The organism is Shigella sonnei, assembly GCF_002950395.1.
Taxonomy (GTDB): domain Bacteria; phylum Pseudomonadota; class Gammaproteobacteria; order Enterobacterales; family Enterobacteriaceae; genus ECMA0423.
Map to the genome: position 1 here is coordinate 865072 of NZ_CP026802.1, position 227930 is coordinate 1093001.

At 50.3% G+C, this 227930-nt stretch carries 219 protein-coding genes, 8 tRNA genes, 1 other RNA gene, 41 pseudogenes and 1 other annotated feature (2 of these 270 only partly in view); of the genes and pseudogenes, 157 read left to right on the plus strand and 112 right to left on the minus strand.

Annotation, left to right across the window (positions count from 1 at the left end; genetic code table 11):
* Positions 1 to 566, plus strand: partial view of a glutathione-specific gamma-glutamylcyclotransferase gene (chaC, locus tag C1P89_RS04525; RefSeq protein WP_005142851.1) — the 3' portion only. The gene continues 130 nt to the left of window position 1, outside the view; 566 of the gene's 696 nt are visible here — the last part of the coding sequence; its start codon lies beyond the left edge, outside the window; its stop codon occupies positions 564 to 566.
* A gap of 43 nt (positions 567 to 609) precedes the next feature.
* Here the strand turns inward: chaC and ychN are convergent, their stop codons facing one another.
* The gene (gene ychN, locus C1P89_RS04530) at positions 610 to 963 is read right to left on the minus strand and encodes a DsrE/F sulfur relay family protein YchN (protein WP_001169669.1); all 354 of its coding nucleotides are present in this window, start codon (positions 961 to 963) and stop codon (positions 610 to 612) included.
* A gap of 184 nt (positions 964 to 1147) precedes the next feature.
* Between ychN and ychO the strand changes: the two genes are divergently transcribed.
* On the plus strand, positions 1148 to 2542 hold the full coding sequence (gene ychO / locus C1P89_RS04535) for an inverse autotransporter invasin YchO (protein ID WP_000086191.1): 1395 nt from the start codon (positions 1148 to 1150) through the stop codon (positions 2540 to 2542).
* Here the strand turns inward: ychO and narL are convergent, their stop codons facing one another.
* A complete protein-coding gene (gene narL / locus C1P89_RS04540) occupies positions 2543 to 3193 on the minus strand; it encodes a two-component system response regulator NarL (protein WP_000070491.1) in 651 nt (216 codons plus the stop codon).
* Positions 3186 to 4982 carry a nitrate/nitrite two-component system sensor histidine kinase NarX gene (narX, locus tag C1P89_RS04545; RefSeq protein ID WP_000918031.1) on the minus strand — a complete coding sequence of 599 codons (1797 nt, stop codon included), beginning with the start codon at positions 4980 to 4982 and terminating at the stop codon, positions 3186 to 3188. Before narX ends, narL begins: the two co-directional genes overlap by 8 nt.
* Positions 4983 to 5320: 338 nt before the next feature.
* Between narX and narK the strand changes: the two genes are divergently transcribed.
* From narK to narI, 5 genes are all read left to right on the plus strand, one after another.
* Positions 5321 to 6712: a nitrate transporter NarK gene (gene narK / locus C1P89_RS04550; RefSeq protein WP_000019827.1), complete on the plus strand. Its 1392-nt coding sequence runs from the start codon at positions 5321 to 5323 to the stop codon at positions 6710 to 6712.
* A gap of 392 nt (positions 6713 to 7104) precedes the next feature.
* On the plus strand, positions 7105 to 10848 hold the full coding sequence (locus C1P89_RS04555) for a nitrate reductase subunit alpha (RefSeq protein WP_000032911.1): 3744 nt from the start codon (positions 7105 to 7107) through the stop codon (positions 10846 to 10848).
* Positions 10845 to 12383 carry a nitrate reductase subunit beta gene (gene narH / locus C1P89_RS04560; RefSeq protein WP_000702660.1) on the plus strand — a complete coding sequence of 513 codons (1539 nt, stop codon included), beginning with the start codon at positions 10845 to 10847 and terminating at the stop codon, positions 12381 to 12383. The genes C1P89_RS04555 and narH overlap by 4 nt, the downstream gene beginning before the upstream one ends.
* The gene (gene narJ, locus C1P89_RS04565; RefSeq protein ID WP_000571699.1) at positions 12380 to 13090 is read left to right on the plus strand and encodes a nitrate reductase molybdenum cofactor assembly chaperone; all 711 of its coding nucleotides are present in this window, start codon (positions 12380 to 12382) and stop codon (positions 13088 to 13090) included. The genes narH and narJ overlap by 4 nt, the downstream gene beginning before the upstream one ends.
* Positions 13090 to 13767 carry a respiratory nitrate reductase subunit gamma gene (narI, locus tag C1P89_RS04570; RefSeq protein WP_001160110.1) on the plus strand — a complete coding sequence of 226 codons (678 nt, stop codon included), beginning with the start codon at positions 13090 to 13092 and terminating at the stop codon, positions 13765 to 13767. The genes narJ and narI overlap by 1 nt, the downstream gene beginning before the upstream one ends.
* 183 nt (positions 13768 to 13950) lie before the next feature.
* Here the strand turns inward: narI and C1P89_RS04575 are convergent.
* The 4 genes from C1P89_RS04575 to C1P89_RS04590 form a co-directional block, all read right to left on the minus strand.
* Positions 13951 to 14082: non-coding RNA, RtT sRNA (locus C1P89_RS04575), on the minus strand.
* A 47-nt stretch (positions 14083 to 14129) separates the two neighbouring features.
* Positions 14130 to 14214 (minus strand) — tRNA-Tyr (locus C1P89_RS04580).
* A 159-nt stretch (positions 14215 to 14373) separates the two neighbouring features.
* On the minus strand, positions 14374 to 15216 hold the full coding sequence (gene purU / locus C1P89_RS04585) for a formyltetrahydrofolate deformylase (RefSeq protein ID WP_000555855.1): 843 nt from the start codon (positions 15214 to 15216) through the stop codon (positions 14374 to 14376).
* 49 nt (positions 15217 to 15265) lie between these two features.
* Positions 15266 to 15724, minus strand: coding sequence for a YchJ family protein (locus tag C1P89_RS04590; RefSeq protein ID WP_001307143.1), 459 nt, complete (start codon positions 15722 to 15724; stop codon positions 15266 to 15268).
* Positions 15725 to 15836: 112 nt separating this feature from the next.
* Here C1P89_RS04590 and rssA point away from each other — a divergent pair, with 112 nt between their 5' ends.
* The 3 genes from rssA to galU all read left to right on the plus strand — a co-directional run bounded on the left by rssA (position 15837) and on the right by galU (position 18957).
* Positions 15837 to 16742, plus strand: a complete 906-nt coding sequence (rssA, locus tag C1P89_RS04595) for a patatin-like phospholipase RssA (RefSeq protein WP_001295622.1) — start codon at positions 15837 to 15839, stop codon at positions 16740 to 16742.
* A gap of 91 nt (positions 16743 to 16833) precedes the next feature.
* Entirely contained in the window at positions 16834 to 17847 is a 1014-nt protein-coding gene (gene rssB, locus C1P89_RS04600; protein ID WP_000193447.1) for a two-component system response regulator RssB, read from the plus strand.
* A 201-nt stretch (positions 17848 to 18048) separates the two neighbouring features.
* Positions 18049 to 18957 carry a UTP--glucose-1-phosphate uridylyltransferase GalU gene (galU, locus tag C1P89_RS04605; RefSeq protein ID WP_000718995.1) on the plus strand — a complete coding sequence of 303 codons (909 nt, stop codon included), beginning with the start codon at positions 18049 to 18051 and terminating at the stop codon, positions 18955 to 18957.
* A 143-nt stretch (positions 18958 to 19100) separates the two neighbouring features.
* Here the strand turns inward: galU and hns are convergent, their stop codons facing one another.
* Positions 19101 to 19514, minus strand: coding sequence for a histone-like nucleoid-structuring protein H-NS (gene hns, locus C1P89_RS04610; protein WP_001287378.1), 414 nt, complete (start codon positions 19512 to 19514; stop codon positions 19101 to 19103).
* 604 nt (positions 19515 to 20118) lie between these two features.
* Here hns and tdk point away from each other — a divergent pair.
* Complete coding sequence (tdk, locus tag C1P89_RS04615; RefSeq protein ID WP_000068079.1) at positions 20119 to 20736, plus strand: thymidine kinase; 618 nt, start codon at positions 20119 to 20121, stop codon at positions 20734 to 20736.
* Positions 20737 to 21074: 338 nt separating this feature from the next.
* Positions 21075 to 22421, plus strand: a complete 1347-nt coding sequence (locus C1P89_RS04620) for an IS4-like element IS4 family transposase (RefSeq protein WP_000483769.1) — start codon at positions 21075 to 21077, stop codon at positions 22419 to 22421.
* Positions 22422 to 22475: 54 nt separating this feature from the next.
* On the opposite strand, the gene adhE is transcribed toward C1P89_RS04620, so the two are convergent.
* Positions 22476 to 25151, minus strand: a complete 2676-nt coding sequence (gene adhE / locus C1P89_RS04625) for a bifunctional acetaldehyde-CoA/alcohol dehydrogenase (RefSeq protein ID WP_000301651.1) — start codon at positions 25149 to 25151, stop codon at positions 22476 to 22478.
* Between the two features lie 477 nt (positions 25152 to 25628).
* Between adhE and ychE the strand changes: the two genes are divergently transcribed.
* The 6 genes from ychE to oppF all read left to right on the plus strand — a co-directional run bounded on the left by ychE (position 25629) and on the right by oppF (position 32600).
* Positions 25629 to 26276, plus strand: coding sequence for an NAAT family transporter YchE (gene ychE, locus C1P89_RS04630; protein ID WP_000616602.1), 648 nt, complete (start codon positions 25629 to 25631; stop codon positions 26274 to 26276).
* A gap of 737 nt (positions 26277 to 27013) precedes the next feature.
* Positions 27014 to 28645: an oligopeptide ABC transporter substrate-binding protein OppA gene (gene oppA, locus C1P89_RS04635; RefSeq protein ID WP_005136935.1), complete on the plus strand. Its 1632-nt coding sequence runs from the start codon at positions 27014 to 27016 to the stop codon at positions 28643 to 28645.
* An 85-nt stretch (positions 28646 to 28730) separates the two neighbouring features.
* Positions 28731 to 29651 carry an oligopeptide ABC transporter permease OppB gene (gene oppB / locus C1P89_RS04640; protein WP_000911113.1) on the plus strand — a complete coding sequence of 307 codons (921 nt, stop codon included), beginning with the start codon at positions 28731 to 28733 and terminating at the stop codon, positions 29649 to 29651.
* A 14-nt stretch (positions 29652 to 29665) separates the two neighbouring features.
* Positions 29666 to 30574, plus strand: a complete 909-nt coding sequence (oppC, locus tag C1P89_RS04645) for an oligopeptide ABC transporter permease OppC (RefSeq protein WP_000979661.1) — start codon at positions 29666 to 29668, stop codon at positions 30572 to 30574.
* Between the two features lie 11 nt (positions 30575 to 30585).
* The gene (gene oppD / locus C1P89_RS04650; RefSeq protein ID WP_000110954.1) at positions 30586 to 31599 is read left to right on the plus strand and encodes a murein tripeptide/oligopeptide ABC transporter ATP-binding protein OppD; all 1014 of its coding nucleotides are present in this window, start codon (positions 30586 to 30588) and stop codon (positions 31597 to 31599) included.
* On the plus strand, positions 31596 to 32600 hold the full coding sequence (gene oppF / locus C1P89_RS04655) for a murein tripeptide/oligopeptide ABC transporter ATP-binding protein OppF (RefSeq protein WP_000994899.1): 1005 nt from the start codon (positions 31596 to 31598) through the stop codon (positions 32598 to 32600). Before oppD ends, oppF begins: the two co-directional genes overlap by 4 nt.
* 52 nt (positions 32601 to 32652) lie before the next feature.
* Here the strand turns inward: oppF and C1P89_RS04660 are convergent, their stop codons facing one another.
* Both C1P89_RS04660 and cls read right to left on the minus strand, forming a co-directional pair.
* Entirely contained in the window at positions 32653 to 32982 is a 330-nt protein-coding gene (locus C1P89_RS04660; protein ID WP_000366959.1) for an HI1450 family dsDNA-mimic protein, read from the minus strand.
* Positions 32983 to 33016: 34 nt separating this feature from the next.
* Positions 33017 to 34477: a cardiolipin synthase gene (gene cls, locus C1P89_RS04665; protein ID WP_000214516.1), complete on the minus strand. Its 1461-nt coding sequence runs from the start codon at positions 34475 to 34477 to the stop codon at positions 33017 to 33019.
* A gap of 142 nt (positions 34478 to 34619) precedes the next feature.
* On the opposite strand from cls, the gene C1P89_RS04670 reads away from it, so the two are divergent.
* Positions 34620 to 34793: a YciY family protein gene (locus tag C1P89_RS04670; protein ID WP_001309467.1), complete on the plus strand. Its 174-nt coding sequence runs from the start codon at positions 34620 to 34622 to the stop codon at positions 34791 to 34793.
* Between the two features lie 54 nt (positions 34794 to 34847).
* On the opposite strand, the gene kch is transcribed toward C1P89_RS04670, so the two are convergent.
* Complete coding sequence (gene kch / locus C1P89_RS04675) at positions 34848 to 36101, minus strand: voltage-gated potassium channel protein (protein ID WP_001299682.1); 1254 nt, start codon at positions 36099 to 36101, stop codon at positions 34848 to 34850.
* Between the two features lie 308 nt (positions 36102 to 36409).
* Here kch and C1P89_RS04680 point away from each other — a divergent pair.
* The 3 genes and pseudogenes from C1P89_RS04680 to C1P89_RS04690 all read left to right on the plus strand — a co-directional run bounded on the left by C1P89_RS04680 (position 36410) and on the right by C1P89_RS04690 (position 38956).
* Positions 36410 to 37566 (plus strand): IS3-like element IS600 family transposase gene (locus C1P89_RS04680; protein ID WP_087879933.1). Its coding sequence is split into 2 segments (ribosomal slippage): positions 36410 to 36659 and positions 36659 to 37566, totalling 1158 coding nucleotides; the frame shifts between segments, so codons are not numbered across the junction.
* A pseudogene (locus C1P89_RS04685) lies at positions 37536 to 38012 on the plus strand (tape measure protein); the annotation flags it as partial. The gene C1P89_RS04680 and the pseudogene C1P89_RS04685, both read left to right, overlap by 31 nt.
* Before the next feature lie 173 nt (positions 38013 to 38185).
* Entirely contained in the window at positions 38186 to 38956 is a 771-nt protein-coding gene (locus C1P89_RS04690; RefSeq protein ID WP_000460608.1) for a phage baseplate protein, read from the plus strand.
* Between the two features lie 32 nt (positions 38957 to 38988).
* Here the strand turns inward: C1P89_RS04690 and C1P89_RS04695 are convergent, their stop codons facing one another.
* Positions 38989 to 40509: a recombinase family protein gene (locus C1P89_RS04695; RefSeq protein WP_001261188.1), complete on the minus strand. Its 1521-nt coding sequence runs from the start codon at positions 40507 to 40509 to the stop codon at positions 38989 to 38991.
* Between the two features lie 90 nt (positions 40510 to 40599).
* Between C1P89_RS04695 and tonB the strand changes: the two genes are divergently transcribed.
* Complete coding sequence (gene tonB, locus C1P89_RS04700; RefSeq protein ID WP_000171276.1) at positions 40600 to 41319, plus strand: TonB system transport protein TonB; 720 nt, start codon at positions 40600 to 40602, stop codon at positions 41317 to 41319.
* Positions 41320 to 41358: 39 nt separating this feature from the next.
* Here tonB and yciA read toward each other — a convergent pair whose 3' ends face one another.
* The 4 genes and pseudogenes from yciA to C1P89_RS04720 form a co-directional block, all read right to left on the minus strand.
* Entirely contained in the window at positions 41359 to 41757 is a 399-nt protein-coding gene (yciA, locus tag C1P89_RS04705; RefSeq protein ID WP_000108160.1) for an acyl-CoA thioester hydrolase YciA, read from the minus strand.
* Between the two features lie 104 nt (positions 41758 to 41861).
* Complete coding sequence (locus C1P89_RS04710; protein WP_000808667.1) at positions 41862 to 42401, minus strand: septation protein A; 540 nt, start codon at positions 42399 to 42401, stop codon at positions 41862 to 41864.
* A gap of 29 nt (positions 42402 to 42430) precedes the next feature.
* Positions 42431 to 43174, minus strand: coding sequence for a YciC family protein (locus tag C1P89_RS04715; RefSeq protein WP_000028540.1), 744 nt, complete (start codon positions 43172 to 43174; stop codon positions 42431 to 42433).
* 27 nt (positions 43175 to 43201) lie between these two features.
* Positions 43202 to 43291, minus strand: a pseudogene (locus tag C1P89_RS04720) (YkgJ family cysteine cluster protein); the annotation flags it as partial.
* Positions 43292 to 43530: 239 nt separating this feature from the next.
* Between C1P89_RS04720 and ompW the strand changes: the two are divergent.
* A complete protein-coding gene (gene ompW / locus C1P89_RS04725; protein WP_000737216.1) occupies positions 43531 to 44169 on the plus strand; it encodes an outer membrane protein OmpW in 639 nt (212 codons plus the stop codon).
* Between the two features lie 32 nt (positions 44170 to 44201).
* On the opposite strand, the pseudogene C1P89_RS04730 reads toward ompW, so the two are convergent.
* From C1P89_RS04730 to C1P89_RS04750, 5 genes and pseudogenes are all read right to left on the minus strand, one after another.
* Positions 44202 to 44519 (minus strand): annotated as a pseudogene (locus C1P89_RS04730) (site-specific integrase); the annotation flags it as partial.
* 70 nt (positions 44520 to 44589) lie between these two features.
* Positions 44590 to 44808 carry a DUF4014 family protein gene (locus C1P89_RS04735; protein WP_000209148.1) on the minus strand — a complete coding sequence of 73 codons (219 nt, stop codon included), beginning with the start codon at positions 44806 to 44808 and terminating at the stop codon, positions 44590 to 44592.
* A 32-nt stretch (positions 44809 to 44840) separates the two neighbouring features.
* Positions 44841 to 45053: a hypothetical protein gene (locus tag C1P89_RS04740; protein ID WP_000072553.1), complete on the minus strand. Its 213-nt coding sequence runs from the start codon at positions 45051 to 45053 to the stop codon at positions 44841 to 44843.
* Between the two features lie 58 nt (positions 45054 to 45111).
* Positions 45112 to 45809, minus strand: a protein-coding gene (locus C1P89_RS04745) for an IS1-like element IS1A family transposase (RefSeq protein WP_231528718.1) whose coding sequence is annotated in 2 segments (ribosomal slippage) — positions 45112 to 45560 and positions 45560 to 45809 — 699 coding nt in all. Because the reading frame shifts where the segments join, the coding sequence is not laid out codon by codon here.
* Positions 45810 to 45936: 127 nt separating this feature from the next.
* The gene (locus C1P89_RS04750) at positions 45937 to 46323 is read right to left on the minus strand and encodes a DUF977 family protein (protein WP_032156234.1); all 387 of its coding nucleotides are present in this window, start codon (positions 46321 to 46323) and stop codon (positions 45937 to 45939) included.
* Positions 46324 to 46390: 67 nt separating this feature from the next.
* Here C1P89_RS04750 and C1P89_RS04755 point away from each other — a divergent pair.
* The 15 genes and pseudogenes from C1P89_RS04755 to C1P89_RS04825 all read left to right on the plus strand — a co-directional run bounded on the left by C1P89_RS04755 (position 46391) and on the right by C1P89_RS04825 (position 53761).
* Positions 46391 to 47547, plus strand: a protein-coding gene (locus tag C1P89_RS04755; RefSeq protein ID WP_134799510.1) for an IS3-like element IS600 family transposase whose coding sequence is annotated in 2 segments (ribosomal slippage) — positions 46391 to 46640 and positions 46640 to 47547 — 1158 coding nt in all. Because the reading frame shifts where the segments join, the coding sequence is not laid out codon by codon here.
* 11 nt (positions 47548 to 47558) lie between these two features.
* Positions 47559 to 47789, plus strand: a complete 231-nt coding sequence (locus C1P89_RS04760) for a hypothetical protein (RefSeq protein ID WP_000261568.1) — start codon at positions 47559 to 47561, stop codon at positions 47787 to 47789.
* A 10-nt stretch (positions 47790 to 47799) separates the two neighbouring features.
* Positions 47800 to 47955: pseudogene (locus C1P89_RS04765) on the plus strand (DUF551 domain-containing protein); the annotation flags it as partial.
* A gap of 8 nt (positions 47956 to 47963) precedes the next feature.
* A complete protein-coding gene (locus C1P89_RS04770) occupies positions 47964 to 48308 on the plus strand; it encodes a hypothetical protein (protein WP_000206826.1) in 345 nt (114 codons plus the stop codon).
* Positions 48309 to 48599: 291 nt separating this feature from the next.
* Positions 48600 to 48755 (plus strand): type I toxin-antitoxin system toxin HokD, encoded by a 156-nt coding sequence (gene hokD / locus C1P89_RS04775; RefSeq protein ID WP_000813254.1) that lies wholly within the window; start codon positions 48600 to 48602, stop codon positions 48753 to 48755.
* Between the two features lie 220 nt (positions 48756 to 48975).
* Complete coding sequence (locus C1P89_RS04780; protein ID WP_005136948.1) at positions 48976 to 49236, plus strand: hypothetical protein; 261 nt, start codon at positions 48976 to 48978, stop codon at positions 49234 to 49236.
* 66 nt (positions 49237 to 49302) lie between these two features.
* A complete protein-coding gene (locus tag C1P89_RS04785; RefSeq protein WP_052940143.1) occupies positions 49303 to 49581 on the plus strand; it encodes a hypothetical protein in 279 nt (92 codons plus the stop codon).
* A gap of 1 nt (position 49582) precedes the next feature.
* Positions 49583 to 50641, plus strand: coding sequence for a DUF968 domain-containing protein (locus C1P89_RS04790; RefSeq protein WP_001265179.1), 1059 nt, complete (start codon positions 49583 to 49585; stop codon positions 50639 to 50641).
* Positions 50642 to 51022 (plus strand): RusA family crossover junction endodeoxyribonuclease, encoded by a 381-nt coding sequence (locus C1P89_RS04795; RefSeq protein ID WP_000140012.1) that lies wholly within the window; start codon positions 50642 to 50644, stop codon positions 51020 to 51022.
* On the plus strand, positions 51019 to 51840 hold the full coding sequence (locus C1P89_RS04800) for an antitermination protein (RefSeq protein WP_000762917.1): 822 nt from the start codon (positions 51019 to 51021) through the stop codon (positions 51838 to 51840). Before C1P89_RS04795 ends, C1P89_RS04800 begins: the two co-directional genes overlap by 4 nt.
* Before the next feature lie 224 nt (positions 51841 to 52064).
* Positions 52065 to 52305, plus strand: a pseudogene (locus tag C1P89_RS04805) (hypothetical protein).
* Between the two features lie 107 nt (positions 52306 to 52412).
* Positions 52413 to 53471, plus strand: a complete 1059-nt coding sequence (locus tag C1P89_RS04810) for a DNA-methyltransferase (RefSeq protein ID WP_000935512.1) — start codon at positions 52413 to 52415, stop codon at positions 53469 to 53471.
* Positions 53472 to 53511: 40 nt separating this feature from the next.
* Positions 53512 to 53587: transfer RNA gene (locus tag C1P89_RS04815), tRNA-Ile, on the plus strand.
* A 7-nt stretch (positions 53588 to 53594) separates the two neighbouring features.
* Positions 53595 to 53671: transfer RNA gene (locus C1P89_RS04820), tRNA-Arg, on the plus strand.
* 13 nt (positions 53672 to 53684) lie between these two features.
* Positions 53685 to 53761, plus strand: a tRNA-Arg gene (locus C1P89_RS04825).
* A 95-nt stretch (positions 53762 to 53856) separates the two neighbouring features.
* Here C1P89_RS04825 and C1P89_RS25775 read toward each other — a convergent pair.
* Positions 53857 to 53982 (minus strand): annotated as a pseudogene (locus C1P89_RS25775) (hypothetical protein); the annotation flags it as partial.
* 754 nt (positions 53983 to 54736) lie between these two features.
* Between C1P89_RS25775 and C1P89_RS04835 the strand changes: the two are divergent.
* The 4 genes from C1P89_RS04835 to C1P89_RS25780 all read left to right on the plus strand — a co-directional run bounded on the left by C1P89_RS04835 (position 54737) and on the right by C1P89_RS25780 (position 57501).
* Positions 54737 to 56590: an SASA family carbohydrate esterase gene (locus C1P89_RS04835; protein WP_000874511.1), complete on the plus strand. Its 1854-nt coding sequence runs from the start codon at positions 54737 to 54739 to the stop codon at positions 56588 to 56590.
* 150 nt (positions 56591 to 56740) lie between these two features.
* A complete protein-coding gene (locus C1P89_RS04840; RefSeq protein WP_000284510.1) occupies positions 56741 to 56956 on the plus strand; it encodes a class II holin family protein in 216 nt (71 codons plus the stop codon).
* Positions 56957 to 56960: 4 nt separating this feature from the next.
* A complete protein-coding gene (locus tag C1P89_RS04845) occupies positions 56961 to 57275 on the plus strand; it encodes a YdfR family protein (protein ID WP_000193273.1) in 315 nt (104 codons plus the stop codon).
* A gap of 55 nt (positions 57276 to 57330) precedes the next feature.
* Positions 57331 to 57501: a hypothetical protein gene (locus tag C1P89_RS25780; protein WP_005146610.1), complete on the plus strand. Its 171-nt coding sequence runs from the start codon at positions 57331 to 57333 to the stop codon at positions 57499 to 57501.
* A 207-nt stretch (positions 57502 to 57708) separates the two neighbouring features.
* On the opposite strand, the gene C1P89_RS04855 is transcribed toward C1P89_RS25780, so the two are convergent.
* From C1P89_RS04855 to istA, 3 genes and pseudogenes are all read right to left on the minus strand, one after another.
* A protein-coding gene (locus C1P89_RS04855; protein WP_087879933.1) for an IS3-like element IS600 family transposase occupies positions 57709 to 58865 on the minus strand; the annotation gives its coding sequence in 2 pieces (ribosomal slippage) (positions 57709 to 58616 and positions 58616 to 58865; 1158 coding nt in all).
* Between the two features lie 62 nt (positions 58866 to 58927).
* Positions 58928 to 59476 (minus strand): annotated as a pseudogene (istB, locus tag C1P89_RS04860) (IS21-like element IS21 family helper ATPase IstB); the annotation flags it as partial.
* Positions 59476 to 60648, minus strand: a complete 1173-nt coding sequence (istA, locus tag C1P89_RS04865; RefSeq protein ID WP_000952382.1) for an IS21-like element IS21 family transposase — start codon at positions 60646 to 60648, stop codon at positions 59476 to 59478. The gene istA and the pseudogene istB, both read right to left, overlap by 1 nt.
* Before the next feature lie 101 nt (positions 60649 to 60749).
* Here istA and C1P89_RS04870 point away from each other — a divergent pair.
* The 16 genes and pseudogenes from C1P89_RS04870 to C1P89_RS04955 form a co-directional block, all read left to right on the plus strand.
* A pseudogene (locus C1P89_RS04870) lies at positions 60750 to 60824 on the plus strand (head-tail joining protein); the annotation flags it as partial.
* Between the two features lie 14 nt (positions 60825 to 60838).
* Positions 60839 to 61414 (plus strand): phage tail protein, encoded by a 576-nt coding sequence (locus tag C1P89_RS04875; protein WP_000974975.1) that lies wholly within the window; start codon positions 60839 to 60841, stop codon positions 61412 to 61414.
* Positions 61411 to 61806, plus strand: a complete 396-nt coding sequence (locus C1P89_RS04880; protein WP_000683079.1) for a phage minor tail U family protein — start codon at positions 61411 to 61413, stop codon at positions 61804 to 61806. The genes C1P89_RS04875 and C1P89_RS04880 overlap by 4 nt, the downstream gene beginning before the upstream one ends.
* A gap of 7 nt (positions 61807 to 61813) precedes the next feature.
* Positions 61814 to 62566 (plus strand): phage tail protein, encoded by a 753-nt coding sequence (locus C1P89_RS04885; RefSeq protein ID WP_000235033.1) that lies wholly within the window; start codon positions 61814 to 61816, stop codon positions 62564 to 62566.
* A gap of 13 nt (positions 62567 to 62579) precedes the next feature.
* Entirely contained in the window at positions 62580 to 63011 is a 432-nt protein-coding gene (gene gpG, locus C1P89_RS04890; protein ID WP_000479116.1) for a phage tail assembly chaperone G, read from the plus strand.
* A 26-nt stretch (positions 63012 to 63037) separates the two neighbouring features.
* A complete protein-coding gene (locus C1P89_RS04895) occupies positions 63038 to 63451 on the plus strand; it encodes a phage tail assembly protein T (protein ID WP_001528985.1) in 414 nt (137 codons plus the stop codon).
* Entirely contained in the window at positions 63432 to 66005 is a 2574-nt protein-coding gene (locus C1P89_RS04900) for a phage tail tape measure protein (protein WP_000082341.1), read from the plus strand. The genes C1P89_RS04895 and C1P89_RS04900 overlap by 20 nt, the downstream gene beginning before the upstream one ends.
* On the plus strand, positions 66002 to 66331 hold the full coding sequence (locus C1P89_RS04905) for a phage tail protein (protein ID WP_000847298.1): 330 nt from the start codon (positions 66002 to 66004) through the stop codon (positions 66329 to 66331). Before C1P89_RS04900 ends, C1P89_RS04905 begins: the two co-directional genes overlap by 4 nt.
* Positions 66331 to 67029: a phage minor tail protein L gene (locus tag C1P89_RS04910; RefSeq protein WP_001335877.1), complete on the plus strand. Its 699-nt coding sequence runs from the start codon at positions 66331 to 66333 to the stop codon at positions 67027 to 67029. The genes C1P89_RS04905 and C1P89_RS04910 overlap by 1 nt, the downstream gene beginning before the upstream one ends.
* A 10-nt stretch (positions 67030 to 67039) precedes the next feature.
* On the plus strand, positions 67040 to 67783 hold the full coding sequence (locus C1P89_RS04915) for a C40 family peptidase (protein ID WP_000194710.1): 744 nt from the start codon (positions 67040 to 67042) through the stop codon (positions 67781 to 67783).
* Positions 67681 to 68361: a tail assembly protein gene (locus C1P89_RS04920; protein ID WP_000246350.1), complete on the plus strand. Its 681-nt coding sequence runs from the start codon at positions 67681 to 67683 to the stop codon at positions 68359 to 68361. The genes C1P89_RS04915 and C1P89_RS04920 overlap by 103 nt, the downstream gene beginning before the upstream one ends.
* A gap of 343 nt (positions 68362 to 68704) precedes the next feature.
* Positions 68705 to 72139: pseudogene (gpJ, locus tag C1P89_RS04940) on the plus strand (phage attachment tail tip protein J).
* A 67-nt stretch (positions 72140 to 72206) separates the two neighbouring features.
* Positions 72207 to 72806, plus strand: coding sequence for an Ail/Lom family outer membrane beta-barrel protein (locus C1P89_RS04945; RefSeq protein WP_001233155.1), 600 nt, complete (start codon positions 72207 to 72209; stop codon positions 72804 to 72806).
* A 151-nt stretch (positions 72807 to 72957) separates the two neighbouring features.
* Positions 72958 to 75585: a prophage tail fiber N-terminal domain-containing protein gene (locus C1P89_RS04950; protein ID WP_241559017.1), complete on the plus strand. Its 2628-nt coding sequence runs from the start codon at positions 72958 to 72960 to the stop codon at positions 75583 to 75585.
* Between the two features lie 3 nt (positions 75586 to 75588).
* Positions 75589 to 75735, plus strand: a complete 147-nt coding sequence (locus C1P89_RS25785) for a hypothetical protein (protein ID WP_005136983.1) — start codon at positions 75589 to 75591, stop codon at positions 75733 to 75735.
* Between the two features lie 2 nt (positions 75736 to 75737).
* Positions 75738 to 76271: a tail fiber assembly protein gene (locus tag C1P89_RS04955; RefSeq protein WP_001164162.1), complete on the plus strand. Its 534-nt coding sequence runs from the start codon at positions 75738 to 75740 to the stop codon at positions 76269 to 76271.
* 28 nt (positions 76272 to 76299) lie between these two features.
* Here C1P89_RS04955 and C1P89_RS04960 read toward each other — a convergent pair whose 3' ends face one another.
* Entirely contained in the window at positions 76300 to 76827 is a 528-nt protein-coding gene (locus tag C1P89_RS04960; RefSeq protein ID WP_000972112.1) for a tail fiber assembly protein, read from the minus strand.
* A 1-nt stretch (position 76828) separates the two neighbouring features.
* A complete protein-coding gene (locus C1P89_RS04965; RefSeq protein WP_000145463.1) occupies positions 76829 to 77671 on the minus strand; it encodes a tail fiber protein in 843 nt (280 codons plus the stop codon).
* 125 nt (positions 77672 to 77796) lie between these two features.
* Between C1P89_RS04965 and C1P89_RS04970 the strand changes: the two are divergent.
* The 3 genes and pseudogenes from C1P89_RS04970 to C1P89_RS26335 all read left to right on the plus strand — a co-directional run.
* Positions 77797 to 77976: pseudogene (locus C1P89_RS04970) on the plus strand (recombinase family protein); the annotation flags it as partial.
* 63 nt (positions 77977 to 78039) lie between these two features.
* Positions 78040 to 78123 (plus strand): annotated as a pseudogene (locus tag C1P89_RS04975) (tail fiber assembly protein); the annotation flags it as partial.
* Complete coding sequence (locus C1P89_RS26335) at positions 78096 to 78233, plus strand: hypothetical protein (RefSeq protein ID WP_001309429.1); 138 nt, start codon at positions 78096 to 78098, stop codon at positions 78231 to 78233. The pseudogene C1P89_RS04975 and the gene C1P89_RS26335, both read left to right, overlap by 28 nt.
* On the opposite strand, the gene C1P89_RS04985 is transcribed toward C1P89_RS26335, so the two are convergent.
* Positions 78178 to 78846, minus strand: coding sequence for a class I SAM-dependent methyltransferase (locus tag C1P89_RS04985; RefSeq protein ID WP_000241002.1), 669 nt, complete (start codon positions 78844 to 78846; stop codon positions 78178 to 78180). The genes C1P89_RS26335 and C1P89_RS04985 overlap by 56 nt on opposite strands.
* Positions 78847 to 78947: 101 nt before the next feature.
* Between C1P89_RS04985 and C1P89_RS04990 the strand changes: the two genes are divergently transcribed.
* From C1P89_RS04990 to C1P89_RS26400, 3 genes and pseudogenes are all read left to right on the plus strand, one after another.
* Entirely contained in the window at positions 78948 to 79172 is a 225-nt protein-coding gene (locus C1P89_RS04990) for a tail fiber assembly protein (protein ID WP_050562835.1), read from the plus strand.
* A gap of 74 nt (positions 79173 to 79246) precedes the next feature.
* A protein-coding gene (locus C1P89_RS04995) for an IS1-like element IS1A family transposase (protein ID WP_094096600.1) occupies positions 79247 to 79944 on the plus strand; the annotation gives its coding sequence in 2 pieces (ribosomal slippage) (positions 79247 to 79496 and positions 79496 to 79944; 699 coding nt in all).
* A gap of 101 nt (positions 79945 to 80045) precedes the next feature.
* Positions 80046 to 80324: pseudogene (locus tag C1P89_RS26400) on the plus strand (DUF4376 domain-containing protein); the annotation flags it as partial.
* 36 nt (positions 80325 to 80360) lie between these two features.
* Here C1P89_RS26400 and C1P89_RS05000 read toward each other — a convergent pair.
* Complete coding sequence (locus C1P89_RS05000) at positions 80361 to 80918, minus strand: Rha family transcriptional regulator (RefSeq protein WP_001348267.1); 558 nt, start codon at positions 80916 to 80918, stop codon at positions 80361 to 80363.
* On the minus strand, positions 80915 to 81190 hold the full coding sequence (locus C1P89_RS05005) for an ash family protein (RefSeq protein WP_001296031.1): 276 nt from the start codon (positions 81188 to 81190) through the stop codon (positions 80915 to 80917). The genes C1P89_RS05000 and C1P89_RS05005 overlap by 4 nt, the downstream gene beginning before the upstream one ends.
* 185 nt (positions 81191 to 81375) lie before the next feature.
* Between C1P89_RS05005 and C1P89_RS05010 the strand changes: the two are divergent.
* Positions 81376 to 81516 (plus strand): annotated as a pseudogene (locus tag C1P89_RS05010) (OmpW family outer membrane protein); the annotation flags it as partial.
* On the opposite strand, the gene C1P89_RS05015 reads toward C1P89_RS05010, so the two are convergent.
* The 7 genes from C1P89_RS05015 to trpL form a co-directional block, all read right to left on the minus strand.
* Positions 81510 to 82207, minus strand: a protein-coding gene (locus C1P89_RS05015; protein WP_094096600.1) for an IS1-like element IS1A family transposase whose coding sequence is annotated in 2 segments (ribosomal slippage) — positions 81510 to 81958 and positions 81958 to 82207 — 699 coding nt in all. Because the reading frame shifts where the segments join, the coding sequence is not laid out codon by codon here. The pseudogene C1P89_RS05010 and the gene C1P89_RS05015 sit on opposite strands and share 7 nt — an antisense overlap.
* 157 nt (positions 82208 to 82364) lie before the next feature.
* Positions 82365 to 83171, minus strand: a complete 807-nt coding sequence (trpA, locus tag C1P89_RS05020) for a tryptophan synthase subunit alpha (protein WP_000443058.1) — start codon at positions 83169 to 83171, stop codon at positions 82365 to 82367.
* On the minus strand, positions 83171 to 84364 hold the full coding sequence (trpB, locus tag C1P89_RS05025) for a tryptophan synthase subunit beta (RefSeq protein WP_000209521.1): 1194 nt from the start codon (positions 84362 to 84364) through the stop codon (positions 83171 to 83173). Before trpB ends, trpA begins: the two co-directional genes overlap by 1 nt.
* Before the next feature lie 11 nt (positions 84365 to 84375).
* Positions 84376 to 85737, minus strand: a complete 1362-nt coding sequence (gene trpCF, locus C1P89_RS05030; RefSeq protein WP_000983923.1) for a bifunctional indole-3-glycerol-phosphate synthase TrpC/phosphoribosylanthranilate isomerase TrpF — start codon at positions 85735 to 85737, stop codon at positions 84376 to 84378.
* Entirely contained in the window at positions 85738 to 87333 is a 1596-nt protein-coding gene (trpD, locus tag C1P89_RS05035) for a bifunctional anthranilate synthase glutamate amidotransferase component TrpG/anthranilate phosphoribosyltransferase TrpD (RefSeq protein ID WP_000763500.1), read from the minus strand.
* Complete coding sequence (gene trpE / locus C1P89_RS05040; RefSeq protein ID WP_001194626.1) at positions 87333 to 88895, minus strand: anthranilate synthase component I; 1563 nt, start codon at positions 88893 to 88895, stop codon at positions 87333 to 87335. The genes trpD and trpE overlap by 1 nt, the downstream gene beginning before the upstream one ends.
* Positions 88896 to 88916: 21 nt before the next feature.
* Positions 88917 to 89010, minus strand: a sequence feature (Trp leader region).
* The gene (trpL, locus tag C1P89_RS05045) at positions 88987 to 89031 is read right to left on the minus strand and encodes a trp operon leader peptide (RefSeq protein WP_001386774.1); all 45 of its coding nucleotides are present in this window, start codon (positions 89029 to 89031) and stop codon (positions 88987 to 88989) included. Its footprint overlaps the feature before it by 24 nt.
* Positions 89032 to 89168: 137 nt before the next feature.
* Here trpL and rnm point away from each other — a divergent pair, with 137 nt between their 5' ends.
* The 4 genes and pseudogenes from rnm to rluB all read left to right on the plus strand — a co-directional run bounded on the left by rnm (position 89169) and on the right by rluB (position 92894).
* A complete protein-coding gene (rnm, locus tag C1P89_RS05050) occupies positions 89169 to 90050 on the plus strand; it encodes an RNase RNM (RefSeq protein ID WP_001285698.1) in 882 nt (293 codons plus the stop codon).
* Positions 90047 to 90667 carry an L-threonylcarbamoyladenylate synthase gene (locus C1P89_RS05055; RefSeq protein ID WP_001295575.1) on the plus strand — a complete coding sequence of 207 codons (621 nt, stop codon included), beginning with the start codon at positions 90047 to 90049 and terminating at the stop codon, positions 90665 to 90667. The genes rnm and C1P89_RS05055 overlap by 4 nt, the downstream gene beginning before the upstream one ends.
* Positions 90668 to 90694: 27 nt before the next feature.
* Positions 90695 to 91809: pseudogene (locus tag C1P89_RS05060) on the plus strand (DUF2207 domain-containing protein).
* Between the two features lie 212 nt (positions 91810 to 92021).
* Positions 92022 to 92894, plus strand: a complete 873-nt coding sequence (gene rluB, locus C1P89_RS05065; protein ID WP_001291216.1) for a 23S rRNA pseudouridine(2605) synthase RluB — start codon at positions 92022 to 92024, stop codon at positions 92892 to 92894.
* A 39-nt stretch (positions 92895 to 92933) separates the two neighbouring features.
* Here rluB and cobO read toward each other — a convergent pair.
* Positions 92934 to 93525, minus strand: a pseudogene (gene cobO, locus C1P89_RS05070) (cob(I)yrinic acid a,c-diamide adenosyltransferase).
* Positions 93522 to 94280 (minus strand): YciK family oxidoreductase, encoded by a 759-nt coding sequence (locus C1P89_RS05075; RefSeq protein ID WP_000559293.1) that lies wholly within the window; start codon positions 94278 to 94280, stop codon positions 93522 to 93524. Before C1P89_RS05075 ends, cobO begins: the two are co-directional and overlap by 4 nt.
* A gap of 219 nt (positions 94281 to 94499) precedes the next feature.
* Here C1P89_RS05075 and sohB point away from each other — a divergent pair, with 219 nt between their 5' ends.
* Positions 94500 to 95549, plus strand: coding sequence for a protease SohB (gene sohB / locus C1P89_RS05080; protein ID WP_000422045.1), 1050 nt, complete (start codon positions 94500 to 94502; stop codon positions 95547 to 95549).
* Positions 95550 to 95584: 35 nt separating this feature from the next.
* Here sohB and C1P89_RS05085 read toward each other — a convergent pair whose 3' ends face one another.
* On the minus strand, positions 95585 to 95836 hold the full coding sequence (locus tag C1P89_RS05085) for a YciN family protein (protein ID WP_001031528.1): 252 nt from the start codon (positions 95834 to 95836) through the stop codon (positions 95585 to 95587).
* 379 nt (positions 95837 to 96215) lie between these two features.
* Here C1P89_RS05085 and topA point away from each other — a divergent pair, with 379 nt between their 5' ends.
* Together topA and cysB are read left to right on the plus strand one after the other, a co-directional pair.
* Positions 96216 to 98813, plus strand: coding sequence for a type I DNA topoisomerase (gene topA, locus C1P89_RS05090; RefSeq protein ID WP_005154109.1), 2598 nt, complete (start codon positions 96216 to 96218; stop codon positions 98811 to 98813).
* 209 nt (positions 98814 to 99022) lie between these two features.
* The gene (cysB, locus tag C1P89_RS05095; protein WP_000776253.1) at positions 99023 to 99997 is read left to right on the plus strand and encodes an HTH-type transcriptional regulator CysB; all 975 of its coding nucleotides are present in this window, start codon (positions 99023 to 99025) and stop codon (positions 99995 to 99997) included.
* A 249-nt stretch (positions 99998 to 100246) separates the two neighbouring features.
* Here cysB and C1P89_RS05100 read toward each other — a convergent pair.
* Positions 100247 to 100944 (minus strand): IS1-like element IS1A family transposase gene (locus C1P89_RS05100; protein ID WP_094096600.1). Its coding sequence is split into 2 segments (ribosomal slippage): positions 100247 to 100695 and positions 100695 to 100944, totalling 699 coding nucleotides; the frame shifts between segments, so codons are not numbered across the junction.
* A 147-nt stretch (positions 100945 to 101091) separates the two neighbouring features.
* Here C1P89_RS05100 and C1P89_RS05105 point away from each other — a divergent pair.
* From C1P89_RS05105 to acnA, 4 genes are all read left to right on the plus strand, one after another.
* Positions 101092 to 101232: a YmiA family putative membrane protein gene (locus C1P89_RS05105; RefSeq protein WP_001300896.1), complete on the plus strand. Its 141-nt coding sequence runs from the start codon at positions 101092 to 101094 to the stop codon at positions 101230 to 101232.
* A 2-nt stretch (positions 101233 to 101234) separates the two neighbouring features.
* Complete coding sequence (locus C1P89_RS05110) at positions 101235 to 101402, plus strand: YciX family protein (RefSeq protein ID WP_001297116.1); 168 nt, start codon at positions 101235 to 101237, stop codon at positions 101400 to 101402.
* Between the two features lie 113 nt (positions 101403 to 101515).
* Positions 101516 to 101611, plus strand: coding sequence for a small membrane protein YmiC (ymiC, locus tag C1P89_RS05115; RefSeq protein ID WP_001310756.1), 96 nt, complete (start codon positions 101516 to 101518; stop codon positions 101609 to 101611).
* Between the two features lie 163 nt (positions 101612 to 101774).
* Positions 101775 to 104450: an aconitate hydratase AcnA gene (gene acnA, locus C1P89_RS05120; RefSeq protein WP_000099508.1), complete on the plus strand. Its 2676-nt coding sequence runs from the start codon at positions 101775 to 101777 to the stop codon at positions 104448 to 104450.
* Between the two features lie 63 nt (positions 104451 to 104513).
* Here the strand turns inward: acnA and ribA are convergent, their stop codons facing one another.
* Entirely contained in the window at positions 104514 to 105104 is a 591-nt protein-coding gene (ribA, locus tag C1P89_RS05125) for a GTP cyclohydrolase II (RefSeq protein ID WP_001176296.1), read from the minus strand.
* A 169-nt stretch (positions 105105 to 105273) separates the two neighbouring features.
* Here ribA and pgpB point away from each other — a divergent pair, with 169 nt between their 5' ends.
* The 5 genes from pgpB (at position 105274) to yciH (ending at position 108927) form a co-directional block, all read left to right on the plus strand.
* Positions 105274 to 106038, plus strand: coding sequence for a phosphatidylglycerophosphatase B (pgpB, locus tag C1P89_RS05130; protein WP_001256545.1), 765 nt, complete (start codon positions 105274 to 105276; stop codon positions 106036 to 106038).
* A 148-nt stretch (positions 106039 to 106186) separates the two neighbouring features.
* Entirely contained in the window at positions 106187 to 106495 is a 309-nt protein-coding gene (lapA, locus tag C1P89_RS05135; protein WP_000876297.1) for a lipopolysaccharide assembly protein LapA, read from the plus strand.
* A 6-nt stretch (positions 106496 to 106501) separates the two neighbouring features.
* Complete coding sequence (lapB, locus tag C1P89_RS05140; protein ID WP_000891353.1) at positions 106502 to 107671, plus strand: lipopolysaccharide assembly protein LapB; 1170 nt, start codon at positions 106502 to 106504, stop codon at positions 107669 to 107671.
* A gap of 192 nt (positions 107672 to 107863) precedes the next feature.
* On the plus strand, positions 107864 to 108601 hold the full coding sequence (pyrF, locus tag C1P89_RS05145) for an orotidine-5'-phosphate decarboxylase (protein ID WP_000176278.1): 738 nt from the start codon (positions 107864 to 107866) through the stop codon (positions 108599 to 108601).
* Complete coding sequence (gene yciH, locus C1P89_RS05150) at positions 108601 to 108927, plus strand: stress response translation initiation inhibitor YciH (RefSeq protein ID WP_001295580.1); 327 nt, start codon at positions 108601 to 108603, stop codon at positions 108925 to 108927. The genes pyrF and yciH overlap by 1 nt, the downstream gene beginning before the upstream one ends.
* Positions 108928 to 109052: 125 nt before the next feature.
* On the opposite strand, the gene osmB is transcribed toward yciH, so the two are convergent.
* The 3 genes from osmB to C1P89_RS05165 all read right to left on the minus strand — a co-directional run bounded on the left by osmB (position 109053) and on the right by C1P89_RS05165 (position 110552).
* Positions 109053 to 109271, minus strand: a complete 219-nt coding sequence (osmB, locus tag C1P89_RS05155) for an osmotically-inducible lipoprotein OsmB (RefSeq protein WP_000498253.1) — start codon at positions 109269 to 109271, stop codon at positions 109053 to 109055.
* A 268-nt stretch (positions 109272 to 109539) separates the two neighbouring features.
* Entirely contained in the window at positions 109540 to 110289 is a 750-nt protein-coding gene (gene yciT, locus C1P89_RS05160) for a DNA-binding transcriptional regulator YciT (RefSeq protein ID WP_001088621.1), read from the minus strand.
* Positions 110290 to 110378: 89 nt separating this feature from the next.
* Positions 110379 to 110552, minus strand: a complete 174-nt coding sequence (locus C1P89_RS05165; protein ID WP_001288368.1) for a YciZ family protein — start codon at positions 110550 to 110552, stop codon at positions 110379 to 110381.
* Positions 110553 to 110588: 36 nt separating this feature from the next.
* On the opposite strand from C1P89_RS05165, the gene ymiD reads away from it, so the two are divergent.
* A complete protein-coding gene (gene ymiD, locus C1P89_RS25795) occupies positions 110589 to 110717 on the plus strand; it encodes a protein YmiD (RefSeq protein WP_211180493.1) in 129 nt (42 codons plus the stop codon).
* Here the strand turns inward: ymiD and pdeR are convergent.
* Positions 110699 to 112689: pseudogene (gene pdeR / locus C1P89_RS05170) on the minus strand (cyclic di-GMP phosphodiesterase). The gene ymiD and the pseudogene pdeR sit on opposite strands and share 19 nt — an antisense overlap.
* 53 nt (positions 112690 to 112742) lie before the next feature.
* Between pdeR and C1P89_RS05175 the strand changes: the two are divergent.
* Positions 112743 to 112846 (plus strand): annotated as a pseudogene (locus C1P89_RS05175) (hypothetical protein).
* Positions 112847 to 112923: 77 nt separating this feature from the next.
* Here the strand turns inward: C1P89_RS05175 and rnb are convergent.
* The 13 genes and pseudogenes from rnb to puuA form a co-directional block, all read right to left on the minus strand.
* Positions 112924 to 114858 (minus strand): exoribonuclease II, encoded by a 1935-nt coding sequence (gene rnb / locus C1P89_RS05180; RefSeq protein ID WP_000484988.1) that lies wholly within the window; start codon positions 114856 to 114858, stop codon positions 112924 to 112926.
* Between the two features lie 67 nt (positions 114859 to 114925).
* Positions 114926 to 116052: pseudogene (locus tag C1P89_RS05185) on the minus strand (carboxymuconolactone decarboxylase family protein).
* 144 nt (positions 116053 to 116196) lie between these two features.
* Positions 116197 to 116985, minus strand: coding sequence for an enoyl-ACP reductase FabI (gene fabI, locus C1P89_RS05190; RefSeq protein WP_000506490.1), 789 nt, complete (start codon positions 116983 to 116985; stop codon positions 116197 to 116199).
* Positions 116986 to 117352: 367 nt separating this feature from the next.
* Positions 117353 to 117706, minus strand: coding sequence for a DUF559 domain-containing protein (locus C1P89_RS05195; RefSeq protein WP_000968846.1), 354 nt, complete (start codon positions 117704 to 117706; stop codon positions 117353 to 117355).
* Positions 117707 to 117773: 67 nt separating this feature from the next.
* On the minus strand, positions 117774 to 118580 hold the full coding sequence (sapF, locus tag C1P89_RS05200; protein WP_000573407.1) for a peptide ABC transporter ATP-binding protein SapF: 807 nt from the start codon (positions 118578 to 118580) through the stop codon (positions 117774 to 117776).
* A 1-nt stretch (position 118581) separates the two neighbouring features.
* On the minus strand, positions 118582 to 119574 hold the full coding sequence (sapD, locus tag C1P89_RS05205) for a peptide ABC transporter ATP-binding protein SapD (protein WP_001128858.1): 993 nt from the start codon (positions 119572 to 119574) through the stop codon (positions 118582 to 118584).
* Positions 119574 to 120464 (minus strand): peptide ABC transporter permease SapC, encoded by an 891-nt coding sequence (sapC, locus tag C1P89_RS05210; RefSeq protein ID WP_001146163.1) that lies wholly within the window; start codon positions 120462 to 120464, stop codon positions 119574 to 119576. The genes sapD and sapC overlap by 1 nt, the downstream gene beginning before the upstream one ends.
* The gene (sapB, locus tag C1P89_RS05215; RefSeq protein ID WP_000583277.1) at positions 120451 to 121416 is read right to left on the minus strand and encodes a putrescine export ABC transporter permease SapB; all 966 of its coding nucleotides are present in this window, start codon (positions 121414 to 121416) and stop codon (positions 120451 to 120453) included. The genes sapC and sapB overlap by 14 nt, the downstream gene beginning before the upstream one ends.
* Complete coding sequence (gene sapA / locus C1P89_RS05220; protein WP_001250213.1) at positions 121413 to 123056, minus strand: ABC transporter substrate-binding protein SapA; 1644 nt, start codon at positions 123054 to 123056, stop codon at positions 121413 to 121415. Before sapA ends, sapB begins: the two co-directional genes overlap by 4 nt.
* Positions 123057 to 123368: 312 nt before the next feature.
* Complete coding sequence (locus tag C1P89_RS05225) at positions 123369 to 123614, minus strand: YmjA family protein (protein WP_001015110.1); 246 nt, start codon at positions 123612 to 123614, stop codon at positions 123369 to 123371.
* A 133-nt stretch (positions 123615 to 123747) separates the two neighbouring features.
* Positions 123748 to 125133, minus strand: coding sequence for a putrescine/proton symporter PuuP (puuP, locus tag C1P89_RS05230; protein WP_000996858.1), 1386 nt, complete (start codon positions 125131 to 125133; stop codon positions 123748 to 123750).
* Positions 125123 to 125287, minus strand: coding sequence for a YmjE family protein (locus tag C1P89_RS05235; RefSeq protein WP_120795382.1), 165 nt, complete (start codon positions 125285 to 125287; stop codon positions 125123 to 125125). Before C1P89_RS05235 ends, puuP begins: the two co-directional genes overlap by 11 nt.
* 148 nt (positions 125288 to 125435) lie before the next feature.
* A complete protein-coding gene (puuA, locus tag C1P89_RS05240) occupies positions 125436 to 126797 on the minus strand; it encodes a glutamate-putrescine ligase (protein ID WP_005137022.1) in 1362 nt (453 codons plus the stop codon).
* A gap of 211 nt (positions 126798 to 127008) precedes the next feature.
* Here puuA and puuD point away from each other — a divergent pair, with 211 nt between their 5' ends.
* From puuD to puuE, 5 genes and pseudogenes are all read left to right on the plus strand, one after another.
* Positions 127009 to 127773 (plus strand): gamma-glutamyl-gamma-aminobutyrate hydrolase, encoded by a 765-nt coding sequence (puuD, locus tag C1P89_RS05245; protein ID WP_001300506.1) that lies wholly within the window; start codon positions 127009 to 127011, stop codon positions 127771 to 127773.
* Positions 127774 to 127799: 26 nt separating this feature from the next.
* The gene (gene puuR / locus C1P89_RS05250) at positions 127800 to 128357 is read left to right on the plus strand and encodes an HTH-type transcriptional regulator PuuR (protein ID WP_001278727.1); all 558 of its coding nucleotides are present in this window, start codon (positions 127800 to 127802) and stop codon (positions 128355 to 128357) included.
* 149 nt (positions 128358 to 128506) lie between these two features.
* Complete coding sequence (puuC, locus tag C1P89_RS05255; protein WP_001009080.1) at positions 128507 to 129997, plus strand: aldehyde dehydrogenase PuuC; 1491 nt, start codon at positions 128507 to 128509, stop codon at positions 129995 to 129997.
* 1 nt (position 129998) lies between these two features.
* Complete coding sequence (gene puuB, locus C1P89_RS05260; protein ID WP_000134873.1) at positions 129999 to 131279, plus strand: gamma-glutamylputrescine oxidase; 1281 nt, start codon at positions 129999 to 130001, stop codon at positions 131277 to 131279.
* Positions 131280 to 131316: 37 nt separating this feature from the next.
* Positions 131317 to 132582, plus strand: a pseudogene (gene puuE, locus C1P89_RS05265) (4-aminobutyrate transaminase).
* A 117-nt stretch (positions 132583 to 132699) separates the two neighbouring features.
* On the opposite strand, the gene pspF reads toward puuE, so the two are convergent.
* The gene (gene pspF / locus C1P89_RS05270; RefSeq protein WP_000852834.1) at positions 132700 to 133677 is read right to left on the minus strand and encodes a phage shock protein operon transcriptional activator; all 978 of its coding nucleotides are present in this window, start codon (positions 133675 to 133677) and stop codon (positions 132700 to 132702) included.
* A 166-nt stretch (positions 133678 to 133843) separates the two neighbouring features.
* On the opposite strand from pspF, the gene pspA reads away from it, so the two are divergent.
* The 17 genes and pseudogenes from pspA to ompG form a co-directional block, all read left to right on the plus strand.
* A complete protein-coding gene (pspA, locus tag C1P89_RS05275) occupies positions 133844 to 134512 on the plus strand; it encodes a phage shock protein PspA (RefSeq protein ID WP_000511025.1) in 669 nt (222 codons plus the stop codon).
* A gap of 53 nt (positions 134513 to 134565) precedes the next feature.
* The gene (gene pspB, locus C1P89_RS05280) at positions 134566 to 134790 is read left to right on the plus strand and encodes an envelope stress response membrane protein PspB (RefSeq protein ID WP_001274956.1); all 225 of its coding nucleotides are present in this window, start codon (positions 134566 to 134568) and stop codon (positions 134788 to 134790) included.
* Positions 134790 to 135149, plus strand: coding sequence for an envelope stress response membrane protein PspC (gene pspC, locus C1P89_RS05285; RefSeq protein WP_000907387.1), 360 nt, complete (start codon positions 134790 to 134792; stop codon positions 135147 to 135149). Before pspB ends, pspC begins: the two co-directional genes overlap by 1 nt.
* Positions 135150 to 135157: 8 nt before the next feature.
* Entirely contained in the window at positions 135158 to 135379 is a 222-nt protein-coding gene (pspD, locus tag C1P89_RS05290; RefSeq protein WP_001295585.1) for a phage shock protein PspD, read from the plus strand.
* 74 nt (positions 135380 to 135453) lie between these two features.
* Positions 135454 to 135768 carry a thiosulfate sulfurtransferase PspE gene (gene pspE / locus C1P89_RS05295; RefSeq protein ID WP_000473109.1) on the plus strand — a complete coding sequence of 105 codons (315 nt, stop codon included), beginning with the start codon at positions 135454 to 135456 and terminating at the stop codon, positions 135766 to 135768.
* Positions 135769 to 135979: 211 nt separating this feature from the next.
* Positions 135980 to 137511, plus strand: a pseudogene (locus C1P89_RS05300) (alpha-amylase family glycosyl hydrolase).
* A 13-nt stretch (positions 137512 to 137524) separates the two neighbouring features.
* Entirely contained in the window at positions 137525 to 138835 is a 1311-nt protein-coding gene (locus C1P89_RS05305; RefSeq protein WP_000597437.1) for an ABC transporter substrate-binding protein, read from the plus strand.
* Between the two features lie 20 nt (positions 138836 to 138855).
* On the plus strand, positions 138856 to 139737 hold the full coding sequence (locus C1P89_RS05310) for a carbohydrate ABC transporter permease (RefSeq protein WP_001080790.1): 882 nt from the start codon (positions 138856 to 138858) through the stop codon (positions 139735 to 139737).
* Complete coding sequence (locus C1P89_RS05315) at positions 139724 to 140566, plus strand: carbohydrate ABC transporter permease (RefSeq protein ID WP_000224657.1); 843 nt, start codon at positions 139724 to 139726, stop codon at positions 140564 to 140566. The genes C1P89_RS05310 and C1P89_RS05315 overlap by 14 nt, the downstream gene beginning before the upstream one ends.
* A 30-nt stretch (positions 140567 to 140596) precedes the next feature.
* On the plus strand, positions 140597 to 141649 hold the full coding sequence (ycjQ, locus tag C1P89_RS05320) for a D-guloside 3-dehydrogenase (protein WP_000737359.1): 1053 nt from the start codon (positions 140597 to 140599) through the stop codon (positions 141647 to 141649).
* A 17-nt stretch (positions 141650 to 141666) separates the two neighbouring features.
* Positions 141667 to 142455 carry a 3-dehydro-D-guloside 4-epimerase gene (gene ycjR / locus C1P89_RS05325; RefSeq protein ID WP_000690237.1) on the plus strand — a complete coding sequence of 263 codons (789 nt, stop codon included), beginning with the start codon at positions 141667 to 141669 and terminating at the stop codon, positions 142453 to 142455.
* A 9-nt stretch (positions 142456 to 142464) separates the two neighbouring features.
* A complete protein-coding gene (gene ycjS, locus C1P89_RS05330; protein WP_005137030.1) occupies positions 142465 to 143520 on the plus strand; it encodes a D-glucoside 3-dehydrogenase in 1056 nt (351 codons plus the stop codon).
* A complete protein-coding gene (gene ycjT, locus C1P89_RS05335; protein ID WP_000198046.1) occupies positions 143517 to 145784 on the plus strand; it encodes a kojibiose phosphorylase in 2268 nt (755 codons plus the stop codon). Before ycjS ends, ycjT begins: the two co-directional genes overlap by 4 nt.
* On the plus strand, positions 145781 to 146440 hold the full coding sequence (gene pgmB, locus C1P89_RS05340; protein ID WP_000775798.1) for a beta-phosphoglucomutase: 660 nt from the start codon (positions 145781 to 145783) through the stop codon (positions 146438 to 146440). Before ycjT ends, pgmB begins: the two co-directional genes overlap by 4 nt.
* Positions 146441 to 146453: 13 nt before the next feature.
* Positions 146454 to 147173 (plus strand): annotated as a pseudogene (locus C1P89_RS05345) (ABC transporter ATP-binding protein); the annotation flags it as partial.
* Between the two features lie 55 nt (positions 147174 to 147228).
* Positions 147229 to 147926, plus strand: a protein-coding gene (locus tag C1P89_RS05350) for an IS1-like element IS1A family transposase (RefSeq protein WP_094096600.1) whose coding sequence is annotated in 2 segments (ribosomal slippage) — positions 147229 to 147478 and positions 147478 to 147926 — 699 coding nt in all. Because the reading frame shifts where the segments join, the coding sequence is not laid out codon by codon here.
* A gap of 17 nt (positions 147927 to 147943) precedes the next feature.
* Positions 147944 to 148702, plus strand: a pseudogene (ompG, locus tag C1P89_RS05355) (monomeric porin OmpG); the annotation flags it as partial.
* Positions 148703 to 148812: 110 nt separating this feature from the next.
* Here the strand turns inward: ompG and C1P89_RS05360 are convergent.
* Positions 148813 to 149811: a LacI family DNA-binding transcriptional regulator gene (locus C1P89_RS05360; RefSeq protein WP_000075378.1), complete on the minus strand. Its 999-nt coding sequence runs from the start codon at positions 149809 to 149811 to the stop codon at positions 148813 to 148815.
* 154 nt (positions 149812 to 149965) lie between these two features.
* On the opposite strand from C1P89_RS05360, the gene C1P89_RS05365 reads away from it, so the two are divergent.
* From C1P89_RS05365 to tyrR, 4 genes are all read left to right on the plus strand, one after another.
* The gene (locus tag C1P89_RS05365; RefSeq protein ID WP_000825793.1) at positions 149966 to 151363 is read left to right on the plus strand and encodes a YcjX family GTP-binding protein; all 1398 of its coding nucleotides are present in this window, start codon (positions 149966 to 149968) and stop codon (positions 151361 to 151363) included.
* Positions 151360 to 152421 (plus strand): YcjF family protein, encoded by a 1062-nt coding sequence (locus C1P89_RS05370; protein WP_000138707.1) that lies wholly within the window; start codon positions 151360 to 151362, stop codon positions 152419 to 152421. The genes C1P89_RS05365 and C1P89_RS05370 overlap by 4 nt, the downstream gene beginning before the upstream one ends.
* A 65-nt stretch (positions 152422 to 152486) precedes the next feature.
* Positions 152487 to 153184 (plus strand): IS1-like element IS1A family transposase gene (locus tag C1P89_RS05375; protein WP_094096600.1). Its coding sequence is split into 2 segments (ribosomal slippage): positions 152487 to 152736 and positions 152736 to 153184, totalling 699 coding nucleotides; the frame shifts between segments, so codons are not numbered across the junction.
* Positions 153185 to 153344: 160 nt separating this feature from the next.
* The gene (gene tyrR / locus C1P89_RS05380; RefSeq protein WP_005137044.1) at positions 153345 to 154886 is read left to right on the plus strand and encodes a transcriptional regulator TyrR; all 1542 of its coding nucleotides are present in this window, start codon (positions 153345 to 153347) and stop codon (positions 154884 to 154886) included.
* 43 nt (positions 154887 to 154929) lie between these two features.
* On the opposite strand, the gene tpx is transcribed toward tyrR, so the two are convergent.
* On the minus strand, positions 154930 to 155436 hold the full coding sequence (gene tpx / locus C1P89_RS05385; RefSeq protein ID WP_000084381.1) for a thiol peroxidase: 507 nt from the start codon (positions 155434 to 155436) through the stop codon (positions 154930 to 154932).
* Positions 155437 to 155554: 118 nt separating this feature from the next.
* On the opposite strand from tpx, the gene ycjG reads away from it, so the two are divergent.
* Positions 155555 to 156520, plus strand: coding sequence for an L-Ala-D/L-Glu epimerase (gene ycjG / locus C1P89_RS05390; protein WP_005142742.1), 966 nt, complete (start codon positions 155555 to 155557; stop codon positions 156518 to 156520).
* Here ycjG and mpaA read toward each other — a convergent pair.
* Positions 156495 to 157223 (minus strand): murein tripeptide amidase MpaA, encoded by a 729-nt coding sequence (gene mpaA, locus C1P89_RS05395; RefSeq protein WP_000219122.1) that lies wholly within the window; start codon positions 157221 to 157223, stop codon positions 156495 to 156497. The two genes, ycjG and mpaA, sit on opposite strands and share 26 nt — an antisense overlap.
* A 90-nt stretch (positions 157224 to 157313) precedes the next feature.
* On the opposite strand from mpaA, the gene C1P89_RS05400 reads away from it, so the two are divergent.
* Positions 157314 to 158011, plus strand: a protein-coding gene (locus C1P89_RS05400; RefSeq protein ID WP_094096600.1) for an IS1-like element IS1A family transposase whose coding sequence is annotated in 2 segments (ribosomal slippage) — positions 157314 to 157563 and positions 157563 to 158011 — 699 coding nt in all. Because the reading frame shifts where the segments join, the coding sequence is not laid out codon by codon here.
* 298 nt (positions 158012 to 158309) lie between these two features.
* On the opposite strand, the gene C1P89_RS05410 is transcribed toward C1P89_RS05400, so the two are convergent.
* From C1P89_RS05410 to C1P89_RS05425, 4 genes and pseudogenes are all read right to left on the minus strand, one after another.
* A complete protein-coding gene (locus tag C1P89_RS05410; RefSeq protein ID WP_001344821.1) occupies positions 158310 to 158948 on the minus strand; it encodes an SDR family oxidoreductase in 639 nt (212 codons plus the stop codon).
* Positions 158949 to 158965: 17 nt separating this feature from the next.
* A pseudogene (locus C1P89_RS05415) lies at positions 158966 to 159430 on the minus strand (alpha/beta hydrolase); the annotation flags it as partial.
* A 15-nt stretch (positions 159431 to 159445) separates the two neighbouring features.
* Positions 159446 to 160143 (minus strand): IS1-like element IS1A family transposase gene (locus C1P89_RS05420; protein WP_094096600.1). Its coding sequence is split into 2 segments (ribosomal slippage): positions 159446 to 159894 and positions 159894 to 160143, totalling 699 coding nucleotides; the frame shifts between segments, so codons are not numbered across the junction.
* 40 nt (positions 160144 to 160183) lie between these two features.
* Positions 160184 to 160669, minus strand: a pseudogene (locus tag C1P89_RS05425) (alpha/beta hydrolase); the annotation flags it as partial.
* A gap of 63 nt (positions 160670 to 160732) precedes the next feature.
* On the opposite strand from C1P89_RS05425, the gene C1P89_RS05430 reads away from it, so the two are divergent.
* A protein-coding gene (locus tag C1P89_RS05430; protein ID WP_088895425.1) for an IS3-like element IS2 family transposase occupies positions 160733 to 161961 on the plus strand; the annotation gives its coding sequence in 2 pieces (ribosomal slippage) (positions 160733 to 161048 and positions 161048 to 161961; 1230 coding nt in all).
* 49 nt (positions 161962 to 162010) lie between these two features.
* Here the strand turns inward: C1P89_RS05430 and C1P89_RS05435 are convergent.
* The gene (locus C1P89_RS05435; RefSeq protein WP_000981718.1) at positions 162011 to 162931 is read right to left on the minus strand and encodes an alpha/beta hydrolase; all 921 of its coding nucleotides are present in this window, start codon (positions 162929 to 162931) and stop codon (positions 162011 to 162013) included.
* A 137-nt stretch (positions 162932 to 163068) separates the two neighbouring features.
* Between C1P89_RS05435 and pgrR the strand changes: the two genes are divergently transcribed.
* The 3 genes and pseudogenes from pgrR (at position 163069) to mppA (ending at position 165918) form a co-directional block, all read left to right on the plus strand.
* Positions 163069 to 163968 carry a DNA-binding transcriptional regulator PgrR gene (gene pgrR, locus C1P89_RS05440; protein ID WP_000817693.1) on the plus strand — a complete coding sequence of 300 codons (900 nt, stop codon included), beginning with the start codon at positions 163069 to 163071 and terminating at the stop codon, positions 163966 to 163968.
* A 97-nt stretch (positions 163969 to 164065) separates the two neighbouring features.
* A pseudogene (locus tag C1P89_RS26405) lies at positions 164066 to 164140 on the plus strand (epoxyqueuosine reductase QueH); the annotation flags it as partial.
* A 164-nt stretch (positions 164141 to 164304) separates the two neighbouring features.
* Entirely contained in the window at positions 164305 to 165918 is a 1614-nt protein-coding gene (mppA, locus tag C1P89_RS05445) for a murein tripeptide ABC transporter substrate-binding protein MppA (RefSeq protein WP_000683008.1), read from the plus strand.
* Positions 165919 to 165968: 50 nt separating this feature from the next.
* Here the strand turns inward: mppA and ynaI are convergent.
* Positions 165969 to 166823: pseudogene (gene ynaI / locus C1P89_RS05450) on the minus strand (low conductance mechanosensitive channel YnaI); the annotation flags it as partial.
* A gap of 57 nt (positions 166824 to 166880) precedes the next feature.
* Here ynaI and C1P89_RS05455 point away from each other — a divergent pair.
* Positions 166881 to 167578 (plus strand): IS1-like element IS1A family transposase gene (locus tag C1P89_RS05455; RefSeq protein ID WP_243666939.1). Its coding sequence is split into 2 segments (ribosomal slippage): positions 166881 to 167130 and positions 167130 to 167578, totalling 699 coding nucleotides; the frame shifts between segments, so codons are not numbered across the junction.
* On the opposite strand, the pseudogene C1P89_RS05460 reads toward C1P89_RS05455, so the two are convergent.
* Positions 167575 to 167778, minus strand: a pseudogene (locus C1P89_RS05460) (mechanosensitive ion channel protein MscS); the annotation flags it as partial. The gene C1P89_RS05455 and the pseudogene C1P89_RS05460 sit on opposite strands and share 4 nt — an antisense overlap.
* A gap of 243 nt (positions 167779 to 168021) precedes the next feature.
* Between C1P89_RS05460 and C1P89_RS05465 the strand changes: the two are divergent.
* Complete coding sequence (locus tag C1P89_RS05465; protein ID WP_000605090.1) at positions 168022 to 168279, plus strand: DUF2534 family protein; 258 nt, start codon at positions 168022 to 168024, stop codon at positions 168277 to 168279.
* Between the two features lie 49 nt (positions 168280 to 168328).
* Here C1P89_RS05465 and uspE read toward each other — a convergent pair whose 3' ends face one another.
* From uspE to abgA, 8 genes and pseudogenes are all read right to left on the minus strand, one after another.
* Entirely contained in the window at positions 168329 to 169279 is a 951-nt protein-coding gene (gene uspE, locus C1P89_RS05470; protein WP_001262123.1) for a universal stress protein UspE, read from the minus strand.
* A gap of 151 nt (positions 169280 to 169430) precedes the next feature.
* Positions 169431 to 170183 carry a fumarate/nitrate reduction transcriptional regulator Fnr gene (gene fnr / locus C1P89_RS05475; protein WP_000611911.1) on the minus strand — a complete coding sequence of 251 codons (753 nt, stop codon included), beginning with the start codon at positions 170181 to 170183 and terminating at the stop codon, positions 169431 to 169433.
* A 194-nt stretch (positions 170184 to 170377) separates the two neighbouring features.
* The gene (gene ogt / locus C1P89_RS05480) at positions 170378 to 170893 is read right to left on the minus strand and encodes a methylated-DNA--[protein]-cysteine S-methyltransferase (protein ID WP_000945005.1); all 516 of its coding nucleotides are present in this window, start codon (positions 170891 to 170893) and stop codon (positions 170378 to 170380) included.
* A 10-nt stretch (positions 170894 to 170903) separates the two neighbouring features.
* Positions 170904 to 171335 (minus strand): annotated as a pseudogene (locus C1P89_RS05485) (AbgT family transporter); the annotation flags it as partial.
* Positions 171336 to 171378: 43 nt separating this feature from the next.
* A protein-coding gene (locus C1P89_RS05490; protein ID WP_087879964.1) for an IS3-like element IS600 family transposase occupies positions 171379 to 172535 on the minus strand; the annotation gives its coding sequence in 2 pieces (ribosomal slippage) (positions 171379 to 172286 and positions 172286 to 172535; 1158 coding nt in all).
* 64 nt (positions 172536 to 172599) lie between these two features.
* A pseudogene (locus C1P89_RS05495) lies at positions 172600 to 173697 on the minus strand (AbgT family transporter); the annotation flags it as partial.
* 36 nt (positions 173698 to 173733) lie between these two features.
* Positions 173734 to 175179, minus strand: a complete 1446-nt coding sequence (gene abgB / locus C1P89_RS05500) for a p-aminobenzoyl-glutamate hydrolase subunit AbgB (protein ID WP_001156428.1) — start codon at positions 175177 to 175179, stop codon at positions 173734 to 173736.
* The gene (gene abgA / locus C1P89_RS05505; RefSeq protein WP_000444949.1) at positions 175179 to 176489 is read right to left on the minus strand and encodes a p-aminobenzoyl-glutamate hydrolase subunit AbgA; all 1311 of its coding nucleotides are present in this window, start codon (positions 176487 to 176489) and stop codon (positions 175179 to 175181) included. Before abgA ends, abgB begins: the two co-directional genes overlap by 1 nt.
* 175 nt (positions 176490 to 176664) lie before the next feature.
* On the opposite strand from abgA, the gene C1P89_RS05510 reads away from it, so the two are divergent.
* Together C1P89_RS05510 and smrA are read left to right on the plus strand one after the other, a co-directional pair.
* The gene (locus C1P89_RS05510; RefSeq protein WP_000885454.1) at positions 176665 to 177573 is read left to right on the plus strand and encodes a LysR family transcriptional regulator; all 909 of its coding nucleotides are present in this window, start codon (positions 176665 to 176667) and stop codon (positions 177571 to 177573) included.
* A 329-nt stretch (positions 177574 to 177902) separates the two neighbouring features.
* A complete protein-coding gene (gene smrA / locus C1P89_RS05515; RefSeq protein ID WP_001046821.1) occupies positions 177903 to 178466 on the plus strand; it encodes a DNA endonuclease SmrA in 564 nt (187 codons plus the stop codon).
* A gap of 20 nt (positions 178467 to 178486) precedes the next feature.
* Here the strand turns inward: smrA and dgcM are convergent, their stop codons facing one another.
* The gene (gene dgcM / locus C1P89_RS05520; RefSeq protein WP_005142734.1) at positions 178487 to 179719 is read right to left on the minus strand and encodes a diguanylate cyclase DgcM; all 1233 of its coding nucleotides are present in this window, start codon (positions 179717 to 179719) and stop codon (positions 178487 to 178489) included.
* Between the two features lie 193 nt (positions 179720 to 179912).
* Here dgcM and ydaN point away from each other — a divergent pair, with 193 nt between their 5' ends.
* From ydaN to dbpA, 4 genes are all read left to right on the plus strand, one after another.
* Complete coding sequence (gene ydaN, locus C1P89_RS25800) at positions 179913 to 179960, plus strand: protein YnaN (protein WP_211180494.1); 48 nt, start codon at positions 179913 to 179915, stop codon at positions 179958 to 179960.
* Positions 179961 to 179973: 13 nt separating this feature from the next.
* Positions 179974 to 180957 (plus strand): zinc transporter ZntB, encoded by a 984-nt coding sequence (gene zntB / locus C1P89_RS05525; RefSeq protein WP_000387388.1) that lies wholly within the window; start codon positions 179974 to 179976, stop codon positions 180955 to 180957.
* Positions 180958 to 181231: 274 nt separating this feature from the next.
* Complete coding sequence (gene ynaL, locus C1P89_RS26235; RefSeq protein ID WP_001296046.1) at positions 181232 to 181405, plus strand: proline-rich small protein YnaL; 174 nt, start codon at positions 181232 to 181234, stop codon at positions 181403 to 181405.
* A 29-nt stretch (positions 181406 to 181434) separates the two neighbouring features.
* Positions 181435 to 182808, plus strand: coding sequence for an ATP-dependent RNA helicase DbpA (gene dbpA, locus C1P89_RS05530; protein ID WP_000123760.1), 1374 nt, complete (start codon positions 181435 to 181437; stop codon positions 182806 to 182808).
* 128 nt (positions 182809 to 182936) lie between these two features.
* On the opposite strand, the gene ttcA is transcribed toward dbpA, so the two are convergent.
* The 5 genes and pseudogenes from ttcA to xisR form a co-directional block, all read right to left on the minus strand.
* A complete protein-coding gene (gene ttcA / locus C1P89_RS05535) occupies positions 182937 to 183872 on the minus strand; it encodes a tRNA 2-thiocytidine(32) synthetase TtcA (protein WP_001157407.1) in 936 nt (311 codons plus the stop codon).
* A gap of 51 nt (positions 183873 to 183923) precedes the next feature.
* Positions 183924 to 184415, minus strand: a pseudogene (locus C1P89_RS05540) (tyrosine-type recombinase/integrase); the annotation flags it as partial.
* Between the two features lie 42 nt (positions 184416 to 184457).
* Positions 184458 to 185614 (minus strand): IS3-like element IS600 family transposase gene (locus C1P89_RS05545; protein WP_094096605.1). Its coding sequence is split into 2 segments (ribosomal slippage): positions 184458 to 185365 and positions 185365 to 185614, totalling 1158 coding nucleotides; the frame shifts between segments, so codons are not numbered across the junction.
* A 62-nt stretch (positions 185615 to 185676) separates the two neighbouring features.
* Positions 185677 to 186426: pseudogene (locus C1P89_RS05550) on the minus strand (Arm DNA-binding domain-containing protein); the annotation flags it as partial.
* A 1-nt stretch (position 186427) separates the two neighbouring features.
* Positions 186428 to 186643, minus strand: a complete 216-nt coding sequence (gene xisR / locus C1P89_RS05555) for an excisionase XisR (RefSeq protein WP_000079604.1) — start codon at positions 186641 to 186643, stop codon at positions 186428 to 186430.
* 175 nt (positions 186644 to 186818) lie between these two features.
* Between xisR and C1P89_RS05560 the strand changes: the two genes are divergently transcribed.
* Positions 186819 to 188047 (plus strand): IS3-like element IS2 family transposase gene (locus C1P89_RS05560; protein ID WP_088895425.1). Its coding sequence is split into 2 segments (ribosomal slippage): positions 186819 to 187134 and positions 187134 to 188047, totalling 1230 coding nucleotides; the frame shifts between segments, so codons are not numbered across the junction.
* Positions 188048 to 188078: 31 nt separating this feature from the next.
* Here C1P89_RS05560 and C1P89_RS05565 read toward each other — a convergent pair.
* The 4 genes and pseudogenes from C1P89_RS05565 to C1P89_RS05580 all read right to left on the minus strand — a co-directional run.
* Positions 188079 to 188267, minus strand: a complete 189-nt coding sequence (locus tag C1P89_RS05565) for a DUF1187 family protein (protein WP_000276806.1) — start codon at positions 188265 to 188267, stop codon at positions 188079 to 188081.
* Between the two features lie 50 nt (positions 188268 to 188317).
* On the minus strand, positions 188318 to 189415 hold the full coding sequence (locus C1P89_RS05570; RefSeq protein WP_041031528.1) for an AAA family ATPase: 1098 nt from the start codon (positions 189413 to 189415) through the stop codon (positions 188318 to 188320).
* A gap of 5 nt (positions 189416 to 189420) precedes the next feature.
* On the minus strand, positions 189421 to 189717 hold the full coding sequence (locus tag C1P89_RS05575) for a host-nuclease inhibitor Gam family protein (protein ID WP_001277359.1): 297 nt from the start codon (positions 189715 to 189717) through the stop codon (positions 189421 to 189423).
* Positions 189695 to 189856, minus strand: a pseudogene (locus tag C1P89_RS05580) (exodeoxyribonuclease VIII); the annotation flags it as partial. The gene C1P89_RS05575 and the pseudogene C1P89_RS05580, both read right to left, overlap by 23 nt.
* 87 nt (positions 189857 to 189943) lie before the next feature.
* On the opposite strand from C1P89_RS05580, the gene C1P89_RS05585 reads away from it, so the two are divergent.
* A protein-coding gene (locus C1P89_RS05585) for an IS3-like element IS600 family transposase (protein WP_087879933.1) occupies positions 189944 to 191100 on the plus strand; the annotation gives its coding sequence in 2 pieces (ribosomal slippage) (positions 189944 to 190193 and positions 190193 to 191100; 1158 coding nt in all).
* Positions 191101 to 191238: 138 nt separating this feature from the next.
* Here C1P89_RS05585 and C1P89_RS05590 read toward each other — a convergent pair.
* The 10 genes and pseudogenes from C1P89_RS05590 to C1P89_RS05645 all read right to left on the minus strand — a co-directional run.
* A pseudogene (locus C1P89_RS05590) lies at positions 191239 to 192711 on the minus strand (RecE family exodeoxyribonuclease); the annotation flags it as partial.
* A 17-nt stretch (positions 192712 to 192728) separates the two neighbouring features.
* Positions 192729 to 193885 (minus strand): IS3-like element IS600 family transposase gene (locus tag C1P89_RS05595; RefSeq protein WP_087879933.1). Its coding sequence is split into 2 segments (ribosomal slippage): positions 192729 to 193636 and positions 193636 to 193885, totalling 1158 coding nucleotides; the frame shifts between segments, so codons are not numbered across the junction.
* A gap of 195 nt (positions 193886 to 194080) precedes the next feature.
* The gene (locus C1P89_RS05600; RefSeq protein ID WP_005049830.1) at positions 194081 to 194356 is read right to left on the minus strand and encodes a hypothetical protein; all 276 of its coding nucleotides are present in this window, start codon (positions 194354 to 194356) and stop codon (positions 194081 to 194083) included.
* Between the two features lie 84 nt (positions 194357 to 194440).
* The gene (locus C1P89_RS05605) at positions 194441 to 194641 is read right to left on the minus strand and encodes a DUF1482 family protein (protein ID WP_269151788.1); all 201 of its coding nucleotides are present in this window, start codon (positions 194639 to 194641) and stop codon (positions 194441 to 194443) included.
* Positions 194629 to 194844, minus strand: a pseudogene (dicB, locus tag C1P89_RS05610) (cell division inhibition protein DicB); the annotation flags it as partial. The pseudogene dicB and the gene C1P89_RS05605, both read right to left, overlap by 13 nt.
* The gene (locus C1P89_RS05615; protein WP_000935585.1) at positions 194828 to 195673 is read right to left on the minus strand and encodes a Rha family phage regulatory protein; all 846 of its coding nucleotides are present in this window, start codon (positions 195671 to 195673) and stop codon (positions 194828 to 194830) included. The gene C1P89_RS05615 and the pseudogene dicB, both read right to left, overlap by 17 nt.
* 746 nt (positions 195674 to 196419) lie before the next feature.
* A pseudogene (locus tag C1P89_RS26240) lies at positions 196420 to 196545 on the minus strand (hypothetical protein); the annotation flags it as partial.
* Positions 196526 to 197557, minus strand: coding sequence for an IS630-like element IS630 family transposase (locus C1P89_RS05635; protein WP_005136263.1), 1032 nt, complete (start codon positions 197555 to 197557; stop codon positions 196526 to 196528). The pseudogene C1P89_RS26240 and the gene C1P89_RS05635, both read right to left, overlap by 20 nt.
* A gap of 144 nt (positions 197558 to 197701) precedes the next feature.
* The gene (locus C1P89_RS05640) at positions 197702 to 197857 is read right to left on the minus strand and encodes a DUF1391 family protein (RefSeq protein WP_001091979.1); all 156 of its coding nucleotides are present in this window, start codon (positions 197855 to 197857) and stop codon (positions 197702 to 197704) included.
* A 305-nt stretch (positions 197858 to 198162) separates the two neighbouring features.
* Complete coding sequence (locus C1P89_RS05645; protein ID WP_000410104.1) at positions 198163 to 198582, minus strand: helix-turn-helix domain-containing protein; 420 nt, start codon at positions 198580 to 198582, stop codon at positions 198163 to 198165.
* A 96-nt stretch (positions 198583 to 198678) separates the two neighbouring features.
* On the opposite strand from C1P89_RS05645, the gene C1P89_RS05650 reads away from it, so the two are divergent.
* From C1P89_RS05650 to C1P89_RS05670, 5 genes are all read left to right on the plus strand, one after another.
* Complete coding sequence (locus C1P89_RS05650; protein WP_001033914.1) at positions 198679 to 198921, plus strand: helix-turn-helix transcriptional regulator; 243 nt, start codon at positions 198679 to 198681, stop codon at positions 198919 to 198921.
* Complete coding sequence (locus C1P89_RS05655; RefSeq protein WP_000702026.1) at positions 198918 to 199340, plus strand: toxin YdaT family protein; 423 nt, start codon at positions 198918 to 198920, stop codon at positions 199338 to 199340. Before C1P89_RS05650 ends, C1P89_RS05655 begins: the two co-directional genes overlap by 4 nt.
* A 63-nt stretch (positions 199341 to 199403) precedes the next feature.
* On the plus strand, positions 199404 to 200552 hold the full coding sequence (locus C1P89_RS26410) for a YdaU family protein (RefSeq protein ID WP_005144329.1): 1149 nt from the start codon (positions 199404 to 199406) through the stop codon (positions 200550 to 200552).
* Positions 200553 to 200558: 6 nt separating this feature from the next.
* On the plus strand, positions 200559 to 201305 hold the full coding sequence (locus tag C1P89_RS05665) for an ATP-binding protein (RefSeq protein ID WP_000788997.1): 747 nt from the start codon (positions 200559 to 200561) through the stop codon (positions 201303 to 201305).
* A 14-nt stretch (positions 201306 to 201319) separates the two neighbouring features.
* On the plus strand, positions 201320 to 201736 hold the full coding sequence (locus tag C1P89_RS05670; protein ID WP_001118172.1) for a DUF977 family protein: 417 nt from the start codon (positions 201320 to 201322) through the stop codon (positions 201734 to 201736).
* Here the strand turns inward: C1P89_RS05670 and C1P89_RS05675 are convergent.
* Positions 201733 to 202889 (minus strand): IS3-like element IS600 family transposase gene (locus C1P89_RS05675; RefSeq protein WP_134799523.1). Its coding sequence is split into 2 segments (ribosomal slippage): positions 201733 to 202640 and positions 202640 to 202889, totalling 1158 coding nucleotides; the frame shifts between segments, so codons are not numbered across the junction. The two genes, C1P89_RS05670 and C1P89_RS05675, sit on opposite strands and share 4 nt — an antisense overlap.
* 218 nt (positions 202890 to 203107) lie before the next feature.
* A protein-coding gene (locus C1P89_RS05680) for an IS1-like element IS1A family transposase (protein ID WP_094096600.1) occupies positions 203108 to 203805 on the minus strand; the annotation gives its coding sequence in 2 pieces (ribosomal slippage) (positions 203108 to 203556 and positions 203556 to 203805; 699 coding nt in all).
* A 72-nt stretch (positions 203806 to 203877) separates the two neighbouring features.
* Here C1P89_RS05680 and C1P89_RS05685 point away from each other — a divergent pair.
* The 6 genes from C1P89_RS05685 to C1P89_RS05710 all read left to right on the plus strand — a co-directional run bounded on the left by C1P89_RS05685 (position 203878) and on the right by C1P89_RS05710 (position 206516).
* Positions 203878 to 204201, plus strand: a complete 324-nt coding sequence (locus C1P89_RS05685; RefSeq protein ID WP_032156205.1) for a hypothetical protein — start codon at positions 203878 to 203880, stop codon at positions 204199 to 204201.
* Between the two features lie 92 nt (positions 204202 to 204293).
* Positions 204294 to 204512 carry a DUF4014 family protein gene (locus C1P89_RS05690; protein ID WP_000256997.1) on the plus strand — a complete coding sequence of 73 codons (219 nt, stop codon included), beginning with the start codon at positions 204294 to 204296 and terminating at the stop codon, positions 204510 to 204512.
* A 1-nt stretch (position 204513) separates the two neighbouring features.
* Positions 204514 to 204879 (plus strand): HNH endonuclease, encoded by a 366-nt coding sequence (locus C1P89_RS05695; protein ID WP_001229296.1) that lies wholly within the window; start codon positions 204514 to 204516, stop codon positions 204877 to 204879.
* Positions 204876 to 205541 carry a hypothetical protein gene (locus C1P89_RS05700; RefSeq protein WP_000208060.1) on the plus strand — a complete coding sequence of 222 codons (666 nt, stop codon included), beginning with the start codon at positions 204876 to 204878 and terminating at the stop codon, positions 205539 to 205541. The genes C1P89_RS05695 and C1P89_RS05700 overlap by 4 nt, the downstream gene beginning before the upstream one ends.
* Positions 205541 to 205906, plus strand: a complete 366-nt coding sequence (locus tag C1P89_RS05705) for a DUF551 domain-containing protein (RefSeq protein ID WP_000610653.1) — start codon at positions 205541 to 205543, stop codon at positions 205904 to 205906. The genes C1P89_RS05700 and C1P89_RS05705 overlap by 1 nt, the downstream gene beginning before the upstream one ends.
* 454 nt (positions 205907 to 206360) lie before the next feature.
* Positions 206361 to 206516, plus strand: a complete 156-nt coding sequence (locus C1P89_RS05710; protein WP_000813250.1) for a Hok/Gef family protein — start codon at positions 206361 to 206363, stop codon at positions 206514 to 206516.
* 107 nt (positions 206517 to 206623) lie between these two features.
* On the opposite strand, the gene C1P89_RS05715 is transcribed toward C1P89_RS05710, so the two are convergent.
* Positions 206624 to 207321 (minus strand): IS1-like element IS1A family transposase gene (locus tag C1P89_RS05715; protein ID WP_094096600.1). Its coding sequence is split into 2 segments (ribosomal slippage): positions 206624 to 207072 and positions 207072 to 207321, totalling 699 coding nucleotides; the frame shifts between segments, so codons are not numbered across the junction.
* Positions 207322 to 207427: 106 nt separating this feature from the next.
* On the opposite strand from C1P89_RS05715, the gene C1P89_RS05720 reads away from it, so the two are divergent.
* The 8 genes from C1P89_RS05720 (at position 207428) to C1P89_RS05755 (ending at position 209652) form a co-directional block, all read left to right on the plus strand.
* Positions 207428 to 207640 carry a hypothetical protein gene (locus tag C1P89_RS05720; RefSeq protein WP_000411312.1) on the plus strand — a complete coding sequence of 71 codons (213 nt, stop codon included), beginning with the start codon at positions 207428 to 207430 and terminating at the stop codon, positions 207638 to 207640.
* A 71-nt stretch (positions 207641 to 207711) separates the two neighbouring features.
* Positions 207712 to 208311 (plus strand): DUF1367 family protein, encoded by a 600-nt coding sequence (locus C1P89_RS05725; RefSeq protein ID WP_000940296.1) that lies wholly within the window; start codon positions 207712 to 207714, stop codon positions 208309 to 208311.
* Positions 208311 to 208601, plus strand: coding sequence for a DUF1364 domain-containing protein (locus C1P89_RS05730; protein WP_000228029.1), 291 nt, complete (start codon positions 208311 to 208313; stop codon positions 208599 to 208601). The genes C1P89_RS05725 and C1P89_RS05730 overlap by 1 nt, the downstream gene beginning before the upstream one ends.
* Complete coding sequence (locus C1P89_RS05735; RefSeq protein ID WP_000640122.1) at positions 208598 to 209152, plus strand: DUF1133 family protein; 555 nt, start codon at positions 208598 to 208600, stop codon at positions 209150 to 209152. The genes C1P89_RS05730 and C1P89_RS05735 overlap by 4 nt, the downstream gene beginning before the upstream one ends.
* 189 nt (positions 209153 to 209341) lie before the next feature.
* Positions 209342 to 209418, plus strand: a tRNA-Ile gene (locus tag C1P89_RS05740).
* A gap of 1 nt (position 209419) precedes the next feature.
* Positions 209420 to 209496, plus strand: a tRNA-Arg gene (locus C1P89_RS05745).
* A gap of 2 nt (positions 209497 to 209498) precedes the next feature.
* Positions 209499 to 209574, plus strand: a tRNA-Thr gene (locus C1P89_RS05750).
* Between the two features lie 3 nt (positions 209575 to 209577).
* A tRNA-Gly gene (locus C1P89_RS05755) sits at positions 209578 to 209652 on the plus strand.
* 225 nt (positions 209653 to 209877) lie between these two features.
* Here the strand turns inward: C1P89_RS05755 and C1P89_RS05760 are convergent.
* Positions 209878 to 210648: pseudogene (locus tag C1P89_RS05760) on the minus strand (IS3-like element IS600 family transposase); the annotation flags it as partial.
* A 75-nt stretch (positions 210649 to 210723) separates the two neighbouring features.
* Between C1P89_RS05760 and C1P89_RS05765 the strand changes: the two are divergent.
* A protein-coding gene (locus C1P89_RS05765) for an IS3-like element IS911 family transposase (protein ID WP_087880099.1) occupies positions 210724 to 211892 on the plus strand; the annotation gives its coding sequence in 2 pieces (ribosomal slippage) (positions 210724 to 210973 and positions 210973 to 211892; 1170 coding nt in all).
* Positions 211893 to 211900: 8 nt separating this feature from the next.
* Here the strand turns inward: C1P89_RS05765 and C1P89_RS05770 are convergent.
* A pseudogene (locus tag C1P89_RS05770) lies at positions 211901 to 212286 on the minus strand (transposase); the annotation flags it as partial.
* A 177-nt stretch (positions 212287 to 212463) separates the two neighbouring features.
* Here C1P89_RS05770 and C1P89_RS05775 point away from each other — a divergent pair.
* Genes C1P89_RS05775 through C1P89_RS05790 form a run of 4 tightly spaced genes read left to right on the plus strand, consistent with a single transcriptional unit; the run spans position 212464 to position 213780 of the window.
* Complete coding sequence (locus C1P89_RS05775; protein WP_000839570.1) at positions 212464 to 212679, plus strand: class II holin family protein; 216 nt, start codon at positions 212464 to 212466, stop codon at positions 212677 to 212679.
* Entirely contained in the window at positions 212679 to 213176 is a 498-nt protein-coding gene (gene rrrD, locus C1P89_RS05780) for a lysozyme RrrD (protein WP_000075179.1), read from the plus strand. Before C1P89_RS05775 ends, rrrD begins: the two co-directional genes overlap by 1 nt.
* A complete protein-coding gene (locus tag C1P89_RS25815) occupies positions 213173 to 213640 on the plus strand; it encodes a lysis protein (protein ID WP_000092304.1) in 468 nt (155 codons plus the stop codon). Before rrrD ends, C1P89_RS25815 begins: the two co-directional genes overlap by 4 nt.
* Positions 213628 to 213780, plus strand: a complete 153-nt coding sequence (locus C1P89_RS05790; protein ID WP_001139678.1) for a hypothetical protein — start codon at positions 213628 to 213630, stop codon at positions 213778 to 213780. Before C1P89_RS25815 ends, C1P89_RS05790 begins: the two co-directional genes overlap by 13 nt.
* Positions 213781 to 213921: 141 nt before the next feature.
* On the opposite strand, the gene C1P89_RS25820 is transcribed toward C1P89_RS05790, so the two are convergent.
* Positions 213922 to 214098 carry a hypothetical protein gene (locus C1P89_RS25820; RefSeq protein ID WP_001205131.1) on the minus strand — a complete coding sequence of 59 codons (177 nt, stop codon included), beginning with the start codon at positions 214096 to 214098 and terminating at the stop codon, positions 213922 to 213924.
* 357 nt (positions 214099 to 214455) lie between these two features.
* Between C1P89_RS25820 and C1P89_RS05800 the strand changes: the two are divergent.
* From C1P89_RS05800 to C1P89_RS05835, 7 genes and pseudogenes are all read left to right on the plus strand, one after another.
* Positions 214456 to 214949, plus strand: a pseudogene (locus C1P89_RS05800) (DUF1441 family protein).
* Positions 214949 to 215305: pseudogene (locus C1P89_RS05805) on the plus strand (phage terminase large subunit family protein); the annotation flags it as partial. The pseudogenes C1P89_RS05800 and C1P89_RS05805, both read left to right, overlap by 1 nt.
* A gap of 65 nt (positions 215306 to 215370) precedes the next feature.
* Positions 215371 to 216527, plus strand: a protein-coding gene (locus C1P89_RS05810; protein ID WP_087879933.1) for an IS3-like element IS600 family transposase whose coding sequence is annotated in 2 segments (ribosomal slippage) — positions 215371 to 215620 and positions 215620 to 216527 — 1158 coding nt in all. Because the reading frame shifts where the segments join, the coding sequence is not laid out codon by codon here.
* A 45-nt stretch (positions 216528 to 216572) separates the two neighbouring features.
* Positions 216573 to 216911 (plus strand): annotated as a pseudogene (locus tag C1P89_RS05820) (hypothetical protein); the annotation flags it as partial.
* 56 nt (positions 216912 to 216967) lie between these two features.
* Positions 216968 to 217665, plus strand: a protein-coding gene (locus C1P89_RS05825; RefSeq protein ID WP_094096600.1) for an IS1-like element IS1A family transposase whose coding sequence is annotated in 2 segments (ribosomal slippage) — positions 216968 to 217217 and positions 217217 to 217665 — 699 coding nt in all. Because the reading frame shifts where the segments join, the coding sequence is not laid out codon by codon here.
* 17 nt (positions 217666 to 217682) lie between these two features.
* Positions 217683 to 218018 (plus strand): annotated as a pseudogene (locus C1P89_RS05830) (phage tail protein); the annotation flags it as partial.
* Entirely contained in the window at positions 217969 to 218592 is a 624-nt protein-coding gene (locus C1P89_RS05835) for a DUF4376 domain-containing protein (RefSeq protein WP_000930152.1), read from the plus strand. The pseudogene C1P89_RS05830 and the gene C1P89_RS05835, both read left to right, overlap by 50 nt.
* A gap of 200 nt (positions 218593 to 218792) precedes the next feature.
* Here the strand turns inward: C1P89_RS05835 and sitD are convergent, their stop codons facing one another.
* From sitD to nifJ, 7 genes are all read right to left on the minus strand, one after another.
* Entirely contained in the window at positions 218793 to 219650 is an 858-nt protein-coding gene (sitD, locus tag C1P89_RS05840; RefSeq protein ID WP_000968132.1) for an iron/manganese ABC transporter permease subunit SitD, read from the minus strand.
* Positions 219647 to 220504, minus strand: a complete 858-nt coding sequence (gene sitC / locus C1P89_RS05845) for an iron/manganese ABC transporter permease subunit SitC (protein WP_001101728.1) — start codon at positions 220502 to 220504, stop codon at positions 219647 to 219649. Before sitC ends, sitD begins: the two co-directional genes overlap by 4 nt.
* Positions 220501 to 221328 (minus strand): iron/manganese ABC transporter ATP-binding protein SitB, encoded by an 828-nt coding sequence (gene sitB / locus C1P89_RS05850; protein WP_000983719.1) that lies wholly within the window; start codon positions 221326 to 221328, stop codon positions 220501 to 220503. The genes sitC and sitB overlap by 4 nt, the downstream gene beginning before the upstream one ends.
* A complete protein-coding gene (gene sitA / locus C1P89_RS05855) occupies positions 221328 to 222242 on the minus strand; it encodes an iron/manganese ABC transporter substrate-binding protein SitA (protein WP_000555620.1) in 915 nt (304 codons plus the stop codon). The genes sitB and sitA overlap by 1 nt, the downstream gene beginning before the upstream one ends.
* A gap of 585 nt (positions 222243 to 222827) precedes the next feature.
* Positions 222828 to 223262: a universal stress protein UspF gene (uspF, locus tag C1P89_RS05860; RefSeq protein ID WP_001295593.1), complete on the minus strand. Its 435-nt coding sequence runs from the start codon at positions 223260 to 223262 to the stop codon at positions 222828 to 222830.
* A 140-nt stretch (positions 223263 to 223402) separates the two neighbouring features.
* Positions 223403 to 224536: a porin OmpN gene (gene ompN / locus C1P89_RS05865; protein ID WP_000837920.1), complete on the minus strand. Its 1134-nt coding sequence runs from the start codon at positions 224534 to 224536 to the stop codon at positions 223403 to 223405.
* Positions 224537 to 224901: 365 nt separating this feature from the next.
* Positions 224902 to 227930 carry the 3' portion of a pyruvate:ferredoxin (flavodoxin) oxidoreductase gene (gene nifJ, locus C1P89_RS05870; RefSeq protein WP_000628142.1) on the minus strand. 496 nt of this gene lie beyond the right edge of the window, so only the last 3029 of its 3525 coding nucleotides appear in the window; the start codon falls outside the window, past its right edge; the stop codon is at positions 224902 to 224904.

The window sequence follows — 227930 nt, forward strand, 5'->3', positions numbered from 1 at the left end:
AGGGACCGGTGTGGATCTTCGGTTATGGATCGTTGATGTGGAATCCGGCACTGGAGTTTACCGAATTATGCACCGGTACACTGGTTGGATGGCATCGCGCGTTTTGCCTGCGCCTGACCGCCGGGCGCGGGACTGCGCACCAGCCGGGACGGATGCTTGCACTGAAAGAGGGCGGACGCACCACAGGCGTCGCCTATCGACTACCAGAAGAGACGCTGGAGCAGGAACTAACCCTGTTGTGGAAGCGCGAGATGATTACCGGCTGTTATCTGCCAACCTGGTGTCAGCTTGATCTTGATGATGGACGCACAGTAAACGCCATTGTGTTTATTATGGACCCGCGACATCCAGAATATGAATCTGACACTCGCGCTCAGGTCATCGCGCCGTTGATTGCGGCGGCGAGCGGTCCGCTGGGAACCAACGCACAATACCTGTTTTCACTGGAACAGGAGCTTATCAAACTGGGAATGCAGGACGATGGGCTGAATGATTTGCTGGTATCGGTAAAAAAACTGCTGGCGGAGAATTATCCGGATGGTGTGTTACGGCCGGGATTCGCCTGAGTAAACTTCCCTCATAGTGGGGCGTCAGACGCCCCCTCAAACATTAAAATGTGAGCACTTTATCGGCTGACAGCGTCCATTGCGCCAGTTCCACAAGAGTACCGATTTCCACCCCATCAATAAGAGGAAGTGTGCTAATCCCGCGCCCGTCGGTACAGGTTTTGCACAATTTCACCGGTACATTCTGAGCGGTAAGGATCTCCAGCATTTGCTGAATGTTGTAGCCTTCCCCTGGTTTTTGCCCGCGCAACCCGGCTGTGACCGCATCAGACATCAGGAACAGACGCAGATCCAGATTGCTCTCCTGCTCTCGTAACGCAATGGCCAGCCGCAAGCTGTTAAACAAGGATTCGCTCCCGTAAGGTGCGCCATTGGCAACGATCACGATTTTTTGCATTATTTACTCCTGTATTCAGGGAATTAGACACTCATCTTCTATCTTACTGCTTCTGCAGCGTCTGACCAATCGGTCACCTTTTTAAGGATTTTCCTGAAAGCGCGAGAAAATACGACAAAAGTTGCCAGTAATCGTTATTCTTTAAGGCTATGGTTTTTCATTATTACCGGAAGTTACCGACGTTTTGAGCCGTTTCGTTCCTCGCATTATCCCGTTTTATTTACTCTTGCTGGCGGCAGGCGGTACAGCTAACGCACAATCTACCTTCGAGCAAAAAGCGGCAAATCCCTTTGATAATAACAATGATGGTCTGCCGGATTTAGGCATGGCTCCCGAAAACCATGATGGGGAAAAACACTTTGCTGAAATTGTGAAAGATTTCGGCGAAACCAGTATGAATGATAACGGGCTGGATACTGGCGAGCAGGCAAAAGCTTTCGCATTGGGAAAAGTCCGCGACGCGCTTAGTCAACAGGTTAATCAGCACGTAGAGTCCTGGCTATCACCGTGGGGAAATGCCAGTGTTGACGTCAAAGTGGATAACGAAGGACATTTCACCGGCAGTCGTGGAAGCTGGTTTGTGCCGTTACAAGATAATGATCGTTATCTCACCTGGAGCCAGCTTGGTCTTACTCAGCAGGATGATGGGTTGGTGAGCAATGTGGGCGTTGGGCAACGCTGGGCGCGCGGCAACTGGCTGGTGGGTTATAACACTTTTTATGACAACTTGCTGGACGAAAATCTTCAGCGAGCGGGCTTTGGTGCCGAAGCGTGGGGCGAATATTTGCGACTATCGGCAAACTTTTATCAGCCGTTTGCTGCATGGCATGAACAGACAGCCACGCAGGAACAACGGATGGCGCGCGGGTATGACCTGACAGCCCGGATGCGCATGCCGTTCTATCAACACCTCAATACCAGTGTCAGGGTAGAACAGTATTTTGGTGAGCGTGTTGATTTGTTTAACTCTGGTACGGGTTATCACAATCCCGTCGCGTTGAGTCTGGGATTAAATTACACCCCTGTGCCATTAGTCACTGTGACGGCCCAGCATAAACAGGGTGAAAGTGGCGAAAATCAAAATAACCTCGGACTGAATCTTAATTACCGCTTTGGTGTGCCGCTCAAAAAACAACTTTCTGCGGGCGAGGTTGCCGAAAGTCAGTCGTTACGTGGTAGTCGCTATGATAATCCGCAGCGAAATAATCTACCGACTCTTGAGTACCGACAGCGAAAAACGTTAACGGTGTTTCTGGCGACACCGCCGTGGGATCTAAAACCTGGCGAAACAGTGCCGCTGAAATTACAAATCCGCAGTCGTTACGGTATTCGGCAACTGATTTGGCAGGGCGATACGCAGATATTAAGTTTGACGCCGGGCGCACAAGCCAACAGCGCGGAGGGCTGGACGCTGATCATGCCTGACTGGCAGAACGGGGAAGGGGCGAGCAATCACTGGCGATTGTCGGTGGTGGTGGAAGATAACCAGGGGCAGCGTGTCTCCTCCAATGAGATCACGCTAACGCTTGTCGAACCGTTCGATGCATTGTCAAACGACGAACTGCGCTGGGAACCGTAATCAGAAAATGCGCTCCTGATGCACCCATACCGCTGCTTCCACGCGAGACTTGAGCTTCATTTTCTTCAGCATGTGCTTGACGTGCACTTTTACTGTGCTTTCGGTGATATCCAGGCGGCGGGCAATCATCTTGTTCGGCAAACCCTGGGCAATCAGCTTGAGAATATCGCGCTCGCGTGGGGTTAACTGGTTAACATCGCGCTCAGTAGTGGCACGGTTAGCGCGCAAGCTGGCGGCCAGAACAGGCGTTAATGCTTCGCTTAATACCATTTCGCCAGCAGCTGCCTGATGCAATGCTTTCAGCAGATCTTCCGGTTCCATATCTTTTAACAGATAACCATCCGCGCCGCGTTTCAGTGCGGTGACCACATCTTCTTCATGGTTAGAGACGCTGAATACCACAATGCGCCCTGAGAGGGACTTTTCGCGCAGTTTATCCAGCGTTTCCAGACCGTTCATGCCGGGCATATTGAGATCTAACAGGATCAGATCGGGATCAAGAGATTCCGCCAGTTCAATACCCTGTTCGCCATTACTCGCTTCGCCAACCACGGTGATATCTGGTGCCATACTGATAAGCTGTTTTACGCCAGTTCGCAGCATCGGGTGATCGTCAATCAGCAGGATAGTAGCCGGTTCCTGATTACTCATGGGTATCTCCTTGGACGTCTGTGAAAGTTTTTTCGGGAATAAAGGTGACCACCACTTCGGTGCCACCTGATTCACGACGGCGGACGCGGCAATCGCCTCGTAAACTTTGCGCACGGTCGCGCATTATTATCATGCCGTAGTGATTGCTGCGGATGGCATTTTCAGGCACGCCGCAGCCGTTATCCTGGACGGTCAGTTTGACCTGATTATCGTTTTGCGCCACCGTCACCACGACTTCACTCGCTTGCGAATGTTTGAGGGCGTTACTTAATGCCTCACGGGCAATTTGCAACAAGTGGATTGCCTGATGCGAAGGCACCAGGCGAGGCGGCAATTGATAATCCAGCTTCACCGGGAAGCCAAATTTGGCGCTGTACTCTTCGCAACTCGCCTCCAGCGCCGGACGTAATCCAGGCTCGGTGAGCTGCAAGCGGAATGTGGTGAGCAATTCACGCAACTGCGCCCAGGATGCATTCAGTTCGTTACGGATCTGACTTAACAGTTCGCGGCTGCTTTCTGGCAGCGCATCGCCCTGCATCTGTAAACAACTCACCTGCATCTTCATGCAAGAGAGAGATTGGGCAATAGAATCATGCAGTTCGCGCGCAATGGTGGCACGCTCTTCCATCACGATCAACTGTTGCTGACGTTCCTGATGGCGATCCAGCGCCAGCGTGGCGGTGAGTTGTTCAACCAGGGTATCCAGCAGTTGTTGTTGATCATGGCTAAGATGACGCCCCTGCGGCAGGGTCGCCAGCAAAATACCGTACTGCGTATGAGAGTCAGCCAGCCGCCACTTCAGGGTCGTGCCGCGATCACCAACGGGTAATACGCCGCGCGGGCAGAGCTGGCAGCCTTTATCATCACAAGTCATATCTGGCTGGCAGGTAAACTCCTGATGATTCTCTTCATCATCAGTGTCATACACCCGCAATTCGATATCACGTAGCAGGGTTAAATTCTGTAAGCCGTTGAGTACAGGTGACAGGCGTTCACACAGCGGGGCGCGGGAATGCAAACGGCGGTTAGCCTGCCATAAAAAAGAGAGGATCTGATTTTTATGCTCCAGCCCGGCGGTTTTCTCCTGAACCCGCTGCTCAAGTACGGCATAACTTTCGGCCAGTTCTGCAGACATATTGTTCAATGCAGTTCCAAGCATCGCCATTTCGTTGCGCCCGCTGATGTTCGCGCGTTGGGTAAAATCGCGATGACTGACGGCACTCGCCATTGCCAGCAGTTGCCGCCACGGTTGTAGCAGTCGCGCCCGCAACCAGATAATAGTGAACACCAGTAAAAGTGCCATAAATACCGCCATTACCCGATGGACCAGTACCACTGTCTCAATGCGCATTTCCGTGGTGCGGTCAAAACCAGATACCAGCTGATCAAGCCCGGCAACAAACTGGCTGACATCCGCTGACACCGTTTCGCGGTTTTGTGCACGCATCAGTGCAGGGATCAGTTCATTACGCCAGTAATCTTGTAAACCCTGTAATTGCGCCAGTTGTTCGTCTCGTTCTGCTGCTCGAGTTAACTCGGCGCTAAATGCCGTTTGTTCCATCTCTTTAATTAAGGGCTTGTCTTTCTCACTTAATGGCACTGCCGCCAACAGACGGTAACTTTGCATGCGCAGCGATCCCGCTTTGTTGATCGCATGGGCGCTGCCCTGAACGCCTTGCACCAGCCAGCCAGAAACCGCCATCCCTGCCAGTCCAATAGCAGTAGAAAGCAACACAATAAGCGCAACCTGATTAACCAGGGTGAGCGGAGAGAGACAACGTTTAAGCATGCAAACCTCTTCCTTCAGGCTTTAAATGAGCAATAACCTTAATGAATGTGACGATACATTCTGGAATGGCAGTATTCTCGGCTATTGGCTGAAGTATACCCATACCCGGAAAGAGTTACTCCTTATTTGCCGTGTGGTTAGTCGCTTTACATCGGTAAGGGTAGGGATTTTACAGCACCGTGAAAAATCTCATAATTTTTATGAAATCACTGTACTCACTATGGGTAATGATAAATATCAATGATAGATAAAGTTATCTTATCGTTTGATTTACATCAAATTGCCTTTAGCTACAGACACTAAGGTGGCAGACATCGAAACGAGTATCAGAGGTGTCTATGAGTCACTCATCCGCCCCCGAAAGGGCTACTGGAGCTGTCATTACAGATTGGCGACCGGAAGATCCTGCGTTCTGGCAACAACGCGGTCAACGTATTGCCAGCCGTAACCTGTGGATTTCCGTTCCCTGTCTGCTGCTGGCGTTTTGCGTATGGATGTTGTTCAGCGCTGTTGCGGTGAACTTACCGAAAGTCGGTTTTAATTTTACGACCGATCAGCTATTTATGTTGACTGCGCTGCCTTCGGTTTCTGGCGCGTTATTACGTGTTCCATACTCCTTTATGGTTCCTATCTTCGGTGGTCGTCGCTGGACGGCGTTCAGCACCGGTATTCTGATTATTCCTTGCGTCTGGCTGGGTTTTGCCGTGCAGGATACCTCCACGCCTTATAGCGTCTTCATCATCATCTCTCTGCTATGCGGCTTTGCTGGCGCGAACTTCGCATCCAGTATGGCAAACATCAGCTTCTTCTTTCCGAAACAGAAGCAGGGTGGCGCGCTGGGTCTGAATGGTGGTCTGGGAAACATGGGCGTCAGCGTCATGCAGTTGGTTGCTCCGCTGGTGGTATCACTGTCGATTTTCGCAGTATTTGGTAGCCAGGGCGTCAAACAGCCGGATGGGACTGAGCTGTATCTGGCGAATGCGTCCTGGATATGGGTGCCGTTCCTTGCCATCTTCACCATTGCGGCGTGGTTTGGCATGAACGATCTTGCTACCTCGAAAGCCTCCATCAAGGAGCAGTTGCCGGTACTCAAACGGGGTCATCTGTGGATTATGAGCCTGCTGTATCTGGCAACCTTCGGCTCCTTTATCGGCTTCTCCGCGGGCTTTGCGATGCTGTCAAAAACGCAGTTCCCGGATGTTCAGATTCTGCAATACGCTTTCTTCGGGCCGTTTATTGGTGCGCTGGCGCGTTCTGCAGGTGGTGCATTATCTGACCGTCTGGGCGGAACTCGTGTCACGCTGGTGAACTTTATTCTGATGGCGATTTTCAGCGGCCTGCTGTTCCTGACCTTACCGACTGACGGGCAGGGCGGAAGCTTCATGGCGTTCTTCGCGGTCTTCCTGGCGCTGTTCCTGACAGCTGGGCTGGGTAGTGGTTCCACTTTCCAGATGATTTCAGTGATCTTCCGTAAACTGACAATGGATCGCGTGAAAGCAGAAGGGGGTTCTGACGAACGTGCGATGCGTGAAGCGGCAACCGACACGGCAGCGGCGCTGGGTTTCATCTCTGCGATTGGCGCTATTGGTGGCTTCTTTATCCCGAAAGCGTTTGGTAGCTCGCTGGCATTAACGGGTTCGCCAGTCGGCGCAATGAAGGTATTTTTGATTTTCTATATCGCCTGCGTAGTGATTACCTGGGCGGTATATGGTCGGCATTCTAAAAAATAAATCTTAATATTTGATTATCCTTTGCGCGGCATGATGTCGCGCTTTTTTTATGCGTCATTTAGTTACAACATACTCATATTATATGGCTTATTTCGCCGGATTTCATTAAGAGCCATTAATATGTTACCCATGGGGAATACTCCTTAATACCCATCTGCATAAAAATCTTAATAGTTTAAATAACTACAGGTATAAAACGTCTTAATTTACAGTCTGTTATGTGGTGGCTGTTAATTATCCTAAAGGGGTATCTTAGGAATTTACTTTATTTTTCATCCCCATCACTCTTGATCGTTATCAATTCCCACGCTGTTTCAGAGCGTTACCTTGCCCTTAAACATTAGCAATGTCGATTTATCAGAGGGCCGACAGGCTCCCACAGGAGAAAACCGATGAGTAAATTCCTGGACCGGTTTCGCTACTTCAAACAGAAGGGTGAAACCTTTGCCGATGGGCATGGCCAGCTTCTCAATACCAACCGTGACTGGGAGGATGGATATCGCCAGCGTTGGCAGCATGACAAAATCGTCCGCTCTACCCACGGGGTAAACTGCACCGGCTCCTGCAGCTGGAAAATCTACGTCAAAAACGGTCTGGTCACCTGGGAAACCCAGCAGACTGACTATCCGCGTACCCGTCCGGATCTGCCAAACCATGAACCTCGCGGCTGCCCGCGCGGTGCCAGCTACTCCTGGTATCTTTACAGTGCCAACCGCCTGAAATACCCGATGATGCGCAAACGCCTGATGAAAATGTGGCGTGAAGCGAAGGCGCTGCATAGCGATCCGGTTGAGGCATGGGCTTCTATCATTGAAGACGCCGATAAAGCGAAAAGCTTTAAGCAGGCGCGTGGACGCGGTGGATTTGTTCGTTCTTCCTGGCAGGAGGTGAACGAACTGATCGCCGCATCTAACGTTTACACCATCAAAAACTACGGCCCGGACCGTGTTGCTGGTTTCTCGCCAATTCCGGCAATGTCGATGGTTTCTTACGCATCGGGTGCACGCTATCTCTCGCTGATTGGCGGTACTTGCTTAAGCTTCTACGACTGGTACTGCGACCTGCCTCCTGCGTCTCCGCAAACCTGGGGCGAGCAAACTGACGTACCGGAATCTGCTGACTGGTATAACTCCAGCTACATCATCGCCTGGGGTTCAAACGTGCCGCAGACGCGTACCCCGGATGCTCACTTCTTTACTGAAGTGCGTTACAAAGGCACCAAAACTGTTGCCGTCACACCAGACTACGCTGAAATCGCCAAACTGTGCGATCTGTGGCTGGCACCGAAACAGGGCACCGATGCGGCAATGGCGCTGGCGATGGGCCACGTAATGCTGCGTGAATTCCACCTCGACAACCCAAGCCAGTATTTCACCGACTATGTGCGTCGCTACACCGACATGCCGATGCTGGTGATGCTGGAAGAACGCGACGGTTACTACGCTGCAGGTCGTATGCTGCGCGCTGCTGATCTGGTTGATGCGCTGGGCCAGGAAAACAATCCGGAATGGAAAACTGTCGCCTTTAATACCAATGGCGAAATGGTTGCGCCGAACGGTTCTATTGGCTTCCGCTGGGGCGAGAAGGGCAAATGGAATCTTGAGCAGCGCGACGGCAAAACTGGCGAAGAAACCGAGCTGCAACTGAGCCTGCTGGGTAGCCAGGATGAGATCGCTGAGGTAGGCTTCCCGTACTTTGGTGGCGACGGCACGGAACACTTCAACAAAGTGGAACTGGAAAACGTGCTGCTGCACAAACTGCCGGTGAAACGCCTGCAACTGGCTGATGGCAGCACCGCCCTGGTGAGCACCGTTTATGATCTGACGCTGGCAAACTACGGTCTGGAACGTGGCCTGAACGACGTTAACTGTGCAACCAGCTATGACGATGTGAAAGCTTATACCCCGGCCTGGGCCGAGCAGATTACCGGCGTTTCTCGCAGCCAGATTATTCGCATCGCCCGTGAATTTGCCGATAACGCTGATAAAACGCACGGTCGTTCGATGATTATCGTCGGTGCGGGGCTGAACCACTGGTATCACCTCGATATGAACTATCGTGGTCTGATCAACATGCTGATTTTCTGCGGCTGTGTCGGTCAGAGCGGGGGCGGCTGGGCGCACTATGTAGGTCAGGAAAAACTGCGTCCGCAAACCGGCTGGCAGCCGCTGGCGTTTGCCCTTGACTGGCAGCGTCCGGCGCGTCACATGAACAGCACTTCTTATTTCTATAACCACTCCAGCCAGTGGCGTTATGAAACCGTCACGGCGGAAGAGTTGCTGTCACCGATGGCGGACAAATCCCGCTATACCGGACACTTGATCGACTTTAACGTCCGTGCGGAACGCATGGGCTGGCTGCCGTCTGCACCGCAGTTAGGCACTAACCCGCTGACTATCGCTGGCGAAGCGGAAAAAGCCGGGATGAATCCGGTGGACTATACGGTGAAATCCCTGAAAGAGGGTTCCATCCGTTTTGCGGCAGAACAACCAGAAAACGGTAAAAACCACCCGCGCAACCTGTTCATCTGGCGTTCTAACCTGCTCGGTTCTTCCGGTAAAGGTCATGAGTTTATGCTCAAGTACCTGCTGGGGACGGAGCACGGTATCCAGGGTAAAGATCTGGGGCAACAGGGCGGCGTGAAGCCGGAAGAAGTGGACTGGCAGGACAATGGTCTGGAAGGCAAGCTGGATCTGGTGGTTACGCTGGACTTCCGTCTGTCGAGCACCTGTCTCTATTCCGACATCATTTTGCCGACGGCGACTTGGTACGAAAAAGACGACATGAATACTTCGGATATGCATCCGTTTATTCACCCGCTGTCTGCGGCGGTCGATCCGGCCTGGGAAGCGAAAAGCGACTGGGAAATCTACAAAGCCATCGCGAAGAAATTCTCCGAAGTGTGCGTCGGCCATCTGGGTAAAGAAACCGACATCGTCACGCTGCCTATCCAGCATGACTCTGCCGCTGAACTGGCGCAGCCGCTGGATGTGAAAGACTGGAAAAAAGGCGAGTGCGACCTGATCCCAGGTAAAACCGCGCCACACATTATGGTCGTAGAGCGCGATTATCCGGCGACTTACGAACGCTTTACCTCTATTGGCCCGTTGATGGAGAAAATCGGTAATGGCGGTAAAGGGATTGCCTGGAACACCCAGAGCGAGATGGATCTGCTGCGTAAGCTCAACTACACCAAAGCGGAAGGTCCGGCGAAAGGCCAGCCGATGCTGAACACCGCAATTGATGCGGCAGAGATGATCCTGACACTGGCACCGGAAACCAACGGTCAGGTAGCCGTGAAAGCCTGGGCTGCCCTGAGCGAATTTACCGGTCGTGACCATACGCATCTGGCGCTGAATAAAGAAGACGAGAAGATCCGCTTCCTCGATATTCAGGCACAGCCGCGCAAAATTATCTCCAGCCCGACCTGGTCTGGTCTGGAAGATGAACACGTTTCTTACAACGCCGGTTACACCAACGTTCACGAGCTGATCCCATGGCGTACGCTCTCTGGTCGTCAGCAACTGTATCAGGATCACCAGTGGATGCGTGATTTCGGTGAAAGCCTGCTGGTTTATCGTCCGCCGATCGACACCCGTTCGGTGAAAGAAGTGATAGGCCAGAAATCCAACGGCAACCCGGAAAAAGCGCTCAACTTCCTGACGCCGCACCAGAAGTGGGGTATCCACTCCACCTACAGCGACAACCTGCTGATGCTGACTTTAGGTCGCGGTGGTCCGGTGGTCTGGTTGAGTGAAGCCGATGCCAAAGATCTGGGTATCGCCGATAACGACTGGATTGAAGTATTCAACAGCAACGGTGCTCTGACTGCCCGTGCGGTTGTCAGCCAGCGTGTTCCGGCAGGGATGACCATGATGTACCACGCGCAGGAACGTATCGTTAACCTGCCTGGTTCGGAAATTACCCAACAGCGTGGTGGTATCCATAACTCGGTCACCCGTATCACGCCGAAACCGACGCATATGATCGGCGGCTATGCCCATCTGGCATACGGCTTTAACTACTACGGCACCGTAGGTTCTAACCGCGATGAGTTTGTTGTAGTGCGTAAGATGAAGAACATTGACTGGTTAGATGGCGAAGGCAATGACCAGGTACAGGAGAGCGTAAAATGAAAATTCGTTCACAAGTCGGCATGGTGCTGAATCTCGATAAGTGCATCGGCTGCCACACCTGTTCAGTTACCTGTAAAAACGTCTGGACCAGCCGTGAAGGCGTGGAATACGCGTGGTTCAACAACGTGGAAACCAAGCCGGGTCAGGGCTTCCCGACTGACTGGGAAAACCAGGAAAAATACAAAGGCGGCTGGATCCGTAAAATCAACGGCAAACTGCAGCCGCGCATGGGTAACCGTGCCATGTTGCTGGGTAAAATCTTCGCTAACCCGCATCTGCCGGGGATCGACGATTATTACGAGCCGTTCGATTTTGACTATCAGAACCTGCATACCGCGCCGGAAGGCAGCAAATCGCAGCCGATTGCCCGTCCGCGTTCGCTGATTACCGGGGAACGGATGGCGAAAATCGAAAAAGGGCCGAACTGGGAAGATGACCTGGGTGGTGAGTTTGACAAACTGGCGAAAGACAAGAACTTCGACAACATCCAGAAGGCGATGTATAGCCAGTTCGAAAACACCTTTATGATGTATTTGCCGCGCCTGTGCGAACACTGCCTGAACCCGGCATGTGTGGCGACCTGCCCGAGCGGTGCGATTTACAAGCGTGAAGAAGATGGCATCGTCCTGATCGACCAGGATAAATGCCGTGGCTGGCGTATGTGCATCACCGGATGCCCGTACAAAAAAATCTACTTCAACTGGAAGAGCGGTAAGTCTGAGAAGTGCATCTTCTGCTATCCGCGTATTGAAGCGGGTCAGCCGACCGTGTGCTCAGAAACCTGTGTCGGTCGTATCCGTTATCTTGGCGTGCTGCTGTACGATGCCGACGCGATTGAACGTGCAGCCAGCACCGAGAACGAGAAAGATCTTTACCAGCGTCAGCTGGAGGTGTTCCTCGATCCGAACGATCCGAAAGTCATCGAGCAGGCGATTAAAGACGGTATTCCGCTGAGCGTTATTGAAGCCGCACAGCAGTCGCCGGTTTATAAAATGGCAATGGAATGGAAACTGGCGCTGCCGCTGCATCCAGAATATCGCACACTGCCGATGGTCTGGTACGTGCCGCCTCTGTCTCCGATTCAGTCTGCAGCAGACGCGGGTGAGCTGGGTAGCAACGGCATTCTGCCAGACGTCGAAAGCTTGCGTATTCCGGTACAGTATCTGGCGAATCTGCTGACCGCCGGTGATACCAAACCGGTACTGCGCGCACTGAAACGTATGCTGGCGATGCGTCATTACAAACGTGCTGAAACCGTTGACGGTAAAGTTGATACCCGTGCGCTGGAAGAGGTCGGTCTGACCGAAGCCCAGGCACAGGAGATGTACCGTTATCTGGCGATTGCTAACTACGAAGATCGCTTTGTGGTGCCGAGTAGTCATCGTGAACTGGCACGGGAAGCCTTCCCGGAGAAAAATGGCTGCGGCTTTACCTTTGGTGATGGCTGCCACGGTTCAGATACCAAATTCAATCTGTTCAACAGCCGTCGTATTGATGCCATCGATGTGACCAGCAAAACGGAGCCGCATCCATGATCGAACTCGTGATTGTATCGCGTCTCCTTGAATATCCGGATGCTGCCTTATGGCAGCATCAACAAGAGATGTTTGAGGCGATTGCTGCGTCGAAAAATCTGTCGAAAGAAGATGCCCATGCGCTGGGCATTTTCCTGCGCGATTTAACGGCGATGGATCCGCTCGATGCCCAGGCCCAGTACAGCGAACTGTTCGACCGTGGCCGCGCCACGTCACTGTTGCTATTTGAACATGTTCACGGTGAATCCCGTGACCGCGGCCAGGCGATGGTGGACCTGCTGGCGCAGTACGAGCAGCACGGCTTGCAGTTAAACAGCCGCGAATTACCGGACCATCTGCCGCTGTATCTGGAGTACCTGTCGCAGCTGCCGCAAAGCGAAGCCGTGGAAGGTTTGAAAGATATCGCGCCGATTCTGGCATTGCTGAGCGCGCGTCTGCAACAGCGTGAAAGCCGTTATGCCGTGATGTTTGATCTGCTGCTGAAATTGGCCAATACCGCTATCGACAGCGACAAAGTGGCGGAAAAAATTGCCGACGAAGCGCGCGATGATACGCCGCAGGCGCTGGATGCTGTCTGGGAAGAAGAGCAGGTTAAATTCTTTGCTGACAAAGGCTGCGGTGATTCAGCAATCACTGCTCATCAGCGTCGCTTTGCCGGTGCCGTCGCGCCGCAATATCTGAATATCACCACCGGAGGACAGCACTAATGCAATTCCTGAATATGTTCTTCTTTGATATCTACCCGTACATAGCCGGGGCGGTCTTCCTGATTGGTAGCTGGCTGCGTTATGACTACGGGCAGTACACCTGGCGCGCGGCGTCCAGCCAGATGCTGGATCGCAAAGGGATGAACCTGGCGTCGAACCTGTTCCATATCGGTATTCTGGGGATTTTTGTTGGTCACTTCTTCGGTATGCTGACGCCGCACTGGATGTATGAAGCCTGGCTGCCGATTGAAGTGAAACAGAAAATGGCGATGTTTGCTGGTGGTGCCAGCGGCGTGCTGTGTCTGATTGGCGGCGTGCTGTTGCTGAAGCGTCGTCTGTTCAGCCCACGCGTGCGTGCAACCACTACCGGAGCGGATATCCTGATCCTGTCGCTGCTCGTTATCCAGTGCGCGCTGGGCCTGTTGACCATTCCGTTCTCCGCTCAGCATATGGACGGTAGCGAGATGATGAAACTGGTTGGCTGGGCGCAGTCGGTGGTGACCTTCCACGGTGGCGCTTCTCAACACCTCGATGGTGTGGCGTTTATCTTCCGTCTGCACCTGGTGCTGGGGATGACGTTATTCCTGCTGTTCCCGTTCTCGCGTCTGGTACACATCTGGAGCGTACCGGTGGAGTATCTGACACGTAAGTACCAGCTGGTGCGCGCTCGTCACTAAGCGAATTTTAGTTCACATAGACCCTGCTTCGGCGGGGTTTTTTTATGGGCACGGTGCGGGGTGAGTTGTCGGATGCGCTTCGCTTATCCGACCTACAGGGGAGGATATTGTAGGCCCGGTAAACGTGGTGCCATCGGGCAAAATTAGCTCGGAGTAACAGGTTTTGATTATTTAAGGAAGCGATGGTGGTGGGGGAAGGATTACTCAGCGCTGCGCGCTTCGCCCTTCGGGTCGTTGCCTGCGGCAACGCTCTCTCGCTGGCGCTCAAGTCGAACCTTGGTCGAAGCTTCTCATCCTTCCCCGCTTGGGCAGAATATTTAATTGCGGATTCGTTTGAGAGTTTACGGACTTTTGAAAAGTGATGGTGGTGGGGGAAGGATTCGAACCTTCGAAGTCGATGACGGCAGATTTACAGTCTGCTCCCTTTGGCCGCTCGGGAACCCCACCACGGGGTAATGCTTTTTACTGGCCTGCTCCCTTATCGGGAAGCGGGGCGCATCATATCAAATGACGCGCCGCTGTAAAGTGTTACGTTGAGAAAAATGAACTGGTTGCGTAATTTTCATCCGTAACGGATTAAAGGTAACCAGTTATTTTTGCTGGCGATTAAAGAATAATCGTCCGATTACCGTAAACAAAGACGCGCTGTGCCAGTACTTTGTATAGCGCACGACTTAAGACGTTTTTCTCGACGTCACGACCTGCGCGCATCATATCTTCAGCTGTGTAGGTATGATCGACATGAATAACGTCCTGCATGATGATTGGGCCTTCGTCCAGATTGTCATTCACATAGTGAGCGGTTGCGCCAATAATCTTCACACCACGTTCATAGGCCTGGTGATAAGGACGTGCGCCGATAAACGCAGGCAGGAATGAATGGTGAATATTGATGATTTTATTCGGGAAGCGTGCCACAAATTCCGGCGTTAATACCCGCATATACTTCGCCAGCACCACATAGTCAGGTTGATAAGCATCAATGGCTTCCGCCATCTTTTGATCGTGCTCGTTGCGGCTTAACCCTTCATGGCTTACCAGCTCAAACGGAATATCAAAACGCTCAACCAGAGAACGTAAAGTATCGTGGTTACCAATAACTGCCGCGATTTCGACATCCAGGCCGCCGTAATTGGCTTTCATCAACAAATCGCCAAGGCAATGCGCTTCTTTAGTGACCAGAATCACTATCCGGCGACGACCGGCAGGATTCAGCTCACGCACGGAGCCTTCTGGCAATGCGCTATCGAGATCCGCCAGCAGGGTGGAATCATTAAAAATCCCTTCCAGTTCCGTGCGCATAAAAAAGCGCCCGGTACGGTGATCAACAAATTCATTGTTCTGTACGATATTTAACTCGTGCTTGTAGCAAATATTGGTAATACGTGCGATCAGACCTTTTTGGTCCGGACAAATAGTACGCAGAACTTTACGTTGGAGTGAATGCATTGCTGGAAAAACCTTGTTGAGAGTGTTTGCTAAACCGTACCGTCAACCATTATTGGCCGCAGCACTTTTTAAATTTTTTACCTGAACCACAAGGGCAGGGATCGTTGCGACCAAACTGCGGACGTGTACCGTCAATATAGTACCATTGACCGTTTTCTTTCAAAAATCGCGAACGTTCAATTATTGCACCTGTTTTGCCACCTTCGGTAAATCGAGCAACAAAACTGACAAATCCGATATTGTCGGCGTCCTGCCAACAATGTTCAAATACGGTCAATCCCAACCATTCAGTATGCGCAAATCCGGCCATCAATTCGGCACGTAACGCCGCTGCTCCACAAGAGGGATGCCAGGTCTTTATTAAATAATCTGCGTCTTGCATCACAAAAGCGCAGTAACGCGAACGCATGAGATGTTCTGGATCAGGTGCAACCTTTTCACCAGACACATAAGGGTGGCAACATAGGCTATACTCGACAGCACTACCACAGGGACAAAGCTGAGACACAAATAATCTCCCTGGAAACAATAACGGCGTATTAACCGCCTGAGTAGCACTATGTTAACCGAGCAGTAGCGATGTGGCTACGATTGCATTCCAGGGGAATCTTGCGGGAATAATGAGAAAGATAAAAATAGGGCTGGCGCTGGGATCTGGCGCGGCGAGAGGTTGGTCGCATATTGGCGTTATTAATGCGCTAAAAAAAGTGGGTATTGAAATTGATATCGTTGCAGGATGTTCAATTGGTTCGCTGGTGGGCGCGGCCTATGCATGCGATCGATTATCTGCGCTGGAAGATTGGGTAACCTCTTTCAGTTATTGGGACGTTTTACGCCTGATGGACCTCTCCTGGCAGCGCGGTGGGTTACTGCGCGGCGAGCGTGTCTTCAATCAATATCGCGAAATAATGCCGGAAACAGAGATCGAAAATTGTTCCCGTCGCTTTGCGGCTGTTGCCACCAATTTAAGTACGGGGCGTGAATTATGGTTTACTGAAGGCGATCTCCATCTTGCTATTCGCGCATCATGCAGTATTCCAGGACTCATGGCACCCGTTGCACATAACGGCTACTGGCTGGTTGATGGGGCAGTAGTTAACCCAATTCCTATTTCTCTTACGCGTGCATTGGGGGCTGATATTGTGATAGCGGTCGACCTGCAGCACGATGCTCATTTGATGCAACAAGATCTGCTCTCCTTTAATGTCAGTGAAGAAAATAGCGAGAATGGTGATTCTCTACCGTGGCATGCGCGTCTGAAAGAAAGGTTAGGCAGCATAACGACACGTCGGGCTGTGACAGCGCCAACGGCAACAGAGATTATGACCACGTCTATCCAGGTGTTGGAGAACCGCCTTAAAAGGAACCGCATGGCAGGTGATCCGCCCGATATTCTGATTCAACCTGTTTGCCCGCAAATATCTACGCTTGATTTCCATCGCGCGCACGCTGCCATTGCGGCCGGACAGCTGGCAGTGGAAAGGAAAATGGACGAACTTTTGCCGTTGGTACGCACCAACATTTGACCAGAATTTTTATCTACACTTAAGTTAATTCTGACAGGCGCAGGTGGCAATAGCATGCCACTATTGAGTAAAGCCAGTCAGGGGAGAGAACATGACGCAGCCATTGGTCGGAAAACAGATTCTCATTGTTGAAGATGAGCAGGTATTTCGCTCGCTTCTGGATTCATGGTTTTCCTCATTGGGAGCGACAACGGTACTGGCGGCTGATGGGGTGGATGCCCTTGAGTTGCTGGGAGGTTTCACTCCAGACCTGATGATATGTGATATCGCGATGCCACGAATGAACGGGCTTAAACTGCTGGAGCATATACGTAACAGAGGCGACCAGACCCCAGTTCTGGTGATATCTGCCACTGAAAATATGGCAGATATTGCCAAAGCGTTACGTCTGGGCGTTGAAGATGTTTTGCTGAAACCAGTTAAAGATCTGAATCGCTTGCGCGAGATGGTTTTTGCCTGTCTCTATCCCAGCATGTTTAATTCGCGCGTTGAGGAAGAGGAAAGGCTTTTTCGCGACTGGGATGCAATGGTTGATAACCCTGCCGCAGCGGCGAAATTATTACAGGAACTACAACCGCCGGTTCAGCAGGTGATTTCCCATTGCCGGGTTAATTATCGTCAATTGGTTGCCGCGGACAAACCCGGCCTGGTGCTTGATATTGCCGCACTTTCGGAAAACGATCTGGCATTTTATTGCCTTGATGTCACCCGAGCTGGACATAATGGCGTACTTGCTGCCTTGTTATTACGCGCATTGTTTAACGGATTATTACAGGAACAGCTTGCACACCAAAATCAACGGTTGCCAGAGTTGGGCGCGTTATTGAAGCAGGTAAACCATTTACTCCGTCAGGCCAATCTGCCGGGGCAGTTTCCGCTATTAGTTGGCTATTATCATCGCGAACTGAAAAATCTCATTCTGGTTTCTGCGGGTCTGAATGCGACGTTAAATACCGGCGAACACCAGGTGCAAATCAGTAATGGTGTTCCGTTAGGCACTTTAGGTAACGCTTATTTGAATCAATTGAGCCAGCGATGCGATGCCTGGCAATGCCAAATATGGGGAACCGGTGGTCGACTGCGCTTGATGTTGTCTGCAGAATGAGCAAACGATAACGCGGGCTAAATTTGCATTACCTGCTAATGTCGGCTGGTGGTACTATCGTCGCCATTCGTATAAGTAATTGTCTTAATTATGCTAACTCGCCTCCTTTTCAGAACTTAGCCCCTTCGGGGTGCTGATATACTGGGATGCGATACAGAAATATGAACACGTTCAAAACACGAACAGTCCAGGAGAATTTAAATGGCTGCCATTAATACGAAAGTCAAAAAAGCCGTTATCCCCGTTGCGGGATTAGGAACCAGGATGTTGCCGGCGACGAAAGCCATCCCGAAAGAGATGCTGCCACTTGTCGATAAGCCATTAATTCAATACGTCGTGAATGAATGTATTGCGGCTGGCATTACTGAAATTGTGCTGGTTACACACTCATCTAAAAACTCTATTGAAAACCACTTTGATACCAGTTTTGAACTGGAAGCAATGCTGGAAAAACGTGTAAAACGTCAACTGCTTGATGAAGTGCAGTCTATTTGTCCACCGCACGTGACTATTATGCAAGTTCGTCAGGGTCTGGCGAAAGGCCTGGGACACGCGGTATTGTGTGCTCACCCGGTAGTGGGTGATGAACCGGTAGCTGTTATTTTGCCTGATGTTATTCTGGATGAATATGAATCCGATTTGTCACAGGATAACCTGGCAGAGATGATCCGCCGCTTTGATGAAACGGGTCATAGCCAGATCATGGTTGAACCGGTTGCTGATGTGACCGCATATGGCGTTGTGGATTGCAAAGGCGTTGAATTAGCGCCGGGTGAAAGCGTACCGATGGTTGGTGTGGTAGAAAAACCGAAAGCGGATGTTGCGCCGTCTAATCTCGCTATTGTGGGTCGTTACGTACTTAGCGCGGATATTTGGCCGTTGCTGGCAAAAACCCCTCCGGGAGCTGGTGATGAAATTCAGCTCACCGACGCAATTGATATGCTGATCGAAAAAGAAACGGTGGAAGCCTATCATATGAAAGGGAAGAGCCATGACTGCGGTAATAAATTAGGTTACATGCAGGCCTTCGTTGAATACGGTATTCGTCATAACACCCTTGGCACGGAATTTAAAGCCTGGCTTGAAGAAGAGATGGGCATTAAGAAGTAACATCCGTATCGGTGTTATCCACGAAACGGCGTTGAGCAATCGACGCCGTTTTTTTATAGCTTATTCTTATTAAATTGTCTTAAACCGGACAATAAAAAATCCCGCCGCTGGCGGGATTTTAAGCAAGTGCAATCTACAAAAGATTATTGCTTGATCAGGAAATCGTCGAGGGATTTACCTTGCTCATCCATTGCTTTTTTGATTACAGCTGGAGTACGGCCTTGGCCAGTCCAGGTTTTAGTTTCGCCGTTTTCGTCAACGTAGCTATATTTTGCCGGACGCTGAGCACGTTTAGCTTTGGTGCCAGATTTAACGGCAGCAAGGCTATTCAGCAGTTCGTTCGGGTCAATACCGTCAGCGATCAGCATTTCGCGATATTGCTGCAGCTTACGAGTGCGCTCTTCAACTTCAGCAGCAGCCGCGCTTTCTTCTTCGCGACGTTCGTTAACAACAACTTCTAATTTTTCCAGCATTTCTTCCAGCGTTTCAAGTGTACATTCTCTTGCCTGCGCACGAAGAGTACGGATGTTGTTCAGAATTTTAAGTGCTTCGCTCATTGTAGTAATCTCAAACTTATATTGGGGTGGTTTGTTGAGGTAATAATAGAGCCTTAAATTCAGTTGTGCAATAGCCAGGAATGTAAGGAATTCAAAATTGTTCTTTATTTTGTGCCGCCAATAAATATCTTTTCATAAAATTAGCCAGAAAAGACGCGGCATATAGCCCTATTTACACCGATGATTTCGCAGCACGTGAGGTTAAAACTTCCTGATTCATGTCACATTTTATGGGGAGATTATCGTAGGCTGACGACCTTTCAGTCTTCTGTATTAGTTGTGTTTACGAGAATTCCCTATTAAGCGAATGATGAAAAGTAGAACAGTCGCAATAAGAGCATGGACTTAGTATTGCACTATCTCCTGGAGGTCAACAGAGGGCTATTACTTGCGCAACAGGTTAAAGATTGTGAATAGTTACCAGTAGTCATTTACCCGCTTATAACAAGCGAGGCAGTTGTAATGATAGCTCAGAAGGATTATGCAAGGCTTCGTAAGGGAGAACGCATATACCCACTTCTGTGCATACTGTTGAGCTGAAAAACTGACGAATTATGATAAACTCCAGCCAACTTTATTTCATATCATTGAGGGCCTGTGGCTGATGGCACAGCTATATTTCTACTATTCCGCAATGAATGCGGGTAAGTCTACAGCATTGTTGCAATCTTCATACAATTACCAGGAACGCGGCATGCGCACTGTCGTATATACGGCAGAAATTGATGATCGCTTTGGTGCCGGGAAAGTCAGTTCGCGTATAGGTTTGTCATCGCCTGCAAAATTATTTAACCAAAATTCATCATTATTTGATGAGATTCGTGCGGAACATGAACAGCAGGCAATTCATTGCGTACTGGTTGATGAATGCCAGTTTTTAACCAGACAACAAGTATATGAATTATCGGAGGTTGTCGATCAACTCGATATACCCGTACTTTGTTATGGTTTACGTACCGATTTTCGAGGTGAATTATTTATTGGCAGCCAATACTTACTGGCATGGTCCGACAAACTGGTTGAATTAAAAACCATCTGTTTTTGTGGCCGTAAAGCAAGCATGGTGCTGCGTCTTGATCAAGCAGGCAGACCTTATAACGAAGGTGAGCAGGTGGTAATTGGTGGTAATGAACGATACGTTTCTGTATGCCGTAAACACTATAAAGAGGCGTTACAAGTCGGCTCATTAACGGCTATTCAGGAAAGGCATCGCCACGATTAATAAGAATTTCTTTACTGACAGGGTGAGCAGGGCACTTTTATCCTGTCAGTTCGTTTTACGCACTTCTTCCGGGCTATATACCCTTCTCGGCAGTTTTTTAACGCCGCTATACGCCTCACAGGGCTCTTAAGCACCGACGTTGACTTGTGACCTGTAAAGTACAATATCCCTGTGTTTAGGCGTTATACATCGTCGCAAATATGATGAAGGCTAATGCTGTCGGTTTATGGAAAAGTTGCTTTGGGTAAACAAAAAAACGGCCCCAGAAGGGGTAATGCCGATCAGTTAAGGATCAGTTGACCGATCCAGTGGCTGTGTAAGAATCCGGAAACGCTCACTTGTTTCCGGATTTTTTTATGCACATTGGACAGGCTCTTGATCTGGTATCCCGTTACGATTCTCTGCGTAACCCACTGACTTCTCTGGGGGATTACCTCGACCCCGAACTCATCTCTCGTTGCCTTGCCGAATCAGGTACTGTAACGCTACGCAAGCGCCGTCTTCCCCTCGAAATGATGGTCTGGTGTATTGTTGGCATGGCGCTTGAGCGTAAAGAACCTCTTCACCAGATTGTGAATCGCCTGGACATCATGCTGCCGGGCAATCGCCCCTTCGTTGCCCCCAGTGCCGTTATTCAGGCCCGCCAGCGCCTGGGAAGTGAGGCTGTCCGCCGCGTGTTCACGAAAACAGCGCAGCTCTGGCATAACGCCACGCCGCATCCGCACTGGTGCGGCCTGACCCTGCTGGCCATCGATGGTGTGTTCTGGCGCACACCGGATACACCAGAGAACGATGCAGCCTTCCCCCGCCAGACACATGCCGGGAACCCGGCGCTCTACCCGCAGGTCAAAATGGTCTGCCAGATGGAACTGACCAGCCATCTGCTGACGGCTGCAGCCTTCGGCACGATGAAGAACAGCGAAAATGAGCTTGCTGAGCAACTTATAGAACAAACCGGCGATAACACTCTGACGTTAATGGATAAAGGTTATTACTCACTGGGACTGTTAAATGCCTGGAGCCTGGCGGGAGAACACCGCCACTGGATGATACCTCTCAGAAAGGGAGCGCAATATGAAGAGCTCAGAAAACTGGGTAAAGGCGATCATCTGGTGAAGCTGAAAACCAGCCCGCAGGCACGAAAAAAGTGGCCGGGACTGGGAAATGAAGTGACAGCCCGCCTGCTGACCGTGACGCGCAAAGGAAAAGTCTGCCATCTGCTGACGTCGATGACGGACGCCATGCGCTTCCCCGGAGGAGAAATGGCGGATCTGTACAGTCATCGCTGGGAAATCGAACTGGGATACAGGGAGATAAAACAGACGATGCAACTGAGCAGGCTGACGCTGAGAAGTAAAAAGCCGGAGCTTGTGGAGCAAGAGCTGTGGGGTGTCTTACTGGCTTATAATCTGGTGAGATATCAGATGATTAAAATGGCGGAACATCTGAAAGGTTACTGGCCGAATCAACTGAGTTTCTCAGAATCATGCGGAATGGTGATGAGAATGCTGATGACATTGCAGGGCGCTTCACCGGGACGTATACCGGAGCTGATGCGCGATCTTGCAAGTATGGGACAACTTGTGAAATTACCGACGAGAAGGGAAAGGGCCTTCCCGAGAGTGGTAAAGGAGAGGCCCTGGAAATACCCCACAGCCCCGAAAAAGAGCCAGTCAGTTGCTTAACTGACTGGCATTACCCCAGAAGGGGCCGTTTATATTGCCAGACAGCGCTACTGATTAAGCGGATTTTTTCGCTTTTTTCTCAGCTTTAGCCGGAGCGGCTTCTTTTTTCGCTGCAGTTTCACCTTCTACATAATCACGACCGTAGTAGGTATCCAGCAGGATCTGTTTCAGCTCGGAGATCAGCGGGTAACGCGGGTTAGCGCCGGTGCACTGGTCATCGAATGCATCTTCAGACAGTTTATCCACGTTCGCCAGGAAGTCTGCTTCCTGAACGCCAGCTTCACGGATAGATTTCGGAATACCCAGTTCAGCTTTCAGCGTTTCCAGCCATGCCAGCAGTTTCTCGATCTTAGCAGCAGTACGGTCGCCCGGTGCGCTCAGACCCAAGTGGTCGGCAATTTCAGCATAACGACGGCGAGCCTGCGGACGGTCATACTGGCTGAATGCAGTCTGCTTGGTCGGGTTGTCGTTCGCATTGTAGCGAATAACGTTACAAATCAGCAGGGCGTTTGCCAGACCGTGCGGAATATGGAACTGGGAACCCAGTTTGTGCGCCATTGAGTGACATACACCCAGGAAGGCGTTCGCAAATGCGATACCCGCGATAGTTGCTGCACTGTGAACACGTTCACGCGCTACCGGATTTTTAGACCCTTCGTGGTAGGACGCTGGCAGATATTCTTTCAGCAGTTTCAGTGCCTGCAGAGCCTGACCATCAGAGAACTCAGATGCCAGTACAGAAACATAAGCTTCCATGGCGTGAGTTACTGCGTCCAGACCACCGAAAGCACACAGGGACTTCGGCATGTCCATAACCAGGTTGGCGTCGACAATCGCCATATCCGGAGTCAGCGCATAGTCTGCCAGCGGATATTTCTGACCAGTAGCGTCGTCAGTTACAACCGCAAACGGAGTGACTTCAGAACCTGTACCAGAAGTGGTGGTGACAGCGATCATTTTCGCTTTCACGCCCATTTTCGGGAACTTGTAGATACGTTTACGGATATCCATAAAGCGCAGCGCCAGCTCTTCGAAGTGAGTTTCCGGATGTTCGTACATAACCCACATAATCTTCGCGGCGTCCATCGGGGAACCACCACCCAGCGCGATAATCACGTCTGGTTTGAAGGAGTTTGCCAGTTCTGCACCTTTACGAACGATGCTCAGGGTCGGGTCCGCTTCTACTTCGAAGAAGACTTCAGTTTCAACGCCTGCTGCTTTCAGTACGGAAGTGATCTGATCAGCATAACCATTGTTGAACAGGAAGCGGTCAGTCACGATGAGCGCACGTTTGTGGCCATCAGTAATCACTTCATCCAGCGCGATTGGCAGGGAGCCACGGCGGAAGTAGATAGATTTCGGAAGTTTGTGCCACAACATGTTTTCAGCTCGCTTAGCAACGGTTTTCTTGTTGATCAGGTGTTTCGGACCAACGTTTTCAGAGATGGAGTTACCCCCCCAGGAACCACAACCCAGAGTCAGGGAAGGTGCGAGTTTGAAGTTATACAGGTCACCGATACCACCCTGAGACGCTGGGGTGTTAATCAGGATACGAGCCGTTTTCATTTTCTGACCGAAGTAAGAAACGCGAGCCGGTTGGTTATCCTGGTCAGTGTACAGGCAAGAGGTATGACCGATACCGCCCATAGCAACCAGTTTCTCTGCTTTTTCTACCGCGTCTTCGAAATCTTTAGCGCGGTACATTGCCAGAGTCGGGGACAGTTTTTCATGTGCGAACGGTTCGCTTTCATCAACAACGGTCACTTCACCGATCAGAATCTTGGTGTTTTCTGGTACAGAGAAGCCTGCCAGTTCAGCAATTTTATAGGCTGGCTGACCAACGATAGCCGCGTTCAGCGCACCGTTTTTCAGGATAACATCCTGAACAGCTTTCAGCTCTTTACCCTGCAACAGATAGCCGCCGTGGGTTGCAAAACGTTCACGTACAGCGTCATAAACAGAGTCAACAACAACAACAGACTGTTCAGAAGCACAGATTACGCCGTTGTCGAAGGTTTTGGACATCAGTACAGATGCAACTGCACGTTTGATATCAGCAGTTTCATCGATAACAACTGGAGTGTTGCCCGCGCCTACACCGATAGCTGGTTTACCGGAGCTGTATGCGGCTTTAACCATGCCCGGACCACCAGTCGCGAGGATCAGGTTGATGTCTGGGTGGTGCATCAGTGCGTTAGACAGTTCAACAGAAGGTTGATCGATCCAGCCGATCAGATCTTTCGGAGCACCGGCAGCGATAGCAGCCTGCAGAACGATATCAGCCGCTTTGTTGGTGGCATCTTTTGCACGCGGGTGCGGGGAGAAGATAATGGCGTTACGGGTCTTCAGACTGATCAGCGATTTGAAGATAGCAGTTGAAGTCGGGTTAGTGGTCGGAACGATACCGCAAATAATACCGATTGGTTCAGCGATAGTGATGGTACCAAAAGTGTCGTCTTCAGACAGAACACCACAGGTTTTTTCATCTTTATAGGCGTTGTAGATATATTCAGAAGCAAAGTGGTTTTTGATCACTTTATCTTCGACGATACCCATGCCGGATTCGGCAACGGCCATTTTCGCGAGTGGGATTCGAGCATCTGCAGCAGCCAGAGCGGCGGCGCGGAAGATTTTGTCTACTTGCTCTTGAGTGAAACTGGCATATTCACGCTGGGCTTTTTTTACACGCTCTACGAGTGCGTTAAGTTCAGCGACATTAGTAACAGCCATAATGCTCTCCTGATAATGTTAAACTTTTTTAGTAAATCATCTGCTCGAATACGAGAGTATAGTCAGTGCGGTGATGATTTGCTTAACCTATGAAAATCAAAAGCTTACTCGCGCTCACACTCACTGTGATTTACTAAAAGAGTTTAAACATTAGAGTTATTATCTCTAATGCGTCACTTCTAGGTGGCGTAAGCAAGATTACTCACTTCTGGGTACTGATTACGTGATCCAAATCAAATTTTTGCTAAGCTGACACCTTTCAGCATCGCTTTTCGCCATTATAGCTAACAGTTAATAAATTGTAGTATGATTTGGTGGCTACATTAGCATGTTTTGCACAACTAGATAACAATAACGAATGATAGCAATTTTAAGTAGTTAGGAGGTGAAAAATGCTGTCAAAAGGCGTATTGTCAGCGCGTCTTTTCAACCTTAATTTATGGCTAACATTATCCGGCTTTTGCTTCGGAGCTAACCGTGATTCAGACCTTTTTGGATTTTCCCGTTTACTTCAAATTTTTCATCGGGTTATTTGCGCTGGTCAACCCGGTAGGGATTATTCCCGTCTTTATCAGCATGACCAGTTATCAGACAGCGGCAGCGCGAAACAAAACTAACCTTACAGCCAACCTGTCTGTGGCCATTATCTTGTGGATCTCGCTTTTTCTCGGCGACACGATTCTGCAACTTTTTGGTATATCAATTGATTCGTTCCGTATCGCAGGGGGCATCCTGGTGGTGACGATAGCGATGTCGATGATCAGCGGCAAGCTTGGCGAGGATAAACAGAACAAGCAAGAAAAATCAGAAACCGCGGTACGTGAAAGCATTGGTGTGGTGCCATTGGCGTTGCCGTTGATGGCGGGGCCAGGGGCGATCAGTTCTACCATCGTCTGGGGTACGCGTTATCACAGCATTAGCTATCTGTTTGGTTTCTTTGTGGCTATTGCATTGTTCGCTTTATGTTGCTGGGGATTGTTCCGCATGGCACCGTGGCTGGTACGGGTTTTACGCCAGACCGGCATCAACGTGATTACGCGTATTATGGGGCTATTGCTGATGGCATTGGGGATTGAATTTATCGTTACTGGTATTAAGGGGATTTTCCCCGGCCTGCTTAATTAATTCCTTTCAAATGAAACGGAGCTGCCATGCTCCGTTTACTTCGTCATTATTTTTACTTTGTTCCCGCGCAGTTATCAAAAGCAAAAGGAATAGGTAAAAATATTCTTCTCAAATTACAGTTAGTTATAAGGATTTCCTTAACTGCTTCTCCTCACCATCATGTTATTTTCGCCACATCATAATCCTGGGCTTGCTGAAGAATAATTGAAATGATATTAGTAATTCCACTGCCTTTGGTAGAGGAAAGTGCTAAATAATAATCAATTGTTAAATTATTGTGCATTTCACTACTGGAACTGTAATCAGAAAAGATAGACATGCTTAGCCAATCTCTATTTGATTGAATTGAAAGATGTTTGTTAAGGCATGGATGCAAGCTATAGATTCTGATACGGTCAATAAAAGAGAATTGCTTAACAATTTTGCAAAATGTATTGGCGAGTAAGAACCGCATTTGGTACTTTCCGGGCAACCGCCAGACGATTCTTTATTGGTAATGAGAATAATTAACAATTAAAGAGCGTCGCGAAAGAATAATGTGTCTCGACAGGGGAGACACAGTACGAATCGACATAAGGTGATCGTCTGAATCACCAGAATAAATAAAGTCGGTGATAGTAATACGTAACGATAAAGTAACCTGACAGCAGAAAGTCTCCGAGCCTGTGCAGGGTCCCAATCCGGGATTACACATGCTGGTTAATACCAGTAATTATAATGAGGGAGTCCAAAAAACAATGACCAACATCACCAAGAGAAGTTTAGTAGCAGCTGGCGTTCTGGCTGCGCTAATGGCAGGGAATGTCGCGCTGGCAGCTGATGTACCCGCAGGCGTCACACTGGCGGAAAAACAAACACTGGTACGTAACAATGGTTCAGAAGTTCAGTCATTAGATCCGCACAAAATTGAAGGTGTTCCGGAGTCTAATATCAGCCGAGACCTGTTTGAAGGCTTACTGGTCAGCGATCTTGACGGTCATCCAGCACCTGGCGTCGCTGAATCCTGGGATAATAAAGACGCGAAAGTCTGGACCTTCCATTTGCGTAAAGATGCGAAATGGTCTGATAGCACGCCAGTCACAGCACAAGACTTTGTGTATAGCTGGCAACGTTCTGTTGATCCGAACACTGCTTCTCCGTATGCCAGTTATCTGCAATATGGGCATATCGCCGGTATTGATGAAATTCTTGAAGGGAAAAAACCGATTACCGATCTCGGCGTGAAAGCTATTGATGATCACACATTAGAAGTCACCTTAAGTGAACCCGTTCCGTACTTCTATAAATTACTTGTTCACCCATCAACTTCACCGGTGCCAAAAGCCGCTATCGAGAAATTCGGCGAAAAATGGACCCAGCCTGGTAATATCGTCACCAACGGTGCCTATACCTTAAAAGATTGGGTCGTAAACGAACGAATCGTTCTTGAACGCAGCCCGACCTACTGGAACAACGCGAAAACCGTTATTAACCAGGTAACCTATTTGCCTATTGCTTCTGAAGTTACCGATGTCAACCGCTACCGTAGTGGTGAAATCGACATGACGTATAACAACATGCCGATCGAATTGTTCCAGAAGCTGAAAAAAGAGATCCCGGACGAAGTTCACGTTGATCCATACCTGTGCACTTACTATTACGAAATTAACAACCAGAAACCGCCATTCAACGATGTGCGTGTGCGTACCGCACTGAAACTAGGTATGGACCGCGATATCATTGTTAATAAAGTGAAAGCGCAGGGCGACATGCCCGCCTATGGTTACACTCCACCGTATACTGATGGCGCAAAATTGACTCAGCCAGAATGGTTTGGCTGGAGCCAGGAAAAACGTAACGAAGAAGCGAAAAAACTGCTGGCTGAAGCGGGTTATACCGCAGACAAACCGTTGACCATCAACCTGCTGTATAACACCTCTGATCTGCATAAAAAGCTGGCGATTGCTGCCTCTTCATTGTGGAAGAAAAACATTGGTGTAAACGTCAAACTGGTTAACCAGGAGTGGAAAACGTTCCTCGACACCCGTCACCAGGGCACTTTTGATGTGGCCCGTGCAGGCTGGTGTGCAGACTACAACGAACCAACTTCCTTCCTGAACACCATGCTGTCGAACAGCTCGATGAATACCGCGCATTATAAGAGCCCGGCCTTTGACAGCATTATGGCGGAAACGCTGAAAGTGACTGACGAGGCGCAGCGCACAGCTCTGTACACTAAAGCAGAACAACAGCTGGATAAGGATTCGGCCATTGTTCCTGTTTATTACTACGTGAATGCGCGTCTGGTGAAACCGTGGGTTGGTGGCTATACCGGCAAAGATCCGCTGGATAATACCTACACCCGGAATATGTACATTGTGAAGCACTAATGGCAATACGTGGGGCAGGAGTGTCCTGCTCCACGGTGTCTGATTTTTATCGCATTACAGAAGGCACAGGCCAGAAGGTAGGGCAATGTTAAAATTTATTCTACGTCGCTGTCTGGAAGCGATTCCGACGCTATTTATTCTTATTACTATTTCGTTCTTTATGATGCGCCTCGCGCCGGGAAGCCCTTTTACCGGCGAACGTACTTTACCGCCGGAAGTGATGGCCAATATCGAAGCGAAATATCATCTTAATGATCCGATCATGACACAGTATTTCAGCTACCTGAAACAACTGGCGCACGGTGATTTCGGTCCATCGTTTAAATATAAAGATTATTCGGTCAATGACCTGGTTGCATCCAGTTTTCCCGTTTCTGCCAAACTGGGAGCCGCCGCATTTTTCCTTGCGGTAATACTGGGTGTTAGTGCTGGCGTTATTGTCGCATTAAAACAAAACACCAAATGGGACTATACCGTGATGGGGCTGGCAATGACCGGGGTTGTTATCCCCAGTTTTGTGGTTGCGCCATTATTAGTCATGATATTTGCGATCATTTTGCATTGGCTGCCGGGCGGTGGCTGGAATGGTGGGGCGCTTAAATTCATGATATTGCCGATGGTGGCGTTGTCACTCGCTTATATCGCCAGTATTGCGCGTATTACCCGAGGCTCTATGATTGAAGTATTACACTCCAACTTTATTCGTACTGCCCGGGCGAAAGGGTTACCTATGCGGCGGATCATTTTACGCCACGCATTAAAACCTGCTCTGTTACCCGTGCTCTCTTATATGGGCCCCGCATTTGTCGGCATTATTACCGGTTCTATGGTTATCGAAACCATTTATGGTTTGCCGGGGATTGGACAACTGTTCGTTAATGGCGCATTGAACCGTGACTATTCCTTAGTGTTAAGCCTGACCATCCTGGTTGGTGCTTTAACCATTTTGTTTAATGCCATTGTCGATGTGCTATATGCGGTTATCGACCCGAAAATCCGTTACTGATACTGGAGCTCGCGATGATGTTAAGTAAGAAAAACAGCGAGACGCTGGAAAATTTCAGTGAAAAGCTGGAGGTCGAAGGGCGCAGCTTGTGGCAGGACGCACGTCGACGTTTTATGCATAACCGTGCGGCGGTTGCCAGTCTGATAGTGCTGGTGCTGATCGCGTTATTTGTAATCCTGGCACCGATGCTTTCGCAGTTTGCCTATGACGATACTGACTGGGCGATGATGTCCAGCGCCCCGGATATGGAGTCCGGTCACTACTTTGGTACTGACTCATCCGGTCGCGACCTGCTTGTGCGCGTTGCGATTGGCGGGCGTATCTCACTCATGGTCGGTGTTGCTGCGGCACTGGTGGCAGTGGTCGTGGGGACACTTTACGGTTCGCTTTCCGGTTATCTGGGCGGTAAAGTGGATTCGGTAATGATGCGTCTGCTGGAAATCCTCAACTCCTTCCCATTCATGTTCTTCGTCATTTTGCTTGTGACCTTTTTCGGTCAAAACATCCTGCTGATTTTCGTGGCGATTGGCATGGTTTCCTGGCTGGATATGGCTCGTATTGTGCGTGGACAAACCCTGAGTCTGAAGCGCAAAGAGTTTATTGAGGCGGCACAAGTTGGCGGTGTATCGACATCGGGCATTGTTATTCGCCACATTGTGCCGAATGTACTCGGTGTGGTGGTGGTCTACGCATCACTTCTGGTGCCCAGCATGATCCTCTTTGAATCTTTCCTTAGCTTCCTGGGGTTGGGTACGCAAGAGCCGTTAAGCAGCTGGGGTGCATTGCTGAGTGATGGCGCGAACTCGATGGAAGTCTCTCCATGGTTATTGTTGTTCCCAGCGGGATTCCTCGTGGTGACGCTGTTTTGTTTCAACTTTATCGGCGATGGCTTGCGTGATGCTCTCGACCCGAAAGATCGTTAAGGAGTGCAGCCATGAGCGTAATTGAAACTGCAACTGTGCCGCTCGCACAACAACAGGCTGACGCACTGCTGAACGTGAAAGATTTGCGTGTCACCTTTAGTACCCCGGACGGCGATGTCACGGCGGTCAATGATTTGAATTTTTCTCTACGTGCCGGAGAAACGCTGGGCATTGTAGGTGAGTCTGGTTCGGGTAAATCGCAAACTGCATTTGCGTTGATGGGCCTGTTGGCTGCCAACGGACGTATTGGCGGATCGGCAACCTTCAATGGGCGTGAAATCCTCAATTTGCCAGAGCGTGAACTCAATAAACTGCGCGCTGAACAAATCTCAATGATTTTTCAGGACCCAATGACTTCGTTGAATCCCTATATGCGCGTCGGTGAGCAGTTGATGGAAGTGCTGATGCTGCATAAGAACATGAGCAAAGCTGAGGCGTTTGAAGAGTCGGTGCGGATGCTCGATGCGGTAAAAATGCCGGAAGCACGTAAACGCATGAAAATGTACCCGCACGAATTTTCTGGTGGCATGCGTCAGCGAGTTATGATTGCGATGGCATTGCTATGTCGACCTAAGCTGCTGATTGCGGATGAACCCACTACTGCGCTGGACGTCACCGTACAGGCGCAGATCATGACGCTATTAAATGAACTGAAGCGGGAATTTAATACCGCCATCATTATGATTACCCACGATCTTGGCGTGGTGGCGGGGATCTGCGACAAAGTGCTGGTAATGTACGCCGGGCGCACGATGGAATATGGCAACGCGCGCGATGTCTTTTATCAACCCGTTCATCCTTATTCTATCGGTTTGCTCAACGCGGTGCCGCGTCTCGATGCGGAAGGTGAAACAATGTTGACCATCCCTGGTAATCCGCCAAACCTGCTGCGATTACCGAAAGGTTGCCCGTTCCAGCCACGTTGTCCGCATGCGATGGAAATTTGTAGTAGCGCACCGCCGCTGGAAGAGTTTACGCCTGGCCGTCTGCGTGCTTGCTTTAAACCGGTGGAGGAACTGTTATGAATGCTGTAACCGAAGGAAGAAAAGTCCTCCTCGAAATCGCCGATCTGAAAGTGCACTTTGAAATCAAAGATGGCAAACAGTGGTTCTGGCAACCGCCGAAAACTCTCAAAGCCGTCGATGGTGTCACGCTTCGCCTGTATGAAGGGGAAACATTAGGTGTGGTAGGGGAATCGGGATGCGGTAAGTCCACCTTTGCTCGCGCCATCATTGGCCTGGTTAAAGCGACCGACGGTCATGTTGCCTGGTTAGGTAAAGAGTTGCTGGGCATGAAGCCCGATGAATGGCGTGCCGTTCGCAGTGATATTCAGATGATTTTCCAGGATCCGTTGGCATCGCTAAACCCGCGTATGACCATCGGCGAGATCATCGCTGAACCACTGCGTACTTATCATCCGAAAATGTCACGCCAGGAAGTTCGCGAGCGCGTGAAGGCGATGATGCTGAAAGTCGGGTTATTGCCTAACCTGATTAACCGCTATCCGCATGAGTTCTCCGGTGGGCAGTGCCAGCGTATCGGGATTGCTCGTGCTCTTATTCTTGAACCGAAGCTGATTATCTGCGATGAGCCGATTTCGGCGCTGGACGTGTCAATTCAGGCGCAGGTGGTCAACCTGCTCCAGCAGCTGCAACGTGAGATGGGATTGTCATTAATTTTTATCGCTCATGACCTGGCCGTGGTAAAACACATTTCCGATCGTGTGTTGGTGATGTATCTCGGCCATGCGGTAGAACTGGGGACCTATGATGAGGTCTACCACAATCCACTACATCCTTACACCAGGGCATTGATGTCGGCAGTCCCCATACCTGATCCGGATCTGGAGAAGAACAAAACCATCCAGTTACTGGAAGGGGAATTACCGTCGCCGATCAACCCGCCTTCCGGTTGTGTTTTCCGTACCTGTTGCCCGATTGCCGGTCCGGAGTGCGCCAAAACACGTCCTGTGCTGGAAGGGAGTTTCAGACACGCCGTTTCTTGCCTGAAAGTCGATCCGCTTTAAACACAATAAGGGCTGACAGTTGTCAGCCCTTTTTCACGCCGAAAGCGATTATTTATTCCCGCCAGATGATATGGCAAAGTTTGTGATCTTTTTCGCGGCATAACAGAATGCGGGCGAAAACATCGTTGATTTCACCATCCTCACTGTCCGCCAGACCAATCACCACTTCGGCAAAAAAGTCCGGGTTCAAATCGAAATCAACATGTTCCTGCCAGTCTTCCGCCGGATCGAATAACTCCGCGCCGCCGCGCTCTTCAAACTGAAGATTGAACAGCAGAACATCAGCTGGGTCGAGATTGTCGGCAGCCAGTTCGAGAAAAATATCGTAGGCCTGCTCAAGCGTTTCATCTTCAGTCAGGCGATTGTTTAGATCCATATCCATAGTCACTACCTGTTTAACCTCTGTTGGCGACGTTTTACAGCAACGGGCTGAAGAAGTAAAACAGTCGCTCGGCGACACGTTGCCATAATGGACGTTTTAGCCATAAACGGGCATCGAGCAGACGTGAACGCGAAATATAATCGTCCTGAACGGCGGCAAGGTCTGCACCAAAACCTTTATCGTCGATTGCCAGGGTAATCTCGAAATTCAGCCACAGACTACGCATATCAAGGTTAACGGTGCCAACCAGACTTAGTTCGCCATCGACCAGCACGCTCTTGGTATGCAGTAACCCGCCTTCAAACTGATAAATTTTAACCCCAGCAGCAAGCAGTTCCGTAAAGAATGCGCGACTGGCCCAGCCGACCAGCATCGAGTCATTTTTTCGCGGAAGGATAATACTGACATCCACCCCGCGCTGCGCCGCCGTGCAAATCGCATGAAGTAAATCATCGCTTGGCACAAAGTAGGGCGTTGTCATGATCAAATATTCACGCGCCGAATAAGCCGCAGTCAATAATGCCTGGTGAATGAGATCTTCCGGAAAGCCGGGGCCAGAAGCAATTGTGTGAATGGTGTGACCGCTGGCCTGTTCAAACGGCATAATATTGACATCTGGTGGTGGCGGCAGAATACGTTTTCCGGTTTCAATCTCCCAGTCGCAGGAATAAATAATCCCCATCGCGGTGGCGATGGGGCCTTCCATACGCGCCATCAGATCAATCCATTGCCCTACGCCCGCATCTTGTTTGAAGTAGCGAGGATCGACCATATTCATGCTGCCGGTGTACGCGATGTAATTATCGATCATGATCATCTTGCGATGTTGGCGCAGGTCCATACGGCGTAAAAACACACGCATCAGATTGACCTTTAAGGCTTCGACCACTTCAATACCGGCATTACGCATTAGCTCGGGCCACGGGCTGCGGAAAAAAGCCACACTCCCGGCGGAGTCGAGCATCAATCGGCAATGAATACCACGCCGTGCAGCCGCCATTAATGATTCAGCCACCTGGTCCGCCATGCCGCCGGGCTGCCAGATATAAAACACCATCTCAATATTATGGCGCGCGAGCTGGATGTCGCGGATTAACGCCTGCATCACATCATCTGACTCGGTCATCAGTTGTAGCTGATTCCCTTTGACCCCAGCGATCCCCTGACGACGCTCGCAAAGCTTGAATAATGGCGCAGCGACACTGCTATTTTCTTCGGCGAAGATATGCTTACAGGCTTTAAGGTCGTTAAGCCATTTTGCGGTGGAAGGCCACATCGCTCTGGCGCGCTCAGCGCGGCGTTTGCCTAAATGGAGCTCGCCAACGGCAAGATAGGCAATAATTCCGACTAACGGCAGAATGTAAATAATCAACAGCCAGGCCATCGCGGAGGGAACTGCGCGTCGTTTCATTAGAATGCGTAAAGTTACGCCTGCAATGAGCAACCAGTATCCCAGAATGGCCAACCAACTCACCAACGTATAAACGGTTGTCATAGATTAGAAATCCTTTTGAAAGCGCATTGTTATGAGTTTACGCATATGGATTCATCTGGCAAATAAAAACGCGGGAAAAGCACTGGTCAGCGTCGGGGGTGGGGGTATAATGACCATTCTGTTATTGCATAGAGTAGTTAACATGAAGCGGAGTAGAACGGAAGTGGGGCGCTGGCGCATGCAGCGTCAGGCTAGCCGACGTAAATCGCGTTGGCTTGAGGGGCAATCGCGCCGAAATATGCGTATCCACAGCATCAGGAAGTGCATTCTAAACAAACAGCGTAACTCGTTATTGTTTGCGATCTACAATATCTAAATATACTGGGCACCATTGCGGTGCCCAATAAGTTTACTCTTTCGTCTTTAAACTCTATTTTTGCACTGATTCTTTACTGTCAGCTTTCGTTTCTTGTTCATCGTTATCGCTGAAAATGCCATGACCGGAGTTCAACAACATTGAAACGAGCATATCATTATTAATCTCTTCACCATTTAAAACTCGCGCCAGAATTTCGCTGCCAAACAGTTGCGGTGAGAGAATGATATCCGGATGTACCATCTTAATCTTATTCAGGTTTTTGCTATCACTGACGGCGAGAACTGTTTTGACATCACTGCTCATATCTTTTGCCGAGAGTACAACAAACGCGTTATCTGCATCGTTATCACTCAGCGCCAGAATGGCCCGGCAACGATCGATTCCCGCTTTCTTTAATACTGAACTGTCATTACTGTCACCGGGGATAACATCAGCGTTATCGCCTAAGCGTTGCTCAAGTTGCTTGATATCATCTTCAGGCAAGTTGCTGATAACCGTTACGTTTTGTCCGCGTTGATTCAGTTGCAGGATCGTATTGATGGCGAGAATCGAATGTCCGCAAACAATAAAATGATCTTTACGATGCATTGTATGATTGTTTCCTTTTACAAGTTTGTTGAATCCCCCGCGGATAAGCGGACCAAAAATTGAGGTCATAGATGTGGCAAAAACGGTAATGCCGGAAATAATGACCGAAATAGTGAACAATCGTGCTGATTCAGAAACAGGGACAATATCGCCATAGCCGACGGTTGACATGGTTTCTATCGAAAAATAGAACGCGGTCATCAAACTTTCTATTCGCGGATTAAAACCTTCGCTTAAATAAAGCGCACCGTAGGTTGAGTAAAACAGTAATGTCGTGAAACTAATAAATGCAAAAATTGTCCCGGCTGCGGCGCTACTGTGGGAGAAGTCTTTGCGCAGTATCAGCAAAAACACCAGCGTAAAAATGCAAAATCCAATACTAAATTTCAGCCAGGGATAAAAATGCAGGGTGTAAATTAGCGCTATCAACAACAAAATGATACTGATTGCCCATGCGAGCTTTGCCCGGAACAGTAAGCCAATGGAGTTCAGGACAAGAAAGACGCCGAGCATAAATAGTGGGGCGTTTGCCAGCAAGGAGAGATCCAACTCTGAAAATGCTTTGATATGGAAAATATCAAGCAAATTGACCGACATACCATAGATTGTTTTAAAAATAAGCAATCCATTTAAAAAGACGGCCAGCGCGAGAATGTCGTGCCGAAGGGTCACCCATAAATTTGTTGCTGTTTGTTTGAATGTAGCCCAGTGACTCACTGATACCTCTGTAACCACAATTTTGTTTAATTATCTTAGCGTGCACATTTTCTGAACATACATGCAGCGCGTGAATGTGTTAAACAATAGTAGATGACTTTATCCGCAGTAATCAAAGGATTTGAGCGAGCAACTGTACCTCAGGAAAGGTCATTTTTCCTGAATATGCTCACATCATATAAAGAAATACAGATAAAGTTATTATCTGCTTGTGGTAGTGAATGCACTGACCGGCTATAAGGAATGAGGTAGCCTGAGTTTAACGGACACTCCTTCCTGAAATAGAATGGCATCAGAAGGAGCTAATAATGAGCAGAAAAACCCAACGTTACTCTAAAGAGTTCAAAGCCGAAGCTGTCAGAACGGTTCCTGAAAATCAACTTTCGATCAGTGAAGGCGCTTCCCGATTATCTCTTCCTGAAGGCACTTTAGGACAATGGGTTACCGCCGCCAGAAAAGGGCTCGGTACTCCTGGTTCCCGCACGGTGGCTGAACTGGAATCTGAAATTCTGCAACTGCGTAAGGCGTTAAATGAAGCTCGCCTTGAGCGAGATATATTAAAAAAAGCAACAGCGTATTTTGCACAGGAGTCGCTGAAAAATACGCGTTAATCGAACAATGGCGACAACAATTTCCCATTGAAGCGATGTGTCAGGTATTTGGTGTATCCAGGAGCGGTTATTACAACTGGGTACAGCATGAACCCTCAGACAGAAAACAAAGTGATGAGCGGCTAAAACTGGAGATTAAGGTGGCACATATCCGCACTCGCGAAACATATGGAACCCGGCGGCTCCAGACGGAGCTGGCAGAGAATGGCATCATCGTTGGTCGTGACCGACTGGCACGTCTTCGTAAGGAGCTAAGGCTACGCTGTAAGCAGAAACGCAAGTTCAGAGCGACTACGAACTCGAACCACAATCTGCCAGTTGCGCCAAATCTGCTGAACCAGACGTTCGCTCCTACAGCACCAAATCAGGTCTGGGTGGCGGACCTGACGTATGTTGCCACACAGGAGGGATGGTTGTACCTCGCTGGCATCAAAGATGTTTATACGTGCGAAATTGTCGGCTACGCCATGGGAGAGCGCATGACAAAAGAGCTGACAGGTAAAGCCCTGTTTATGGCGCTCAGGAGCCAGCGCCCACCTGCCGGGCTAATCCACCACTCTGATCGAGGTTCACAGTACTGCGCATACGATTACCGGGTCATACAGGAGCAGTCTGGTCTGAAAACATCAATGTCGCGTAAAGGTAACTGTTACGACAACGCTCCGATGGAAAGCTTCTGGGGAACGCTGAAAAATGAGAGCCTGAGCCACTATCGTTTTAATAACCGGGATGAAGCCATCTCAGTAATACGGGAATACATTGAGATTTTCTACAATCGTCAGCGTCGTCACTCTCGTCTGGGGAATATCTCCCCGGCAGCCTTCAGGGAAAAATATCATCAGATGGCTGCTTAAAAAAAGAACAAATGGTAGTGTCCGCTATTGCCAGTACACCTCAAACTGATGTGATTAATGCCATTGTCAAACCGTTCTATGAACGTCAGATGAGTAAGTCAGATAATCCAATTGATAAAGTTGTAAGGTCAAAGGTGGAACCCACAGACCAAGCATTGACTGGTGACATGAACTCTTTAGCCGCTGTTTTATGGGCTATGGTTCAGGGCAAATCAAAAGATGTTCCACAGTTTTCACCTGAAGCATTAAATAATCTGAAAGGTCGAGTGGAAACATTCACACAAGATTTAAAGGTTATCAAACCGTCAGTAAATATTCAGCCTCAGACAATCAATATCACAACTCAGACGGTACTTGATGGAAAGGTTATTGATGAAAGAACCACATCGCATATTAATCGTATGCAGGAAGATACCTTGATTAGCTCAGCTTATCCAGAGGAATAAACAATGTTAGAGCTACTAATATTTATTGCCACACATGGCAATCTATTAATCTTTATCTAGTATGACGATTCAACTATGAATAGTCGAATGCTACGTGAAATCTTCTGAACAGATACCAACATCAAAAATTAGATTTCACGTAGCTCACGCTTAACAGAATAGGAATAACAACAATGTTTGACACAAAGCAAATTAGATACTCAGGTAAAGATGGTATCTATTTTCACCTTAGAGATAATGTGGAATCTTTTCTTGCCTTAACAGCTACTGAACAGATGGACTATGACTCACCGATGATGGTGACAACTCAGGCTATGCAATCGGGGCAAACTATCACTGATAATGTTCAGAGAGCACCTAAGACCATCTCTATTAGCGGTGTTGTAGTGGTTGATTCGACGGGTTCAGTTCTATTAACCAGACAGGGGCAACTTGTAGAAACCTTTATTTCTACGGTTGAACAATGGCGAGACCAGAAGCAAATCATCACTATTGTTTGTAGAGATGGAATAGCTATCACTGATAGTATCATTACTCAGTTTAAAGCGAGTAAAGAGCATACCATTGCTAACGGTCTTCGTATTCAGATGACCTTCCAAGGTGTAGAGTTTCGTTCAATCGTAGGTCAGACTGATGTTTCGGCTGCTACTGGAAAGACCGCTACCACGAATGATGGCGGTGCTACCAGTAAAAAGAACACCGGAAACACTACAACGAGCCTTGGAAGCCCTATGCTGACCTGTAAAGAGCTTTTTGGCTATTCGGCAAGTGAGTTATCAGATGAAGCGCTAAAAGCCCGTGTAACGAGCTCTAAGAGCGTTAGCGTTAAAAATGGTGAGAGCACCTTCTCAGATGCCGCTAATGAGCAAGCTTCAAAGGTGCTTAAGCCGGGTAATGCTCTGCGAAAGTACTCTGTGAACCCTAACAAGAAGGGCACTTATTGAGACATAAAAAGGGGCTTCATAGCCCCTGAAAATTACAGTTGATAAGCGTCAATATCCAGTAGCTCTTTATCAGCAATTTCAAAGATTGGTGACCCATCATTTAGCGGTAACGGGTTTGTAGGTATGGTGATTTCAGTGTCGTTCTGTAGCGTTACAGTTACCGAATCCTTACCCAATGTAAGCCCTTTTAGATGCTTGGACAAAATCAACTGACACTCGACACGACCCGCTTTAGTCATAAGGTCAATATCTTTAAGCTGGGGTAGTTCCTTATCAGTGAGTGAAGCCTTACGCCTCATGTTATCAATCGTGGTCTGTAGTTCTGTGCGCTTCTGGTTCAGTTCCTTAAGCTGAATTTTTAGTTCATCAATATCATCCATCTCAAGAAGTAGGGCGGTAGCTTTCTTGATTCTGGCTGTGACAATTTCAACCTCATGCTGTAACGCTGCAATCTTTCTCTCTGATTCTCCATCATTCCCCACGTCAATCATCCCCAGAAAATTATCAATCATCCATCGGTCAAACGGTTTACGCTTCAACGGTGGAACATCACAGCGACCGTCTAAGTGGTTATTGCACCTGTAGACCCCAGCATACTTATTCTTTGTTCCGGTAGGATGGACACTAGCCCCACACTGACACCTAAACAGACCTTTGAAGATGTTAATCGTTAGTGGGTTGTCACTTGCAGGTGTACGGCCTTTACGATTCTTGTCGAGAATCTCTTGAGCTTTATTGAACGTTGGTATATCTACAACACCTTCGTAGTAGTTCGGTATAGCGGGGCGGTCATTACGTTGTGATGCTGGTAACGTGCCTATTGTTGTCTCTGACCTTAGAATGGTGCGTACAGAGTGAACAGAGAACCCATTAGCATCTTTACGGCGACTAAACGACTTTATACCGTTGCTTTGAAGGTGACGTGCAATGTTATGCAGACTTTCACCATCTAGCAGCAGTTTGAATATCAATCTCACAGTCTCAGCGTGTTCATTGAGTTTAAAAGTCTCAGGGTCAATCCATCCAGGAACCATCTTTGTAAGACGTTGTTCACCAGCAAGGGCAAGTTTTGCACGTTGCCCCCATTTCTGAGAAACACGGAAAGACTTCTGCTTAGATTTCTGATGCGCTATGTAGGCTTTGACACGCTGGATGATGCTTATGCCAAGGTCATCGGCTAAAGCATCCTTTGTGTAGATAAGGCCATCTTGCAATGTGTGAATCTCTATCCCGTTGCCTAAGATGCGGTTCATCAAGGCTTCTGTTTCAAGATGCTCTAATCGGCCTATACGGTCGATACTCTCAACTAGCAGAATTGTACCTTCTGGAAACTCCCCAGCCTCAATACGGGCTAACATGTCACCAAACTGACCAGTAAGGTGTTTACCTTTGTAACCACTCAACCCTTCATCACTGAAAGACGCTACTATTTGAGCATCGCCATTCTTCTTCAGCCACTGCTTGAACAGGTCGTTTTGTCGTCTGGTTGAATCTGCACCTTCAGCGCCTTGTATGGCTGATGAGAATCTCAAGTATGTTATTACGGTTCTCACGGTGATAAACTCCCATGCAATTGATTATCATTTAAAGATGAACTTATAAACGTTATGGCTAATGCTACAATGCCGAATAGCTACAATACAATGACCCTTGATTTACCTCGCCGCTTCCCCTGGCCGACGTTACTTTCGGTCTGCATTCATGGTGCTGTTGTGGCGGGTCTGCTCTATACCTCGGTACATCAGGTTATTGAACTACCTGCGCCTGCGCAGCCAATTTCTGTCACGATGGTTGCGCCTGCTGATCTCGAACCGCCACAAGCCGTTCAGCCGCCACCGGAGCCGGTGGTAGAGCCAGAACCGGAACCTGAGCCGATCCCCGAACCGCCAAAAGAAGCACCGGTGGTCATTGAAAAGCCGAAGCCGAAACCTAAGCCAAAACCGAAGCCGGTGAAAAAGGTACAGGAGCAGCCAAAACGCGATGTCAAACCCGTAGAGTCGCGTCCGGCATCACCGTTTGAAAATACGGCACCCGCGCGCCCCACATCAAGTACGGCAACGGCTGCAACCAGCAAGCCGGTTACCAGTGTGGCTTCAGGACCACGCGCATTAAGCCGTAATCAGCCGCAGTATCCGGCACGAGCACAGGCATTGCGCATTGAAGGGCAGGTTAAAGTTAAATTTGACGTCACGCCGGATGGTCGCGTGGATAACGTACAAATCCTCTCAGCCAAGCCTGCGAACATGTTTGAGCGTGAGGTGAAAAATGCGATGCGCAGATGGCGTTATGAGCCGGGTAAGCCAGGCAGTGGGATTGTGGTGAATATCCTGTTTAAAATTAACGGCACCACCGAAATTCAGTAAGTAGAAAGTCAAAAGCCTCCGACCGGAGGCTTTTGACTATTACTCAACAGGTAAGGCGCGAGGTTTTCCTTCAGGATCAACCGCGACATACTTAAATAATGCTTCTGTCGCTTTATAGCGTTGCCCGATTGGTTCAGACGCTACTTTTTTCACCCACACTTCAATATTAATGCTGACCGATGTCGTCCCTTTCTGGACACAGCGTGCATAGCAGCACACCACATCGCCGACCGCAACCGGCCGTAAGAAAGTCATTCCTTCAACCCGCACAGTCACTACGCGACCGTGGGCAATTTCTTTTGCCAGAATAGCGCCGCCAATATCCATTTGTGACATTAACCAACCACCAAAGATGTCACCATTGGCATTGGTATCGGCGGGCATGGCTAAAGTACGTAAAACAAGATCGCCCTGAGGGACGTTATGTGTTGTAGACATGGTAAAACCGACTTAAAAGGAAAATCACAGGCGCGATGCTACTATGATTTTCCTGAGGAGAACAGAGGAGATACAGCGCCAGCCCCGAAGGACTGGCAGTCTGGTTAGGATTTATCTTCCTGCGGCATGTGGCGGTAGATATAGATACCGCTTAACAATGTGAAGATTAAGGTAAGGGCGGTCAGGCCAAAGACTTTAAAGTTGACCCAAATATTTTGCGGCAGCCAGAATGCGATGTAGATGTTTGCCAGACCGCAAAGGATAAAGAAAACAGCCCAGGCCAGATTTAGCTTCGACCATACCGGTTGCGGCAGCGTGAGTTCTTTACCCAGCATCCGCTGAATTAGCGGCTTTTTCATCACCCATTGGCTGACTAACAGGGCTCCCGCAAACAGAGCATAAATGACTGTAACCTTCCATTTAATAAACTCATCATTGTGGAAGAACAGCGTCAAGCCACCGAAGACGACCACCAGAACAAAAGTGATCAGGGCCATCTTCTCAACCTTACGAAAGCGAACCCAGCTATAGATAAGCACAATCGCCGTGGCGACGATCAGCGCCGCAGTAGCCGCATAGATGTCATAAATCTTGTAAAACGCGAAAAAGACAACCAGCGGTAAAAAATCAAGAAACTGCTTCATTTTACGATTCCGTAATCAAATGCTTAAGGTTATTGGCGAATCAACATATACAGGCGGAACAGATAGATGAGCAATATGGCTGAAATCAGGTTGCTCAAGGTGTTCGCCAGTACGGCACCAATTTCCGGGGTTAATGCGGCAAAAGAAGAGGCAAAAAGCAGCAACAGTGTTTTTGCCAGCAACCAGCTCAGTACTGCGGGTGCCACCAGACGCATATTCGCCCAAGTCAGCCGCATACTGCTACGCATCGAGGCAAAAATGCCCATTTTGTCCTGTACCAGCATCACCGGTGCCAGGGCCAGTAAAATGGCCATGATAATTCCCGGAACGACCACCAGCATGATGCCAATCTGTACTAAAAGGGTAGTCAGAAAAATCAGAATAAATAACTTGGGCAATATCGGCGCACTGGCACCAATAGCTCGCAGCGCACTGACTCTCTGACCCGCAGACACCAGCTGGATAATTAATATTACGCCTCCGGCGAGAATGGCGTTACCGATTAATCCTGAAAAAGTGGACGCCGCTGAAGCCTGCAGCAAAATTTGTTGTTGTTCCGGTGACATATTCTGAACCAGGTCGAACAACCCACTACTGCCGCTAACGGGCACGCCGTCATTGAGCTGCGCAAGCTGTGCATCACTGGGTGAGAAAACATGCCCTAACACCACTGTGATAAACGCACATAGCAACGATACCAACAGAATGGTCATAAATTGATTACGGAAGAAATTTCCGGTGTCACGGTATACGGACTGCGCCGTGATAGACATGCACTCTCCTTGAGTTTTATGCAGGTGTTAATTAGCGGGCAATTGTACCCTGGTTAAGCCTCGGGTGGCAGCATCAGGTCTTGTATGGAAAAGCATATCTTTGTAAAGCGGAGGTAATTGCTGGCCTTCAGGCGTGGGCAAACCGCGGCAAGTGGCGAACGAGTTAATATTTGCGTAGCGAAAATATCTAAAAATTGATTTAAATCACGTTAACCAGGATTCTCAATGCAACTTCTAAATTAATCCAGATCAATAAAGGGTGAATTATCATATGTAATGTGATCTATGTAGGATCATTTGTTACTCCAATGTAGGTATATTCGTCACGTTTTTATAACCATAACGACGGAGCGGATATGAAAAAGTTAACAGTGGCGGCTTTGGCAGTAACAACTCTTCTCTCTGGCAGTGCCTTTGCGCATGAAGCAGGCGAATTTTTTATGCGTGCAGGTTCTGCAACCGTACGTCCAACAGAAGGTGCTGGTGGTACGTTAGGAAGTCTGGGTGGATTCAGCGTGACCAATAACACGCAACTGGGCCTGACGTTTACTTATATGGCGACCGACAACATTGGTGTGGAATTACTGGCAGCGACGCCGTTCCGCCATAAAATCGGCACCCGGGCGACCGGCGATATTGCAACCGTTCATCATCTGCCGCCAACACTGATGGCGCAGTGGTATTTTGGTGATGCCGGCAGCAAATTCCGTCCTTATGTTGGGGCAGGTATTAACTACACCACCTTCTTTGATAATGGATTTAACGATCATGGCAAAGAGGCGGGGCTTTCCGATCTCAGTCTGAAAGATTACTGGGGAGCTGCCGGGCAGGTGGGGGTTGATTATCTGATTAACCGTGACTGGTTGGTTAACATGTCAGTGTGGTACATGGATATCGATACCACGGCTAAGTACAAATCTGGTGTTACTACCGTAAAAGACTCGGTACGACTGGATCCGTGGGTGTTTATGTTCTCTGCCGGGTACCGCTTTTAATTTTCTCTGCAAAACCTCTGCAAAACTGGTTATCAAATGACCAGTTTTTTCCACTCCTTACCGCGTACATCGTTGTAAATATCGGTCATTTTTTGATTCGAATGGCCTAGCAAAATTTTGGTATCAACCCCCTGCTCTCTGAACAATCGCTCTGATAAAGATCTCTGCTCATGGAAAGAGGGTGGGGTGCCATTAGCACGCCAGTTGTAATCCACAGAATCCCGGGCTTTTTTAAATGCAACGGTTAATGTTGCTGGCTTAACCATCCCGCCGCGCTTAGCTGTCCCTTTCGCGTGATGGTGGTGCAATAGCCACGGACTAAGAACGCAATCGCGGCAGGATGACACCACAGGACAGCGATCAAGAACTTCCTGTAATTCGTTCAACCATGCCCGTTCTTTTTTTGTCAAAGTTGCCATATCAGTTTTCCTTATACGGATTAATTTTATTGTGCAGTGTGTTGAACGACGCCCATACAACGTCGGTATACAATTCAGTAACTGGCTCAATTATTTTCCCGATTGCCCAGACAAAAATTAGAGGGGATATCGGTATCATCAATACGATAAACAGAATGAGAAACAAAAATTCTGTCGCCCTACTTTTTTGCGGATATTCTTTTCTGAATAATGTAGTCATTTCTTACCGCCCTTTCGGGCGGCCTCCCGACATTAATCGTTGTGGTAACTCATGGCTTCATTTGCAGCATCAACCGGATCAACCTCCCACCAGCAATAATTTGGTGCGTTTCCTTCAGGTGTCCACGGTTCTAATTCATTTTTTGCCACATTCTCGTCGCCAGTAATTTTAAAAATCTGCTCAGAGAATTTTTTCACCCACTCGTTATATTTTTCAGTGTTAATAATTTTCTGTGTATTTGACATAGATATACCTCCAGTTAAGGATTAAATTTTATTTACAGTGCCGGGTAATGACTCCAACTTATTGATAGTGTTTTATGTTCAGATAATGCCCGATGACTTTGTCATGCAGCTCCACCGATTTTGAGAACGACAGCGACTTCCGTCCCAGCCGTGCCAGGTGCTGCCTCAGATTCAGGTTATGCCGCTCAATTCGCTGCGTATATCGCTTGCTGATTACGTGCAGCTTTCCCTTCAGGCGGGATTCATACAGCGGCCAGCCATCCGTCATCCATATCACCACGTCAAAGGGTGACAGCAGGCTCATAAGACGCCCCAGCGTCGCCATAGTGCGTTCACCGAATACGTGCGCAACAACCGTCTTCCGGAGACTGTCATACGCGTAAAACAGCCAGCGCTGGCGCGATTTAGCCCCGACATAGCCCCACTGTTCGTCCATTTCCGCGCAGACGATGACGTCACTGCCCGGCTGTATGCGCGAGGTTACCGACTGCGGCCTGAGTTTTTTAAGTGACGTAAAATCGTGTTGAGGCCAACGCCCATAATGCGTGCAGTTGCCCGGCATCCAACGCCATTCATGGCCATATCAATGATTTTCTGGTGCGTACCGGGTTGAGAAGCGGTGTAAGTGAACTGCAGTTGCCATGTTTTACGGCAGTGAGAGCAGAGATAGCGCTGATGTCCGGCAGTGCTTTTGCTGTTACGCACCACCCCGTCAGTAGCTGAACAGGAGGGACAGCTGATAGAAACAGAAGCCACTGGAGCACCTCAAAAACACCATCATACACTAAATCAGTAAGTTGGCAGCATCACCACAGTGCTGAACTTAATTATTCAGATTTTGGATTATGCTTTCTCTTCACGAAGTTCCGATTGTTAATTTGGCTCACAACAGCACCTTCTGAAAATTACCCTGATAGAAAGCCAGTACACGCTGCATAGCTTCGCTCTTCCGGCACTCGCTACAGATTATGTTTTGACGCCTGTCGTAGCGGCGTATTTCTCCGTCTGGTAATGACCAGATAAGGTCAGGATCAACCACAGATGGTTTCTTCAGATTTGCCCTTGAGAGTTTTTTGCGGGCGTTTTGCCAGTCCTTACGCGCCTGTTCAGACGGGAATAACCCGTAACCAGAGTTGTATACATCGCCACTGGCAACCAGCTCTCTGGCGAGAACACTCATCAGATATCTTGTCGCACCTGTCTTGGCTTCCAGTTGCCGCAACGTCTCGCGACCGCTCAGACGTACAAGTTCAACAACCTGCCCTTTAATTTTTGAGGTAGCCTGAGTTTAACGGACACTCCTTCCTGAAATAGAATGGCATCAGAAGGAGCTAATAATGAGCAGAAAAACCCAACGTTACTCTAAAGAGTTCAAAGCCGAAGCTGTCAGAACGGTTCCTGAAAATCAACTTTCGATCAGTGAAGGCGCTTCCCGATTATCTCTTCCTGAAGGCACTTTAGGACAATGGGTTACCGCCGCCAGAAAAGGGCTCGGTACTCCTGGTTCCCGCACGGTGGCTGAACTGGAATCTGAAATTCTGCAACTGCGTAAGGCGTTAAATGAAGCTCGCCTTGAGCGAGATATATTAAAAAAAGCAACAGCGTATTTTGCACAGGAGTCGCTGAAAAATACGCGTTAATCGAACAATGGCGACAACAATTTCCCATTGAAGCGATGTGTCAGGTATTTGGTGTATCCAGGAGCGGTTATTACAACTGGGTACAGCATGAACCCTCAGACAGAAAACAAAGTGATGAGCGGCTAAAACTGGAGATTAAGGTGGCACATATCCGCACTCGCGAAACATATGGAACCCGGCGGCTCCAGACGGAGCTGGCAGAGAATGGCATCATCGTTGGTCGTGACCGACTGGCACGTCTTCGTAAGGAGCTAAGGCTACACTGTAAGCAGAAACGCAAGTTCAGAGCGACTACGAACTCGAACCACAATCTGCCAGTTGCGCCAAATCTGCTGAACCAGACGTTCGCTCCTACAGCACCAAATCAGGTCTGGGTGGCGGACCTGACGTATGTTGCCACACAGGAGGGATGGTTGTACCTCGCTGGCATCAAAGATGTTTATACGTGCGAAATTGTCGGCTACGCCATGGGAGAGCGCATGACAAAAGAGCTGACAGGTAAAGCCCTGTTTATGGCGCTCAGGAGCCAGCGCCCACCTGCCGGGCTAATCCACCACTCTGATCGAGGTTCACAGTACTGCGCATACGATTACCGGGTCATACAGGAGCAGTCTGGTCTGAAAACATCAATGTCGCGTAAAGGTAACTGTTACGACAACGCTCCGATGGAAAGCTTCTGGGGAACGCTGAAAAATGAGAGCCTGAGCCACTATCGTTTTAATAACCGGGATGAAGCCATCTCAGTAATACGGGAATACATTGAGATTTTCTACAATCGTCAGCGTCGTCACTCTCGTCTGGGGAATATCTCCCCGGCAGCCTTCAGGGAAAAATATCATCAGATGGCTGCTTAAAAAAAGAACAAATGGTAGTGTCCGCTATTGCCAGTACACCTCATCCATCACCGAAAAAAATTGGCTTTTACACCATTGGCGATAAAAGCATTTACCTGTATGACCTACGCCGCATGGATGAAATCATGGAGGCTCTTGATAATCGTTCGTCGATGGATTGGTGTGTTGCTGTTCATGATATGAATGCAGGGTTTGATGAAAAGATTTTGTTCCCCTCATCAGTTGAAAGCACTGCGGGTTAAGGAGTAACACATGACCACTATTACCAAAGAACGTATTGAATTGTTCATTAAAAACCCGCTTGAAAACGGGCTTACCCGTGGTGAACAAATGGAACTGGCACGGATTGCGCTGGCATCGCTGGAAGCAGAGCCGGTTGTGTTCTGGTTTGAAAAATATCAAGAAGGGGCTACGGCATGACGACTTTTACCAGAGAGCAGTTAATAGCTCACGCAGAGGAGACTATTGAAGCACAGAGACTGTGCATACCGGGCACAATCGACCATGACATCATCCGCACATATAAGATGGATATTGCTGTTCTGGAAATCGCACTGGTATCGCTGGCAGCAGAGCCAGCCGGTAAATTGCATGAATACAAACCAGTGGGATATCAGCGTCTGGTCGATGAGTTAACCATGCTGGTAAAGCAGTTAACCTGGCAACTGAGAAAAGCGAAGCCAGACTGCAAATTACCGGATAAGGCGATGAGTTATCTGGAGCGGAACGGACTGATAAGCGTGGAGGATATTTTACGATGACCTGGCCTGAAGCATTAACAACGGTAGGAATTGCGATGGCGGTGGCGCTGGTGGTGTATTCGATTTGCCGCTGGGGATAAAAACGGTTTGCGGGAAAAGGAGAGTTAAGTAGAATTGCAGCGGGTGCTTGAGGCTATCTGTCTCAGGCATGAACACCAAAAGGCAGATAGAGAAAAGCCCCAGTTAACATTACGCGTCCGGCAAGACGCTTAACATTAATCTGAGGCTCAATCTATGAACGGCAAATCTAGGTTAGCCTCTTACGTGCCGAAAGGCAAGGAGAAGCAGGCTATGAAGCAGCAAAAGGCGATGTTAATCGCCCTGATCGTCATCTGTTTAACCGTCATAGTGACGGCACTGGTAACGAGGAAAGACCTCTGCGAGGTACGAATTCGAACCGGCCAGACGGAGGTCGCTGTCTTCACAGCTTACGAACCTGAGGAGTAAGAGACCAGGCGGGGGAGAAATCCCTCGCCACCTCTGATGGGTCAGGCATCCTCAATGCACCCACACTTAACCCGCTTCGGCGGGTTTTTGTTTTTATTTTCAACGCGTTTGAAGTTTTAGATGGTGCCGGAATAGAATCAAAAATACTTAAGTAGCGCGCAGGGAGAAGAGGGATGGACCCCGAACAGGGGAGTGCTATTTATCTGGAAGGATTCTGTTGATGAAAATCGAAGAATTACGTGAAATTTTTAGTGAAGATGGCCTCTATACTGTGCGCGTTGAGAATGGCGCTATTGTCAGCCACTGCCGTATTAAATGTTTACAGTCTCAACAAAGGAAGAGTGGAGCTGCGTTAATTCATTTTGTGGATGGGCTTGTGACGGATGGTTTTATTTCGCGTGCAAATGAATTTGTCACATCGTTGCCGTCTCTGAAAGAAGCTGGGATTAAGGCTGGTTTTTCTGCTTTTGAAGATGAGTGAATTCATCTACAATTCAGCGCAGGGCTGAACCCCTGTTGAGTAACACTGTGCCACCGGAGAAAGCCGATGGCGCAAAATTCCAGACTACACAATTCTGATAATTCAGCCGTCTTTGCCAGCAGGCACGGGCGGCGCTCTCACGCATTTAAATCTGATTGGTACCAGCATCCCCCATGCACTGAAGAACAGGCCGAATGGCTCATTCAGTGTTACCGCAGGCGCGGATGCGAGGTTAAAAAAGCCCTTAGCCTCGACTACCGTCACTGGATAATCTCCGTCAGGCTCCCTTACTCCGAACGGCCAACGCGTCCGTCCCGCACATTCCAGCAACGGATCTGGAGGTAATGTGCGGGTATTACTTCGACCTGTTCTGGTACCGGAACTCGGTCTGGTTATCGTTAAGCCAGGCCGTGAATCAATGTCAGCATTCCATAACGGCAGAATACTGGTGGAGCCGGAACCAAAAAGCATGCGTAATCTGCCGTCCGGGGTCGTTCCTGCCGCTCGCCAGCCGCTGGTGGAAGACAAAACATTGCTGCCGTTTTTCAGTAACGCACGGGTGATTCGTGCTGCTGGTGGTGCTGGTGCATTGTCTGACTGGCTGTTGCGCCATATTAAATCCTGCCAGTGGCCACACGGCGATTATCATCACAGCGAAACCGTCATTCACCGTTATGGTACCGGCGCAATGGTGTTGTGCTGGCACTGCGACAACCAGCTGCGTGACCAGACATCCGAATCACTCGAGCAACTTGCTCATCAAAACCTGTCAGCATGGATGATTGACGTCATCGGTCACGCAATAAGCGGTACGCAGGAGCGTGAATTATCTCTGGCTGAATTATCCTGGTGGGCGGTCCGCAATCAGGTGGCGGACGCGCTACCGGAAGCGGTATTACGTCGTTCGCTGGGGTTGCGTGCGGAAAAAATTCGCTCTGTGTACAGTGAAAGCGACATCATACCGGGAGAGCAGACAGCCACCAGCATACTGAAGCAGCGCACAAAAAATATTGCGTTACTGCCTCACGTCCACCAGCAACAGAACCCACCACAGGAAAAGACGGTGGTCAGCATTGCCGTTGATCCGGAGTCACCGGCTCAGTATCTCCAGCGCCAGAAATCACAACGGGAAGAGATGCCTGTATACACGCGCTGGGTAAAAACGCAGAAATGCATGACGTGTGGCAATCAGGCAGATGATCCGCATCACATCATTGGTCATGGACTGGGAGGGATGGGAACAAAGGCTGATGATTTGTTTGTTATTCCGTTATGCCGTAAATGCCGTAACGAACTACATGCCGGAGTAAAAGATTTTGAAGAGAAACACGGCAGTCAGCTGTTGTTGCTGATTCGTTTTTTAATGCACGCGAGAAATTCGGGTGTTCTGAAGTGGAAAGCATAAATGACCGAGCGCATAGAATTTGTTTTACCTTACCCGCCGACGGTGAACACTTACTGGCGTCGTCGTGGCAGCACATATTTTGTATCAAAAGCCGGGGAGCGTTATCGCCGGGCAGTGGCGCTTATTGTTCGCCAGCAGCGGCTGAAATTAAGCCTGTCCGGAAGGTTGGCAATAAAAATTATTGCAGAACCACCGGATAAGCGCCGCCGTGACCTGGACAATATTCTGAAAGCGCCGCTGGATGCGCTGACGCATGCGGGGTTGCTAATGGACGATGAGCAGTTTGATGAAATCAATATCGTTCGTGCTCAGCCAGTATCTGGTGGACGTCTGGGGGTGAAGATTTATCCCATAATGCTTGAAGGGCAGGTCAAAAAATGAAACTGGAAGATTTACCGAAATACTACTCCCCAAAATCCCCCGGCCTGACTGATGCATCGGCCTCAACGTCGAAAGATGCGCTGAGTATCACTGATGTGATGGCCGCGCAGGGCATGACACAGAATCGGGCTGAGATGGGGGTTTCTGCGTTCCTTGGGAAAATGGGCATTAGTATGAATGACAGAGAGCGGGCAACAGAATTGCTGACAGAATATGCACTCAGTCGGTGTGATCGCGTGGCGGCGTTAAGAAAACTCCCGGCAGAAATAAAACCGGCAGTGATGCGTATTATGGCTTCGTATGCGTTTGAAGATTATGCCCGTAGCGCGGCGAGCAAAAAACAGTGCCCCTGCTGTCACGGAAAAAAATTTATTGAAAGCGAGGTTTTTACAAACAAGATCCAGTATCCGGATGGTAAGCCGCCGGTATGGGCAAAGTGTACGAAAGGTGTGTATCCGTCTTACTGGGAAGAATGGAAAAAAGTCAGGGAGGTGGTAAAAGTTGCCTGTCCGGAGTGTGGCGGAAAGGGTGAGGTTTCCACCGCCTGTAAGGATTGCCGTGGGCGTGGTGTCGCCATTCATCGTGAAGAGTCGGTAAAACGTGGTATGCCTGTTATCAGAGACTGCCAGCGTTGTGGTGGTCGTGGCTATGAAAGACTACCATCAACGGAGGCATTTAATGCTATATGCGAGGTGACAAACCAGATAACACGCGCGTCATGGGAAAAAACAGTTAAGAAATTTTATGATGCGCTGGTGACCCGGTTTGATATTGAAGAAGCATGGGCTGAGCGGCAGTTAAAAAAGGTAACTAGGTAACAAGGTTGATTTTTCCGGAATCTGTGGTAAATTCGTCATAACGATGGGCGTTTTATGCCTGACGTTAGAAGAGTTTCTACAACCCGCCGCCGAGCGGGTTTTTTATGACTGAAATCGCGTCAGTACAGTAAACGCGCTGGTGGCGGTGAATACCTGTCTTTCAGCTTGCTGGCTTTTTCGACAAGAGTTATTGGTGTGTCACGTTAACCGGAAAAGGAAAAGACATGCTAAAACAGCAGGATATGACAGAAACCGCCAGAGTGGTGTTTAATGAATTAAGCGTTACCGAACCGGCGACAGTCGGGGAGATAGCGCAGAATACTTACCTTTCACGCGAACGCTGCCAGTTAATACTGACCCAGCTGGTTATGGCGGGTCTGGCAGACTATCAGTTCGGTTGTTACAGACGCCTTCCGCAGTGAAGGCTTTTTTATTTGTGGTAAATGGGCGGCTGGTGGGTGTTAGGGGCACCCACCAGCCATCTGCTCATGCGTTGGGTTCACAAGCAAACCTCAGGCCCACTGCTTTGCGCAAAAGCAGAATGAGCCTATCAGAGACAGGCTTAATGATCCATGCTTAATACTGTAAAAATATCCAGTTGTGAGTTAATCAACGCCGACTGCCTGGAATTTATCCGGTCGTTACCCGAAAATTCTGTTGACCTGATAGTCACGGACCCGCCGTACTTTAAAGTGAAGCCTGAGGGCTGGGATAACCAGTGGAAGGGCGACGATGATTACCTGAAGTGGCTGGACCAGTGTCTGGCGCAGTTCTGGCGGGTGCTGAAACCTGCCGGAAGTCTTTACCTGTTCTGTGGTCATCGCCTGGCATCTGATATCGAAATCATGATGCGTGAACGCTTCAGTGTGCTGAACCATATTATCTGGGCGAAGCCGTCCGGACGCTGGAACGGATGCAACAAGGAAAGCCTGCGGGCGTATTTCCCCGCCACAGAGCGCATTCTGTTCGCGGAACATTATCAGGGGCCGTATCGTCCGAAAGATGCCGGGTATGCGGCGAAGGGCAGTGCACTGAAACAGCATGTGATGGCCCCGCTGATTTCTTACTTTCGTGATGCGCGAGCTGCCCTGGGGATAACGGCAAAACAGATTGCAGATGCCACAGGAAAGAAAAACATGGTGTCGCACTGGTTCAGTGCCGGTCAGTGGCAGTTGCCGAATGAAAGCGATTATCTGAAATTACAGGCGCTGTTTGCCCGGGTGGCAGAAGAGAAGCATCGGCGTGGTGAACTGGAAAAGCTCCACCACCAGCTGGTGGATACGTATACCTCACTGAACCGGCAGTATGCGGAGCTGCTGAGTGAATATAAACATCTGCGGCGGTATTTTGGCGTGACGGTGCAGGTGCCGTATACCGATGTGTGGACGCATAAACCGGTGCAGTTCTATCCCGGGAAACATCCGTGCGAAAAACCGGCAGAAATGCTGCAGCAGATAATCAGCGCTAGCAGTCGTCCGGGTGACCTGATTGCAGATTTTTTCATGGGGTTGGGTTCGACAGTGAAAGCGGCACTGGCGCTCGGGCGTCGTGCAATTGGCGTTGAGCTGGAGACTGAACGTTTTGAGCAGACGGTTCGGGAAGTACAGGATTTAGTCAGCCAGAACGGATGATATTGAAGAATTAATTACGCGTCGTTATTATGCGGCTCCCGGCCCTTTAGCTCAGTGGTGAGAGCGAGCGACTCATAATCGCCAGGTCGCTGGTTCAAATCCAGCAAGGGCCACCATCACATACCGCCATTAGCTCATCAGGAAAGAGCGCCAGCCTTCGAAGCTGGCTGCGCGGGGTTCAAGTCCCCGATGGCGGTCCATTATCTGCATCATGCGTTGTTAGCTCAGCCGGACAGAGCAATTGCCTTCTAAGCAATCGGTCACTGGTTCGAATCCAGTACAACGCGCCACACTTATTTTCCCTGGCTCGCTTTTGCGGGCCTTTTTTTTAAATGTCTCACAATTCAGACGGTTGACAGTTGTCTGTTTTGCGGGGAGTTTGTTAAAAGAAACTGGCATGGTGAATCCCCCTGTGCGGAGGGGCAATCAGCGAGTAGGTATATGGGATAATCGCGGATTCAGGTGCTGGTACTGAATTCACCGGGAGGCACCCGGCATCATGCAATGGCACATAGCGCCACTCTCCAGCCCTCTCCGGAGGGGCTTTTCTGTGCCGGATACATCACAGTTTCTGGAACCTTAGGTACTACAGTATCAGTCAGGGTGCTATATTTTCAGATGTGATGAAAGCCTGTCAGCAGGCAGGGCGTATCGGAAATGACCCAGTAGAGAAAACGTTGACTCAGATACCGGTGCTGAGTTACCGGGAAACCGGCATCACATGACCGCTATCCTTCCAGGCCCATCCGCTCCGGTGGGCCTTTTTACTGCAGAAAACAGGTTCCCCGTTAAATGCTATGTTGCTCACAATTCAGTAAGTTGACAGTTGCCTGTCAGACTGGGCATTTGTTAAAAAAATTTCGCATGGTGAATCCCCCTGAGCGGAGGGGCGACTGGTGACGGTATAATCTCTGATTATCAAAACGAGAATGACGCGGGTTTAGTGGCACCGGGCTGAACTCACCGGGAGGCACCCGGCACCATGTGCATGATGATACAGATACGCGGCTTTAGCCCCTCTCCGGAGGGGTTTTCTTGTGGGCAAAAAAAGCCCGCGCTGGGAGACGCGGGCGGCAAGGAATAAACAATAAAACGTGAAGTAATATTTCAGCTGGCGAATAATACCCCATAGTAATCACTCTGCGCAACTGCGCGGTCTTTTTCGAATTGCGGGCTGTCGTCTCTCTTCTGCCATTGTCCTGTAACTTCCGGACTTCAGCCCGCTCCTTATTTTACTCACAATATTATCCCGGCCGGGAGGATTCATGGCATTTAAACACTATGACGTGGTCAGGGCGGCATCGCCGTCAGACCTTGCGAAACGACTGACACAAAAACTGAAGGAGGGCTGGCAGCCGTTTGGTAGTCCGGTGGCCATAACCCCTTATACCCTGATGCAGGCGATTGCAGCAGAAGGTGATGTGGTCGTCAGTGGTGCAACTGAGCCGGAGTGGTACTACGTCATCGTACTGGCCGGGCAATCCAATGCCATGGCTTACGGTGAAGGTCTTCCGCTTCCGGATTCATACGATGCGCCCCATCCGCGCATTAAGCAACTGGCCCGTCGTAACACAGTGACTCCCGGTGGTGAAGTATGCGTATTTAACGACATCATTCCTGCTGACCATTGTCTGCATGATGTTCAGGATATGAGTACGATTAACCATCCCCGGGCTGACCTGAGCAAAGGGCAGTACGGCTGTGTCGGACAGGGCTTACATATTGCCAAAAAACTGCTTCCGTATATCCCTAATAATGCGGGGATCCTGCTGGTACCATGCTGTTGTGGTGGTTCGGCATTCACCCAGGGCACGGAGGGGACATTCAGCGAGTCCACGGGGGCCAGTCAGGATTCGGCTCGCTGGGGAGTGGGTAAGCCGTTATATCAGGATCTGCTTTTCCGCACGAAGGCAGCATTGCAGAAAAACCCGAAAAACGTTTTGCTGGCGATATGCTGGATGCAGGGGGAATTCGATATGACGAATGCCAGTTACGCCCAGCAGCCAGCAGCATTTCTTGCAATGGTACAGCAGTTCCGTGCTGACCTTGCCGGGCTGGCGGCGCAGTGTCACGGTGGAAGTCCGGCATCAGTCCCCTGGATTTGTGGCGACACGACATACGCGTGGAAACAAGAACACGGTACGCAATATGAAGTGGTATATGGTGCATATAAAGGTAAAGAATCCCAGCAGATTTATTTTGTTCCCTTTATGACCGATGGTAGCGGAGTTAATACACCGACAAACAACCCGTCAGAAGATCCTGATATTGCCGGGTCTGGTTATTACGGTTCGGCATCCCGAACGAACAAAAACTGGGTATCATCAAATCGCCCGACGCATTTCAGCTCATGGGCGCGTCGTGGCATTATTCCCGATCGTATGGCAACTGCTATTCTGAACGTAGCCGGTCGCACCTTAGCCTTCATTAGTGGTAAGGCACCGGAAATCAAACCCTCGCCCGGCGGCGACACGCCATCGGGGCCGTCTGAAGATGCATCCATACGCACAATCTCCCTGTTGCCGACAGCCGGAGACGCTGCTGCGCAGGGCTGGAGCATTAAGAATGGCGGAGTTCAGTTGTCAGATGGTGTATTTAAGATCACCAAGCAGAGCAATAAAGCCTGGTCCCTGACGCGCCCGGTGGATGACGCAGTCTCCCTGCTGACACGGGGTGGCAGACTGAGCTGTAAGTTTCGACTGTCAGGCGCACTGACCAACAACCAGTTCGGTCTGGGAATTTATCTGTATACCGATGTAGCGTTACCTGACGTCGTGGCGATGACCGGGACTGGTAACCCGTTCCTGATGTCGTTCTTCACCCAGACCACAGACGGCAAACTGAATCTGATGCATCACAAGAAAGCAGGAAACACAAAGTTGGGCGAGTTCGGGAATTACAGTAACGACTGGCTGACGCTGGAGCTGGTGTTCACCGCCGGCAGTGCCACGGTTACTCCGAAACTGAATGGAGTGGCTGGCCCGGCATTCCAGGTCATAAAAGACAGTCTGACACTGGGGCTGAATGCGCTGACGCTGACGGATATTACCAAAAATGCAGCGTATGGCGTTGAGATAGAAAGTCTGGTGCTGGAGATAAATGCACCGGCATCATCATAAAAAGTGAGCCAGCCAAATGGAAGGTATCGTTAAACTCACCGGTAGTGTCAGTGGGTCGTCTGAGATGCCTGCATGAGTTATCAGAGCCATCAGTACTTAACTGGTGGCTTTTTTTATTGTTGTCAGCTTCCGGATAACGGGAGACGGGGTATGTACCAGATGGAAAAAATCACAACAGGTGTGTCATACACCACGTCAGCGGTGGGAACGGGCTACTGGTTCCTGCAGTTGCTGGACAGGGTTTCCCCGTCTCAGTGGGCGGCAATAGGCGTGCTGGGGAGTCTGCTGTTTGGGCTGCTGACATATCTGACTAACCTGTATTTCAAAATCAGAGAGGACCGTCGTAAGGCTGCACGGGGAGAGTAATTCAATGACTCAAAACTATGAACTGATTGTGAAAGGGATCCGCAATTTTGAGAATAAAGTTACGGTAACTTTAGCGTTACGGGACAAAAAACGCTTTGACGGTGAAATTTTTGACCTGGACATCTCGCTGGACCGTGTTGAAGGTGCCGCGCTGGAGTTTTATGAGGCAGCAGCCAGAAGGAGCATCAGACAGGTCTTCTTGGATGTTGCTGCCGGGTTATGTGAAGGGGACGAGCTGTTGCCAGAAACGCGCCCCTGTTCAGAGGCGCGGTATACCATAAAAATTAACAGTTCTGATAACTCGATTACGGGTTGTTAGCTTTTTGCAGTTGGCTTTCCAGTATCTTTCATTGGTAGCATCCTGATAAATATCCATGAGCGCAAAAATCAAATACGGCCTGTCAGCTGCTGTTCTGGCGCTGATTGCAAAATGGCATCTGAATCGATCGCAGTTTGGCATTCGAATCGATCATGATTTGGCATCCATCTCCGATCACAGTTTGGCATCACAATCGATCACGATTTGGCATACTTCCGATCATTGATTGGAATTCGCCAGTCACTCCGGGAATTAACTCTTTTCACCACAGTCTCCATTGCCGTGTTTAAACCAGTGGAGACGTCAATGTCCAAAAAGAGAAAATCCAGGAGCACTATGGAAACTTGTTTTAAGATCCTTCAGCTCAAGTTCGATAAGAAGCTGACTAACTGAGGTGTACTGGCAATAGCGGACACTACCATTTGTTCTTTTTTTAAGCAGCCATCTGATGATATTTTTCCCTGAAGGCTGCCGGGGAGATATTCCCCAGACGAGAGTGACGACGCTGACGATTGTAGAAAATCTCAATGTATTCCCGTATTACTGAGATGGCTTCATCCCGGTTATTAAAACGATAGTGGCTCAGGCTCTCATTTTTCAGCGTTCCCCAGAAGCTTTCCATCGGAGCGTTGTCGTAACAGTTACCTTTACGCGACATTGATGTTTTCAGACCAGACTGCTCCTGTATGACCCGGTAATCGTATGCGCAGTACTGTGAACCTCGATCAGAGTGGTGGATTAGCCCGGCAGGTGGGCGCTGGCTCCTGAGCGCCATAAACAGGGCTTTACCTGTCAGCTCTTTTGTCATGCGCTCTCCCATGGCGTAGCCGACAATTTCGCACGTATAAACATCTTTGATGCCAGCGAGGTACAACCATCCCTCCTGTGTGGCAACATACGTCAGGTCCGCCACCCAGACCTGATTTGGTGCTGTAGGAGCGAACGTCTGGTTCAGCAGATTTGGCGCAACTGGCAGATTGTGGTTCGAGTTCGTAGTCGCTCTGAACTTGCGTTTCTGCTTACAGCGTAGCCTTAGCTCCTTACGAAGACGTGCCAGTCGGTCACGACCAACGATGATGCCATTCTCTGCCAGCTCCGTCTGGAGCCGCCGGGTTCCATATGTTTCGCGAGTGCGGATATGTGCCACCTTAATCTCCAGTTTTAGCCGCTCATCACTTTGTTTTCTGTCTGAGGGTTCATGCTGTACCCAGTTGTAATAACCGCTCCTGGATACACCAAATACCTGACACATCGCTTCAATGGGAAATTGTTGTCGCCATTGTTCGATTAACGCGTATTTTTCAGCGACTCCTGTGCAAAATACGCTGTTGCTTTTTTTAATATATCTCGCTCAAGGCGAGCTTCATTTAACGCCTTACGCAGTTGCAGAATTTCAGATTCCAGTTCAGCCACCGTGCGGGAACCAGGAGTACCGAGCCCTTTTCTGGCGGCGGTAACCCATTGTCCTAAAGTGCCTTCAGGAAGAGATAATCGGGAAGCGCCTTCACTGATCGAAAGTTGATTTTCAGGAACCGTTCTGACAGCTTCGGCTTTGAACTCTTTAGAGTAACGTTGGGTTTTTCTGCTCATTATTAGCTCCTTCTGATGCCATTCTATTTCAGGAAGGAGTGTCCGTTAAACTCAGGCTACCTCAGCCGGAAGAACAGACTGGCTTCCTCTCTGTTCATCGGCAGATAGCCTATTTCATCCAGGATCAACACCCGGGCATAACTCAGTTGCTGTAGCTGACGCTCCAGCCGGTTTTCCTGTTTCGCTTTCATCAGTGTCGCGATCAGTCTGTCCAGTGGCATAAACAGTACCCGATGTCCCGCATCCACCGCTTTCACGCCAAGAGCTATGGCCAGATGAGTTTTTCCGACACCAGGAGGGCCCAGCAGGATCACGTTTTCGCTGCGCTCCACGAACGCCAGACCAGCCAGTTCCCGGACAACCTTACGGTCGATGCCCGGCTGGAAGGTAAAGTCGAACTGCTCCAGCGTTTTGACCCACGGCAGACGAGCCTGCTTCAGCCTGGACTCCATACCGCGCTGATGCCTGCCGTTCCATTCCTGCTGTAGCGCCATGCACAGGAACTCCCGGTAGTTCAGCTCTTTTTTAGCTGCCTGTTCCAGCAGGCTTTCAACGTGATAACTCAGATGCTCCATTTTCAGGCGACTCAGCAGGACTTCCAGTTCATGCATCACAACAGCTCCTCATAGGCACTCAGTGGTCGATGTTCCACCTGACTGACCTGCTGCCAGAGCGGGGCGTGATGCTCCGGCACTGTCTGCCAGCCAGACGATGCTGAACAGAGGCGATGTGAGGCCACCAGTTTCTCATTACTGTAGATCCGCAACTCGTCATCCAGCGATATTCGTATCGATACCGGCTGACCACACAGCGCTTCGGGAACGCTGTAACGATTACCACCAACCTCGATATAGCTGTCCCAGGACACATGGCGGATATCGAAGTAACTGGTATCGAAGTCTGTATCCGGTAACGGCTGCAGATGTTCCTGCTCCAGCGCGAAGCGCTGTTCCGGCGTTTCTTTGAACTGGCGAAGCTCCCGTTTGTCAGCCACATCGGCTATCCATTGCTCCAGTTGTTGATTGACATGAGTGAAGCTGTCGAACCTGCGGTACCGGACGAAGAAGTTCTCCTTGAGGTATTTCACCATCCGCTCAACCTTACCTTTTGTTCTGGCCCTGCGTGGACGGCATGCCCGTGGCAGGAAGTTATAGTGGTCAGCCAGCAACAGGAATCCGGAGTTGAACACGACTTTCCCGTTGTTATTCTTCAGCACCGCAGCCTTCTGGTTATCAACCAGCACCGTTTTCACACAACCACCGAAGTAGCGGAAGGCGCGAACCAGTGATTCGTAGGTATGCTCAGCATCCTGTTTTGGTGCGGCGAAGACATGGAAGCTGCGGGAGAACCCCAGCGTATTAACCGCAAAGTTAACTTTGCACCGTTGCCCGGCAACCTCCACCTCAACTTCGCCCCAGTCATGCTGGAGCTGGTATCCAGGCTGAGTTTCGAAGCGAACTGTTCTTTTTGACGGACGCATTTTACGTTTGGGCTGGATGTAGTAACGCAGCATGGAACGTCCGCCCGTATAACCCATTGCCTTAATCTCCGCGAAGATAACCTCGCTATTCCAGACATTCTCTGCCAGGCGCATGTCGATGTAATCCATAAACGGTTTCAGCTTAACCATTTTGTGGCGGGTCTTTCTGGCTGGCGGTTCAGGGTATTTGAGGTAGCGTCTGACCGTCCGTTCAGAGCAACCAATCTGAGTCGCAATATCGACGATGTACGCGCCCTGCTGGCGCATTTGCTTTATCATGTAAAAGTCCTCTCTGCTCAGCATGTTGATGTCCTTTCTGGTGTGAGAACCTTAAGGAAACAACATGTTGGGTGGAGCGGACAATCCAAATGGCGAATTACCGTCTTATATCACTGGCGCTGACATCTCCGGATGACGGGGGCAGCTGTTATCTCTGGCTCAACCGTGGGCAACCACCCGCAGTTAACCGGCGACGATAAACGCAGGGTGAATTATGGCGATAAAAGGGCTTGATCAGGCGATTGACAATCTGAACCGGGTTCGTAAAAACGCCATTCCGGCTGCTTCTGCAATGACCATTAACCGCGTGGCCACAACGGCGATTAATCAGTCTTCGTCACAGGTTGCCCGGGAAACCAGGGTGAGACGGAAACTGGTAAAGGAACGGTCCAGACTGAAACGGGCGACGGTCAGAAATCCGAATGCCAGAATTATCGTTAACCGCGGTGATCTCCCTGTGATTAAGCTGGGGATCAGAATGCTGGGGCGTCGTCCGAACAGCATACTCAAAGCCGGTCAGCATCGTTATCAGCGGGCATTTATCCAGCGATTAAATAATGGGCGCTGGCATGTTATGCAACGTCTTCCCCAGGCCAGATATGAGGAGGGCAATGACGACAAGGGAAGGAAAAAGCGTAATCGCCTTCCCATTCAGGTGGTGAAAATCCCGATGGCGGCCCCACTGAAACAGGCATTTGATGAGAATGTTGACCGTATCCGGCGTGAACGCCTGCCTAAAGAACTGGCATACGCGCTGAAACAACAACTGAGGATTGCGATAAAACGATGAAACACACTGACATTCGTGCCGCAGTGCTGGATGCACTCGAGCAGCATGAACACGGGGCGACGCTGTTTGATGGTCGCCCCGTTGTTTTTGACGAAGAGGATTTTCCTGCGATCGCGGTTTATCTGACGGATGCAGAGTATACCGGTGAAGAGCTGGATGCAGATACCTGGCGGGCCACACTGCATATTGAGGTGTTTTTACCGGCACAGGTACCTGATTCGGAGCTCGATCAGTGGATGGAAAGCCGGATTTATCCGGCGATGACTGCGATCCCTGCACTGGCAGGACTGATTACCACGATGGTTACGCAGGGCTATGAGTATCGTCGTGATGACGATATGGCGTTATGGAGCTCTGCGGATCTGACTTATTCCATTACATACGAGATGTGAGGACGATATGGCAACACCAAATCCCCTGGAGCCGGTAAAAGGTGCCGGTACCACTCTGTGGGTTTACAACGGCAAGGCTGATGCTTATGCAAACCCGTTGTCAGACGATGACTGGCAGCGACTGGCTAAGGTGAAGGATCTGACGCCGGGCGAGATGACGGCTGAATCCTATGATGATAACTACCTGGATGATGAAGACGCGGACTGGAGCGCGACCGGGCAGGGGCAGAAATCTGCAGGTGATACCAGTTTTACGCTGGCCTGGAAACCGGGAGAGGAAGGCCAGAAAGGGCTTATAGGCTGGTTTGAAAGCGGCGATGTCCGGGCCTATAAAATCCGTTTTCCGAATGGCACGGTGGATGTGTTTCGTGGCTGGGTCAGCAGTATCGGTAAGGCCGTGACGGCGAAAGAAGTGATCACCCGCACGGTGAAAGTCACTAACGTGGGTAAACCTTCTGTAGCGGAAGAACGCAGCAAAATTACGCCGGTCAGTGCGATTAAGGTGACGCCGACATCCGGTACGGTGGCAAAAGGGAAAACAACCACCCTGACGGTTTCTTTTGAGCCGGAAAGTGCAACCGACAAGACGTTCAGAGCGGTTTCCGCCGATCCGTCGAAAGCCACCATTAGTGTGAAAGATATGACAATTACGGTAAACGGCGTGGCGACAGGTAAGGTGCAGATCCCTGTGGTGAGCGGAAATGGTCAGTTCGCCGCAGTGGCTGAAGTCACCGTTACTGAAGCGGGCGCTGCAGGGTAAACGGAGGTAATACATGTTTCTGAAAACAGAACAATTTGAATATAACGGTGTGTCTGTCACGCTTTCCGAATTGTCTGCGCTGCAGCGTATCGAGCATCTTGCCCTCCTGAAACGGCGTGCAGAACAGGCAGAATCCAGCGGCAACCTGCAGGTAAGCGTGGAAGATCTCGTCAGAACCGGCGCGTTTCTGGTGGCGATGTCCCTGTGGCATAACCATCCACAGAAAACGCAGTCACCGTCAATGAATGAGGCCGTGATGAAGATAGAGCAGGAAGTGCTCACCACCTGGCCTGCCGATGCCATTGCCCGGGCGGAAGACGTGGTGTTGTGCCTGTCCGGGATGATCGAAGCTGTTCGTCCGGATACTGATATTACTGAAGTGGCGAAAAATAACACGCTGACTGATGATGATTTTTCTGCGGGAAAGTCTTCGACGGCGAGCTGAACTTTGCCCTCAGACTGGCGCGTGAGATGGGGAGACCCGACTGGCGCGCCATGCTTGCCGGGATGACATCCACCGAATATGCCGACTGGCGCCGTTTTTACCGCACGCATTATTTTCAGGATACCCAGCTGGATATGCATTTTTCCGGGCTGACGTACGCTGTACTCAGCCTGTTTTTTTGCGATCCGGATATGCATCCCTCTGATTTCAGTCTGCTTGTCCCCCGGCATGAGGAAGAGCAGGTGGAGAGGCCGGATGAGGACAAAATGCTGATGCAGAAAGCGGCAGGACTTGCCGGAGGCGTCCGGTTCGGTGGGGACGGAGGGCGCGATATTTTATCGTCTGCGGATGTGGCGGATGTCATGGTGGATGATGCCGCATTAATGATGGCTTCAGCGGGGATTCCGGGAGGTGTGAGATATGTCCCAGCCGGTTGGTGATCTTGTTATTGACCTGAGTCTGGATGCTGTCCGTTTCGATGAGCAGATGAGCCGGGTAAGGCGTCATTTTTCAGGTCTGGATACCGACGCCAGAAAAACCGCCAGTGCTGTTGAACAGGGCCTGAGCCGCCAGGCGCTGGCTGCACAAAAAGCCGGGATTTCCGTCGGGCAGTATAAAGCGGCCATGCGAACCCTGCCCGCACAGTTTACGGATATCGCCACGCAGCTTGCCGGTGGTCAGAATCCCTGGCTGATCCTGCTGCAACAGGGCGGTCAGGTGAAGGACTCCTTCGGCGGGATGATCCCCATGTTCAGGGGGCTTGCCGATGCGATCACCCTGCCGATGGTCGGGGTCACCTCGCTGGCGGTGGCGACAGGTGCACTGGTGTACGCCTGGTACCAGGGAGATTCCACGCTTTCAGCGTTTAATAAAACCCTGGTTCTTTCCGGTAATCAGTCCGGACTGACTGCCGATCGTATGCTGACTCTCTCAAGAGCCGGGCAGGCAGCAGGGCTGACGTTTAACCAGGCGAGAGAGTCACTGGCAGCCCTGGTGAATGCCGGTGTGCGTGGTGGTGAACAGTTTGATGCCATCAACCAGAGTGTCGCGCGTTTTGCGTCTGCATCCGGTGTGGAGGTGGATAAAGTCGCTGAAGCCTTCGGGAAGCTGACCACTGACCCGACGTCGGGACTGATGGCGATGGCGCGCCAGTTCCGTAACGTGACGGCAGAGCAGATTGCGTATGTTGCACAGCTGCAGCGTTCCGGAGACGAGGCCGGGGCATTGCAGGCGGCGAACGATATCGCCACGAAAGGCTTTGATGAGCAGACCCGTCGCCTGAAAGAAAACATGGGAACACTGGAGACCTGGGCGGATAAAACAGGGAAGGCATTCAAATCGATGTGGGATGCCATTCTGGATATCGGTCGTCCGGAATCCTCAGCGGATATGCTCGCCAGTGCGCAGAAGGCATTTGATGAGGCGGATAAAAAATGGCAGTGGTACCAGAGTCGGAGCCAGCGCCGCGGTAAAACCTCCTCTTTCCGGGCCAACCTTCAGGGCGCATGGGATGACCGGGAAAATGCCCGTCTGGGTCTGGCAGCGGCAACGCTGCAGTCGGATATGGAAAAAGCCGGTGAACTGGCGGCAAGGGACAGGGCTGAGCGTGAGTCGTCACAGCTGAAGTATACCGGAGAGGCGCAGAAGGCGTATGAGCGCCTGCTGACGCCACTGGAGAAATATACCGCCCGGCAGGAAGAGCTGAATAAGGCCCTGAAAGACGGGAAAATCCTGCAGGCGGATTACAACACGCTGATGGCGTCGGCAAAAAAGGATTATGAGTCGACGCAGAAAAAGCCGTCCGGTGTGAAGGTGTCTGCCGGTGAGCGCCAGGAAGACCAGGCGCATGCAGCCCTGCTGGCGCTTGAAACTGAGCTCAGGACGCTGGAGAAGCACAGCGGTGCGAATGAAAAAATCAGCCAGCAGCGCCGTGATTTATGGAAAGCGGAAAATCAGTATGTGGTCCTGAAAGAGGCCGCCACGAAACGGCAGTTATCTGAGCAGGAAAAATCCCTGCTGGCCCATGAGAAAGAAACGCTGGAGTACAAACGCCAGCTGGCTGAGCTGGGCGACAAGATTGAACACCAGAAACGGCTGAATGAGCTGGCACAGCAGGCGGCGCGGTTTGAACAGCAGCAGAGCGCGAAGCAGGCGGCAATCAGCGCAAAAGCCCGCGGACTCACCGACCGTCAGGCGCAGCGGGAGTCGGAAGAGCAGCGCCTTCGTGAGGTGTACGGTGATAATCCGGCTGCGCTGGCGAAGGCCACATCTGCACTGAAGAACACCTGGTCTGCGGAGGAGCAGCTTCGTGGAAGCTGGATGGCCGGGATGAAGTCCGGCTGGGGCGAGTGGGCGGAAAGTGCGACGGACAGTTTTTCGCAGGTTAAAAACGCGGCCACGCAGACCTTTGACGGTATTGCACAGAATATGGCAGCGATGCTGATCGGCAGCGAACAGAACTGGCGTGGTTTCACCCGTTCTGTGCTGTCCATGCTGACAGAGATTTTTCTGAAGCAGGCGATGGTGGGGATAGTCGGGAGTATCGGCAGCGCCATTGGCGGTGCTTTCGGTGGTGGTGCGTCTGCCTCCACGGGGACGGCCATTCAGGCTGCGGCGGCGAACTTCCATTTCGCGACCGGGGGATTTACGGGGACGGGGGGTAAATATGAACCTGCGGGGATTGTTCATCGCGGGGAGTTTGTCTTCACGAAGGAGGCGACCAGCCGGATTGGTGTCGGCAATCTGTACCGCCTGATGCGGGGCTATGCGGAAGGTGGTTATGTCGGCGGTGCCGGAAGTCCGGCGCAGATGCGGCGGGCGGAAGGCATTAATTTTAATCAGAACAATCACGTGGTGATTCAGAACGACGGCCCCAACGGGCGGGCAGGGCCGCAGCTGATGAAAGCGGTGTATGAGATGGCCCGCAAGGGGGCACAGGATGAACTCCGGCTGCAGTTGCGTGATGGCGGTATGTTATCAGGGAGCGGTGGATGAAAACCTTTCGCTGGAAAGTGAAGCCGGATATGGAGGTGAACTCGCAGCCATCGGTGCGTGAAGTGCGTTTTGGTGACGGGTACTCACAGCGTATGGCGGCAGGGCTGAATGCTGACCTGAAAACATACAGGGTGACGCTTTCCGTGACCCGGGAGGAGGCCCGGCATCTGGAAGCGTTCCTGGCAGAGCACGGTGGCTGGAAGGCATTTTTGTGGAAGCCACCCTATGCATACCGGCAGATAAAGGTGACCTGTGCCGGGTGGTCTGCGCGGGTCGGGATGTTGCGCGTTGAGTTCAGCGCGGAGTTTAAGCAGGTGGTGAACTGATGCAGGATATTCGCGAAGAAAGTCTGAACGAGTCGGTTAAGTCAGAGCAGTCACCGCGGGTGGTACTCTGGGAAATCGACCTGACGGTACAGGGTGGTGAGCGGTATTTTTTCTGTAATGAGCTGAATGAAAAAGGGGAGCCGGTCACCTGGCAGGGGCGTAAGTATGAGGCATACCCGATTGACGGCAGCGGCTTTGAGATGAACGGCCGGGGCAGCAGTGCCAGACCGTCGCTGACGGTGTCCAATCTGTTCGGTCTGGTCACCGGGATGGCGGAAGACCTGCAGAGTCTGGTGGGGGCCACGGTGGTCCGCCGCCGGGTGTATGCCCGTTTTCTGGATGCGGTGAATTTCGTTGCGGGCAATCCGGAGGCGGACCCGGAGCAGGAGCTGAGTGACCGCTGGGTGGTGGAGCAGATGTCGCAGCTGACAGCCATGACGGCCTCGTTTGTGCTGGCTACACCGACCGAGACGGACGGGGCGCTGTTTCCCGGTCGCATCATGCTGGCGAACACCTGTATGTGGGATTACCGGGGAGATGAATGCGGGTATAACGGTCCTGCGGTGGCGGATGAGTTCGACAACCCCACCACGGATATCCGTAAGGACAGATGCAGCAAGTGCATGCGCGGGTGTGAACTGCGCAGGAATGTCGGCAATTTTGGCGGTTTCCTTTCCATTAATAAACTTTCGCAGTAAATCCCGGTTTATGACACAGACTGAATCAGCGATTCTGGCACATGCCCGGCGGTGTGCGCCTGCGGAGTCGTGCGGCTTCGTGATAAGCACGCCGGAGGGGGAGCGGTATATCCCTTGTGTGAATATTTCCGCAGAGCCGGAGGCGTATTTTCGTATCGCACCGGAAGACTGGCTGCGGGCAGAGATGCAGGGGGAGATTGTGGCACTGGTCCACAGTCATCCCGGTGGGCTGCCCTGGCTGAGCGAGGCTGACCGGCGGTTGCAGATAAAAAGCGCACTGCCCTGGTGGTTGGTCTGCCGGGGTGACATTCACAAATTCCGCTGTGTGCCACATCTGACAGGACGGCGCTTTGAGCACGGGGTGACGGACTGTTACACGCTGTTCCGGGATGCTTATCATCTGGCGGGGACTGAAATGCCGGATTTTCATCGCGAGGATGACTGGTGGCGCAACGGTCAGAACCTTTACCTGGACAATATGGCGGTCACCGGCTTTTACCGGGTGCCCCTGTCCTCTGCACAGGCGGGCGATATTCTGCTGTGCTGCTTTGGTGCTTCGGTACCGAACCATGCCGCCATTTACTGCGGCAACGGTGAGCTGCTTCACCATCTGCCTGAACAACTGAGTAAACGGGAGAGGTATTCCGAAAAATGGCAACGACGAACGCATTCAGTCTGGCGTCACCGCCACTGGCACGCATCTGCCTTCACGGGGATTTACAACGATTTGGCCGCCGCCTTAGCCTGTATGTGAACACGGCAGCGGAAGCCATTCGCGCCCTGTCGATGCAGATGCCGGGCTTTCGCCGTCAGATGAACGAAGGCTGGTACCAGATACGTATTGCCGGTTATGACACGGCACCGGAGGCGGTGTACGCCCGTCTTCACGAACAGCTGGGTGAGGGAACGGTCATCCACATTGTGCCGCGACTGGCCGGGGCCGGAAAGGGTGGACTGCAGATTGTGCTGGGGGCGGCAGCCATCGTGGGCTCTTTCTTCACTGCCGGGGCATCAATGGCGTTATGGGGTTCAGCCCTGGCAGCCGGTGGTTTTTCTGCCACCACGATGCTGTTTTCACTTGGAGCCAGCATGATTCTGGGCGGTGTGGCCCAGATGCTGGCCCCGAAGGCAAAAACACCGGATTACCGCGCAACGGATAACGGCAGACAGAACACGTACTTTTCCTCACTGGATAACATGATTGCCCAGGGGAACCCGATGCCGGTGCCTTACGGGGAAATGCTGGTTGGCTCCCGCCGTATATCCCAGGACATCAGCACCCGTGATGAAGGCGGGGGCGGAAAGGTCGTGGTTATCGGGCGGCAGGGGTAAAAAGAATAAAAAAATCCCGCAGTGATCGCGGACAGGAACTGCGGGAGAGTTACGAAGATTAAGTGTAAGGAATTATTCTTATATCACGACAAAAAAATTAACGCAGAGAAATTATACGCGCCACAGTCAGTTTGTGAAAATGTGAAGATATTCAGAATTTTTATGCCATTACCGGTTTTAACCAACAGGATTATCGGTGGGCATGAAAGAAAACCCCGGTATCTGCTGATACCGGGGTTTCTCTTTAGCATGGCAGAAATGTGTTTCATGCTTTTCGGGCGAAGGATATCCGACTTCTGTACGGAATGGCAAGTGGCGGTTAATTTATTCAGGGGAAGGCTGTATGGGAAAAGGTGGCGGTAAGGCACACACGCCTCGTGAGGCGAAGGATAATCTCAAATCCACGCAGATGATGAGCGTGATTGATGCGATTGGTGAGGGACTGATAGAAGGTCCGGTGAAGGGACTGCAGAGTATCCTGGTGAACAAAACCCCGCTGACGGACACGGACGGTAATCCCGTGATACACGGTGTGACGGCGGTCTGACGCGCCGGGGAGCAGGAGCAGACACCACCGGAAGGCTTTGAGTCCTCCGGTGCTGAAACCGGACTGGGCGTGGAAGTGACGAAGGCAAAACCGGTGACGCGCACCATTACGTCCGCGAACATTGACCGCCTGCGGGTTACCTTCGGGGTGCAGTCACTGGTGCAGACCACGTCAAAGGGTGACCGAAACCCGACATCCGTCCGCCTGCTGATTCAGTTACAGCGTAACGGTAACTGGGTGACAGAAAAGGATGTCACCATTAACGGCAAGACCACCTCGCAGTTTCTGGCGTCGGTGATTCTGGATAATCTGCCTCCCCGTCCTTTTAACATCCGGATGGTCCGGGAGACAGCGGACAGCACCACGGACCAGCTGCAGAATAAGACGCTGTGGTCGTCATACACCGAAATCATCGATGTGAAACAGTGCTACCCGAACACGGCCATTGTGGGGCTGCAGGTGGATGCGGAGCAGTTCGGCGGCCAGCAGATGACGGTGAACTACCATATCCGCGGTCGCATCATCCAGGTGCCGTCAAACTATGACCCGGAAAAACGCACGTACAGTGGTATCTGGGACGGTAGCCTGAAACCGGCATACAGCAACAATCCGGCCTGGTGTCTGTGGGACATGCTGACTCACCCGCGCTACGGCATGGGAAAACGTCTGGGGGCGGCGGATGTGGACAAGTGGGCGCTGTATGCCATCGGGCAGTACTGCGACCAGACGGTCCCGGATAGTTTCGGGGAGACCGAGCCGCGGATGACCTTCAATGCGTACCTGGCACAACAGCGTAAGGCATGGGACGTGCTCAGTGATTTCTGCTCGGCGATGCGCTGTATGCCGGTATGGAACGGCCAGACGCTGACGTTTGTTCAGGACCGCCCGTCGGATGTGGTGTGGCCGTACACCAACAGCGATGTGGTGGTGGATGATAACGGCGTGGGTTTCCGCTACAGCTTCAGTGCCCTGAAGGACCGGCACACGGCGGTGGAGGTGAATTATACCGACCCGCAGAACGGCTGGCAGACCTCCACGGAACTGGTGGAAGACCCGGAAGCCATACTGCGCTACGGACGCAACCTGCTGAAGATGGACGCGTTCGGCTGTACCAGCCGCGGTCAGGCCCACCGTGCCGGACTGTGGGTGATAAAGACCGAACTGCTGGAAACGCAGACGGTGGATTTCACGCTCGGGTCTCAGGGGCTGCGGCACACACCCGGTGACATCATTGAAATCTGTGATAACGACTATGCCGGGACCCTGACCGGCGGACGTGTCCTGTCCATTGATGCTGCCACCCGCACTCTGACGCTGGACCGTGAAGTGACACTTCCGGAGACCGGTGCCGCCACGGTGAACCTGATTAACGGCAGCGGTAAGCCGGTGAGTGTGGACATCACCGAACACCCCGCGCCGGACCGGATACAGGTCAGTACCCTGCCTGATGGTGTGGGGACTCTCCCTGCCGTCACTGCGCCGTCTCCTGTTCCGCTGTGTCTCCGTCCGGGAAAACACGGACGGCACCTTTGCCATCACGGCGGTGCAGCACGTACTGGAAAAAGAAGCCATCGTGGATAACGGTGCCCGCTTTGAGCCGCAGTCAGGTTCCCTGAACAGCGTCATCCCACCGGCAGTGCAGCACCTGACGGCCAGTATCTGGCGCAGGCGAAATGGGACACGCCGCGGGTGGTGAAGGGTGTGCGCTTCAGTCTGCGCCTGACCAGTGGTAAGGGAACGGATGCCAGACTGGTGACCACCGCCATCACCGCAGACACGGAGCACCGTTTCAGCGGCCTGCCGCTCGGGGAATACACCCTGACGGTGCGGGCGATAAACAGCTATGGCCAGCAGGGTGAACCTGCCACCACCACCTTCCGGATTGCCGCACCGGCAGCACCGTCGCGGATTGAGCTGACGCCGGGCTATTTTCAGATAACCGCAACGCCGCATCTTGCCGTTTATGACCCGACGGTACAGTTTGAGTTCTGGTTCTCGGAAAAGCGGATTGCGGATATCAGGCAGGTTGAAACCAGCGCCCGCTATCTTGGCACGGCGCTGTACTGGATAGCCGCCAGTATCAATATCAAACCGGGCCATGATTATTATTTTTACGTTCGCAGTGTGAACACCGTTGGCAAATCGGCATTCGTGGAGGCTGTCGGTCGGGCGAGCGATGATGCGGAAGGTTACTTGGATTTTTTCAAAGGAGAGATAGGGAAAACACATCTGGCTCAGGAGCTGTGGACGCAGATTGATAACGGTCAGCTTGCGCCTGACCTGGCTGAAATCAGGACGTCCATTACGGATGTCAGCAATGAAATCACGCAGACTGTCAATAAGAAACTGAAAGACCAGAGTGCGGCAATCCAGCAGATACAGAAGGTTCAGGTTGATACAAATAATAATCTGAACAGCATGTGGGCTGTGAAGCTGCAACAGATGAAGGACGGACGCCTTTATATTGCGGGTATCGGTGCCGGTATTGAGAATACGCCAGCAGGAATGCAGAGTCAGGTGCTGCTGGCGGCAGACAGGATTGCGATGATTAATCCTGCGAATGGCAACACAAAGCCGATGTTTGTTGGTCAGGGCGATCAGATATTCATGAACGACGTGTTCCTGAAACGCCTGACGGCTCCCACCATTACCAGCGGCGGTAATCCTCCGGCATTTTCCCTGACACCGGACGGAAAACTGACCGCTAAAAATGCAGATATCAGTGGCAGTGTGAATGCGAACGCCGGGACGCTCAACAATGTCACAATTAATGAGAACTGTCAGATTAAGGGGAAACTGTCAGCCAACCAGATTGAAGGCGATATAGTCAAAACAGTGGGTAAGGCTTTTCCGCGGGACTCCCGGGCACCGGAGCGGTGGCCATCAGGGACCATTACCGTCAGGATTTATGACGATCAGCCTTTTGACAGGCAAATTGTTATTCCGGCGGTGGCATTCAGCGGCGCTAAACATGAGCGGGAGAATAACGATATTTATTCGTCATGCCGCCTGATAGTACGGAAAAACGGTGCTGAAATTTATAACCGTACCGCGCTGGATAATACGCTGATTTACAGTGGTGTTATTGATATGCCAGCTGGTCGCGGCCACATGACGCTGGAGTTTTCGGTGTCAGCATGGCTGGTGAATAACTGGTATCCCACAGCAAGTATCAGCGATTTGCTGGTTGTGGTGATGAAGAAAGCCACCGCAGGCATCAGTATCAGCTGAATTTTATAACCCATATACGGGCGCCAGAAATGGCGCCTTTTTTATTGCAGAAAAGCGAGAGGTAATTATGCGTAAAGTTTGTGCAGCCATTTTGTCCGCAGCCATCTGTCTGTCCGTATCCGGTGCGCCTGCATGGGCGTCTGAACATCAGTCCACACTGAGCGCGGGGTATCTTCATGCCCGTACGAACGCTCCCGGCAGCGATAATCTGAACGGGATTAACGTGAAATACCGTTATGAGTTTACGGACGCGCTGGGGCTGATTACGTCCTTCAGTTATGCCAATGCTGAGGATGAGCAAAAAACGCACTACAGCGATACCCGCTGGCATGAAGATTCCGTGCGTAACCGCTGGTTCAGCGTGATGGCGGGGCCGTCTGTACGCGTGAATGAATGGTTCAGCGCGTATGCGATGGTGGGTGTGGCTTACAGCCGTGTGTCGACTTTCTCCGGGGATTATCTCCGCGTAACTGACAACAAGGGGAAAACGCACGATGTGCTGACCGGAAGTGATGACGGTCGCCACAGCAACACGTCTCTGGCGTGGGGGGCTGGCGTGCAGTTTAACCCGACCGAATCCGTGACCATTGACCTTGCTTATGAAGGTTCCGGTAGTGGTGACTGGCGAACGGATGCATTTATTGTTGGTATCGGATACCGTATCTGACAACAGACGCCGATTTATCTTCTGTAAATATTGTTATGATACGCAGGTTCATCCACCTTATGGGGTGAACTGCGTTTGAGGAAACGTAAAGTTACACTGTCCTGAAGCCCGTGGCGTCACTGCTGCGGGCTTTTTTTATTGGTGGAAAAGTATGACAGTAAAAATTTCTGGCGTGCTTAAAGATGGCACAGGAAAACCAGTACAGAACTGCACCATTGTGCTGAAGGCCAGACGAACCAGCAGCACGATGGTGGTGAACACGGTGGCCTCTGAAAATCCGGATGAAGCCGGACGTTACAGCATGGATGTTGAGCATGGTCAGTACAGCGTCACCCTGCTGGTTGAAGGTTTTCCGCCTTCACATGCCGGGACCATTACCGTCTATGAAGGTTCCAGACCAGGTACGCTGAATGATTTTCTCGGTGCCATGACGGAGGATGATGTCCGACCGGAGGCACTGCGCCGCTTTGAGCAGATGGTGGAAGAGGTGTCACGTAACGCCTCCGCGGTTGCACAGAATACGGCAGCCGCGAAAAAATCAGCCAGCGAGGCGGCAACTCATGCAACCGATGCTGCAGCCTCAGCACGTGCCGCCAGCACGTCAGCCGGACAGGCCGCGTCGTCGGCTCAGTCAGCGTCTTCCAGCGCAGGAACGGCATCGACAAAGGCCCGTGAAGCAGCAAAAAGTGCTGCTGCAGAGTCATCAAAAAGCGCGGCAGCTACCAGCGCCAGTGCCGCGAAAACGTCAGAAACGAATGCCGCAGCATCACAAAAATCGGCAGCCACTTCTGCATCCACAGCGACCACGAAGGCGTCAGAAGCTGCCACCTCGGCACGGGGTGCGGCGGCCTCAAAAGAGGCAGCGAAATCTTCAGAAACGAATGCATCATCAAGTGCCAGTAGTGCAGCTTCCTCGGCAACGGCGGCAGGAAATTCCGCGAAGGCGGCAAAAACGTCCGAGACGAACGCTAAGTCTTCTGAAACAGCAGCGGGACAGAGCGCCTCAGCTGCGGCAGGTTCAAAAACAGCGGCTGCATTATCTGCCAGTGCCGCGTCAACAAGTGCCGGGCAGGCCTCAGCCAGTGCCACCGCCGCCGGAAAATCGGCAGAAAGCGCCGCATCATCCGCTTCAACAGCCACAACGAAGGCTGGCAAAGCCACTGAGCAAGCCACTGCAGCAGCGAGGTCTGCTTCTGCAGCAAAAACCTCTGAAACAAATGCAAAGACTTCAGCAGACAATGCTGCTTCCTCTAAGGCAGCAGCCGCATCGTCAGCCAGTTCAGCGGCGTCATCGGCATCATCTGCGTCTGCTTCAAAAGATGAGGCGACCAGACAAGCGTCAGCAGCGAAAGGTAGTGCCACGACAGCAACAACGAAAGCATCAGAGGCGGCAGGCAGTGCGACGGCTGCATCTCAGAGCAAAGTTGCTGCTGAATCCGCGGCAACGCGCGCCGAGACAGCAGCAAAACGGGCAGAGGATATTGCATCCGCCGTGGCGCTGGAGGATGCGAGCACGACGAAAAAGGGGATAGTACAGCTCAGCAGTGCGACCAACAGCACTTCCGAGTCACTGGCGGCAACGCCAAAAGCGGTTAAGGCGGTAATGGGTGAAACGAACAAGAAAGCGCCCTTAAATAGTCCTGCACTGACCGGAACGCCAACAACACCAACTGCGCGACAGGGAACGAATAATACCCAAATCGCAAGCACGGCTTTCGTTATGGCTGCGATTGCCGCCCTTGTAGATTCGTCACCTGATGCACTGAACACGCTGAACGAGCTGGCTGCGGCGCTGGGCAACGACCCGAATTTTGCGACCACCATGACTAACGCGCTTGCGGGTAAGCAACCGAAAGATGCCACCCTGACGGCGCTGGCCGGACTTACTACTGCGGCAGGCAAGTTTCCGTATTTTACGGGGAATGATGTCGCCAGCCTGGCAACCCTGACAAAAGTCGGGCGGGATATTCTTGCGAAATCGACCGTTGCTGCCGTTATCGAATACCTCGGTTTACGAGAACTCGGCACAAGCGGGGAGAAAATACCGTTACTCAGTACAGCGAATACCTGGACTAATCGACAAACATTCAGCGGTGGCCTTTCTGGTGAACTATCCGGCAATGCTTCTACAGCTGCAAAATTAAAAACTGCCAGGAAAATAAGCAATGTGGCTTTTGATGGTTCCTCCGATATCACATTAAAAGCAAGTCATGTTGGTGCGTTTGCCTTAGGGAAAACAGGAAGCACCGTTGCGAATGATAAAGCAGTTGGATGGAACTGGAGTAGCGGAGCCTATAACGCAACTATTAGTGGTGCATCAACGTTAATTATTCATTTTTATATGGGAGAAGGAAGTTGTCCTGCAGCTCAGTTTCGGATTAATTATAAAAATGGCGGTATTTTTTATCGTTCAGCCCGTGATGGTTATGGTTTTGAAGCCGACTGGTCCGAATTTTACACCACCAGAAAACCTTCAGCAGGAGATGTTGGTGCACTGCCGTTATCTGGTGGTCAACTGAATGGTGCACTGGGTATCGGAACATCCAGTGCTCTTGGCGGTAATTCGATTGTATTGGGTGATAATGACACGGGCTTTAAACAAAAAGGCGATGGTAATCTGGATGTTTATGCTAATAACGTCCATGTTATGCGCTTTGTCTCCGGAAGCATTCAAAGTAATAAAACCATAAATATTACGGGACGTGTTAATCCCTCGGATTACGGTAACTTTGATTCCCGCTATGTGAGAGATGTCAGACTTGGCACACGAGTTGTTTAGACCATGAAGAAAGGCGTGATGTATGAAAAATCAGGCCATGTAATCACGGGGCTTGGTATTATCGGTGAAGTCGATGGTGATGATCCGGCAGTATTCAGACCAATACAAAAGTTAATTAACGGAACATGGTATAACGTATCGCAGGTATAATCATGCAGCATTTAAAAAACATTGTCGCAGGTAATCCAAAAACCGTTGAACAATACCAGCTAACAAAGAATTTTGATGTTATCTGGTTATGGTCCGAAGATGGAAAAAATTGGCATGAGGAATTAAAAAACTTTCAGGAGGATACAATAAAACTGGCTTACACAGTTGAGGGAATAATTATTGCTATAGACAAGGATGTATCAGCAATTAATCCAGAAGGTTTAAGTGTCGTTGAGTTGCCTGATATTACAGCAAATCGCCGGGCTGATATTTCGGGCAACTGGATGTTCAAAGATGGTGCGGTGATAAAGCGAACTTATACCGAGGAAGAGCAAAGGCAACAAGCGGAAAATGAAAAGCAGAGCCTGCTGCAGCTCGTCAGGGATAAAACCCAGCTGTGGGACTCTCAGCTACAGCTGGGCATCATTTCCGATGAGAATAAACAAAAATTAACCGAGTGGATGCTCTATGCGCAGAAGGTTGAATCCACAGACACCTCCAGCCTGCCAGTAACGTTTCCCGAACAACCAGAATGAGAGAAGGCCCGCTATCGGGCCTTAATTTTTATTCAGGCTTTTGTGGCCATTCAGGATTTGCCGTATCCACACGGCTGACCAGAACACTGTAGCGTTCCCATGCTTCCAGTCGTGTGCGTTCCTCGTCTGTTGCCATATTCAGCCTGACAGCGCGTTCCAGCGGCTGGATGACTGATTCAGCTTCGGAAAGCAATGCGGCCTTTTGTGATTCGGCCTGTTGTTGCAGTTCCTGTTCTGTATATTCCCTCTTTACTACTTTACCATCCAGAAACATCCATTTTCCGTTATTGTCTGCGTGACGATTTGCCGTAATATCAGGAACTTCAACTATGCTTAGCCCTTCAGGATTAATAGTTGAAACGTCTTTACTGACAGCAACGATGATGTTGTTCTCATCGTAAGCAATTTTTATGGTGTCTGGCTGAAAATTCTTTTGTTCCTCATACCAGTTTTTGCCATCTTCGCAAAAGAGCCATACCACGCCCGCTTTTTTAGTTAGCTGGTATTGTTCCGGTGTTTTCGGATTCCCGGCCTTAATATTTTTCAGGTGCATCATCTTAAACACTCCCCACGTTGTACCATATTCCCCCAATCAATTTCTGAATTGGCCTTCTGGCAACAGTGTCGACAATATCATCCGCATTGCTGTTAATTGCGGCTGTTAAAACATAACCTGACGCATCGCCAAAGCCGTAGTCGCGCCATACGTTTTTATATTCAATGCTGCCAAGACGAATATCCCGAACGACATGATTATGCAGCCATGTGCTTAACCAGTTGTTTTCCCACACTGAACCATAAATATCGCCACTAGACGCAACTTGCGCACCACTTCCCAGCGCAAATCCCCCATCTGTTTTAAAAATGAAATCACCACCACCATCTGAACCGTTATTAATATGAACACCATCACCACCGTTATCTTTCCACAAAAACATACGAATTCTTCCGTCTTCGTTGGCGAATGTAATGTGGTGGCGGTAATTACTTTTTAATCTAAAATTGCTGCCATTAGATTCAATATCTTTATAAAGATGTAATCCTAACTCATCAATATGTCCGATGCGCGAACCATTTGAATAGAAGCTAATAATACCATCTCCATCTTGCCTAAATCCGGTGTCGTTATCTCCCAGAACAATGGAGTTTTCACCCAGTGCGTTATCAGTAGCTCCAATAGCTAGACCTCCTTTAATTTTGGCCCCGTGGCTGACAGATATAGCACCTGTTCTCAGATTTATAGCGAATGGCCTTAATGGGCCGATATTACCGTTTTCGCCTTGTCCTTCAGCCGTCGGAATGAAATGAAGAAAATCTTCTGAACGACGGAAAATTAGACCGAAGGTATCATTGAAAATTCGCAGCGCATTCACCGTGCCAATTTTCAGTTCTCCGGTCATTTTATCGCCGGAACGCTGAACGGCGTTACCAGCCTTGTTTACCGTTTCCTGTAAACCGAGGTTTTAGATAATGGCGGTTTCTGGCCTGCATGGCATGATTTGTGCTTTTGGACGGGAGATTCAGCGTGCTGATTGGCTATGTAAGGGTATCAACAAATGACCAGAATACAGACCTGCAACGAAACGCTCTTGTTTGTGCAGGATATGAACAAATATTTGAAGATAAATTAAGCGGAACAAGGACAGGCCGACCTGGATTAAAACGTGCTTTAAAGCGCCTTCAAAAAGGTGACGCACTGGTTGTCTGAAAACTGGACTGACTGGGTCACTGTATGCGGCATCTTGTCGTGCTGGTGGTGGAAGCCTAGAAAAAGTATCGGGTGTTGCTGAACCGTGTTGATACATCAACTGCACCTGATATTGAGTGGCCTACGAACCCTGTCAGGGAGTAATCATTGGGATTATGCCGCAGCACGTCTTAAGCAAGAACGTGCTGCGGTTGGATGCTATTTTTTCCCTGAAGCGGAAAACATTACTACAGTACCTTGAACCCTGGTTTTAACATTCTCGAAATGCTCTGAGAGTATATGTGTTAAGCCTTCTTCGGAATCTTTTGTGTTTGAAAAGATGCCTTTCTGATTGTAAATGCGCATCAGTTTTTGACCGAAGCTATTGTGCACAACTCCATCGCCAAGAATTGTGGCTCCGTATAGAGTTCCATCGTCAGTTAAGGCCTGCGCCGCATTGCGTATTACACAGCTTTTTGTAGATATATTTCCAGGCAGGCAGTGAAGAAGGTAAAACATGGAAATGGAATCAAATTGACCATGTAACGCCGCGGGATAAGGTTCAAAAACATCATGGCTAATTTTATGTTTAATTTTTGATTCCCCAGCCCTTGTAGATGCCGCGTTCAGGCTAGCTTCGTTCAAATCCATTAAAGATATCAGACTACTCTCAGGTACGTGAGTAAGGTAAAACCCAGTTCCAACACCAATATCCAGATGGTTGTTACCTAAATGTTCCAGAAAGTGTGGAAGAAGGTGTTCCTTTGTAGGACATCCCCATGCAAGCCGATTTGATACTCCCAAAACCCACCAGTCATAAAGCTTTAGGGTAAGTGGTGTGTAAATTTTAGCCCCATCATCTGTGTTTGTTTTCATTGATTTCACCATGTTATAGTTTTATTTGTGAATTAAATCAATTATGGCGATGAATTACAAGGGGTTAAATGCTGCCGCAGCATAGCGATATTGAAATAGCCTAGTATGCTTCGATACAGCAGGAGCCGAATGGCTGGAAGACCGTCACCACACAGTTCTACATCCAGGAATTTAGTGAGTATATTGCGCCACTGCAGGATGCTGTAGATCTGGAAATCGCAACGGAGGAAGAAAGATCGTTGCTGGAGGCATGGAATAAATATCGGGTATTGTTGAATCGTGTTGATACATCAACTGCACCTGATATTGAGTGGCCTGCAAATCCTGTCAGGGAGTAATCATTGGGATTATGCCGCAGGTGATGCTGCCAACTTACTGATTTAGTGTATGATGGTGTTTTTGAGGTGCTCCAGTGGCTTCTGTTTCTATCAGCTGTCCCTCCTGTTCAGCTACTGACGGGGTGGTGCGTAACGGCAAAAGCACTGCCGGACATCAGCGCTATCTCTGCTCTCACTGCCGTAAAACATGGCAACTGCAGTTCACTTACACCGCTTCTCAACCCGGTACGCACCAGAAAATCATTGATATGGCCATGAATGGCGTTGGATGCCGGGCAACTGCACGCATTATGGGCGTTGGCCTCAACACGATTTTACGTCACTTAAAAAACTCAGGCCGCAGTCGGTAACCTCGCGCATACAGCCGGGCAGTGACGTCATCGTCTGCGCGGAAATGGACGAACAGTGGGGCTATGTCGGGGCTAAATCGCGCCAGCGCTGGCTGTTTTACGCGTATGACAGTCTCCGGAAGACGGTTGTTGCGCACGTATTCGGTGAACGCACTATGGCGACGCTGGGGCGTCTTATGAGCCTGCTGTCACCCTTTGACGTGGTGATATGGATGACGGATGGCTGGCCGCTGTATGAATCCCGCCTGAAGGGAAAGCTGCACGTAATCAGCAAGCGATATACGCAGCGAATTGAGCGGCATAACCTGAATCTGAGGCAGCACCTGGCACGGCTGGGACGGAAGTCGCTGTCGTTCTCAAAATCGGTGGAGCTGCATGACAAAGTCATCGGGCATTATCTGAACATAAAACACTATCAATAAGTTGGAGTCATTACCTATGCCGCAGACACGTCGTATGCAGGAACGTGCTGCGGTTAGTTTGTGAGCTTTCGATAGTGGTTGTTATTTTTGCCCTTATTTGTTCCGGAGGCCATGGTTCAATGGTCCGTCTGCCCCCTGTGGTGATGTCAGCAAAATCAGCCACTGCGCGAACCACAATAGCCCGGGAAGATGCTGAAGATCACCAGGTAAAGCTGTCAGCGCAGAAACTGGAAGAACTGCTCGCATCAATGGTTAAGGATGAGGTTGATCGCAATGATGGGATTTATTGACGTCAGCGAGAGCAGAAGGAAGAACTGAATAACCTGAATGATTTACGCTCAATCAGAGCGATGGCGATTAGCGGCAATCACGCTCGATAAAATTAACCTCGGTGATCATCCGGGGTTTTGCATTCATTAAAACCGCATCAACCTTTCCACCAATTGTTCTTTACGGGCAACGATCCACCCATGTTGCTCCAGATAAAATTTAAACCGTTCCAGAGTGCATACCATCGCATCGGCGGGGACTTTTTCTGTGAACTCGACCTGACCGTGTTTATCGAAGTGGATCAGTAATGCGCATCCATTATTTGGGGCGGGGGAGTTTTGTGCTGCAGGAGGACGTTTGTGGAGTTCTTCTTCCATTGCGTTAAATTTTTCAATGTAAGCTTCTTTTAGTCTGGCTGCTTTTTTGCCAGTAAATCCCATTACGAGGAACATGAAGCCGTCTTTTGTGATCAGGTAGCATCGTGATTCACGTTCTGCGCCGTTGCCAATTTCGACAGTCTGAACATCGGCCGAAAAGTTGGCTGATGTAAATTCGGGAGAGCAGTCGAGTGTGTCAATCTTAGCTAAAACGTGTTTATGTTGTTTATCGAAGTAGTCGGCAACAGCTTGAGAGGTGGTAACCAGGCGACCATCTTTGAAAAAGACTTTTGGTGACTCGTTAGAAAAAGTTATAGCTGTATTCATATGTGATGACTCCAATTAATTGGATGATCACCACCTCTGACGCCAATCAGGGAGGTGGTGAGACGTACAGGGTTGGCGTAACCGGTCATCACAAAACCCGGCGCGGATTTCTCCGCCCCTGCACGCCCCACCATAATGCGAATGTGGCAATGCTTAACGCAAAAAAAACCGCAAACGCGGCTATGCGTTGTGATGTTATCCGAGACGCCAATCCCGACAACCGATTTTGCGGTTGTGTGAGGAATATAGCCCCGGAGAACAAAAACTGTCAACGGGCAAAAAAATTTCCGTTATCAGGAATGTATAAAATTAAAGCGATCGAGCAAAAAATCCTTTCTGCAAAACTAAAAAAGATTTCAATAAAATCAGGCAGTTAAAAACACGGAAAAACGGTATAAAAAAGCGCCTCAAAATCCTGTTTTTTCTTTCAGATACAATGTCTTATTGCATTTTTTAAAACATGTCAGTGTGGTACATGGATATCGATACCATCGCCAATTATAAACTGGGCGGTGCACAGCAACATGATAGCGTACGCCTCGATCCGTGGGTGTTTATGTTCTCAGCAGGATATCGGGTAATGACTCCAACTTATTGATAGTGTTTTATGTTCAGATAATGCCCGATGACTTTGTCATGCAGCTCCACCGATTTTGAGAACGACAGCGACTTCCGTCCCAGCCGTGCCAGGTGCTGCCTCAGATTCAGGTTATGCCGCTCAATTCGCTGCGTATATCGCTTGCTGATTACGTGCAGCTTTCCCTTCAGGCGGGATTCATACAGCGGCCAGCCATCCGTCATCCATATCACCACGTCAAAGGGTGACAGCAGGCTCATAAGACGCCCCAGCGTCGCCATAGTGCGTTCACCGAATACGTGCGCAACAACCGTCTTCCGGAGACTGTCATACGCGTAAAACAGCCAGCGCTGGCGCGATTTAGCCCCGACATAGCCCCACTGTTCGTCCATTTCCGCGCAGACGATGACGTCACTGCCCGGCTGTATGCGCGAGGTTACCGACTGCGGCCTGAGTTTTTTAAGTGACGTAAAATCGTGTTGAGGCCAACGCCCATAATGCGTGCAGTTGCCCGGCATCCAACGCCATTCATGGCCATATCAATGATTTTCTGGTGCGTACCGGGTTGAGAAGCGGTGTAAGTGAACTGCAGTTGCCATGTTTTACGGCAGTGAGAGCAGAGATAGCGCTGATGTCCGGCAGTGCTTTTGCCGTTACGCACCACCCCGTCAGTAGCTGAACAGGAGGGACAGCTGATAGAAACAGAAGCCACTGGAGCACCTCAAAAACACCATCATACACTAAATCAGTAAGTTGGCAGCATCACCGGTAAGCGAAACGGTAAAAAGATAAATATTAAATGAATTTAGGATTTTTCCGGCTTCGTTAAAGAAAGTTAAAATGCCGCCAGCGGAACTGGCGGCTGGGGATTAACTGCGCGTCGCCACTTTCATCGGTTGTACAAAAACTTTCAGTGCCGCCAGCATTTTCTCTGGCTCATTAATATGTTGCTCGATGATTTTAACAATGGCTGAACCAGAAATCGCGCCCGCAGCTCCTGCATCAATCGCTGCTTTTACCTGATCCGGGGTGGAAATACCAAACCCCTGCAATGGAGGTGCAGCGTTGTACTCTTTCAGCTTCGCAACCAGATGATTGAGGGGTAACGCGGCGCGGTTTTCTGCGCCGGTCACGCCCGCTCGTGACAGCAAATAGGTGTAACCACGACCGTAAGAGGCTATCTGGCGCAGCAGGTCGTCATCGGCATTTGGCGGGCAGATGAAGATAGGTGCGACATTATGGCGCAACGCGGCCTGGCGGAAGGGCGCGGACTCTTCAATTGGCACATCGGCAACCAGCACCGAATCGACGCCGACTTTCTCGCACTGGGCATAAAACTCATCAATGCCTTTGTTAAACACCAGATTGGCATACATCAACAGGCCAATGGGAATGGTCGGGTGTTTCTGGCGAATCAGTGCCAGCATTTCAAAACATTGTGCCGGAGTCACACCTGCCGCAAAGGCGCGCAGAGTGGCGTTTTGAATCGTCGGGCCATCTGCCAGTGGGTCGGAGAAGGGGATGCCTAACTCCAGCGCGTCAGCACCGGCTTCAATTAGCGTATCGATAATTTTCAATGACTGCTCAATGCCCGGATCCCCGAGCGTGACGAAAGGAACGAATGCGCCTTCTTTGCGCTCCTTCAACTGGGCAAACAGAGATTCGTAGCGTTCCATCAGATTTCCCCTCGTGCTTTCAAAATATCGTGAACGGTGAAGATGTCTTTATCGCCGCGACCGGAAAGGTTAACCACCAGTAGCTGCTCTTTTTCCGGGTTTTCGCGCATCATTTTCAGCGCATGGGCCAGGGCGTGGGAGGATTCCAGCGCCGGGATGATCCCTTCGTGTAGGCACAGCGTCTTGAAGGCTTCAAGGGCTTCATCATCGGTAATAGACACGTAATCAGCGCGTCCAGTGCTGTTAAGATACGCGTGTTGTGGGCCGACAGACGGGAAATCCAATCCGGCGGAGATGGAGTAAGATTCTTCAATCTGCCCGTCTTCGGTTTGCATCATCGGCGCTTTCATACCGAAATAGATACCCACGCGACCATGTTTTAGCGGTGCGCCGTGCTCGCCAGTTTCGATACCGTGACCACCTGGCTCCACACCAATCAGGCCGACGTTGGTTTCATTGATGAAATCAGCAAACATGCCGATGGCATTCGAACCGCCGCCAACACAGGCGATAACGGCATCCGGCAGGCGACCTTCTCTTTCCAGAATCTGCGCTTTGGTTTCTTCGCCAATCATCCGCTGAAACTCACGCACAATGGTCGGATAAGGATGCGGGCCAGCTGCGGTGCCCAGCATATAGTGCGCGGTTTCGTAACTACCGGACCAGTCGCGCAGCGCCTCGTTACAGGCATCTTTCAGCGTCGCGGAACCGCTATGCACCGGGATCACTTCCGCACCCATTAAGCGCATACGAAAAACGTTAGGCGACTGGCGTTCAACGTCTTTGGCACCCATATAAATACGGCATTTCAGGCCGAGCAGGGCGCTGGCAAGGGCCGACGCCACGCCATGCTGACCGGCACCGGTTTCGGCGATGATTTCGGTTTTACCCATCCGCTTCGCCAGTAAAGCCTGACCGAGCACCTGGTTAGTTTTATGCGCGCCGCCGTGCAGCAAATCTTCGCGCTTCAGATACAGCGTGGTGTTCGTGCCAGCCGTAATGTTCTGGCATTTGGTCAGTGCGGTTGGACGCCCGGCATAGTTTTTCAGTAGGTCGTTGAACTGGGCCTGAAATTCAGGATCTTTTTGCGCGCTGACAAAAGCTTCTTCCAGCTGGCGCAGAGCAGGCATCAGGATTTGTGGCACGTACATGCCGCCAAACTCACCAAAATAGGGGTTAAGTAATGTTGTCATTGTTCCTTTCCTTAATATGCGCGCAGCGTCTGGAAAACCGAGGCCAAAAGACGTGCGTCTTTGATGCCCGGTTGCGACTCTACAGCAGAATTAAAATCAAGTCCGGCGCAGCCGGTTTGTGCCGCTTCCACGCAGTTATCTGCGCCTAAGCCCCCCGCCAGCAGAACGTTGCCAAGCGATTGACCATTTAATAGTGACCAGTCGAAACGTTGCCCGCTTCCACCCTGGCCGTTGTCTAAAACATATTTATCAACGTGCTGAAGCTCGCGGGCGGGCAGGGTTTCACCGACGCTTAATGCTTTCCAGATGGCAACGTGTGCTGGCAGAGCTTCACGCAGCGTATCGATATACAGCTGATCTTCATTACCATGCAGTTGCACTGCCGCCAGCGATAACACCTTAGCTTTGTCCACCACATCGGCAATATCGTGATTGCGGAACACGCCAACATACTGCAACGGTGCCGCAGCCATCACTTCCTGCGCCTGTTCAACGTTGACGCAACGCGGTGATGTCGCAACCAAAATCAACCCACCGTAAATCGCGCCCGCGTCATAAGCTGCTTTAGCATCTTGCCCACGCGTCAGACCACATACTTTATTCTCACCCAGCAACACCCGGCGCACGGCGGCGTGCAAATCGTCATGGGCCATCAACGCCGAACCAATCAGAAAACCGTTAGCGAAGTGGCTTAACTCGCGCACCTGAGCGTAAGTATTGATGCCGGATTCGCTGATTACCGTCACGTTGTGCCCCAGTTTCGGCGCAAGCTCGCGGGTACGGTTGAGATCAATCGACAAATCACGCAGATCGCGGTTGTTGATGCCAACGACCTTTGCCCCCAATGCAATGGCGCGCTCCAGTTCCTCTTCATTACTGACTTCGGTCAGCACCCCCATCTCCAGACTGTGAGCGACGGCTGCAAGCTGGCGATATTGGTCGTCATCCAGTACTGAAAGCATTAATAAGCAGGCATCGGCCTGGTAATAGCGCGCCAGATAGATCTGGTAAGGGTCGATAATGAAGTCTTTACATAAAATCGGCTGCGGGGCGATTTGGCTGACGATGGGGAGGAAATCAAAGCTCCCCTGAAAATATTTCTCATCAGTCAGCACCGAAATTGCCGAAGCGTAATGTTTATAAATGGAGGCAATGCGTGCCGGATCGAAATCATCACGGATCACGCCTTTTGACGGCGACGCTTTCTTGCACTCCAGAATAAACGCCGTGCGTGCACCCTGTAGCGCATCATAAAAATGTCGCGTGCTCGGCTGAACCTCATTCTGAAAACTGGCCAGCGGTTGCTGCTGTTTGCGGGTTTCTACCCAAATCGCCTTGTCTGCGACGATTTTCGCTAAAACGGTTTGCATCATTTACCCTCGTGCCGCCAGCGCGGTAACTCTGTCGTAAGCGGAACCACTGCGCAGTACCTCAAGAACGGTTTGCGCATTGGCTTGCAGATCTTCATGGCCATGCAGGCGCATTAACATGGCGACGTTCGCAGCGACGGCTGCTTCATGGGCGGCGTCGCCTTTACCTTGTAACAAGCGTGTTAAAATGTCACGGTTTTCTTCCGGTGTTCCGCCTGCCAGTTGCTCCTGGTGGTAGGGAGTCAGGCCAAAATCTTCAGCGGTCAATTGATAGCTCTTAATTTCGCCGTCATGCAGCTCGGCAACGATTGTCGGCGCGTGTAATGAAACTTCATCCATCCCGCCGCTGTGCACCACCGCCGCGCGTTGATACCCCAGCACGCGCAAGGTTTCGGCAATCGGCAGCACCAGTTCCGGACTATAAACACCAATTAACGCCAGCGGCGGATGCGCCGGGTTAATCAATGGCCCCAGCACATTGAACAGGGTGCGGGTTTTCAGTTGCTGGCGAACCGGCATCGCGTGGCGGAATCCGGTGTGATACTTCGGCGCAAAGAGGAAACAAACACCTAACTCATCCAGCGCCTGGCGCGATTTATCGGCGTTCATATCAAGATTAATACCGAACGCCGCCAGCAGATCGGACGAACCAGATTTACTGGAGACGCTACGGTTGCCGTGTTTCGCCACTTTCAGCCCACAGGCCGCGGCGACAAACGCACTGGCGGTAGAAATATTGATACTGTTGCTGCCGTCACCGCCAGTACCGACGATATCAGCAAACAGATAATCTGGGCGCGGGAACGGCGCTGCGTTTTCCAGTAGCGCGGTTGCTGCCCCGGCGATCTCGTTCGGGTGCTCACCGCGAATTTTCATGCTCACCAGCGCCGCCGCCAGTTGTTCCGGCTTCAGCTCGCCACGCACCACCGCTGAAAACAGCTGGTGGCTTTCTTGTTGGCTAAGCGTCTGCGCCTGATACAGTTTTTCCAGAATCGGTTGCAGCGTGTTGGCTGGCTCTAGTTTCTGCTGCGCCCAGGCCAGCGTTTGTTCCAGCAGGCGAGCGCCCTGGGTGGTGAGAATGGATTCCGGATGGAACTGGAATCCACAAACGCGATCCGCATCGTGACGTACTGCCATCACCATGCCATTAAAATGGGCGTTGATGGTTAAACCGGCCGGAATGTTACTGCCAACCAGCGAGTGATAACGCGCCACCGGCAGCGGGTTTGTTAATCCGGCAAACATCGCCTGACCGTCATGTTCAATGCTCGACGCTTTACCGTGAAGAATTTCGCCCGCCTGACCGACATAGCCCCCGTAAGCTTCGACAATTGCCTGATGTCCGAGGCAAATGCCAATAATGGGCAGCTTGCCACGCAAGCGGGTGAGGAGTTCCGGCATACAACCGGCTTCGCTCGGCACACCGGGGCCAGGAGAAAGCATCAGTATCGGATTGCTCATCGTCGCCAGGCGTTCAATTAAGGTCTGCGCCGGAATATGGTTGCGGTAAATCACCACATTATGCCCATTGCTGCGCAACTGATCTGCCAGGTTGTACGTAAAAGAGTCGATATTATCGAGCAGCAGAATGTCAGCCATCAGAAAGTCTCCTGTGCATGATGCGCGGTGGCAATAGCGCGCAGTACAGCGCGGGCTTTATTACGGGTTTCGTCGGCTTCCGACTGCGGAATAGAATCAAGGACTACGCCAGCACCGGCTTGCACGGTGGCGATACCGTTTTCCACCAGCGCCGAGCGGATCACAATGCAGGTGTCGAGATCGCCATGCGCGGTGAAATAACCTACCGCGCCGCCGTAGCTGCCGCGGCGACGACCTTCCGCCTCGGCAATTAACTGCATGGCGCGTACTTTCGGCGCACCGCTTAACGTCCCCATATTCATACAGGCGCGGTAAGCGTGCAGGGCGTCGAGATCGTGGCGCAGCTCACCGACCACGCGGGAGACCAGGTGCATCACGTAAGAGTAACGGTCAACTTTGGTAAGATCGGCGACGTAGCTGCTGCCGGGGGTGCAAATGCGTGCCAGATCATTACGGGCGAGATCCACCAGCATCAGATGTTCAGAAAGCTCTTTATGATCGGTACGCATTTCCAGTTCGATGCGGCTGTCGAGGTCTCTGTCCAGCGAGCCATCGGCACGACGACCGCGTGGACGTGTTCCGGCAATCGGGTAGATCTCAATCTGGCGGCTGGTGGCGTCATACTTGAGCGAACTTTCCGGCGACGCGCCAAACAGGGTGAAATCATTATCCTGCATAAAAAACATGTACGGGCTGGGATTACTCTTTTTCAGCACGTAATAGGCCGCCAGCGGTGACGGGCAGGGCAGAGAGAAACGGCGAGATGGCACCACCTGGAAAATTTCTCCAGCGCGAATCGCTTTTTGCAACAAACGCACTACGCCACCGAACTCTTCATCGCTCTGATTACATTCACAACGCATATGCGGCACGGAAACCACCGGCAGCGGCGGCGCGGCTTCGGTCAGCTGCTGGCGAAGATCGTTCAGGCGAGCAGTGAGACGTTGTTTTTCTTCTTCATTCGGAGCAAACAGGCTGGCCTGAATGCGGGTGTTTTTTTTCTGATGGTCAATCACCATCAGCGTTTCAGCGAGATAAAAACAGAAATCAGGGCAGTTATTTTCCGCTGACAGTTGCGGTAAATCTTCAAATCCCGCCACAAGGTCATAAGAGAACAGGCCGCCGAAGAACATTGCTTCTCGTTCTTCCTTCGGTACATTCAACAGATTCTGCAATAAACGGAAAGCGTCAAAAACCGAAAGGGAGCATAAGCGGGCGTCTTCATCCAGCAGTGGACTGACAGGGGGGAAGCGCAGCACACGGCAGTTTGGTGATTGTTCATTTTCCACACCCGCAGGCAGGGCGTTATCCAGTAGTGCCAGCAGGGCTTCGCCGTTGCCGGAAAGTGCCTGAATTGTGACAGTGTCACCTAATGCTGTAATGCGCAGCGCACTGTCTACCAGTAGCAGGCTTTTTAAATCATCTTTGCTGTCGATATCTGCGGATTCCAGCAGCAGCGTTGCCGGACGATTCCCACACAACTGGTGAAAAAGCGCAGTCGGGTTGTCGCGATAAGCGCCTTCGCAGGTTAGCAGTTCGAGAGTCGGTTTTTGTGTTTGCATTGTTATTCTCTAATTTTGTTCAAAAAAAAGCCCGCTCATTAGGCGGGCTGGGTATCTGATTGCTTTACGCATGGTGAATACACTGCCCGTTTCAGGAAGTGCGCCACCAAGCTTTCAGTACGAAAATTGCTTTCATTGTCGATACCCTTTTTACGTGAACTTGCGTACTAGTTAACTAGTTCGATGATTAATTGTCAACAGCTGATTTCAGAATATTTGCCAGAACTGTTATGATGTCGGCGCAAAAAACATTATCCAGAACGGGAGTGCGCCTTGAGCGACACGAATTACGCAGTGATTTACGACCTGCACAGCCATACCACAGCTTCCGATGGCTGCCTGACGCCAGAAGTATTGGTGCACCGTGCAGTCGAGATGCGCGTCGGTACCCTGGCGATCACCGACCATGACAACACAGCTGCAATCGTGCCAGCAAGAGAGGAAATTTCACGTTCGGGACTGGCGCTGAATCTTATTCCCGGCGTGGAAATTTCCACGGTCTGGGAAAATCATGAAATTCATATTGTCGGGCTGAATATTGATATTACTCATCCGCTAATGTGTGAGTTCCTCGCGCAGCAGACAGAACGGCGCAATCAGCGGGCGCAACTGATTGCCGAAAGACTTGAAAAAGCGCAAATACCAGGGGCACTGGAAGGCGCGCGACGACTGGCGCAGGGCGGTGCGGTGACGCGCGGTCATTTTGCGCGTTTCCTTGTGGGGTGCGGCAAAGCCAGTTCAATGGCGGATGTCTTTAAAAAATATCTGGCGCGCGGGAAAACCGGATACGTTCCGCCACAGTGGTGTACAATAGAACAAGCTATTGATGTCATTCATCATTCTGGCGGTAAGGCGGTGCTAGCTCATCCTGGGCGGTACAATCTTAGTGCTAAATGGCTGAAAAGATTGGTTGCGCATTTTGCCGAACACCACGGTGACGCGATGGAAGTCGCGCAGTGCCAGCAATCGCCCAATGAACGTACCCAGCTGGCGGCCCTTGCGCGTCAGCATCATTTATGGGCATCACAAGGATCTGATTTTCATCAGCCATGCCCGTGGATCGAACTAGGTCGTAAACTCTGGCTGCCCGCAGGCGTTGAAGGCGTCTGGCAGCTATGGGAACAGCCGCAGAACACCACAGAGAGGGAATTATGAGCCAGTTTTTTTATATTCATCCTGATAACCCACAGCAACGTCTGATCAACCAGGCGGTGGAGATCGTGCGTAAAGGCGGGGTGATTGTTTATCCAACTGATTCCGGCTATGCGCTCGGCTGTAAAATTGAAGATAAAAACGCGATGGAGCGTATTTGTCGTATTCGCCAGCTGCCGGACGGTCACAACTTTACCCTGATGTGTCGCGATCTTTCTGAACTCTCGACCTATTCATTTGTTGATAACGTTGCGTTTCGTTTAATGAAAAACAACACGCCGGGCAACTATACCTTCATCCTGAAGGGGACGAAGGAAGTGCCACGCCGTCTGTTGCAGGAAAAACGCAAAACCATCGGTATGCGTGTGCCTTCTAACCCGATTGCGCAGGCGTTGCTTGAAGCACTGGGCGAACCGATGCTTTCCACTTCGCTAATGCTGCCAGGCAGCGAATTTACCGAATCCGATCCCGAAGAAATTAAAGACCGTCTGGAAAAACAGGTAGATTTGATTATTCACGGCGGCTATCTCGGGCAGAAACCGACAACGGTTATTGATCTTACCGATGATACGCCGGTCGTGGTGCGTGAAGGCGTAGGTGATGTGAAGCCTTTCTTATAACAAATTGCGTTCCACGGATGGAAGACTATGGCAGGGAAGTTTCGCTGCATTTTGCTGTTGATAGCAGGGCTATTTGTATCATCTCTAAGTTATGCAGAAAACACGGAGATCCCTTCTTATGAAGAAGGGATTTCGCTCTTTGATGTTGAAGCCACTCTGCAACCGGATGGGGTGCTCGACATCAAAGAAAATATTCATTTTCAGGCGCGAAATCAGCAGATTAAACACGGATTTTATCGTGATTTACCACGACTCTGGATGCAGCCTGATGGGGACGCTGCACTGCTGAACTATCATATTGTTGGCGTCACCCGTGATGGTATTCCTGAACCCTGGCATCATGACTGGCATATCGGGTTAATGAGTATTGTCGTGGGCGATAAACAACGTTTCTTGCCTCAAGGCGACTATCATTATCAAATTCATTATCAGGTTAAAAATGCTTTCCTGCGTGAGGGAGATTCAGATCTGTTAATCTGGAACGTGACTGGTAACCACTGGCCGTTTGAAATCTATAAGACCCGATTTTCACTCAAGTTCCCTGATATCGCGGGTAATCCATTTAGCGAAATCGATCTCTTTACTGGAGAAGAGGGCGACACATATCGAAATGGCCGCATCCTTGAGGACGGAAGAATTGTTTACCACTGATTTGTTCAGGCGTGGCCTTCTATTCTCTCTACATCAATGTCGGAGATGTATTCTTTTACTGGTATATGCCAGCGGGTTATTTTAGCGCTGTTTTCCTGACCGGTTATCTCACTGGCATGGGGTATATTTTTCTGCCAAAGTTTACACAAACTGGGCAGCAACGTTATGCCCACGGTGAAGCTATCGTTAACTATCTTGCGCGTAAAGAGGCAGCAACACACAGTGGGCGTCGGCGGAAAGGGGAAACACGGAAACTGGATTACGCGTTGCTAGGTTGGGCAGTCTCAGCAAACCTTGGAAGAGAATGGGTAGCACGTATCACCCCATCACTCACAGCGGCTGTTAGCGCCCCGGAAATTGCCCGTAGTGGCGTTTTGTTTTCATTACAGATGCACCTGAGTCTGGGGGCCAAAACCAGTTTGTTGGGGCGAAGTTATTCCGGTGGTGGTGCTGGTGGCGGCGCGGGTGGCGGAGGCGGTGGTGGCTGGTAATTAAGCTGATGTTAATCGAAACAAGCTTTAACCATAAAGATAGTGTAGTATGTTGCGCCTCAAAGCCAGGCCAGTTAAAACGTCGAGTCGTTTACTTAAGGCCTGAAGAGTTCAAACAGACTTTACTATCAGTGAGTCAGATGTAAGTTCTGACTCACTGTTGCACAAAAGCATATCAGACGCCTGGGAAGGCGACACCAAAAGGAAGCTCTATGAGCGAAAAATTACAGAAAGTGCTGGCCCGCGCTGGCCACGGCTCCCGCCGTGAAATCGAATCTATTATTGAAGCCGGTCGTGTGAGTGTTGATGGCAAAATTGCTAAACTCGGCGATCGCGTTGAAGTTACCCCTGGGCTGAAAATTCGTATCGATGGTCATCTGATTTCGGTACGTGAGTCCGCTGAACAAATTTGTCGCGTTCTGGCCTATTACAAACCGGAAGGTGAGTTGTGTACCCGTAACGATCCGGAAGGGCGTCCGACGGTGTTTGACCGTCTGCCAAAGCTGCGTGGCGCACGCTGGATTGCCGTAGGTCGTCTGGACGTTAACACCTGTGGTCTGCTGCTGTTCACCACCGATGGTGAACTGGCAAACCGTTTAATGCATCCAAGCCGTGAAGTTGAACGTGAATACGCCGTGCGTGTATTTGGTCAGGTTGACGACGCGAAACTGCGTGATTTGAGTCGTGGCGTGCAACTGGAAGATGGTCCGGCAGCTTTTAAAACCATCAAGTTCAGCGGCGGCGAAGGGATCAACCAGTGGTACAACGTGACTCTGACCGAAGGCCGTAACCGTGAAGTTCGTCGTCTGTGGGAAGCGGTTGGTGTGCAGGTGAGCCGCCTGATCCGTGTTCGTTACGGTGATATCCCACTGCCAAAAGGTCTGCCACGCGGTGGCTGGACGGAGCTGGACCTCGCCCAGACTAACTATCTGCGCGAACTGGTGGAGCTTCCGCCAGAAACCAGCTCTAAAGTCGCTGTAGAAAAAGACCGTCGTCGCATGAAGGCTAATCAGATTCGTCGTGCGGTGAAACGTCACAGTCAGGTGAGCGGCGGTCGTCGTTCTGGCGGGCGTAATAACGGTTAATCAAAGTATGCCGGACGTCATATCCGGCATTTTTACAGATTAATAATCAATCCCTATTTGCGCCTTAACACCGGCATCAAACGCATGTTTGATGGGGCGCAGCTCACTTACCGTATCCGCCAGTTCAAGAATATCCCGATGACAGCCTCGACCCGTGATAATCACCGTCTGTTGATGTGGACGTTCATTTAACGCCTGCACCACTTCTTCCAGTGGCAAATAGTCATACGCCACCATATACGTCAGTTCATCAAGCAAAACCATATCCAGTGAGGAATCAGCAAGCATCCGCTTTGCATGTTGCCAGACTTCGCGGCAGGCGGCGGTATCAGACTCGCGGTTTTGTGTATCCCAGGTAAAGCCCGTTGCCATCACCTGAAACTCAACGCCATGTGGCTCCAGCAGATTGCGTTCGCCATTAGGCCAGGTGCCTTTAATAAACTGCACGACGCCCACTTTTTTTTCCGTGACCAACTGCGCGTGTTGCCGTACCAAATGCCGCGGTGGTTTTGCCTTTTCCATTGCCGGTAAAGACGATGATAATACCGCGTTCATCCTGGGCCTGGGCCACACGAGCATCTACTTTTTCTTTCACTCGCTGCTGACGCTGTTGGTAGCGTTCATCACTCATTGGGAAATTCCTGGTTTACGGCCCGGTTGGGCGTCAAAGGTCATGCCGGTTTTACGGCGGCTGTCATCGCCCATCAGCCAGAGGTAGAGCGGCATGATATCAGCGGGTGTTTTAAGTTTCTGTGGATCTTCGGTCGGGAAGGCGCTTGCGCGCATTGCGGTGCGCGTACCGCCTGGGTTAATGCAGTTGACGCGCAGGCGCTGCTGATATTCATCGGCCAGTACCTGCATCATCCCTTCGGTGGCAAATTTCGACGCTGCATATGCACCCCAGTTGGCTCGTCCCTGACGTCCAACGCTTGATGAAGTAAAGACCAGTGAACCGGCGTCCGATTTGAGTAATAAAGGAAGCAGTGCCTGGGTGAGCATAAAGGTGGCATTAACGTTGACCTGCATGACGTCCTGCCAGACCTGCGGATTTTGTTCGCTCATTGGGCAAACATCGCCGAGCAATCCGGCATTATGCAAAACACCATCCAGACGCGGATAATTAACGACAATGCGCTGTGCCAGTTGTTGGCAATTTTCGGACGTGCAGGTCAGCAAATCGAGAATAAACCACTGTGGCTGACGCCCAGTTTCTTCGTTTATGTGGCTGGCTACCTGACGTAATTTTTCTTCATTACGGCCCAACAGAATCACTGTCGCACCATAGCGTGCATACGTCATCGCGGCTTCACGACCAATCCCATCGCTGGCTCCCGTCACCAGGATAATGCGATCATTGAGTAAATCTTGTTTTGGCTGGTAATGCATGGCTACTCCTCAACGACGTTGTCTGTCGCGCTGCCAGTGTACTTTATGACTTTGGGGCTTTATGCCTGAAACAGAAGGGCATTTCAATCAGCCTGGGGCGATAACACCGCAAAATGGATACTTTGTCATACTTTCGCTGCAATAACATCTCTGCGAGACGGCTTAACATGCCTGTTGTAAACTGTGAGCCAAAGCGTTGTTTAACCAAGGTGGGGACTCGTGGAATTGTTGTCTGAATATGGTTTGTTTTTGGCGAAAATCGTTACCGTTGTGCTAGCGATTGCGGCGATTGCCGCCATTATTGTCAATGTTGCTCAACGTAATAAACGCCAGCGTGGCGAGTTACGGGTCAACAATCTCAGCGAACAGTATAAGGAGATGAAAGAAGAACTGGCCGCGGCGCTGATGGACTCACATCAGCAAAAACAGTGGCACAAAGCGCAGAAGAAAAAGCACAAGCAAGAAGCGAAAGCAGCAAAAGCGAAAGCCAAACTGGGCGAGGTGGCAACTGACAGTAAACCTCGCGTCTGGGTGCTGGATTTTAAAGGCAGCATGGACGCCCATGAAGTGAACTCGCTACGTGAAGAGATAACGGCGGTACTCGCAGCATTCAAACCGCAGGATCAGGTTGTGCTCCGTCTGGAAAGCCCTGGTGGCATGGTGCATGGTTACGGGTTGGCGGCTTCGCAGCTGCAGCGTCTGCGTGATAAAAACATTCCTTTAACTGTTACGGTAGACAAAGTCGCTGCCAGCGGCGGTTACATGATGGCCTGTGTGGCGGACAAAATTGTTTCCGCACCGTTTGCTATTGTGGGTTCCATTGGGGTGGTGGCGCAAATGCCCAACTTTAACCGCTTCCTGAAAAGCAAAGATATTGATATCGAACTGCACACCGCCGGGCAGTATAAGCGCACGCTGACCTTGCTGGGTGAAAATACCGAAGAAGGGCGGGAGAAATTCCGCGAAGAGCTGAACGAAACGCATCAGTTATTTAAAGATTTTGTGAAGCGTATGCGTCCGTCTCTGGATATTGAACAGGTGGCAACGGGTGAACACTGGTACGGACAACAGGCGGTAGAGAAAGGCCTGGTTGATGAAATCAACACCAGTGATGAAGTTATTCTTAGCCTGATGGAAGGCCGTGAAGTGGTTAATGTACGCTATATGCAGCGTAAACGACTCATTGACCGATTCACCGGCAGCGCGGCAGAGAGCGCCGATCGATTGTTGCTACGCTGGTGGCAGCGGGGTCAAAAGCCATTGATGTAAAAGACAAACGCGAGGCTAAGACCTCGCGTTTTGCTTTAATCAACCAGATGATATTTTTCTGAAAGCACATGGGCCAGGTGTTTGAACATATTAAACACCGCGGTGCTTTTGGCTGTTGGCAATCCTTGTTCATCTAAAAAGTAGTCGCCGATAAATACCAGCACGCCATTACGCTGCGTGACGCCGGTGGCTTCAATCCCTGCGAGCGTATCCTCATGCTCACGAATGATTTTGTTGGCCTCTTTCAACAGCGTTTCGCGGTCGATGGGTTGTGTCTCTTTGTTCATTATTTACTCCTTAAACAAGGACATTAGTCTACGCCAGGCATGGCTTGCAGACAAATATACCACGCTGGTGGCAAGAGCGCCTTACTGGCAACTTTGGATTTTGCATGCTAATAAAGTTGCGTATCGGATTTTATCAGGTACAGTGTGACGCTTTCGTCAATCTGGCAATAGATTTGCTTGACATTCGACCAAAATTCCGTCGTGCTATAGCGCCTGTAGGCCAAGACCTGTTAACTCAGTCACCTGAATTTTCGTGAACAGAGTCACGACAAGGGGTTGATATCCGCAGAGAACGAGTCCATATCGGTAACTCGTTGCCAGTGGAAGGTTTATCAACGTGCGACGCATTCCTGGAAGAATCAAATTAGGTAAGGTGAATATGGGTAAAGCTCTTGTCATCGTTGAGTCCCCGGCAAAAGCCAAAACGATCAACAAGTATCTGGGTAGTGACTACGTGGTGAAATCCAGCGTCGGTCACATCCGCGATTTGCCGACCAGTGGCTCAGCTGCCAAAAAGAGTGCCGACTCTACCTCCACCAAGACGGCTAAAAAGCCTAAAAAGGATGAACGTGGCGCTCTCGTCAACCGTATGGGGGTTGACCCGTGGCACAATTGGGAGGCGCACTATGAAGTGTTGCCTGGTAAAGAGAAGGTCGTCTCTGAACTGAAACAACTGGCTGAAAAAGCCGACCACATCTATCTCGCAACCGACCTTGACCGCGAAGGGGAAGCCATTGCATGGCACCTGCGGGAAGTGATTGGGGGTGATGATGCGCGCTATAGCCGAGTGGTGTTTAACGAAATTACTAAAAACGCGATCCGCCAGGCATTTAACAAACCGGGTGAGCTGAATATTGATCGTGTTAATGCCCAGCAGGCGCGTCGCTTTATGGACCGCGTGGTGGGGTATATGGTTTCGCCGCTGCTATGGAAAAAGATCGCTCGTGGTCTGTCTGCCGGTCGTGTGCAGTCGGTGGCGGTTCGCCTGGTGGTCGAGCGTGAGCGTGAAATTAAAGCGTTCGTGCCGGAAGAGTTCTGGGAAGTCGATGCCAGCACGACCACGCCATCTGGTGAAGCGTTGGCGTTACAGGTGACTCATCAGAACGACAAACCGTTCCGTCCGGTCAACAAAGAACAAACTCAGGCTGCGGTAAGTCTGCTGGAAAAAGCGCGCTACAGCGTGCTGGAACGTGAAGACAAACCGACAACCAGTAAACCTGGCGCTCCTTTTATTACCTCTACGCTGCAACAAGCTGCCAGCACCCGTCTTGGATTTGGCGTGAAAAAAACCATGATGATGGCGCAGCGTTTGTATGAAGCAGGCTATATCACTTACATGCGTACCGACTCCACTAACCTGAGTCAGGACGCGGTAAATATGGTTCGTGGTTATATCAGCGATAATTTTGGTAAGAAATATCTGCCGGAAAGTCCGAATCAGTACGCCAGCAAAGAAAACTCACAGGAAGCGCACGAAGCGATTCGTCCTTCTGACGTCAATGTGATGGCGGAATCGCTGAAGGATATGGAAGCAGATGCGCAGAAACTGTACCAGTTAATCTGGCGTCAGTTCGTAGCCTGCCAGATGACCCCAGCGAAATATGACTCCACGACGCTGACCATTGGTGCGGGCGATTTCCGCCTGAAAGCACGCGGTCGTATTTTGCGTTTTGATGGCTGGACAAAAGTGATGCCTGCGTTGCGTAAAGGCGATGAAGATCGCATCTTACCAGCAGTTAATAAAGGCGATGCTCTGACGCTCGTTGAACTTACACCAGCCCAGCACTTTACCAAGCCGCCAGCCCGTTTCAGTGAAGCATCGCTGGTTAAAGAGCTGGAAAAACGCGGTATCGGTCGTCCGTCTACCTATGCGTCGATCATTTCGACCATTCAGGATCGTGGCTACGTGCGAGTAGAAAATCGTCGTTTCTATGCGGAAAAAATTGGCGAAATCGTCACCGATCGCCTTGAAGAAAATTTCCGCGAGTTAATGAACTACGACTTCACCGCACAGATGGAAAACAGCCTCGACCTGGTGGCAAATCACGAAGCAGAGTGGAAAGCTGTACTGGATCACTTCTTCTCGGATTTCACCCAGCAGTTAGATAAAGCTGAAAAAGATCCGGAAGAGGGTGGTATGCGCCCGAACCAGATGGTTCTGACCAGCATTGACTGCCCGACTTGTGGTCGCAAAATGGGGATTCGCACAGCGAGCACCGGGGTATTCCTTGGCTGTTCTGGTTATGCGCTGCCGCCGAAAGAGCGTTGCAAAACCACCATTAACCTGGTGCCGGAAAACGAAGTGCTGAACGTACTGGAAGGCGAAGACGCTGAAACCAACGCGCTGCGCGCAAAACGTCGTTGCCCGAAATGCGGCACGGCGATGGACAGCTATCTCATCGATCCGAAACGTAAGTTGCATGTCTGTGGTAATAACCCAACCTGCGACGGTTACGAGATCGAAGAGGGCGAATTCCGCATTAAAGGTTATGACGGCCCGATCGTTGAGTGTGAAAAATGTGGCTCTGAAATGCACCTGAAAATGGGGCGTTTCGGTAAATACATGGCCTGCACCAACGAAGAGTGTAAAAACACACGTAAGATTTTACGTAACGGCGAAGTGGCACCACCGAAAGAAGATCCGGTGCCATTACCTGAGCTGCCGTGCGAAAAATCAGATGCTTATTTCGTGCTGCGTGACGGCGCTGCGGGTGTTTTCCTGGCTGCCAACACTTTCCCGAAATCGCGTGAAACGCGTGCGCCACTGGTGGAAGAGCTTTATCGCTTCCGCGACCGTCTGCCGGAAAAACTGCGTTATCTGGCCGATGCGCCACAGCAGGATCCGGAAGGTAATAAGACCATGGTTCGCTTTAGCCGTAAAACCAAACAGCAATATGTCTCTTCGGAAAAAGACGGAAAGGCGACTGGCTGGTCAGCATTTTATGTTGATGGCAAATGGGTTGAAGGAAAAAAATAACCTTTAATTCTGTCAGGTTTTTATAAACAAAGGGTCGCGAAAGCGGCCCTTTTTTATTGCATATTATTTTTTCTTCACACCTATACACTAAGGCTATAAATGATATAGTGGTTATAGTTAGCACCTTTTTTATTATTAAATCGTATTAGTCACCCGCCAGGTGTGACGAAAAAACGATGTTCTGATGGCGTCTAAGTGGATGGTTTAACATGAAATTACAACAACTTCGCTATATTGTTGAGGTGGTCAATCATAACCTGAATGTCTCATCAACAGCGGAAGGACTTTACACATCACAACCCGGGATCAGTAAACAAGTCAGAATGCTGGAAGACGAGCTAGGCATTCAAATTTTTTCCCGAAGCGGCAAGCACCTGACGCAGGTAACGCCAGCAGGGCAAGAAATAATTCGTATCGCTCGCGAAGTCCTGTCGAAAGTCGATGCCATAAAATCGGTTGCCGGAGAGCACACCTGGCCGGATAAAGGCTCACTGTATATCGCCACCACGCATACCCAGGCACGCTACGCGTTACCAAACGTTATCAAAGGCTTTATTGAGCGTTATCCCCGCGTTTCTTTGCATATGCACCAGGGCTCGCCGACACAAATTGCTGATGCCGTCTCTAAAGGCAATGCTGATTTCGCTATCGCCACAGAAGCGCTGCATCTGTATGAAGATTTAGTGATGTTACCGTGCTACCACTGGAATCGGGCTATTGTAGTCACTCCGGATCACCCGCTGGCAGGCAAAAAAGCCATTACCATTGAAGAACTGGCGCAATATCCGTTGGTGACATATACCTTCGGCTTTACCGGACGTTCAGAACTGGATACTGCCTTTAACCGCGCAGGGTTAACGCCGCGTATCGTCTTCACGGCAACGGATGCTGACGTCATTAAAACTTACGTCCGGTTAGGGCTGGGGGTAGGGGTCATTGCCAGCATGGCGGTGGATCCGGTCGCCGATCCCGACCTTGTGCGTGTTGATGCTCACGATATCTTCAGCCACAGTACAACCAAAATTGGTTTTCGCCGTAGTACTTTCTTGCGCAGTTATATGTATGATTTCATTCAGCGTTTTGCACCGCATTTAACGCGTGATGTCGTTGATGCGGCTGTCGCATTGCGCTCTAATGAAGAAATTGAGGTCATGTTTAAAGATATAAAACTGCCGGAAAAATAATTTCTTGCGTTATTTTCGGCACCTTTTATGTAGCGAAGGTGCCGGAATATATTCTCTTTTGTTACTTATTTCTATACCGTGCACAATATTTTTATCCCTCATATTTATAGGGTAAATTACCTGTAAAGTAGTGTCTAATTACCCGCCTCGCAAACTCCAGTTTTCAAATATCTATTTCAGGTCAAAAGATTGAATTATTCACTGGAGACGATTCGTAAATTCGCTGGATTTTTGGGTAATGACTCCAACTTATTGATAGTGTTTTATGTTCAGATAATGCCCGATGACTTTGTCATGCAGCTCCACCGATTTTGAGAACGACAGCGACTTCCGTCCCAGCCGTGCCAGGTGCTGCCTCAGATTCAGGTTATGCCGCTCAATTCGCTGCGTATATCGCTTGCTGATTACGTGCAGCTTTCCCTTCAGGCGGGATTCATACAGCGGCCAGCCATCCGTCATCCATATCACCACGTCAAAGGGTGACAGCAGGCTCATAAGACGCCCCAGCGTCGCCATAGTGCGTTCACCGAATACGTGCGCAACAACCGTCTTCCGGAGACTGTCATACGCGTAAAACAGCCAGCGCTGGCGCGATTTAGCCCCGACATAGCCCCACTGTTCGTCCATTTCCGCGCAGACGATGACGTCACTGCCCGGCTGTATGCGCGAGGTTACCGACTGCGGCCTGAGTTTTTTAAGTGACGTAAAATCGTGTTGAGGCCAACGCCCATAATGCGTGCAGTTGCCCGGCATCCAACGCCATTCATGGCCATATCAATGATTTTCTGGTGCGTACCGGGTTGAGAAGCGGTGTAAGTGAACTGCAGTTGCCATGTTTTACGGCAGTGAGAGCAGAGATAGCGCTGATGTCCGGCAGTGCTTTTGCCGTTACGCACCACCCCGTCAGTAGCTGAACAGGAGGGACAGCTGATAGAAACAGAAGCCACTGGAGCACCTCAAAAACACCATCATACACTAAATCAGTAAGTTGGCAGCATCACCGATTTTTGACTAAAGTTTCTTTAGGATTTGTCTCATCGTATGATTAATTACACCAATCGTTCAACGTCTTGCTGATAAGTGATGGCGATTATATGAGGTTAGCAATGCCTTCTGGAAATCAGGAACCCCGCCGCGATCCTGAATTAAAACGTAAAGCCTGGCTGGCGGTTTTTCTTGGTTCTGCACTTTTCTGGGTGGTTGTCGCACTGCTGATTTGGAAAGTGTGGGGATAACTATGGTCGGTCAGGAGCAACTGGAGTCGTCACCATTATGCCAGCATAGTGACAATGAAACAGAAACGAAACGGGAATGTTCCGTCGTTATTCCAGACGACTGGCAACTAACATCGCAGCAGCAAGCCTTTATAGAACTGTTTGCTGAAGATGATCAGCCGAAACAATAATTATCATCATTCTTATTACCCATTTTTAATGAATTAAAGGGCTTTTAATACACCGCAGCAATAACAGCTTGAGTTATCTCAACACAAAATAATAACCGTTAAGGGTGTAGCCTATGATCAACACAAATATGAAATATTGGTCCTGGATGGGCGCGTTTTCTCTGTCGATGCTCTTCTGGGCCGAACTCCTCTGGATCATTACTCACTGATCCTTGACCCCGCTGCGGCGGGGTTGTCATTTGCTTTGCCACAAGGTTTCTCCTCTTTTATCAATTTGGGTTGTTATCAAATCGTTACGCGATGTTTGTGTTATCTTTAATATTCACCCTGAAGAGAATCAGGGCTTCGCAACCCTGTCATTAAGGAGGAGCTATGTCGTCAACCCTACGAGAAGCCAGTAAGGACACGTTGCAGGCCAAAGATAAAACTTACCACTACTACAGCCTGCCGCTTGCTGCTAAATCACTGGGCGATATCACCCGTCTACCCAAGTCACTCAAAGTTTTGCTCGAAAACCTGCTGCGCTGGCAGGATGGTAACTCGGTTACCGAAGAGGATATCCACGCGCTGGCAGGATGGCTGAAAAATGCCCATGCTGACCGTGAAATTGCCTACCGCCCGGCAAGGGTGTTGATGCAGGACTTTACCGGCGTACCTGCCGTTGTTGATCTGGCGGCAATGCGCGAAGCGGTTAAACGCCTCGGCGGCGATACTGCAAAGGTTAACCCGCTCTCACCGGTCGACCTGGTCATTGACCACTCGGTGACCGTCGATCGTTTTGGTGATGATGAGGCATTTGAAGAAAACGTACGCCTGGAAATGGAGCGCAACCACGAACGTTATGTGTTCCTGAAATGGGGAAAGCAAGCGTTCAGTCGGTTTAGCGTCGTGCCGCCAGGCACAGGCATTTGCCATCAGGTTAACCTCGAATATCTCGGCAAAGCAGTGTGGAGTGAATTGCAGGACGGTGAATGGATTGCTTATCCGGATACACTCGTTGGTACTGACTCGCACACCACTATGATCAACGGCCTTGGCGTGCTGGGGTGGGGCGTGGGTGGGATCGAAGCAGAAGCCGCAATGTTAGGCCAGCCGGTTTCCATGCTTATCCCGGACGTAGTGGGCTTTAAACTTACCGGTAAATTACGTGAAGGTATTACCGCCACAGACCTGGTTCTCACTGTTACCCAAATGCTGCGCAAACATGGCGTGGTGGAGAAATTCGTCGAATTTTATGGTGATGGTCTGGATTCACTACCGCTGGCGGATCGCGCCACCATTGCCAATATGTCGCCAGAATATGGTGCCACCTGTGGCTTCTTCCCAATCGATGCTGTAACCCTCGATTACATGCGTTTAAGCGGGCGCAGCGAAGATCAGGTTGAGTTGGTCGAAAAATATGCCAAAGCGCAGGGCATGTGGCGTAACCCGGGCGATGAACCGATTTTTACCAGTACGTTAGAACTGGATATGAATGACGTTGAAGCGAGCCTGGCAGGGCCAAAACGCCCACAGGATCGCGTTGCACTGCCCGATGTACCAAAAGTATTTGCCGCCAGTAACGAACTGGAAGTGAATGCCACGCATAAAGATCGCCAGCCGGTCGATTATGTTATGAACGGACATCAGTATCAGTTACCTGATGGCGCTGTGGTCATTGCTGCGATAACCTCGTGCACCAACACCTCTAACCCAAGTGTGCTGATGGCTGCAGGCTTGCTGGCGAAAAAAGCCGTAATTCTTGGCCTCAAGCGGCAACCGTGGGTCAAAGCGTCGCTGGCACCAGGCTCGAAAGTTGTTTCTGACTATCTGGCAAAAGCGAAACTGACACCGTTTCTCGACGAACTGGGGTTTAACCTTGTGGGATACGGTTGTACTACCTGTATTGGTAACTCTGGGCCGCTGCCCGATCCTATCGAAACGGCAATCAAAAAAGGCGATTTAACCGTCGGTGCAGTGCTGTCCGGCAACCGTAACTTTGAAGGCCGTATCCATCCGCTGGTTAAAACCAACTGGCTGGCCTCGCCGCCGCTGGTGGTTGCCTATGCGCTGGCGGGAAATATGAATATCAACCTGGCTTCTGAGCCTATTGGTCATGATCGTAAAGGCGATCCGGTTTATCTGAAAGATATCTGGCCATCGGCACAAGAAATTGCCCGTGCGGTAGAACAAGTCTCCACAGAAATGTTCCGCAAAGAGTACGCAGAAGTTTTTGAAGGCACAGCAGAGTGGAAGGAAATTAACGTCACACGATCCGATACCTACGGTTGGCAGGAGGACTCAACCTATATTCGCTTATCGCCTTTCTTTGATGAAATGCAGGCAACACCAGCACCAGTGGAAGATATTCACGGTGCGCGGATCCTCGCAATGCTGGGGGATTCAGTCACCACTGACCATATCTCTCCGGCGGGCAGTATTAAGCCCGACAGCCCAGCGGGTCGATATCTACAAGGTCGGGGTGTTGAGCGAAAAGACTTTAACTCCTACGGTTCGCGGCGTGGTAACCATGAAGTGATGATGCGCGGCACCTTCGCCAATATTCGCATCCGTAATGAAATGGTGCCTGGCGTTGAAGGGGGGATGACGCGGCATTTACCTGACAGCGACGTAGTCTCTATTTATGATGCTGCGATGCGCTATAAGCAGGAACAAACGCCGCTGGCGGTGATTGCCGGGAAAGAGTATGGTTCAGGCTCAAGCCGTGACTGGGCGGCAAAAGGTCCTCGTCTGCTTGGAATTCGTGTGGTGATTGCCGAATCGTTTGAACGAATTCACCGTTCGAATTTAATTGGCATGGGCATCCTGCCGCTGGAATTTCCGCAAGGCGTAACGCGTAAAACGTTAGGACTAACCGGGGAAGAGAAGATTGATATTGGCGATCTGCAAAATCTACAACCCGGTGCGACGGTTCCGGTGACGCTTACGCGCGCGGATGGTAGCCAGGAGGTCGTACCCTGCCGTTGTCGTATCGACACCGCGACGGAGTTGACCTACTACCAGAACGACGGCATTTTGCATTATGTCATTCGTAATATGCTGAAGTAACAAATATTTGCTTGCCGGTTATTTTGCTTCCGGCAAGCAAATTAATTCCACAATGCGAGAGGGTTATTTGTTCAGCAAATGACCCATTTTCTCGGCTTTGGTATTGAGATAATGTTCGTTATTGGGGTTACGACCTACAATCAATGGTACGCGTTCAACAATATTAATCCCTGCTTCGGTCAGAATTTCGACTTTTTTCGGGTTATTGGTTAACAAGCGGACTTCATTGACGCCAAGGAGTTTGAACATATCAGCGCAAAGAGTGAAGTCGCGCTCATCAGCGGCGAAGCCTAACTGATGGTTAGCCTCTACGGTATCGTAACCTTGATCCTGCAGTGCGTAAGCGCGGATTTTATTCAGCAGACCAATGTTACGACCTTCCTGACGGTGATACAGCAAAATACCACGGCCTTCCTCGGCAATTTGCGTCAATGCCGCTTCGAGCTGGAAGCCACAATCGCAGCGCAAGCTGAACAGGGCGTCACCGGTCAGACATTCGGAATGGACGCGCGCAAGTACCGGGGTATGCCCGGAAATATCGCCATAGACTAGCGCGACATGATCGTGTCCGGTTGCCAGTTCTTCAAATCCCACCATCAGGAAATCGCCCCATGGGGTTGGCAGTTTGGCTTCTGCCACACGTTTAAGCTGCATGAAATTCTCCAGATAATGCTGGTTCTGTATTGGCTTATTTTGCCATAACGAGAAGGGGTTCACCTAATCACGACGCGTCGATCGTTCACGGAATGGCACAAATCTGTCAATTTTTCCTGGAACTGGCGTTTTCAGTTATGATTGTGGGACTTATCAAAAAGGAGAGGCCATGCGTTCGATTGCCAGACGTACCGCAGTGGGAGCTGCACTATTGCTTGTCATGCCAGTAGCCGTATGGATTTCTGGCTGGCGTTGGCAACCTGGAGAACAAAGTTGGCTACTAAAAGCGGCTTTTTGGGTTACTGAAACTGTCACCCAGCCCTGGGGCGTCATTACACATTTGATTTTATTCGGCTGGTTTCTCTGGTGTCTGCGTTTTCGCATTAAGGCTGCCTTTGTATTATTTGCCATTCTGGCGGCCGTAATCATTGTGGGACAAGGCGTTAAATCCTGGATCAAAGACAAAGTCCAGGAACCACGACCTTTTGTTATCTGGCTGGAAAAAACACATCATATTCCGGTTGATGAGTTCTACACTTTAAAGCGAGCAGAACGCGGAAATCTAGTGAAAGAACAGTTGGCTGAAGAGAAAAATATCCCACAATATTTGCGTTCACACTGGCAGAAAGAGACGGGGTTTGCCTTTCCTTCCGGTCACACGATGTTTGCTGCCAGTTGGGCACTGCTGGCCGTTGGTTTGCTGTGGCCGCGTCGGCGAACGTTAACCATTGCTATCTTGCTGGTCTGGGCAACGGGAGTCATGGGAAGCCGCCTGCTGCTCGGGATGCATTGGCCACGCGATCTGGTAGTAGCTACGTTGATTTCGTGGGCGCTGGTGGCGGTGGCAACGTGGCTTGCGCAACGAATTTGTGGGCCATTAACACCACCTGCGGAAGAAAATCGCGAAATAGCGCAACGAGAACAAGAAAGTTAACGCTGGTTGATTTTCCGAATTTAGCCCTTAAATCATCAACAATGCGCGTGGATGCCATTTCGCAGACGGCGCGAAAATGGTACTTTAAAGGGCTATTGCGGTAAGTTGACCATAATTTATTCGCTTTAACCACATAACGGGAAGTAATGTGAAATATTTACTCATTTTCTTACTGGTGTTAGCGATCTTCGTGATTTCGGTCACGTTGGGTGCGCAGAACGATCAACAGGTGACGTTTAATTATCTGTTAGCGCAAGGGGAGTACCGTATTTCCACATTGCTGGCGGTATTGTTTGCTGCGGGGGTTGCTATCGGTTGGTTGATTTGTGGCCTGTTCTGGCTGCGAGTTCGTGTTTCCCTGGCGCGCGCTGAACGTAAAATAAAGCGACTGGAAAACCAGCTTTCACCCGCGACTGACGTGGCTGTAGTGCCGCACTCGTCAGCGGCGAAGGAATAACTTTCTATGCTGGAGTTGTTGTTTCTGCTTTTGCCTGTAGCCGCTGCCTATGGCTGGTATATGGGCCGCAGAAGTGCGCAACAAAACAAGCAAGATGAAGCCAACCGCTTGTCGCGTGATTACGTAGCGGGGGTTAACTTCCTGCTTAGTAATCAACAGGATAAAGCGGTAGACCTGTTTCTCGATATGCTTAAAGAGGATACAGGCACCGTTGAAGCCCACCTTACGCTCGGAAACCTGTTCCGTTCGCGTGGCGAAGTTGATCGCGCTATTCGCATCCATCAGACCCTAATGGAAAGCGCCTCACTGACCTATGAACAGCGTCTGTTGGCGATTCAACAACTGGGGCGTGATTACATGGCCGCCGGGTTATACGACCGCGCGGAAGACATGTTCAATCAGCTGACCGATGAAACTGACTTCCGCATTGGCGCGCTGCAACAGTTGCTACAAATCTACCAGGCTACCAGCGAGTGGCAGAAAGCAATTGATGTTGCCGAACGCCTGGTGAAGCTGGGTAAAGATAAACAGCGCGTCGAAATTGCCCATTTCTACTGTGAGTTAGCCCTGCAGCATATGGCCAGCGACGATCTCGATCGTGCCATGACCTTGCTAAAAAAAGGGGCGGCGGCAGATAAAAACAGCGCCCGCGTATCCATCATGATGGGACGCGTGTTTATGGCGAAAGGAGAATACGCCAAAGCCGTCGAAAGTTTGCAACGCGTGATATCCCAGGACAGAGAACTGGTCAGCGAAACGCTGGAAATGTTGCAAACCTGCTATCAGCAGTTGGGTAAAACTGCCGAATGGGCAGAATTCCTGCAACGCGCGGTGGAAGAGAACACCGGTGCCGATGCTGAATTGATGCTTGCTGATATCATCGAAGCGCGCGACGGTAGTGAGGCCGCACAGGTCTATATTACGCGCCAGCTTCAGCGTCATCCGACCATGCGTGTGTTCCATAAGTTAATGGATTACCACTTAAATGAAGCGGAAGAAGGGCGTGCCAAAGAGAGCCTGATGGTGCTGCGTGACATGGTTGGCGAAAAGGTACGTAGTAAGCCTCGTTATCGCTGCCAGAAATGTGGTTTTACCGCATACACCCTCTACTGGCATTGTCCGTCTTGTCGGGCCTGGTCAACCATTAAACCGATTCGCGGTCTTGATGGCCTGTAATTTTTAAAAAAATCCGACTTTAGTTACAACATACTAGTTATTGATGTTCCATTGTGCTCCGGCAACGACGGAGCAGAAAAAGCCTGCCAGGGGAAAAATCGCAACTGTTAATTTTTTATTTCCACGGGTAGAATGCTCGCCGTTTACCTGTTTCGCGCCACTTCCGGTGCCCATCATCAAGAAGGTCTGGTCATGACGTTAACTGCTTCATCTTCTTCCCGCGCTGTTACGAATTCTCCTGTGGTTGTTGCCCTTGATTATCATAATCGTGATGACGCGCTGTCCTTTGTCGACAAGATCGACCCACGCGATTGTCGTCTGAAGGTCGGCAAAGAGATGTTTACATTGTTTGGGCCACAGTTTGTGCGCGAACTTCAACAGCGTGGTTTTGATATCTTTCTTGACCTGAAATTCCACGATATTCCTAACACTGCAGCGCACGCTGTCGCTGCTGCAGCTGACTTAGGCGTGTGGATGGTGAATGTTCATGCCTCTGGTGGGGCGCGTATGATGACCGCAGCGCGTGAGGCACTGGTTCCGTTTGGCAAAGATGCACCGCTTTTGATTGCTGTGACAGTGTTGACCAGCATGGAAGCCAGCGACCTGGTCGATCTTGGCATGACACTGTCACCTGCAGATTATGCAGAACGTCTGGCGGCACTGACGCAAAAATGTGGCCTTGATGGTGTGGTGTGTTCTGCTCAGGAAGCTGTGCGCTTTAAACAGGTATTCGGTCAGGAGTTCAAACTGGTTACGCCGGGCATTCGTCCGCAGGGGAGTGAAGCTGGTGACCAGCGCCGCATTATGACGCCAGAACAGGCGTTGTCGGCTGGTGTTGATTATATGGTGATTGGTCGCCCGGTAACGCAATCGGTAGATCCAGCGCAGACGCTGAAAGCGATCAACGCCTCTTTACAGCGGAGTGCATGATGAGTGATTCCAACAGCCGTCTGGTCTACTCAACGGAAACCGGACGTATTGATGAGCCCAAAGCGGCCCCTGTACGCCCTAAAGGCGACGGTGTGGTGCGTATTCAGCGTCAGACCAGTGGACGTAAAGGTAAGGGCGTTTGCCTGATTACCGGTGTCGATCTCGATGATGCCGAACTGACAAAACTTGCAGCGGAACTGAAGAAAAAATGCGGCTGCGGCGGAGCAGTTAAAGATGGAGTTATTGAAATCCAGGGCGATAAGCGTGATTTATTAAAATCACTACTTGAAGCGAAAGGGATGAAGGTAAAACTCGCAGGCGGTTAACATAAAAAGCCACGGATATATCCGTGGCTTTCGAATATTTTACTGTGCGTATTATTCAGTTATTTCGTACTGAACAGAATCAAGCGTATTATAATTGCGAGTCGATAATCGACATTTATTTACGATTATTTACCGACCTGGTGACCAATAACACCACCGACAGCTGCACCACCTAATGTACCCAACGTACTGCCATCGGTCAGTACTGCACCGCCTAATGCCCCTGCACCCGCGCCGATTGCGGTGTTGCGGTCCCGTTTAGACCAGTTAGAACAGGCACTCAGAGACATTGCCAAAGTAATTGCCAGAACAGCCGCGGTCATTTTTTTGCTCGTTACAAACATAATACTCTCTCCTGAATTTATGATTCACGGAAGTAAGCTCTCTATAACTATAATAGCTAAGAATAAGCCTGGTGAAATTATTCCGTGAAATCTGCTCGCGCGCAGGGTTATATCACGCAGGTGATAATGACTTCCTGTTATATCGCTGATAATAATTTTATATCTTAAGCGTGTTAATAACAGGTAAATAGTCTTAATTATCAACCAGGAATCATCTTAGAGCGGATGATTTGCCAAACTGCAAATCATCCGTAGAGAAGGGAAATGGTTAAATGTCAACGACGTGAACGGTGAGTTTACTGTGCTCAAGATGCATCAGATCGCTGGCGCGTATTTTCGAATCGGTAATCACGCGATTGAATCGCTCAACGGGACCGATGGAGTATGAATGTACAGCACCAAATTTCGAGCTGTCAGTCAGGACTATCGCTTCGCACTCTTTTTCCAGCACGGCATTGACCACATCGGTACGCATCATATCGCGACCGGTGAATCCAGTTTCAGGTTGCCAGCCATCAATACCAATAAATGCTTTGCTGAAATGCACCTGTTGGATGCACTGGCGTGTCAACGGGCCAACCATACTTTCGCTTTTTTTCTGGTACACGCCACCGAGCAAAATGACTTCACAAGGCGCGTCTTTCAGCAAATGCGCGATGTAGCTGCTGACCGTGATGATAGTGACATTTTTCTTCTGCTCCCCCAGAGTCCGGGCGAGCAGGGCATTGCTGCTGCCATTTTCGATAAAGATGGTTTCGCCCGGTTGAACCAGTGACGCGGCAAACTCGGCGAGTTCACGCTTCAGCGTATAGTTGCTCATCATACGGGTTTCGACGTCATCACTATCAAGCGAAACTGCAAAGCCATGTGCACGGCGGAGGTAACTCAGTTTTTCGAGGGTGTTGAGATCCTGGCGAATGGTAACTTCAGAAACTCCAGTGGCTTTTGCCAGATCGGTTACGCTAACCTGACCCTGGTCAATGACCATCTGTAGAATAGTTTGTTGTCGGGAATTCATCGCTGTAATTCTTATAACGTTATAATACTAAATAAAAAAATACTGACGCGCCGGGCATCCTCAAATAGGAAAACCTGAAGGCACGATTGTTAAATCTCCCACGGTGCCTTCGGGATGTCTGGCGTAGATTCAGCAACCTGGCGCAAGAGTTCTGCTTTAAGTATCTCGAGATTATGGATCGCAGAGTGGTAATCGCCTGCCACAAGGATATCTAACACAATATCAATACGTTCGGCAACGCGCTGGGCATCAAATTCAGACATCAAGGACATCCTTATAGCAAAAGTGGAAAATGAATAATGCAAAAATTGCCGCTAAAAGAGAAGTGTTTAACAGCAACGGCTAATTATCATCCAGGAATACGATATATAATGACGGGATATAGCGCTAAGTATATATATTCATCTACTTATGCGCGCTTCAGATAGCGTTTATACCAGCGTTCGAAGGCGACGGCGGGCATCGGTTTGGCAAACAAAAATCCTTGCCGCTCATTGATCCCGTTCTTGGTTAAAAAAGCATCTTCCTTTGCACTCTCTACACCTTCGGCGATCACCTGAAGATTCAATGCCTGGGCCACAGCGACGATCGCCCGGACCAGTGACTGCGAGACAGGTTGTTTGTGAATATCTCGAACAAAAACCTGGTCAAGTTTGATGGCATCGATCGGAAAGCGCGCCAGTTGCGAAAGTGAAGAGTAGCCGGTACCAAAATCATCCAGATGCACTTGCGCACCTAGTTGGCTAAATTGTTGAATAACAGACAGTGCCAGTTCATCATTCTCAATCAGACAACTCTCTGTCAGTTCAACATCTATAGGGCAGTATTCAAAATTGAGTTCCTGGAGAACCTGTTTCAGGGCGGTGAAAATGGTTTGATCGGCGAGCTGACGTGCAGAAATATTTACCGCCACTCGCAGGTTTATGCCTTTATCCCGCCACTTTGCCACCTGGCGTACGACATCGAGAATCACCCAACGGCCTAAAGGCACAATTAGCCCTGACTCTTCGGCGTAGGAAATGAAGTCCAACGGTGGAATCAACCCACGTTCAGGTGACTGCCAACGTACTAGTGCTTCCAGACTGCGCACTTCGCCACGCCAGGTGATTTTCGGTTGATAGTGAATAACCAACTGATCGTTTTCCAGTGCTTTACGCAAGTTGGTATCCAGCCAGAGATATTCAAATACCCGCTGATTCATTTCTGGAGTAAAAACGCAAAATTGTCCTCGTCCGCCTTCCTTCGCTGTGTACATTGCTGTGTCGGCGTGACGAATAATAGTCGCGCTGTCCGAACCATGTTCGGGAGAGAGCGAAATACCTACTGAACAGCTGGTATAAACTTCAATTAAACCAATACGAAAGGGGAGGCGTAAGCGGGTCAAAATTCGTGATGCCATTGCTTCCAGCGCGCTTTGTGAGGTATTGGATGCCAGTACCAGAAACTCATCGCCACCTGGACGCGCCAACACCTGGTCATGTTCGAGACAGCTTAAAATAGCCAATGACACGTCGCGTAATAACTGGTCACCAAACAAATGCCCATAGGCGTCGTTGACCTTTTTAAAATTATCCAAATCAAGATACACAACCCCAACTTTATTGTTATCTGCCTGATTAATAGCGTGATCGATTAACTCCTGCATTGCGTTACGATTCGGCAGTCCGGTGATACTGTCGGTATTTGCCAGAATACGCAGTCGCTCCTGAGCGCGGCGCTCTTCGGTAATGTCGGTACCGGAACAGATTAAAAAAATCTCGTTTTTGCCACTGCCGCTGTGGACAAATTTATTTTATTGCGAAACAGAAACAGCCGCTGGCCTTTACGTGTTGGTATCCACAGTTCGACTTCATATGCATTGCCGCTTCGAAAAAATACACGGTTATTGCGCCTGGATGCCGCAGCTTCACGACGGCTCATAAACAGTTTAAACACGCTTTGGCCAATGACGTCGTGTTCTTTCAACCCAGTGTAATCTTCACATAACCGATTGAAGCGTTGGATATTCCCCCGGCTGTCGAGAATCACTATTGCGGAATGTGCTTCAGAAACTACCTGCTCAGCAAAGGAAAGCCCGTGTGATAAATCACGAGCAACTGCCGGTGTGTCATGCCATGCAGACGCGTTGCCAGCCCATTCCCGTTTATTGATTTTTCGTCCTACCAGATGCACAGAAAGATCGCTCTCATCGACGGTCAGACTCATCATCAGGCTGGAGGTGATGACCGTCATTTCCCTGATGCGAGCAGCCTGTTCGGCAGATAACTGCAAAGTACGATCAGGTTCTGTGGTTTCGGTGGTAGAAAAGCGCAAAACATCGCTGCTTTCCGTCAACCGCCAGTATGGATTGTGCGATCCGAGAAAGTTGTACAACGTTGTGGACTCCCTAACGGTTTTCATGATGCATATCCTCCGGTTAACTGCGGAGTCCGCGGTTAAATAAAAGGAACAACATGACTTACATGAAATTAACGGCGGCTAAACGCATTGTTTTTTTATATATTTATTTGTAATCCAGTTTTGGAAAAACGCCAGTTTTCAAACGAAAGTCAGTTAAAAAATCTGCCTGGATATAACGAAGGTAGAGCGGGGAAATAAACGGCCCATCCATGAGGAATGGGCCGTGAAAGGAGATTACGCGACCGGGCGCGCAATAATGCCGCGGGTTTCCATGCGGACTTCGGCAATGGTGACGTCAATAACGTCAGTTACTTTGTAAACCGTTTCACCTTTAATTTGTACAGTGCCGTTTTCCTGGCTGCAAACCAGTTCATCGCGCACAGCGTGTAAGAAAGGTGCCGGAATAAAGGCGATAGCGCCGTTATCAACCAAACGCACACGCATGCCGCCACGGCTGATATCGACAATTTCCGCCGCGAAACGGGTGCCGGTCCCGGCTTTATCTTTCAGGAAGCGTGCGTATAACCAGTCGCCAACATCACGTTCTGCCATCCGGTTGAGACGGCGACGTTCGGCCATTTGGACAGTGATTTCATCCTGCGGACGCGTCGCAGTTTCGCCTTTGATAACCGCTTTCAGCAGACGGTGGTTGATCATGTCGCCATATTTACGGATCGGCGAAGTCCAGGTGGCGTATGCTTCCAGACCGAGGCCAAAGTGAGGACCGGGTTCAGTGCTAATTTCAGCAAATGACTGGAAGCGACGAATGCGGCTGTCGAGGAAACCAGTTGGTTGCGCATCCAGTTCACGACGCAGTTTGCAGAAACCGTCCAGCGTGAGCACTTCTTCGGCATCGACATGCAGACCGTGCGTTTTCAGCAACGCTGCCAGCGCGTCGGCATTCGCCGGATCAAAGCCCATATGCACGTTATAGATGCCAAAACCGAGCTTATCGCGCAGAACGCGGGCCGCACAAATGTTAGCGGCAATCATCGCTTCTTCGACGATACGGTTGGCAATGCGACGAGGCTCGGCGACGATATCCAGCACTTCACCTTTTTCACCGAGAATAAAGCGGTAATCCGGGCGATCTTTAAACACCAGTGCGTGGTTATGACGCCACTCGCCGCGGCGTTGGCAAATTTGCGCTAGCAAACGGACTTGTTCGGCAATTGCTTCACTTTCAGGCTGCCAGTCACCGGTATTTTCCAGCCAGTCAGAAACCTGGTCATACACCAGCTTCGCTTTGGATTCGATGGTGGCGGCAAAGAATTCGATATTATCTTCAATGGTGCCATCAGCGGAGAGCGTCATGCGGCATGCCAGTACCGGGCGGACTTCATTGGCGCGCAGTGAGCAGAGATCGTCAGAAAGCTCGCGAGGAAGCATAGGGATGTTGAAGCCAGGCAGATAGTTGGTGAATGCGCGAATTTTCGCGGCTTTGTCCAGCTTGCTGCCTTCAGCAATCCACGCGGTTGGATCGGCAATCGCCACAATCAGCTGAAGTTTGTCATCCGGCAACGCCTTAGCGAAAAGGGCGTCATCCATATCTTCTGTGCTGGCACTGTCGATGGTGACAAAATCCAGCGCGGTCAGATCTTCACGAACCAGACCTTCATCGAGCATTTCGGTAGCGACGCCGTCTGGTGCTTCTTTTTCCAGATTATGGCGCGCAAGGGTAACCCACCACGGTACAAAGTGGTCGTCACCAAAAGTGATGTATTGTGTCAGTTCAGCATAGAAAGAACGATCGCCTTTCAGCGGATGACGGCGCATTTCGGCAACCGCCCAGTCGCCTTCTTTAAACTCGTGGTTCAGGCCACGGGCTGCGCGGCAAGGAATGGCGTCTTTTAAGAGTGGATGATCAGGAACGATGGCCAGACGGTCATTTTTGCCCTGAACTTTACCCACGAAACGAGTCAGGAACGGTTCAACCAGTTCTTCTGGCTCTGCGGATTCACGTTCTTTTTCACTGTGGATCACCGCGATAATTCGGTCGCCATGCATGACTTTTTTCATCTGCGGCGGCGGAATGAAATAACTTTTTTGCGCGTCGACTTCCAGGAAGCCAAAGCCTTTTTCTGTGGCTTTTACCACCCCTTCAGCGCGTGGCGTCTGGGAATGCAGTTGCTGTTTAAGCTGCGCTAGCAGCGGGTTGTCCTGAAACATAATTGTCTATTTTGGTGGCCATTAGAGCGGCTGACAGTTTTACGCGAATCTGTCTGACGCGGCAAGGTTAATATGTCTCACCCAACGCGATTTTTAAGCGATTTATCCAGCCACACAGCCCGCTCCATACCAGCAGATTAATAATCTGCGTTGATGATTTTTCGTGTTCGAGTAAAGGGCTGAACTGGGCGGCGCTAAAGCGATCGGGTGCTCGGGTCAGCCATTGTATCGCCTGAACGGTAGCGTGCTCAACAGAATGACGGTCAGCCCATTGGTTAATTTCATTTTCGCCCTTGCGCAGAAGGGGGCTGATTTTTTATATTCATTTGATGAATCCATACAGGCGGCAAAACAAGCAGGACTGCCATTTATCCGCGCGCATAACAACGCCGCAAGCTTATTATCCGGCTGTGTATTAACCCGTGTACTGTTTAACAACCTTTCGAGAAGGGAAAGTGAAATAGGGTGGAGAGAGAGTGTTTCGGCCAGTTGGCAAAGTTCTGCTGTTGAACTTTTTGTGTACTCTTCAGGTAGTTTTTCCACCTCATAGCTGCTTCGCCAGCGTATTGATTCATCAGCAAACAGTGACGCGTCGGCGTAGTTTTGTATTTCCAGACCGGGTAACCAGCGTACCGGGTGCCCGAGATAAGCCTGAAATGTCGCAATGGTCCGCGCCTGAAAGCCAATAAAACCAATGATTTGGTTAATGATCACACAGTCCCAGGCAGTAAGACCGACGTCATTCAGATGCTGGCGCGATCGGTTGTCGATAATAGAAGGCGAGCTAGCCAGTTGGCGGGCATATTGCGTGATTTGTGCCAACCTATGATTGCTTTCCCTGGAGGAATCAGGCCCGGGGAGCGGCGTAAGTCGCGCCGAATAGTAGTTACATAACCGCTGGACGCCGCAAACCTGAGCAACCGTCAGGGCCGTAGACAAGCGTTCATAAGCGGTGAAGGTCTGTGAACGGGTCACGGTAAGCTGGTCAGGGAACAATTCCACTGCAAGAACGCGCGCAGGGACCAGCCATGAAAGGAAGGGAGCCAGCGTTTCTTCATCAAGGATCACGTCGAGCAGAAAGGGATCGCTGACCTTTGCGGCTTCCGGGACCAGAGGCAGAACGTCATACTCCGCAGTACTGGATTGCGTTTCATGATACCAGTGGCTTTTGCCGGTGATGTGGCGTTGTTCCATGGGCGCTCCTTGGTCGTAAAGGAAATCGTTATCCTGACGCAAGGCGGGAAGGGGAGAAAGACGGATCGGCGATAACAAATATCAGAAAGGTATAACAGAGATAACGGGCGGCAGAACGCCGCCCAATATTTACCAACAGAATGATTATTTCAATTCGAGTTCGTTCATTGCAGCGATGCTGAAACCGCCGTCAACGTGGACCACTTCACCGGAGATACCGGCAGAGAGATCGGAGCACAGGAATGCCGCGGAGTTACCCACATCTTCAATAGTAACGGTACGGCGAATCGGGGTAACGGCTTCGCAATGAGCCAGCATTTTGCGGAAGTCTTTGATACCGGAAGCCGCCAGAGTACGGATCGGACCAGCAGAGATGGCGTTAACACGCACACCTTCCGGACCCATCGCGTTCGCCATATAGCGCACGTTCGCTTCCAGAGACGCTTTTGCCAGACCCATAACGTTGTAGTTCGGGATAGCGCGCTCAGCGCCAAGGTAGGAAAGGGTCAGCAGGGCAGAACCCGGATTCAGCATGGAGCGGCAAGCTTTTGCCATTGCAACGAAGCTGTAGGAGCTGATGTCGTGGGCAATTTTGAAGCCTTCACGGGTAACGGCGTTAACATAGTCACCATCCAGCTGATCGCCAGGTGCAAAACCAATAGAGTGTACGAAACCGTCAAATTTCGGCCAAACTTTCCCCAGTTCAGCGAACATGGTGTCGATGCTGGCATCTTCTGCAACATCGCACTGCAGAACGATGTCAGAACCCAATTGAGCGGCAAATTCTTCTACGCGGCCTTTCAGTTTGTCGTTCTGGTAGGTGAATGCCAGTTCAGCTCCTTCGCGGTGCATCGCCTGAGCGATACCGTAGGCGATGGATAGTTTGCTGGCAACACCGGTTACCAGAATGCGCTTACCGGAAAGAAAACCCATAGCTTTAATCCTTATTGTTGATGCTTGTTGTGCCTGAAAATCAGGCGATTCGTCGTTTTAGTAAACAGTACGAACAGATAAACGGTTATTATAATCAACCTGGCTGTGAGTAGCTATAGTTGCCAGGTCCGACCGGAGCAGGCTGCGGCAGGGTGGGCGCTTTTCCCCTTACCCTAACCCTCTCCCCAGAGGGGCGAGGGGACCATATTGTGCAAATATTGTTACCCCAGCAACAAACAGGCTCATACAGCCCCTAACCCTTTTATGGCGATGGCTGGGATGGTTCAGACCTTGCCGAATATTCTCCAGCACTGTCTCCATGTTTTCACCACAACAGCTATTCGGCTCGGTCGGCCCCCTCGCCCTTTCAGGGTGAGGGTGATCGGCGGTTCAGTTCCTGCAGAATAATCTCCGGCACCGCCTCCTCATTACAATCAATCTCGTTATTCCAGAAACGCAGCACGGTCCAGCCCTGCGACTCAAGCCAGCTAGTGCGCCTGGTATCATAGGCAACTGCCAAATCATGCTGCCCACCATCCAGCTCAACGACTACGCGCGCCGAGCAGCAAGCAAAATCGAGAATGTAGCTCCCCACCGGATGTTGACGGCGAAATTTGAAATCACCAAAACGTCGGCTGCGAAGATATCGCCAGAGCTTTCGTTCCTGCAAAGTGAGATTGCGTCTTAAATCACGCGCATTTGATTTTATTTTATCCATCACCTCATTCTGACAAGATTTAATCTCTTGTCAGAATGAGGTGGATAATCTGGAAGGAGGATTCAGAAAATTAGCGATCTTTACGCCACGCATCCGCTGTCAATGCTTCGCCAAAGTGCCCGGCAATCAGCCGTTTGGTGAGTTCATGCAGCGGCGATGCCAGCACATCCGCGGTGCTGCCTCGCTCGACAACCTCGCCCTGATGCATCACCAGCACCTGGTCGCTAATGTGCTTCATCATTCCGATATGCTGGGTAACATAAATATACGAAATGCCCTGTTTTTCCTGTAACTCCAGCATCAGATTAATCAACTGCGAACGCATCGACATATCCAGTGAAGCGAGGGCTTCATCGGCAATAATGACTTTTGGGCGCAATATTAGCGCGCGCGCCAGACCCAGACGCTGTTTTTGTCCGGGTGCCAACATATGCGGATAGTAACTGACGTGATCCGGTAGCAGCCCAACCATACGCATCGTTTCAATAATCTGTTTGCGACGCTGTTCCGGTTCCAGGTCGGTGTTCAGGCGCAGTGGAAAATCCAGAATTTGCGAGATACGTTGACGGGGATTCAACGAGGTCGAAGGATCCTGAAAAATCATGCGAATACGCTGACTGCGGAAGGAATAATCGCCAAAATGCAGTGGATGATCGTCAATCAATAACTCGCCGCTGGTAGGCTCTATCATTCCCGCCAGCATTTTTGCCAGCGTGGATTTACCCGAACCATTCTCGCCAATAATCGCCAGTGTCTGGCCTTCACGTAGCGTAAAGCTCAAGGGTTTTACCGCTTCTACGGTCTGACGACGAAACCAGCCGGTCCGGTAGCGGAACGTTTTACTTAAATTACGCACTTCAAGCAGCGTTTCGATCATCTCACTCTTTCTCCATGTTCAGCGGGAAATGACAGGCATAGAGATGATTTTTCGCCCCCGTCAAACGTGGCGTCACAATGCATTCTCGTTGTGCATACGGGCAACGTGGCCCCAGACGACAACCAATCGGTAACTGTTCCAGCAGTGGGATAGCGCCGGGCAGCGTATTGAGGCGACTTTTATGCGGCATCGCGCTGCCGAAGTCTGGTATCGCGCGGATCAGCGCCTGGGTATAAGGATGATGTGGCATCGTCACCAACTCCTTACTCGGCGCGGTTTCCACTGTTTGACCGCAGTAAAGCACGTTAATTTTATCCGCCCATTGGCTAAGCATTTGTAAGTCATGGCTGATAAGCAAAATAGTGGTATTGCTGTTTTGGTTGAGACGCGTCAGCAGGCGAAAGATTTGCGCCTGGGTTGTTGGCTCCATTGAGTTGGTCGGTTCGTCAGCAATCAGCAGACGCGGTTGATTCGCCAGTGCAATGGCTATCATCACTTTCTGACATTCACCTTCGGTCAACTCATAGGGAAAACTGCGCATCGCATCTTTGTGATCTTTAATCCCCACGCGGTGCAGCAGTTCAATGGCACGGCGTTTGCGCCAGCCAAAACGCTGCCACCAACGGCCTTTATAGGTCCAGGCTGGGATGTTTTGCATCAACTGGCGACCCACACGTTCTGAAGGGTCAAGACACGACTGCGGTTCCTGGAAAATCATCGACACGTTATGGCCAACCAGTTTGCGCCGTTCGCGTGCGGAGAGACGCAGCAAATCGATATCATCAAAACGCATACGGTCAGCAGTAACACGCCAGTTATCTTTATTCACCCCACAAATCGCTTTCGCAATCAAACTCTTGCCGGAACCGGATTCACCAACAAGACCGCGGATTTCACCTTCGGTTAAGGTCATACTTACCCGGTCGACGGCTTTAACCCACTCATCACCGGTTTTAAATTCAATGGTCAGGTTACGAATATCGAGTAATGGCATTATTCCACCCCCGCAATAATCGCACGACGAACGCCATCACCAAGGAGGTTAACCAACAACACGCTAATCATAATTGCCGCACCTGGCAGCATGACAGTCCACGGGGCGACATAAATCAGTTCCAGCGCATCACCGAGCATCGCTCCCCATTCAGGCGAGGGGAGTTGTGCGCCGAGATCGAGAAAGCCCAGCGCGGCGATATCGAGAATTGCCATCGACAGTGCGCGGGTGATCTCGGTGACCAGCCCGGCGGTGATGTTTGGCATCACAGCAAACCAGAGAATATTCAGCGTTGATGCGCCATCCAGACGGGCGGCGATAACGTACTCTTTTTCCAGTTCGTCATGCACCATGCTGTAAATCGAACGTACCATACGCGGCAGCAATGCCAGCCAGACAGCAAACATAGCGTGGGACAAACTCGGTCCGGCAAACGCTACAACGATAATTGCCAACAGCAGCGAAGGGATCGCCAGTAAGGTATCCAGAATATGGTTAAGCACCGCTGAGCGGAGGCCGTGTGTCGCCCCGGCGAAGGTGCCCAGTACCAGGCCACAGATCGTCGCGGCAAGCGTCACCACAAATGCGCCACCCACGGTTGGCGCAGCTCCGCTCAGTAAACGGCTTAAAACATCGCGTCCGAGGTCGTCAGTCCCCAGGAAGAAAGAAACTTCGCCATAGCGCGACCATGATGGCGGCAATAATTGATAACCGAGAAATTGCTGGTCGATGCCGTAAGGCGCAAACCAGCCGCCAAAAATACACAGTACAGCCAGCCCCGCGCAGCCGTACAGGCCGACCATCGCAGAGGCGTCACTATAAAATTTGCGCCAGGCGGTACGCAGCGTGCCCGGCGGGCGCTTTTCGCTGTATACGCTATCGTAAGGCATACCATTCCTTATGTTTCAGAGGGTTAGCCATGGCACCCAAAATATCAGAAATCACGTTAACAATAATGACCAGTGAGCCACACACCATCACTCCGGCGGAAATGGCTGCGTAATCCTGCTGGCGGATGGCGTTAATTAACCAGCGCCCTAAACCCGGCCAGCTAAAAACCATTTCGGTGATCATCGCCAGCGTCAGCATGGTGGAAAACTGTAAGCCCAGGCGAGGAATAACCGGCGGTAACGCGTTATGCAGAACGTGGCGACGCAAAATAGTAAAGCGCGACAAACCGCGGGTCGCCGCCGCTTTTACATAGTTCTGGTCATACACTTCGATAGTGCTGATACGCATCAGGCGGATCACTTCAGTTGTTGGCGCAACCGACAGGGTGATCACGGGCAATATCATATGGCGGATTGCGCTCATGATCATTTCATCCCGCCATGGTGAGTCCGAAAGCCAGGCATCAATCAACGCAAAACCGGTAATCGGTTTCACTTCGTAGAGCAGATCGAAACGCCCTGAAACGGGCAACCAACCTAGCGTGAGTGAACAAAACAGCGTCAACAGAAGCGCCAGCCAGAACACCGGGATTGAAAAGCCCAGTAAGGCGATGGCGTTGATCAAGTTATCCTGCCACTTATGGCGCGTAATCCCGGCAATCATCCCCACGGGGATGCCAACAATCAGCGCAAAACCGAAGGCGAGGATGCACAGTTCCATCGTCGCCGGGAAGACCTCTTTTAACTGTTCGGCAATCGGTTGACCGTTAATGCTGGAAACACCAAAATCCCAGTGGATCAGGCCGTTAAACCAGAACACCCAGGCATTCCACAGTGACGCGCCTTGTAACGGCGCATGAGGGGTGAAATAGCTCAAGCTGAAGCCAACGAAGGTCAGCAGGAACAAGGTGACAATCAATAACAAAATGCGGCGTAAGGTGAAGATAATCATGGTTTTTTCACCTCATCCTGTTTCTCGCGATACACCCCAGCAAAGGAGGCGTTACCAAACGGGCTAAGTACCAGACCTTTGATATCGTACCGATAGGCCTGCAAACGCAATGACGACGCCAGCGGCAGAATAGGTAATTCCTGCGCCAGAATACTCTGCGCTTCGTCATAGGCTTCAATACGCGCCGCCAGCTGCTGCGAGGAGAGCGCCTTACGCAACACGCTGTCGAATTTCGGATCGCACCAGTGGGCGAGGTTGGTCTGTGAATGAATTGCCGCGCAGCTCAGTAAAGGACGGAAGAAACTGTCCGGGTCGTTACTGTCCGTCGCCCAACCGGATAACGTCAGATCATGGCTCATATCCATCAACCGCGCCTCCTGAAAGCGACCTTCTACCGGCACAATCACCACTTTTACGCCAACCTGCGCCATATCCGCCTGAATCAGTTCGGCAGTTTTCAGTGGACTGGGGTTCCACGCCTGCGAACGTGTGGGCACCCACAGTTTCAGCGTTAAGTTTTCCAGCCCCAACGCCTTCAACTGTTCGCGCGATTTCGCCGGATTGTATTCAGTAATTTTAGCCTCGTTGTCATAGGCCCACGAGGCGCGCGGTAAAATAGAGGCCGCCGTTTCAGCCGTACCATAATAGATGGATTGCATCAGGCGCTGGTTATTAATCGCCAGTGCCAGTGCATGGCGGACAGCGGGATTATTTAGCGGCGGTTTGGCGGTGTTAAATGCCAGATAGGCGACGTTCATCCCAGGACGCAGCGTTAAACGCAAGCGCGGGTCGTCACGCAAAATGGATAGCTGGCTGGCAGCAGGCCAGGCCAGAACGTCGCATTCCCCGGTCAGGAGTTTCGACAGACGTCCGGTGCCGCCGGAGCCTAAATCCACCACTACCTGCGGCATTAACGGTTTACCGCGCCAGAAGTCATCATGACGTTGTAGGCGAATAAATTGCCCGGCGCGGTATTCCGACAACTGATACGGACCGGTGCCGACCGGTTGACGGTCGAGTTGCTCCTGGCGATCTTCTTTCTCTAACTTCCGGGCATATTCTGCCGACATGACCGAAGCATAATGGGTTGCGAGGTGCCACAAAAAAGAAGCATCCGGCTGGGCGAGTCGGAACTCAACGGTATGATTATCCAGTTTGCGGACGCTTTTCACGTTATCGGCAAATTGCAGGCTGTCGAAGTAGGGGAAGTTGCTGCCGTTGACGTTATGCCACGGGTTGTTGCGGTCAAAAATTCGCTGGAAGGTAAACACCACATCGTCGGCATTCATTTTACGAGTGGGAGTAAACCAGTCGGTTTTTTGAAACGGAACATCGCGACGCAGGTGGAAGCGATAGGTCGCGCCGTTGTCGAGTACTTCCCAGCTTTCGGCAAGTTCCGGCATCAGGCGATAGGTATAGGGATCGACATCCAGCAGTCGATCATAAAACTGGGCGGCAAGGGTATCGACAATTAACCCACTGCTCGCTTTGGATGGGTTAAAGGTGTTGACTTGCCCGCTGACGCAATAGACAAAACCGCTGTCGCGGATATCAGCATGCGGGGGGGATTCAGGCGCGGCGATTGCCTGACCACTCACAAGTCCAGCAATCACCAAAAGAGACGATAATACCTGGCGCATAATATTAAGGGATTTTATGTAAAGAGGCTATCTTACTAATATTTAATGACATTTGCCATTACCGTTTGTGTTCAGGGGTCGTAATGAGGGCCGTGTGGTTGGTCGTTGAACAGGTGGCGTCGCCATCTGTTCAACATTCGTACCCGTGATTTCTCTATAACTATAACTCACAGAACAACTTAGCGAGGAGCAGAGCGGTACGATCGTGAGAAACCCATTAAAGCACGCTGCAGTGCGTGTCATTGTTAGCCGGATGCGGCGTGAACGCTTTATCCGGACAACGATACTGACCGATCGTCTGCAATTAAATAATTACTCATTACCCCATTGATTCAAAAACTCTGCGATCTCATCAATGCGTACGGGATTAATCCCCGCTTCAGCAGCCATTTCATGTTGGGCTTCTTCGCTGATCTCTTCATTGTTCATCAAACGGGTGAGCAGTAACTGGAAGTAGTGGGCCAGCGGTGTGCGTTCAGCCTCTGCGACAGGCTCTGCGCATTCGGTCGCGTACTCATCGGCAATATCAAAATATTTTAGCGGGATATCGTGGTTCATTATTTGCCCCTGGGGTTAATGCGCTAAGCATAAGGGCGGATGATAGCACTCGTGATCCGGGTCATACATCTTTTTATAGTTAATGGCGCGGCGCGTTACCCTCAGGCAGGATAATGCGCCGCGCATCCGGCTATTACGTTTCGCTCACCGGCGTTCTGTCACCTTCGTACAGCGGCACTTTGCGATAGCGGCGGATCAGATACCACAAATATGCGCCGCCTAACGAAGCCCATACCAGACCGAGTGTCAGTGACGTTGACTCTAGGTTAACCCACAGCACACCCACCGTCAGCGCGCCAACCAGCGGCATCAGCAAATAGTGGAAGTGATCCTTCCAGCTTTTATTCATTCCTTTACGCCGCCAGAAATGATTAAACACCGACAGATTCACGAAGGTAAACGCCACCAGAGCACCGAAGTTAATCAGTGCTGTCGCGGTGACTAAATCAAAGAACAGCGCCGACAGCGCGACAATCCCGACCATAATGACGTTGAGTGCCGGAGTCCGCCATTTTGGGTGCACATAGCCAAACACGCGCTCCGGAAACACATTGTCACGCCCCATCACATACAGCAGACGCGACACGCTGGCATGTGAAGCCAGGCCAGACGCTAATGTGTTCACAAACGTGGTGCAGAGGAAAATCGACTGAAAGAGCTTGCCGCCGACGTACAGCGCAATTTCAGGCAGTGCGGCGTCCGGGTCTTTAAAGCGGCTGATATCGGGAAAGAACAGCTGCATAAAGAACGACGCCGCGATAAAGATAACGCCGCCGTATACCGCCGTCAGGAAGATGGCTTTCGGGATCACGCGTGCGGCGTCCGGCGTCTCTTCCGAAAGCGTGGTCACCGCATCGAAACCGAGGAACGAGAAACAGACAATCGTCGCACCGGTAATAATCGGGATCAGGTGCGCGTTCTCGCTGATAAACGGCTGAAGTGACCAGACGGTGCCAACGCCTTCTCCTTTATGCAGTCCCTGAACCACCAGGAAGATAAACACCACCATGATGGAGATTTGCACCAGTACAAACAGGGTATTGAAGTTAGCGACCAGGTTGACGCTCTTCAGATTCGCGGCGGTTAAAATGGCGACGAAGGTTACCACCCACACCCACGGCGGCACTTCCGGGAAGAGGGCGGAGAGATAGATTTTCGCCAACAAAACGTTGATCATTGGCAAAAAGAGATAATCCAGCAGTGATGACCAGCCGACCATAAATCCGACGTGCGGGTTAATCGACTTTTGCGCGTAGGTATAGGCCGAACCGGCCTCCGGAAACTGGCGAACCAGTTTGCCGTAGCTGATAGCGGTAAACAGCACGCCCGCCAGCGCCAGCAAATAGGACGCCGGAACGTGACCGTCGCTAATGCCGGAGACAATACCAAAAGTATCAAATACGGTCATCGGCGTGAGATAGGCCAGACCCATCATTACCACCTGCCACAATTTCAGTGATTTTCGCAGACGGGTTTTGCCGGGTTGCGCAGCAATATTCAGTGGTGAATTAATAGCCATAATTGCTGCCTCCCCTGCGTAATAAGGTTTGCGGTCGTGTCGACCTGAAATCAAACCTGTTTAGCAAGGGAAGCAAAGGGGGCGGAGTCCAGTCAGTAGCAGGAGGGGCGCATACGCAGCCTCCCTCGCCATGCGGGGATTTAATCATCGGCATCATCTCATTTCCTCGTCACAGTCTTAATCGTTAACGGAAGCCCGTTGCCGCCTGCGCTCCATAACGCGACATCCGGGAAATGTCTGGATTACCAGCAAATGTCAGGCCTGGCTCCGCTCAGGCCGATGAAACAACCCCGCAAGGGGAATTACGCGTTTTTCAACATCCACTCAATTTCTGTTTCTGTGATGAGGCGCTCAAACTGCAACAGCTCATCATTTTTACAGGCGTGATACACATGGCAAAACCGTTTGCCTAAATAGCGGCGCAGGTGATCATTCTCGATAAACTCACCCAGGGCATCGCTCTGGCGAATCGGGAAGGGTAAGCCTTCCTGTTCCAGCCCGTTGCCTTCGACTTCTTCCTGCAACGGCAGCTCGTTATCAAGGCCATGCAAAATACCGGCAAAAATCGCTGCCATCACCAGATATGGGTTGGCATCGGCACCCGCCACGCGATATTCCACGCGGTGATTATGACGGTCGCCGCACGGAATACGCAGGGCGACGGTGCGGTTGTTATGGCCCCACGACGCCTGCGTCGGCACATACATTCCCGGCTGGAAGCGGCGATACGAGTTCACGTTTGGTGCCAGCAACGCCATCGACGACGGCATCAGGTCAATCATCCCGGCGAGCATCTTTTTCAGCAGCGGCGAATCTTCGCCTTCTGTGTCAGAAAGCACATTCTCGCCACGATTATTTTGCATACTGATATGGATATGCATCCCGCTGCCCGCGTGCTCTTCATACGGCTTCGCCATAAAAGTGGCGTGCATCTTATGCTTTCCTGCCATCAGACGCACCAGGCGTTTTAGTGCCAGCGCATCATCGCAGGCTTCCAGCACGTTATCAGTATGGTAAAGGTTGATTTCAAACTGACCCGGCGAGGCCTCAGCGACCGCGCCATCTGCCGGAATCAGCTGCAACTGCGCCAGTTCATCAATATCATTGAGCACGTCGGCGAAGTGGTTGAGGTTATCAACGGAGTAAACCTGGCTTTGTGTATTGCGGTCATCGGTGCCAGGCGCGCAGGGCGGTTGCAGATTCCCTTCAGCGTCGCGCTGGCGCAGCTGCTGCCACAGGCGGTTAAGAACGTTCCGCGGCTCAACGTCAAAGGGAGCGCCATCTTCATCGACCATGGTCAGGAGCATCTGACCGATAAACTCTGGATCGGCGGCAGAAGGAGTTAAGGAACCGAGAACAGGAACACAGGTACGATCCGGCTCGCCCATTTCCTGACCCAGACCTGCTTCTTCTACTACGTTGCCCAGAATATCCATTGCAAATACCGAGGCCGGGAAATAACACCCTTTCTCGAGCTTCTTCAGGCTTGAAACAGGGATACGTTTTCCACGGAAGCAACCATTCAAATCAGTAAGTAAAACATCAACATATTGCGTATTCGGGTAGCGCTCCAGGTAGCGTTTCACTTCCTGCGTAAAGGCGCTACCCCGCCTCTCTTCTGACTGCTGAACAAAGTTCTCTACTTCAACGATATTGGTTTCCATGATTCTTCGCCTTTGGTTTGTTTTCCGCTCGTTATCAAAGCGTAAAATATAATGACCACCATTCGAATCTGTATGCAAACTAAATGTTTGTCAAATGTTAAATTGAGTTTGCAAAAATGAAAACCCACTGCTAGATTGAAAAAATATTGAACATAAAGGTCATTTAAAGCGCAGTAATGGCGATAATTTAGTCCACTTTGTGAGATTGAGCATGGAAAATATAATGAACAATCCGGTTATCGGTGTCGTAATGTGCAGGAACAGGCTTAAGGGTCATGCGACCCAGACTCTGCAAGAAAAGTACCTGAATGCCATCATCCACGCAGGCGGCTTGCCAATTGCGCTACCACATGCGCTGGCGGAACCGTCGTTACTTGAACAACTTTTGCCGAAACTCGATGGCATTTATCTTCCTGGTAGTCCCAGCAATGTGCAGCCGCACCTATATGGTGAAAACGGCGATGAGCCTGACGCCGATCCCGGGCGTGATCTTCTGAGCATGGCGATAATTAATGCCGCACTCGAAAGGCGCATCCCCATTTTCGCCATCTGCCGGGGTTTACAAGAACTGGTGGTGGCAACCGGTGGTTCGTTGCATCGCAAGCTGTGCGAACAGCCTGAATTGCTGGAACATCGGGAAGATCCCGAACTGCCGGTGGAACAGCAATATGCACCGTCGCATGAAGTTCAGGTTGAAGAGGGGGGATTACTGTCTGCGTTGTTACCTGAATGTAGCAACTTTTGGGTAAACTCTCTACATGGACAAGGGGCGAAGGTCGTTAGCCCACGGTTGCGTGTTGAAGCTCGCTCGCCGGATGGCTTAGTTGAGGCGGTTAGCGTCATCAATCATCCTTTTGCGCTGGGCGTACAGTGGCACCCGGAATGGAACAGTAGCGAGTACGCGCTTTCGCGTATATTGTTCGAGGGCTTTATCACCGCTTGTCAGCACCATATCGCTGAAAAACAGCGACTCTGACCACTACAGTTTAAGGAAATGCAAATATGAGTGATGAGGGACTGGCGCCAGGAAAACGCTTGTCGGAAATCCGCCAGCAGCAGGGGCTTTCACAACGTCGTGCCGCCGAACTCTCCGGGCTGACTCACAGTGCTATCAGTACGATAGAACAAGATAAAGTCAGCCCTGCCATCAGTACGCTGCAAAAGCTGCTGAAGGTGTATGGTCTGTCACTCTCGGAATTCTTTTCCGAGCCGGAAAAACCTGATGAGCCGCAGGTCGTCATTAATCAGGACGACTTAATTGAGATGGGCAGTCAGGGTGTGTCAATGAAGCTGGTTCATAACGGTAACCCGAATCGCACGCTGGCGATGATCTTTGAAACGTACCAGCCGGGCACAACCACTGGGGAAAGAATTAAGCATCAGGGTGAGGAAATAGGCACAGTACTGGAAGGTGAAATTGTTCTGACGATTAATGGTCAGGATTACCACCTCGTCGCGGGGCAAAGTTATGCCATTAATACCGGCATCCCGCACAGTTTCAGTAATACGTCGGCAGGTATTTGCCGAATTATCAGCGCCCATACGCCCACCACGTTTTAATCTTTTTGTTCTGTAAGCCGGGTAAGCGCAATGCGCCCGGCAATCCATAAAGAATGTCGCCAGAAATAAACGGGCATGCGGCCCGGGGATCTCTGCGCCCTGACGTTCACAAACTGCATATATCTGATAGACGTGAAACAGGAGTCATAATGAATTTTCATCATCTGGCTTACTGGCAGGATAAAGCGTTAAGTCTCGCCATTGAAAACCGCTTATTTATTAACGGTGAATATACTGCTGCGGCGGAAAATGAAACCTTTGAAACCGTTGATCCGGTCACCCAGGCACCGCTGGCGAAAATTGCCCGCGGCAAGAGCGTCGATATCGACCATGCGGTGAGCGCAGCACGCGGCGTATTTGAACGCGGCGACTGGTCACTCTCTTCTCCGGCTAAACGTAAAGCGGTACTGAATAAACTCGCCGATTTAATGGAAGCCCACGCCGAAGAGCTGGCACTGCTGGAAACTCTCGACACCGGCAAACCGATTCGTCACAGTCTGCGTGATGATATTCCCGGCGCGGCGCGCGCCATTCGCTGGTACGCCGAAGCGATCGACAAAGTGTATGGCGAAGTGGCGACCACCAGTAGCCATGAGCTGGCGATGATCGTGCGTGAACCGGTCGGCGTGATTGCCGCCATCGTGCCGTGGAACTTCCCGCTGCTGCTGACTTGCTGGAAACTCGGCCCGGCGCTGGCGGCGGGAAACAGCGTGATTCTAAAACCGTCTGAAAAATCACCACTCAGTGCGATTCGTCTCGCCGGGCTGGCAAAAGAAGAAGCGGGGCTGCCGGATGGCGTGCTGAACGTAGTGAGCGGTTATGGTCATGAAGCCGGGCAGGCGCTTTCGCGTCATAACGATATCGATGCCATCGCCTTTACCGGCTCCACGCGTACGGGTAAACAACTGCTGAAAGACGCGGGTGATAGCAACATGAAACGCGTCTGGCTGGAAGCGGGCGGCAAAAGCGCCAACATCGTTTTCGCCGATTGTCCGGATCTGCAAAAAGCGGCAAGCGCCACCGCCGCAGGCATCTTCTACAACCAGGGCCAGGTGTGCATCGCCGGAACGCGTTTGTTACTGGAAGAGAGCATCGCCGATGAATTCTTAGCCCTGTTAAAACAGCAGGCGCAAAACTGGCAGCCGGGCCATCCACTTGATACCGTAACCACCATGGGCACCTTAATCGATTGCGCCCACGCCGACTCGGTCCATAGCTTTATTCGTGAAGGCGAAAGCAAAGGGCAACTGCTGCTGGATGGTCGTAACGCTGAGCTGGCTGCCGCCATCGGCCCGACCATCTTTGTGGATGTTGACCCGAATGCGTCCTTAAGCCGCGAAGAGATTTTCGGTCCGGTGCTGGTGGTCACGCGTTTCACATCAGAAGACCAGGCGCTACAGCTTGCCAACGACAGCCAGTACGGCCTTGGCGCGGCGGTATGGACGCGCGACCTCTCCCGCGCGCACCGTATGAGCCGCCGCCTGAAAGCCGGTTCCGTCTTCGTCAATAACTACAACGACGGCGATATGACCGTGCCGTTTGGCGGCTATAAGCAGAGCGGCAACGGTCGCGACAAATCCCTGCATGCCCTTGAAAAATTCACTGAACTGAAAACCATCTGGATAAGCCTGGAGGCCTGAAATGACCGAACATACCAGCAGTTACTACGCCGCCAGTGCGAATAAATATGCACCATTCGACACACTGAATGAGTCAATCACCTGCGACGTTTGCGTGGTTGGCGGCGGCTATACCGGGCTCTCCTCCGCGCTGCATCTGGCGGAAGCGGGCTTTGACGTAGTGGTTCTCGAAGCCTCACGCATCGGCTTTGGCGCAAGCGGGCGCAATGGCGGGCAGCTTGTGAACTCCTACAGCCGCGACATCGACGTGATCGAAAAAAGCTACGGCATGGACACCGCCCGTATGCTCGGCAGCATGATGTTCGAGGGTGGCGAGATCATCCGCGAACGTATCAAACGCTATCAGATTGACTGCGACTACCGCCCCGGCGGCCTGTTTGTGGCGATGAATGATAAACAGCTCGCCACACTCGAAGAGCAGAAAGAGAACTGGGAACGCTACGGCAATAAACAGCTGGAGCTGCTGGACGCTAACGCCATTCGCCGCGAGGTCGCCAGCGATCGCTACACTGGCGCACTGTTGGATCACAGCGGTGGGCATATTCACCCGCTAAACCTCGCCATTGGTGAAGCCGATGCCATCCGCCTGAACGGCGGGCGCGTGTATGAGCTTTCTGCCGTGACGCAGATCCAGCACACCACGCCAGCGGTGGTGCGCACTGCCAAAGGTCAGGTGACGGCGAAGTATGTGATTGTCGCCGGGAATGCGTATCTGGGCGATAAAGTAGAGCCGGAACTGGCGAAACGCAGCATGCCGTGCGGCACGCAGGTGATCACCACTGAACGGCTGTCGGAAGATTTAGCCCGTTCGCTGATCCCGAAAAACTACTGTGTGGAAGACTGTAATTATCTGCTTGATTACTACCGTCTTACCGCCGACAACCGTTTGCTGTACGGCGGCGGCGTGGTCTACGGCGCGCGCGACCCGGATGACGTTGAGCGTCTTGTTGTGCCGAAACTGCTGAAAACCTTCCCGCAACTGAAGGGCGTCAAAATCGACTACCGCTGGACGGGCAACTTCCTGCTGACCCTGTCGCGCATGCCGCAGTTTGGTCGCCTTGATACCAACATCTATTACATGCAGGGTTACAGCGGCCACGGCGTCACCTGTACTCATCTCGCCGGACGTTTGATTGCCGAACTGCTGCGCGGCGACGCCGAACGTTTCGATGCCTTCGCCAATCTGCCGTATTACCCGTTCCCCGGCGGGCGCACGCTGCGAGTACCGTTTACCGCGATGGGCGCAGCCTGGTACAGCCTGCGCGATCGTCTGGGCGTTTAATTTCCGATTAACAGTGAAGAGTCAAAAGGTGTGAAACATGAGCAACAATGAATTCCATCAGCGTCGTCTTTCTGCTACCCCACGCGGGGTTGGCGTGATGTGTAACTTCTTCGCCCAGTCGGCTGAAAACGCTACTCTGAAGGATGTTGAGGGCAACGAGTACATCGATTTCGCCGCAGGCATTGCGGTGCTGAATACCGGACATCGCCACCCTGATCTGGTCGCGGCGGTGGAGCAGCAACTGCAACAGTTTACCCACACCGCGTATCAGATTGTGCCGTATGAAAGCTACGTCACCCTGGCGGAGAAAATCAACGCCCTTGCCCCGGTGAGCGGGCAGGCCAAAACCGCGTTCTTCACTACCGGTGCGGAAGCGGTGGAAAACGCGGTGAAAATTGCTCGCGCCCATACCGGACGCCCTGGCGTGATTGCGTTTAGCGGTGGCTTCCACGGTCGTACATATATGACCATGGCGCTGACCGGAAAAGTTGCGCCGTACAAAATCGGCTTCGGCCCGTTCCCTGGTTCGGTGTATCACGTACCTTATCCGTCAGATTTACACGGCATTTCAACATAGGACTCCCTCGACGCCATCGAACGCTTGTTTAAATCAGACATCGAAGCGAAGCAGGTCGCGGCCATTATTTTCGAACCGGTGCAGGGCGAGGGCGGTTTCAACGTTGCGCCAAAAGAGCTGGTTGCCGCCATTCGCCGCCTGTGCGACGAGCACGGTATTGTGATGATTGCCGATGAAGTGCAAAGCGGCTTTGCGCGTACCGGTAAACTGTTTGCCATGGATCATTACGCCGATAAGCCGGACTTAATGACGATGGCGAAAAGCCTCGCGGGCGGGATGCCGCTTTCGGGCGTGGTCGGTAACGCGAATATTATGGACGCGCCCGCGCCGGGCGGGTTGGGTGGCACCTACGCCGGGAACCCGCTGGCGGTGGCTGCCGCGCACGCGGTGCTCAATATTATCAACAAAGAATCACTCTGCGAACGCGCGAATCAACTGGGCCAGCGTCTCAAAAACACGTTGATTGATGCCAAAGAAAGCGTTCCGGCCATTGCTGCGGTACGCGGCCTGGGGTCGATGATTGCGGCAGAGTTTAACGATCCGCAAACGGGCGAGCCGTCAGCGGCGATTGCACAGAAAATCCAGCAACGCGCGCTGGCGCAGGGGCTGCTCCTGCTGACCTGTGGCGCATACGGCAACGTGATTCGCTTCCTGTATCCGCTGACCATCCCGGATGCGCAATTCGATGCGGCAATGAAAATTTTGCAGGATGCGCTGAGCGATTAATAGCCCAACGCAATAATGTCTGATGCGCTGCGCTTATCAGGCCTGCAAACGACGTTGATTATGTATGCCGGATAAAGCGTTCACGCCGCATCCGGCGAATCGCATTGCCCAACTTCGCTAAATCTGGTGTTTTTTCAACAACGCGCGGAACTGATGGTAGGTTAACCCCAGCAATTCAGCTGCGCGCTTCTGGTTATATTTCCCCTTTTGCAAACTGAGTTGCAGCAACTCTTTTTCCTGCTGCATTTGAAACTCACGTAAATCCAGCGGCAGCGTCGGAAGCGAGGTGGTTTCTGAAACGGCGATAGCGTCTTCAGGCGGACGCCGTTTAAAGGGATCAATAATGATGTCATCAAGCGGATAATCGCTGGTGCCGTGGCGATACACTGAACGTTCCACCGCGTTTTTCAATTCACGAATATTTCCCGGCCAACGATAATTCAGCAATGTTTCTCTGGCGCGCTCCGTAAACCCCGGGAACAGAGGCAGCTTGATTTCCCGACACATCTGGATGGCAAAGTGTTCTGCCATCAACATTATGTCGCTTTCGCGCTCGCGCAGTGGTGGCAGTTGTACAACATCAAAAGCCAGTCGGTCGAGCAGGTCAGCGCGAAAAGTGCCTTCATTGACCATCGCCGGGAGATCGGCATTCGTCGCGCATACCAACCGCACATTCACCTGCAATGGCTGGCTGCCGCCAACGCGCTCCAGTTCACCGTACTCAATCACGCGCAATAATTTCTCCTGCACCATCATCGGTGCCGTAGCGAGTTCATCAAGAAATAGCGTACCGCCGTCGGCACGTTCAAATCTCCCTGGATGACGTTTTTGCGCACCGGTAAACGCCCCCGCTTCGTGACCAAACAGTTCGGAATCCAGCAGATTTTCATTTAACGCCGCGCAGTTAAGGGAAATAAACGGCCCTTGCCAACGGGAGGAGAGATAATGCAGGCGGCTGGCAATCAGCTCTTTACCGGTGCCGCGTTCGCCGATGATGAGCACCGGTTTGTCCAGCGGTGCGAGATGCGAAACCTGTTCCAGCACTTCGAGAAAGCTGTTCGCCTCACCAAGTAAATTATCTTTGTATTCGGCCATGATGAAATTCGCCACTTGTTAGTGTAATTCGCTAATTCATCCTGGCATGTTGCTGTTGATTCTTCAATCAGATCTTTATAAATCAAAAAGATAAAAAATTGGCACGCAAATTGTATTAACAGTTCAGCAGGACAATCCTGAACGCAGAAATCAAGAGGACAACATTATGGGTATTTTTTCTCGCTTTGCCGACATCGTGAATGCCAACATCAACGCTCTGTTAGAGAAAGCGGAAGATCCACAGAAACTGGTGCGTCTGATGATCCAGGAGATGGAAGATACACTGGTTGAAGTACGTTCTACTTCGGCGCGTGCGTTGGCAGAAAAGAAACAGCTGACTCGCCGTATTGAACAAGCGTCGGCGCGTGAAGTTGAATGGCAGGAAAAAGCCGAACTGGCGCTGCTGAAAGAGAGAGAGGATCTGGCACGTGCAGCGTTAATTGAAAAACAGAAACTGACCGATCTGATTAAGTCCCTGGAACATGAAGTGACGCTGGTGGACGATACGCTGGCACGCATGAAGAAAGAGATTGGCGAGCTGGAAAACAAATTGAGCGAAACACGCGCTCGCCAGCAGGCATTGATGTTACGTCATCAGGCGGCAAACTCGTCGCGCGATGTGCGTCGTCAGCTGGACAGTGGCAAACTGGATGAAGCAATGGCTCGTTTCGAATCTTTCGAACGTCGAATTGACCAGATGGAAGCGGAAGCAGAAAGCCACAGCTTCGGTAAACAAAAATCGCTGGACGATCAGTTTGCCGAACTGAAAGCCGATGATGCAATCAGCGAACAACTGGCACAATTAAAAGCCAAAATGAAGCAAGACAATCAATAATAACATCCAGGCGGCGTCCGAACGCGCCGCCGCTCATCGTCTAAGGAGTACTTATGAGCGCGCTATTTCTGGCTATTCCGTTAACCATTTTTGTGCTGTTTGTTTTACCGATCTGGTTATGGCTGCATTACAGCAATCGTTCTGGTCGCGATGAATTGTCGCAAAGTGAGCAGCAGCGATTAGCGCAACTGGCTGATGAAGCAAAACGGATGCGCGAACGTATTCAGGCGCTGGAATCTATTCTTGATGCAGAACATCCGAACTGGAGGGATCGCTAATGGCGGGCATTAATCTCAATAAAAAATTATGGCGTATTCCACAGCAGGGCATGGTCCGCGGCGTCTGCGCCGGGATTGCCAACTATTTTGATGTACCGGTAAAACTGGTGCGTATCCTGGTGGTGCTGTCGATTTTCTTCGGTCTGGCGCTGTTTACCCTGGTTGCTTACATCATTTTGTCATTTGCGCTTGATCCAATGCCGGACAACATGGCCTTTGGTGAGCAGCTACCTTCCAGCAGCGAATTGCTGGATGAAGTCGACCGTGAACTGGCGGCAAGTGAAACGCGTTTACGCGAGATGGAACGTTATGTCACTTCCGATACTTTCACGTTACGTAGCCGTTTCCGTCAACTGTGAGGAAAGTTATGAATACTCGCTGGCAACAGGCCGGGCAAAAGGTAAAGCCTGGTTTCAAATTAGCAGGCAAGCTGGTACTTCTTACCGCACTGCGCTATGGCCCGGCGGGTGTAGCGGGCTGGGCGATAAAATCAGTTGCTCGCCGACCGCTGAAAATGTTGCTGGCTGTGGCGCTGGAACCGCTGTTAAGTCGGGCTGCTAATAAACTGGCACAGCGTTATAAAAGGTGAGGGGAGTTTCGCAAAAATTGTTAAATCTCAGGCGTATAATGGATGGCAATTTTCATCCATAGAAGGACGCTTACATGTTTAAAAAAGGCTTACTTGCTCTGGCACTGGTGTTTTCACTGCCCGTTTTCGCCGCTGAACACTGGATCGATGTTCGTGTTCCAGAGCAGTATCAGCAAGAGCACGTTCAGGGGGCCATCAATATTCCCCTGAAGGAAGTGAAAGAGCGCATTGCCACCGCCGTTCCGGATAAAAACGACACCGTGAAAGTGTATTGCAATGCCGGACGCCAGTCAGGGCAAGCAAAAGAGATCCTTAGCGAGATGGGATATACCCACGTTGAGAACGCCGGTGGCCTGAAAGACATCGCAATGCCGAAGGTCAAAGGTTAAAAGAATTCACCATGAGCGGCGCTTATGCGCCGTTTTTTTTCTGTCACACCTTATTCACATCCCCATAGATTATTTGCGTCAGCTCACAAATACGCTTTTTCCCTGGTAAAAAATGATTTCCTGCGTGACTAAAACCCTTGTGCTCAATTGACAGTTTATTTTCTGCGGAGTAGTCTCTCGTTTCATGGGACCGCTACCACAAAAAGGCAACATGAAACAGAAAATTACGGATTACCTGGACGAAATCTACGGTGGAACATTTACCGCAACTCATTTACAGAAACTTGTAACGCGTCTTGAGAGTGCGAAACGATTAATTACACAGCGACGTAAAAAACACTGGGATGAAAGTGATGTCGTGTTAATTACCTATGCCGATCAATTTCACAGCAATGATTTAAAACCATTACCCACATTTAATCAGTTTTACCATCAATGGCTGCAAAGCATTTTTTCACATGTTCATTTATTACCTTTTTATCCATGTTCATCTGATGATGGGTTTTCGGTAATTGATTATCATCAGGTCGCCAGTGAAGCGGGGGAGTGGCAGGATATTCAGCAACTCGGTGAATGCAGTCATTTAATGTTTGATTTTGTCTGCAACCATATGTCGGCAAAAAGTGAATGGTTTAAAAACTATTTACAACAGCAGCCAGGTTTTGAAGATTTTTTTATTGCGGTTGATCCGCAAACCGATCTCAGCGCCGTCACTCGCCCGCGTGCGTTACCGTTATTAACGCCATTCCAGATGCGCGATCATTCAACGCGCCATTTATGGACCACCTTTAGTGACGATCAAATTGACCTGAATTACCGTAGCCCTGAAGTGTTGCTGGCGATGGTGGATGTTTTACTCTGTTACCTTGCGAAAGGTGCTGAGTATGTCCGCTTGGATGCCGTTGGCTTTATGTGGAAAGAGCCGGGAACAAGCTGCATCCATCTGGAAAAAACACATCTGATTATCAAACTGTTACGGTCGATTATTGATAACGTTGCGCCAGGTACAGTGATCATTACCGAGACCAATGTTCCGCATAAAGACAACATTGCTTACTTTGGCGCAGGCGATGACGAAGCACATATGGTGTACCAGTTCTCGCTGCCGCCACTGGTGCTGCATGCGGTGCAAAAACAGAACGTTGAGGCGCTTTGTGCGTGGGCGCAAAACCTGACACTACCTTCCAGCAACACCACCTGGTTTAACTTCCTCGCCTCTCACATATGGATGCGTTAAGCCGCCGTGAGAGTAGCGATGAAGAACGTTGCGCCAGGTTTATTCTCGCCCATGCGATTTTGTTAAGTTTCCCCGGTGTGCCAGCGATATATATTCAAAGTATTCTTGGCTCGCGTAATGATTACGCAGGTGTCGAAAAACTCGGATATAACCGTGCGATTAACCGTAAAAAATATCACAGTAAAGAGATAACCCGAGAACTGAACGATGAAGCTACATTAAGGCATGCGGTATATCATGAGTTGTCGCGTTTAATTACACTTCGTCGCAGCCATAACGAGTTTCATCCGGATAATAATTTTACCATCGATACGATTAATTCATCCGTAATGCGTATTCAAAGAAGTAACGCTGATGGTAATTGTCTGACTGGATTGTTTAATGTCAGTAAAAATATTCAGCATGTAAATATTACTAATCTGCATGGTCGGGATCTGATTAGTGAAGTTGATCTATTGGGTAATGAAATAACGCTGCGCCCCTGGCAGGTTATGTGGATTAAATAAAAAGGAACATCTCATGATTAAATCAAAAATCGTGCTGTTATCAGCACTGGTTTCCTGCGCCCTGATTTCAGGCTGTAAAGAAGAAAATAAAACCCATGTATCCATCGAATTTATGCATTCTTCGGTGGAGCAGGAGCGTCAGGCAGTTATCAGCAAATTGATTGCCCGTTTTGAAAAAGAAAACCCAGGTATCACCGTTAAACAAGTGCCCGTGGAAGAGGACGCTTATAACACCAAAGTCATCACCCTTTCACGTAGCGGCTCGCTGCCGGAAGTGATCGAAACCAGCCATGACTACGCCAAAGTTATGGATAAAGAGCAGCTTATCGATCGCAAGACGGTTGCCACGGTCATCAGCAACGTTGGTGAAGGCGCGTTTTACGATGGCGTACTGCGTATTGTGCGCACCGAAGATGGGAGTGCCTGGACCGGTGTTCCCGTCAGCGCCTGGATTGGCGGCATCTGGTATCGCAAAGATGTGCTGGCAAAAGCGGGGCTGGAGGAGCCGAAAAACTGGCAACAGCTACTGGACGTTGCACAGAAACTGAATGACCCGGCGAATAAAAAATACGGCATTGCGCTGCCTACAGCAGAAAGCGTGTTGACGGAACAATCCTTCTCCCAGTTTGCGTTATCCAACCAGGCTAACGTCTTTAACGCCGAAGGCAAAATCACCCTTGATACACCAGAGATGATGCAGGCACTGACCTATTACCGCGACCTTGCTGCCAACACTATGCCGGGTTCTAACGACATGCCGGGTTCTAACGACATCATGGAAGTGAAAGACGCCTTTATGAACGGCACCGCGCCGATGGCGATTTACTCCACCTATATCCTTCCGGCTGTAATTAAAGAAGGCGACCCGAAAAACGTCGGTTTCGTGGTGCCAACCGAGAAAAACTCTGCGGTCTACGGCATGTTGACCTCGCTGACCATTACCGCCGGGCAAAAGGCCGAAGAGACGGAAGCAGCAGAAAAATTTGTCACCTTTATGGAGCAGGCAGACAACATTGCCGACTGGGTGATGATGTCGCCAGGTGCTGCGCTGCCGGTGAATAAAGCGGTTGTCACTACCGCCACCTGGAAAGACAACGACGTTATTAAGGCGCTGGGTGAACTACCGAATCAGCTAATCGGTGAACTGCCAAATATTCAGGTCTTTGGCGCAGTAGGGGATAAAAACTTTACCCGCATGGGTGATGTGACGGGTTCTGGCGTGGTGAGCTCCATGGTGCATAACGTCACCGTGGGTAAAGCCGATCTCCCTGGCACGCTGCAAGCGAGCCAGAAAAAGCTGGATGAACTGATCGAACAGCACTAAACCCAGGACAGGAATCCGCAATGAACAGGCTTTTTTCAGGTCGTTCCGATATGCCCTTTGCGCTGCTGCTTCTCGCGCCCAGCTTATTACTGCTGGGTGGTCTGGTGGCCTGGCCAATGGTGTCGAATATCGAAATCAGTTTTTTACGTCTGCCGCTCAATCCCAACATCGAGTCAACCTTTGTTGGGGTGAGTAACTATGTGCGTATCCTCTCCGATCCCGGCTTCTGGCACTCGCTGTGGATGACGGTCTGGTATACCGCGCTGGTGGTGGCGGGCAGCACCGTGCTCGGGCTGGCAGTGGCGATGTTTTTCAACCGCGAGTTCCGCCTGCGCAAAACCGCGCGTTCGCTGGTGATCCTCTCCTACGTAACGCCGTCCATTTCGCTGGTGTTTGCCTGGAAATACATGTTCAACAACGGCTACGGCATTGTGAACTACCTCGGCGTCGATCTTCTGCATCTCTATGAGCAGGCACCGCTGTGGTTCGATAATCCGGGCAGTAGCTTTGTGCTGGTGGTGCTGTTCGCCATCTGGCGCTACTTCCCGTATGCCTTTATCTCGTTTCTGGCGATTTTGCAGACCATCGACAAATCGCTGTACGAAGCGGCAGAGATGGATGGCGCTAATGCCTGGCAGCGGTTTCGCATCGTCACGCTGCCCGCAATTATGCCGGTCCTGGCGACGGTGGTGACCCTGCGCACTATCTGGATGTTCTACATGTTTGCTGATGTTTATCTGCTGACCACCAAGGTCGATATTCTCGGCGTCTATCTCTACAAAACCGCCTTTGCCTTTAATGACTTAGGGAAAGCGGCGGCGATTTCGGTGGTGCTCTTCATCATTATTTTCGCTGTCATTCTGCTGACCAGGAAACGGGTGAACCTCAATGGCAACAAATAAACGCACACTCAGTCGCATCGGTTTTTACTGCGGGCTGGCGCTGTTTCTCATCATCACGCTGTTTCCATTTTTTGTGATGCTGATGACCTCGTTCAAGGGCGCGAAAGAGGCGATCTCACTGCATCCTACGCTGCTGCCGCAGCAGTGGACGCTGGAGCATTACGTCGACATTTTTAACCCGATGATTTTCCCGTTTGTCGACTACTTCCGTAACAGTCTGGTGGTGTCTGTGGTTTCATCCGTGGTGGCGGTATTCCTCGGCATTCTTGGGGCTTACGCGCTTTCCCGCCTGCGCTTTAAAGGTCGGATGACCATCAACGCCAGCTTTTACACGGTGTATATGTTCTCTGGCATTTTGCTGGTGGTGCCGCTGTTCAAAATCATCACCGCGCTGGGCATTTACGACACTGAGATGGCGCTGATCATCACCATGGTGACGCAAACTCTGCCCACCGCCGTGTTTATGCTGAAAAGCTACTTCGACACCATCCCCGATGAGATCGAAGAAGCGGCGATGATGGATGGCCTCAACCGTCTGCAAATTATCTTCCGCATCACCGTGCCGTTGGCGATGTCCGGGTTGATATCCGTGTTCGTCTACTGCTTTATGGTGGCGTGGAACGACTATCTGTTTGCGTCGATTTTCCTCTCCAGCGCCGGCAATTTCACCTTACCGGTGGGCCTGAACGCGCTGTTCAGTACGCCAGATTACATCTGGGGACGGATGATGGCGGCCTCACTGGTGACCGCATTGCCGGTGGTGATTATGTATGCGCTTTCGGAACGTTTTATTAAGAGTGGTTTGACCGCCGGTGGCGTGAAGGGCTAAAGCGGCCAGTTTCTTTACAAGGAGTTTTAAATGAAAAAGTTAGTAGCCACAGCACCGCGTGTTGCTGCGCTGGTTGAGTATGAAGATCGGGCGATTTTAGCTAATGAAGTGAAGGTCCGCGTGCGTTTCGGCGCACCGAAACACGGAACGGAAGTGGTCGACTTCCGCGCCGCCAGCCCGTTTATCGATGAAGACTTTAACGGCGAATGGCAGATGTTCACTCCGCGTCCGGCAGATGCGCCGCGCGGCATTGAGTTTGGCAAATTCCAGCTTGGAAACATGGTGGTTGGCGACATTATCGAGTGCGGCAGCGACGTTACCGACTACGCGGTGGGCGACAGCGTATGCGGCTACGGCCCGCTCTCCGAGACGGTCATCATTAACGCGGTGAATAACTACAAGCTGCGCAAAATGCCGGAAGGCAGCTCGTGGAAAAACGCCGTTTGTTACGACCCGGCGCAGTTTGCCATGAGCGGCGTGCGCGATGCCAACGTGCGCGTGGGTGATTTTGTTGTGGTGGTAGGGCTTGGCGCGATTGGTCAAATTGCCATTCAACTGGCTAAACGTGCTGGCGCGTCGGTCGTGATTGGCGTCGATCCTATCGCTCATCGCTGTGATATTGCCCGTCGCCACGGCGCGGATTTCTGCCTTAACCCCATTGGTACTGACGTAGGCAAAGAGATCAAAACGCTGACCGGCAAGCAGGGTGCCGATGTGATTATCGAAACCAGCGGCTATGCCGACGCGCTGCAATCGGCGTTCCGCGGTCTGGCCTACGGTGGCACCATCTCCTATGTTGCGTTTGCCAAACCATTTGCTGAAGGTTTTAACCTCGGACGCGAAGCGCATTTCAATAACGCCAAAATTGTTTTCTCCCGCGCGTGCAGCGAACCGAACCCGGATTATCCGCGCTGGAGCCGTAAGCGTATTGAAGAAACCTGCTGGGAACTGCTGATGAACGGTTATCTCAATTGCGAAGATTTAATCGACCCGGTAGTGACCTTTGCCAATAGCCCGGAAAGCTACATGCAGTATGTCGATCAGCATCCGGAACAGAGCATCAAAATGGGCGTTACGTTTTAATTCAAAGGAATGAAAAAATGAAAATAGGCACACAGAATCAGGCATTCTTTCCGGAAAACATTCTGGAGAAATTTCGTTATATCAAAGAGATGGGCTTCGATGGTTTTGAGATTGACGGCAAACTGCTGGTCAACAATCTCGAAGAAGTCAAAGCAGCAATCAAAGAAACCGGTTTACCGGTGACCACCGCCTGCGGTGGCTATGACGGTTGGATTGGCGACTTTATCGAAGAGCGTCGTCTTAATGGCTTAAAGCAGATCGAACGCATTCTCGAAGCGCTGGCAGAAGTGGGGGATAAAGGTATCGTCGTTCCGGCAGCGTGGGGCATGTTTACCTTCCGCTTACCGCCGATGACCTCGCCGCGTAGCCTGGACGGCGACCGCAAAATGGTGAGTGATTCCCTGCGCGTACTGGAACAGGTCGCCGCGCGTACCGGAACAGTGGTGTATCTCGAACCGTTAAACCGCTATCAGGATCATATGATCAACACCCTCGCCGATGCCCGCCGTTACATCGTCGAAAACGATCTTAAACATGTACAGATTATCGGCGATTTCTATCACATGAATATCGAAGAAGATAACCTGGCGCAGGCGCTGCATGACAACCGCGACCTGCTCGGTCATGTGCATATTGCGGATAACCATCGCTACCAGCCGGGCAGCGGCACCCTGGATTTCCACGCGCTGTTTGAACAGCTGCGCGCGGATAACTATCAGGGCTATGTAGTGTACGAAGGGCGTATCCGGGCGGAAGATCCTGCCCAGGCGTACCGTGATTCGTTGGCCTGGTTGCGTACCTGCTAAGAGGTCTTTGTGAAAAGTGCAATGACAAGCTCTCCGCTGCGGGTCGCGATAATAGGCGCAGGCCAGGTGGCGGATAAGGTTCATGCTTCGTACTACTGCACCCGCAACGATCTGGAACTGGTGGCTGTCTGTGACAGCCGCCTTTCCCAGGCGCAGGCGCTGGCAGAAAAATACGGGAATGCATCCGTGTGGGACGATCCGCAGGCCATGCTGCTGGCGGTGAAACCTGATGTGGTTAGCGTCTGCTCACCTAACCGTTTTCATTACGAACATACCCTGATGGCACTGGAAGCGGGCTGCCATGTGATGTGCGAAAAACCGCTCGCCATGACGCCAGAACAGGCGCGGGAAATGTGCGATACCGCGCGCAAACTGGGCAAGGTGCTGGCCTACGACTTTCACCATCGTTTTGCGCTCGATACGCAACAGCTGCGTGAACAGGTGACCAACGGCGTTTTGGGAGAGATTTACGTTACCACCGCCCGCGCCCTGCGTCGCTGCGGCGTTCCCGGCTGGGGTGTCTTTACCAATAAAGAACTGCAGGGTGGTGGCCCGCTGATCGACATCGGCATTCATATGCTGGATGCTGCGATGTATGTGCTGGGCTTTCCGGCGGTGAAAAGCGTGAATGCGCATAGCTTTCAAAAGATCGGCACGCAAAAGAGCTGTGGTCAATTTGGTGAGTGGGATCCGGCAACTTACAGCGTCGAAGATTCGCTGTTTGGCACCATTGAATTTCATAACGGCGGCATTCTGTGGCTGGAAACGTCATTTGCACTCAACATCCGCGAACAGTCGATTATGAACGTCAGCTTTTGTGGTGATAAAGCTGGTGCGACGCTGTTTCCAGCACATATCTACACCGATAACAACGGTGAATTAATGACGCTGATGCAACGGAAAATGGCAGACGACAACCGCCATTTGCGCAGCATGGAAGCCTTTATCAATCACGTACAGGGCAAGCCCGTGATGATAGCCGACGCCAAGCAGGGGTACATCATCCAGCAACTGGTGGCGGCGTTGTATCAATCCGCAGAAACAGGGACGCGTGTGGAATTATGACCAGGCCAGTAACGTTATCAGAACCCCATTTCAGCCAGCATACCCTGAACAAGTATGCATCGCTGATGGCGCAGGGGAACGGCTATCTTGGGCTTCGCGCCAGCCATGAAGAAGATTACACGCGCCAGACGCGAGGGATGTATCTGGCGGGGCTGTATCATCGGGCGGGAAAAGGTGAAATCAACGAACTGGTGAACCTGCCTGATGTCGTGGGGATGGAGATTGCCATAAATGGTGAGGTTTTCTCGTTATCCCGCGAAGCCTGGCAGCGTGAACTTGACTTTGCCAGTGGAGAATTACGCCGTAGCGTTGTCTGGCGTACCAGCAACGGCACAGGTTACACCATCGCCAGCCGTCGCTTTGTTTCGGCAGACCAACTGCCGCTCATTGTGCTGGAAATCACTATTACGCCACTGGACGCCGACGCGTCAGTGCTGATTTCAACAGGCATTGACGCCACGCAGACCAACCACGGTCGCCAGCATCTCGACGAAACCCAGGTGCGGGTGTTTGGTCAGCATTTGATGCAGGGGATCTACACCACCCAGGATGGACGCAGTGATGTGGCCATCAGCTGTTGCTGTAAGGTGAGCGGTGATGTGCAGCAATGCTATACCGCCAAAGAGCGCCGTTTACTGCAACATACCAGTGCGCAGCTTCATGCAGGCGAGACAGTGACGTTGCAAAAACTGGTGTGGATCGACTGGCGGGATGACAGGCAAGCCGTTTTAGACGAGTGGGGCAGCGCGTCGCTTCGCCAGCTTGAAATGTGCGCGCAGCAGAGTTACGACCAACTTCTTGCAGTATCAACAGAAAACTGGCGTCAATGGTGGCAGAAACGTCGTATCACGGTAAATGGCGGCGAAGCGCACGATCAGCAAGCGTTAGATTATGCGCTTTATCATCTGCGCATCATGACGCCTGCCCACGACGAGCGCAGCAGCATTGCGGCAAAAGGCTTAACCGGCGAAGGCTACAAAGGCCACGTTTTCTGGGATACAGAAGTATTTTTGTTACCGTTTCATCTGTTTAGCGATCCGACGGTTGCCCGAAGTTTACTGCGTTATCGCTGGCACAACTTGCCAGGCGCGCAGGAGAAAGCGCGACGCAACGGCTGGCAGGGCGCGCTATTTCCGTGGGAAAGCGCGCGCAGCGGCGAAGAAGAGACGCCGGAATTTGCCGCCATTAACATTCGCACCGGGCTGCGGCAAAAAGTGGCCTCGGCGCAGGCGGAACATCATCTGGTGGCCGATATCGCCTGGGCGGTTATTCAATACTGGCAGACCACGGGGGATGAAAGTTTCATTGCGCATGAAGGCATGGCGCTACTTCTGGAAACTGCAAAGTTCTGGATTAGCCGCGCGGTGAGGGTTAACGACCGTCTGGAAATTCATGATGTTATTGGGCCTGACGAATATACCGAACATGTCAATAATAACGCCTTCACCAGCTATATGGCGTATTACAACGTCCAGCAGGCGCTGAGTATTGCCCGCCAGTTTGGCTGTAGCGACGACGCGTTTATTCATCGTGCCGAAATGTTCCTTAAAGAACTGCGGCTGCCAGAAATTCAGCCCGACGGCGTTTTGCCGCAGGATGATTCGTTTATGGCTAAGCCGGCGATTAATCTTGCGAAATACAAAGCGGCGGCGGGGAAGCAAACCATTCTGCTGGATTATTCACGCGCAGAAGTGAACGAGATGCAAATCCTCAAACAAGCTGATGTGGTGATGCTCAATTACATGCTGCCGGAGCAGTTCTCAGCGGCATCGTGTCTTGCCAATCTGCAATTTTATGAACCGCGCACTATTCACGACTCGTCATTAAGTAAAGCAATCCACGGCATTGTTGCCGCACGCTGTGGCCTGCTGACCCAAAGTTATCAGTTCTGGCGCGAGGGGACTGAAATCGATCTTGGTGCTGATCCGCATAGTTGTGATGATGGTATCCATGCTGCCGCAACTGGCGCTATCTGGCTGGGGGCGATTCAGGGTTTTGCCGGGGTGAGCGTGCGTGACGGTGAATTGCATCTCAATCCGGCGTTACCTGAGCAGTGGCAACAGTTGTCTTTCCCTCTGTTCTGGCAGGGCTGCGAATTACAGGTCACTCTTGACGCGCAGCGTATTGCGATTCGAACTTCTGCCCCCGTTTCACTGCGTTTGAACGGTCAGCTTATATCCGTGGCTGAAGAATCTGTTTTCTGTTTGGGTGATTTTATTTTGCCCTTCAATGGGACCGCTGCCACACATCAGGAGGATGAATGAAACTGCAAGGGGTAATTTTCGATCTGGATGGTGTAATCACCGATACCGCGCATCTGCATTTCCAGGCGTGGCAGCAGATTGCCGCTGAAATTGGCATCAGCATTGATGCGCAGTTTAACGAATCCCTAAAAGGGATCAGCCGCGATGAGTCTCTGCGGCGCATTCTGCAACACGGGGGCAAAGAGGGCGACTTTAACTCGCAGGAGAGGGCGCAACTGGCGTATCGCAAAAATCTGCTCTATGTCCACTCATTGCGCGAGTTGACGGTCAACGCTGTTCTACCCGGCATTCGCTCTTTGCTGGCAGATCTCCGCGCACAACAGATCTCGGTAGGGCTGGCTTCTGTCTCCCTCAATGCGCCGACGATTTTAGATGCACTGGAGCTGCGTGAGTTTTTCACCTTCTGCGCGGATGCTTCCCAACTTAAAAACTCGAAACCGGATCCGGAAATCTTTCTCGCTGTCTGTGCCGGGCTGGGCGTGCCGCCGCAGGCATGTATCGGCATTGAAGATGCGCAGGCGGGCATTGACGCCATTAACGCCAGCGGTATGCGCTCGGTGGGGATCGGCGCGGGCATAACCGGGGCGCAATTACTATTGCCTTCAACGGACTCCCTGACCTGGTCGCGGTTATCGGCCTTCTGGCAAAACGTATAGCAAAGGAATCAACATGGCTCAGCTTTCGTTACAACATATTCAAAAAATCTACGATAACCAGGTGCATGTGGTGAAGGACTTCAACCTGGAAATTGCCGATAAAGAGTTCATCGTGTTTGTCGGTCCGTCAGGCTGCGGTAAGTCGACCACCCTGCGCATGATTGCCGGGCTTGAGGAGATCAGCGGCGGCGATCTGTTGATCGACGGCAAACGAATGAATGACGTTCCAGCCAAAGCACGCAATATAGCGATGGTGTTCCAGAACTACGCGTTGTATCCGCATATGACGGTTTACGACAACATGGCGTTTGGCCTGAAGATGCAAAAAATCGCCAAAGAGGTGATTGATGAGCGGGTGAACTGGGCGGCGCAAATTCTCGGCCTGCGTGAGTACCTGAAACGCAAGCCGGGCGCGCTTTCCGGCGGGCAACGCCAGCGTGTGGCGCTCGGGCGGGCGATTGTGCGCGAAGCGGGCGTGTTTTTAATGGATGAACCGCTCTCTAACCTTGATGCCAAGCTGCGCGTGCAAATGCGCGCAGAGATCAGCAAGCTGCACCAGAAGCTGAATACCACCATGATCTACGTGACCCACGATCAGACCGAAGCGATGACCATGGCGACGCGGATTGTGATTATGAAGGATGGGATTGTTCAGCAAGTTGGTGCGCCGAAAACGGTTTATAACCAACCAGCGAATATGTTTGTTGCCGGATTTATTGGATCATCGGCGATGGGTGATGCTGCCAACTTACTGATTTAGTGTATGATGGTGTTTTTGAGGTGCTCCAGTGGCTTCTGTTTCTATCAGCTGTCCCTCCTGTTCAGCTACTGACGGGGTGGTGCGTAACGGCAAAAGCACTGCCGGACATCAGCGCTATCTCTGCTCTCACTGCCGTAAAACATGGCAACTGCAGTTCACTTACACCGCTTCTCAACCCGGTACGCACCAGAAAATCATTGATATGGCCATGAATGGCGTTGGATGCCGGGCAACTGCACGCATTATGGGCGTTGGCCTCAACACGATTTTACGTCACTTAAAAAACTCAGGCCGCAGTCGGTAACCTCGCGCATACAGCCGGGCAGTGACGTCATCGTCTGCGCGGAAATGGACGAACAGTGGGGCTATGTCGGGGCTAAATCGCGCCAGCGCTGGCTGTTTTACGCGTATGACAGTCTCCGGAAGACGGTTGTTGCGCACGTATTCGGTGAACGCACTATGGCGACGCTGGGGCGTCTTATGAGCCTGCTGTCACCCTTTGACGTGGTGATATGGATGACGGATGGCTGGCCGCTGTATGAATCCCGCCTGAAGGGAAAGCTGCACGTAATCAGCAAGCGATATACGCAGCGAATTGAGCGGCATAACCTGAATCTGAGGCAGCACCTGGCACGGCTGGGACGGAAGTCGCTGTCGTTCTCAAAATCGGTGGAGCTGCATGACAAAGTCATCGGGCATTATCTGAACATAAAACACTATCAATAAGTTGGAGTCATTACCGGCTGGCGGAGCCTTCAGTCTATTTTAATGCCGCCAACGGGCCGTGGAGAATTGCTCTGGCCTATTATCAGGAAGGGCCGGTAGATTATAGCGCGGGTAAACGTGGAACGTGGTTTGATCGCCCGGAGCTGGAGGTGCATTATCAGTTCCTCGAAAACGATGATTTCAGTTTCGGCCTGACCGGCGGTTTCCGTAATTATGGTTATCACTACGTTGATGAACCGGGTAAAGACACGGCGAATATGCAGCGCTGGAAAATCGCGCCAGACTGGGATGTGAAACTGACTGACGATTTACGTTTCAACGGTTGGTTGTCGATGTATAAATTTGCCAACGATCTGAACACTACCGGTTACGCTGATACCCGTGTCGAAACGGAAACAGGTCTGCAATATACCTTCAACGAAACGGTTGCCTTGCGAGTGAACTATTATCTCGAGCGCGGCTTCAATATGGACGACAGCCGCAATAACGGTGAGTTTTCCACGCAAGAAATTCGCGCCTATTTGCCGCTGACGCTCGGCAACCACTCGGTGACGCCGTATACGCGCATTGGGCTGGATCGCTGGAGTAACTGGGACTGGCAGGATGATATTGAACGTGAAGGCCATGATTTTAACCGTGTAGGTTTATTTTACGGTTATGATTTCCAGAACGGACTTTCCGTTTCGCTGGAATACGCGTTTGAGTGGCAGGATCACGACGAAGGAGACAGTGATAAATTCCATTATGCAGGTGTCGGCGTAAATTACTCGTTCTGATAATGGGCTAAATTGCCGGATGCGGCGCGAGTACTTTATCCGATCTATAAATGTAGGCCGGATAAGATGCGCTAGCATCGCATCCGGCATTCAGGCAAGGTAGCTGGTATTTATTTCAGCGTCATATGCGTGGCAACGGTAATATTCTGTGGTGACGGTTTTCCAGAAATTAAGCGGAATAATAACTCGCAGCTTTGTTGACCTAACTCCTGCGTCGGAACATCGATGCCGCCCGGTGCAGGCGTTAATATAAACGACAGCGTTTCATTACTATAACCCACCACCGCTAACTGCTGCGGAATAGCAATATTTTTCTCTGCTGCCGCACGATAAATACTCATTAATTTCAGACTGTCAGTGGCAAACACCGCCTCAGGCAACGGTGACTGGCTTAATAATTCTCTCGCGGCTTGCAGTGCTGTTTCATGGGTATAACCACCGTCAACAATCCATTCATCACGCACTGCAATATTATGCGCAGCCAGGCTCTGCTTATAACCATTTACCCGATCCACTGAAACATGGACATCAAGCGGAGCATGCAGGCAGGCAATATTTTGATGCCCACTTTCAATTAATGCATCGGTCAACGCAATGCTGTCGCCAAAATTATCGGTATCGACAGAATAAACATGGGCATATTGACCTTCAACTTTGCCAATCACCACCACCGGAATATCGTATTTATCGAGTTGGGCAAAAAATGACTCATCCGCTGGCGAACTTAGCATAATAATGCCTTTAATCATTTTCTGCTTAATTTTGCTTTCACATTTTTGTAAGTCTTCTGCCGGGTTGTGCGACGTCTGCAATATCACGTCGAAACCTTCTTCTTCAGCTTTGGCGGTGATGGCATGCAAAACTTCAGAGAAAAACGGATTACCCGCCGTAGTTTTGGTCGAACGGGTAGAAATCACCATAATGGCATCAAAACCCGAAGAGGTCAGCGCGCGGGCTAGCTTGTTTGGCTGATACTGTAATTCTTCAATGGCCCGTAACACTTTTTCGCGCGCTTCCGGGGAGATATTAGTTTGCTTATTCAGCACGCGTGATACGGTGGATTTTGATACGCCTGCAACCCTGGCAATATCATAAATAGTAGGGGACATAGGTCAGGAACTCCGTCCGAACGTGAATGCTGCACATCTTATGGAGTTCGCCCGTCGATGACAACACGGGCAGTTGATAATCAATGGCCTGGCCCCCACATTCATATCCTTACGAATGATTTTTTTCTGGTCTTCAGAGCAGCACAGGACAGCAATGAAGCGACTTAAAAATGAACTTAATGCGCTGGTGAATCGGGGTGTCGACAGACATCTGCGCCTCGCCGTAACCGGACTAAGCCGCAGCGGCAAAACAGCGTTTATCACTGCGATGGTCAATCAGTTGCTCAATATTCACGCCGGAGCACGCTTGCCGCTGTTAAGCGCGGTGCGTGAAGAGCGCCTGCTGGGCGTAAAACGCATTCCTCAGCGTGACTTTGGCATTCCGCGCTTCACCTATGATGAAGGACTGGCGCAGTTATATGGCGATCCTCCCGCCTGGCCGACGCCTACGCGCGGCGTCAGTGAAATCCGCCTGGCGCTACGTTTTAAATCGAACGATTCGCTGCTACGCCACTTCAAAGACACCTCCACGCTGTATCTGGAGATTGTGGATTATCCCGGCGAATGGTTGCTCGACCTGCCGATGCTGGCGCAGGACTATTTAAGCTGGTCACGCCAGATGACGGGCTTACTCAATGGTCAGCGCGGCGAATGGTCGGTCAAATGGCGAATGATGTGCGAAGGGCTGGACCCGCTAGCACCTGCCGACGAAAACCGGCTGGCAGACATTGCCGCCGCGTGGACCGATTATCTCCACCACTGTAAACAGCAGGGGCTGCACTTTATTCAGCCAGGGCGCTTTGTCTTGCCAGGAGATATGGCAGGTGCGCCCGCGCTGCAATTCTTCCCGTGGCCGGATGTCGATACCTGGGGCGAGTCCAAACTGGCGCAGGCCGATAAGCACACCAATGCCGGAATGCTGCGCGAGCGGTTTAATTATTACTGCGAGAAGGTGGTGAAGGGGTTCTATAAGAATCATTTTCTGCGCTTTGACCGCCAGATTGTGCTGGTGGATTGCCTGCAACCTCTCAACAGTGGGCCACAGGCATTTAATGATATGCGTCTGGCACTGACGCAGCTGATGCAAAGTTTCCACTACGGGCAGCGCACGCTCTTTCGCCGCTTATTCTCGCCGGTTATCGACAAACTGCTGTTTGCCGCAACGAAAGCGGACCATGTAACGGTCGATCAGCACGCCAATATGGTTTCATTACTGCAACAACTGATTCAGGATGCCTGGCAAAATGCGGCGTTTGAAGGGATTAGTATGGATTGCCTGGGGCTGGCCTCGGTGCAGGCGACCACCAGCGGCATTATTGATGTCAACGGCGAGAAAATTCCGGCATTGCGCGGTAATCGGCTCAGCGATGGTGCGCCTCTCACCGTTTACCCCGGTGAAGTTCCTGCGCGTTTGCCCGGTCAGGCGTTCTGGGACAAGCAAGGGTTCCAGTTTGAAGCGTTTCGCCCGCAGGTGATGGATGTCGACAAACCGCTGCCGCATATTCGTCTTGATGCCGCGCTGGAATTTTTAATAGGAGATAAATTGCGATGACCGAACCGTTAAAACCACGTATTGATTTCGACGGTCCGCTGGAGGTCGATCAGAATCCAAAATTCAGGGCGCAGCAGACCTTTGACGAAAATCAGGCGCAAAATTTTGCCCCGGCCACGCTCGATGAAGCGCCTGAAGAAGAGGGGCAAGTTGAAGCGGTAATGGATGCAGCGTTACGTCCGAAACGCAGCCTGTGGCGCAAAATGGTGATGGGCGGGCTGGCTCTGTTTGGCGCAAGTGTTGTCGGGCAGGGTGTACAGTGGACAATGAATGCCTGGCAAACCCAGGACTGGGTAGCGCTGGGTGGATGTGCCGCTGGGGCATTGATTATCGGCGCTGGCGTAGGTTCTGTGGTAACAGAGTGGCAGTGCTTATGGTGCTTGCGACAGCGCGCCCATGAACGCGACGAAGCGCGTGATTTATTGCATAGCCACGGCACGGGCAAAGGCCGCGCATTTTGCGAAAAACTGGCGCAGCAGGCGGGTATTGATCAGTCGCATCCGGCGCTGCAACGCTGGTATGCCTCAATCCATGAAACGCAAAACGACCGTGAAGTGGTCAGCCTGTATGCGCATTTGGTCCAGCCAGTTTTAGATGCCCAGGCGCGGCGCGAAATCAGCCGTTCGGCGGCGGAATCAACGTTGATGATTGCGGTCAGCCCGCTGGCGTTGGTCGATATGGCGTTTATCGCCTGGCGCAATCTGCGTTTAATTAATCGCATCGCCACGCTGTATGGCATTGAACTGGGGTATTACAGCCGTTTGCGTCTGTTTAAGCTGGTATTGCTGAATATCGCTTTTGCCGGAGCCAGCGAACTGGTGCGCGAAGTGGGGATGGACTGGATGTCGCAAGATCTCGCTGCTCGTTTGTCTACCCGCGCAGCTCAGGGGATTGGTGCAGGACTTCTGACGGCACGACTCGGGATTAAAGCTATGGAGCTTTGCCGCCCGCTGCCGTGGATTGACGATGACAAACCTCGCCTCGGGGATTTCCGTCGTCAGCTTATCGGTCAGGTGAAAGAAACACTGCAAAAAGGCAAAACACCCAGCGAAAAATAATGCAATATCGGGTGATGCTGCCAACTTACTGATTTAGTGTATGATGGTGTTTTTGAGGTGCTCCAGTGGCTTCTGTTTCTATCAGCTGTCCCTCCTGTTCAGCTACTGACGGGGTGGTGCGTAACGGCAAAAGCACTGCCGGACATCAGCGCTATCTCTGCTCTCACTGCCGTAAAACATGGCAACTGCAGTTCACTTACACCGCTTCTCAACCCGGTACGCACCAGAAAATCATTGATATGGCCATGAATGGCGTTGGATGCCGGGCAACTGCACGCATTATGGGCGTTGGCCTCAACACGATTTTACGTCACTTAAAAAACTCAGGCCGCAGTCGGTAACCTCGCGCATACAGCCGGGCAGTGACGTCATCGTCTGCGCGGAAATGGACGAACAGTGGGGCTATGTCGGGGCTAAATCGCGCCAGCGCTGGCTGTTTTACGCGTATGACAGTCTCCGGAAGACGGTTGTTGCGCACGTATTCGGTGAACGCACTATGGCGACGCTGGGGCGTCTTATGAGCCTGCTGTCACCCTTTGACGTGGTGATATGGATGACGGATGGCTGGCCGCTGTATGAATCCCGCCTGAAGGGAAAGCTGCACGTAATCAGCAAGCGATATACGCAGCGAATTGAGCGGCATAACCTGAATCTGAGGCAGCACCTGGCACGGCTGGGACGGAAGTCGCTGTCGTTCTCAAAATCGGTGGAGCTGCATGACAAAGTCATCGGGCATTATCTGAACATAAAACACTATCAATAAGTTGGAGTCATTACCCAATATCGGGTGCTGACCGGATATCTTTACGCCGAAGTGCCCGTTTTTCCGTCTTTGTGTCAATGATTGTTGACAGAAACCTTCCTGCTATCCAAATAGTGTCATATCATCATATTAATTGTTCTTTTTTCAGGTGAAGGTTCCCATGCGTCTGGAAGTCTTTTGTGAAGACCGACTCGGTCTGACCCGCGAATTACTCGATCTACTCGTGCTAAGAGGCATTGATTTACGCGGTATTGAGATTGATCCCATTGGGCGAATCTACCTCAATTTTGCTGAACTGGAGTTTGAGAGTTTCAGCAGTCTGATGGCCGAAATACGCCGTATTGCGGGTGTTACCGATGTGCGTACTGTCCCGTGGATGCCTTCCGAACGTGAGCATCTGGCGTTGAGCGCGTTACTGGAGGCGTTGCCTGAACCTGTGCTCTCTGTCGATATGAAAAGCAAAGTGGATATGGCGAACCCGGCGAGCTGTCAGCTTTTTGGGCAAAAATTGGATCGCCTGCGCAACCATACCGCCGCACAATTGATTAACGGCTTTAATTTTTTACGTTGGCTGGAAAGCGAACCGCAAGATTCGCATAACGAGCATGTCGTTATTAATGGGCAGAATTTCCTGATGGAGATTACGCCTGTTTATCTTCAGGATGAAAATGATCAACACGTCCTGACCGGTGCGGTGGTGATGTTGCGATCAACGATTCGTATGGGCCGCCAGTTGCAAAATGTCGCCGCCCAGGACGTCAGCGCCTTCAGTCAAATTGTCGCCGTCAGCCCGAAAATGAAGCATGTTGTCGAACAGGCGCAGAAACTGGCGATGCTAAGCGCGCCGCTGCTGATTACGGGTGACACAGGTACAGGTAAAGATCTCTTTGCCTACGCCTGCCATCAGGCAAGCCCCAGAGCGGGCAAACCTTACCTGGCGCTGAACTGTGCGTCTATACCGGAAGATGCGGTCGAGAGTGAACTGTTTGGTCATGCTCCGGAAGGGAAGAAAGGATTCTTTGAGCAGGCGAACGGTGGTTCGGTGCTGTTGGATGAAATAGGGGAAATGTCACCACGGATGCAGGCGAAATTACTGCGTTTCCTTAATGATGGCACTTTCCGTCGGGTTGGCGAAGACCATGAGGTGCATGTCGATGTGCGGGTGATTTGCGTTACGCAGAAGAATCTGGTCGAACTGGTGCAAAAAGGCATGTTCCGTGAAGATCTCTATTATCGTCTGAACGTGTTGACGCTCAATCTGCCGCCGCTACGTGACTGTCCGCAGGACATCATGCCGTTAACTGAGCTGTTCGTCGCCCGCTTTGCCGACGAGCAGGGCGTGCAGCGTCCGAAACTGGCCGCTGACCTGAATACTGTACTTACGCGTTATGCGTGGCCGGGAAATGTGCGGCAGTTAAAGAACGCTATCTATCGCGCACTGACACAACTGGACGGTTATGAGCTGCGTCCACAGGATATTTTGTTGCCGGATTATGACGCCGCAACGGTAGCCGTGGGCGAAGATGCGATGGAAGGTTCGCTGGACGAAATCACCAGCCGTTTTGAACGCTCGGTATTAACCCAGCTTTATCGCAATTATCCCAGCACGCGCAAACTGGCAAAACGTCTCGGCGTTTCACATACCGCGATTGCCAATAAGTTGCGGGAATATGGTCTGAGTCAGAAGAAGAACGAAGAGTAAGCGCGAATATGCCTGATGGTGCAACACCATCAGGCATATTAACTTATGCTTTCAGTACAGCCAGAGCTGCTTCGTAATCCGGCTCGGTGGTGATTTCATCCACCAGCTGGCTGAAAATCACATTGTCATTTTCGTCAATAACCACAACGGCACGCGCTGCCAGACCTTTCAGTGGGCCATCAGCAATTGCCACACCGTAAGCTTGCAGAAATTCAGCGTTACGGAAAGTGGAGAGGGTGATAACGTTGTTCAGACCTTCTGCGCCGCAGAAACGAGACTGGGCGAACGGCAGATCGGCAGAGATACACAGCACAACGGTGTTGTCGATCTCAGTTGCCAGTTGGTTAAACTTGCGTACTGATGCGGCGCAAACATCGGTATCAATACTCGGGAAAATGTTCAGCACTTTGCGTTTACCCGCAAACTGACCGAGGGTGACGTCAGACAGATCTTTTGCCACGAGAGTAAAAGTCTGCGCTTTGCTACCCGCCTGCGGGATGGAATTGGCGACTGTAACCGGGTTGCCCTGGAAATGAACGGTTTGTGACATGATTATCTTTCCTGTTTACATATAGTTAACGTCACACCTAGTTTATGCTAACTGTCAATAACACAGCAAACGCTATTTGCGCTTAATCCGCAGACCACCGCGACAACAAGGAGTAAAGATGAGAACCGTTAAGGTATTTGAGGAAGCCTGGCCCTTACATACCCCGTTTGTGATTGCCCGGGGAAGTCGCAGTGAAGCGCGCGTGGTGGTGGTTGAACTGGAAGAAGAGGGTATTAAAGGCACCGGCGAATGCACGCCGTATCCGCGTTATGGAGAAAGTGATGCCTCGGTAATGGCGCAAATTATGAGCGTCGTGTCGCAATTAGAGAAAGGGCTGACACGGGAGGAGTTGCAAAAAATTCTCCCTGCCGGCGCAGCACGTAATGCGCTGGATTGTGCATTGTGGGATCTGGCCGCGCGAAAACAGCAGCAATCGCTGGCTGATTTGATCGGCATAACGCTTCCCGAGACAGTTATCACTGCACAGACGGTAGTCATCGGTACGCCTGATCAGATGGCCAATAGTGCATCAACACTCTGGCAGGCAGGCGCGAAATTACTGAAAGTGAAGCTGGATAACCATCTTATTAGTGAGCGGATGGTGGCAATTCGCACAGCTGTGCCCGATGCGACGCTGATCGTTGATGCAAATGAATCCTGGCGTGCAGAAGGGTTGGCGGCGCGTTGCCAGCTATTGGCGGATTTAGGCGTTGCGATGCTTGAACAACCCCTTCCTGCGCAGGACGATGCGGCGCTGGAGAATTTTATTCATCCGTTGCCGATTTGTGCTGATGAGAGTTGTCATACACGTAGCAATCTGAAGGCGCTGAAAGGGCGCTATGAGATGGTTAACATTAAGCTCGATAAAATCGGTGGTCTGACGGAAGCGCTGGCGCTGGCGACTGAAGCGCGTGCACAAGGTTTCAGTCTGATGCTGGGCTGCATGTTGTGTACCTCTCGTGCCATTAGCGCCGCTTTACCGCTGGTGCCGCAGGTCAGTTTCGCCGATCTTGACGGACCGACCTGGCTGGCGGTAGATGTGGAACCGGCGCTTCAGTTCACGACGGGCGAATTGCATCTTTAGGATGCCAGCGCAGCAAGTTTGCCATCGCAAAGAGATATTTTTCGCTGGCTTCGTCGGAGGAGATGGGCGGAAACTCTGCGGTGATGCAATGCAAGTTGAGATCTGCACACCAACTGCCGAAAGAGCCAGGCGTTTCATAACCGACGCTGGTTACCAGAGGCAATTCAAACGCCTGGGCCAGCCATTCGCCTAATTCGCTGTGTCTGGGATCTTCAATACAGGCCAGTGGATCGTGGAATGAGACCACCCAGGCAGGTTGAATGCGGTGTATAAGCTGGCACAGCGCCTGGGTTTCAGGTTCTGAGCCAGGTTTGTCACCTGTCAGTAATACGACATCACGTTCTTCAGCGGCGCTGTTCCAGCGATAAACCGTTTCACCTTCCTTCCAGTTCGCCGCCGGAAAGTTTCTGTTTAAATCCACACCATTAGCATTGGCCCGTAACCCCAGCTGGCAGCCGTCAGGATTCACACACAGCACCACATGATGGCGGCGCAAAGAAGGTGTCAACGTCCGCAGAGCACAGGAGAGCGTGACGACCGAAGAGTTTTCATCACCGTGAGTGCCAGCCAGAATCAAACCACTTTCGCGGCTGGCTGCAGGGGCAGGAAACCAGATTAACGGCGCGCCCAATAATGAACGTCCGTAATGTTCTGTTCCGGGCGGAAATGCGCCGCGTTCGGCGCGTGGGCGGGTTACGGTCATGATCGTCTCTGGTTCAGGAAGTATTACAGGCAGTGGGTGATGCTGCCAACTTACTGATTTAGTGTATGATGGTGTTTTTGAGGTGCTCCAGTGGCTTCTGTTTCTATCAGCTGTCCCTCCTGTTCAGCTACTGACGGGGTGGTGCGTAACGGCAAAAGCACTGCCGGACATCAGCGCTATCTCTGCTCTCACTGCCGTAAAACATGGCAACTGCAGTTCACTTACACCGCTTCTCAACCCGGTACGCACCAGAAAATCATTGATATGGCCATGAATGGCGTTGGATGCCGGGCAACTGCACGCATTATGGGCGTTGGCCTCAACACGATTTTACGTCACTTAAAAAACTCAGGCCGCAGTCGGTAACCTCGCGCATACAGCCGGGCAGTGACGTCATCGTCTGCGCGGAAATGGACGAACAGTGGGGCTATGTCGGGGCTAAATCGCGCCAGCGCTGGCTGTTTTACGCGTATGACAGTCTCCGGAAGACGGTTGTTGCGCACGTATTCGGTGAACGCACTATGGCGACGCTGGGGCGTCTTATGAGCCTGCTGTCACCCTTTGACGTGGTGATATGGATGACGGATGGCTGGCCGCTGTATGAATCCCGCCTGAAGGGAAAGCTGCACGTAATCAGCAAGCGATATACGCAGCGAATTGAGCGGCATAACCTGAATCTGAGGCAGCACCTGGCACGGCTGGGACGGAAGTCGCTGTCGTTCTCAAAATCGGTGGAGCTGCATGACAAAGTCATCGGGCATTATCTGAACATAAAACACTATCAATAAGTTGGAGTCATTACCCAGGCAGTGTTGTGCAAATTTTGCGGATTATCAAATCCTTTTCTTCAACGCTATGTCATCGATCTTGTATCACTTTTTTTGCCGGAAGTTGTTTGCATTTTTATTGATGTGCAGATATTAGAATTATGCTGACTTAGATGTAAGTCGTAATGTTATATACATGGCGTATTTTATTCTTACTGGTTCTACACATGTTAATCGCATCGGATTGATCAGTTCACCTTAATAAGTTTAATAAATCGTACTGCACATAGTACATTACGATGGTAACTATTTAATTGGTTTACATGAATAATGGCTTGTCACCATCAGTCACGGGTTGATTGATACCTATATTCTCACCAATGTGTTTCTCAGGTTTATCGATGATATCTGTGATTAATGCTGCGACACTCTTACGTGATACGATCGTACCTTTGAATGGTTCATTGCGTGAGGTAAGCTCATAATCAATAATATCTTCATCAGTCAGCCAGGCAGGGCGAAGAATTGTATATTCCAGTCCAGAAGCCTCAATTGCATCCGCAGCCCTGCGGAATGGTTTTAGGGGCTCACCAATAACTGCATTATTCCATTCGCCAAATTTTCCTGGAACTTCATCATAAATACCGAGGGAAAGAACAAAGATCAGACGTTTAACATCACAGGCTTTCATCGCAGCGATCACTGAATTTGCCTGAATATCTAAATCTTCCCCCGTAAGGTTGGCATACACAACGTCCTGTCCCTGCATGGCCTGCTTCAGTGCTGCATGATTCAGTACATCTCCCATAATAATCTTGCTATTAGTTGGATAGGGTTTGTGGATTTTTGCTGGCTGACGGGCAAATAAAGTTTGTTTAATGGTTTGTTTATCTGCCAGTTGATTAATCACATGGCGGGCTATCTGACCGCCAGCACCAAGAATCAGTACATTTTTCATAATATTTCTCATGAAACTTATCCCAGATGGGTGTTGAAAAAAGGAATAACTTTTTCCAGCGCCTCCTGAACTGCTTCCGGTTTGTCATACAGTTCATAATGTGAGAAATCGGGTAATGAAACTAACTGACGATCCTGCGAAACCATCGCCCGGCCATAGACTTCCAGTCCATCACGATAAGCACCGAAGGCACCGACTTTTTCACCAACTACTACCATCACCGGCTGAGTCAGTAACACTTCAGTAAATGCGAAGGCATCCCAGGCCAGCGTTTTCTGTGCATGTGAGAACAACATTTTTGTCGCACCTCCCGGTTGTTGCCCGCGTGGTGTTTTATAGTAGTCAGTTGCTTCATAAACATCGCGTTCGGTCAGTCCATGGGCTTTTGCTGCATCCAGGCTGGCGGGAAGTAATTCGTTGATCTGTAATTCTCCACCACGAGCCTCTTTGGTTCGTTGCGACGCCATTGCATTCAATGCGCCGGTAATGACTCCAACTTATTGATAGTGTTTTATGTTCAGATAATGCCCGATGACTTTGTCATGCAGCTCCACCGATTTTGAGAACGACAGCGACTTCCGTCCCAGCCGTGCCAGGTGCTGCCTCAGATTCAGGTTATGCCGCTCAATTCGCTGCGTATATCGCTTGCTGATTACGTGCAGCTTTCCCTTCAGGCGGGATTCATACAGCGGCCAGCCATCCGTCATCCATATCACCACGTCAAAGGGTGACAGCAGGCTCATAAGACGCCCCAGCGTCGCCATAGTGCGTTCACCGAATACGTGCGCAACAACCGTCTTCCGGAGACTGTCATACGCGTAAAACAGCCAGCGCTGGCGCGATTTAGCCCCGACATAGCCCCACTGTTCGTCCATTTCCGCGCAGACGATGACGTCACTGCCCGGCTGTATGCGCGAGGTTACCGACTGCGGCCTGAGTTTTTTAAGTGACGTAAAATCGTGTTGAGGCCAACGCCCATAATGCGTGCAGTTGCCCGGCATCCAACGCCATTCATGGCCATATCAATGATTTTCTGGTGCGTACCGGGTTGAGAAGCGGTGTAAGTGAACTGCAGTTGCCATGTTTTACGGCAGTGAGAGCAGAGATAGCGCTGATGTCCGGCAGTGCTTTTGCCGTTACGCACCACCCCGTCAGTAGCTGAACAGGAGGGACAGCTGATAGAAACAGAAGCCACTGGAGCACCTCAAAAACACCATCATACACTAAATCAGTAAGTTGGCAGCATCACCCAATGCGCCAATCGGATCGTAATTGCTGAAACCTTCCCGAAAAAGACGCCCGATATTAACACCCGTAATACTCACTACTGCTTTAATTCGTTTTTCTGTCAGCGCGGCATTAATGGCATAGCCACCACCCCCACACACTCCCAGCACGCCAATACGTTCAGCATTAACATATGGCAGAGTTACTGCATAATCGATAACACGGCTAATATCCTCTACGCGCTGTGTCGGATCTTCTATCCAGCGAGGCTCCCCACCAGATTCTCCCTGGAAACTGGCGTCATAAGCGAGAACGAGATAGCCTTTTTCAGCCAATGCCTTGCCATAGATATTGCCAGACGTCTGCTCCTTACAACTGCCAAAAGGATGGACGCTGATAATCGCCGGATACTGTTTTGACTCATCAAAATTTGGTGGAAACTGAATATTGGCAGCAATATGCCAGGTAGACTGGCCCCCTGAATCTCCAGACAACCAGTATCACTTAAATAAGTGATAGTCTTAATACTAGTTTTTAGACTAGTCATTGGAGTACAGATGATTGATGTCTTAGGGCCGGAGAAACGCAGACGGCGTACCACACAGGAAAAGATCGCAATTGTTCAGCAGAGCTTTGAACCGGGGATGACGGTCTCCCTCGTTGCCCGGCAACATGGTGTAGCAGCCAGCCAGTTATTTCTCTGGCGTAAGCAATACCAGGAAGGAAGTCTTACTGCTGTCGCCGCCGGAGAACAGGTTGTTCCTGCCTCTGAACTTGCTGCCGCCATGAAGCAGATTAAAGAACTCCAGCGCCTGCTCGGCAAGAAAACGATGGAAAATGAACTCCTCAAAGAAGCCGTTGAATATGGACGGGCAAAAAAGTGGATAGCGCACGCGCCCTTATTGCCCGGGGATGGGGAGTAAGCTTAGTCAGCCGTTGTCTCCGGGTGTCGCGTGCGCAGTTGCACGTCATTCTCAGACGAACCGATGACTGGATGGATGGCCGCCGCAGTCGTCACACTGATGATACGGATGTGCTTCTCCGTATACACCATGTTATCGGAGAGCTGCCCACGTATGGTTATCGTCGGGTATGGGCGCTGCTTCGCAGACAGGCAGAACTTGATGGTATGCCTGCGATCAATGCCAAACGTGTTTACCGGATCATGCGCCAGAATGCGCTGTTGCTTGAGCGAAAACCTGCTGTACCGCCATCGAAACGGGCACATACAGGCAGAGTGGCCGTGAAAGAAAGTAATCAGCGATGGTGCTCTGACGGGTTCGAGTTCTGCTGTGATAACGGAGAGAGACTGCGTGTCACGTTCGCGCTGGACTGCTGTGATCGTGAGGCACTGCACTGGGCGGTGACTACCGGCGGCTTCAACAGTGAAACAGTACAGGACGTCATGCTGGGAGCGGTGGAACGCCGCTTCGGCAACGATCTTCCGTCGTCTCCAGTGGAGTGGCTGACGGATAATGGTTCATGCTACCGGGCTAATGAAACACGCCAGTTCGCCCGGATGTTGGGACTTGAACCGAAGAACACGGCGGTGCGGAGTCCGGAGAGTAACGGAATAGCAGAGAGCTTCGTGAAAACGATAAAGCGTGACTACATCAGTATCATGCCCAAACCAGACGGGTTAACGGCAGCAAAGAACCTTGCAGAGGCGTTCGAGCATTATAACGAATGGCATCCGCATAGTGCGCTGGGTTATCGCTCGCCACGGGAATATCTGCGGCAGCGGGCTTGTAATGGGTTAAGTGATAACAGATGTCTGGAAATATAGGGGCAAATCCACCAGGCCATATCACTATTGCGGATTTGAATATGTTTCATTACAGAGTTTCCTCAAAGAACGGAGCTAATACTGAAATTGCTTCAGCCACATAGGCTTTGCCGTCATAAAGATCCATATGGTTTGCGCCTTCAACAATGTGATAGCGTTTATCTTGGCTTGATGCTCGATCGTACAGGTCGTCACTCATCCATTTGCTCCCTGCCTGGCTGCCCGCCACAATCTGCATCGGCTGAGTCAGGTACACTTCCGCCATATGGTAAGCATCAAAGGTAATAATCTGGTTAAGGCTGCGCAAAGTAGCGTAACCCGGTGCTGTTGGATACTGCGCGCGAGGGGTGTGGTAATACTCCCAGGCCTGACGCAGTTCTTCGTTCGGCGCATCGGACTCCTTCATTGGTGCCAGTGGCATAACGGCATATTCTCCGCTGCTAATATCGCTGGTTCGGGCGTTTGAACCCGCTTCAACGTATGGCAGGGCATCAATAGATTTCACATTGTTTTCCCAACCATTACGGAACATCGAACCAATATTGACCGCACTAACGGTACCGATGGCCTTGATGCGGCGATCCTGAATTGCAGCATTGGCTGTATATCCTGCACCGGCACAAATTCCCATCGCACCAATTCGGGTATTGTCGACATAAGAAAGCGTTGTCAGGTAATCAATCACGGCACTGATGTCTTCAGTACGAATGTATGGGTTTTCTAACTGACGCGGCTCGCCGCCACTTTCACCTTGATAAGATGCGTCATAAGCAATAGTGACAAATCCCTTTTCCGCCAGTTTTTTGGCATAGGTTCCGGCCGTTTGTTCTTTAACGCCCCCACCTGGGTGAGATACCACAATTGCCTGATACTGACGGGTTTCATCAAATTTTGGAGGGAAATAGATCACTGCAGACAAAGAGATGGTTGGATTATTGCTGTTAGTGAAGCTGACTTTATTATTCATCATTCCGTTCCTCATGGAGTTGTCGGTTCGTTTTAACGGTTGGTGATATCACTATAGATATTGATCATTAAGTTGATTAGACCCTAAATTATGATTAGACCTATCATTTAAATGATTAATAGATTGCATGGAGATACTGAATGAAGCGTGAAGAAATCGCTGATCTGATGGCGTTTGTCGTCGTTGCAGAGGAGCGTAGCTTCACTCGTGCAGCAGCCCGCCTGAGCATGGCGCAGTCAGCTTTAAGCCAGATAGTGCGTCGTATAGAAGAACGATTGGGATTGCGGCTTCTGACGCGAACCACGCGCAGCGTTGTTCCAACTGAAGCGGGCGAGCATCTTTTGTCTGTTCTTGGCCCTATGTTGCATGACATAGATTCAGCCCTGGCATCCCTGAGCGAGCTGCAGAACCGCCCATCCGGGACAATACGTATTACTACTGTAGAACATGCAGCCAAAACGATATTGTTACCAGCAATGCGCACATTCCTGAAATCGCATCCTGAAATTGATATTCAGCTCACCATTGATTATGGTTTGACCGATGTCGTTTCTGAACGTTTTGATGCAGGCGTCCGTCTGGGTGGGGAGATGGATAAAGATATGATCGCCATTCGAATCGGGCCAGATATACCAATGGCTATTGTTGGCTCACCGGATTATTTTTCTCGCCGAAGTGTTCCAACGTCAGTGTCACAATTAATAGATCATCAGGCAATTAATTTGTATCTTCCCACATCGGGTACAGCAAATCGCTGGAGATTAATACGCGGTGGACGTGAAGTTCGTGTTCGCATGGAAGGTCAGCTTTTACTGAATACGATAGACCTGATCATTGATGCTGCAATTGATGGGCATGGATTGGCGTATCTACCTTATGATCAGGTTGAGCGGGCTATTAAAGAAAAAAAACTGATACGTGTTTTGGATAAATTCACACCAGATTTACCCGGTTATCACCTGTACTATCCACACCGTCGACATGCTGGCTCGGCATTCTCATTATTTATAGATAGGCTGAAGTATAAAGGTGCTGTTTAGCACTACTTGCTGATACATTAATTTAATTTTTCTCTTAACGTATTCTCAGTTCCTTTCAACGTTTTGGTTATTTTTTATTCTTCGTACAATGGCGACAGATGCTGATTATGATACCGAAAACTGGTTTGAACGTGCGAAGCCTGAACGTAGTGTTCGGTGTTCTATGTGCTTTACCGCATTTTGTCGTCTATTATTTACACTAAATCTGATTTAATATATTGATACATAAAACATTTTATGCTCCCTGTGTCACTTTTTTGATGGAAGTTGTTTGCATTTCTTTAAGGCGAAACAAATAATTACGCATCAATTTTAATGTCGGTTAGAGGGAAACTTATGAAGCACTCTGTTTCAGTCACGTGTTGTGCGCTGTTGGTCAGCAGCATTTCTCTTTCGTATGCTGCAGAAGTTCCGAGCGGCACAGTACTGGCAGAGAAGCAGGAGCTGGTGCGCCACATTAAAGATGAGCCTGCGTCGCTGGATCCCGCTAAAGCCGTGGGCCTGCCAGAGATTCAGGTCATTCGCGATCTGTTTGAAGGACTGGTGAATCAGAACGAGAAAGGGGAGATTGTCCCCGGCGTTGCGACTCAGTGGAAAAGTAATGACAACCGTATCTGGACTTTTACCCTGCGCGATAACGCAAAATGGGCGGATGGCACACCGGTAACGGCGCAAGATTTTGTCTACAGCTGGCAGCGTCTGGTGGACCCGAAAACGCTATCGCCATTTGCATGGTTTGCCGCGCTGGCGGGAATCAACAACGCACAGGCGATTATTGATGGTAAAGCTACGCCAGACCAGCTTGGCGTCACCGCAGTTGATGCCCATACTTTGAAAATTCAGCTTGATAAACCGTTGCCGTGGTTTGTGAATTTAACCGCTAACTTTGCCTTCTTCCCGGTGCAAAAAGCCAACGTAGAAAGCGGTAAAGAGTGGACGAAACCCGGAAATCTGATCGGCAATGGCGCTTATGTTCTTAAAGATCGCGTAGTCAATGAAAAACTGGTCGTGGTACCGAATACCCATTATTGGGATAACGCCAAAACGGTACTGCAAAAAGTGACCTTCCTGCCAATTAATCAGGAATCCGCAGCCACTAAGCGTTACCTCGCGGGGGATATTGATATCACCGAATCCTTCCCGAAAAATATGTATCAGAAGCTGTTGAAGGATATTCCGGGGCAGGTTTATACGCCGCCGCAGCTCGGGACCTATTATTATGCGTTTAACACGCAAAAAGGGCCGACGGCAGATCAGCGCGTTCGTCTGGCATTAAGTATGACGATAGATCGCCGCCTGATGACCGAAAAAGTATTAGGGACGGGCGAAAAGCCAGCGTGGCATTTTACACCAGATGTTACCGCCGGATTTACGCCGGAACCTTCGCCGTTTGAACAAATGAGTCAGGAAGAACTGAATGCGCAGGCAAAAACTTTGTTGAGCGCAGCTGGTTATGGTCCGCAAAAACCGCTGAAGCTGACGCTTTTGTATAACACTTCAGAAAACCATCAAAAAATTGCGATTGCTGTAGCATCGATGTGGAAAAAGAACCTTGGCGTAGATGTTAAATTGCAAAATCAGGAATGGAAAACCTATATCGATAGCCGTAACACCGGCAATTTTGATGTTATCCGCGCCTCATGGGTGGGGGATTATAATGAACCCTCCACTTTCCTGACATTATTAACGTCAACGCATTCAGGAAATATTTCACGCTTTAACAATCCGGCATACGACAAAGTTCTGGCCCAGGCATCGACGGAAAATACCGTTAAAGCGCGTAATGCCGATTACAACGCGGCAGAAAAAATCCTCATGGAGCAAGCACCGATTGCACCAATTTATCAATATACCAATGGACGATTAATCAAGCCGTGGCTGAAAGGTTATCCCATTAATAACCCGGAAGATGTGGCGTACAGCCGGACTATGTATATTGTGAAGCATTGATGTGATGGGAACTGGCGTTACCCTTGTGGATAACGCCAGTGATGTCTGATTTAGCGCCCCTGTTCCGGCGGTGTAATGTTATCCATATACAGCGTCTGGCTGGGGAAGGCAAAGTCCGCGCCGTGTGACTGCACAATATCGATAATCTTCAAATAAACGTCTTGCTGTGCAGCAAGCCATTCAGCCCATACCGTGGTTTTGGTAAAGCAATAAACCATAATATTCAATGACGAGTCGGCAAACTGGTTGAAATAAACCAGTAAGGTTTGTCGCTGGTCGATGGCCGGGTGATTTTTCAGCATCTCACGTACGGCTTCGACAATAACGCCCACTTTTGCCGCATCCTCATAACGTAAACCAATGGTCGTGGTAATGCGGCGGTTGGTCATTCGTCCTGGGTTTTCTACGCTGATCGACGAAAACAGCGAGTTCGGTACGTACAATGGACGATTATCAAAGGTCGTAATTTTGGTAATTCGCCAGCCAATTTCCGCTACTGTACCTTCGATATTTCTGTCCGGTGAACGGATCCAGTCGCCAATACTGAAAGGACGGTCGAAATAGAGCATGATCCCGGAAAAGAAATTACTCAGAATATCTTTACCGGCCATACCGACAGCCAGACCACCAATACCACCAAAGGTCAGCAAGCCAGAAAGGCTCATGCCGAAATGTTCGCCATAAAGCAGAACAAGCACCACAATAATGGTGATTTTGATAATGCGCGACATAATCCGCGCACTGGTGATATCGCGACCTTTTTTAATCTGCTGTTTTTCAAACTGATTAATCAGCAAAAATAGCTTAATCGTCAGAATAACCGCAATCAGGGACGTACAGATAAAATCGATAACGTCTGGGGTGATAAATTTGAGTTTATAGTTTTCTATAACATAATTAATAATGCGGTGATGCTGCCAACTTACTGATTTAGTGTATGATGGTGTTTTTGAGGTGCTCCAGTGGCTTCTGTTTCTATCAGCTGTCCCTCCTGTTCAGCTACTGACGGGGTGGTGCGTAACGGCAAAAGCACTGCCGGACATCAGCGCTATCTCTGCTCTCACTGCCGTAAAACATGGCAACTGCAGTTCACTTACACCGCTTCTCAACCCGGTGCGCACCAGAAAATCATTGATATGGCCATGAATGGCGTTGGATGCCGGGCAACTGCACGCATTATGGGCGTTGGCCTCAACACGATTTTACGTCACTTAAAAAACTCAGGCCGCAGTCGGTAACCTCGCGCATACAGCCGGGCAGTGACGTCATCGTCTGCGCGGAAATGGACGAACAGTGGGGCTATGTCGGGGCTAAATCGCGCCAGCGCTGGCTGTTTTACGCGTATGACAGTCTCCGGAAGACGGTTGTTGCGCACGTATTCGGTGAACGCACTATGGCGACGCTGGGGCGTCTTATGAGCCTGCTGTCACCCTTTGACGTGGTGATATGGATGACGGATGGCTGGCCGCTGTATGAATCCCGCCTGAAGGGAAAGCTGCACGTAATCAGCAAGCGATATACGCAGCGAATTGAGCGGCATAACCTGAATCTGAGGCAGCACCTGGCACGGCTGGGACGGAAGTCGCTGTCGTTCTCAAAATCGGTGGAGCTGCATGACAAAGTCATCGGGCATTATCTGAACATAAAACACTATCAATAAGTTGGAGTCATTACCTTAATAATGCTACCAACAGCACTGATAATTATGGTGTAGATTAAAAATTGCACCGCATGGAATAAAAAACCTTTTCTTTTACGATTTCCGCGGCGAAACCAAAAGCTCATCAGAATCAATGCTGCGCAGCTACCGAAAATAATGACCAGATTAAGCGCATTATTTGTAAACAGTTCAGCGATCATTGTTTTATCAGGCTCCTCCAGATAATTGTCGTCATGCCGGAAACCCCTGGCGGGGCTATTTTACCGCGACAATTCATTCAGATCATCAATAGTCAGGGAAGGAAGTAGCAACATTAGCTAACTAATCAATGCGTTGATTGTAAATCCAGCTAAGAGGTGAGGTTTTCAGAGCAGACAACGGTGAAATGTCATGGTATTGTTACGTTTAGGTAACAAGAAATTTGTCTGCACAAGGATTACATCATGATTATGGCGAAACTGAAGTCAGCGAAAGGGAAAAAATTTCTCTTTGGTTTGTTGGCGGTTTTCATTATTGCGGCGTCGGTTGTGACTCGCGCGACTATCGGCGGCGTTATAGAACAGTACAATATTCCGCTGTCTGAGTGGACGACATCAATGTATGTGATTCAGTCATCGATGATTTTTGTTTATAGCCTGGTCTTTACTGTGTTGCTGGCAATCCCGTTGGGAATTTATTTCCTTGGCGGCGAAGAGCAGTAAGTAAAAAATAGGCCCGATAACTCGGGCCTTGTCAGTTATTGAAGAGTCGTTAATCGTCTTCTTCGTCATCCAGTTCAACGGGTGTCTGATACTGGTCAGGTTTAATGACCAACAGATCGCAGCGAAGATGATCAATCACCTGTTCCGCCGTGTTGCCGAGGAATGCTGCTGAAATACCGGTGCGTCCTACCGTGCCCAGAACCACAATCCCCGCCTGTAAGTGCTCCGCCAAATCAGGAATAACCTCTTCCGGCAGACCTTTTTCTACGTGCGTCATGTTTTCATTAATGCCGAATTTCTGCCGCAGAGCTTTCATTGCCAGCAAATGTTGCCCACGAATGGCATCGTTATAAACGCTCGGATCAAATTCCGGCAGTTCAATCGCGATATTAATTGGCGTTACTGGGTAAGCGCCAACCAGATGAACTTCGGTATGGTTGACTTGTTCTGCCAGTTCGATCGTCTCTTTGACCAGTTTTTCATTGAGCGCATTATGATACGGCTCTTCACTGGCGAGATTCACCGCCACCAGCGCCTTACCTCCTTCCGGCCACGGCTGGTCTTTCACCATCCACACCGGGCTTGGGCATTTGCGTAACAGATGCCAGTCCGTTGGCGTAAAAATCACCGCTTCCAGACGGTCATGTTGGTGCGCCATTTTTAGCACCAAATCGTGCCCGCCGCTGATCACTTCCTGAATGATGGCTTCGAAGGGACGGTTATGCCAGACCACTTTAATTTCAATGGGAACGCCAGCATTGAGATAATATTTTGCCTGCTCGTGGATCCAGGCTGTACGCTGGCTGATGACGCCCTGACGCATAGCGGTACGTTCGTCCGGGGAGAGCAGGGTGGTCATTTCGTATGAGAAGTCATAGATCGGCAAAAAGGCTTTAATTTTGCCACCAATCCGTTGATGTAAATAAACAGCTCGCCGCAATGCTGGTTGGTCGTCCTGGTTAGGATCGATAACAACGAGCATGTTCTGATACATAGCCATACAGGGTCTCCTTACAACAACTGTCAACGCAGTTTGTAATTAAAAGATTAACCCATATCTGGTGAATGAAACAGTGATGAACCTTCTGCCAGATCAATAAATCAGAAAAATTTAATGATATGACAGAAGGATAGTGAGTTATGCGGAAAAATCAGGCAACATTACGCGTATGACCAGCAAGCTGGGCCAGCGCATCGTTATTTTCGATGGTGATGTATTTACCTTTGACTGCCAGCATACCGCTTTTCTGGAAGCGACCTAGCAGACGGCTGATGGTTTCTACCGTCAGGCCCAGATAGTTACCGATATCGCCACGAGTCATCGTCAGGCGGAATTCACGAGGGGAGAAGCCGCGTTGGGCAAAACGACGGGACAGGTTGTAGATGAATGCAGCCAGACGTTCCTCGGCATTTTTCTTCGACAACAGCAAGATCATGTCCTGATCGCCTTTGATTTCACCGCTCATCAGACGCATCATCTGCTGACGCAGATTCGGCATTTTACCGGACAAATCGTCCAGCGTTTCGAACGGGATTTCACATACCATCGAGGTTTCCAGCGCCTGAGCGAAGCTCGGGTGATGGCCGCTGCCGATGGCGTCAAATCCCACCAGGTCGCCAGCTAAATGGAAACCAGTGATTTGCTCGTCGCCTTGCTCAGTGATGGTATAACTTTTAATCGTACCGGAGCGGATGGCATAAAGCGATTTAAGTTCATCACCAGCCTTAAACAGCGTCTGGCCTTTCTGAATAGGCTTCTTCCGCTCAATGATATTATCAAGCTGATCAAGCTCATGTTCGTTGAGTGTGAACGGGATGCAAAGCTGGCTGATGCTGCAATCCTGGCAATGGATAGCACAACCGCCAGACTGAATGCGCCGTATAATTCGCTTTTCCGGGATCATAGGTCTGCTCAAGCCGTAATTGATATTTGTCAATTTTAACATCTTTTTAGGGAGCAAGTAAGTCTAAGCAAACCTTAACAGCAGAGAATTCCGATATTAGATGTAAATATATGTCTATCTATTTGAAAACCCTTAAGTTGTTAAGGGTAACTTTACATAAAAGTGTGAACAAGCTGGCACAAATTGTTTAATGTTTACAGCAAAAGATAACCTTCGTGGCGCAATAACCACTCTTTTCGCTGAACTCCGCCTGCATATCCGGTCATGGTGCCGTTTCGGCCAATAACCCGATGGCAAGGTACGACGATGCTGATGGGATTCGATCCGTTTGCCGCACCAACGGCACGCGCCGCGCCAGGGCGGCCCAATTGTTCAGCCAGTTGGCCGTAATGCATTACCTGTCCGCAGGGGATAGTGCGTAGAGTTTTCCAGACTTCGCGCTGAAATGGCGTCCCCCCTGTGGCAGTGGGAAGCGTATCAATAATGCTAAGATTACCGGCAAAATAATCACGAAGCTTGTCGCTTAAACCGCCTGGGTTGGTGGCAGAAATGCGCTCATAGCCTTCTTTGCGATAATGGATGTCCAGCAGCTGCACCATGCGTTCGCTGTACTCTTCCCATTCAACCGCCCGCAGGCGAAATTGCTCATCGCAAATCACCCACAGTGGACCCAGTGGCGTGGCAATTTTTTCTTCAAGTAATCTCAGCATCCGTTCTCTCTTAAGACAAACGTGGGTAAATCCCCGGACCTATCGGCAGACCAACAAGATACCACGCCAGCAACATCAGCAGCCATACCACCAAAAAGATAAGCGGATAGGGCAAGACTAACGAATAGTAAGTACCCAGTTTCGCGTCTGGTTTGTAGCGTTGCAGGAATCCAAGAAACAGTGGAACAAAAGGAGATACCGGCGCTAAAGGCAATACGGATGAGTCGGCAATACGAAAGAGGATTTGCGCAAATGCCGGGTGAAAGCCAAGTAGCATAAACATTGGTACGAAAATGGGGGCCAGAATCGACCAGATTGCGGAACCGCTGGCAATAAACATGCATAAGAAAGAGGAAAGCAACGCCAGACCGACAAACGCCGGGATGCCGCTAAGCCCTGAACTTTCCAGTATATCGGTCAGCCCCACGGCGATGAATTTCCCTGAGGTGTACTGGCAATAGCGGACACTACCATTTGTTCTTTTTTTAAGCAGCCATCTGATGATATTTTTCCCTGAAGGCTGCCGGGGAGATATTCCCCAGACGAGAGTGACGACGCTGACGATTGTAGAAAATCTCAATGTATTCCCGTATTACTGAGATGGCTTCATCCCGGTTATTAAAACGATAGTGGCTCAGGCTCTCATTTTTCAGCGTTCCCCAGAAGCTTTCCATCGGAGCGTTGTCGTAACAGTTACCTTTACGCGACATTGATGTTTTCAGACCAGACTGCTCCTGTATGACCCGGTAATCGTATGCGCAGTACTGTGAACCTCGATCAGAGTGGTGGATTAGCCCGGCAGGTGGGCGCTGGCTCCTGAGCGCCATAAACAGGGCTTTACCTGTCAGCTCTTTTGTCATGCGCTCTCCCATGGCGTAGCCGACAATTTCGCACGTATAAACATCTTTGATGCCAGCGAGGTACAACCATCCCTCCTGTGTGGCAACATACGTCAGGTCCGCCACCCAGACCTGATTTGGTGCTGTAGGAGCGAACGTCTGGTTCAGCAGATTTGGCGCAACTGGCAGATTGTGGTTCGAGTTCGTAGTCGCTCTGAACTTGCGTTTCTGCTTACAGCGTAGCCTTAGCTCCTTACGAAGACGTGCCAGTCGGTCACGACCAACGATGATGCCATTCTCTGCCAGCTCCGTCTGGAGCCGCCGGGTTCCATATGTTTCGCGAGTGCGGATATGTGCCACCTTAATCTCCAGTTTTAGCCGCTCATCACTTTGTTTTCTGTCTGAGGGTTCATGCTGTACCCAGTTGTAATAACCGCTCCTGGATACACCAAATACCTGACACATCGCTTCAATGGGAAATTGTTGTCGCCATTGTTCGATTAACGCGTATTTTTCAGCGACTCCTGTGCAAAATACGCTGTTGCTTTTTTTAATATATCTCGCTCAAGGCGAGCTTCATTTAACGCCTTACGCAGTTGCAGAATTTCAGATTCCAGTTCAGCCACCGTGCGGGAACCAGGAGTACCGAGCCCTTTTCTGGCGGCGGTAACCCATTGTCCTAAAGTGCCTTCAGGAAGAGATAATCGGGAAGCGCCTTCACTGATCGAAAGTTGATTTTCAAGAACCGTTCTGACAGCTTCGGCTTTGAACTCTTTAGAGTAACGTTGGGTTTTTCTGCTCATTATTAGCTCCTTCTGATGCCATTCTATTTCAGGAAGGAGTGTCCGTTAAACTCAGGCTACCTCACCCCATGTTGCTCCAGTTAAACATGGCGACAAACTGGGCGAGGGGAAAAACCATCACGATAAATCCTGCCATCTCTTTCATCGGTTCAATCATTAACTGCGGTAAATCCGCCTGACGTCGAATTGTGCGGGTAGCGATGCCATAAGCCAGCGAGACAACAAAGAAAAAAAGAATGATCAGTGGCACGATACCTTTAATAAAGGGTGATGGCATCACGGTGTGATTAATCGGATCGCGCAATATCCCGTTTTCCGGGATCACCATCAGCGCAATCGCAGCAATAAAAAGTAGCGATACGACACCTGCTATGCGTAAACCAAAACGCTGACTTTCGGTCAATGTCTGCAGTTTCTCATCGCTGTTTCCCTGCCATTGACCTAACCGTGGCTCGATGATTTTGTCGGTTATCAGGCCGCCAACAATCGTCAGTACGACTACGGAGCTGGCCATAAAATACCAGTTATCAATTACACTGACGTGCATTTGCGGATTGAACGCAGCCGCCGCTTCCGTGCTGATCCCCGACAGCAACACGTCGGTTGTGACAATCAGTAAATTAGCCGTAAAGCCGCAACCTACGCCTGCAATGGCAGCCAGTAAACCTGCAACTGGATGCCTGCCCACCGCCAGAAAAATCAGCGCACCCATCGGTGGCATGATCACTAACGTCGCATCGGAAGAAATGTGGCTGAAAAAAGCAATAAACAGCACCATATAACTGGCGTAGCGGGCATTAACATGCGATGCCATTTTAACCATTAGCGCTGGCAGTAAGCCGACGCGCTCCGCCAGACCGGCACCTAAAACCAGCGCCAGGATCGCACCAAGTGGAGCAAAACCGCTAAAGTTTTTAATAACATTGGGTAAAGACCAGTGTAATCCTTCCACACTGAGCAGGTTTTTCACCACCACCGGCGTTCCATCGGTCGGGTTTTTCGCACTGACGCCAAAGGCCGACAAAATTGCCGTCGTCACCATGAGTACGATAATCAAATAGATAAAGAGCAAAAAAGGATGGAGAACCTTGTTACCAATTCTTTCGACCCAGCCATAGAGCTTCCCGGATTGGGAGGACGACGGTATGGATGACATACTCATGGGCATTCCTCGGTTGTTGTGTTTGCGTTGTTGTTGTTATTTTAAAGGTGACGGTGTCACGTTTTTCGGGATAGGGCAGTGATACGGTTGCGTGTCCGTTACTTGCTGATGCTCTTGTTGGCATTCTTGCAATAGCCCTGAATCAATGAAGAGATTGACTGTGGTTGCTGCCATAGTTTTCGCCGCCAGCAGCATTCCTTTATGAGCAATAGATGTTCGCCCCTGGCTAACCAGTTGCCACGTATGTAGCGGTGTACCGACGGCAAAACAGGGGCTGAAACACTGGGCAACAGGCAGTTTCCAACTAACGTCGCCGACATCAGTCGATGCCGCAAGCACGTTATCGGTGGCGGCATATGGAGCGACCTCATTCGCCAGTACCGTTTCACGATGACGTAGTGCAAAAGCCTTGCCGTTTTCGCCACCGGTTGCGGCGATATTATTCAGACTGTTTTGCCGATCGTTGGGGGTGAGCGTAGCCTGAATTTGTTTCGCAAAAGCCAGTTCTTCGGAGTTCCATTCCGGGGTACCAAAATGGGATAGGGCATGGTACATGGCATTTTCTAAGGTGCGATTCGGGAGATAACTGGAACAGGCTTTGTCGAAGCGGCATTCAACCGTGGTTTCGGTCATCAATGCCGCACCTTCGGCGATTTTGGCGACCCGATCATAAATATGCTGCACGTCGGTCATTTCGGGGGCGCGGATAAGATAAAGCACTTCTGCCTGCGCCTGGACCACGTTGGGCGAGATCCCGCCGCTATTTGTGATGGCATAGTGTACGCGCGCTTTTTCAATAATATGTTCGTTGAGGAAGTTGGTGCCAGTGGTCATCAACGTTACGGCATCAAGGGCGCTGCGTCCCAAATGAGGGGAATTCGCGGCATGTGCTGCGATCCCTTTAAAGCGCCATGATGCCTGAATGTTTGCCAGCGTGCGGGTATTGAACATACCGGCAAAGGCTTCCGGGTGCCAGGTGAGTGCCGCATCCACATCATCAAATACCCCCTCGCGGACCATGAACGTTTTACCCGAGCCGCCTTCTTCGCCAGGACAACCATAAAAGCGCACTGTGCCGCCTTGCCCATATTGTTCCAGCCATTTCTTGACGGCTATTGCAGCGGCAAAGGCGGCGGTTCCCCGCAAATTGTGTCCGCAACCGTGACCATTTTCACCGGGCGTCGCGGATGTAGGTTGCGCGCAACCAGCTTGCTGACTTAAACCTGCCAGGGCGTCATATTCTCCCAGCAGGGCGATAACCGGTTTGCCTTGACCAAACGAAGCAATAAAGGCATTTGGGATATTGCCTACGTTGCGGGTAACGGTGAAGCCTGCAGATTCCAGAGCCGAAGCCAGATGCTCCGCTGACCAGAACTCTTCAAAACGTGTTTCTGGATGATCCCAGATTTGATCGGCAATATCGGTATAACGTTGGCGATCGGCTTCAATCGCATCGTCGATAAAACGATAGATTTCCTGCATCAGATACCTCGCGTCCAGGGAAAATTGAGCGCGGTGCGCGCCAGCGTTTCGACGGCAATAGCGAGAACCTGCTCGTCAAAATCGAATTTTTCGTTGTGATGACCTGCCGCCAGCTGTGTGCCAAACACCACGTAGGAGGCTTGCCCTTGATGTTGCTGCACGCGGGCCATCATTAATGTGGCATCTTCGGAACCCGCAGGCGCTTCAACACGTTCAATGGCCTGATTGACCCCCGCGACCTGAGCCGCCTGACTTTGCAACCATGCGACCCATTGCGGCGAAGGAGAACTGGCGGTAGCTGCACCCATCAGACGAGTTTCAACGCCGACACCATACATGGTTGCTGCGCCCTGAATCGCTTGTTGTGCACGGTCAAAAACATATTGATTAATGACGTCGCTGGCCCCGCGTGTTTCCACTTTCAGCAACGCCGAGGCAGGAACAACGTTACGACCGCTTCCTGCCTGCATAACGCCCACGTTTACTCTGGAAGCTCCTTCGCTGTGCGGGGCGATTGCATGCAGTGCAAGAGTGGCTTGTGCTGCCGCCAACAAGGCATTGTGACCGTCTTCTGGTTTTGCGCCTGCGTGAGCGGCGGTACCGGTGAAGTGCGCGTCAAATTTGGTGGTTGCCATAAAATTATCACTGCCGCACACCACGGTGCCCGCAGGTACGCCAGTGCCAATGTGCACGGCAGTAAAATAATCAACATCATCTACGACACCTGCATCGACCATCGCCCGCGCGCCACGCGTACCTTCCTCTGCAGGCTGAAAAATCAGTTTGATGACGCCATGTAGTCCGGACTCGAATTGTTTAAGGGTATGCGCCAGCCCAAGCCCAATGGCGGTATGTCCATCATGACCACAGGCATGCATCATTCCGGCGTTACATGACGCAAAACCGTCGCGGTAGGGGCGATGGCTGACATCCTGCTCTTCACTGAGATCCAGCGCGTCCATATCGACACGGAAAGCCATCACCGGACCGGGGCGACCGGTATCCAGGGTGGCGACGATACCAGTGAAACCACCTTCAAAAACCGCAATCCATTGTGCTAGCGCACCCTGTTGACGAGCGCGCTCGAATTCGCGTTGTAGAGTGAGTTCATCAGGTAGTCCCATCCGGCTACTTTCATTAACTACTTCGCGGCCCAGCGCCAGTGAATAGCCGAGCTGCTGCAATTCTTCCGCAACAAGGGTGGCAGTGCGGAATTCCACCCAGCCAGACTCTGCATAGTGATGAAAATCACGTCGCCAGTGCGATAATTTTGGGGCAAGCGAATTAACAAATTGATTCAAAGACTCCATAACCTTTCCCGTCATCAGTAAAAAGTGTGACCCGGTTCACGTAGCGATAGTTTTTACTTATCACTAACTGATTTTTCACAGTTTTAACCGTTCATAAATTACCCTGACACAATCATCTGCATTAAAGTAGATGCCAGTTTCTTTGGTCTGATAAATAACGGTTATCGGTGGCGTCATGGCTTTTCAGGTAAAAATTCATCAAATTCGGGCTTTTGTTGAAGTGGCTCGTCAGGGCAGCATTCGCGGAGCGAGCCGAATGTTGAATATGTCGCAACCGGCACTGAGTAAATCTATTCAGGAGCTGGAAGAAGGATTAGCGGCGCAACTCTTTTTTCGCCGTAGTAAAGGCGTGACGTTAACTGATGCCGGTGAAAGTTTTTATCAGCACGCCAGTCTTATTCTTGAAGAGCTGCGCGCAGCCCAAGAGGATATTCGCCAACGACAAGGGCAACTGGCAGGGCAGATTAATATCGGCATGGGGGCCAGTATTTCCCGCAGTCTGATGCCAGCTGTCATATCTCGTTTTCATCAGCAGCATCCGCAGGTAAAAGTACGCATTATGGAAGGGCAACTGGTGTCGATGATTAATGAATTGCGTCAGGGAGAATTGGATTTCACCATCAATACCTATTATCAGGGACCGTACGACCACGAATTTACTTTTGAGAAATTACTGGAAAAGCAATTCGCGATCTTTTGCCGCCCGGGACACCCCGCCATTGGTGCCCGTTCGATCAAACAGTTACTGGATTACAGCTGGACAATGCCGACGCCACACGGCAGTTACTACAAACAGTTGAGTGAATTGCTTGACGATCAGGCGCAAACGCCACAGGTCGGTGTAGTCTGCGAGACGTTCTCAGCCTGTATCAGTCTGGTGGCAAAAAGCGATTTTCTCAGCATACTGCCTGAAGAAATGGGCTGCGATCCCTTGCACGGACAGGGGCTGGTGATGTTGCCGGTTAGCGAAATTTTACCGAAAGCGGCCTATTATTTGATTCAGCGGCGTGATAGTCGCCAGACACCACTGACCGCGTCATTAATCACGCAATTCCGGCGAGAATGCGGCTATCTGCAAAGTTAAAACTGCATAAAAAAATAGAGTCTGTCGACATCCGCCAGACTCTACAGTACACACAGCAGTGCATCCGCGTCTTAAATCCGGCATTGTCTCCTCTGCGCCGGTGACTGTGTTATAACGGTTTTAACCTTTAGTTGCCAATTTTCTTCAGTGACAGATTTCACGAAAATATAAGTTACATTATTAATATCGTGAATGAATAATCATGCATAAGCATTTTGCTTAAAATATCGGCAATATTTGGAACTTATTACTGGAATTTTGGGTAATACGTTGTTGGACCGACCCGGTCTGGTTATCATATCGCGCTCTTAATTGCGGGAGGATGTAACATGAACCTTGACGACAAATCGCTGTTTCTTGACGCCATGGAAGATGTCCAGCCGCTGAAACGTGCTACCGATGTCCACTGGCATCCAACGCGTAACCAACGTGCGCCGCAGCGTATCGACACGCTGCAGCTTGATAATTTCCTCACCACCGGATTTCTCGACATCATCCCACTAAGTCAGCCGCTGGAGTTTCGGCGGGAAGGGTTGCAACATGGGGTGCTGGATAAGCTGCGCAGTGGTAAATATCCGCAACAGGCGAGCCTGAATCTTTTGCGCCAGCCGGTGGAAGAGTGCCGCAAAATGATGTTCAGTTTCATTCAACAAGCCATGGCTGATGGTTTGCGTAACGTGCTGATTATTCATGGCAAAGGACGGGATGATAAATCGCATGCCAATATTGTCCGCAGCTATGTGGCGCGCTGGCTGACCGAATTTGATGATGTTCAGGCATATTGCACTGCGCTACCGCATCATGGCGGCAGCGGGGCGTGTTACGTCGCACTACGTAAAACGGCGCAGGCGAAGCAAGAAAACTGGGAGCGCCACGCTAAGCGCAGTCGTTGATCTCGAGACGCATCCGCGGCTTATGCCGCCAGCACGCGGTTGCGTCCATCATTTTTCGCCCGATACAAAGCATCATCAACGCGTTTAAACAGTTCATCGATGCTTTCATTTCCTTCGTGATGCGCCACACCAATGCTGACGGTAAAGCGTGGTAAGCCCGAAATACTCACTTTTGCCACGCTTACGCGGATAGTTTCAGCCAGCGAAAGCGCGGTATCCAGTGGGGTTCTTGGTAGCAATAAGACAAACTCTTCGCCTCCCCAACGAAACACCAAATCGCCTTTGCGAGCGCAACTTTCGAGGGTGCGGGCGAGGGCGCATAACACCTCATCACCTTTAGAATGCCCATAGAGATCGTTAATGTGTTTAAAACGATCGGTGTCGATGAGCAACAAGCTGTAATCCTGGGCGATGGCGAGATGCTGCATTTGGCCTGGCTCGGTAATGTGATAAAACTGTCGCCGATTCAGTAATCCGGTCATCGCGTCATGGTGGGCAGCATGTTCCAGCTGCTCCTCCAGCCGTTTTTGCTCAGTAATATCATGTACAATACATAACATGAGCTTGTCGCCATAAATTTCAATCGGCCCGGCGTAGGTCTGCACATGACGAGTCGAACCATCCGCCAGCTTATGAATAAAATTCAGAGGTTTATGACCACCGGGTAAATGCGAAATTTCATGCATGATAGGCATGACGCGACGCCCGAGCATATTTATTTCCCAGGTATGTTTCTGGCACATCGTTTCATGGTTATAACCATAGAAATTGAGCGCGGCGAGGTTAGCATCGACGATTTGGCCATCTCGTGAGGGGTCAATCAACAACATTGGTGCAGAGTTAGTCAGAAAAAAGCGCGCATAAAAACCTTGTTTTTTGCGCTGATAATTTGCCGAGCGACTGGCTTTTAAACCCAGCGTTGCCGACGCTTCGATACCTTCGAAAATAATCACCGGTTCTGCTTCTGTCAGCTTTCGCAAAACAAGCCGACAGTTTAATGCTGTTTCCTCTTCTTTACGCTGAACAGTGAGGATTTCGATAATATCGTGTTGGTTTTGCAGATCGGAGAGGTATTTCGGCAGTTCTTTTTGTGAGGAGACGGAATAGGGACCGGTTCGTAGCTGACTAAACGTGAGGTCTTGCATCAACAGTCGCGCCGCGCTATTGGCATAAATTAACTGTTCCTCAAAGGGCGAAACGATCCAGACAGGACTGGTGAGTAAGTCCAGGGTATTGAAGTTGTGCGTAATCATTGAGATCCCGTTATTTTTATCAATTTTTGTTGCTATCCGATCGCAAAAAAGCCACGTCATATGATCAGATAATTCTGATAATGATAGACGCTATTTAACACTTCACACGGTTTGTATACGGAAAAGCATTTTGCTTTTTGTATTCAATTTAGACAGAATTTTATTAATCATTTCAGGGTAATGGGGTGATGAGATGTTGCGTAACAGGGCCAGAAGGCTAGACTACAAAATAATGCGTTGATGATGGAGGCACTGTGGAAGCGATTAAGGGATCGGACGTTAATGTCCCGGATGCAGTATTTGCCTGGATGCTGGATGGTAGAGGCGGCGTTAAACCGCTGGAAAATACAGATGTGATTGATGAAGCGCATCCCTGCTGGCTCCACCTTAATTATGTACACCATGATAGCGCCCAATGGCTGGCGACAACACCGCTGCTTCCCAATAACGTACGTGATGCGCTGGCGGGCGAGAGCACGCGGCCCCGAGTCAGCCGTCTCGGTGAAGGCACGCTGATTACATTGCGCTGTATAAACGGCAGCACCGATGAACGCCCCGATCAACTGGTCGCCATGCGTGTATATATGGACGGGCGGTTAATTGTTTCGACCCGACAACGCAAAGTGCTGGCGCTGGACGATGTGGTGAGCGATCTGGAAGAGGGCACGGGTCCGACCGATTGCGGAGGGTGGCTGGTGGATGTGTGCGATGCGTTGACCGATCATTCCAGCGAATTTATCGAGCAGCTGCACGATAAAATTATCGACCTTGAAGATAATCTCCTTGATCAGCAAATTCCACCGCGTGGATTCCTGGCTCTGCTGCGCAAACAATTAATTGTGATGCGTCGCTATATGGCACCGCAACGTGATGTTTATGCTCGTCTTGCCAGTGAACGTTTGCCGTGGATGAGCGATGACCAACGCCGTCGGATGCAGGATATTGCCGATCGCCTTGGGCGCGGCCTTGACGAAATCGACGCCTGTATAGCACGGACTGGCGTGATGGCGGATGAAATCGCTCAGGTGATGCAGGAAAATTTAGCTCGTCGTACCTATACAATGTCGTTGATGGCAATGGTCTTTTTACCCAGTACCTTTCTGACCGGGTTATTTGGCGTCAACCTTGGTGGGATCCCTGGCGGCGGGTGGCAATTCGGATTTTCAATTTTTTGTATTCTGTTAGTTGTTCTTATTGGTGGTGTTGCTTTATGGTTGCACCGTAGTAAATGGTTGTAACAAAAGCAATTTTTCCGGCTGTCTGTATACAAAAACGCCGCAAAGTTTGAGCGAAGTCAATAAACTCTCTACCCATTCAGGGCAATATCTCCCTTGCAGGTGAATGCAACGTCAAGCGATGGGCGTTGCGCTCCATATTGTCTTACTTCCTTTTTTGAATTACTGCATAGCACAATTGATTCGTACGACGCCGACTTTGATGAGTCGGCTTTTTTTTGCCTGTTATTTATCAGCGTCTACCCTTTAAGAGTCCACCCAATGACCGGAGGGAAATATGACGACACTTATTTATTTGCAAATTCCTGTCCCTGAACCGATTCCTGGCGATCCTGTTCCAGTGCCCGATCCGATCCCTCGCCCGCAACCCATGCCTGACCCACCACCCGATGAAGAACCGATTAAATTGTCGCATCGTGAGCGTAGATCTGCGAGGATACGCGCCTGCTAACTTTGCGTCGATGACCACGAGAATAGATTGTGACCGCTTTTTCTACCCTGAATGTTTTGCCTCCCGCCCAACTCACGAACCTTAATGAGTTGGGTTATTTAACTATGACGCCGGTGCAGGCCGCCGCGCTTCCGGCGATCCTTGCCGGAAAAGATGTTCGCGTGCAGGCGAAAACCGGCAGCGGCAAAACGGCGGCTTTTGGCCTCGGCTTGTTACAGCAAATTGATGCGTCGCTATTTCAAACCCAGGCTTTAGTGCTGTGTCCTACGCGTGAACTGGCGGATCAGGTGGCAGGTGAATTGCGTCGGCTGGCGCGTTTTCTGCCAAATACCAAAATTTTGACGTTGTGCGGTGGTCAACCGTTCGGTATGCAGCGTGATTCGTTGCAACATGCGCCGCATATTATCGTGGCAACGCCGGGTCGTTTGCTGGATCACTTGCAAAAAGGCACGGTATCACTGGATGCGCTGAATACTTTGGTGATGGATGAGGCCGACCGCATGCTGGATATGGGATTTAGCGATGCCATTGATGATGTCATCCGTTTTGCGCCTGCATCTCGACAGACGCTTCTGTTTTCGGCAACCTGGCCGGAAGCCATTGCCGTAATCAGCGGACGAGTGCAACGCGATCCTTTGGCGATTGAAATTGACTCAACAGATGCTTTGCCACCCATTGAACAACAATTTTATGAGACATCCAGCAAAGGCAAAATTCCTCTGTTGCAACGGTTATTAAGCTTGCATCAGCCATCCTCTTGCGTGGTGTTTTGCAATACCAAAAAAGATTGCCAGGCTGTCTGCGACGCGCTGAATGAAGTAGGGCAAAGTGCATTGTCATTACACGGCGATTTGGAGCAACGCGATCGCGATCAGACCCTGGTACGTTTTGCTAACGGTAGCGCCCGTGTACTGGTTGCGACTGATGTTGCTGCGCGTGGTCTGGATATTAAATCGCTTGAGCTGGTGGTGAACTTTGAGCTGGCGTGGGACCCTGAAGTTCATGTACATCGCATCGGCCGTACAGCTCGTGCAGGAAATAGCGGTCTGGCGATCAGTTTCTGTGCTCCGGAAGAAGCACAGCGGGCCAATATCATTTCTGACATGTTGCAGATAAAACTTAACTGGCAAACGCCGCCAGCTAATAGTTCCATTGTGCCGCTGGAAGCAGAAATGGCAACGTTGTGTATCGATGGTGGGAAAAAAGCCAAAATGCGCCCGGGTGATGTATTAGGTGCACTGACAGGAGATATCGGGCTTGATGGCGCAGATATTGGCAAAATCGCCGTGCATCCGGCGCATGTCTATGTCGCGGTCCGTCAGGCTGTTGCTCATAAAGCATGGAAACAGTTACAGGGCGGGAAGATTAAAGGAAAAACGAGCCGGGTGCGGTTATTAAAATAATGAAATGTTGAATTGCCGGGTGCAAGAGTAAACATCTTATTCGGGATTGCCGGATGCGACGCTGGCCGCGTCTTATCCGGCCTCCATAAGAGTAGCCCGATACGCTTGCGCATCGGGCGCCATCCTGGTTATTTCACTTCAACCACATTCAGCCGTAACTCATCCAACTGATTTTCATCTTCTTCTGGCTGCCAGCCCGCCGGTTGTAGTGGGATCTCTTCGCGATCAAACGCCAGATCACCCCCGTTAACCACTTCAGAACCGTGGGTGATGCCTTTGAAATCGAACAGGTTGGTATCGCACAGATGCGACGGCACCACATTCTGCATCGCGCTGAACATCGTCTCGATACGCCCTGGATAACGTTTATCCCAGTCACGCAACATGTCAGCAATCACCTGACGTTGCAGGTTAGGCTGTGAACCGCACAGGTTGCACGGAATAATCGGGAACGCTTTTGCATCGGCAAATCGCTGAATATCTTTCTCGCGGCAGTAGGCCAGCGGACGAATAACGATATGTTTGCCATCATCGCTCATCAGTTTCGGAGGCATACCTTTCATCTTGCCGCCGTAGAACATATTTAAGAACAGCGTCTGCAGGATATCGTCACGATGGTGACCCAGCGCGATCTTCGTCGCCCCCAGTTCCGTTGCGGTACGATAAAGGATACCGCGACGAAGGCGAGAACACAGTGAGCAAGTGGTTTTGCCCTCTGGAATCTTCTCTTTCACGATACCGTAAGTGTTCTCTTCGACAATCTTGTACTCAACGCCCAGCTTTTCAAGATACTCGGGCAGAACGTGTTCCGGGAAGCCCGGTTGCTTTTGATCGAGGTTAACAGCCACCAGCGAAAAATTGATTGGCGCGCTTTGCTGCAAATTGCGCAGAATCTCCAGCATGGTATAGCTGTCTTTACCCCCGGAGAGGCAAACCATGATGCGATCGCCTTCTTCAATCATATTGAAGTCAGCAATGGCTTCGCCCACGTTACGACGCAGACGTTTTTGTAATTTGTTCAGGTTGTATTGTTCTTTCTTTGTAATTTGTTGATTTTCTTGCATTATTTCAGTTCTCTGGTACTAAATGGGGCAAATTGGGGGCAAACTTTGCAACTACGATAACCGCGCATTCAACATGGCTATCTGTTCGTCGTTCATGTCATCAATCCACATACCGTAAATTTCATACACCATTTGCGCAGTTTCATGCCCCATCTGGCTGGCTATAAATGCCGGGTTCGCTCCTGCCGTCAACAGCCAGCAGGCAAAAGTATGTCGCGTATGGTACGGATTACGGCGGCGAATACCAGCACGTTTTACTGCTGCATTCCATCTTGCACCCAAACTGCTTACCGAGTAATAAGGTTTCTGTTTTTCGTTACACACCCTGGGCATGAAAACAAAATGCAGTTTTTGCTTTTCAGTTCTGCCGTACTCCCGATGATAAAAAGTGATTTCGCTTTTGCGATGATGCCCGGTCAGTTTGTATTGCTCCTTCAGTGCTTCAAGAGCCGGCTGCAGTAATGTTACCGTCCGGATCCCGGCATTTGTTTTTGGGGGACCGAACATATCAAGTATCGTCAGGTTTCTTCTGACATTCACAATGAGGTGTACTGGCAATAGCGGACACTACCATTTGTTCTTTTTTTAAGCAGCCATCTGATGATATTTTTCCCTGAAGGCTGCCGGGGAGATATTCCCCAGACGAGAGTGACGACGCTGACGATTGTAGAAAATCTCAATGTATTCCCGTATTACTGAGATGGCTTCATCCCGGTTATTAAAACGATAGTGGCTCAGGCTCTCATTTTTCAGCGTTCCCCAGAAGCTTTCCATCGGAGCGTTGTCGTAACAGTTACCTTTACGCGACATTGATGTTTTCAGACCAGACTGCTCCTGTATGACCCGGTAATCGTATGCGCAGTACTGTGAACCTCGATCAGAGTGGTGGATTAGCCCGGCAGGTGGGCGCTGGCTCCTGAGCGCCATAAACAGGGCTTTACCTGTCAGCTCTTTTGTCATGCGCTCTCCCATGGCGTAGCCGACAATTTCGCACGTATAAACATCTTTGATGCCAGCGAGGTACAACCATCCCTCCTGTGTGGCAACATACGTCAGGTCCGCCACCCAGACCTGATTTGGTGCTGTAGGAGTGAACGTCTGGTTCAGCAGATTTGGCGCAACTGGCAGATTGTGGTTCGAGTTCGTAGTCGCTCTGAACTTGCGTTTCTGCTTACAGCGTAGCCTTAGCTCCTTACGAAGACGTGCCAGTCGGTCACGACCAACGATGATGCCATTCTCTGCCAGCTCCGTCTGGAGCCGCCGGGTTCCATATGTTTCGCGAGTGCGGATATGTGCCACCTTAATCTCCAGTTTTAGCCGCTCATCACTTTGTTTTCTGTCTGAGGGTTCATGCTGTACCCAGTTGTAATAACCGCTCCTGGATACACCAAATACCTGACACATCGCTTCAATGGGAAATTGTTGTCGCCATTGTTCGATTAACGCGTATTTTTCAGCGACTCCTGTGCAAAATACGCTGTTGCTTTTTTTAATATATCTCGCTCAAGGCGAGCTTCATTTAACGCCTTACGCAGTTGCAGAATTTCAGATTCCAGTTCAGCCACCGTGCGGGAACCAGGAGTACCGAGCCCTTTTCTGGCGGCGGTAACCCATTGTCCTAAAGTGCCTTCAGGAAGAGATAATCGGGAAGCGCCTTCACTGATCGAAAGTTGATTTTCAAGAACCGTTCTGACAGCTTCGGCTTTGAACTCTTTAGAGTAACGTTGGGTTTTTCTGCTCATTATTAGCTCCTTCTGATGCCATTCTATTTCAGGAAGGAGTGTCCGTTAAACTCAGGCTACCTCACAATTCCCTTCTCGAAATCCACATCCTCCCACGCCAGAGCTGCCAGTTCCCCGTGACGAAGCCCGGAGTAAACGGCAAATTTCCACAAGTTTTGGCTCTGTCCTTTTTCACTTTCCATTAATGCATTGAATTCTGTTTTAGATAACGGGTCAGGCTTTATTCTGTTTCGCTGTAATTTTTTTACTCCTTCAAATGGTTTGGTTGATATAAATCCCGACTGATACGCAAAACGTAACAACGAACAGAGCAGGGCGATATAGTTATCAACTGTGCGCACGGTTCTTCCTTTTTTGTTGGATCTTGGATTATCTAGGTAAAGCGTTTCTCCATGCAGCAGTTCATTCCGGTAGTTTAAGATATCGCTATAACGAATATGCGATATCGGGGTACTCTCACAAATTATTATCCTGAGTGTTTTTAATTGTGATTTCGTTTTCTTCATTGTGTTTGTTGTTAACTCTGTCTCTTTAATTTTTGTCCAGATATCACAAAGCTCCCCGAATGTTTTTATGACCCTCGTTGTCACCATTTTTGCCCCAGTGCTGGACTGGGGAAAACGTCTTAAATACTCAAATTCACCGGAACTGATTTCATGAACTATCAACGCTCTTAAATTCCCGGCCTTTTTAATGTTACTGTTAGTAATCTCCCAGCCTTTCAATGTTTCCCGACATCGTTTTCCTCGAAACATGAACCAGATGCGAATGTATTTACCTCGAATCTCGACACCTGTTGGTAATTTAGACATATCATGAGTCTTTGATAAACTGATTTATCTTCGGATAGTTGTACCAGATAATCCCTCGCTTACTGTCTGGCTTCCCTAAAGGAGATACTCGTTTGAAGTGGAAGCCTTCCACCCAACAGTTCTGGCGGTATGCTTCAATTTGTCTGGCACCCAGACCAGTGCGAAGCATCAGGCCGTATTCAACCATCCACTCTTCATTAAAGATTACTTGTGCCATCGCATCACCTCTGGCAGGCGCCAATGTTAGGCTGAAATTGACGCCCGATGTTGATTATTAATAATCAGCTATGAAGTTTTAATTTAGACTGGCCCCCTGAATCTCCAGACAACCAGTATCACTTAAATAAGTGATAGTCTTAATACTAGTTTTTAGACTAGTCATTGGAGTACAGATGATTGATGTCTTAGGGCCGGAGAAACGCAGACGGCGTACCACACAGGAAAAGATCGCAATTGTTCAGCAGAGCTTTGAACCGGGGATGACGGTCTCCCTCGTTGCCCGGCAACATGGTGTAGCAGCCAGCCAGTTATTTCTCTGGCGTAAGCAATACCAGGAAGGAAGTCTTACTGCTGTCGCCGCCGGAGAACAGGTTGTTCCTGCCTCTGAACTTGCTGCCGCCATGAAGCAGATTAAAGAACTCCAGCGCCTGCTCGGCAAGAAAACGATGGAAAATGAACTCCTCAAAGAAGCCGTTGAATATGGACGGGCAAAAAAGTGGATAGCGCACGCGCCCTTATTGCCCGGGGATGGGGAGTAAGCTTAGTCAGCCGTTGTCTCCGGGTGTCGCGTGCGCAGTTGCACGTCATTCTCAGACGAACCGATGACTGGATGGATGGCCGCCGCAGTCGTCACACTGATGATACGGATGTGCTTCTCCGTATACACCATGTTATCGGAGAGCTGCCCACGTATGGTTATCGTCGGGTATGGGCGCTGCTTCGCAGACAGGCAGAACTTGATGGTATGCCTGCGATCAATGCCAAACGTGTTTACCGGATCATGCGCCAGAATGCGCTGTTGCTTGAGCGAAAACCTGCTGTACCGCCATCGAAACGGGCACATACAGGCAGAGTGGCCGTGAAAGAAAGCAATCAGCGATGGTGCTCTGACGGGTTCGAGTTCTGCTGTGATAACGGAGAGAGACTGCGTGTCACGTTCGCGCTGGACTGCTGTGATCGTGAGGCACTGCACTGGGCGGTGACTACCGGCGGCTTCAACAGTGAAACAGTACAGGACGTCATGCTGGGAGCGGTGGAACGCCGCTTCGGCAACGATCTTCCGTCGTCTCCAGTGGAGTGGCTGACGGATAATGGTTCATGCTACCGGGCTAATGAAACACGCCAGTTCGCCCGGATGTTGGGACTTGAACCGAAGAACACGGCGGTGCGGAGTCCGGAGAGTAACGGAATAGCAGAGAGCTTCGTGAAAACGATAAAGCGTGACTACATCAGTATCATGCCCAAACCAGACGGGTTAACGGCAGCAAAGAACCTTGCAGAGGCGTTCGAGCATTATAACGAATGGCATCCGCATAGTGCGCTGGGTTATCGCTCGCCACGGGAATATCTGCGGCAGCGGGCTTGTAATGGGTTAAGTGATAACAGATGTCTGGAAATATAGGGGCAAATCCATAATTTGAATACAATGCAATTCACGAGGACTGAAGTTTCTCGCAATTAAAATTTATCAGTTTTACTTTCTGCTCTCTGGAAACGCCTGCTTCTTTTTCCCCTGAGAGCATTTTTTCGCATTCTGATTTCGTTAGTTTTGTCTTTGAGTATCTTGTCCAGCTGGCAGGAGAACCACCTTCCTTTTCAATAGTGGCTGTAATTTTATACATGAACACCTCCATTAATATTTTCAAAAACCGTGTCCAAAATGCACTTGGTTTTACACCGGAATATTCTCATCGTATCCTGCTTGTTGCGTTTCGTTTTGTGTTTGTGGATCCGGGAATGCATATTCAACGCCTTCCAGTTCAATCCATAGTGCATTACGACCAGCTTTGATTGTCGGCCAGTCCATACCTTTGATTCTTTCCCATGAGCGGGAGGTGAATGTTTTTTCCAGCAAATCAGCTTTTGCGCGTTTGGCGTCGTTACTGGTGCCCCCATGGTGCTTGTTGAACAACTCGATAATTTCATCAAGTGCGATTTCTTTTGCACGCTTTTCTTTTAGCCATGTCGGTGTACCGTCGTTGGCAAATAATTCACTGTTATCCCGTGAGGTATCGATGCCGAGGTGTTCACCTCCCAGGTTAAGAAACTCGATATGAGGAAGAAAGTTTTTAAATGTTGGGTTTGAAAATACCTGTCCATCAATACGGGTGGAGCGATCTTTTAGTATTCTGGCGGTGCGCCACACCTGACCGGTTTCTATGTTCATTTGCTTCTCCATCTGGATCAGGATGGAGGGTTCATAACCGGTTTCTGTTTCTGCTTTCATTTTTATACCGGTTTTTGCCAACTGGCGTTTGCCATCATCACCTTCGAAAAAGTCATACTCATATCCTGCACGCCCGCACATAATAATGTGCGCCTGACTGTTAACAAATCGATCGGTAAAGCGTCGCCACTCCTGTTTGAGCCACGCCCAGTCTGAAAATTCCAGTCCTCGTTTACGGTTTCGGCGTCTGGCATACTCGTCGCATAATCCGGTCCAGAAGTGACTGATGGAGTCGATGATCATTACGGAACCGCTGCTTTCCGCTTCATTAATGGCTTCAAGCAGATCAACAAACGAGCGGGTTTTTGCCGTAAATAATTCGATATTTTCCGCATCAAAGCGGGGTTTAACCCAGTCAGAGCCTGTTTCTGTGTCCAGAAACATTACCGGGCGGTTACCAGCTTCAATTCCCCGTTGCCGCATAAGCATTACCAGACCAATAGCCAGTTCGCTTGCTGTGTAGGTTTTGCCGTCGCCAGCAAACCCCATAATTCCTGCTTTTAGATAGGCCTGTGTGTTTATTGCTCGTTGAAAAAGCGCCATAGATTTTAGTCCTCCAAATCAATATCAACCTGGTGGTGGGCAATGGTTTCAGCCATGTACCGGATGTGTTCTGCCATGCGCTCCTGAAACTCAACATCATCATCAAATGCGTGGCTGATTGCCTGTTTATTGGCACCGTGGCGTTGCAAATGGTCGATGCAGAGCGATTCAAACAGGTGCTGAGGCAGACCTTTTTCCAGGTCGTCCGCCAGTTCCGTTTCTTTTTCTTCACGAACGATCTGCTGGTAGTGGCGAGCCCATGCCATTTCTTCAATACGATCAAAAATCGGGTAAGCGCTCATCACTGGTCACTCCAAAATTTTCAAGCTTGTTGGCAATCATCATTGCGATGTCAGGGATTGCAGGCGCATAGGCTATGCACGCAGGATTCGCACATAAACCGTAAACCGCCGCAATCAACACCTGTTTTTTCCAGTTGAGTTCATCTTCGCCAGTTTCATTATTGAGGTAGCCTGAGTTTAACGGACACTCCTTCCTGAAATAGAATGGCATCAGAAGGAGCTAATAATGAGCAGAAAAACCCAACGTTACTCTAAAGAGTTCAAAGCCGAAGCTGTCAGAACGGTTCCTGAAAATCAACTTTCGATCAGTGAAGGCGCTTCCCGATTATCTCTTCCTGAAGGCACTTTAGGACAATGGGTTACCGCCGCCAGAAAAGGGCTCGGTACTCCTGGTTCCCGCACGGTGGCTGAACTGGAATCTGAAATTCTGCAACTGCGTAAGGCGTTAAATGAAGCTCGCCTTGAGCGAGATATATTAAAAAAAGCAACAGCGTATTTTGCACAGGAGTCGCTGAAAAATACGCGTTAATCGAACAATGGCGACAACAATTTCCCATTGAAGCGATGTGTCAGGTATTTGGTGTATCCAGGAGCGGTTATTACAACTGGGTACAGCATGAACCCTCAGACAGAAAACAAAGTGATGAGCGGCTAAAACTGGAGATTAAGGTGGCACATATCCGCACTCGCGAAACATATGGAACCCGGCGGCTCCAGACGGAGCTGGCAGAGAATGGCATCATCGTTGGTCGTGACCGACTGGCACGTCTTCGTAAGGAGCTAAGGCTACGCTGTAAGCAGAAACGCAAGTTCAGAGCGACTACGAACTCGAACCACAATCTGCCAGTTGCGCCAAATCTGCTGAACCAGACGTTCGCTCCTACAGCACCAAATCAGGTCTGGGTGGCGGACCTGACGTATGTTGCCACACAGGAGGGATGGTTGTACCTCGCTGGCATCAAAGATGTTTATACGTGCGAAATTGTCGGCTACGCCATGGGAGAGCGCATGACAAAAGAGCTGACAGGTAAAGCCCTGTTTATGGCGCTCAGGAGCCAGCGCCCACCTGCCGGGCTAATCCACCACTCTGATCGAGGTTCACAGTACTGCGCATACGATTACCGGGTCATACAGGAGCAGTCTGGTCTGAAAACATCAATGTCGCGTAAAGGTAACTGTTACGACAACGCTCCGATGGAAAGCTTCTGGGGAACGCTGAAAAATGAGAGCCTGAGCCACTATCGTTTTAATAACCGGGATGAAGCCATCTCAGTAATACGGGAATACATTGAGATTTTCTACAATCGTCAGCGTCGTCACTCTCGTCTGGGGAATATATCCCCGGCAGCCTTCAGGGAAAAATATCATCAGATGGCTGCTTAAAAAAAGAACAAATGGTAGTGTCCGCTATTGCCAGTACACCTCAGTTCGCTCCTCCGGTTCGCTGTTCTGGTGCTGTTTATCTTCAGTCTGTCGCACTTTATTTTCCGTTTTTTTGACTTCATTTGAGGAGATATGATGACCGGGAATCCATTTCGAATCATTCGGGTCGCTAATCCCTTCAACAAATTCTCCGCGAGAGGCAGCCAGTAATTTGTCTGCATCGACAGGATTTTTGGGCGGAATGTTTTTCCGGGCTTCATGGAGTTCTGTCCGCAGTTTCTGATATTTCGCATCAACAGCATTTACCTGTGACTGAGCATCCAGCGGCTGCGTGTCCTGATGATGTTCAGTTGCATCCGGTTCCACTGTTTCAGCCGTTGCCTGTTCATCTGCCATTGCGCAAGATGGTTGCGGTTTTTCTTCATCATCCTGTTTTCCTTCTTCTGTTACACGCTGCGGCATCGGGGCAGAGGAGCGACCGCAGGCAATATCCACGATTTCCGGATCAGGGTTGGCATGATCGGTTTCAGTCAGTACCTTGTTCAGATATTCAGTGACGTGCGCGGGGATGACCTCGATCCCAATTGGTGCTTCTTTTACGGACGCAACCACGATGGCGCGGGAATAATCCAGCCCGCCAGGCATGGTGATGAATTTGTCGCGGAAAACAGAAAAGGGCGGTTTATTTTCAGCGATAATTTCCTCAATGCGTTTAGCGTGTGCCGGATGAAGGTTATAGATGTCCAGATCCATTGAACGGGCCAGTACGCCAGTGGCTACGTCGCGCGCCAGTGACGTCAGATCGTGTACGAAACCTTCGCCGCGATCGGTGAGGTTTCCGCCGCCAGCATTAGCACCGGAAGCCGTGCGAGTGATGTGTGAAACACGATTACCCTTCATCCACTCTTTTGTCAGCAGTCCTCGATCGGTGTAGTCAGCGTTCAGGTATGCTTCGAAAAAAGCAGTTATCAGTCCCAGGCTTGAATTACCAGGATTAGGGAAAACTTTGTCAGTGTCACGAACCAGTTTGTGGAGATCGCGAATTTCCAGCGGGTCGAGCAGGCTGGTTTTGTGGGAAACAGCCAGGGCAGTAACAGCCGGTAGTTCTTCAGCCCGAGCAATGTGTAATGCCTGGAGTCCGTCGCGTGAAACGTGCGTTACCGGTTTTTCGCTGCCGTGTTGAGCAAGCCAGCGAATGGGCAGTTCCTGACCGGAAACTGGCAGGAGCATGTTCTCCTCAATTTCTGTCATGTCTTCGCCGTTGACGTTGGTATTGTCAGTGCTGGCTGGTTTGTCCTGAACAGAGGGAGAAGATGCGATAAATACCATTGTGATGCCATCTTCCCCGCCTTTTTCGTAACGGTTGCAGAATTCCGTATCAAACACGCCTTCTGGTGGGAGGTCACCAACAACGGGCAAATTGACGCGAACAGGTTTTTTAAAGTCATCTTCATCGTAGCCAGCATCGTCAATCGCAACAGCACCACGGGAGATGGCAATGGATAATTTTTTCGCTTCAGCCCAGTAAAAACCGCCTTTAATACCGAGGCGTTTTCTTACTTTGTCATTTTTTGCTTCGTAATACTGAGGTGTACTGGCAATAGCGGACACTACCATTTGTTCTTTTTTTAAGCAGCCATCTGATGATATTTTTCCCTGAAGGCTGCCGGGGAGATATTCCCCAGACGAGAGTGACGACGCTGACGATTGTAGAAAATCTCAATGTATTCCCGTATTACTGAGATGGCTTCATCCCGGTTATTAAAACGATAGTGGCTCAGGCTCTCATTTTTCAGCGTTCCCCAGAAGCTTTCCATCGGAGCGTTGTCGTAACAGTTACCTTTACGCGACATTGATGTTTTCAGACCAGACTGCTCCTGTATGACCCGGTAATCGTATGCGCAGTACTGTGAACCTCGATCAGAGTGGTGGATTAGCCCGGCAGGTGGGCGCTGGCTCCTGAGCGCCATAAACAGGGCTTTACCTGTCAGCTCTTTTGTCATGCGCTCTCCCATGGCGTAGCCGACAATTTCGCACGTATAAACATCTTTGATGCCAGCGAGGTACAACCATCCCTCCTGTGTGGCAACATACGTCAGGTCCGCCACCCAGACCTGATTTGGTGCTGTAGGAGCGAACGTCTGGTTCAGCAGATTTGGCGCAACTGGCAGATTGTGGTTCGAGTTCGTAGTCGCTCTGAACTTGCGTTTCTGCTTACAGCGTAGCCTTAGCTCCTTACGAAGACGTGCCAGTCGGTCACGACCAACGATGATGCCATTCTCTGCCAGCTCCGTCTGGAGCCGCCGGGTTCCATATGTTTCGCGAGTGCGGATATGTGCCACCTTAATCTCCAGTTTTAGCCGCTCATCACTTTGTTTTCTGTCTGAGGGTTCATGCTGTACCCAGTTGTAATAACCGCTCCTGGATACACCAAATACCTGACACATCGCTTCAATGGGAAATTGTTGTCGCCATTGTTCGATTAACGCGTATTTTTCAGCGACTCCTGTGCAAAATACGCTGTTGCTTTTTTTAATATATCTCGCTCAAGGCGAGCTTCATTTAACGCCTTACGCAGTTGCAGAATTTCAGATTCCAGTTCAGCCACCGTGCGGGAACCAGGAGTACCGAGCCCTTTTCTGGCGGCGGTAACCCATTGTCCTAAAGTGCCTTCAGGAAGAGATAATCGGGAAGCGCCTTCACTGATCGAAAGTTGATTTTCAGGAACCGTTCTGACAGCTTCGGCTTTGAACTCTTTAGAGTAACGTTGGGTTTTTCTGCTCATTATTAGCTCCTTCTGATGCCATTCTATTTCAGGAAGGAGTGTCCGTTAAACTCAGGCTACCTCATACAGTGGGTAAACTTGTTTATCGGTGCTCATTGTTTTTTAACCTCAACTCAGATTAAAATTACTGCGAGTGATGAATAAATGTCCCAGGTTCTTCACTCAGGCCTGCACAGTGTGCAGGCTTTCTTTTTTTCAGATTTCACCTTTTAATTTCATTGCAATCAGAGTTGCCAGAAATTCGGCTTTTTTTTCTGCGGGCAGATTCTTTCCTATGTGCACCAGACACATTTTTTTTACACCATCGTTAAGTGTTTTAACGTTGCCTGATGGACCGTCGATATCAACCACAGTGAATGGGGTTTCTTTATTTTCTGTCTTAATCACGTAGCCAATACGCTTTCCTTCCAGATTAACCTCGTGAACAATGTCATCAGTAGTTACAACAGTGGCTTCATAACTGGTAATCATGTTTTTCTCCTTAATTAAGGTTGAGCGAACCCCTGCCATTGCTGGCATATAAGAATGAAACCGGATATTTATTACGGAACTGTTTTAAAGACCTGCCGGGATTTCGTTATTATCATGGTGAATAACTTTATCGACCGGATAACAGTCACCGGGAATTTTCTGTTTCGCTGCGGCAGTCATACATTCTTTCATTGAGCTGTATACGCCAGTAACCATGTCAACCGGTTCACCGGAAACAAGAAAAACCGTCAGAACGAGTGCAAATACTGTATTCATTGTGCACATCCTTTTGGCATCAGACGTAAACGAGCCAGCATTGAAACAATGCATATTTTATTTAATAGCTCCCGTTCGTGTTTTCTCTTGTTAATGGCATCTTCAGTAAATACAGGGTTACTGATAGTGACACCAATTTCAAAACAACCTTCAGACGTATTAACGTTTGGTAATAACGTCTCCATTATTGCGTCCTCAACAATGAATTTTGAGTAATTGTTCCACAGTCATATTTTTAATTGCGCCCCGGTTAACAAGAGTCCATCCCTGTTTTTCCAGATAAAACCGGAAAGTCTCCAGGGTACAGACCAGTGCGCCATCAGGAACGGTTTCGGTGAATTCGACATTGCCGAATTTGTCGAAGTGAACAACCAGAGTGCGACCATCACCCGGAATCATCTTGTCAGCAGGTGGGGTGTTATTCTGGCGCAGTTCGGCCTCCATGCGGTCGAACTCAGCAATGTAGGCTTCTTTGAATGCAGCGGCTTTTTTGCCAGTGAAGCCCATAACCAGGAAAACGAAGCCGTTTTTGGTGATTTGGTACATTGGGAGTTTGCGCCCGATTGAGTCGGTGTATTCGCTCGCTTCAAAATTGAGGGCAGTAAATTTATCTGAGCATTCAATATTTGCGATGGCACGTAACACATTGTCGTGTCGTTTGTGGAAGAACTCTGCAACCGCAACAGACGTAGTGACAGCGCGACCGTTTTCTACGGTTACACAAGGGTGAGAAAGGGTAGTAGCCATGATGGCAGCCTCCGCGATGAATTTGATTAACTCACCACCGGAGGTAGCAATCTCATGGGTGGTGAGACGTACAGGGTTGCTACAACCGGTCATCACGGAACCCGGCCAGTCTTGCGACTGCCCCGCACGCCCCACCATAATTTGAATGTGGCTGTGCATTACGCATAAAAAAACCGCCTGAGCGCGGTTATGCGCCGTGAATGACTTCGGGGTAGCAATCCCGGCACCCGTTTTATGAGGTGCAGGTGCACTATAATTCCACCCGTTCTGGTTTTCAATAGCTACATTCAACATTTTCTCTTTCCTTTCATCACCGAAGTGAACTTTGTTGATGCGGTGCCTGGTGCCTCCAGGTGACGTTAACCAGTTAACAATTAACGCCGGAATAAGGGATTTTCCTTACTGTTTTAACTGTTCCGCGTGCGCTGAGCCGCATTCACCGCATCACAAAATTCACTTTAAAAAGGGCGGACATCAGCCAGCAATTAAACCGATGCCGCCAACTGGTACTTCACACAGCAATGTCGTTATTTACAACCGGAGGCGCACTCCCACCATTTAAATTTAACAGACAAGACCGACTCTTTATGGATACCGGAAATGCGCCTTCGTGTTGTGCCCGGTTTTATTTCACCACCTCCGGGCTTTGGTGGTATCTTTACTGAAGTTCTCACACAACCAGTAAGGAAATGAATATGCCAACGTATCTCGCCAGAGTAGAACTATATAATGCTGAGCCAGAGGATTACGAAGGGCTTCATAAATATATGCTCTCACTAGGATTCAGGAGAACGATCCCCCATGGAGATGGTTCGTATAATCAACTCCCGGACGGAACTTATGTTTCCGAAAAGGGCGGTGATATTTATCAAATTCGCAGCCAGATATCTGACTATGCAGACCGACTATCCAGGTATCGCGCGTCTGTTTTTGTTTGCGAATTCAGTCAATGCGCATGGTATTTATACCCCGCCAAGACCCGGTGAATATCCTGTACGGCCTTCTGCTTTGTAGAAGGCTTCTTCGCTATCATAATCGCCAGATTCCAGCGCTTCTTTAGCCAGCCAGATGCGTGCCCCAGTGCCTGCATTTGGCTCCAGTTGCTGGAGGCGTTTTGCATCTTCTAAATAGCTGCGCTTAATACCGCTACACTTTTGCCAGCCCATGTTTGCCTCCGGGGAATGGGCTGACGGTTTCCATAAAATGGCGAACTTTTTTCAACAGTTGCCACATTGAGCTGCACTGATGATTACGCGTTATTGTGTCGTGAAGTGCCTGCCATAGCCGTTCAACATGATTCACCCATGGCGAGTAAACCGGCTGATAAATGACCCTGAACTTCGGGTTCTCCTTCAGCCAGCTCTGTGTTTCCCGGCTTTTGTGGATAATGTAGTTGTCCACGATCAGCGTGATGGTTTTCGCCCGACGGTATGTCGCTTTAAGCCGCTTCAGCAGGCTGATGAACAGCGCCGAACTTTTGCTGTTGCCGCCCACACAGCTGACTTTACCTGTCCCGCTGTGCAGCGCTCCGGCCAGATAATATTTTTCATTCTGTCCCGGCGTGACCACCCGTTTTTGCTGTCCGCGCAGTTGCCAGTCCGCACCGATTTTGGGATTAAGATGGATATCCACTTCATCTTCATAAAAGACCGGATGCTCTGCGCTGCATTCGTCCAGTGCTTTATGGATTGCTGCCATCTTTTCATCTTTATGCGGGTCACGGATACGCAGAGTTGGCGCAGCCCTTCGCCACACAATCCCCGCAGACGGCAACCAGCGGCGAACGGTTCCGGCATTTAACTGGCAACCGGTTATCTCATTGATTTTTATTGCCAGCAGTTCTGTACTCCAGCGTGAACGCTGGTAGCCAAAGTCGCCGGGAGAATGTTTTACCAGCTCACGTAACAGTGTGCAGATATGCTCAAACGGCCAGCGACGGGCACGCCCGGCAGGTAATGATTTCAGTCCCTCAACACCCGACTGCGTGAACCAGTTAATCCAGCGTCCAACAGAGGAACGGGCGCAGCAGAGCGTTCTGGCAACGTCGCTGACACGGTCGCCCCGGTGCAGCATCAGCATGGCAGTCAGTCTGCGGGCATAATTTTTATCGTGTGTTTTATGGATGGCTTTCTGCATCAGGCGTCGTTCGTCACGGGAAATTGGTGCTATGATCGGCATTGCTCAGTCCGGTTGGTGATTTGTTTTGATTTGGCGATTGATCAGATCGCACAATCCGGGCTAAGTTCCCTCAAAGTGATCTACTATTCCGCGCAGCTATTTAGGAGTAGAGCGATAACGTGTTTTAATTCTGTCTCGTTCATTTTACTCACCTGAATGTCTTCCCAACCAACGACGTGCGCCAGCTTCGGTTTTAAACGTTTTGCTTTTGGTATACGTCATGGCGGTGAATGTGCCGTCTTGATTGGGAAACACGCCACATACCAGAGATTCGTTGTTGCCAAGATCGATAGTATTCATGTTGACCCCATTTCCCCTTAACGCCGGGTGGCGGAACGTTTTATCTACTGCGCTTTGTATCAATCAACAACTGCCGTCATGTTCGTATGCCTCAGGCTGGCTACTTAGCCCTGTTCAGTGACTGGATAACTCGAGGTATTGTCCTGCCGTTCTCTGGTGGGGCGTTGTTTGGATATGCTTATTAAACACAATTTGTTTTCTTGTGTCAACACGCAATGTGTTTTATGGTGAGTGTCATATGATGATGCTACAAAAAAGCCCGCTGATAGCGGGCTGATTGGCATATTACTGTGATAGCAAGATCATTATTCCGGTGGGGGATTATCTTTAATCCTGCCTCTCAAATATTTTTCTACATACTCATCGATTTCTTTTAGCCGGACTTCAAATAGCTCAATCATTCGTTGTTGTTCTGAGCCCGGTAGCTGGTTAAACAACTCAAGAAGTTTTCGTTGGGATTCATTTAACCACAATTCAGAAGATTCCTGTTCTCCAAAGAGGAGCTCAGGAGGAGATATGCCAAGTGCCTTTCCCAATACGACAGCGTCATGTACTCCAACATTTCTGCTGCCCGCCTCATAGTTACCTATACGCGATTGCGTCCATCCGCAGATTTCAGCAAGTTTTCCTTGAGATAAACCAAGCTTCTGCCTGCGCTCTTTAAGACGCATTGCAATTTTGTCATTGAGCCTACTAGCGGCAATTTTTTCGTTTTCTTTTTCCATTGCATCCTTGTATCACGAATCGTGATTTACATAAAACACAAAACAGCTTGGCTATATAACACAAGGTGTGTTTAAAATTGTCATCGGAGGTTTTCAATGAACAAAATTTCAACATATCGAAAACAGCTTGGGCTGTCTCAAAGACAACTTGCTGTTCAGTTAGGGTGGATACAAAGCCGACTGGCAAATTACGAAGCAAATTTTCGTACCCCTGGACTAGAGGAGTGCAGAAAAATTGTTTCTACCCTTAATCGGCTTGGCGCTCATTGTGGACTTGACGATGTATTCCCCCCAGACGGTAAGCATAGCGAAAACAGCATAGGAGCGGTTGATTCATGAAAATCAGGCATGAGCACATCGAATCAGTGTTGTTAGCCCTGGCAGCCGAAAAAGGGCAGGCGTGGGTCGCTAACGCAATTACTGAAGAATATCTGCGCCAGGGGGGCGGCGAATTGCCCCTTGTACCAGGCAAGGACTGGAACAATCAGCAGAATATCTATCACCGTTGGTTGAAAGGTGAAACGAAAGCGCAAAGGGAAAAAATTCAGAAACTGATCCCTGCGGTTCTGGCAATTCTTCCGCGCGAGCTGCGTCACCGACTCTGCATCTTCGATACCCTGGAACGCCGTGCATTACTGGCGGCGCAGGAAGCGTTGAGTACGGCAATTGATGCGCATGATGATGCAGTCCAGGCCGTTTACCGGAAAGCGCATTTCAGCGGCGGCGGGTCTTCCGACGATTCTGTCATTGTTCATTAAGCAAAAGTTTCCATGCTGTTTGTGCTTATTCTAAGCAACCGGGCAGCATCATACGGGGCAATTATGGCCGCATTACCATACATGCAACTGTACATAGCTGATTACCTGGCTGACACCATGCATTTGTCAGCAGAGGAGCACGGCGCGTATTTGTTGCTGATGTTCAATTACTGGCAAACAGGAAAGCCAATACCCAAAAACAGGTTGGCAAAAATTGCCCGTCTGACTAACGAGCGATGGGTTGATGTTGAACCATCCTTGCGGGAGTTTTTTTGTGATAACGGCGACGAATGGATGCATCTTCGGATTGAGGAAGATCTGGCATCTGTCAGAGAAAAATTAACCAAAAAATCAGCCGCAGGAAAAGCATCTGTTCAGGCCAGAAGAAGCAGAAAGGAAGCAGATGTTCAAACAAAACAAGAGAGAAATTTAACAGGTGTTCAAACAGATGTTGGAGTGATGTTCGAACATGATGCCAACACAAAGGCAACTAATAAAGATACAGATAAAGATCTAAAAACAGATCTAACCCATCCCAAACCCTTCCCTTCCGGAAGGGAGTTTCGGGATTTTGTGGCTGGAGTGCTTGAGGGGAGATTATCTGGCGGTACTGCAGCGGAATTTTGTAATTCTGCGGTGGTTGCGTTGCAGGCTGCTGGCCTGGATGTCTGTCGTGAGTATCCGGTGCCAGAGCGTGGTGACGGTTGCGGAGGGCGGATTGATATCGTCGTGACTGACAGGAACGGTGTCCGGTGTGGGAGCGAGCTTGACCGAAATTCTCCGCGACAGAAATCACTGCTCAAAATCGGTGCTGTTGAAACCGGGATATGTGTCTTGCGGCGCAGTGATATCGCAAGGCACACCGAGCAGGGAATTCTGGTTATCGGTGGGGCTGTTCGCCAGAAAAAATTTGACCCGTTGTCAGTTGATCTGCCCGACTGGTTGCCAGAAACACTCTGGCATGAGTGGGTCCAGTTCAGGCAGGCATTGCGAAAACCGATTCGAACGGAGCAGGGCGCTAACGGGGCGATACGGGAACTGGAAAAATTCCGTCAGCAGGGTTTTACACCTGAGCAGGTGATTCGACACAGCATCGCCAATGAATACCAGGGTCTGTTCGCGCCGAAAGGTGTTCGGCCTGAGACGTTGCTCCGACAGGTTAACACCGTCTCGTTGCCGGACAGTGCGATCCCGCCAGGCTTCAGGGGGTAACAGACCATGAAAAATATTGCGACAGGAGGCGTTCTGGAGCGTATCCGCAGACTGACCCCACCACATGTAACCGCCCCATTCAGAACGGTTGCGGAGTGGCGCGAGTGGCAACTTGCTGAAGGCCAGAAACGTTGCGAGGAGATCAACCGCCTGAATCGTCAGTTGCGGGTGGAAAAAATCCTGAACCGCTCCGGCATCCAGCCGTTGCACCGGAAGTGTTCGTTTGCGAATTACCGGGCGCAGAACGACGGTCAGCGACATGCACTGAGTCAGGCGAAATCCATAGCTGACGAACTGATGACAGGCTGTACGAATTTTGTGTTCAGCGGTAAGCCCGGCACCGGAAAAAATCATCTTGCAGACGCGATTGGCAACCGGCTGATGGCGAAGGGGCGTAGCGTGATTATCGTCACCGTGTCCGATGTCATGAGCGTGTTGCATGAGAGCTACGACAACGGCAAATCCGGTGAAAAATTTTTACAGGAGCTTTGTGGTGTTGACCTGCTGGTCCTGGATGAAATTGGCATGCAGCGGGATACGAAAAACGAGCAGGTGGTACTGAACCAGATTGTTGATCGCCGGACGGCATCGTTACGCGGTGTGGGGATGCTGACAAATATTAACCATGCAGCGATGAATACACTTCTCGGCGAGCGGGTGATGGATCGCATGGTCATGAACGGCGGGCGCTGGGTGAATTTTAACTGGGAGAGCTGGCGTCCGAATGTTAGCCATTCGAGGGTTGTTAAGTAGTTTCAGGAGGATTTATGGCGAAACCTTTTACTCCCGAACAGCGGGAAGAACTGAAGACGCGAATTGTGGAACTCGTGCATCAGGACGGTCGGGTCACGATTCGGCAGTTGTCAGATGAAACAGGTATCAGTCGTGCGTCTGTCGGTCGCTTATGCATGGAACTGGTCGCAAGTGGTGATGTATATAATTCTGGCTACGGGGTATTTCCCTCTGAACAGGCTCATAAAGACTGGCAAAACGCCCGCAAAAAGCTATCGAGGGTAAAGGTGAAGAAACCGGTTGTGGTTGATCCTGACCTTATCTGGTCATTACCAGACGGAGAAATACGCCGCTACGACAGGCGCCTGAATATAATCTGTCGCGAGTGCCGGAAGAGCGAAGCTATGAGGTGTACTGGCAATAGCGGACACTACCATTTGTTCTTTTTTTAAGCAGCCATCTGATGATATTTTTCCCTGAAGGCTGCCGGGGAGATATTCCCCAGACGAGAGTGACGACGCTGACGATTGTAGAAAATCTCAATGTATTCCCGTATTACTGAGATGGCTTCATCCCGGTTATTAAAACGATAGTGGCTCAGGCTCTCATTTTTCAGCGTTCCCCAGAAGCTTTCCATCGGAGCGTTGTCGTAACAGTTACCTTTACGCGACATTGATGTTTTCAGACCAGACTGCTCCTGTATGACCCGGTAATCGTATGCGCAGTACTGTGAACCTCGATCAGAGTGGTGGATTAGCCCGGCAGGTGGGCGCTGGCTCCTGAGCGCCATAAACAGGGCTTTACCTGTCAGCTCTTTTGTCATGCGCTCTCCCATGGCGTAGCCGACAATTTCGCACGTATAAACATCTTTGATGCCAGCGAGGTACAACCATCCCTCCAGTGTGGCAACATACGTCAGGTCCGCCACCCAGACCTGATTTGGTGCTGTAGGAGCGAACGTCTGGTTCAGCAGATTTGGCGCAACTGGCAGATTGTGGTTCGAGTTCGTAGTCGCTCTGAACTTGCGTTTCTGCTTACAGCGTAGCCTTAGCTCCTTACGAAGACGTGCCAGTCGGTCACGACCAACGATGATGCCATTCTCTGCCAGCTCCGTCTGGAGCCGCCGGGTTCCATATGTTTCGCGAGTGCGGATATGTGCCACCTTAATCTCCAGTTTTAGCCGCTCATCACTTTGTTTTCTGTCTGAGGGTTCATGCTGTACCCAGTTGTAATAACCGCTCCTGGATACACCAAATACCTGACACATCGCTTCAATGGGAAATTGTTGTCGCCATTGTTCGATTAACGCGTATTTTTCAGCGACTCCTGTGCAAAATACGCTGTTGCTTTTTTTAATATATCTCGCTCAAGGCGAGCTTCATTTAACGCCTTACGCAGTTGCAGAATTTCAGATTCCAGTTCAGCCACCGTGCGGGAACCAGGAGTACCGAGCCCTTTTCTGGCGGCGGTAACCCATTGTCCTAAAGTGCCTTCAGGAAGAGATAATCGGGAAGCGCCTTCACTGATCGAAAGTTGATTTTCAAGAACCGTTCTGACAGCTTCGGCTTTGAACTCTTTAGAGTAACGTTGGGTTTTTCTGCTCATTATTAGCTCCTTCTGATGCCATTCTATTTCAGGAAGGAGTGTCCGTTAAACTCAGGCTACCTCACTATGCAGCGCGTGCTGGCGTTTTATCAGGGGAAATTTCAGGAGGCGGTACTGTGAGTAAAATTAGCTATCAGGCTTCAATTACCGCTGGTATTCGCATCAAAGGAGAGGAGCATGGAAATAAAACCAGAAGATGAGTTGGTAATGACTCCAACTTATTGATAGTGTTTTATGTTCAGATAATGCCCGATGACTTTGTCATGCAGCTCCACCGATTTTGAGAACGACAGCGACTTCCGTCCCAGCCGTGCCAGGTGCTGCCTCAGATTCAGGTTATGCCGCTCAATTCGCTGCGTATATCGCTTGCTGATTACGTGCAGCTTTCCCTTCAGGCGGGATTCATACAGCGGCCAGCCATCCGTCATCCATATCACCACGTCAAAGGGTGACAGCAGGCTCATAAGACGCCCCAGCGTCGCCATAGTGCGTTCACCGAATACGTGCGCAACAACCGTCTTCCGGAGACTGTCATACGCGTAAAACAGCCAGCGCTGGCGCGATTTAGCCCCGACATAGCCCCACTGTTCGTCCATTTCCGCGCAGACGATGACGTCACTGCCCGGCTGTATGCGCGAGGTTACCGACTGCGGCCTGAGTTTTTTAAGTGACGTAAAATCGTGTTGAGGCCAACGCCCATAATGCGTGCTGTTGCCCGGCATCCAACGCCATTCATGGCCATATCAATGATTTTCTGGTGCGTACCGGGTTGAGAAGCGGTGTAAGTGAACTGCAGTTGCCATGTTTTACGGCAGTGAGAGCAGAGATAGCGCTGATGTCCGGCAGTGCTTTTGCCGTTACGCACCACCCCGTCAGTAGCTGAACAGGAGGGACAGCTGATAGAAACAGAAGCCACTGGAGCACCTCAAAAACACCATCATACACTAAATCAGTAAGTTGGCAGCATCACCAAGATGAGTTAAGCAATATCGTTTTATTTCCGGTAAAAGAGGATGACCCACGTAATCAGGTTAATTTTCTTTATGAACCATCGGAAAGACCATATTGCCATCACGCCTCTGTCCGGGTTGACGAAAAAGAGCGTCAGGTCCGCTGTAAAATCTGCGGTGCGGTTGTGGAGCCGTTTGACTGGATGCTCTCTGTGGCAAAAAGAGAAACCAGACTGGCAGATGATGTAAGGCTATTGCGCCAGGAGGAACAGGAAAGGCGGAGAAATATAGAAAAGCTGATACAGATTGAGCGTAACGCGAAAGCGCGGATACGCAGGGCGACAAAATCCAGAACTGAATAATTAAATTTAGCACTGTTAAAAATTTAATCCTTAACCGGAGGGATTTCTGCACCCTCAAATCATCAGGAGACCGCTCGAAAGGGCGGTAATGAATGGTTACATTATTTAGAAAAAAATATCCGCGAAAGAGTAGAACAACAGAATTCCTGTTTCTCATTCTGTTTATCGTGTTGATGACACCGATATCCCCGCTAATTTTTGTCTGGATAATCGGAAAAATAATTGAGCCAGTTATTGAATTGTATAACGACGTGGTATGGGCGTCATTCAACACACTGCACAATAAAATTAATCCGTATAAGGAAAGCTGATATGGCACTGACGAAAAAACAACGTGCAGAACTGCGCATGAAGTTCGGTGGTCGCTGCGCTTATTGCGGCTGCGAACTTGGCGAAAAGTGGCATGCAGACCATGTAAAACCGGTCATTCGTTTTGATGGAAATATGCTTCACCAGGAACGTGACGATATATCCAACATGGTACCAGCATGCCACCCATGCAATCTGCACAAGCATTGCAGTAGCCTGGAAGATTATCGACGAATTATCAGTGATGGTCGTCGTGAATTCCTTGCGTCCGGGAAAGGCAAAGCGCTGGTTCGTATGGGATTGGTTGAAATGAAATCTGACCCGGTTGTGTTCTGGTTTGAAAAATATCAAGAAGGGGCTACGGCATGACCACTATTACCAAAGAGCGACTGCAATGGCTGGCTAACATTTCTGGCCGCGATGATATTGACGATATAGACGGCGGTGAAATTCGTGAACTGGCGCTTATCGCTCTGGCATCACTGGAAGCAGAGCCTGTAGCGGAATGCATTGTTGAAGATGGGGGCATGTGTATTGACGGGTTCGGTGAGTATGTGGGTCACTCGCTGCCTGATGGAATGCATGAGCTTTATGCTGCCCCGCGAATGCGACAACCTGATGGATGGAAAGCCGTAGCTGTAGCGTGGAAGGTGACGTTTACTCAAGTTGACCAGGAATCTAATACGTTCACTGCTATATATTTTGACAAAGCGGAAGTTGAGTGTTGGGTACGACTGCATAAAGCATGTGATTTTCGGGCAGATATAACACCGCTTTACGCAGCGCCGGCAGTGCCGGTTGCAGTAAACGACGACATGGCTTACGCATTCCATCACGCACTGTCAGATTCATCGCTTGGCTCTGATGAAATCGAAGAAATTAAAACCGGTTTGCGTGCTGCCTTTGCCAACGTCACTATCCAACCAGAGCCGATAGTGCCGGATGAAATCGGGCCAAACGATAGTAATACGTTTGATTATGTTGATGGCTGGAACGCCTGCCGCGCTGCCATGCTTAAGGGAGATAAATAATGATTAATCGAACCAAACTGGAGCACATTCTCGAATATGCCAGGCAGCAGAAATGTATTGGGCAACTTTGTAAAATTCCACCAGGAGATATGGTTGAAATCGTGGAAATGGCCATGCGTAAGGCTGGCAACTCTCCGGTAGCTCCGGCTGGCTGGATAAGCTGTAGTGATGCAGTTCCTGCTGAATATTGCGATGTGATTCTTCTCGATGATCTCGGGAATGTATTCCCCGGTTCCTGGGATAAGGTTTTTTGCCCCACTCGTGGCGGGAATAAGATGGCTTTTGTGGACAAAGACGGCGTTGAAGTAGAGAGCTCAACTCACTGGATGCCGCTACCGGAACCACCGCAGGAGGTGAATCAATGACCTGGCCTGAGGCATTCACCACGGTAGGAATTGCGATGGCGGTGGCGCTGGTGGTGTATTCGATTTGCCGTTGGGGTTAACAAACAAAAACCCCGGATTGATGGTCCGGGGTTTTTGAAGGAAACAAAACAGAAACAGCAATTGCCGTTACCTGTTGTTACCATGGCAAGTAAACGTATCTCAGGCGAGCGCATTGCGCCGTTCTGACGCAGATAAACTAGCCTGGATAGATGGTGCTGGCAATAAAAAATAGCGTTTTCTTATCGGTGTCGGTAAGATTGCTGCGGGTGCTTGAGGCTGTCTGCCTCGGGTATGTCACTGTAAGGCAGACAGAGAAAAGCCCCAGTTAACATTACGCGTCCTGCAAGACGCTTAACATTAATCTGAGGCCCAATCTATGTCTCACAAATGTAGGTTAGCCTCTTACGTGCCGAAAGGCAAGGAGAAGCAGGCTATGAAGCAGCAAAAGGCGATGTTAATCGCCCTGATCGTCATCTGTTTAACCGTCATTGTGACGGCACTGGTAACGAGGAAAGACCTCTGCGAGGTACGAATCCGAATCGGCCAGACGGAGGTCGCTGTTTTCGTAGACTACGAATCTAGAGAGTAAGAGTGACCAGGCGGGAGAGTAATCTCCCGCCACCTTTGATGTGTCAGGCATCCTCAACGCACCCGCACTTAACCCGTTTCGGCGGTTTTTTTGGTAATGACTCCAACTTATTGATAGTGTTTTATGTTCAGATAATGCCCGATGACTTTGTCATGCAGCTCCACCGATTTTGAGAACGACAGCGACTTCCGTCCCAGCCGTGCCAGGTGCTGCCTCAGATTCAGGTTATGCCGCTCAATTCGCTGCGTATATCGCTTGCTGATTACGTGCAGCTTTCCCTTCAGGCGGGATTCATACAGCGGCCAGCCATCCGTCATCCATATCACCACGTCAAAGGGTGACAGCAGGCTCATAAGACGCCCCAGCGTCGCCATAGTGCGTTCACCGAATACGTGCGCAACAACCGTCTTCCGGAGACTGTCATACGCGTAAAACAGCCAGCGCTGGCGCGATTTAGCCCCGACATAGCCCCACTGTTCGTCCATTTCCGCGCAGACGATGACGTCACTGCCCGGCTGTATGCGCGAGGTTACCGACTGCGGCCTGAGTTTTTTAAGTGACGTAAAATCGTGTTGAGGCCAACGCCCATAATGCGTGCAGTTGCCCGGCATCCAACGCCATTCATGGCCATATCAATGATTTTCTGGTGCGTACCGGGTTGGGAAGCGGTGTAAGTGAACTGCAGTTGCCATGTTTTACGGCAGTGAGAGCAGAGATAGCGCTGATGTCCGGCAGTGCTTTTGCCGTTACGCACCACCCCGTCAGTAGCTGAACAGGAGGGACAGCTGATAGAAACAGAAGCCACTGGAGCACCTCAAAAACACCATCATACACTAAATCAGTAAGTTGGCAGCATCACCTTTTGTCTCTATGTTGATATAACCGTTTGTACTTATAAACCTGGAGGCATCGTGGAAAAAATAAAGAAACTATTTAGTAGTAAATACGCAGTCATACGTCGTGATGACCTGTCAGTTATAGTCGAAATGGATTACTTCCCTGAAACCAAAAAATCAATGATGTATCGTAATGGTCGAAAGGCAATTTTTTTACCGATGAGGGTAAGTGACATTATGGGAAATGATAAACTGCTGGATGAATTGCGAGTCAGAGCATCCTGTTAGTATTGGCATTAATTCTGGTATACTACATAACGGGCTGAACACCCATTCTACTGCGCCAGCGGAGAACTACGATGGCGCATATACAACTGATCAAACAAACCTCTTCCGGATTACTTCTCCCGGCGACGCCGGAGAGTTGCGATTTTCTGCATCAAATCAAAACAGGTGAGTGGATACACGCAGACTTTAAGCGTGTGCGTAACTACGCATTCCACAAGCGTTTTTTCAAACTCCTGCAACTGGGATTCGATTACTGGACTCCGGTCGGTGGGGCGATCACGCCTCGCGAACGAGAACTGCTGTCTGGTTTCGTTGATTACCTGTGCGAATCAGTAGGTCGGGAACATACGCCAGCTCTGAGCGAAGCCGCAGAGCAATATCTGAATACAGTTGCGACACGCAGAACCCGGGATACGGCATTGCTAAAGTCGTTTGAGGCTTTTCGCGAGTGGGTAACCATTCAGGCTGGATTTTACACCGAACATTTTTATCCGGACGGTAGCCGCGGGCGTCGGGCAAAATCCATCGCTTTTGCGAATATGGACGAAACCGAGTTTCAGCAGGTTTATAAATCTGTTCTGAATGTGCTGTGGAACTGGATTCTGTTCCGTAAATTTTCCTCTCCGGAACAAGTCGAAAATGTGGCCGCGCAGCTGCTGGAGTTTGCGTAATGGTGGATTTACGTAAAGCGGCGCGGGGGCAGATGTGCACCGTCAGAATTCCTGGCTACTGCAATCACGATCCGGAAACGTCTGTGCTGGCGCATTACCGACTGGCGGGAACGTGCGGAACAGCGATAAAGCCACACGATATGCAGGCAGCGATTGCCTGTAGCTCGTGCCACGATTTAATCGACGGGCGGGTAAAAACCAGCGATTACACCAAAGAAGAATTACGCCTGATGCATGCAGAAGGTGTTTTTCGCACACAAGAAATCTGGAGAAAGGAGGGATATTTATGATTTACCCAACGAATACAGGAAAAAGCGGAGAACACCTTCGTCTCACCACGCTGGAAAGTGTCTGGATTCAGGGAAAACTACGTATGTGGGGGCGCTGGTCGTATATTGGTGGCGGTAAGACGGGGAATATGTTTAACCTGATGTTGACCTCTAAAAAGCTGACAAAAACGGCAATTAACGAGGCGCTCCGGAGGATGAAAAAAGCAGGTCTGAACAAGTCTGAACTTGAGGCTTTTTTGCGGGATATGATTAACGGTAAGCAAAAGAGCTGGCTGGCGCATTGTACTGATGCAGAGGCGTTATGTATTGATCGGGTCATAAGTGAGGTGCTGGCAGAGCATCCAGGATTGATTAGCGTCCTTCGGCAACGGTATGAGGGGCGGGGGATGACCAAACGCAAAATGGCTGAACTGCTGAATGATGCACACCCGAAATGGAGTTTAAGAACCTGTGAAAGACGCATTGAGCATTGGCTAAAGGTGGCAGAATTTATTTTGTACAAACCAATGGTTATGGCTTTTGGTATAGAGAAAAAAGTTATTGCTTTTTGACGTAAAAACTGCTTCAATTCTTGTACGCTTCGCAAAGCTGTACCGCGAGGCGAATAGCAGACATGGACATTTGAAAGAGCCCGCTTTATGCGGTTTTTTTTATACCTGAAAAACGGCACAGGACGTTAAACGTGCTGGTGGTCAGATGAGTTTGCAGATGTGATGACATATGGTTATTATTCTGCCTCCGGCCCTTTAGCTCAGTTGGTCAGAGCGAGCGACTCATAATCGCCAGGTCGCTGGTTCAAGTCCAGCAAGGGCCACCAACCACCACTAGCTCATCCGGATAGAGCATCAACCTTCTAAGTTGACGGTGCGAGGTTCGAGTCCTCGGTGGTGGGCCAGCGCCGACTTAGCTCAGCAGGCAGAGCAACTGACTTGTAATCAGTAGGTCACCAGTTCGATTCCGGTAGTCGGCACCATATGCGGGCATCGTATAATGGCTATTACCTCAGCCTTCCAAGCTGATGATGCGGGTTCGATTCCCGCTGCCCGCTCCAGTCAGAGTCTTTCAGTCTGCGATGATGGGAAATCCCGGAGTGACTGAAAGACGTTTAAGTTATGAATGATCGCCTTTTTTTGCAAAATTGCTGTGCAGAAATACTAACCTTCGGGCGTGCGATCATTCATAAGCACTCTGCTTTTATTCCGATTAACTGTGGGTGGTTTGTTGGATAGAGTGTGAGGTGTACTGGCAATAGCGGACACTACCATTTGTTCTTTTTTTAAGCAGCCATCTGATGATATTTTTCCCTGAAGGCTGCCGGGGAGATATTCCCCAGACGAGAGTGACGACGCTGACGATTGTAGAAAATCTCAATGTATTCCCGTATTACTGAGATGGCTTCATCCCGGTTATTAAAACGATAGTGGCTCAGGCTCTCATTTTTCAGCGTTCCCCAGAAGCTTTCCATCGGAGCGTTGTCGTAACAGTTACCTTTACGCGACATTGATGTTTTCAGACCAAACTGCTCCTGTATGACCCGGTAATCGTATGCGCAGTACTGTGAACCTCGATCAGAGTGGTGGATTAGCCCGGCAGGTGGGCGCTGGCTCCTGAGCGCCATAAACAGGGCTTTACCTGTCAGCTCTTTTGTCATGCGCTCTCCCATGGCGTAGCCGACAATTTCGCACGTATAAACATCTTTGATGCCAGCGAGGTACAACCATCCCTCCTGTGTGGCAACATACGTCAGGTCCGCCACCCAGACCTGATTTGGTGCTGTAGGAGCGAACGTCTGGTTCAGCAGATTTGGCGCAACTGGCAGATTGTGGTTCGAGTTCGTAGTCGCTCTGAACTTGCGTTTCTGCTTACAGCGTAGCCTTAGCTCCTTACGAAGACGTGCCAGTCGGTCACGACCAACGATGATGCCATTCTCTGCCAGCTCCGTCTGGAGCCGCCGGGTTCCATATGTTTCGCGAGTGCGGATATGTGCCACCTTAATCTCCAGTTTTAGCCGCTCATCACTTTGTTTTCTGTCTGAGGGTTCATGCTGTACTGAAGTGGCACACTGAATTTGGCCACCTGAACAGAGGTGATATGCTCACCTCAGAACAACACAGGTGCTCCAATGAAAAAAAGAAATTTTAGCGCAGAGTTTAAACGCGAATCCGCTCAACTGGTTGTTGACCAGAAATACACGGTGGCAGATGCCGCCAAAGCTATGGATGTTGGCCTTTCCACAATGACAAGATGGGTCAAACAACTGCGTGATGAGCGTCAGGGCAAAACACCAAAAGCCTCTCCGATAACACCAGAACAAATCGAAATACGTAAGCTGAGGAAAAAGCTACAACGCATTGAAATGGAGAATGAAATATTAAAAAAGGCTACCGCGCTCTTGATGTCAGACTCCCTGAACAGTTCTCGATAATCGGGAAACTCAGAGCGCATTATCCTGTGGTCACACTCTGCCATGTGTTCGGGGTTCATCGCAGCAGCTACAGATACTGGAAAAACCGTCCTGAAAAACCAGACGGCAGACGGGCTGTATTACGCAGTCAGGTACTTGAGCTACATGGCATCAGCCACGGTTCGGCCGGAGCAAGAAGCATCGCCACAATGGCAACCCGGAGAGGCTACCAGATGGGACGCTGGCTTGCTGGCAGGCTCATGAAAGAGCTGGGGCTGGTCAGCTGTCAGCAGCCGACTCACCGGTATAAACGTGGTGGTCATGAACATGTTGCTATCCCTAACTACCTTGAAAGGCAGTTCGCCGTGACCGAGCCAAATCAGGTGTGGTGCGGTGATGTGACCTATATCTGGACGGGTAAGCGCTGGGCGTACCTCGCCGTTGTTCTCGACCTGTTCGCAAGAAAACCAGTGGGCTGGGCCATGTCGTTCTCGCCGGACAGCAGGCTCACCATGAAAGCGCTGGAAATGGCATGGGAAACCCGTGGTAAGCCCGGCGGGGTGATGTTCCACAGCGATCAGGGCAGTCATTATACGAGCAGGCAGTTCCGGCAGTTATTGTGGCGATACCAGATCAGACAGAGTATGAGCCGGCGCGGAAACTGCTGGGATAACAGCCCAATGGAACGCTTCTTCAGGAGTCTGAAGAACGAATGGATGCCGGTGGTGGGTTACGTAAGCTTCAGCGAGGCAGCTCACGCCATAACGGACTATATCGTTGGATATTACAGCGCACTAAGACCGCACGAATATAACGGTGGGTTACCCCCAAACGAATCGGAAAATCGATACTGGAAAAACTCTAACTCGGTGGCCAGTTTTTGTTGACCACTTCATACCCAGTTGTAATAACCGCTCCTGGATACACCAAATACCTGACACATCGCTTCAATGGGAAATTGTTGTCGCCATTGTTCGATTAACGCGTATTTTTCAGCGACTCCTGTGCAAAATACGCTGTTGCTTTTTTTAATATATCTCGCTCAAGGCGAGCTTCATTTAACGCCTTACGCAGTTGCAGAATTTCAGATTCCAGTTCAGCCACCGTGCGGGAACCAGGAGTACCGAGCCCTTTTCTGGCGGCGGTAACCCATTGTCCTAAAGTGCCTTCAGGAAGAGATAATCGGGAAGCGCCTTCACTGATCGAAAGTTGATTTTCAGGAACCGTTCTGACAGCTTCGGCTTTGAACTCTTTAGAGTAACGTTGGGTTTTTCTGCTCATTATTAGCTCCTTCTGATGCCATTCTATTTTAGGAAGGAGTGTCCGTTAAACTCAGGCTACCTCAGTGCTTTCCTTACTGTATATATCGTTTCGCCCGCTTTTGCGTTTTTTTCTTTTCAAATCCCTTTCATTTCTCAGTGTAAAACTACGCCATCCGTTATTTGCGGAGGTGAGGCTATGAAATCCATGGACAAAATTTCAACGGGCATTGCCTACGGCACCTCCGCCGGCAGTGCCGGCTACTGGTTTTTGCAGTGGTTGGATCAGGTCAGTCCATCACAGTGGGCTGCGATTGGTGTGCTGGGAAGTCTGCTTCTGGGGCTTCTGACTTATCTGACGAATCTGTATTTCAAAATAAGAGAAGATAAGCGTAAGGCTGCGAGAGGTGAATAATGTCGCCATCATTACGCAAGGCTGTTGCAGTTGCTATTGGTGGCGGGGCTGTTGCTATAGCATCTGTGTTAATCACTGGCCCAGGTGGTAACGATGGTCTGGAAGGTGTCAGCTACATACCATACAAAGATATCATTGGTGTATGGACTGTATGTCACGGACACACCGGAAAAGACATCATGCCTGGTAAAACGTATACCGAAGCAGAATGCAAAGCTCTCCTGAATAAAGACCTTGCCACTGTCGCCAGACAAATTAACCCGTACATCAAAGTCGATATACCGGAAACAACGCGCGGCGCTCTTTACTCGTTCGTTTACAACGTGGGCGCTGGCAATTTCAGAACATCGACGCTTCTTCGCAAAATAAACCAGGGCTATATCAAAGGCGCATGTGACCAGCTACGTCGCTGGACATATGCTGGCGGTAAGCAATGGAAAGGGCTGATGACCCGTCGTGAGATTGAGCGTGAAGTCTGTTTGTGGGGGCAGCAATGAGCAGAGTCACCGCGATTATCTCCGCTCTGGTTATCTGCATCATCGTCCGCCTGTCATGGGCTGTTAATCATTACCGTGATAACGCCATTACCTACAAAGAGCAGCGCGACAAAAACGCAAGAGAACTGAAGCTGGCGAACGCAACCATTACTGACATGCAGCAGCGCCAGCGTGATGCTGATGCACTCGATGCTAAATACACGAAGGAGTTAGCTGATGCGAAAGCTGAAAATGATGCTCTTCGGCGCAAGCTTGATAATGGTGGTCGGGTGCTCGTCAAAGGAAAATGCCCTGTGCCATCCTCAGCCGAAACCTCCAGCGCCTCCGGCATGGGCAATGATGCCACCGTCGAACTCTCTCCAGTTGCTGGACGAAACGTTCTCGGTATCCGGGACGGAATTATCCGCGACCAAACAGCACTGAGAACGCTTCAGGAATACATCAGGACGCAATGCCTTCGATGATAGCGATAATTTTACTCATCATCCTTCACATCTGGCTCTGTAGACAGGGTGGTGCTCACTTCTGGAGTGAATCCAGATTAAACATCTCATTGCTGATGCTTGATATTGAGCATTTTGCGCGCGGTAAGGGGCTGCGTTGAGATAAGAGCCAGTCATTACAAATACCAGGATTTAGCCTCGCATTCGCGGGGCTTTTTATTGCCATTACAAAAGCCACTTCCTACAGAGTGGCTTTGATAATGGCTTATACCCTACACGGGATAACTTAACTGATATCCCTTTTAACGGATAAAGGTATTCAAGCCTGACACATCATGCGCTGTATCGTCGCCGTATTCCCGTATTAACCATGACCGTAGCCCGACGGGGAACTCCTTCTGCGCGAGTGTGCGGGAATAATCAAAAACGATGCACACCGGGTTTTTACCGCGTTTATGGTTCGCGGGTTTGTCCCTCATGCTCGCCAGTCCTGTGCGGGGGTGGAAGAAACAGGACACTTACACTGATTCTTGTGGGTACGATGCTATTCCTTTCTGGATTATCCCGATGTCATTCATGCAGGGCGCTGTATCAGACGTTCGTCATGGCTGTCAGGCTGACGGGTCCTCCCGGTGGGGTGGCCTGCCACGGGGCGGGAGCGGCGCGGAAAAAGGCTAGTTTTTGAAATTTCATTCGTCATCACCACTACTGTAATGGATTGATATTACAGTGGTTTTATTTTTATGGTGTCGATTTTGATTGTTTTTTGTTCATCACTAACACCGTTTGCCTAAAGTTGTTCGCAAGATGCATGTTTAAAACATTCTGGAGCGGGTATGGATCGAGAGTTAAAAAATCTGACGCTGAATATCAGTCAACTGGCGGCACTGTCAGGTGTACATCGCCAGACTGCTGCGGCAAGGCTGCAAAATCTACCCGTTGCAGGGGGCATGAAAGCAACCTCAAGCTTTATCGGGTGGTTGATATTGTGTCGGCATTTCTGGCATTACCACCGCCGGTTGCAGAAGGCGAAATGGACGCGCATGAGCGCAAAGCCTGGTATCAGTCTGAACGTGAGCGTCTTAAGTTCGAACAGGAAACGGCACAACTCATTCCGGCCAGTGATGTCAGACGGGAGTTTGCCATCTGGGCAAAAGCGGTCGTGCAGGTGCTGGAGACATTACCGGATATTCTTGAACGTGACTGCGGTCTGCAGCCTGCCGCTGTGAGCCGTGTTCAGTCCATTATTGATGATCTGCGCGATCAGATAGCCCTGCGGGTGACTGAAGCAGGTGCGGATGATGAGGAGGAATTACAGCAGGAGGAGTAATGCTGAATCAGGAAACCGCAAAGGCAGCACGAACCGATTCAGGTTATATCCTTCGCGCACCGAGACGAATGCGGGTTGCTGATGCCGTTGCTCAGTATATGCGGGTGCCCATGGGGGCAGGGAACTCAGTCCCGTGGGATCCGCTGGTGGCACCGTATGTTATTGAGCCGATGAACTGCCTGGCCTCGCGTGAATACGACGCAGTGATATTTGTTGGCCCGGCACGAACCGGCAAGACTATCGGCCTGATTGACGGCTGGGTGATTTACAACGTGATTTGCGATCCTGCTGATATGCTGATTATTCAGATGACGGAGGAAAAAGCCCGCGAACACTCCAAAAAACGACTCGCCAGAATGAGGTAGCCTGAGTTTAACGGACACTCCTTCCTGAAATAGAATGGCATCAGAAGGAGCTAATAATGAGCAGAAAAACCCAACGTTACTCTAAAGAGTTCAAAGCCGAAGCTGTCAGAACGGTTCCTGAAAATCAACTTTCGATCAGTGAAGGCGCTTCCCGATTATCTCTTCCTGAAGGCACTTTAGGACAATGGGTTACCGCCGCCAGAAAAGGGCTCGGTACTCCTGGTTCCCGCACGGTGGCTGAACTGGAATCTGAAATTCTGCAACTGCGTAAGGCGTTAAATGAAGCTCGCCTTGAGCGAGATATATTAAAAAAAGCAACAGCGTATTTTGCACAGGAGTCGCTGAAAAATACGCGTTAATCGAACAATGGCGACAACAATTTCCCATTGAAGCGATGTGTCAGGTATTTGGTGTATCCAGGAGCGGTTATTACAACTGGGTACAGCATGAACCCTCAGACAGAAAACAAAGTGATGAGCGGCTAAAACTGGAGATTAAGGTGGCACATATCCGCACTCGCGAAACATATGGAACCCGGCGGCTCCAGACGGAGCTGGCAGAGAATGGCATCATCGTTGGTCGTGACCGACTGGCACGTCTTCGTAAGGAGCTAAGGCTACGCTGTAAGCAGAAACGCAAGTTCAGAGCGACTACGAACTCGAACCACAATCTGCCAGTTGCGCCAAATCTGCTGAACCAGACGTTCGCTCCTACAGCACCAAATCAGGTCTGGGTGGCGGACCTGACGTATGTTGCCACACAGGAGGGATGGTTGTACCTCGCTGGCATCAAAGATGTTTATACGTGCGAAATTGTCGGCTACGCCATGGGAGAGCGCATGACAAAAGAGCTGACAGGTAAAGCCCTGTTTATGGCGCTCAGGAGCCAGCGCCCACCTGCCGGGCTAATCCACCACTCTGATCGAGGTTCACAGTACTGCGCATACGATTACCGGGTCATACAGGAGCAGTCTGGTCTGAAAACATCAATGTCGCGTAAAGGTAACTGTTACGACAACGCTCCGATGGAAAGCTTCTGGGGAACGCTGAAAAATGAGAGCCTGAGCCACTATCGTTTTAATAACCGGGATGAAGCCATCTCAGTAATACGGGAATACATTGAGATTTTCTACAATCGTCAGCGTCGTCACTCTCGTCTGGGGAATATCTCCCCGGCAGCCTTCAGGGAAAAATATCATCAGATGGCTGCTTAAAAAAAGAACAAATGGTAGTGTCCGCTATTGCCAGTACACCTCAGCCGTCTGGCGATACCCGGCGCATTCGGCTTTGGGTGTGCTTTTCTGCCTGAAGATGTTATCCGTTTTGACACTAAGAGTGATTTCCTGGCCTGGGTAAGGAATGCGCTGCCAGGTGAATATTCCGTTGCTGGCCCCTACGACATCATCATACCCGACACACGGTTTGAAGGGGGGCTCAGCATCCGGTGGACTGATGCACGCCCTGAGACAACAGAACCGAGGTACAGAGCCAAATCCCTTACTTTTTACGGCATTAACGGCCCCATTTATCACACCCGCTACTGCTACTGGCCCATATCCAGACTGACTGGCTGGGTGAAAATAAATATAACCACAGAAGGGTGATGCTGCCAACTTACTGATTTAGTGTATGATGGTGTTTTTGAGGTGCTCCAGTGGCTTCTGTTTCTATCAGCTGTCCCTCCTGTTCAGCTACTGACGGGGTGGTGCGTAACGGCAAAAGCACTGCCGGACATCAGCGCTATCTCTGCTCTCACTGCCGTAAAACATGGCAACTGCAGTTCACTTACACCGCTTCTCAACCCGGTACGCACCAGAAAATCATTGATATGGCCATGAATGGCGTTGGATGCCGGGCAACTGCACGCATTATGGGCGTTGGCCTCAACACGATTTTACGTCACTTAAAAAACTCAGGCCGCAGTCGGTAACCTCGCGCATACAGCCGGGCAGTGACGTCATCGTCTGCGCGGAAATGGACGAACAGTGGGGCTATGTCGGGGCTAAATCGCGCCAGCGCTGGCTGTTTTACGCGTATGACAGTCTCCGGAAGACGGTTGTTGCGCACGTATTCGGTGAACGCACTATGGCGACGCTGGGGCGTCTTATGAGCCTGCTGTCACCCTTTGACGTGGTGATATGGATGACGGATGGCTGGCCGCTGTATGAATCCCGCCTGAAGGGAAAGCTGCACGTAATCAGCAAGCGATATACGCAGCGAATTGAGCGGCATAACCTGAATCTGAGGCAGCACCTGGCACGGCTGGGACGGAAGTCGCTGTCGTTCTCAAAATCGGTGGAGCTGCATGACAAAGTCATCGGGCATTATCTGAACATAAAACACTATCAATAAGTTGGAGTCATTACCCCACAGAAGATATTATTTACAGAATCGTGGCGAGCTCTGTCTGCAACAGATGGGGAGACCCTGACATTGGCGGGCTGATTATTGCTGCGTACCAGGGAGAAGCTGACGGTGATAAAGTCATCAGACTTGTCAGGGGGCAGTCATACAGAGGCTCACGACTGGGACCGGTGGGGATTTCAGTGCCCAGTACTCCCACCGGAACGTATATAGCATCCCCACAATTTTTCATTACGGGATGTTCAGAGCATTCATTACCGGGGTCATATAGCGCCCTGTCCGGGGTGCCGGATGCTCATGTCTCTGGCGCAATGCCCGGGCTTTTTATTCGCACATCGTGAGGAATGCACCGTGGAAATTAAAAAAATCATTAATCCCCGTTATACCGAAAGTGGCGCAGTAGACTGTGACGTTTTTTTTGACGACAGGGACCAGGCAGTCCCCTACACAGCCACCGCTGATGATGTCGCACCGACGGGTCAGCGAATCTGGCAGGAACTGCAAAGTGGCAAATGGGGTGAGATAGCCCCATTCACTGTGACACCAGAAATGCTGGAAGCGGCCAGAGAGGCCAGACGTCAGGGAATTGAAGCATGGCGCACAGAACAGGAGGCGAAGCCGTTCACGTTTGAATGGAACGGTCGTATCTGGAATGCTGGCCCCAACTCACTGGGCCGCCTTTATCCGGTGGTAATGGCTGCGAAATCCGACATTGTACGGGACGTGATGACGTGGGGTGATGCCGATAATCAGCAGGTGAAACTGTCGATGCCGGAACTGGAAGAACTGGCGGCAGCAATGGCTCAGGCACAGGTTGAGCGCAATGACGAGATTTATCGCCGTCAGCGGGAGCTGAAGGAAGAGCTGAATAGTCTGAAGGATTTGAATTCGGTTAGGAATTTTATCGTGGAATAACAGAAGCTGCGGCACGTCGTATGCAGGAACGTGCCGCGGTTGGCTGGTAAACTTTCGATAGTGCGAGTATTGAATGATTTCTAGGCGTTATCGATTTTACGTATTTTTTGCATGATAGAATTCGTACCTCCTCCCAACGACCTTCCATGGCTTTCCGGACTTCTGTAGGCTGGCGGACGATGCTGTCCTCGGATGTTGTGCTAATTGGGTGATAACAGATCCTGTGTATGGGCGTTTCCCTTTGTGCGTGCGTTGATGCTGGTAACGGTAAACGTCATGATGAACACGACCGCGAATAAGACGACAATCGTCGGAGCTGGTGCGCTGTCGATAAAAAAGGACAGCCAGACACCAGTCATTGACACTATTACCGATATGCCAGTCGCCAGTAGGAGCGCAATATGAAAGCGTTGTGTCAGGAGTACTGCAATGGCGCCAGGCGCAATGAGCAGAGAAATAGAGAGAATGATACCTACTGCTTTCAGCGTCGCCACAATGGTCAGGGAAACCATGCACAGCAGCCCATAATGCAGCCATCTCGTATGCAAACCGCTTACCTGCGCCTGTTGATAATCAAAGCTGAACAGCAAAAAATCCCGCCATTTTGCGCTAATAACAAGTGTAACCAGCCCGGCAATAATCACCGTCTGGATTATATCGCCGATGGTTATCCCGAGCATGTCGCCGAAAAGAATATGGTCAAGATGTACGTCTGGTTTGATTGCAATATACAAGATCAGACCTGCGGCAAACATGCCAGAAAAAACAATCCCCATAACTGTATCTTGCTTGATTCGGCTGTTGTCTTTCAGGTATCCCGTCGCCACCGCGCAGAATACTCCGGCGACGAATGCCCCTGTAGCCAGAGGTAACCCCAGAATCCAGGTAAGCACGATGCCAGGAAAAACCGCATGACTCATCGCGTCACCCATCAGTGCCCAACCTTTCAGGACCAGAAAGACCGACAGCAGCGCACAGGGTATGGAAACTACCAGTGAAATCAGCAGTGCGTGACTCATAAAGGTGAACTGCAGTGGCTCCAGTAATAATGCCATCATGAGCGATCCTCCAGCGCTTTATGCGCACGCCGACGATTTGCCAAAAGTCCATGGGTGGGCGCAAATACAAATGCTAAAAGAAACAGCAGTGTCTGCGCCACCACGATGATTCCACCTGTCGCGCCGTCCAGAAAGTAACTGACCCACGCGCCGAGGAAACTGGTTACACTGCCAATAGTTACAGCAATTATGAGCAGGCGGGGAAAACGATCGGTTAACAACCATGCTGTTGCACCGGGAGTCACCACCAGACAGATCACCAGAAAGGCACCAACCGTTTGCAGCGCCGCAACGGTCGAAACCGACAGCAGGGTGAAGAAGAGGATTTTTAATCTGCCCGGATGTAATCCAATAGCACGGGCGTGATTCTCGTCGAAAAAGGTCACCATAAGATCTTTCCATTTGAAAAAAAGCACGATGATCGAGAGAATGCCAATGATAGTGAGTTGCAGGATATCCGCCGGATCGATTGCCAGAATATTGCCCAGGACGATGGTCTGAATGTTCACGGATGTCGGGTTCAATGACACCATAAACAGCCCCAGGCCAAAAAAGGACGAGAAGATCAGGCCGATGATGGCATCTTCTTTTAAGCGGGTGCGTTGGTTAAGAAACAGCATGCTGCCCGCTGCCAGTCCGCCGGAAAAGAAGGCTCCCAGAGAAAACGGAAGCCCCAGCATATATGCCCCCGCAACACCCGGGACAATAGAGTGCGACAGCGCATCGCCAATCAGCGACCAGCCTTTTAGCATCAGATAGCATGACAGGAAAGCGCAGAGACCGCCGACCATTGCCGAGACCCACATCGCATTGAGCATATATTCATAGCTGAAGGGTTCCAGTAGCACGTTCATCTTGCTTCCCTCTGCACCGCTGACGGTCGATGTGCCACAAAAGGGCGTTCATCGTCAGTAATAATGCTTTCTTCCGAGTCGTTAAGTGTGACATGGCGCAGTACGCCGCTAAAAGCCAGCTCCAGGTTCTCGGCTGTAAAAGTGGTGTCTGTCGGCCCGCTTGCCAGGACGGTGCCTTTGACCATGACCGTATAATCGCAAAATGTCGTGACTGAGCCGAGATTGTGCGTTGAGACAAGCATCGTTTTGCCTTCCGCGCGTAACTCCCTCAACAGGCTGATGATTTTCGCTTCGGTTTTCACATCAACGCCGGTAAAAGGTTCATCCAGCAGGATCACATCACCCTGCTGTGCAATCGCTCTCGCCAGAAAGACGCGTTTCTTTTGTCCACCGGAAAGCTCGCCGATTTGACGATGGCGAAAATCCACCATATCGACACGTTCCAGCGCATCGGTGACAATCTGACGATCCCTCTTTTTGGCTATACGCAACATACCCATATGCCCATAGCGGCCCATCATCACCACATCTTCCACCAGTACAGGAAATGACCAGTCAACCTCTTCTGACTGAGGGACGTAGGCAACCAGGTTTTTCTGTAGCGCCTGTCGCGTGGGAATACCCAGAACAGATATCTTTCCGCTGGTCAGACGCACAAATCCCATAATCGCTTTAAACAACGTCGATTTTCCGGAACCGTTTACCCCAACCAGAGCGGCAATAGATCCACTTGGTACTGTGAAGGATGCATCGCGCAGTGCTGTGTGCCCGTTACGCCAGGTGACAGTAACATCATTAACGACAATGCCTGCAGATTGCATCATTATTTCTCCCTTTTCCCGGCTTTAATTCCCTGTACCAGCGTACTGGTAGTAACCTTAAGAAGGTCGATATACGTAGGTACCGGGCCGTTTTCTGTGCTCAGGGAATCGACATAGAGCACACCGCCGTAGTGTGCGCCGGTTTCACGCGCAACCTGACGCGCTGGTTTATCGGAAATCGTACTCTCGCTAAAGACTGCCGGGATATGATTTTTCTTAACTATATCAACAACCTTACGTACCTGCTGCGGTGTTCCTTGTTGATCGGCATTAATCGGCCACAGATAAAGCTCTTTTAGCCCCAAATCGCGTGCGAGATAAGAAAAAGCCCCTTCACTGGTGACCATCCATCGCTGATTCTCAGGGAGTTCCGTAATCTGCTTACGCAGGGGGGCAAGGGTTTGGGTAATCTTGGCTTTATAAGTATCGGCATTACGTTGGTAGGTTTGTGCATTTGCCGGATCGTATTTTATCAACGCATCACGAATATTATCGACGTAAATCAGAGCATTATCTGGCGACATCCATGCATGGGGATTAGGTTTGCCCTCATAGGGTCCTTCGGTGATCCCTACTGGCGTCACACCCGAAGAGACAATTACTTCTGGAACCCCATTGAGATGCTGGTAAAAGCGTTGGAACCACAATTCCAGATTCATACCATTGGCGAGAATCAGTTGTGCCCCCTGCGCACGTTTAATATCGCCAGGGGTAGGCTGATACTCATGAATTTCTGCACCAGGCTTGGTTATGGATGAGACTTCTGCAGCATCTCCAGCCACGTTTTTGGCCATATCCGCGATGATGGTAAATGTTGTAATGACCTTGAATTTTTCAGTTGCACTTGCCTGAAATGCGATCGAGCAGGTGAGGGCGAGGCACCCCAAGAGCATGGTTACTTTTTTTATTGAGTGCATAATTTAGTACCTATAGTGAGCAAAATTAGAACAAACATAGCAACGGCTATGTTTTATAGCATAACCCATACAAAATGAAAATGATTATCATTAACAGCTTTGAGGCCTAAAACAGGGATTAGGTTGTTTCCTGCTGGCGACATGATATTGAGGAAAAAAGTAGAGCAGCTATTAGGCTTTGAAATGACTTTATGAGGAAAATTGTTGATGGCAAAAATGGGGCAAAACGCTGTAGAAGGGGCAAAAAAGGGGCAAAAAAAGAGTGGGTTATCGTAGCTTATTGTTGTCGCTGATAATGTTTAACATATTGAAAAATAAATAAAATACTTATGGGTCAGATAGTTGTGATTTTTGCCCTTACTTGTTCAGGTTGTATTGTTCTTTCTTACTAATTTCTTGATTTTGCGACATTTAAAAGCGACTCAATTCGTTATATGGCATCAGAAGAGTATGCGTCATGCCGGAACGCCCAGCATAAGAAATCTGATATAAAACTGTGGCGTGTATGGTACGGATTAGAGGGGAAAATGTCAGCACATTTGCGAAATGAATCAAAAAGCCCGCAGCAATGTGCGGGCGTTAGTGTCAGCGCACAACCAGCACGGAGCACTCTGCGTGACGCACTACAGCTGCGGCGTTGGAACCGAGCAGATAAGTGGTGATATCCGGTCGATGGGAAGCAATGATGATCATATGAGCGGGGATCTTCTTCGCCAATTCCAGAATGCGGTCTTTGGGCGAGCCTTCCTCAACATGGACATGCACTCTGTCGGTTGGCAGTTTAAATTTTTTAATGATCTCTTCCAGTTGCGATTTGGCTTCCGCTTTCAGGTCATCCATTGCCGGTAATTCTGCGGAATACGCTAAACCCAGAGAGGCATAGTAAGGCAGTGAAGGTATTACCGTCAGGAAATGAACCTCTGCATCGTCAATCTTTGCCTCTGCCTCAACGTGGCTAATCACGCGTTGAGTTAATTCTGAATCGGAAATATCGATAGGGACAAGAATCGTTCTGTTCATAAAACCTCCTGTTTTAGTATCCGCATAAAGTGTAACGCCAGATGACACTTTTTGTGTAATGACGGAGTTCACATTTTTAATTTAGATCAAAGGAGGAAGAATAAGCAGAAAAAGCCCGCCATAACAGCGGGCAGGAGGATTTAGAACTGATAAACCAGACCTAAAGCGACAATATCATCGGTAGAGATGCCGTTGGCAGCGTAGAAACTGTCATCTTCATCCAACAGGTTGATTTTATAGTCAACATAAGTGGACATGTTTTTATTGAAATAGTAAGTCGCGCCAACATCGGCGTATTTAACAAGATCTTTATCATCAACACCTGCCGGGTTGTCTGCACCATCGGCAGCGTGCAGGTCACGGCCTTTAGACATCAGGAAAGAGACTGCCGGACGCAGACCAAAATCAAACTGGTACTGTGCAGTGACTTCAAAGTTCTGGGTTTTGTTTGCAACAGCATAATCGCTGTCGCCAAACGGGGTCATATTACGCGTTTCTGAATACATGGTTGCCAGGTAAATATTGTTAGCATCGTATTTTAGCCCAGCAGTCCACGCGTCTGCTTTATCACCACCCGCCGCAGTATGGTTAACCTGGTCATTGGTGCGGTCAGATGAGGTGTATGCCGCACCAGCGCTAAAGCCCATGCCTAAATCATATGTTGTGGAAAGACCCCAGCCGTCACCATTTTCATGGCGAACATCACGTCCGTTGTTGGTGCCTTCCTGACCATTACTGGCACCTTCGTTGTTACCTTGATACTGCACCGCGAAGTTCAGACCATTTACCAGACCGAAGAAATCAGTATTACGATAAGTCGCGACGCCGTTGGCACGACCAGTCATAAAGTTGTCTGCATTGGTATAAGAGTCACCGCCAAATTCAGGCAGCATATCGGTCCAGCCTTCGATGTCGTACATTACGCCATAATTACGTCCGTAATCGAAAGAACCGTAATCTGCAAATTTCAGCCCGGCAAATGCCAGACGGGTCCATGACTGGTTTTTTGAAGATTCAGTGTTGTTTGCCTGAATATTGTATTCCCATTGACCGTAGCCAGTGAGTTGATCGTTAATTTGGGTTTCGCCTTTAAAACCCAGACGCGCATAGCTCTGATCGCCATCTTTCGCTGAATTATCAGAAAAATAATGCAGGCCATCAACTTTGCCATACAGATCTAATTTGTTGCCGTCTTTATTATAAACTTCGGCTGCATGTGCAGCACCTGCGGCGAGCAGGGCAGGAATTAAAAGTGCCAGTACTTTGCTTTTCATTGAATAAATCCTTTAGTTATTTTATTTGCCTTTTATCCCCATTCCGGGGAGTGAAAACATCCTAAAGGAGAAGTTCAGTTAGCCGATAAATATCATTTGTTACGCCTTAAGTAAAACCTTAATCAAATAATTCTTCTGAAATGATAATAAGTCTGGTGAATGTATCGAAGATAATACATACAAAATAAAAATTATACTTTTAATTTTCTATACGTTATTCTGCGCGGGTTATATGCCTTTATTGTCACAGATTTTATTTTCTGTTGGGCCATTGCATTGCCACTGATTTTCCAACATATAAAAAGACAAGCCCGAACAGTCGTCCGGGCTTTTTTTTAGAATTGGGTAATCCTTATCCAGAGCATTTAATCGGTGTTGCTTTTTTCCGCTTTTCCGGCCATTTGTGCCAGGAAGTCATAGCGTTTTTGCAAATCAGCTGCAGCATCTTTCCATAACTGTTCTGCCACTTCTGGCTGCTGCGAATTCAGACGACGGAAACGTTGCTCGTGAAGTAACGTTTCTTCCAGTGCTTCTGACGGCGGGCGTGAATCCAGCGCCAGCGGCAGTTTGCCTTCATCGGCACGACGAGGATCGAAGCGATATAGCGGCCAGAAGCCGGTAGCTGTGAGTTGGCGCATCTGGTCATGGCTGAGTGCCAGATCGTAACCATGCTCTTCACACGGGCTATAAGCAATGATCAGCGATGGTCCCGGATACGCTTCCGCTTCCTGAATCGCTTTCACCGTCTGGTTCAGCTGCGCGCCGAGAGAAATCTGCGCCACATAAACATGACCGTACATCATCATACTGACGCCAAGATCTTTACGCGCTTTACGTTTGCCGTGCTCGCCAAATTTAGTTACTGCACCCAGCGGTGTCGCTTTCGACGCCTGACCACCGGTGTTGGAATAGCATTGCGTATCCAGCACCAGAATGTTGACGTTTTCCGTCAAACTCAATACATGATCCAGACCGCCAAAGCCGATATCGTAAGCCCAGCCATCACCACCAATCAGCCAGATTGATTTTTCCACCAGTGCATCTGCATCACGTAGCAGTTCATGTGCTTCGGCAACATCGTTGAGTTGCTGGCGTAAAGCTGCGACCTGTTCTCGACGAACCTCTGGCGTAGCGTCTGATTTCAACGCCGTCAGTAATTCCGCCGGGATTTTATCGGCAAATTGATCCAGCAGACGCAGCACGCGGACACGGTGTTGATCGACCGTCAGGCGGAAACCAAGGCCAAATTCGGCATTATCTTCAAATAGAGAGTTCGCCCATGCCGGCCCACGACCGTTGGCATCGGTGGTATACGGTGTAGAGGGCAGGTTACCGCCATAAATTGAAGAACAGCCGGTGGCGTTAGCGATCAACATCCGGTCGCCATAGAGCTGAGTCAGCAATTTAATATACGGCGTCTCGCCACAACCGGAGCAAGCACCGGAATATTCAAACAGCGGTGTAATCAGCTGCGATGTACGAATATCAATACGTTCCAGTTTGCTACGGTCGATTTCTGGCAGGTTGAGGAAGAAATCGTAATTGATTTTCTCTTCTTCGACATGTTCCAGGCGCGACATCATATTGATGGCTTTAATCTCTGGATTCTGACGGTCTTTCGCCGGGCAAACTTCGACGCACAGGTTACAACCGGTGCAATCTTCCGGAGCCACCTGCAAGACATATTTCTGCCCGCGCATATCACGCGATTTCACATCCAGCGAATGCAGGCTGGCAGGGGCGTTTTCCATCGCTTCGGGTGGTACCACTTTTGCGCGAATAGCTGAGTGTGGGCAAGCTGCGACGCAGTGGTTACATTGGGTACAGAGTTCCTCTTTCCAGATGGGGATCTCTTCGGCGATATTGCGTTTTTCCCAGCGAGTGGTGCCCATCGGCCAGGTGCCGTCTGGCGGCAGCGCCGAAACGGGGAGGGCATCACCAAGCCCTGCGAGCATCGCTGCGGTTACGGTTTTCACGAAATCAGGGGCGGCATCGGAAACCACTGGCGGTCGATTGGCGCTGTGCGGATTTACCGGTTGCAACGGAACTTCTTCTACGGATTCACGCGCCAGCGCCAGAGCCTGCCAGTTGCGTTCCACCAGATCCTGGCCTTTGCTACTGTAACTTTTGGCAATCGCACCCTGCAATTCTGCGAGGGCGCTATCGCCAGGCAGAATTTGCGTCAGATGGAAAAAAGCCATCTGCATGACGGTATTAATACGGGCCGCCAGGCCACATTTGCGGGCGATTTTCGCCGCGTTAATCACATAGAAGCGCGCTTTTTTCTGGTTTAACACGGCCTGAACTTCTTGCGGCAAGCGCGACCACACTTCATCTGCGCTGTACGGCGTGTTGAGCAGGAAAATGCCGCCAGGTTTTAAACGCTCAGCCATCTGATATTTATCGATAAACTGCAACTGGTGGCAGCCAACAAAATCAGCCTGGGAAATGAGATAAGCGGAACGAATCGGCTGTTCGCTCACGCGAAGGTGAGAAACCGTCAGGCCGCCCGCTTTTTTGGAGTCGTAAACAAAATAGCCCTGTGCGTACCACGGCGTGGAATTACCGATAATCTTGATATTGTTTTTGGTCGCGGAAACGCTGCCATCACTACCAAGGCCATAAAACAAGGCTTCAAGTTTCGCCGAGTTTGGCTGGGTGTTTTCCGGCAACGGCAGGGACAGATTGGTTACATCATCGTAAATACCAACCGTAAAGCGCGCTTTCGGTTTAGCCGCGTTGAGCTCGGCAAATACCGCCAGTACACAGTCCGGGCCAAATTCTTTGGATGAAAGACCATAGCGCCCACCAATGACACGGGGCAGAGTTTCGCGCTTGCCATTATTAAAGGCTTCTGCCAGTGCGGTCATCACATCCAGATAGAGCGGTTCTGCCTGGGCACCGGGTTCTTTGGTTCTGTCCAGTACCGCCACGCTGCGTACGGATCCCGGTAGAGTTTGTAGCAAGTGTTTGGCTGAGAAGGGGCGGTACAGGCGAACTTTCAGCACGCCGACTTTTTCGCCACGGGTTAGCAATTCATCAACCACTTCTTCACAGGTGCCAATGGCTGAGCCCATCAGGATAATCACCCGTTCAGCTTGCGGATGCCCGTAATATTCAAACGGCTGATACTGACGACCTGTCGCGGCAGAGAAATCATTCATCGCCTGTTCAACATGGTCATAGACTGCGTTGTACCAGGGGTTGGTGGCTTCGCGAGACTGGAAATAAGTGTCAGGATTGGCGGACGTACCACGGATCACCGGATGTTCCGGGTTGAGCGCCCGGGCGCGATGAGCATCAATTTCGGCCTGCGGCATGAGATCAAGAATCGTGTCATCGGCCAGCGGGACAATTTTGTTGATTTCGTGGGACGTGCGGAAACCATCAAAGA

Bases quoted from the DNA above. Each gene is read 5' to 3' on its own strand.
- ychN (WP_001169669.1), bottom strand. From the start codon at position 963: ATGCAAAAAATCGTGATCGTTGCCAATGGCGCACCTTACGGGAGCGAA.
- narL (WP_000070491.1), bottom strand. From the start codon at position 3,193: ATGAGTAATCAGGAACCGGCTACTATCCTGCTGATTGACGATCACCCG.
- narX (WP_000918031.1), bottom strand. From the start codon at position 4,982: ATGCTTAAACGTTGTCTCTCTCCGCTCACCCTGGTTAATCAGGTTGCG.
- narK (WP_000019827.1), top strand. From the start codon at position 5,321: ATGAGTCACTCATCCGCCCCCGAAAGGGCTACTGGAGCTGTCATTACA.
- C1P89_RS04555 (WP_000032911.1), top strand. From the start codon at position 7,105: ATGAGTAAATTCCTGGACCGGTTTCGCTACTTCAAACAGAAGGGTGAA.
- narH (WP_000702660.1), top strand. From the start codon at position 10,845: ATGAAAATTCGTTCACAAGTCGGCATGGTGCTGAATCTCGATAAGTGC.
- narJ (WP_000571699.1), top strand. From the start codon at position 12,380: ATGATCGAACTCGTGATTGTATCGCGTCTCCTTGAATATCCGGATGCT.
- narI (WP_001160110.1), top strand. From the start codon at position 13,090: ATGCAATTCCTGAATATGTTCTTCTTTGATATCTACCCGTACATAGCC.
- purU (WP_000555855.1), bottom strand. From the start codon at position 15,216: ATGCATTCACTCCAACGTAAAGTTCTGCGTACTATTTGTCCGGACCAA.
- rssA (WP_001295622.1), top strand. From the start codon at position 15,837: ATGAGAAAGATAAAAATAGGGCTGGCGCTGGGATCTGGCGCGGCGAGA.
- rssB (WP_000193447.1), top strand. From the start codon at position 16,834: ATGACGCAGCCATTGGTCGGAAAACAGATTCTCATTGTTGAAGATGAG.
- galU (WP_000718995.1), top strand. From the start codon at position 18,049: ATGGCTGCCATTAATACGAAAGTCAAAAAAGCCGTTATCCCCGTTGCG.
- hns (WP_001287378.1), bottom strand. From the start codon at position 19,514: ATGAGCGAAGCACTTAAAATTCTGAACAACATCCGTACTCTTCGTGCG.
- tdk (WP_000068079.1), top strand. From the start codon at position 20,119: ATGGCACAGCTATATTTCTACTATTCCGCAATGAATGCGGGTAAGTCT.
- adhE (WP_000301651.1), bottom strand. From the start codon at position 25,151: ATGGCTGTTACTAATGTCGCTGAACTTAACGCACTCGTAGAGCGTGTA.
- oppA (WP_005136935.1), top strand. From the start codon at position 27,014: ATGACCAACATCACCAAGAGAAGTTTAGTAGCAGCTGGCGTTCTGGCT.
- oppB (WP_000911113.1), top strand. From the start codon at position 28,731: ATGTTAAAATTTATTCTACGTCGCTGTCTGGAAGCGATTCCGACGCTA.
- oppC (WP_000979661.1), top strand. From the start codon at position 29,666: ATGATGTTAAGTAAGAAAAACAGCGAGACGCTGGAAAATTTCAGTGAA.
- oppD (WP_000110954.1), top strand. From the start codon at position 30,586: ATGAGCGTAATTGAAACTGCAACTGTGCCGCTCGCACAACAACAGGCT.
- oppF (WP_000994899.1), top strand. From the start codon at position 31,596: ATGAATGCTGTAACCGAAGGAAGAAAAGTCCTCCTCGAAATCGCCGAT.
- C1P89_RS04660 (WP_000366959.1), bottom strand. From the start codon at position 32,982: ATGGATATGGATCTAAACAATCGCCTGACTGAAGATGAAACGCTTGAG.
- cls (WP_000214516.1), bottom strand. From the start codon at position 34,477: ATGACAACCGTTTATACGTTGGTGAGTTGGTTGGCCATTCTGGGATAC.
- C1P89_RS04670 (WP_001309467.1), top strand. From the start codon at position 34,620: ATGAAGCGGAGTAGAACGGAAGTGGGGCGCTGGCGCATGCAGCGTCAG.
- C1P89_RS04690 (WP_000460608.1), top strand. From the start codon at position 38,186: ATGTTTGACACAAAGCAAATTAGATACTCAGGTAAAGATGGTATCTAT.
- tonB (WP_000171276.1), top strand. From the start codon at position 40,600: ATGACCCTTGATTTACCTCGCCGCTTCCCCTGGCCGACGTTACTTTCG.
- yciA (WP_000108160.1), bottom strand. From the start codon at position 41,757: ATGTCTACAACACATAACGTCCCTCAGGGCGATCTTGTTTTACGTACT.
- C1P89_RS04710 (WP_000808667.1), bottom strand. From the start codon at position 42,401: ATGAAGCAGTTTCTTGATTTTTTACCGCTGGTTGTCTTTTTCGCGTTT.
- C1P89_RS04715 (WP_000028540.1), bottom strand. From the start codon at position 43,174: ATGTCTATCACGGCGCAGTCCGTATACCGTGACACCGGAAATTTCTTC.
- ompW (WP_000737216.1), top strand. From the start codon at position 43,531: ATGAAAAAGTTAACAGTGGCGGCTTTGGCAGTAACAACTCTTCTCTCT.
- C1P89_RS04735 (WP_000209148.1), bottom strand. From the start codon at position 44,808: ATGACTACATTATTCAGAAAAGAATATCCGCAAAAAAGTAGGGCGACA.
- C1P89_RS04740 (WP_000072553.1), bottom strand. From the start codon at position 45,053: ATGTCAAATACACAGAAAATTATTAACACTGAAAAATATAACGAGTGG.
- C1P89_RS04760 (WP_000261568.1), top strand. From the start codon at position 47,559: ATGGTAGTGTCCGCTATTGCCAGTACACCTCATCCATCACCGAAAAAA.
- C1P89_RS04770 (WP_000206826.1), top strand. From the start codon at position 47,964: ATGACGACTTTTACCAGAGAGCAGTTAATAGCTCACGCAGAGGAGACT.
- hokD (WP_000813254.1), top strand. From the start codon at position 48,600: ATGAAGCAGCAAAAGGCGATGTTAATCGCCCTGATCGTCATCTGTTTA.
- C1P89_RS04780 (WP_005136948.1), top strand. From the start codon at position 48,976: ATGAAAATCGAAGAATTACGTGAAATTTTTAGTGAAGATGGCCTCTAT.
- C1P89_RS04785 (WP_052940143.1), top strand. From the start codon at position 49,303: ATGGCGCAAAATTCCAGACTACACAATTCTGATAATTCAGCCGTCTTT.
- C1P89_RS04795 (WP_000140012.1), top strand. From the start codon at position 50,642: ATGACCGAGCGCATAGAATTTGTTTTACCTTACCCGCCGACGGTGAAC.
- C1P89_RS04800 (WP_000762917.1), top strand. From the start codon at position 51,019: ATGAAACTGGAAGATTTACCGAAATACTACTCCCCAAAATCCCCCGGC.
- C1P89_RS04810 (WP_000935512.1), top strand. From the start codon at position 52,413: ATGCTTAATACTGTAAAAATATCCAGTTGTGAGTTAATCAACGCCGAC.
- C1P89_RS04835 (WP_000874511.1), top strand. From the start codon at position 54,737: ATGGCATTTAAACACTATGACGTGGTCAGGGCGGCATCGCCGTCAGAC.
- C1P89_RS04840 (WP_000284510.1), top strand. From the start codon at position 56,741: ATGTACCAGATGGAAAAAATCACAACAGGTGTGTCATACACCACGTCA.
- C1P89_RS04845 (WP_000193273.1), top strand. From the start codon at position 56,961: ATGACTCAAAACTATGAACTGATTGTGAAAGGGATCCGCAATTTTGAG.
- C1P89_RS25780 (WP_005146610.1), top strand. From the start codon at position 57,331: ATGAGCGCAAAAATCAAATACGGCCTGTCAGCTGCTGTTCTGGCGCTG.
- istA (WP_000952382.1), bottom strand. From the start codon at position 60,648: ATGCTGAGCAGAGAGGACTTTTACATGATAAAGCAAATGCGCCAGCAG.
- C1P89_RS04875 (WP_000974975.1), top strand. From the start codon at position 60,839: ATGGCGATAAAAGGGCTTGATCAGGCGATTGACAATCTGAACCGGGTT.
- C1P89_RS04880 (WP_000683079.1), top strand. From the start codon at position 61,411: ATGAAACACACTGACATTCGTGCCGCAGTGCTGGATGCACTCGAGCAG.
- C1P89_RS04885 (WP_000235033.1), top strand. From the start codon at position 61,814: ATGGCAACACCAAATCCCCTGGAGCCGGTAAAAGGTGCCGGTACCACT.
- gpG (WP_000479116.1), top strand. From the start codon at position 62,580: ATGTTTCTGAAAACAGAACAATTTGAATATAACGGTGTGTCTGTCACG.
- C1P89_RS04895 (WP_001528985.1), top strand. From the start codon at position 63,038: ATGGGGAGACCCGACTGGCGCGCCATGCTTGCCGGGATGACATCCACC.
- C1P89_RS04900 (WP_000082341.1), top strand. From the start codon at position 63,432: ATGTCCCAGCCGGTTGGTGATCTTGTTATTGACCTGAGTCTGGATGCT.
- C1P89_RS04905 (WP_000847298.1), top strand. From the start codon at position 66,002: ATGAAAACCTTTCGCTGGAAAGTGAAGCCGGATATGGAGGTGAACTCG.
- C1P89_RS04910 (WP_001335877.1), top strand. From the start codon at position 66,331: ATGCAGGATATTCGCGAAGAAAGTCTGAACGAGTCGGTTAAGTCAGAG.
- C1P89_RS04915 (WP_000194710.1), top strand. From the start codon at position 67,040: ATGACACAGACTGAATCAGCGATTCTGGCACATGCCCGGCGGTGTGCG.
- C1P89_RS04920 (WP_000246350.1), top strand. From the start codon at position 67,681: ATGGCAACGACGAACGCATTCAGTCTGGCGTCACCGCCACTGGCACGC.
- C1P89_RS04945 (WP_001233155.1), top strand. From the start codon at position 72,207: ATGCGTAAAGTTTGTGCAGCCATTTTGTCCGCAGCCATCTGTCTGTCC.
- C1P89_RS04950 (WP_241559017.1), top strand. From the start codon at position 72,958: ATGACAGTAAAAATTTCTGGCGTGCTTAAAGATGGCACAGGAAAACCA.
- C1P89_RS25785 (WP_005136983.1), top strand. From the start codon at position 75,589: ATGAAGAAAGGCGTGATGTATGAAAAATCAGGCCATGTAATCACGGGG.
- C1P89_RS04955 (WP_001164162.1), top strand. From the start codon at position 75,738: ATGCAGCATTTAAAAAACATTGTCGCAGGTAATCCAAAAACCGTTGAA.
- C1P89_RS04960 (WP_000972112.1), bottom strand. From the start codon at position 76,827: ATGATGCACCTGAAAAATATTAAGGCCGGGAATCCGAAAACACCGGAA.
- C1P89_RS04965 (WP_000145463.1), bottom strand. From the start codon at position 77,671: ATGACCGGAGAACTGAAAATTGGCACGGTGAATGCGCTGCGAATTTTC.
- C1P89_RS04985 (WP_000241002.1), bottom strand. From the start codon at position 78,846: ATGGTGAAATCAATGAAAACAAACACAGATGATGGGGCTAAAATTTAC.
- C1P89_RS05000 (WP_001348267.1), bottom strand. From the start codon at position 80,918: ATGAATACAGCTATAACTTTTTCTAACGAGTCACCAAAAGTCTTTTTC.
- trpA (WP_000443058.1), bottom strand. From the start codon at position 83,171: ATGGAACGCTACGAATCTCTGTTTGCCCAGTTGAAGGAGCGCAAAGAA.
- trpB (WP_000209521.1), bottom strand. From the start codon at position 84,364: ATGACAACATTACTTAACCCCTATTTTGGTGAGTTTGGCGGCATGTAC.
- trpCF (WP_000983923.1), bottom strand. From the start codon at position 85,737: ATGATGCAAACCGTTTTAGCGAAAATCGTCGCAGACAAGGCGATTTGG.
- trpD (WP_000763500.1), bottom strand. From the start codon at position 87,333: ATGGCTGACATTCTGCTGCTCGATAATATCGACTCTTTTACGTACAAC.
- trpE (WP_001194626.1), bottom strand. From the start codon at position 88,895: ATGCAAACACAAAAACCGACTCTCGAACTGCTAACCTGCGAAGGCGCT.
- C1P89_RS05055 (WP_001295575.1), top strand. From the start codon at position 90,047: ATGAGCCAGTTTTTTTATATTCATCCTGATAACCCACAGCAACGTCTG.
- rluB (WP_001291216.1), top strand. From the start codon at position 92,022: ATGAGCGAAAAATTACAGAAAGTGCTGGCCCGCGCTGGCCACGGCTCC.
- C1P89_RS05075 (WP_000559293.1), bottom strand. From the start codon at position 94,280: ATGCATTACCAGCCAAAACAAGATTTACTCAATGATCGCATTATCCTG.
- C1P89_RS05085 (WP_001031528.1), bottom strand. From the start codon at position 95,836: ATGAACAAAGAGACACAACCCATCGACCGCGAAACGCTGTTGAAAGAG.
- topA (WP_005154109.1), top strand. From the start codon at position 96,216: ATGGGTAAAGCTCTTGTCATCGTTGAGTCCCCGGCAAAAGCCAAAACG.
- cysB (WP_000776253.1), top strand. From the start codon at position 99,023: ATGAAATTACAACAACTTCGCTATATTGTTGAGGTGGTCAATCATAAC.
- C1P89_RS05105 (WP_001300896.1), top strand. From the start codon at position 101,092: ATGAGGTTAGCAATGCCTTCTGGAAATCAGGAACCCCGCCGCGATCCT.
- C1P89_RS05110 (WP_001297116.1), top strand. From the start codon at position 101,235: ATGGTCGGTCAGGAGCAACTGGAGTCGTCACCATTATGCCAGCATAGT.
- ymiC (WP_001310756.1), top strand. From the start codon at position 101,516: ATGATCAACACAAATATGAAATATTGGTCCTGGATGGGCGCGTTTTCT.
- acnA (WP_000099508.1), top strand. From the start codon at position 101,775: ATGTCGTCAACCCTACGAGAAGCCAGTAAGGACACGTTGCAGGCCAAA.
- ribA (WP_001176296.1), bottom strand. From the start codon at position 105,104: ATGCAGCTTAAACGTGTGGCAGAAGCCAAACTGCCAACCCCATGGGGC.
- pgpB (WP_001256545.1), top strand. From the start codon at position 105,274: ATGCGTTCGATTGCCAGACGTACCGCAGTGGGAGCTGCACTATTGCTT.
- lapB (WP_000891353.1), top strand. From the start codon at position 106,502: ATGCTGGAGTTGTTGTTTCTGCTTTTGCCTGTAGCCGCTGCCTATGGC.
- pyrF (WP_000176278.1), top strand. From the start codon at position 107,864: ATGACGTTAACTGCTTCATCTTCTTCCCGCGCTGTTACGAATTCTCCT.
- yciH (WP_001295580.1), top strand. From the start codon at position 108,601: ATGAGTGATTCCAACAGCCGTCTGGTCTACTCAACGGAAACCGGACGT.
- osmB (WP_000498253.1), bottom strand. From the start codon at position 109,271: ATGTTTGTAACGAGCAAAAAAATGACCGCGGCTGTTCTGGCAATTACT.
- yciT (WP_001088621.1), bottom strand. From the start codon at position 110,289: ATGAATTCCCGACAACAAACTATTCTACAGATGGTCATTGACCAGGGT.
- C1P89_RS05165 (WP_001288368.1), bottom strand. From the start codon at position 110,552: ATGTCTGAATTTGATGCCCAGCGCGTTGCCGAACGTATTGATATTGTG.
- ymiD (WP_211180493.1), top strand. From the start codon at position 110,589: ATGCAAAAATTGCCGCTAAAAGAGAAGTGTTTAACAGCAACGGCTAAT.
- rnb (WP_000484988.1), bottom strand. From the start codon at position 114,858: ATGTTTCAGGACAACCCGCTGCTAGCGCAGCTTAAACAGCAACTGCAT.
- fabI (WP_000506490.1), bottom strand. From the start codon at position 116,985: ATGGGTTTTCTTTCCGGTAAGCGCATTCTGGTAACCGGTGTTGCCAGC.
- sapF (WP_000573407.1), bottom strand. From the start codon at position 118,580: ATGATCGAAACGCTGCTTGAAGTGCGTAATTTAAGTAAAACGTTCCGC.
- sapD (WP_001128858.1), bottom strand. From the start codon at position 119,574: ATGCCATTACTCGATATTCGTAACCTGACCATTGAATTTAAAACCGGT.
- sapC (WP_001146163.1), bottom strand. From the start codon at position 120,464: ATGCCTTACGATAGCGTATACAGCGAAAAGCGCCCGCCGGGCACGCTG.
- sapB (WP_000583277.1), bottom strand. From the start codon at position 121,416: ATGATTATCTTCACCTTACGCCGCATTTTGTTATTGATTGTCACCTTG.
- sapA (WP_001250213.1), bottom strand. From the start codon at position 123,056: ATGCGCCAGGTATTATCGTCTCTTTTGGTGATTGCTGGACTTGTGAGT.
- C1P89_RS05225 (WP_001015110.1), bottom strand. From the start codon at position 123,614: ATGAACCACGATATCCCGCTAAAATATTTTGATATTGCCGATGAGTAC.
- puuP (WP_000996858.1), bottom strand. From the start codon at position 125,133: ATGGCTATTAATTCACCACTGAATATTGCTGCGCAACCCGGCAAAACC.
- C1P89_RS05235 (WP_120795382.1), bottom strand. From the start codon at position 125,287: ATGCCGATGATTAAATCCCCGCATGGCGAGGGAGGCTGCGTATGCGCC.
- puuA (WP_005137022.1), bottom strand. From the start codon at position 126,797: ATGGAAACCAATATCGTTGAAGTAGAGAACTTTGTTCAGCAGTCAGAA.
- puuD (WP_001300506.1), top strand. From the start codon at position 127,009: ATGGAAAATATAATGAACAATCCGGTTATCGGTGTCGTAATGTGCAGG.
- puuR (WP_001278727.1), top strand. From the start codon at position 127,800: ATGAGTGATGAGGGACTGGCGCCAGGAAAACGCTTGTCGGAAATCCGC.
- puuC (WP_001009080.1), top strand. From the start codon at position 128,507: ATGAATTTTCATCATCTGGCTTACTGGCAGGATAAAGCGTTAAGTCTC.
- puuB (WP_000134873.1), top strand. From the start codon at position 129,999: ATGACCGAACATACCAGCAGTTACTACGCCGCCAGTGCGAATAAATAT.
- pspF (WP_000852834.1), bottom strand. From the start codon at position 133,677: ATGGCCGAATACAAAGATAATTTACTTGGTGAGGCGAACAGCTTTCTC.
- pspA (WP_000511025.1), top strand. From the start codon at position 133,844: ATGGGTATTTTTTCTCGCTTTGCCGACATCGTGAATGCCAACATCAAC.
- pspB (WP_001274956.1), top strand. From the start codon at position 134,566: ATGAGCGCGCTATTTCTGGCTATTCCGTTAACCATTTTTGTGCTGTTT.
- pspC (WP_000907387.1), top strand. From the start codon at position 134,790: ATGGCGGGCATTAATCTCAATAAAAAATTATGGCGTATTCCACAGCAG.
- pspD (WP_001295585.1), top strand. From the start codon at position 135,158: ATGAATACTCGCTGGCAACAGGCCGGGCAAAAGGTAAAGCCTGGTTTC.
- pspE (WP_000473109.1), top strand. From the start codon at position 135,454: ATGTTTAAAAAAGGCTTACTTGCTCTGGCACTGGTGTTTTCACTGCCC.
- C1P89_RS05305 (WP_000597437.1), top strand. From the start codon at position 137,525: ATGATTAAATCAAAAATCGTGCTGTTATCAGCACTGGTTTCCTGCGCC.
- C1P89_RS05310 (WP_001080790.1), top strand. From the start codon at position 138,856: ATGAACAGGCTTTTTTCAGGTCGTTCCGATATGCCCTTTGCGCTGCTG.
- C1P89_RS05315 (WP_000224657.1), top strand. From the start codon at position 139,724: ATGGCAACAAATAAACGCACACTCAGTCGCATCGGTTTTTACTGCGGG.
- ycjQ (WP_000737359.1), top strand. From the start codon at position 140,597: ATGAAAAAGTTAGTAGCCACAGCACCGCGTGTTGCTGCGCTGGTTGAG.
- ycjR (WP_000690237.1), top strand. From the start codon at position 141,667: ATGAAAATAGGCACACAGAATCAGGCATTCTTTCCGGAAAACATTCTG.
- ycjT (WP_000198046.1), top strand. From the start codon at position 143,517: ATGACCAGGCCAGTAACGTTATCAGAACCCCATTTCAGCCAGCATACC.
- pgmB (WP_000775798.1), top strand. From the start codon at position 145,781: ATGAAACTGCAAGGGGTAATTTTCGATCTGGATGGTGTAATCACCGAT.
- C1P89_RS05360 (WP_000075378.1), bottom strand. From the start codon at position 149,811: ATGTCCCCTACTATTTATGATATTGCCAGGGTTGCAGGCGTATCAAAA.
- C1P89_RS05365 (WP_000825793.1), top strand. From the start codon at position 149,966: ATGAAGCGACTTAAAAATGAACTTAATGCGCTGGTGAATCGGGGTGTC.
- C1P89_RS05370 (WP_000138707.1), top strand. From the start codon at position 151,360: ATGACCGAACCGTTAAAACCACGTATTGATTTCGACGGTCCGCTGGAG.
- tyrR (WP_005137044.1), top strand. From the start codon at position 153,345: ATGCGTCTGGAAGTCTTTTGTGAAGACCGACTCGGTCTGACCCGCGAA.
- tpx (WP_000084381.1), bottom strand. From the start codon at position 155,436: ATGTCACAAACCGTTCATTTCCAGGGCAACCCGGTTACAGTCGCCAAT.
- ycjG (WP_005142742.1), top strand. From the start codon at position 155,555: ATGAGAACCGTTAAGGTATTTGAGGAAGCCTGGCCCTTACATACCCCG.
- mpaA (WP_000219122.1), bottom strand. From the start codon at position 157,223: ATGACCGTAACCCGCCCACGCGCCGAACGCGGCGCATTTCCGCCCGGA.
- C1P89_RS05410 (WP_001344821.1), bottom strand. From the start codon at position 158,948: ATGAAAAATGTACTGATTCTTGGTGCTGGCGGTCAGATAGCCCGCCAT.
- C1P89_RS05435 (WP_000981718.1), bottom strand. From the start codon at position 162,931: ATGATGAATAATAAAGTCAGCTTCACTAACAGCAATAATCCAACCATC.
- pgrR (WP_000817693.1), top strand. From the start codon at position 163,069: ATGAAGCGTGAAGAAATCGCTGATCTGATGGCGTTTGTCGTCGTTGCA.
- mppA (WP_000683008.1), top strand. From the start codon at position 164,305: ATGAAGCACTCTGTTTCAGTCACGTGTTGTGCGCTGTTGGTCAGCAGC.
- C1P89_RS05465 (WP_000605090.1), top strand. From the start codon at position 168,022: ATGATTATGGCGAAACTGAAGTCAGCGAAAGGGAAAAAATTTCTCTTT.
- uspE (WP_001262123.1), bottom strand. From the start codon at position 169,279: ATGGCTATGTATCAGAACATGCTCGTTGTTATCGATCCTAACCAGGAC.
- fnr (WP_000611911.1), bottom strand. From the start codon at position 170,183: ATGATCCCGGAAAAGCGAATTATACGGCGCATTCAGTCTGGCGGTTGT.
- ogt (WP_000945005.1), bottom strand. From the start codon at position 170,893: ATGCTGAGATTACTTGAAGAAAAAATTGCCACGCCACTGGGTCCACTG.
- abgB (WP_001156428.1), bottom strand. From the start codon at position 175,179: ATGCAGGAAATCTATCGTTTTATCGACGATGCGATTGAAGCCGATCGC.
- abgA (WP_000444949.1), bottom strand. From the start codon at position 176,489: ATGGAGTCTTTGAATCAATTTGTTAATTCGCTTGCCCCAAAATTATCG.
- C1P89_RS05510 (WP_000885454.1), top strand. From the start codon at position 176,665: ATGGCTTTTCAGGTAAAAATTCATCAAATTCGGGCTTTTGTTGAAGTG.
- smrA (WP_001046821.1), top strand. From the start codon at position 177,903: ATGAACCTTGACGACAAATCGCTGTTTCTTGACGCCATGGAAGATGTC.
- dgcM (WP_005142734.1), bottom strand. From the start codon at position 179,719: ATGATTACGCACAACTTCAATACCCTGGACTTACTCACCAGTCCTGTC.
- ynaL (WP_001296046.1), top strand. From the start codon at position 181,232: ATGACGACACTTATTTATTTGCAAATTCCTGTCCCTGAACCGATTCCT.
- ttcA (WP_001157407.1), bottom strand. From the start codon at position 183,872: ATGCAAGAAAATCAACAAATTACAAAGAAAGAACAATACAACCTGAAC.
- xisR (WP_000079604.1), bottom strand. From the start codon at position 186,643: ATGGCACAAGTAATCTTTAATGAAGAGTGGATGGTTGAATACGGCCTG.
- C1P89_RS05565 (WP_000276806.1), bottom strand. From the start codon at position 188,267: ATGTATAAAATTACAGCCACTATTGAAAAGGAAGGTGGTTCTCCTGCC.
- C1P89_RS05570 (WP_041031528.1), bottom strand. From the start codon at position 189,415: ATGGCGCTTTTTCAACGAGCAATAAACACACAGGCCTATCTAAAAGCA.
- C1P89_RS05575 (WP_001277359.1), bottom strand. From the start codon at position 189,717: ATGAGCGCTTACCCGATTTTTGATCGTATTGAAGAAATGGCATGGGCT.
- C1P89_RS05600 (WP_005049830.1), bottom strand. From the start codon at position 194,356: ATGATTACCAGTTATGAAGCCACTGTTGTAACTACTGATGACATTGTT.
- C1P89_RS05605 (WP_269151788.1), bottom strand. From the start codon at position 194,641: ATGTGCACAATGAATACAGTATTTGCACTCGTTCTGACGGTTTTTCTT.
- C1P89_RS05615 (WP_000935585.1), bottom strand. From the start codon at position 195,673: ATGTTGAATGTAGCTATTGAAAACCAGAACGGGTGGAATTATAGTGCA.
- C1P89_RS05635 (WP_005136263.1), bottom strand. From the start codon at position 197,557: ATGCCGATCATAGCACCAATTTCCCGTGACGAACGACGCCTGATGCAG.
- C1P89_RS05640 (WP_001091979.1), bottom strand. From the start codon at position 197,857: ATGAATACTATCGATCTTGGCAACAACGAATCTCTGGTATGTGGCGTG.
- C1P89_RS05645 (WP_000410104.1), bottom strand. From the start codon at position 198,582: ATGGAAAAAGAAAACGAAAAAATTGCCGCTAGTAGGCTCAATGACAAA.
- C1P89_RS05650 (WP_001033914.1), top strand. From the start codon at position 198,679: ATGAACAAAATTTCAACATATCGAAAACAGCTTGGGCTGTCTCAAAGA.
- C1P89_RS05655 (WP_000702026.1), top strand. From the start codon at position 198,918: ATGAAAATCAGGCATGAGCACATCGAATCAGTGTTGTTAGCCCTGGCA.
- C1P89_RS26410 (WP_005144329.1), top strand. From the start codon at position 199,404: ATGGCCGCATTACCATACATGCAACTGTACATAGCTGATTACCTGGCT.
- C1P89_RS05665 (WP_000788997.1), top strand. From the start codon at position 200,559: ATGAAAAATATTGCGACAGGAGGCGTTCTGGAGCGTATCCGCAGACTG.
- C1P89_RS05670 (WP_001118172.1), top strand. From the start codon at position 201,320: ATGGCGAAACCTTTTACTCCCGAACAGCGGGAAGAACTGAAGACGCGA.
- C1P89_RS05690 (WP_000256997.1), top strand. From the start codon at position 204,294: ATGGTTACATTATTTAGAAAAAAATATCCGCGAAAGAGTAGAACAACA.
- C1P89_RS05695 (WP_001229296.1), top strand. From the start codon at position 204,514: ATGGCACTGACGAAAAAACAACGTGCAGAACTGCGCATGAAGTTCGGT.
- C1P89_RS05700 (WP_000208060.1), top strand. From the start codon at position 204,876: ATGACCACTATTACCAAAGAGCGACTGCAATGGCTGGCTAACATTTCT.
- C1P89_RS05705 (WP_000610653.1), top strand. From the start codon at position 205,541: ATGATTAATCGAACCAAACTGGAGCACATTCTCGAATATGCCAGGCAG.
- C1P89_RS05710 (WP_000813250.1), top strand. From the start codon at position 206,361: ATGAAGCAGCAAAAGGCGATGTTAATCGCCCTGATCGTCATCTGTTTA.
- C1P89_RS05725 (WP_000940296.1), top strand. From the start codon at position 207,712: ATGGCGCATATACAACTGATCAAACAAACCTCTTCCGGATTACTTCTC.
- C1P89_RS05730 (WP_000228029.1), top strand. From the start codon at position 208,311: ATGGTGGATTTACGTAAAGCGGCGCGGGGGCAGATGTGCACCGTCAGA.
- C1P89_RS05735 (WP_000640122.1), top strand. From the start codon at position 208,598: ATGATTTACCCAACGAATACAGGAAAAAGCGGAGAACACCTTCGTCTC.
- C1P89_RS05775 (WP_000839570.1), top strand. From the start codon at position 212,464: ATGAAATCCATGGACAAAATTTCAACGGGCATTGCCTACGGCACCTCC.
- rrrD (WP_000075179.1), top strand. From the start codon at position 212,679: ATGTCGCCATCATTACGCAAGGCTGTTGCAGTTGCTATTGGTGGCGGG.
- C1P89_RS25815 (WP_000092304.1), top strand. From the start codon at position 213,173: ATGAGCAGAGTCACCGCGATTATCTCCGCTCTGGTTATCTGCATCATC.
- C1P89_RS05790 (WP_001139678.1), top strand. From the start codon at position 213,628: ATGCCTTCGATGATAGCGATAATTTTACTCATCATCCTTCACATCTGG.
- C1P89_RS25820 (WP_001205131.1), bottom strand. From the start codon at position 214,098: ATGAGGGACAAACCCGCGAACCATAAACGCGGTAAAAACCCGGTGTGC.
- C1P89_RS05835 (WP_000930152.1), top strand. From the start codon at position 217,969: ATGCTCATGTCTCTGGCGCAATGCCCGGGCTTTTTATTCGCACATCGT.
- sitD (WP_000968132.1), bottom strand. From the start codon at position 219,650: ATGATGGCATTATTACTGGAGCCACTGCAGTTCACCTTTATGAGTCAC.
- sitC (WP_001101728.1), bottom strand. From the start codon at position 220,504: ATGAACGTGCTACTGGAACCCTTCAGCTATGAATATATGCTCAATGCG.
- sitB (WP_000983719.1), bottom strand. From the start codon at position 221,328: ATGATGCAATCTGCAGGCATTGTCGTTAATGATGTTACTGTCACCTGG.
- sitA (WP_000555620.1), bottom strand. From the start codon at position 222,242: ATGCACTCAATAAAAAAAGTAACCATGCTCTTGGGGTGCCTCGCCCTC.
- uspF (WP_001295593.1), bottom strand. From the start codon at position 223,262: ATGAACAGAACGATTCTTGTCCCTATCGATATTTCCGATTCAGAATTA.
- ompN (WP_000837920.1), bottom strand. From the start codon at position 224,536: ATGAAAAGCAAAGTACTGGCACTTTTAATTCCTGCCCTGCTCGCCGCA.